This is a genomic window from Micropepsis pineolensis (genome assembly GCF_055392125.1).
Window position 1 is genome coordinate 2,244,127 of record NZ_AP042408.1, and the last position, 230,686, is coordinate 2,474,812.

Here is a 230,686-nt window from a genome sequence, read left to right on the forward strand (position 1 = left end):
CTGTGCCAGCGCCTGCAGATCCGACAGATTGGCCTTGCGGATACGCGCCTTGACCGAAGGGATTTCGCGCGGCGTCATCGACAGCTCTTTGACGCCAAGACCGGTGAGCAGCGAAGCGCCGAACGGATCACCCGCCAGACCGCCGCAAACGCCAACCCAGCGCCCGGCCGATGTCGCCCCTTCAATCGTTTTGTTGATCAGGCGCAGCACCGCCGGATGCAAGGCATCGGCTTCGGGGGCCAGATCAGGGTTCTGCCGGTCAATCGCCAGCGTGTACTGCGTCAGATCGTTGGTGCCGATCGAGAAGAAATCGACATGCGGTGCCAGCGATTCCGCCATGATCGCCGCGGCGGGCACTTCGATCATGATACCCAGCGGCACCTGAGGCGCATTCAGCTCTTCGCGGATACGGTCACAGATCCGACGCACCGACTTGATTTCACCAAGCGAGGTGATCATCGGGAACATGATCGACAGCTTACCATCGGCATCCTTGGCCGCACGATAGAGCGCACGGATCTGCGGCTCCATCAGCTCGGGCCGCCGCAGCAACAAACGCGCACCACGCACGCCAAGGAAGGGGTTCATTTCCTGCGGCAGATTAAGATGCGGCACCTGCTTGTCGCCACCGATGTCGAGCGCCCGCACGATGACCGAACGGCCTTCCATAGACTTCAGCATGGCGGCATAGGCTTCATACTGTTCGTCTTCATCCGGCGTTTTACCGCCTTCAAGGAAAAGAAATTCCGTACGCATCAGCCCGACGCCTTCGGCACCCTGTGTCAGGGCAAAGGCGGCCTGATGGGCCTGATTGATATTGGCGGCAACGTCGACGCTGTGACCATCCTTGGTTTTAGCTGGCAGCGCACGTTCCTGATTTTCTTTTTCCTTGATCGCCTGCTGCTCGTCGATCCACGCCTTCGCCGAAGCAAGATCATCCGCCGACGGCTTCAGATACACCCGTCCGGACTGACCATCGACAATGACCGTATCACCATCTTTGACAGCCAGCGCGGCAGCGCCCGCCGCAACCACCGCCGGCAGACCGATGGTCCGCGCCAGAATGGCGGTGTGCGAGGTCGGCCCACCCAGCGATGTGACCAGCGCGGCCACCTTGCTGGCATCCAGTGCCGCCGTGTCGGACGGCGACAGATCTTCCGCGATCAGCACCACCGGCTCGCTGGAACTGACGTCGATTTCATCGCGCTTAAGCGACGGGTCGAGCTGGGTCAGAACCCGGCGGCCGACATCGCGCATATCCGCCGCACGCCCGGCCAGTATCGCATTGCCCTGCGTGGCGAGACCTCTGGCGGCTTCTTCGACCGCGGCGTTCCACGACCAGGCCGGACCATGGCCTTCGACCATTTTCTGACAGGCTTTGGTGATCAGATCGGTATCACCCAGCAGTTCGCTCTGTGCACGGAAGATCCCGGCTTCGCTGGCACCAACGCGCCGTGCGGTATCATCGGCCAGCGACCGTAACTGGGCGCGGGTTGCGGTGATGGCTTCTTCCAGAAACGCGCCACCATCGGCCAGATCCACCGGCGTATCTTCAATTTCAAGCGCTTCGGAGACCAGCTTACGCACCCGGCCAATACCAAGACCGGGGGCCGCCGACACGCCCGAAATGGTGACGAGTTTGTTCGGCGGATTCCAGCCAGCCACCGGCTTGGCGGCACGTTCCGCCGCCAGCGCTGCCGACTGGATTTCATCCGCCGTCAGGCTGTTCATGGTGATCTTCAGCGCCTTGAGGGCGACTTCGGCATCTGCGCCCTGCGCCGAAACCGTAACCGATTCACCCTGACGCAGACCAAGCTGCAGCAATGCGACCAGCGCCTTGGCATCGGCCGCTTCGGCCCCATGGCGCACCTTGATGCTGGCACTGTAGCGTTTGGCGGTTTCGACCCAGCGCGTCGCCGGGCGGGCATGCAGCCCCGACGGATAGGGAACCTGCCAGTCGAAATGGTAAGGATAATCCTCGGCCGGGGCCTGCCCGGTGGGCTGGCCCGAACTGCTGTCATCTTCAATCAGCGCGGTGCGGATTTCTTCACCGTTAGAAGTGACGAACAGCTGCTGAAGCCGCTGTTCGTCCTGCAGCAGGCGAGTGAGGCGCCTGAGCAGCGTTAAATGGGAATCGGATTGTGCGGCAATGGCCACGACCAGATGCGCCTTCTGGCCATCGTTCCAGACGACCCCTTCGGGCACCTGCAACACAGCAATACCGCCGGTTTGCACCATATGGCGGTCTTCACCCAGACCGTGGGGAATGGCCACACCATTGCCCAGGAATGTATCGGCGACCGCTTCGCGTTTGACCATCGAGCCGGGATATTCGGGCGCGACACAGCCAGCGGCGATCAGCATCGCGCCAGCCTGTTCAATAGCCTCGGCTTTATTGGCCGGTTTGGCCCCCAGCTGTAACAGAACGGTGGGCATCTGGCCCTCGGGAATCCTGGCGGACATGCTTTGCGCAACTCCCTGGAATTTATATTTCGGACTGAATGAAAACGTTTTCATACCTTACAGGTGGACTGAAAACGTTTTCAGTGGTATTTGTCAAGTGGGTAAAACAGCATCGTGCTATGCAATCGCAGACTACCCGGTATCCCTAGAAGCAATGAGTGCAAGATGACCAAATTCCGCTCCTCTACGCAGGTTCCGGTGCCGAACACAGCACAACTGGCCACGGCGGTCGGTATCAAGGACGTCGCCAAAGCCGCCGGGGTTTCCCCTGCGACAGTTTCGCGCGTTCTGGGGCATGGCCCCGTCAGTGAAGAGTTGCGGTTGAAAGTTGAAGATGCCGTTAAGGCGACCGGCTACCGCCCGAATCTGTCGGCCCGGCGCCTGCGTTCTCAAAACACCCGTACCATCGGATTAATCGTTGCCGACATTCGTAACCCTTTCTTCACCGCGGTCAGCCGTGTGGTCGAGGATCTGGCCTATGCCAGGGGCATGCGCGTGGTGCTGTGCAATACCGACGAGAACCCGGAGCGCGAAGCCTTCTACCTGCGCTCGATGTAGGAGGAACGCGTCACCGGCCTGATCGCCACGCCGACCCAGACCATGCTGAAACGGCTGATGAAGGCCGAACCGCTCGACATCCCGATGATACTGGTCGACCGCACCCTACCCGGCGGACGCTTTGACAGCGTGGTGATCGACAACCACCAGACCGCCACCCAGCTGGTCGAACATCTGATCGCCACCGGGCGGCGGCGCATTGCCGGGCTGTTCGGCAATTCCAGCAGCACCGGCCACGACCGCATGGCGGGCTATTGTGACACGCTGAACCGCCACGGGCTGGAGGTGTTCGCCCATCCTGTCCGCCCCTATGCGCAGGAAGCCGAAAAGCTGTTTCCCGAAATCTGGGCGCAGGACCGGCCCGACGCCATCATCACCTCGAACAGCGTGCTGGGTTCGGGCCTGATGCGCGCGGTGCATAATATGGGGCTGAAATGTCCCGATGATGTTGCACTGGCTTCGTTCGATGACGAACCCTGGACCAGCCTGATCGAACCCGGCCTGACCGTGGTGGCCCAGCCGGTCAATCAGATCGGCCGCGATGCCATGCACCTTTTGTTTGACCGCATCAGCGATCCCGGCGCCCCGCCACGGACCGTGCAGCTGCCCGGCCAGCTGATTGCCCGCGGCTCAACCGCACCGACCCACCAGAACGTCGCCACACCGGTTCCGGCCTGATCTTTCGGGGACGTGCCCCCCGAGTCCTCATCTTGAGCCCGTCGAGGGAGCCCACACAAGGCTGGCGAAGCATGTTGGAACTTCTCCTCCCCTGTATTTACGGGGGAGGTGTCTGGCGTAGCCAGACGGAGGGGGCGCGCGCCCCACGTGAACAGATGCGGCTGGGGCGAGACGGATTTAAGTGCCCCCACCTTACCACACCCCAAGTCCTCACCCTGCCCCACCCCGAGTCCTCATCCTGTATCACCCCAAGCCCTCATCCTGAGCCCGTCGAAGGATGAGCCCACCACCGCACACGCCTGTCATCGCCTTACGAAGGCGAGCGTGAAGCGAACCTTGAGGAAGGGGACCCAGGTCTTAAAGACCGATGACCCCGCGAAAATGCGCATATGCGTGTTCTGACAGAACCGACCAGACGGAACCACCTGGGTTCCCTTCCCTCAAACGGACGTGCCGTCCGTTCTCGCCGGGAATGACAGGCGACAGCAAACAGCGCCACTGCGCCCGGCGAGTAGCAGTTGGTATAGCCAACACTGCTGCCCGCAAAGCTGTGCCAGCCCCCAAAATTTACTGAGCCTTTTCCCAATCACCGTGTAATCGCTGAAATTTCAAAACCTTGTCTATGACAAATTTGCTTTGTGGGTTTTCATCAGACTTCCATATAAAAACACCAGTTATATCCATTAAAAAAAACGTTCCATCCTTATCATAGGGAGCAGGATAGTAATCATAGCTATGATTATTGTATAACTCTTTATCGAAATTGCTCAAACTTTGATCCGGATGTTCGCCCCTATAATAAAATGGAGGGATATATAGATCAGGGCAACGACGATCTTTCAGCGCACCCAGCTCATACAGATCTGTCATCAAAATAGCTTGTAGCCGAACATGCTGGCCGGACATCTTTTCCGCAGACTGGAGCAAGGAACATATGTCTGTCTGCACTTCAGCCGCAGGCGCGAGATTCCCCAAGGTCAAAAAAAGAGCAATACAAAAAAGAGTATGTCGCACCATCATTTGCACACACATGGAGAAAAATACGGACATATTTTTACAAGAAAAACTACCATCATCTATGCTATGTTAATTATTGTTTTTTGGTTTTGCAGCAATTAATCTATCTATCTCTATAGAATACGGATAAAGACTCCAAGTCCATTGCCCGTCTTTGTATTTTCTGAAAACACCACTCACAACAACATCTATACGCGCATACCGATTGCGGTCGAGCTCGTGTGACAGGGTCTCCTTTGCAGTTTCATCATAAGAATAATTATCCGCATCATTCACTTCAACCGAAACATTAGGACAATCACTAGAAGAAAAAACAAAACCATGAGGTATTCTATGGAGCGTGCCCTTAGTTGTAATTCTGACACCATCAAACAAGGACGATTTTGAAATGACACTACAGATGGGTTTTGCGTCGCTCCAAACGTCCGCACCATAAGACGCAACTAATGTCACGCCGCCCAAAGCAATAAAACATTAAATATATTTCTTTTAGTCTCATTGCGGATACTTACCCATCAGCAGGCATTATTATTAATTTCATGGGCTGGATCGGCCTGTAAGAACCGGCCCAGCGCCGGGGCGTAATATCTCGCCCTATAATAGTACAATCCGGTTTCGGGGTCGAGACGGCGGCCGGTGTATTTATAGGCCACCCCAGACGTCGCGGTGCCACCCCCAAAGCTGTCATAGGTGTACGGCCCCTCGGCCACCGCACCCGACGTATCGCTCATCGCGACCACCTGTCCAGCTTGTCCCGATGAAAGAACGTCGTGGTGCCGTCGGCCGCCACCCGTGCAACCGGCTGATCGACCGCCGCCCCCGGCACATAGCGGTATGTCAGATTGCCCGATGCATCATATTCGGGAATCTCGTCATCGCCAGGCTCTCCAAGAACTTTGAGACAACATAGGAAGCGCTATTGCCTAGTTGGGAGCTCAATAGGGGTTAGCCTTCTCCTAGCCTTGTTTATTCCAAAAATACAATTCACCAAATACCGAAATTACACACACAAAAAATGCAATCTTAATATAAAGTAATGCCTGCCTAACAAACTCCGGATCGACAATTGAATCCCATCCATCAATAAGATATTGGATGATACAGATCGGAGCTAAAATCAGCACGGATGACACAGACATCTTAAAAAAATGCTTAAATGCCTTTTTCCACATTTCATCCCCATAAGAACATACGATCAACGGAATTTGATACCTAATTACACGTTTGTGTACCAGATGTAGTCGTATAACAACTCTTGTGTGGTTGGTTTCTAACTTGTTGAAATTTTTCTTGGACCTGATTCACGATTTGTTTTTCGGTCTACTTTGTTATGCCACTAACTGACTTCTTGAAAACCGTTGCCATAGCACGCACCAGCGCCGGGGCGTAATATCTCGCCCGAGAACAGTACAATCCGGTTTCGGGGACGAGCCAGCGGCCGGTGTATTTATAGGCCGCGCCAGACGTCGCGGCGCCACCCCCAAAGCTGTCATAGGTGTACGGCCCCTCGGCCACCGCGCCCGACGTATCGCTCATCGCGATCACGCTGCCCCGCTTGTCCTGATGAAAGAATGTCGTGGTGCCGTCGGCCGCCCCCCGCGCATCACGAATGATGTTATCCGCACATTTCTGTAGTGCGCCTTCCCGGCACGATCCAGTTTTGGTATCGATGTTCTTATCGTCCGCTGATAAAATTGGACCTCGTAAAATATCTGTTTTTACCATCAACCAGCTTCCATTTAACATGCGTAGGAAACATCACAACCAACGTTCCCATTTTTTGGTGCTACTCATGACAAACATATCAGAAGCACGAAAGGCATCTTCGACTGCACCTGTTAGCCTAACAGTCATCCCATCGTCTCCCCTGCGCCATACGTTAACAGGAACCACGATTGACTGTGCATTTACCGGACAAAAGACGACCGTAAACACAACAATTAGTACACTGACGATACTACAAAAGAGGATACTTTTTTTCACGTATCACAACATCTGGCATAATAACATCTGGGCGGGCCTCATGAATGTTTCGCAATAACATTCGTACACCAGACAAAGTAAAATGTTTAAGTGATACATCTATGTACTGTCGCACTGTCCGTTTTTGTGAACCATAAACCGTGACTTTGCCATAAATTGCAATGCGCCGGAATGGTCGCCCGTCCCCATGAATTGGTAACTGCACCTCATATGTAATCTTCTTAATATCTTGATACGCAATAAACATCGGTTTTGAACCGCTAGACTTTTGTAAGATGCCTTCTGGTAAAATACCTATTCTATATACCCATAAAAAATAATGATTACCTAATACAAGCAACCACACAAAAATGATCGCATAGAACGGTATTGCGATATGTTGTTCCAGATACAAGAAAATATTTGCTATTGAAATAATTGCCGCTATCACAATCAACGGGATATATGGCAGCACCTCCCGTTTTAGCAATATCGGTTTTATAACAGACGGACTACTTACATCCATATCCAGTCACCTTACAAAGCCCAGATGTTGCAGACTTAGCGACAGCCTCAACCGTCGATGATGCAGCATTTTCAGGCTATCTGCATGTGGCAAAACCAAATGCCGGGGCGTAATATCTCGCCCGATAATAGTGCAATCCGGCTTTGGTAGCGAGACGGGATCACTATCGTAATTTACAGGCACAACCCTTGGCGGGCAGCGCGATCACCCCAGCACAATTTGCCCGATCAGGAAAACGTTGAGGCCTATGACCAGCACTGCGGCGGCGGTGGCGGCGACCGTCACCTTTGGGCTGGCGGCGAAGCGGCCCATCAGATCGGCACGGCGGCTTAAGCGGATCAGCGCAAACATCGGCACCGGCAGCACCACACTTAAAATCACCTGACTGATGACCAGTGCGTGGGTGATGTCCCACCCAACAATGGCGACGACAAAGGCTGGCAGCATGGTGACCAGACGGCGCACCCAGATCGGAATGCGAAAGCCGACAAAGCCCTGCATGATCATCTGGCCCGCCATGGTGCCAACGACAGAACTCGAAACACCCGCCGCCGTCAGCGCGATCAGGAACAGGCCCGCCGCCGCGCCACCCAGTGCCGGGATCAAAGTGCGATAGGCGGTTTCCAGTGTCGCCACCTCGCCCATGCCATGAAAGGCATGCGCGGCCATGATGACCATCGCCAGATTGACGAACCCGGCCAGCCCCAGCGCCACCAGCACCTCGCGATTGGAATAACGGATCAGCCGCGCCTTTTCGCCGTCGAACGCCGCCGGGGCGCGGGCCTGTGTCAGCCCGGAATGCAGATAGATGGCATGGGGCATCACGGTGCTGCCGACCACGCCCACCGCCAGCAACAGCGCGCCGCTGTCGGCAATGTGGGGCAACACAATGCCCCGGCCTGCGGCGGCCCAGTCGGGCGGCGCGATCACCAGCTCCAGCACATAGGCGATGGCGATCAGCGCGACGAAGCCACCGATCACCAGCTCCATCGGGCGGAACCCTGCGCGGTCAACGCTTAAGATGGCATAGGTCAATACCGCCATCGCCGCCATCGCCGGGATCAGCGGAATGTGGAGCAGCAACATGAAGCCGACCGCACCACCGAGAAACTCGGCCAGATCGGTGGCCATGGCGGCAACCTCGGCCGCGCCCCACATCATCAGCCGGACCGGACGGGAAAAATGATCGCGCGACAGCTCGGCCAGATTACGGCCGGTGACGATGCCGATCTTGGCCGCCATCGACTGAAACAGCATGGCGATCAGATTGGCCGCCACCACCACCCACAACAGCTGATAGCCGTAACCGGCACCGGCCTGAATGTTGGCAGCGAAGTTACCGGGATCGAGATACGCCACCGAAGCCACCACAGCCGGGCCGACGAAAGGCAGCATCGCTTTCAGACCATGACGGGACCCGTTCAGAGTCTCGTTCATGGCCGCCACGGTGCGGGCGCTGATATCCGTGGAGAGTGTTGCTTCACCGGTGCTGGATAGTCTCATGGCGATCACCGCCTTCAGTGCGAATTAGAACTGTTATAAATAAATCTATTTGAGAGTCATTCGCATGTCAACCGGTAAGACGCGCTATCCAGCATTTGGGCGCGTCAGGCATAAGAAAACGCACCACAGGCCGGTATGTGATGCGTTTTCTTGTAATAAAATACGCTGCGGCTGAAATAATAGTGCGTCAACTACCGCGCTGACGCAGGATTTCAATCAGTTTTGGGATTTCGTCATGCAGATCACCGACCAGTGCAATATCGGCAATCTGAAAAATCGGTGCTTCGGCATCTTTGTTGATGGCCGCAATGCAGCGGGCGCCCCGAATACCGGCGACATGCTGAATGGCACCCGAAATGCCGATGGCAATATAGATATCCGGCGCAATGCTATGGCCGCTCTGGCCGATCTGGCACTGGTTTGGGGCATAGCCGGCATCGACCGCCGCCCGCGTGGCGCCAACCGCCGCCCCCAGTTGCTGGGCCAGCGCCTCGACAGCGGCAAAGCCTTCGCGGCTGCCCACGCCACGGCCCGCCGCCACCACAATGCGGGCATTCTCCAGATCGTTGGTTGAGCGGTTTTCCGATAGAAAACAGGCTGTTTTGGCAGTGGTGGGCAGCGCAACATCCACCACCGGGGCGGCCGGTTGCGCCCCCGCCGCCGCAAAGGCACTGGCGCGAATGGTCAGCAATTTTTGCGGCGCGGTGGTCGTGACGGTCTGCAAAAGGGTGCCGCTATAGATCGGGCGGACGAACCGGTCCGGCGCTTCGATCGCGATAACATCAGAAAATTGCGGCATTCCTAATCCGGCCGCCACACGCGGCAGCACCGCCCGCCCCTTGGCGTTGGCCGGGGCCAGAACCGCGTCGTACTCCGCCGCCAATGCCAGAACCGCGTCGTACTCCGCCGCCAATGCCAGAACCAGATCCGCCACCGCCTCGGCAGGCTGGTGGGCCAGCCCCGCGCCCTCGGCCAGGCGCACCCGGGCTATACCAGCCAGCGCGGCAGCGGCCTCAGCAGCGGGCCTAACACCCTGCCCTGCAACAAGAATCTCGATCGGTGTGGCAAAGGCTGCTGCCGCCGTCACCACCGCCGCCACCGCCGGATCAAGGCGGCCATCGTCTAACGTTGCCAGAACCAGAACCGTCATAACGCCACATCCTCTGCCATCAGCGCCGCAACAAAGGCGGCGGCATCCGCCACCGTCTCACCAGCGACGCGCGGTGGTGGCTCGTGCAGCGCAACCGACTGCCATAACGGGGCGGCCGGGGTTGCAAAATCGGCCAGAACCCTTTGTTCCAGCGGCTTTTTCTTGGCCTTCATTAATCTAGGCAAGGATACATAACGCGGCGTATTCAGATGCAGATCGACACTGATGAGTGCCGGCAACGGCAACGCCAAGGTTTCACTGCCGCGCTCGGTTTCACACACCACTGTCAACCCGGCCTCGTCCCGCGTGATGGCCGATGCCCCCACCGCCTGTGGCCAGCCCAGAATCTGCGCCAACATAGGGCCGGTCTGACCATGATCGCCATCAATCGCCTGTCGCCCGGCCAGGATCAGATCAAACGTCTCGTGCCGCACCAGCGCCGCCAGCGCCGCAGCAACGGCCAGGGATTCCGGTGCCGTCTCTGCTTCAATCAGGATGGCACGATCACAGCCCAGCGCCAGCGCGGTGCGCAGCACATCCTGTGATGCCGTGGTGCCGATGGTCACTGCCACCACCTCGTCGGCCCAGCCGCGTTCTTTAAAGCGCACGGCTTCTTCAACCGCCGTTTCGTCATAGGGGTTGAGCGACATCTTCAGACCATCGGCCTGTATACCGGTGCCGGCAGCATCAATCCGCACGCGCACATTAGCATCGACAACACGTTTGACAGGAACAAGGATCTTCATAACAACCACCGAACTCCCTTGAAGCAAAACGCAATACCGCACCCTGATAGCGTTTCTGAACAGGAATAGGTACTGTCACATAATCGAAATTTGTGATGTACCGTGGAAGCCATGACCAAATCTATCCTGATCAATGTCGGTGCTGCCGAGGTTCGTGTTGCCGTCGTCGAAAACGGCCGCTTACAGCAGCTGTGCTGCACCCCGATATTGGAGGATGGCGGACGACATGGTGCCAGCCGGATCGGCGACATTTTTCTGGGCCGGGTCACCAAGCTGGTTCCGGCCATTCAGGCCGCCTTTGTCGACATCGGAATGGAAAAGGCGGGTTTTCTGGGCGCACGGGAAGCGTTGCCCCTGGCACAGGGGCGCGACATCGCCCCGGAAAAGGGCATCAGCGGTTTCATGCGCGAAGGCGATACCGCGTTGGTACAAATCGTCAAAGACGTCATTGGCGAAAAGGGGGCGCGGCTGACCGCCGCCGTGACCCTGCCGGGGCGACTTCTGGTGCTGACGCCGCAACAACCCGGCATCGCGGTTTCACGCCGCATCACCGACGAAACCGAACATCGCCGTCTGGAAGCGCTGGGCCAAAGCCTGCTGACCCAGGAACCCGACGCGCTGATTGATAATGCGGGCTTCATCCTGCGCACGAGTGCTTTTGGTAGCACTTTCGATGCGCTATGGGAGGAAGCTAAAGCGCTGAGTGCCACATGGCTGGCCCTGATGCAGACCAGATCGTCCACCCGGCCGCCCCAATTGCTCTATCGTGACTGCGGACCGGTTGAACGCGCCCTGCGCGATCTCGTTCATGAAGACACCGACCACATCATCTTTGATGATGCCAGAGCCGCCGAGAGCGCCCGCGCTTATTGCCGCCAATCCATGCCCGCGATGGAGGGGCGCATCACCCTGTTCAGCGGCCCCGGCGCGCTGTTCGATCGTGATGAGATCGAAAACGACATCCTTGCGCTGGCCCACCGCCGGGTGGCACTGCCATCAGGGGGCTGGATCATGCTGGAAGGAACCGAGGCGCTGACTTCGGTCGATGTCAATTCCGGCCACTACACCAGCGGAAACAGTTTAGAAAACAACAGTTTAAACGTTAACATGGAAGCGGCGCGTGAGATCGGCCGACAGGTCCGCCTGCGTGGGATTGGCGGGGTCATCGTGATTGACTTCATCCACCTGACCGAACCGGATCATATGGCCAGCGTCACTGAAGCCCTCGAGCAAAGCCTGACCTGGGATGGCAGCCCGGCCATCGTTGCACCACCCTCGCCCTTCGGTCTGGTCGAAGTGACGCGCAAGCGTGTGCGCGAACCTTACGAAAAGCGAATTGCGGAGCCTTGCCGCCATTGCCATGGCGAGGCACATCTGCGCCGCCCCGCCGCCATTGCGCAGGATGTGATAAGGCGTATAGAAGCGGCCGCGCAGACCGCCCCCGGTGCCACCATTGACGTGACCGCCGCGGCGGAAGTCATCGCCTGGCTCGACAGTCAGGAAGCGGCGCTGCGCCCTGCACTGGCCCGCAAAGGGGCTATTACCGTTCAGTTCACCGCCCGCGCTGGCGGCGACAGAGAGGCTTTTGATGTCGAAACCGTTACAAGATAGCAACGCAGCGTGCCCAATCTGCCATAAGCCAATGGTGTCGGAATACCGGCCATTCTGCTCCAAACACTGCGCTGATATCGATTTAGGCCGTTGGTTTTCAGAAGGTTACGCCATTCCGGCCGTCGAAACCGACGACGAGGATGCCGAAACCGACGACAGTGAAAAGCTGCCGTAGGGTTAGACTTAAAGGACAAGTCAAGGTAGTTTCCCCATCCAGGGCATCTAATATGGGGAAACGCATGAACAGAGCTATTCCGGCTCTTTTTTTTACGCCATTGCTGTTTGGCACGGCTGCAAACGCTACAGGTTTTGCCTTGCGCGAGTTCAGCCCTGCCGCCCTGGGCACGGCCTATGCCGGGGCAGCGGCCAATGGCGAACATGCCTCGGCCATATTCTATAATCCGGCCTTGCTGTCCGGCGTAGTCAGCAGTGACAGCTCGGTATCCGCAACCGGCATCCTGACCGATACCGATGGCGATTACCGCGCCACCACCGCCGCCGGAACCGCCGTCAGCGGAGATGCCACTCCCACCGGCTTTGTCACCAGCACGCGGTCCCGGCGACCGCATTTCGCCTGCGCCTGACCGATCAATGGACCGTAGGCGTTCACTTCACCATGCCTTGGGGCATGCTGTCGAAATATAACGACAACTGGGTCGGGCGCTATTACGCGATCAAGAGCGAAATCCAGACCCGCAACACCACCGTGATGACCGCCTATCAGATCAGCCCCGAACTGTCGGTCGGCGGCGGGCTGCAGGTGCAATTCATGAAGGGCTATCTGTCCAAAGCCATCGATTTCGGCACCCTGGGGTACGAATATGGCTTTGGCACCAGCCCGGGAAAGGACGACGGCTTCGTCGTACTGAAGGCCAACGACTGGGGCTTTGGCTATATTCTGGGGGCCAGCTGGAAGCCGCGTCCGGATCTGACCATCGGACTGTCCTATCGTTCGCGCATTGCCCAGACATTGGCGGGGACCGAGCATTTCACCCTGGATGGTGCCGGGGTCGGTGCCTATCTCAAAGCCGAAACCACCATGTTTTCGACCACGGGCGTTCATGCCAGAATCGATACCCCGGCGGTGGCGATGGCCAGCATCAAATGGGATGTCGATCCCCGCCTCAGCCTGATGGCCAGCACCGACTGGACCGGCTGGTATTCAGTTCAAAGCATTCTGGCCGAGGCGGACAACACCGTGCAAGGCAGCGACTATACCGCCATGGACTGGAAGCCGAGCTGGTATGGCGCGATTGGTGCGGAATATAAGGCAGACGAAGATTGGACCTTGCGGATGGGCACCGCCTATGACGCTTCGCCCACCCACACTGCCACGCGGATTCCCGGCATCCCGGACTCAAGCCGAATCTGGCTGACCTTTGGCGCGGGCTATCGCTGGAACGAACATGTCGATCTCAACCTCAGCTACACGCGCATGTTCAATGGCCGCGCCACCATCAATCTGAATGCTGCAGACGCAGGAAACGCCCTGCGCGGCTCGCTTTCCGGAAAAGGCGGACTGACCATTACCCTGATCGGGCTCGAACTGGATATCCATTAAGCAAAAATCCGCAGCCGGAATTAAGTTAAAAAAAGTTGTCGGGGGCGCTGGACATGCGCTCCCGACTTGCCTAAAAGACGCCACCTCAACGCGGCTGAATCAGCCGCCGGGGCCCAGGTAGCTCAGTCGGTAGAGCAGAGGATTGAAAATCCTCGTGTCGGTGGTTCGATTCCGCCCCTGGGCACCATTAATTCCAAACAAAATTAAATCGTTATTCGGCGGTCTTCACCCAGACGAAATTTCTGCCTGACGCATAGGCATACCAACTTCCGCGCGGACAAAGAGCCGTTGGCACTGCGTTCCTTTTCGGGACTACACTGACCTATTACATCGGTAACAAACCCTGCCCGAACGATAGATTGCAACCACCTTCCCGCGCCCTCACCACACCCAGACGGGCTTTACGTTTCTTGATTTTTCCAGGATACGCACTGGAGAAACAATGGTAGTGTTCAACCTATACAGGTAAGAATCATATGGGGGCCAAATGCACAGTGCCGACCTTTCCGCCGGAAAGGCAGACGCATCCACCCGGTGGCATTTGGCCGGATACCAACTTTTATTATGGTTAACACTTATCAATCTTATAGTGTGGGCCATCGCAGTTGCTGCCTTTCACCGCTTCCCGCTGCTGCTGGGCACAGCCCTGATCGCCTATAGCTTCGGCCTCAGGCACGCCTTTGACGCCGACCATATCGCCGCCATCGACAACACCATTCGCAAGCTGGTTGCTGGCGGGCAGCGCCCCATCTGCATCGGTCTCTACTTTTCCTTGGGCCATTCGACGGTGGTCTTTCTGCTTTCTGCCGTCGTTGCCACCTGTGCCAGCCTGGCGATCCACACCAACTACGTTGCCTTTGCCCATATCGGTGAAGTCGCTGGCACGCTGATCTCTGCCGGGCTGCTGTTTGCCATTGGTATCAGCAATGCCGCCATTCTCACCGGGGTACTCCGGGCGCTGACCAAGGTGCGGCGCGGCGCGGTCTATGCCGAAGATCAACTTGAACAGCTGGTGACGGGGCGCGGCCTGCTGGCCAGCCTGTTCCGGCGGGTTTTCGCACGGGTCGGCAAAAGCTGGCACGTCTATTTCATCGGGCTGCTGTTCGGGCTTGGCTTCGATACGGCAACCGAAATCGGCCTGATCGGCATGTCGGCGGCAGAGGCAACCAAAGGCCTGCCGCTGCTGTCGATTATGGTCTTTCCGCTGCTATTTGCTGCCGGAATGGCGCTGGTCGATTCCATCGACAGTGTGCTGATGGTCAGCACCTATACCCCACGCATTGCAACCCCGGTCTGGAAACTGACCTACAACGCGATTGTCACGTCTCTTTCTGTGGCCACGGCCTTCGCCGTCGGCGGCATCGAACTGGCTCAATTGCTGCAGGACAAACTGGCCCTCACCGGGCAGATGGGGCAATGGGCCGAAACAATCGGCCGATACATGGGTTGGGCTGGGTTTGCCATCGCCGGTTTATTTGCCGCCATCTGGGCCATTACCCAGATTGGTATGCGGTACACCTCTGAAAAATCCGCGATTGCCAATGGAATCCTAAATCGCAAATCTGATTAAGCGTTACGATTTTACGTGCTTACCGCGTAGCAGTTTTCGTTTTGTGTTGAGTGCAAACACATAACCGGTGCGGTGAAAATGCCCGTTATGTGTGGTGTCGAAGTGCATTGCTCTGAACACGCTAGGCCGCTCCACGGCATGAGGCAGAGCCCCACTTCAATGCGTCGAGGCGCAGCCATGCTGCATAAAACTGTTCCGTGCGAGGAGATATGCCTATGACCGTGGGCCCCACAGACATCGAGCTGACTGACCGGCCAAAAAACAGCACCGATAGCACCACCGAAACATTCTATGATGTCATTCGGCGTCAGGGAATTTCCCGACGTGCCTTCAATGCATTCTGTGCCATGACGGCCGCATCGCTTGGGTTATCCCCGTCCTATGCCGCCGACATTGCCCATGCCATGGAAACCAAGCCACGCATTCCTGTGCTGTGGGTGCATGGGCTGGAATGCACCTGCTGCTCGGAAAGCTTCATCCGGTCGGCCCACCCGCTTGCCAAGGATGTCGTGCTGTCGATGATCTCGCTGGATTATGACGACACGCTGATGGCCGCCGCAGGCACCCAGGCCGAAGCCATCTTAAGTGAAATTACCGCGAAATATAAAGGCAATTACATTGTCGCAGTCGAAGGCAATCCGCCACTGAATGAAGATGGCATGTATTGCATCATCGGTGGTCGCCCCTTTGTCGAGCAATTGAAAGAGGTCTGTAAGGATGCCATGGCCGTGATTGCCTGGGGTTCCTGCGCCTCGTGGGGCTGCGTGCAATCAGCCCGCCCCAATCCGACCGGCGCCACCCCCGTGCACAAGGTCATCACCGACAAGCCGATCATCAATGTGCCCGGTTGCCCGCCGATTGCCGAGGTGATGACCGGGGTCATCAGCTACATCCTCACCTTCGGCCGTCTGCCCGAACTGGACTCGCAGAAGCGACCCAAGATGTTCTACGGCCAGCGGATTCACGACAAATGCTATCGCCGGCCGCATTTTGATGCCGGACAATTTGTTGAAAAATTCGACGATGAAAATTCCAAAAAAGCCTATTGCCTTTATAAAATGGGCTGCCGTGGACCGACGACCTACAATTCCTGCTCCACGGTGCGCTGGAATGATGGCGTGTCTTTCCCGATTCAAAGCGGCCACGGCTGTCTTGGCTGTTCTGAGGTCGATTTCTGGGATAATGGCCCGTTCTATCAACGCCTGCAGAATATTCCACAATTCGGTATTGAAGCGACAGCCGACGAAATCGGCGGCACTGCTGCCGTTGTGGTTGGTGCCGCAGCGGCCACCCATGCCGTTATTTCGGCCCTGAGCCGCCTGCGCAAAACACCACCGGATACCCCACAGCCCAAACCTGCCGACAGCGATAAGACCGAGTGAGGGAGAACAAGATGACCGTACAAACGCCGAACGGCTTTACGCTCGACAACAGCGGCAAACGCATTGTCGTCGATCCCGTCACCCGCATTGAAGGCCATATGCGCGTCGAAGTGAATGTCGATGCCAACAACATTATCCGCAATGCCGTCTCGACCGGCACGATGTGGCGCGGGCTGGAAGTAATCCTGCGCGGGCGCGATCCGCGCGACGCCTGGGCCTTTACCGAGCGGATCTGTGGCGTGTGCACCGGCACCCACGCCCTCACATCCGTGCGTACAGTCGAAAATGCCCTCGGCATTCAGATCCCGGAGAATGCCAATACTATCCGCAATCTGATGCAGCTGACGTTGCAGGTTCACGATCACCTTGTCCATTTCTATCACCTTCATGCACTGGACTGGGTCGATGTTGTCTCGGCACTAAAAGCCGATCCCAAGGCAACATCGACACTGGCGCAATCCATCTCGTCCTGGCCGTTATCATCACCGGGATATTTCCGTGATATTCAGGCGCGACTGAAGGCATTTGTCAGTTCCGGGCAACTTGGTCCCTTCCGCAACGCCTATTGGGGCCACAAGGCCTACAAACTACCGCCGGAAGCCAATCTAATGGCGGTGGCGCATTATCTCGAGGCACTCGACTTCCAGAAAGAGATCGTCAAGATCCATACTGTGTTCGGGGGCAAAAACCCGCATCCCAACTGGCTGGTCGGCGGGGTGCCCTGCCCGATCAACCTCAATGATGTCGGCGCATCGGCCACCATCAATATGGAACGGCTCAATCTGGTCTCCACCATCATTGACCAGATCAATGCTTTCGTCGATCAGGTCTATATCCCGGACCTTCTCGCCATTGCTTCCTTCTATAAGGACTGGCTTTATGGCGGAGGGCTGTCGGGCAAGGCGGTGCTGTCCTATGGCGATATTCCCGATCACGCCAACGACTATACCACCAAGAACCTCATGCTGCCGCGCGGTGCCATCATCAATGGCAATCTGAACGAAGTGCATGACGTCAATCTGCGCGATCCCAATGAAATCCAGGAATTCGTCACCCACTCCTGGTACGCCTACCCCAATGAAGCCAAGGGGCTGCACCCATTCGACGGCATTACCGAACCACATTTCGAGCTTGGCCCTAACGCCAAAGGCAGTAAGACCAATATTGAGGCGCTTGACGAAGCGGCGAAATATTCCTGGATCAAGGCACCGCGCTGGAAGGGCCACGCCATGGAGGTGGGGCCGCTGGCACGCTGGGTTATTGGTTACGCCAAGGGCATTCCCGAATTCAAGGAACCGGTCGAAGCGACGCTGAAACAACTTGATCTGCCGGTATCGGCGCTGTTTTCCACTCTGGGCCGCACTGCCGCCCGGGCGCTGGAAAGCCAGTGGGCGGCACGTAAAATGCGCTATTTCTTCGACAAACTGATTACAAACATCAAAGCAGGCGATTCCGTCACGGCGAATATGACGAAGTGGGAACCCGAAAGCTGGCCCGCCAAAGCACAGGGGGTTGGCTTCACCGAAGCGCCACGCGGGGCCCTTGGACATTGGATCAAGATTGAAGCAGGCAAAATCGCCTCCTATCAATGCGTTGTTCCGACCACCTGGAACGGTGGCCCGCGGGATCCCAGTGGCAATATCGGTGCTTTTGAAGCCTCGTTAATGAACACGCCGATGGCCGACCCGACGCAACCGCTGGAAATTCTGCGGACAATCCATTCCTTCGACCCGTGTCTGGCCTGTTCGACGCATGTCATGAGTGACGATCAGCGCGAACTGGCAAACGTCACCATCCGCTAGGAGGGATAAAATGAGCGACACACGCGGCCCTCACAGCGACGCGAAGGATTATGCGGCGGTGGACGGCCCCATCGGCACACCGCATGACGCCATCTATGTCTATGATCCACCGCTGCGTTATTGGCACTGGATCAATGCGGGCTGCATCACGGTGCTTGCCCTGACCGGCTATTTCATTGGTAGCCCACCACCCAGCCTGACTGGCGAGGCTTCGGGGCACTTTTTGTTCGGTTATATCCGCTTTGCCCATTTCACTGCCGGGCTTCTGCTGGTTGTGGCGTTTCTGGCCCGTATCTTCTGGGCCTTTTACGGCAACTTCTATGCCCGACAGATTTTCACCTTACCGGCTTTTGACAGAAACTGGTTCAAAGAGCTGTTTTACGAACTTAAATGGTATCTGTTTCTGACCAAATGGCCCCGCAAATATATCGGGCATAATCCTCTCGCCCATCTGTCTATGGTTTTTCTGCTTGTGCTGCCGATAATCTTCATGATCTTCACCGGGCTGGCGCTCTATGCCGAGGGGCTCGGTGTCAAAAGTTCGCTCTACACCCTCACCCGCGCGGCGTTCTGGCTGTTCGGTGGTTCCATGCAGCTGCATACCTGGCACCATTGCGGCATGTGGGTCATTGTCACCTTCGTGATTATTCACATCTACACCGCCCTGCGCGAGGAGGTGATGAGCCTGCAGTCGATGATATCGGTCATGACGTCGGGTTGGCGCTATTTCCGCAACGAAATAGGCAAATAATATGAACACAGCAACTGCCGATACGTTGATTTTAGGCGTCGGAAATATTCTGTGGGCGGATGAAGGCTTTGGTGTGCGGACGCTTGAACATCTGGCGGAAAAATACACCTTGCCAGAAGACGTCACCTTGCTTGATGGCGGCACACAAGGTTTGGCATTGCTGCCTATCCTGACCGCCCATAAACGGCTGCTAATCCTTGATGCCGTCGATTTTCATGGTGAGCCCGGGGAACTGTCGCTTAAGCGCGATGGTGAGATTGCCACCTTCATCGGCAGTCATGCGGTCAGCCTGCACCAAACCAGCATGCACGACGTGCTGGCTCTGGCGGGGCTGCTTGGCGCCGCACCACAAAAGATCAGCCTGATCGGGGTGCAACCCGTGGTGCTGGAGGATTACGGCGGCAGCTTGTCAGATAAGGTAAGGGCCAGAGTGGGCGAAGCTGTTGAACTTGCGCGGGGGGAGCTTACACGCTGGGGGATCGCCGTCACACCCAGGCAAGCAGGCACGGACCCTGGTCTGGTTGCACCGGCATTGCGGCTTGCTGCCTATGAAGCGGGCAGACCATCAGCCAGCCTTGCCTGCCGCAGCGGTGATGCGCGTGTTGTCGGAATAAGGGATTAGACCATGTGCCTTGGCGTACCCATGCAAGTGATGACCGTATCACCCTATCAGGCGATTTGCGCAGCTGATGGCGAAAGCCTGAGCGTCAACACCGCATTAATTGATAATGGGTTGCGACAGGGCGACTGGCTGCTGGTACATCAAAACCGTGCCATCCGGATATTGACGCCAGAAGATGCCGCAACGATTACCCGTGCGCTCAGGGCCGTGGTTGCGGTTGCAAGAGGAGAGCCGTTTGAAGAGTATTTTTCCGATCTGATCGGCCGTGAACCACAGTTGCCCGCGCATCTGATACCACCAAACCATCCAGAGGATGCGCCATGACACTAACCGCTACCGCAAATACAACCGCTTTACACTGCGTTGAAGCAGATATTCTTTCGGCATTACAGTGCACTACGCCACAAGACGACAGCACCATCGTCAGTTGCATGCATTTACATACTTCAGATCGAAAATTATTGGCAGAACATCTTGGCAAAGGGGAAGTCATCATTCTGGCTGGTGCAGATGGTGCCACAGAGATTACCGAAACGATTTATCCCGGTGTGTGGCACAGCATAACGCGCAGCGATACCAACGAAATACGTGAAGAACATCTGGAAATCGGTGCCATACCACGCATCGTACGGACGATAAACCTCGCCTGCAGCACCGAACCCGCTTCACGGCGAACGGTGCCCAGTGAAGGCATTATGAACGCACCGTCTGTTCTTGCCGAGGTAATGGCGCATGCAAAAGCATGGCATACAGGCTGCGCCAATCACGTCATCAATTTCACCCTGTTACCGATGACGGCTGAGGATATGGCATTGGTCATCCAGTCACTCGGTAAAGCACCGCTGGCCATACGAACAAAAAATTACGGGGCCTGCATGATTTCCTCTACTGAAGTGCGACATGTCTGGACCGTACAATATTATAATTCCGAAGGAAAAATCATTTTAAACACGGTGGAAGTTGGCGATGTCCCCACCGCAGCACAGGCCGCACGCGAAGATTTTGAGGATTCTGCCCGTCGTTTTGCCGATAGGATTGCCGACATTTAACGGCAGGGTTTTGCTCTGGTCGTTTCGTTACGGGGGGAAATATTGACGCTAAACCATTCAAAAACAAAATCCGGTGATTTTTTTCCGTTAAACCGTGATGACGCTACTGCAGGCCGTGTCTGTTCTGCCTATCGTGCAGCAGATAGCACTATGCGGGATTTTTCTTTTTATAATACTGCTATTGGTTTTTGTGCAGTTGGCTTCTGTGCAGATGACAATGCCTGCACAGGCATTGCGGTTACACCGTGGGGCATGATGCTTCTTCGCGTGTTACCGCCTGCACAACGAACCTTGCCGGATGGTGAGACGGTAACGCGCCATTACCCCTCTGGCGATTATGACTTTATTACGGGCCATCTTGATGGTGTTGGGGCGGTTGAAACCTGCCCATTATTTTCATCCATGCTAAGTTTTTCAAACCATTTGGACGCCTGCGAAGCCGCAGAAAAAGCCTTGATCGCTCTTTTTGAGCCGCCTGCGCACCCACCTCTTGCAAAAAACAATCTGCTAACCCGCAGAGCCTTGCTTGGAAGAGCAATACCATGAGCCCATCCCGCAACGGCGATAACAAATATGAAATCCATATCAGTCTGCGTGATGGGCGTATCGTTGCGGCCAAAATCTTACCAACGGGAATGATAAACCCACAGTTTCTTGCCATTGGCATGCCCTATGAAGATGTTCCGACCGTTTTATCTAATGTATTTGGCGTTTGTGCTGCGGCACATCGCGCCGCAGCATTGGGTGCCATTGAGCAGGCAACCAAGGACAAGCCGGATGAAACCGCTAAGCGGCAACGTGCCCATGCGGTTTTAAGCGAACGCCTGATAAATGGCTTGTGGCGACTGGCGATTGATTGGCCCCATGCATTGGGATTGGTGGAGCGTCCGGCACTGATCGTTGCGTTAAAACATCTGCTGTTGCCCAATATCCCACGCAAAGCCGCACAGATCGGCATAAGCGAAATATTGGCAAAAACCGAAAAAGCCACACTTGTGCAAGTCATGACGGAAGCGGTCAACCAGTCAGATACGGGAAACGGGCATTTCTTATCTGATCTGATTGGTGGTGCCACGCAGGAGCCGGAAAACACACTGAACAGTCTTTTGGCATTGATGGATGGTGCACCGCCGAAAGCCGAATGGTGGGGCGAAAATGGCATTGTGCAAACCTCGCGCGGGCTTCTTATTCACACCGCCAGCGTCTCGATGGATCGCATCCGCGACTATGCCGTGATTACCCCGACAAGCCGGATTATGGCGGCGGGGGGAACATTAGAACGCATTCTTGTCGGCCTTGACGGTAGCGCACTTTTACGCACCGTCAATGCGCGGATTGCCTTACTCGACCCCTGCGCCGAAACCGATATCCGCATTGTGGAGGCAAGCGATGCATGAAATCTCGCTCTGTCAGGGCATTGTCGATATTGTACGCAGTGCGCAAGCCAAACACGGTTTTTCCTATGCCCGCCGCATACGCATTGAAATCGGTGCGCTTTCCTGCATCGACCCGGTGGCGTTACGATTCAGCTTTGTCCCGGCAGCGGCCGGAACCCCGGCGGAAGGGGCGGAACTTCTGATCGACGAGCCATCCGGCACCGCCTGGTGCATGGATTGCCAGAAGGCCATCACCCTTTCCGAGCGGGGCACCCCCTGCCCGACCTGCGGCGGTTATAAACTTATGATCCAGAGCGGGGATGAAATGCGTGTCAAAGATATGGAGGTTGTCTGATGTGCAGCACCTGTGGTTGTTCGGCAAATAGCGCGACTTCGCACCATCATGGGGATGGCCATCACCACCATCACGACCATGCCCATGACACAGATGGCGCGCTTGAGGTGACAAGCCCGGCACGCCTGATCGCCATAGAGGAGGATATTCTTTCCCGCAATGCCGCAGTGGCTGCCAAAAACCGCGCCCGGTTTACTGCACAGCATACTTTTGCCCTAAACCTCGTTTCCAGTCCGGGCGCAGGTAAAACCAGTCTGCTGGTTGAGACTTTGCGCCGGATCAAGGGCGCGGCTGCGGTTATTGAGGGCGATCAGGAAACCTCGGTCGACGCGGCTCGCATCCGGGAAACCGGACATCCGGCTTTTCAGATTAATACCGGGCGGGGCTGTCATCTTGATGCTCAAATGGTTGAACATGCCAGCGATCACTTAAACGATTTTTCTGACGGCTTTCTGTTCATCGAAAATGTCGGCAATCTGGTTTGCCCGGCAGGCTTTGACCTGGGCGAGGCCCTGCGTGTCGTCATCGTCTCGGTAACCGAAGGGGAAGATAAACCGCTCAAATACCCCCACATCTTTGCAACCGCTGACCTGGTCATTGTATCGAAAGCAGATCTGCTGCCGTATCTGGACTGCAATGTCGATACGCTGCTGGGTAACGCCCGCAAGGTCAACCCGCGCATTGCCAGCATGGTGCTATCGGTTAAAACAGGGGACGGCGTTGACAACTGGCTGCAGTGGCTTAAAGCCGCCCGCGCTATGCGCGATGCAGCAGCATGAATGACCGCCCCACCCAAATGGTGGCACAGCAAACCCTGGCGCGGCAACAGCTGCACATTACTGGTGTGGTGCAGGCGGTGGGGTTTCGACCGTTTCTCTACCGACTGGCAATCCGGCTGGGCTTAAGCGGTTTTGTGCGCAATGGGGCCGATGGCGTATGGGTTGAAATTGAAGGCCCGGCAGCGGCACTTGCAGCATTTGCCGCAGCCTGCCACAGCGAAGCGCCACCGCTCGCCCGGATTGATGCCATTGTGATAACGGCACTGCCGGTAAACACAAACGAAAAGACATTTGCCGTAATGCAAAGCGATACGGTGGCCGATGGGGCCTTGGTGCCGCCTGATGTCGCGCCCTGCCCCGCCTGCATGGGCGAGGTGCTTGATCCGGCCAACCGCCGCTATCTTTATCCCTTCACCACCTGCACCGATTGTGGCCCGCGCCTGACAATTGTTGAAAGCCTGCCCTATGACCGCGCCCGCACCACCATGGCAGATTTTCCGCTCTGCCCGGAATGTGCGGCGGAATATCACGATCCGGCTTCACGCCGCTTTCATGCCGAGGCTATCGCCTGCCCGCAATGTGGCCCGCATATATCACATAGCATCGCGACGATGGTCGCTGTGCTGGCCGGTGGCGGCATTGTCGCCCTCAAAGGCCTGGGCGGCTACCATCTGGCTTGTGATGCAACGAACGAAGCGACGGCGCTGCGCCTGCGTCACCATAAGGGGCGCGAGGCCAAGCCCTTTGCCGTAATGGTGGCAACACGCGAAACCGCACGCTGTTTTGCCACTTTAAGCGAGGAAGAAGCGGCACTACTCGCCGCGCCGGAACGGCCGATTGTCATTGTTGATGCGATACCCGGCACGCTGGCACCATCGGTATCCTCCGGTTTGTCCAGCGTCGGGATTATGCTGCCGTCCAGCATGCTGCATGTTCTGCTGTTACGACAGGCGGCAGTGCGTGGTCTTACCGCGTTGGTGATGACCAGTGGCAATCTGTCCGGCGCCCCGGTATTGACCGAGGATCAGGCCGCCGTCGACATTCTGAGTTCTGTTGCAGATCTGGTGGTCACGCATAACCGGCGCATTGCCAATCGTGCCGACGACAGTGTGATGCGCATGATATGTAGCCCGGCCTATGTGCGCCGTTCCCGTGGCAGCGTTCCAACCCCCATTGCGCTGCCGACAGACGGGCCAGACGTGCTTGCCCTTGGTGGCCAGCTTAAAGTTACCGCCTGCGTGGCAAAAGGCCGGCTTGGCCATTTGTCGGCCCATATCGGCGATATGGATACGCCCGCAGCGGTTGATGCCCTGGAAGATGCCGTGCACGGCCTGATCGCCCGCACCGGGGCGCAGCCACAGGCCGTGGCGCATGACCTGCACCCGGATTTTGCCACCACACAATTGGCGCAGCGTCTGGCCAGGCAATACCACTGCCCCGCCATTGCCGTGCAGCATCATCACGCCCATGCGGCGGCTGTGGCCGCCGAAAATGGGGTTGAGGATTGCCTTGCCATCACACTGGATGGTTTTGGTTTGGGGCCAGCAGATTGTGCCGTGCGCGCCTGGGGCGGTGAAGTTTTGGCGTATCACGGTGCACGTTTCCGGCGTCTTGGCAGCCTTAATCCTCTGTTGGAACCCGGCGGTGATGCGGCAGCCCGCGCGCCCTGGCGAATGGCGGCGGCGGTGCTGGTGCAGCTTGGTCAGTCTGTCACCGCACGGTTCCCCGATCAGCCGCAAGCCCCCGCACTGGAACGGATGCTGCAACAAGGTGCCATAACCCAGGCAACCAGCAGCGCCGGGCGTTTATTCGATACCGCAGCGGCCCTGCTGGGCCTTTGCAGTGTCAATCGCTTTGAATCGGAAGCCGCTATGCGGCTTGAAGCGTTGGCGGCAGAGCCGCGCGTATTACCCGATGGGTTTGCCTTACGGGAAACATCCGGCCTCTGCCTGCTCGACCTCATGCCGCTGCTGACCCATCTGGCTCAGGGCTGCCCGGCGCAGGAAGGGGCCGCGCTGGTCCACGGCACACTGGCGGCGGGCCTGACAGAAATGCTGGCGCGCACAGCACCAATGGGGGCAACGGTTGCGCTGGCGGGGGGCTGTTTCTTAAACCGCATTCTGACGAATACCTTGCGGGATCAGTTAATTGCGCGTGGAATGCATGTTCTGATGGCGCGTCAGGCCCCGTGCAACGATGGAGGCCTGTCACTGGGGCAAGCCGTCGTCGCCCGCGCCCGCCTAGCCGCCGCGCAGATGGGAGGGGAAGATGTGTCTGGCCATACCGGCTGAAGTGCTGAGCATAGAGGACAATGATTGCGCCCTCGTGACCATTGGCGGCATTCGCAAAACCGTTTCCACCGCGCTGCTGGACGAGGTTACGGTGGGCGATTATGTCCTGGTTCATGTCGGCTATGCCTTATCACGCATTGACGAGGCTGAGGCACGGCGCACCCTTGCCGCCATTGAACGGATGGGGGCACCGGCATGAAGCATATTGATGAATATCGCGATCCACAGCAGGCCAGACGGTTGGCAATGGCCATCGCCCGCGAAGCCTGCCCGGAACGCCACTACCGACTGATGGAATTTTGTGGCGGGCACACCCATGCCATATATCGTTATGGCCTGCAGGATCTTTTACCGCCCAATGTGGTGATGGTACATGGCCCCGGCTGCCCGGTCTGTGTGCTGCCGACCGGGCGGCTCGACATGGCCATCCGCATGGCGCAATTGCCCGATGTTATTTTGTGCAGCTATGCCGATATGGTGCGGGTGCCGGGGGCGCAGGGCAGCAGCCTGATCAAGGCCAAGGCGGCCGGTGCGGATATTCGCATGGTCTATTCCACCACCGACGCCCTGACGATTGCCGAAGATAACCCGGCCAAACAGGTTATTTTCTTCGCTATTGGTTTTGAGACCACCACACCGCCTACCGCACTGGCGGTCAAAAGTGCGGTGGCGCGACGGTTGAAGAATTTCACCGTCTTCGTCAACCATGTTCTGACCCCGGCGGCCATTGCCGGTATTTTCACATCGGCGGGCGATAACAAGGTCAATGTTGATGGCCTGATTGGTCCATCGCATGTCTCGGTCGTGATCGGCACCAGACCTTATGAACCCCTAGCTACCGCGTGCCAGCGCCCTATTGTTGTAGCCGGGTTTGAACCGATTGATGTTCTGCAATCCGTTCTGATGCTGATCCGTCAGATCAATGAAAATCGTGCTGATGTAGAAAATCAATATATCCGTGCGGTTACGCCTGCGGGGAACCTCAAAGCGCAAAAACTGATGACCGAAGTCTTCACGTTGCGTGACCGTTTTGAATGGCGAGGACTGGGATGGATTGACAAAAGTGCCTTACAGCTGGCACCGGCGTTTAGCGACCTTGATGCCGAAAAACGCTTTGCTGTTGCCTATATTCCGGCAGAAGAAACCAAATCCTGTGCCTGCCCGGAAATTTTGCGCGGACAAAAGCGGCCGGAAGAATGCAAACTGTTTGGCCGTGCCTGCACACCCGAAACACCACGCGGTGCCTGCATGGTTTCAGCCGAAGGGGCTTGTGCCGCACACTATACCTATGGTCGGTTTCGCACGGTGGCAGCATAATGACCTTTGATAAAGCGCAGTCAAATATCGGAAAATATATCGACATGCGCCATGGGGCCGGTGGGCGTGCCATGGCGGATATGATCGCAACGATTTTTAAACCCGCCTTTTCCAACAGCATTCTGGCACGCGGTGAAGATCAGGCTATTTTACCCGCACCGACCGGGCGCATAGCACTGACGACCGACAGCTTTGTTGTGCAACCGCTATTTTTTCCCGGCGGCGACATCGGCTCGCTCGCGGTGCACGGTACCGTCAATGATCTTGCCATGGGTGGGGCTAAACCTTTGTGGCTTACCGCTGGTTTCATTATTGAAGAAGGTTTTCCGTGCGATGATTTATGGCAAATCGCGCGATCCATGGGCGAAGCGGCAAACCAAGCCGGGGTGCAGATCGTTACCGGCGATACCAAGGTGGTCGAGCGTGGTAAAGGCGATGGCGTATTCATCAATACAGCCGGTGTGGGCCAGATACCCAATGGCCTTGATTGGGGCGTGCATCGTATCCGCCCCGGCGACAAGGTGCTGGTATCCGGCACGATTGGCGATCATGGCGTGGCCATCATGGCCCATCGTCAGGGCCTCAGCTTTGAAACCACGATTTTGTCAGACAGTGCCGCACTGAATGGTTTGGTGGAACGCATGGTCATGGCGGCCCCCGATGGCGTGCATGCCTTGCGCGACCCGACGCGCGGTGGGGTTGCGGCCACGCTGAATGAATTTGCAGTGGCAGCAAATGTCGGCATCAGTCTTAACGAAGCTGCCATTCCTGTGCGTACCGAAGTTATAGGGGCTTGCGAGCTGCTTGGGCTGGATCCGCTGAATGTCGCCAATGAAGGTAAGTTGATTGCCATCGTTGTCCCCGAAGCGGCAGAGCGCATCCTAAACACGCTGCACACAGATGAGCTGGGCCGCGACGCCCGGATTATCGGTGACGTTTGTGATGGCCGCTTTGTCCGCATGCGGACCCGCATTGGGGGCGAGCGACTGGTTGCATGGCTGTCCGGCGATCAGCTACCCCGGATTTGCTGAGTGGCACGCCAGGAAATCTTCGTGGTCCGAAATGGTCTGACGCCGCGCAGCTAACCTAATTCATATGCGCAGTAATAACATCCATCAGGGGATGAGGGGTACGTGGAATATTGCCTGCCTTTGCCTGCCCCATAAAATCGTAAAACTGCCTGGAGGTAAAATCCGCCGGGATTTCGTAATCCATGCCATCCCAGCCATCCTCGCGGAAGGCATAGAACGCCCAATGAGCTGATCGGTTGTTCAAAATATCGAGTACATCACCAAGATAGGCACCACAGTCTGCCCACTGGCGCATACAACCAAACTCACTTACTACCACGCGGCTTTGCGGCACACCGTTAGCTGCCGCCCACGCGAACGGGCCGGCAAGGTATCGCGCCATGACCGCCTTATTCCACACCAGCTGTTGCGGCCCGAACCAGGCGGAGATACCCGGATAGGGATGAGCCGTATCTGTGGCGCTGGTCGCTTCGTAAGGCTCGTACATATGAAAGGCATAAAGCACATTATTGTCGGCAAGCGGCTTCGGCCAATAGCTAAAACCCCAGGCATTCGCCGACCAGCCACTATCAACCATCACCGGGGTGACTGGATCGATCTGGCGAATGGCCGCAATCAAAAAAGTATAGAAACCCGGCAAATCATGGCTGGTGCCATGATATTTAGCATACCAGGCCTGACGTACATCTGCGGTGGCCTGTGCATCCAGACCCAGCGGCTTTTCAGGCATCGGCTCGTTGATCAAATTATACCCCGCCAGCGCCGGATGGTTCTTTACCGCCAGCGCCAGATCACACCAGAACGCAGCCGACTGTACCCAATAGGCATGATCGTTCCACAGCCGGTCATCAGGCCTACCACCGTTATGCTGATTCCAGCGATTACCGGGCAAGGACAATGGTACCAACACCACTTTAAGGCCCGCGTGATGGGCAGCATCCATCACCTGAATCAACGTTCTCAAATCGGCAGGTGGTATGCCGTTGTAATGATCGGCATCACCAATCAGAAAATCGCGCCCGGCACCATGCCATTTTGAAAACGCCAGACGAACCCAGCTTACCCCCGTTGCTTTCAGGGCACGGAAATAGGCTTCGTCCGGTGGGGTGCGGTTAAAGCTGTTGGCGCCATGCTGCGGCGTATTCCAGATTGTGATATTGCCTGCGTGGGCAGTGGTACAGCATAAAAGCCCGACTGTAATGACGATTGCGGTGATACATTTCATCAAATCGCCCCATCAATACCGTATGGTGACTTTCAAGTGCAGCCAGATATTATGAAGATTAGCGCAATACGACCGATTTTACCACCCACGGCCAAGCGCATGAAACTTACCGTCTCGGATCAAATTTTTTATTGTTTTCGGCCAGACGGATACGATGCATTATCACCTCACCACCTGCTTCAACGGTAAAACTTCAACAGCCGCCGTGCGGCCCAGCACAAGGTCAATCCCCGCCGGACGCTCATCAATGGCAATGCGTACCGGAATACGTTGCGCCAGCCGGATCCAGCTAAACGTCGGATTGACATCTGCCAGCAGGTTTCCACCCGTCGCACGATCACGATCCTCGATACCACCAGCGATGCTGAGGACATGACCGCTTAAAATACGGCTTTCGCCCATCAGGTGAATGCGAACCGCATCACCCACGTGGATGCCATGCAGTTTTGTCTCTTCGAAATATCCGTCAATATGAATGGAGTGCAGATCAATCAGTGCAAACACCGGCTTTCCCGAAGTAGCATAACTACCGGGTCGCAAACTGAAGTTTGTAATTATGCCATCAACAGATGCCTTAACGGTCGAGCGCGCCAAATTAAGTTTTGCCGCAGCTACATCAGCTTCAGCCAGACGTACTTCAGCACTAAGCTCATCAACCTTTTCCTGCCCCTGCTCAACATCTTCTCTGGCAACAAGATCGTCAAGTTTCGCATTGCGGTGCGAGACGCGCATAGCTTGGGTTAAAGCAATCTGTTTGGCATGCAGCGCGGCTTCAGACCGTTCTGCTTCGATCTTAAAACGTTCGCGGTCGATTTCAAACAAAGTGTCACCCGCTTTGACATGCTGATTATCAATGACAAATACCTTTGTCACCAAACCAGTAACATCTGGCGATACCAAAACAATGTCTGCACGAATTTTACCATCTGGCGTACGGGGCGACACCTCGTAATAGCGCCAAAGTGCAACCGAGATGCCAATAGCGCAAACAGCCGTTATGATTGTCAGCGCCATTCTTCTGTATAGAGACCAGTTCATTGCAGCACCTTTGGCGTTTTAAGAAAACAGAGATACGATTAAATCCGGAATAAGCAAACAAACAATAATTCCATAAAGAATAAGAAAAATAGCCGTATCAAAAAGGCCCGCATGCCATATCCGGCGATATAGCCCCATCCTGTTTAGCAACATTCCAATTGGCTTAATCGCGGCAAAACTACAGATCAGTGCAAGCATATAGGGATGTATCAAAATACCGTAGAAATCATACTCTCTAATCATGCCAGTCTATCCCATACATATATGCCCAAGCGTGCGGAAACAAATTGCAGCGCAGTCCGGTTAGCGCATTAAAAATAGTCTCTTTAAGACGGTTTGAAGATAACGACGACAATGTTGCAATTTGTCCATCGATCTGCCGCAGCAAGCTTTCGGGTGGATCTACAAAATTTCCACCGGATGCCAGCGTATCGAAATACCGCCCTACTTCACGCAACAACGCTTCCGCGTCAGCGCTTAAGTCATCGGGTAACCGTCTGATAGCACGCGAAAACCTTATAATGTTCAGGCCTGTCCGCATCTCGCCCATCGCATTGACGGATTTCAATGCCTCGGATGACTTTATGACATCGACATACGGTGCCAGCAGCCCAATACGATCAACCATTAAACTGAGCCAAACCGCGCTGCTCATTTTTCGGTCACCGTGTGCAAGCGCTGCAATATCTGACCATGTCGCATGCAGAACTGAATAAATGCGTTTGCGTGCACTGAAACGATGGAGAATCCCAGTTGCAGCAACAACACCTGCAATACCGACAAATTGTGCCGCGTTGAAATTAAGAAAGTTTTCAAAATCCGGCGAGAAATGCCGGGTCAATGTAAGGCTTGCACAGAAAGGAATAACAAACGACATATAGCTTCCCCCAACCTTCGGCAGAGCAAGCAGTGCACCAGAAACCAATAAAACCGGGGCAAGTACGAGCGAAAGTGTTGGAAAACTATGCACGTGCGGTAAGATGAGAAACAAATAGATTCCCGCCGCCAGGCTTCCTAATGTTGTGAAATACAAACACTTTTTTTGTGCGGGCACAGGGTTTGCCATACTGGCAAACAAGCAATATGTCACCCCGGCCATCATCACAGCCGTACTTCCTTCCGGGCGCCCGGAATATATCCATAGCAACGATCCGATAAAAATGATCCCGAAGCACACCAGCGATGTGTAGACAGCAGAAGAAGAATCTGTGTGCAGCACACGCGGACCATGAACCGTGCCAACGGTTGGAGAAAATGACCGGATGGCATTCTGATCGGAAAACAAACGGACCAATTTCCGGCACGAAGCATAAGCATCGACAAGCTCGGATAGCCGCGATGCGATATTAAAAACCAGCATGTCGCGCCAGCTTGGGGGACCCTTAATCAATTTAAGCGCTATGCATTTCTTTTTTATATTGACTTTACCCGCATCAAGCTCAGCTGCCGGCATCTTAAGCCAGCCCGAAACCTCACTCAGCAACAGTGATAGCTTTTGTGGTAATGGCCCGTTTTCTTCCAGTCGTTTCAAGCGATCTGAAACGCCGGTGATTATCGGAAAAAGTAGAATTAATTTATTTTGAATGGCACGGGTAACGTCGCTTACTTCCTGTGGCTCATGTGTGTCGAAAGGAATATGGGTTGCTGCCAGATGCAGATCTGTAATATCAGCCGCAAGCCTTATACGCCCCCGCCGACGCACGGCATCTTTTTTTCGCGCGAGTGTATCAACGACCCACGCCTGCAAATCCGTAACCGTATCAGAAAACTGATGTGACAGACTCTGTCGCAGACTGCGTGGAAAAAACACTGTGTGGAACAGGGTAGAACACATCACGCCGATACAGATTTCTTCAACCCGCGCAACCGCAACATCAAATACAGATATCGGTGCACCGATAATCGGAAAACCGACGAATACCGTTGTGTATCCTGCCAGCAAAAAAATATAGGAGCGTGGCGTGCGATCCAACAACGAGAAAAACAGACAAATTCCAACCCACAATGCAATGACCATTGATAGCAAGGGCGGTGCGTTAGACAGCGGTGGGATAATAAACACCATCATCGCCGCCCCCAGCACAGTACCGATTATTCGGTATATGGCTTTCGAATATACGGCACCGGTAAAAGGTTGGCTGGCAATATACGCCGTCATCATCGCCCAATACGGACGGTCCAGATCACAGCATAAAGAGACATACAGTGCGAGCATAGCCGCACAGTAACTGTTTACTGAGAAAATAATTTCTCGCTGACCGATACGCATAAATTTTATCTGCAGCGCTATTTCTGATGCGTTTTGTGTGATGACAGCGCAGCTTGTAACGCTGTTGCCACACGGACCGCCGCATCGACATCAGATGGCGCAATTTTAGCAAACATGCGATTGCGTACGGTATCGAGAACGTGTTGGGCATCCTTGGCCAGCAGTTCGCCCTTTGCTGTCAGTTCAATATTATTGATCCGTTTATCGCTGGGATCGATCCGCCGTGTAATCAGACCTGATTTTTCAACCTGATTTAATAAGGGCACCAGCGAGGCTGCCGTCATATCAAGCTGATCGGCAAGATATTTTTGCGAGCAATTACCATTGGTATGGCTTAGCAATGTCACGACCAGCGCCGTTGAATGTGACAGTTGACTGTTTTCTAGTTCGGTGTTGGCAAAATGACGATAATTCTTTGCCAACGACATAATTCGCACAATGAATTCCCGTTGTGCCTTTTTATCACTTGTGCCCTGCATATGTTTTATACCAGACAAATACACGCTACGAATTCGTTAGTTAGCTAACTAACTTTAAAAAATCAATAGCTATACAGGCACTTTTATTCCGCTGACCTGGTCAGCGGCGCATATAAACAACTCAAGATTGCTTTCGTGTAAAAATTACCCTGATGCTGACCAGAGTATTGCCAAGCATTACCTTACAGCCGACAGCTCAAGCGCACGCGTTATGGTGATTTATCCTTCGCGGTTGCATAACGGCGGGCCAGCATGGCGCATACCATCAGCTGGATCTGATGAAACAGCATCAGCGGCAGCACAATCATGCCGACGGTGGAACGCGCGAACAGAATGTTGGCAATCGGCACGCCGCTGGCCAGACTTTTCTTTGAGCCGCAGAAAACAATGGCAATTTCGTCGGCACGATTAAAGCCGAGACGGCGTGCCCCAAAGGTCGTGATAACCAAAGCCACGGCCAGCAACGCCGCGTCAAGCACCAGTATCACGACCAGATCAGACAGCGCCAGCGTATGCCAAAGCCCATGGCTGACCGCTTCACTAAAGGCGCCATAAACCACCATCAGAATGGAACCGCGGTCGACGAAGCTGAGCATCTTTTTATGACGCAGCGCCCAACCGCCAATCAACGGATGCATAAGCTGACCAATAGCAAACGGCACCAGCAGCTGCATGATAATAGCCTGCAACGAGCTCAGCGAGAATCCGCCGGTACCATGCGCACTGAGCAGAAGCCCCGTTAGGATTGGCGTTAAAAACACCCCAAGCAGACTGGATGCCGACGCACTGCATATCGCTGCCGGTATATTGCCACCCGCAATCGAGGTGAACGCAATGGAAGACTGCACCGTCGATGGCAGACAGCATAAAAAGATGATGCCGGTAATCAGCAGTGGTGACAGAAAGCTTGCCCCGGCCATACCAATCACAAGCCCAAGCAAAGGAAATAACACGAAGGTTGAGACCAGAATTACGATATGCAAACGCCAGTGGGTGAACCCGGCCAGCACCGCCTCACGCGACAGCCGCGCGCCATGCAGGAAAAACAGCAAGGCAATGGCGCAGTCGGTGGCAACGTCAAAATTTGCGGCCGCTTTTCCGGTGACCGGCAAGAAGGTGGCGATAACCACCGAGGTTGCAATTGCGAGCGTGAAATTGTCAGGCCTGAAGCGCGACAGACGGGCGAGAAATGTCATACTAACTCCAACAGCCACAGCCATGTGCAGCTTTATCGTGCGATCTTTTCCGGCCGTCCTAGCATCTTTAAGCCGTCAAAAGAATTCACACGTCTGTAATGTGGACAGGCTCATTTTCCTCACCATTGAACAGCCATTTTCGTCAACATTTCGCCAAGGAATGTTATAAAAGCCCGTGTTTTGGCAGCAGGCCGGCGTGACGGATGCGTCACGGCATAAATCGCGCCCATATCGGGCAATTCCACATCAAGCGACACCTCAACCAATTCACCACGTGCCAACGCCGGCGCGGCCAGAAACCGTGGCCCCAACACCAGCCCCATTCCGGCGATCGCCGCCTGAACCAGCGCCGTACCATGATTGGCGATCAAAGCCCCATGAACCAGCACACGGATTTCGCCCGTTTTACCGAACCGCCACGTATCCGTGCTGACGCCGGGCGAGAGTGTGTAGCCCAAACAGGCGTGGTCTTTAAGGTCAGCAACCGTATGCGGCACGCCATGCAGCGCCAGATAATGCGGTGCCGCACAGATAACAAGGCGCACCGGGGCCAGCTTACGGGCGAGCAAACGGCTATCGGCCAGCTGGCCAATGCGGATGGCCAGATCCCAGCGTTCCTGCAACAGATCGACATAGCGATCATCAAGCCCAAGATCGACCGTCACGGCGGGATGGCGTTCGGTAAACTGCGCCAGTAACGGCACAACATGCATCAGACCAAAGGCCGATGGCGCGCTGAGCCGTAAGTTCCCCTCTACCATAAGGGTTCGGCTGGAAGCCTCTGCGTCGGCTTCCCCAAGATCGGCCAAAATACGCTCGGCCTTATCGAGATAGGATGCCCCCGCTTCTGTCAGCGATAACCGCCGCGTCGTCCGGTGCACCAAACTGACACCTAGCCGATCCTCCAATGCGCTCAGGTGGCGCGCAGCCATGGTTGGTGACAGCCGCATCTGGCGGGCAGCAGCCGAAAGCCCACCCAGCCGCACGGCCCGTACGAAAACCTCGATCCCGGTCAAACGATCCATCATGACTTTATACTACCAGTTCAAAGTGATTGTCATAAACAGCATATTATCACACGCAGTGTGATAAACTACATCTTCTGGCGAAAGGAGTTCCCACCATGACATCCATCGCCACACCAGCCCGCGTCCCCTTATCCGCCCAGTACGGCGCCACCCTGCTACGGGTAAGTCTGGGCGGGCTGTTTCTGGCCCATTTTGGCCTGAAGCTCTTCATCTTCACCCCGGCAGGAACGGCCAAATTCTTTGCCAGCCTCGGCCTGCCGCCGGAACTGGCCTATATCACCATGGTGGCCGAACTGGTCGGCGGCCTGATGCTGATCCTGGGAATTTATGCCCGTGTGGCGGCGCTGGCGCTGATCCCGCTCATTCTGGGCACCATCGTTACGGTGCATGGCGCCAACGGCTTCTTCTTCAACAACCCCAATGGCGGCTGGGAATATCCCGCTTTCTGGTCCATCGCGCTGCTTGTTCAGGTGCTGATCGGCGATGGGGCATGGGCCGTGTTGCCCACCCGCCTGCCCCGCAAGGCATAAACACCAGCGTAATTTTGTTCAACCAAGGTCTTAAACGATGCGCACTCAACCGGTTTTCTATCTGCCGCATGGCGGCGGCCCCTGCTTCTTCATGCCAGATCCCACCGGACAATGGACCGGTATGGCGAATTTTCTGAAGAGCCTGCCGGAGCAGTTGCCGCAAACGCCAAAAGCCATTCTGATTGTGTCCGGGCATTGGGAGGCTGATGGCTTTGCCTTCAGCGGAATCGATCGCCCCGGCCTGATCTATGACTATTATGGCTTTCCGCAGCACACCTATTCTCTCCCCTATCCGGTGCCGGGGGCCCCGTGGCTGGCCCAGCAAGCCGCGACCGCGCTCAACGCGGCTGGCATCAAGGCCAGCATTGATCCGGTGCGCGGTCTCGATCATGGCGTATTCATCCCCATAAAGGTCGCCTTTCCGGATGCTACGGTGCCCGTGGTAGAGATGTCGCTCGATCATGGATTGGACCCGGCCCTGCATATCAAAGCCGGTGCGGCCTTAAAGGCCTTACGCGATGACAATGTGCTGATCCTGGCCACCGGCATGAGTTTTCACAACATGCGCGGCTTTGGCAATCCGAATGCTACCGCCCCCTCGCAAGCCTTCGATCAATGGCTGACCGATACGCTGGCCTTGCCATCGCCGGAACGTAACGCAGCCCTGACGGACTGGGAACAGGCCCCGGCGGCGCGAGTATCGCATCCGCGCGAGGAGCATCTGATCCCCGCCATGGTGGCCGCCGGTGCCGCCGAAGGCCCCGGCACACGCATTTATAACGAACTGGTGCTGCGCACCGCGTTGTCAGCCTTCCGCTTCGATTAGTCTGCGAAAAAGGGGCGGACGCGAAAGCGCCCGCCCCTGTACGGCATCTTGGCATAAAACCTTATTGCTCGGCGAAGCGCTTGACCAGACGGTACTGGAACTCGCGTCCATCCATCAGGGCCTTAACCCCGACCCGCTCGTTCAGACCGTGGATGTTGCCCTGATCGGGATCGACGAAAATTCCTTCAATGCCATAGGTCGGGATCCCCGCCGCCGAGGTATAAATACCATCCGTCGCCCCCGCCATCAGCACCGGCAGCACCGGCGTGCCGGGATACAATTCGGCCGAGACCGCTTTCACCGGCCCGATAATGTCCGCGCCCAGCTTCGGCGCCGGCGTTGCCGGACTGAGCGGCCCGAAGAAGGCGATGCTAACCTTCGGATTACCAATTACCTTGGCAAGGGTTTCACGCACGGCCTGCGGGCTGGTACCGGGGAAAATCCGGCAGTTGATATTGGCGCTCACCTTCTGCGGCAATGCATTGGTGGCATGACCGCCTTCGATCATCGTCGCCACACAGGTGGTACGCAGCAAAGTGTGATAGGTCGGATTCTGTGACAGCAATGCGTCGGCGGCCTTGTCGTTAGGGTTGGCGACAATGGCGGCCATGGCTTTGCCTTCTGGCCCCTTGGTGATCTTAGCCATCTCGGTAAAATAGCCGCGATTGGCATCATTCACCGTCACCGGGAATTCATAGGCCGCAATTTTCCGAAGCGCCGCCGCCATATCATAGATGGCGTTATCGGGCCGCGGACGCGAGGAATGGCCACCCGGATTGACCGCAGTGATGGTGTAATCCTGATAGACCTTTTCGGCAGCTTCAACATCAAGGGTGACGCGCTTGCCCTTGTCGTCGAGTTCACCCGAGCCGCCTTCGTTGATGGCAAAAGCCGCATCGATCCAGTCGCGATGCTCCTTGGACAGATATTCAGCCCCGTTGAAGGCACTCGACGTTTCTTCGCCACAGGTCAGCGCCATTTTAATGGTGTGTTTGGGGGCATAGCCTTCGCGCTTATAGCGGATGAGCAGATCGGTGAAGATGGCGGCCATTGCCTTATCGTCCGACGTGCCACGACCATAGAAATACCCGCCCTCTTCGATCAGGGTAAAGGGGTCACGCGTCCAGTCGCTACGCTTGGCCTCAACCACATCAAGGTGGGCAAGCAGCAAAATGGCCTTTGCCGACGGGTCACTGCCCTTCAGCGCCGCCACCAGCCCGCCATCCTTGGGATGCTCAGGGGTGGCAAACAGATGAATATCGGCATCGCTGTAGCCCGCCGCTTTCAGGCGTGCCGCCATTCGTTCGGCCGCCAGGGTGCAACTGCCCGCAGACAGGGTCGTGTTGGTCTCGACCAGTTCTTTATACAGGGAACGAAAATCCGCTTCACCCGTATCCGCCGCCCAGCAGAGCTGCGTGGCAATTGCGGCGACCGCCGCCAGGCACCAAGAAAAACGCATGATAAAAACCCACTTTCAGTAGCGTTAAGCATAGTATCGCCGTGGCAAGCCCCCGCAATGCCCCATACATCCCAAACCGACATTTTCCAGCCACGCACACCAAAGGCCGCACCTTGCGGTCCAAAGGGCAGACAAACCTGCATAAAGAATAAGCAGTCTGCGCCCAGCCATGGCGCACGTGACCAGAATACGGCCCGGTTTGGCTTAAGCGCAGGACGCCACCAAAGCGCCGTGCCAAAACAAGACAAGCCACAGTAAATAATCTACCCAAGATAGCATTTGACGCACTTATCGAAAAAACAACTCCCGCACCTCAACCTTTGCGTTGTTAAAACGTTACCTCAACCGTTCGGTTTTTATATGAAGCGTAATAAATTCTGCAAACAGTAACCCAACTAAATTTTCTATATTTGAATTTTCAACCCATGAATATTTTTAAATACCGATTTTTGACCATTCTATTTACTATTTATGTACCCATCGTGCGGCAAGGTCGGCCAGCAAGTTTTTACACGTATGAATATGCACAGGAGGGATATACCGATGCGTTTCTCGTTCGGCCTGCATACCGTTTCGGCCAAAGCGATCAGTCTGATCGTCGTCATGATCATCATCAGTATCGCCGCCTGCGCCGCGTTCATTCTGAACCATTTCAACAAATTGCTCGGCACCGACAGGCTTGAGGAAAATCTCGCCGCCGCGGAACAGATGATTAATCCCGACCAGCAACCCTACTCTCTTGAGAATGGCGTTCTGAAGGTCGGTGATCATGTGCTGAACAACGACAATGCCACGACAGACAACATCGCCCGGGTTTTCCACGGTTCGATGTCGATTGTCGTCGGGCGGGTCCGTGTGGCGACATCGAACAAAAAGGCCGATGGCACCCGCGCGGTCGGCACCAAGATCAGCGCAGAAGTCGCAGAAAAGGTCTACAGCTCCGGCAAGGTCTATAGTGGCGCCACCGTTGTGGCTGGCGAGCCGCATCTGTCAGCCTATATGCCGCTCAAAGATAGCAGTGGCAAAATCGTCGGCATTCTGGCGGTCGGTTATATCACAACCGAATTCATGAAGACCTTTTACGACGCCGTCACGCTGACCTGCATTGCCGGTCTCGGCCTGATCATCCTGTGCGGCGGTCTGGGCTATGTCGTTTTCCGCTATCTGTTTGCGCCCTTCAAACCGCTGAGCGAGCTGATGAGCGATGCGCAAAAGGGCCGTTACACAACGGATGTTCCCTATACCGAGCGCAAGGACGAGTTTGGCACCCTGGCTGAAGTAATTTTGCAGTTCAACCAGTCGATGAAGGCGCAGGAAGCCCAGCGCATCAAAGCCGAAGAAGAAAAAAAGCGCGCCACCGAGGAACAAAAGCTGGCCGAAATCGAAGCCCAGCGCCGCAGCGAAGCCCTTGTCGTCGAGACCTTTGGCGAAGGGCTGAAGGCGATGGCCGAAGAACGGCTGGATTACCGCCTGAATGCGACCCTGCCCCCCGCCTATCAGGCGCTCAAAGACAATTTCAACCAGGCGATGGAGACGTCAGAACGGAACCGCCGCGAACGCGAACAAGCCGCCAAGCAGCGCGAGATCGACCGCGCCAAAGCCGAGGAAGCGCAGAAACAGGCCGAAGAAACCGCCCGGCTGGCGGGTATTGAACTGGTGGTGTCCTCGTTCGGCGAGGGACTGGATGCGATGGCGCAGCGCAATCTGACCTATCGGCTGACCAAGGCGCTGCCGGAAGAATATCGTGTGCTGCAACAGAACTTCAACGATGCCATCGGCCAGCTGGAAGGGGCCATGCGTGACATCAATAAAAGCGCCAACGACATTGCCACCAACTGTCACGATATCAGCGAAGGTGCCCATGGCATGGCCAGCCGCACCGAGCGCCAGGCGGCATCGCTGGAAGAAACCGCTGCCGCCGTCAATGAAATTACCGCGACGGTGGGGAAATCCGCTGACAGCGCCGCGCAAGCCAGCCAACGCGCCATCGACGCCAAGAAAGGTGCCGAGCACGGCAACAGCATTGCCAGTCTGGCGGTCGATGCCATGCGCGAGATTGCCAAATCGTCCGGTGAAATCTCCAATATCATCGGCGTCATCGACGAGATTGCGTTCCAGACCAACCTTCTGGCGCTTAATGCCGGTGTCGAGGCAGCGCGGGCTGGCGAAGCAGGTCGCGGCTTTGCCGTGGTGGCATCCGAAGTGCGGGCCTTGGCCCAGCGTTCCGCCGAAGCCGCCAGAGAGATCAAGAAATTGATTAAAGCCAGCGAAACACAGGTCGAAACCGGTGTGAAGCTGGTCGAAGAAAGCGGCGGCGCACTGCAGAAGATCGTCGAGGATGTTGCGTCGATCTCAACACTGGTCGGGGAAATCGCCCATTCGCAACGCGAACAGGCCAACGCACTGGGCGAGATCGATTCCGCAGTTTCCGATATGGATAAATCGACCCAGCAAAATGCCGCCATGGCCGAAGAAAGCAACGCCGCCAGCGAGGCCCTGGCCGGTTACGCCAAGGAAATGGAAAGCATGGTCGGCCGCTTTACCATCACGCACTGACACCCGCCTAACAAAAAAGCCCCTGGATGTATCCCTGGGGCTTTTTTTATTGTTATTGGCGCGCCGCGAACCATGTTTCCAGCCGCCGGATGGCATCTTCGGTTTCCTCGGTCGTGACCGCGAAACTGAGGCGAATATAGTGATGGCCATCGACCGGATCGAAATCGATACCCGGTGCCGTCGCCACCCCGGTATCGAGCAGCAATTGCTTGCAAAATCCTAAGCTGTCATCGGTGAGATGGCCGATATGGGCATAGATGTAAAACGCCCCGTCCGGCGGGGCAATTTTATCAAGGCCCAGCCGCGGCAGGGCCTGTAGCAACAAATCGCGATTACGCTTGTAGACCAGAACCCGCTCTTCCAGCTCGTCATGGCAATCAAGCGCCGCCAGCGCGGCATGCTGGCTGAGCGATGGCGCAGTCAGAAACAGATTGCCGACAAAAGCGCGGGCACGGCTGACATAGGCCTCTGGGGCGAGCAGCCAGCCCAGCCGCCACGCCGGCATGCCGAAATATTTCGAGAAACTGCCGACCACAAACGCATCCGGATCATAACGCAGGATCGTCTGCGCCGGTTCGACATAGCTGAGCCCATGATAGATTTCGTCGGAAATCACCCCAATGGCGCGCGCACGGCAAACGCCGGCAATCTTCTCCAGTTCATCCGCCGGGATAATGGTGCCGGTCGGATTGGCCGGGCTGGCGACAATCACACCGGCCGGGGCCGGTGTCAGCGCTTTAAGATGGCCGGACGCCAGCTGATAGCGCGTGCTGGCATCACAGGCGATTTCATGCGGCTGCAGATGCAGCGCCTTGACCGTATTGCGATAGGCGACATAGCCCGGGCGCGCCATCGCCACCGTTTCGCCAGCGTCAAAGCGCACCGTCAGCGCCAGCACCAGCGCCGCCGAGGCCCCGCAGGTCAGCACAAAGCGGTTGGGATCGAGATCCAGACCATAGGCCTGCCGGTAGTGCCGCGCCATGGCATGCTGTAAATCCGTGCTTTCCCAATAGCCCATGCTATCGCTGTCGAGCACGCGATGGGCCACCTCGATGGCCTTGCGTGGCGCACCGGCGGAAGGCTGACCATACTCCATATGTATGACCGAGCGGCCCTCAGCTTTCAGTTCATGGGCCAGAAGATTGATCTGAATGGCGTAAAACGGATCGATGGTAACCGGCACGGGGAAAATCCATTCGTAAAAACAGGTAACCGGATTTCCTTACGCCTAACCGGCTACGGACTTAAAGGGGTATGTGCCTGTTCAAAACGCCCACATACAGGCAGAACGCGAATACCGGTAACACAAAGTTTACAGCAACACATTGGAAATTCATAACAAATCCGCATTATCACCATTTCATATGTCGCACATGGCACTTGCTATCGCAGCAAAATGTGAGCGATAACATTCCTCACCGCAGGATTGTCCGGCTTACAGGCCGACACGCGCCAAGAACACTCTGGGAGGGAATATTGAACAGACCGCAACTTCATATAGCCAGTGCTTTGCTCTGTGCTGCCGTTTATAGCGCGACGCCGGGCCTTGCCGCCACGGCAGCCGCCCCCGCCAGCCCCAATGATGGCCGCAGCATCAGCGCCGATATGAACGCGGTCAAAGGTGCGCGTGATATGAGCTGGCAGGACTGCGTTGGCGCCGACCATCCCGGCATTTTGCTGCGCACCGACAACCTTGCCCAACTGCATTTGGCCCATGACGAAACCGGGTTCAAATATATCCGCTTTCACGGCATTTTTTCCGACGATATGGAGGCCTATCGCGAGGTTGACGGCAAACCGGTCTATAATTTCGACAAGATCGATGCCGTCTATGATGCCATCCTCAAAACGGGGATGAAGCCCTTTGTTGAATTAAGCTTCATGCCGCACGATCTGGCCACCAGCGATAAAACCATTTTTTACTGGAAGGCCAACGGCTCGCACCCCAAGGATTATGGCAAGTGGGCCGACTTCATCACCGCCTTTACCCGCCACCTGCAGCAGCGCTTTGGCGTCAACGAAGTACGGCTGTGGCGCTTTGAGGTGTGGAACGAGCCTAATCTGGACGGCTTCTGGGCAGGTGGCGATCAGGCTGCCTATTTCAAGCTCTATGACGTGACCGCCAATGCGATCAAATCGGTCGACAGCCTGCTAGTTGTTGGTGGCCCGTCGACCGCAGGGGCGGCCTGGGTGCCGGAATTTCTGGCCCACGCCAAAGCCGCTGGCACACCCGTTGATTTCATCACCACCCATGCCTATGGCGTGGATGGCGGTTTCCTTGACGAAAAAGGCGAAGGCGATAACAAGCTGTCTCCGAACCTGAATTCCATCGTCAATGATGTGGTCAAGGTTCGCGGGGAAATTCAGACGTCGGCGCAGCCCGGCTTACCGCTCTATTTCACCGAGTGGAGCACCAGCTATAACCCGCGCGATCCGGTGCATGATGCCTATCTCAGCGCGCCCTTCATCCTCGACAAGCTCAAGCGCACCGAAGGCGTGGCCCAATCGATGAGCTATTGGACCTATACCGATCTGTTCGAAGAAGCCGGCCCGCCGCCGACATCCTTCCATGGTGGCTTTGGTCTGATCAATCGCGAAGGGATCCGCAAGGCAGCCTATTTCGCCTATAAATATCTCAACGAACTGGGCCCGCAGGAGCTCAAAAACAGCGATAGCCGCTCGTGGCTCACCCGTACCGATAACAGCTTTTCGGGCCTGATCTGGGATTACACCACACCCGACCAGAACGAAAGCAACCGGCCCTATTTCCGCAAATTGCATCCGGCTACCGCCAAAGCCCCCATTGCGCTGAAGGTTGCGGGCCTGAAACCCGGCAAATATACGCTGAGCCTGCACCGCACCGGTTACATGGCCAACGATGCCTATTCTCAGTATATCGAATGGGGTCGTCCGGATAATCTGACCGCGGATCAAATCGCCACCTTGCAGCGGTTGACCGACGATAAAGCGGAAAGCCAGACCACGGTTACGGTCAGCAAGAATGGTGTTTTCAATAAGCGGATCGCAATCCGGACCAATGACGTGGTCCTGATTTCGCTTCAGCCGCAGCCGTAAGCAATAATCCGGCTCTTTACTTGCAATGCCCTGTCAGCGCACCATGCGTTGGCAGGGCATTTTCAATTCCATGACAGGAATATGGTGAAAGACATGACAATCGAAAACATTGCGGCCACCGAGCTGGCACACATGATCGACCGTAATGACGTTTTGCTGATTGATGTACGTGAAGAACACGAATTCGCGGCTGGCCATATCGCCGGTGCCGAACTTTTTCCGTTGTCGCGTTTCAATCCCTTTGCCCTGCCCGATCCGCACGGCAAAAAGGCCGTTCTGTATTGTGCGGCGGGGGTACGCTCGGCCAATGCGGTGGCCGCCTGCGAGGCCGCCGGAATTGCCATCAGCGCCCATTTAAGCGGTGGCATCCACGCCTGGGTGGCGGCGGGCCTTCCCATCGAAGACTGATTTGCCGTTACGACAGGGCCTGATCCAGATCGGCAATCAGTTCATCGGCATCTTCCAGCCCGACCGAGAGGCGGAACGTCCCCTCGCCAGTCCAGGCGCGATAGGCTTCAGCCTCGTCCCCCTCAAGATGAAACGACGTGCGCAGCAAATCGTCTGTCGGAATATAGAAGATCAGGCTGCGCGTTTTACCCAGTGACACGGCATAGGAAAACAGCGTGATCCGTTCGGCGATGCGCCCGGCCAGGGCTTCGCCATCGTCGGCGCTGAACGAAACCATACCGGAAAAATTCCGCATCTGTTTCTGCGCCAGCGCATATTGCGGATGGCTTTCCGATCCGGGCCACCAGGCTTTTTTCACCCGCGGATGATTTTGCAGGAATGCCGTCACCTTGGCAGCATTGGCTTCATGCAAAGCCATACGGGCCGGTAAAGTCTCCAGCCCACGCAGGATCAGCCAGGCGGAAAACGGGCTGATGACCCCGCCGAAATGAATCGCAGCCATCTTATGCAGATCCGCAATTTCCTGCTGACGACCAATCACCACACCACCCAGTGCATCCCCATGACCGCAGGCATATTTGGTCAGCGAATGCACAACATAATCCGCCCCCAGCGCAATCGGTTTGGTCGCCACCGGGGTCGCCATAGTCGAATCCACCGACAGCGCCGCACCATGGTTGTGCGCAAGGGTGGCCACGGCTTCAATATCGGTCAGGCGTAAAATCGGATTGGCGGGCGTTTCAACATGGATGAGTTTGGTTTCAGGCCGTAACGCCGCCGCCACCCTGGCCGGGTCAGAGGTATCGACCGGGGTCACCGCAATGCCGTAGCGCGGCAGGATTTCCTGCGCCAGCTCGGCCACCCCGGCATAGCAGACATTGGACAGCACCAGATGGTCACCGGCCTTAAGCTTGTAAAAGAACAGACCAGACACCGCCGCCATGCCGCTGGCCAGCGCCAGCGCCGCCTCGCCGCCCTCAAGCGCCGCCATGCGCTGTTCGAGTAGATCGACCGTAGGATTCCGCCAGCGCGAATAGACCAGCGGCACCGTGCCGTTTAGACTGTTGGCGGAAAAACCAACCTCGTCCGGGCGGACGTAGAAACTGGTGGCCAGCTCCAGCGGGTTCATCACCGGCGCGCCGGAAGCCTTATCTTCAAAACCGGCATGCAGAACAAGGGAAGACTGTTTCATCGCGACCAACCTGACCAGTGCCACCGGGACACATATTACAAATTTAAATCGTTATTATTTCCATCACCCAGCGTAAACCCGTTGTACGACCAAACGCAAACCGTTTGGGCATAAAAAGACCGGCCCACATTTGAAGCGGACCGGCCAGAAGCCCTTTCAAACAGTTTACTGGCTGATTTCCGCCAGCAGCGCCTTGTGGAACATGTCGGGGGCCTCGATCTGCGGGGCATGACCATAGCCATGGAAAACAATCAGATGGCCATTGGGAATTGACCGGATCACTTCCGGGCCCAGTTTGTCATAATGGCCTAAATTCTTACGCACTTCGGGCGAAGCGATGTCGCTGCCGATGGCGGTGGTATCGGCATCCCCGATCATCAGGGTGGTGGGAACCTTCAGCTGGGGAAATTCATAGATCACCGGCTGGGTAAAAATCATGTCGTAAATCAGTGCAGAATTCCACGCCACGCGGGCGTGTCCCGGCCCCTGGTTAAGCCCGGCCAGCATATCGACCCATTTGTCGAATTCCGGTTTCCATCGTCCGACATAATACACGCTCTGCTCATATTGATGCACCGATGCGGCCGACAGCTTCAGCTCGCGCGCATACCACTGATCCACTGTACGATAGGGCACCCCCTTGGCTTTCCAGTCTTCCAGACCAATCGGATTGACCATTACCAGACGCTCCACCATATCCGGATACATCAGGGCAAAACGCGCCCCCAGCATACCGCCGGTCGAATGGGCCACCACCACGACACGGGCAATCTTCAAGGATTGCAGCAGCGCCCGTGTATTCTCGGCCAGCTGTTGGAACGTATACTGATAATATCCGGGTTTTGATGAACTGCAGAAACCGATCTGATCCGGGGCGACAACACGATAGCCTGCCTCAGTCAGCGCCTTGATGGTGGTTTCCCAGGTGGCACCGCAGAAATTCTTACCATGGAGCAGGACTGCCGTGCGCCCGTTACCATGGCCATCCGCAGGCTGCACGTCCATATAGCCCATCTGCAGCTGCAGCCCCTGCGAGGTAAAGGCAAAATGCTGTTGTGGATAGGGATAGCGAAACCCTTCCAGCTCGGGCCCATAGCTTGCCTCGGCAGCGCAGGCCGGGCCACCGATACACAGTGCGAGTGCAAGCATAAAGCCAAGATGCGTTTTCTGTGCCATTGCAGATCCTTGATTTCGAATAGGTGGAAAACGTCCTAAACCGGTACAGCCCCCGCTAAGTGCGGCAGGATAGCCCATAGGATTGTTGCGGAAAGCCCCCCAACTTTCACGAAACCGTCAAATGCAACACCCAAAGTCCCACCTGCTCAATCGCAGGGGGATTTTATGACTGACATTAGCCTAACGGCTGAACCACAGGCCCATAGTGGCAAGCCACAGCTGGACCATCAGCGTGATCCGGTCACCACGATTGTCTTCTTCGCCTTACTCGCCGCCGGAATTGGCTACGGTATTCACGGTCTGGTTTATGACATTCGCAACGCGAATGAAGTGCTGGAACTGGGCGTTTTCGCATTATTAGGCGTGGCGCTGCTGATTGCGCTCGGCTTTGAATTCGTCAACGGTTTTCACGATACCGCCAATGCCGTTGCCACGGTTATTTATACCCATTCGCTGCCCCCAGTGGTGGCGGTGGTTTGGTCAGGGCTGTTCAATTTTCTCGGTGTCATGGTTTCAACCGGTGCCGTCGCCTACGGCATCATCGCCCTCCTGCCTGTAGAGTTAATTCTGCAAGTGGGCAGCAATGCCGGCTATGCCATGATCTTCGCCTTGCTGATCGCGGCCATTGTCTGGAACCTCGGCACCTGGGCGCTGGGGCTACCCAACAGCTCAAGCCACGCGCTGATCGGCTCGATCATGGGCGTGGGGCTCGCCAATCAGCTGATGGCCCCGGCCGGACATGCCACATCGGGCGTTGACTGGAACCAGGCACTGAATGTTGCCCGCGCGTTACTGGTCAGCCCACTGATGGGCTTTATTTTTGCCGCCCTGCTGTTGGTGGTGATGAAAATTGCCGTGCGTAAAAAAGCGCTTTATGAAGAACCCAAAACCGCTGCCCCGCCGCCGTGGTGGATTCGCATTCTGCTCATTTTTACCTGCACCGGGGTTTCTTTTGCCCATGGCGGCAATGACGGGCAAAAGGGTATGGGGCTTATTATGCTGATCCTGATCGGCGCAGCCCCCACCGCCTACGCTCTTAACCGCACCATGCCCGATACCAGCACCCCGGCCTTCACCCAGGCAGCGCTATCGGCCCAGCATGTCTTTACCTCTCATGCCAAAGGCCAAACGGTTGCAACACCAGATTATGCCCGCCGGATTGTTGGTGCCGCCTTGCGGGATAAAAAGCTCGACCAGCCGCAGGTCTATGCCGGGCTTGCCACCTTATCGTCGGATATTGCCAAAAACGTCAAAAACTATAAGACGCTGGCACATGTTCCCGCATCGGCAACACCAAACTTACGTAATGACATGTACCTCACCGCTGACGCCATCCGCCAGTTGCCGACACAGGGTGCCAATTTCTCCAAATCTGAAACTGCCACACTGAAAAGCTATACCGGCGATCTGCAATCGGGTACGCGTTTCATTCCATTGTGGGTGAAGGTGTGCGTGGCGATTGCGCTTGGCCTTGGCACCATGGTCGGCTGGAAACGCATCGTCGTCACGGTAGGCGAACGTATTGGCAAGCAGCATCTGACCTATGCCCAGGGGGCATCGGCCGAACTGGTGGCCGCGGTCACCATCGGTGCGGCCGAGGTTTATGGCTTGCCGGTTTCCACCACACACATTCTGTCCAGCGGCGTGGCCGGCACCATGTCTGCAAATGGATCCGGCCTGCAATGGAGTACGGTGCGGTCGATCCTGATGGCCTGGGTGCTGACGCTTCCCGCCGCCATGATGCTGGCCGGTGGGCTGTATTATCTGCTGCGCCAAATCGTTTAGTAAAAATTCCGTTCCATAAAAAAAGGCCTGCGGTCTCAAACCGCAGGCCTTTTTCGTTAGGGGATACTCAGTCCGGCAATACCGTGACCGGTGTCGACGTCTGATTGAGGAGTTCAACACAGACCGACGGCTCGAACATCCGCCCCAGCAACGACATATGACGATGGCCGATATAGATAATATCGCAGTTTAATTCTTTGGCCGCGCCAACAATCGCCCGCGCCGGCGAACCATCGGCAACATGGCCATCGGCTTGATAGCCACGCTCGGTAAAGAACGCAACGGCTTCGTCGACCACGTTCTGGGCATTTTCGTCGACAACCTTATAGGCCGGGGCCCCCGTAGCAGCGGCAACTGGAATTGTGGCGACGCACAGCGGGTGCAGCACAGGCTTTACGGCATAGTTCGACAACAAGTCCGCAACCTGCGCCAACGTCTTGTTGGTGTTCGAGCCGCCATCAACGGCCAGCAAAATATTTTTAATCGTCATACCTATTCTCCACTGCAGAACATGTTGCCAATGGCTGCAAAAAACATTCATTTACAGCGACTTGCGCTATAGTCAGCCTAAACGCCGCCTGCGGAAAAAGTCAAACCGGAAGTTCTTTAACCGGTCCGTACCCGTATGCGTTTTAGGGCGATGGACCAGAAAAAACACCACCGGCAACACCACAAGCGTCAAAACGCTTGAGCTGGCCATGCCGCCAATCATTGGCACCGCAATGCGCTGCATCACCTCGGCCCCCGTGCCATGCGACCACAGAATGGGCACCAGCCCGGCCATGATCGCGGTCACGGTCATCATCTTGGGCCGCACCCGTTCGACCGCCCCGCTTCGTACGGCCGCAGTCAAAATATCAAGGGTAATCTGCCCATTTTGCGCTTTGGCTGCCTTAAGGGCATGATTGAGATAAATCAGCATCACGACCCCGGTTTCCGCCGCCACCCCCGCCAACGCGATGAAGCCGACCGAAGATGCCACCGACAGGTTGAAGCCCATGGCAAACATCAACCAGACGCCGCCGACCAACGCAAACGGCAAGGTTAGCATCACGATCAATGTATCTGACCAGCGGCGGAAGTTGAGGTAGAGCAGCAGCATGATGATGCCCAGCGTGACCGGAATAACGATGGTCAGCCGCGCCCGGGCCCGTTCGAGATATTCAAACTGTCCGCTCCAGCGGACATAGGCACCGGGCGGTAATGTCACGTCTTTTGTGACCTCGGTCTGGGCATCCTGCACATAGCCGGAAAGATCCCGGCCAGCAAAATCGACGTAAACATAATTCACCAGTTGCCCGTCCTCGGTGCGCACCATGGCGGGGCCTTTGGCACGGGTAATTCTGGCAACCTCGCCCAGCGGCACCGCACCGCCGGATGGCAGCGAGATCATGGTATTATCCGCCAGCGCATCGGGATCGGAACGCACATCGCGCGGGAACCGCAACACCACGTCATAACGCTCCCGCCCCTCGACCGTTGTGGTGATGGCGGAAGCGCCAACCGCTTCGGATACGGCATCAAGCACATCATCAATGGTCAGGCCGTATCGGGCGATTTCGCTGCGGTCCGGCGTAATATCAAGATAGTAACCGCCATTGACCCGCTCGGCATAGGCGCTGGTGGTGCCGGGAACCCGGCGCACGGCAGCCTCAACCGCCCGCGAGGCCCGCTCGATTTCATCAAGATTGCGGCCAAACACCTTCACCCCGACCGGGGTGCGGATGCCGGTGGACAGCATATCGGTGCGGGCCTTGATCGGCATGGTCCAGGCATTAGAAATACCGGGAAACTGCAAAGCCGCATCCATTTCACTGACCAGTTTGTCGATGGTCATACCCTTGCGCCACTGATCCTGTGGCTTGAGGTTGATCACAGTTTCAAACATTTCCAGCGGGGCCGGATCGGTGGCGCTGTCGGAGCGCCCAGCCTTACCCCAAACGGTGGCGACCTCCGGAAAGCTTTTGATAATACGGTCCTGCTGCTGCAGGATGTCACGCGCTTTGGTGATCGACAGGCCGGGCAGTGTCGTCGGCATATAGAGCAAGGTGCCTTCGTTCAGCGTCGGCATAAACTCGCTGCCCAGACGCGTGGCCGGATACAGGCTGACCAGTAAGACAAGTGCCGCCAGCGCCAGTGTCGGCCACGGCCGCTTCAGCACGGTATCAATGATCGGCCGATAGAGGCGGATCAGAAAACGATTGACCGGATTGGCCGCTTCCGGCGCAATTTTGCCCCGCACAAACAGTGCCATCAAAGCCGGCACTAAGGTGATCGACAGAAAAGCCGCCGCCGCCATAGCAAAACTTTTGGTAAAGGCCAGCGGATGAAACATCCGGCCTTCCTGTTCCTCCAGCGCGAAAATCGGCAGGAAAGATACCGTGATAATCAACAGGCTGAAAAACAGCGATGGGCCAACTTCGGCCGCCGCCGCCGCCAGCACCCTGACACGGCTTTCATCAGGTCCGGCATGCTCCAGCCGTTTATGGGCGTTTTCGATCATCACAATCGCCGCATCAACCATGGCGCCAATGGCAATGGCGATTCCGCCCAAACTCATAATGTTGGATTCAATACCCAATGCCGCCATAGCAATGAAGGCAATCAGAATGCCCACCGGCAGCGTAACAATCGCCACCAGCGCGCTGCGTACATGCAGAAGGAAAATAAAGCACACAAAGGCAACGATCAGACATTCCTCAAGCAGGGTGCTTTTTAATGTCGATATGGCCCGCCCGATCAATTCCGAGCGGTCATAAACGGGAACAAGGCTGACACCGGCAGGCAGGCTTGGCATCAATTCGCCAAGGCGCTGTTTTACCGCCGCAATGACAGTCAGTGCGTTGGCACCATAACGCTGCACCACGATCCCCGAGGCCACCTCGCCCTGCCCGTTCAGTTCGGTCAGGCCACGGCGCTCGTCCGGCACAATTTCAACATGGGCGACGGCGTCCAGCGTCACCGGGGTGCCGTTTTCCGCCTTGAGCATGATATGGTCGAGGTCATGCGGGCTTTTCAGATAGCCGCGCCCCCGGATCATGAATTCCGTCTCGGACAGTTCCACCGTGCGCGCGCCAACATCGGTGTTGGAAGCCGCAATGGCATCACGGATGGTCGATAGCGTCAGACCATAGCTGCGCATCCGGTTAGGATCGACGATAACCGCATATTGCTTCACCTGACCGCCGACACTGGCCACCTCGGCCACGCCTTCGGTTTTGGCCAGCCCATAGCGCAGATGCCAATCCTGCAAACTGCGCAGTTGTCCAAGATCCTGCGTATTACCGGTCAGGGCATATTCATAAACCCAGCCCACGCCGGTGGCATCGGGCCCAAGCTTCGGCGTCACGCCGGATGGCAGCTTGCTGGCTGCACCATTGAGATATTCCAGCACCCGGGCACGGGCCCAATAGACATCGGTACCGGCATCAAAAATCACATAGACAAAGGACGTTCCGAAAAAGGATGCCCCCCGCACCACCTTGGCATGCGGCACACTGAGCAACGCCGTGGTCAGCGGAAACGTCACCTGATCTTCCACTACCTGCGGTGCCTGACCATCATAATCGGCAGTGACGATAACCTGGGTATCGGACAGATCCGGAATGGCATCGAGCGGAATGACAGAAAGCGCATACACGCCCGCCATGATGGCAACGATAGCGGCAGCCAGCACAGTCCAGACATGCGCAGCCGACCAGTGGATGATGCGGGCGATCATTGGGCGGCTCGTTTCGGTTGGAAGCCTTGCAGGGCGGTTTGCAGATTGCTTTCGGCATCAATCAGGAAATTACCGGATGTGACCACCTGATCGCCTTCACGCAAACCCGCGCGCACCTCAATCACGTCACCGCTATGCACACCAAGCCTGACCGGCCTTGGTTCAAACACGCCGCCCCCCAGCGCCACAAACACCACCGTACGGCTGCCGTCATCAATCACCGCTGAATAGGGCACGCTGAGAACCGGGCTATGGCCCACCGCCGCATTGATGCGCACATCCGCATACTGACCAAGCCGCAACAGATCCCCGGCATTTTCCACCGCAATACGGGCTTTGACCGTACGTGTCGCACTGTCGAGTTCCGGGTATATTTTGAGGATCTTGCCGGAGAATTTGGCATCGGGTGCATCACGGAACAAAACCTCAGCACTCTGGCCCACTTTGACCTGAGGCAGATCGCGCTCGCTGATCTGGGCCAGCACCCAGACCCGGCGCATATCGGTGGTGCGGAACAAGGTATCGCCCGAGGCAAAACGCATTCCGGCAATGGCAGGCTTATCGGTTACGGTGCCGCTCATCGGCGCCACAATGGTCATTTCGCGTTTGGGAATCCGTGTTTTGGCCAGCGCCGCAATCTCAAAGCCCGGCATACCATATTCGCGTAACACTGCGGCAGCCTGCGCCGCATATTTATCGCTATGGCTGTCCAGCGCGCCGATATAATCGGCTTCCTTGCTCAGCACATCGGTGCTGTCGATCCACACCCGCATCAACGGCTGACCAACCCGCACCGTGTCACCGGTCTGCGAGACATACATCTTCTCGATAAACCCGCTGAAACGGGCGGTCAGCACCCCCTGACCATTTTCATCCGCGGCCACCTGCGCGGGGGCCCGCACCAGTTTGCTTAAAAACTGGCGGCGCACGGTGGAAAGGCGCACCCCGGCCCGCTGAATTTTCGCTGCCGTCAGGCGAATGGTACCGGGTTTCTGCATCACCTCGTCGGCGTAAACCGCGATATAGGGCATCCCCATCCCGTCTTTTTTCGGTACTGGCGACGTATCCGCCAACCCCATCGGGTTGCGATAATAGAGGATCTTTCGCGCCGCGTTGGGGGGCGGCAGCGCCGCCCCCTTTTGCATTGTCATATGTGGCGGTGAGGCCTCGGCCTTTTTCATCACGGCCGTAACCACGACCGATCCCGAAAAGGATTGCCCCCCGACAGTGCCGGACACAATAACCGCCCAGCGCCCCGGCGCGTAAAGATTGGTTTCCACCAGCACCACACCCGCGTCTTTGGATGGGATGGCTTTGGCGGGCGTGGTCATATCCTTCATCTTGTCGGGCCCCATATCGACCCGCAGATCTTTGACCGTCACCAACCCGGCGACCGGCTTGCCGTCATCACCCAGAATTTGCACCCGCAACCGGGTAACAACGCCCGAGGGGGCTTCGGCAGCCAGTAATTTCAGATGCGTGGCCGCAGATGCGGGCACAGCACCGGTCAGCGCCAGCACAAGGCTGAACGCCGCCCAAAACAGTTTGGACATAGATACTCCTGATACAATCGTGACTTCCGGCAAAGCCGCAAGCGGCTCAGCCGTAACGAACCAGCGATTGCTCAGGCGATCGGGGGGGGATTGTGCGGCGGATGGGTGATGCCGCGCACAGACATCACGATACTGGCAGGGGCATCGGCACGGGCCGAGTGAAACACCAATACCGGATGGCTGTCCATGGCACTGACACCATAACAGCCCAACATACCGGCGCAGATCAGCATCCCTTTGCAGGGGGAAGGCTGGCCGGGCAGAACGTTCGGGCTGGCATCATGTCCCGTCATCACCATGGCGGAAGCCATCATGGCCATATGACAGGGCGGCATAACCGCATGCGATGGCTGAGGCGCAGACGCCACCGGCATAGCCATGGTGTTTGGTTCTGCGGCGAACAGAAACAACGCCGCAACCACAAACGCCATCCAACGATGCCAAGGCTTTTTCTGCCACATCCGGTTAAAATAGGCTTTTTGGATGCCGGCTTCAACCCCCCCACCCCAGACTTAAAGCATTCCGGGACATTTCAAGGTAAATTCAACCCTTGGCTGGCTTGCGCACCAGGCCAGCTTGCGCACAAGATAGCCTTCGTATTTCCACCCGCCCCTGCCGGAAACCCGGGCATGGGACGTCAGGCGGTCACATTTTCTGACCTTTGCCACACCAAGGAGATTTTCTATGCAGAAGCGCAAACTCGGCCATAGCGGGATCGAGATTTCCCCTATTGTTTTCGGCGGTAATGTCTTCGGCTGGACGATCGACGAAAAGACCAGCTTTGACGTGCTTGACGCCTTTGTTGATTACGGTTTCGACGCCATCGACACCGCCGACAGTTATTCCATCTGGGCACCGGGCAACAAAGGTGGCGAATCCGAAACCATCATCGGCAACTGGCTTAAAGCCCGCCCCGGTATGCGGGACAAGGTGAAGATCTTCACCAAAATCGGCTCTGACCTCAAGCAACCCGGGCAAAAGGGACTTTCACAGCGCTGGATTCTGGAGGAAGTCGACAATTCCCTGACCCGGCTTGGTATTGAACAAATCGATCTGTATTTTTCGCACTGGCACGATCCCGAAACACCCTATGAAGAAACCTTGCGCGCGTATGACACGCTGCTCAAAAGCGGCAAGATCCGTGCGATCGGGGCCTCCAACCACAATGCGGCACAGCTTGGCGACGCTCTGGATGTCGCCAAAACCAAAACACTGCCGCCCTATCAGGTGCTGCAGCCGGAATATAACCTGTATGACCGCAGCGGCTTTGAAGGTCCGCTGGCGGATCTGTGTGCCAAAGAGGGGCTTGGTGTTATCACCTACTACAGCCTCGCGTCGGGTTTTCTGTCGGGCAAATATCGCGGCGAGGATGACCTGAAACAAAGCGCCCGTGGCGGCGGCATCACCAAATATCTCAACGACCGGGGTTTGAAGATTCTGGTGGCGCTGGACGCCGTCGCCGCCCACCACAATGCCAGCCCGGCGGAAATTGCACTGGCCTGGCTGCTGACCCGCCCGGCGGTTACCGCACCGATTGCCAGTGCCACCAAGCGCAGCCATGTTGAAAGCTTTGCCAAAGCCGCCGCCGTGCAGCTTACGGCGCAGGATACGGCACTGCTTGAAAAAGCCAGCGCCTGAAACCCGCTATAACAATATTTGGGAGAGGAACCCTATGACCCGACAAACCTTGACGGGACTGGCAATCAGCATGGCGGCGGGCATCGGGCTGGCCGCCTGCACCACCAATGGCGAGCCGATGGCCAATGCTGCCACCGCGCACGGCCCACTGGTGACAATTACGGATGGCACGCTACTGGGCACCCGTGCCAGGGGCGTTGAGGTTTTTAAAAGCATCCCCTACGCCGCGCCACCGGTTGGGGATTTACGCTGGCGTGCGCCTCAGGCTGTGCAACCCTGGCAGGGTGTTTATGATGCCACCCGCTTCCGGCATGACTGCCTGCAACAGCCGGTCTCCTATGACTCGGCCCCGTTACACGCCCCCTTCAGCGAGGATTGCCTGTTCGTCAATATCTGGCGACCCGCAACACAACTGACCGGAACAAAATTGCCTGTCATGGTGTGGATTTATGGCGGCGGTTTCGTCAATGGCGGCACATCTTCCCCCACCTATAACGGGGCCGGTCTGGCGGCACAGGGCGTGGTACTGGTCAGTTTCAATTACCGCCTTGGCCGTTTTGGCTTCTTCGCGTTTCCGGCTTTAAGCAAAGAGCATCCTGACGAGCCTAAAGGCAATTATGGCTATATGGACCAGATTGCCGCGCTAAAATGGGTCAAAGCCAACATTGCCGCCTTTGGCGGTGATGCCAGCAATGTCACGATCTTCGGTGAATCGGCCGGTGGTGGCTCCGTGCACACCCTGCTCACGTCCCCCATGGCGACCGGATTGTTTCACAAGGCGATTATTGAATCCGGTGGCGGTCGCAGCGCTCTGATGGGGCCACGCAAAGTCTCGGAAGATTTACCGACGCGGCCATCGCTTGAAACCATCGGCATCCATTTTGCCAAAGCCAATGGCATTGAGGGCACCGATGCCGCCGCACTGGCCGCTTTGCGCGCCCTGCCGGGCGAGAAGATTGTCGCGGGCCTCAGCATGTCAAGCCTGATGCAACCCGCTGGGGCCGAGACCTATGGCGGCCCGGCGATTGATGGGCGACTGGTGGTCGAAGATCCGCAAACCGCCTATGAAGCACACCGCAATGCGCAGGTACCGCTGATCATCGGTGCCACCAGTGCAGATATTGGTTTTTATACCGCCAGAACTGTGGAAGGGGCCGTTGCGCCTTTTGGCAAAAACAAAGACAAAGCGCTGGCCGCCTATGACCCGGACCATAGCGGCAATCTCCGTCTGATTACGGCAAAGATTGGGGCCGACAAAATGATGGTTGAGCCAGCCCGCTTTACCGCACGGGCCTTCGCGGCGCAGGGCCTACCGGTTTATCAGTATCGCTTTTCGTATGTTGCCCCATCGGCAGCGGACGCAATGGCGAACGGACCGGCGGCACCGTACATCGTCAACAAAGGTGCGCAGCATGCCAGCGAAATCCCCTATGTGATGAATACGGTGGCGGATGTGTTCGGCGACAGGATTACCATTACCGATCAGGCGATGGCCAATGCTGCCAGCGCCTATTGGATCAACTTCGCCAAAACCGGTAATCCCAACGGGGCTGACACTGCCACGGGTGCGCCCCTGCCCAACTGGCCGGTTTATGATGCGACCAGCGACGAAATTCTCGACTTCACGCAAGATGGCCCCAAAGCCGGACCGGACCCGTGGAAGAGCCGCCTTGACCTGATTGCGGACTGGACAAGTCAGGAAAAATAAGGCCAATACTATAGCGTAAACCGGGATCGGCCGCCTTTAACGGGCGGCCGTTTCTGTTACGGACGAACAGGAGACAGGCCATGACATCGACACCCCATTCGGACGCCACGACGGCGAACCCGCAACCGTGGCGTGACACCGGTTTAAGCCCGGATGCGCGTGCCCAAAGCATGCTCGACGTTATGACCGAGGCGGAGAAGTTTCAGCTGGTCTATGGCATGATGCCGGTCAAACTCGACTTTGTGAAGAACCAGCCACCAATCCCCACCGAAGCGGTTGGCTCGGCCGGTTATGTGGCCGGAATAGCCCGCCTTGGCCTGCCCGCCTTACAGGAAACCGATGCCAGCCTTGGCATTGCCAACCCGGGCAATGTGCGCCCCGGCGATCAGGCGACGGCCCTGCCCGCCGCCATCGCCACGGCGGCCAGTTTCGATCCGGCCATCGCCTATGCCGGTGGTGCGATGATCGGCAATGAAGCCTGGTCTAAAGGCCTCAACATTTTGCTGGCGGGCGGCATCAATCTGGCGCGCGATCCGCGGGGTGGGCGCAACTTTGAATATCTTGGCGAAGATCCGCTGGTGGCGGGCATGCTGTGCGGTGCGCATATTCGCGGCATTCAGGATCAGCATGTTGTTTCCACCATCAAGCATTTTGCCCTCAACGATCAGGAAACCAACCGCAACTTTATTGATGCTGTCATAGAGGAGGCAGCCTTTCGCGAATCCGATCTGCTGGCCTTTGAGATCGGTATCGAACAGGGCGCGCCCGGTGCGGTGATGGGCTCCTATAACCTGATCAACGGGGCCTATGGCTGTGGGCATCCCCACCTCATCAATGACGTGCTTAAAGGTGACTGGGCCTATCCCGGCTGGGTCATGTCGGACTGGGGCGGCGTGCACAGTCTTGACTATGCCATGAACGGTCTTGATCAACAGTCCGCCGCAGAATTTGATTCCGAACCTTACTTTGTTGGCCCACTACAACAGGCCATCGCGGATGGGACATTTCCGAAAGATCGGCTTGATGACATGGTTCGCCGTATCCTGCGTTCGATGTTTGCCGTGGGGCTGACGGATCACCCCGCCACTAAGACCACGATCGATTTTACCGCACATGCCCAACTGGCTCAGGACACCGCCGAAAGCGGCATTGTTCTGCTGAAAAATCAGGATACTCTTCTGCCACTGTCGCCCGTGGTTAAACGCATTGCGGTTATTGGCGGCTATGCCGATTTCGGGGTATTATCCGGGGGCGGATCATCACAGGTCGTACCCGACAATGCGCTGCATGTGCCATTGGGCGGTAACCGGCTCGACGGGCTTCCCAACAAGATGGTGTTTCATCCCTCCTCGCCACTGGCGGCCATCGAAGCGCTGGCACCGGGGGCTGAGGTCAAATTCTGTGATGGCCGGTATAGCACCGAGGCAGAAAAACTTGCACGCTGGGCCGACGTGGTCGTGGTCTTCGCCATCAAATGGCAGACCGAAGGCGTCGACGCACCGGACCTTAGCTTACCCGATGGACAGGATGGGCTGATTACAGCCGTGGCCAAAGCCAATGCGCACACGGTTGTGGTGCTGGAAACCGGCAACCCCGTCACCATGCCGTGGCTCGATCATGCGGCGGCGGTGCTGCAAGCCTGGTATCCCGGCATTCGCGGTGGTCAGGCCATTGCCAACGTGCTGTTCGGGGTGGTCAACCCCTCGGGTCGGTTACCACTGACATTTCCGCGCGGTCTGGATCAACTGCCCCGCGCGGAAATTGCAGGCGGCGACAGGTTCATGACCATTTTCGGTGGGGACTTTGACCCGGCAAAAGCCATAAAAGTACCGCATACGGAAGGTTCGGATGTCGGCTATCGCTGGTTTGCCAGAACAGGGGCAACGCCCTTATTCCCCTTTGGCTTTGGCTTAAGCTATAGCCAGTTCGACTATAGCAATCTCATCGTAAGCGGTGGCGCGACGCTGTGCGTGCATTTTGACGTCACCAATACCGCAGCCATCGCCGGCAAAGATGTCCCGCAGCTGTATCTGACCGATGCGGCGGGCCGCACGCGGCTGCGCCTGATCGGTATGACCAAGCTATCCCTTGCCCCCGGCGAAACCCAACGGGTTACCCTGACGGCGGACCCGCGCCTGATTGCCAATTTCGATGCCGCGGCCAACAACTGGCACATTCCTGCGGGCCGCTATAGCGTCAGCCTTAACCGTTCGGCCACGGATGTGGTTCTGATCGGTGAAGCCAGCCTGAACGAACAGCGTATAAAGCCATAAAAATTGCACCGGCCCCACCATAAAGGGGGCTGGTGCAGATTGCCTCAACAGACCGTGCGGGCCCAGTCGAGATATTTCTGCAGCTGCGCCGATGCGACCGACAAATTCGCATAACTCGGCTGCGCAGTCGCGATCGCTTTAAGCGATTTGATTTCAGCATCCAGCTGCAAGCGGGCAGCGACGATCCGGCAAACCACTTCGGACGCGCCGGTTTCCAGGCGATCCCCCATGACCTCGATGATTTGCAGCATATTGGCGGCAAACCAGTGATGCGGATGCCCAGAACATTCGGCAATCGCGGCCAGAGGCAGTTTTTCATCTAATGCGGCCAGATAGATGGCATGAGCCGCCGCCCCCAACGGGAGGGTGGTCGCAGACATATCTCGCCCGCTAATTTGCTGATGTGACATCGAAAACTCGTCTTAAGTTCGTTCCCGGCGGCACGGCATCGTGTCGTTGGTGCGTATCGTATTCTAACACACCTCTCCACAGTCTTAAACAAGATACTTAATGTTTTTACATCACAATTAATCTAATCAATATCTACTGTTATATATTTAGGTTAATTTCTCATTGCACCCCAGGGCGTCATCCTGTATGGCATGGCCCGCGCTTTATCGCGCGACAATTGACATTTGCACTGGATCACGCACGCAAACATAGCGTGTATCCTGATGCGGTTTACGTCGGTTTGTTTGTGCGGGACCGATGCCCCGGACAAAAGCGGCCACGCGGCCCTGCCGATACAAACTTTAAGGCAGTCACATGGCCGGTTCTTTGTTGGTCTGCGTCGCAGCGTTTCTGATGACAGGCTGCCTTGCGGTCTTGCTTGCGGGCAAGCCCTGGGCCTCGACGGCATGCTATGGCGCCTGCGCTGTGATTTGCGCTGTCGCAATGGCCTCGGTGATGGGCCTTCATGCCGCGCCTTACGACATCATCCTGCCGCTTGGCCTGCCCTGGATCGGCATGCATATCCATGTCGATGCCTTGTCGGCGGTTTTTTCGGGCATCGTCAATATGGGTGGATTGGCAGCAAGCCTTTTTGCCATCGGCTATGGCCGCCACGAACGCGTGCCAGAACGGGTGCTGCCATTTTTCCCGGCCTTTCTGGCTGGCATGAATCTGGTGCTGCTGGCCGGTGACGCGTTTTCGTTTCTGATCTTCTGGGAATTGATGTCCCTCACCTCCTGGGCGCTGGTGGTCAGCCACAGCACCGTGCCGGGGAATTTACGGGCGGGGCTGATCTATCTGGTAATGGCCGGCATCGGCACCATGCTGCTGATGATGGCATTTGCCCTTCTGGCCGGGCCCGAAGGGCATTTCAGCTTCGCAGCCATGCGCGGCCATATGCAGGGCGCAGCAGCGGCGTGGGTTGTGGTGCTGGCGCTGATCGGGGCCGGATCGAAGGCCGGGCTGTTCCCCCTGCACGCCTGGCTGCCACTGGCCCACCCGGCAGCCCCCAGCCACGTCTCCGCCCTGATGAGCGGCGTGATGACCAAGGTCGCGATATACGCCTTCATCCGCATTGCCTTTGATCTGGTCGGCCCCGTCGATTGGCGTCTGGGCATGGTGGTGATTGCCATCGGCGCGGCAACAGCGTTTCTGGGGGTGCTCTATGCCCTGTTGCAGAACGACGTAAAGCGGTTGCTGGCCTACTCGACAGTCGAAAATGTCGGCATCATTTTTACCGCGCTGGGGCTGTCGCTGTGTTTTCGGGCCAATGGCCTTGGTGCCGCCGCCGCGCTGGCCCTGACCGCCGCCCTGTTTCACGCCTTCAACCACGCCCTGTTTAAAAGCCTGCTGTTCTTCGGTGCCGGTGTGGTGCAGGCCGCCACGGGCACCCGCGATATGGATAAGCTGGGCGGGCTGATCCACCGCATGCCAAAAACCGCCATGGCCGTTCTTGCCGGTGCCATGGCCATTGCCGCCATTCCACCGATGAATGGGTTTGCCTCGGAATGGATGGTGTTTCAGTCGATCTTCCTCAGCCCGGAATTTCCGCAATGGGGGCTTCGGCTGATTGCCCCGGCGGCGGGGGCCATTTTAGCGCTGGCGGCGGCGCTGGCAGCGGCGACCTTTGTCAAAGCTTTCGGCATCAGCTTTTTGGGCCGTGCCCGCAGCGCTGCCGCAAAAGACGCCCGCGAGACCGATCCGGTATCCATCGCTGCCATGGCTCTGCTGGCGGTGTTGTGTCTTGTGACCGGTCTGGTGCCATCGCTGATCCTTGCCCACCTGCACAATGCGGTGCAGCTGCTGACCACCGCCACGGTACCGGCGACCCATTTCTGGCAACCACTGTTGCCAGCGCCGGGCCATACGAACGGCTATGGCGGACTGATGATTTTCATCAGCCTGGCCGCAGCCGTGGCGGCAACCGTTTTATTCTTACGCTATTTTTCCAATCGCACCATCCGGCGCAGCGCGATCTGGGATTGCGGCCACCCCGAAGACATTGTGCAAAGCCAATATTCTGCATCGAGTTTTTCGCAGCCCCTGCGCCGGGTTTTCGCCTCGGTTTTGTTTGGTGCGCATGAAGAGGTTATGATGCCACCGCCGGGGGATATTTCGCCGGCGCAGCACAAACTCACCCTGCACGATCCGGCCTGGAATGCCTTATACGCGCCGGTTGAAAGCAGCGTGTCGTGGCTGGCGGATCGCGTCAACCCACTGCAATACCAAACCATCCGGCGCTATCTGACGATCGTTTTTCTGACACTGGTTCTTTTACTGACGGTGCTAGCGATATGGTTCTGATCGGCGCGCTGGGCCTTGAGATGGTCCAAATCTTCCTGATCCTTGCACTGGCCCCCTTGTTCACCGGCCTGGTGCGCAAAATAAAAGCACGGCTGCAACGCCGCATCGGCCCCAGCCTGTTCCAGCCCTATCGTGACCTTGCCCGCCTGTTCCGCAAGGAAACCGTCGTCGCGAATAACGCATCGTGGCTTTATTTTGCTGCCCCGGTCGTCATTTTTGCAGCAACCTGGGTAGCCGCCACACTGGTACCAACCCTTACCTTCAGCGTCGCCCTGACACCGATGGTCGATCTGATTGCACTGTTTGGGTTATTGGCACTGGCCCGTTTTGCACAGGCCCTCGCCGGGCTGGACATCGGCACCAGCTTTGGCGGTCTGGGTGCCAGCCGCGAGATGATGATTGCCGCGCTGGCGGAACCGGCGTTGCTGCTGCTGATTTTTACGCTGGCGCTGCTCACCGGCTCATCACGGCTGCCGGACATTGCCCATTTTGTGCAATCGCCCGCCGTTGGATTGCACATCTCGCTGCTGCTGACTTTTGTCGGCTTTGGCATCATTGCCATTGCCGAAAGCGGTCGTCTGCCGGTCGATAATCCCGCCACCCATCTTGAACTGACCATGATTCACGAAGCCATGGTGCTGGAATATTCCGGGGGCCATCTGGCGCTGATCGAATGGGCGTCCTCGGTAAAGTTGCTGCTCTATGTATCGCTGATCGCGGCCATCTTCCTGCCCATTGGCATCGCGCAAACCGGCGATGGTTTTATAGCGCTGGGAATCGCGTTGGCGCTCTATCTGCTGAAGCTCATGCTGGCCGCGGGCATAATCGGGGTGTACGAACTTTCAGACGCAAAAATGCGGGTCTTTCGCATACCCAATTTTCTTGGCACCGGCCTGATGCTCGCCCTGCTGGCGGCCCTGCTCAGCCTCGTCTCCCGGATATTTTAACATGGTGACAAACAGTTTCGACATCTCGAACTTTCTCGCCGGTTGTCTGGTTCTGCTGAGCTTTCTGCAGCTTTACCAAAACCGCCTGCCACCGATTATCAATATTTTTGCCGGGCAATCTTTAGTGCTGGCTGTCTTTGTTGCCTGGCAGGCCCATGTGCAGCATGCCCCGCATTTGCTGATTACCGCGTTCATTGCCCTCGGCTTCAAGGCGGGTATCATCCCCGTGGCGCTGCATTGGCTGATACGCCATCTTGGTATTCACCGCAGCGTTGAAACCGTGGTCGGTACCGGCCTTTCCATGATGGCAGGCATGCTGCTGGTTGGTCTGGCGGTCGCTCTGATGATGCGGACGGCGGTTTCCGCAGACCTTATTGTGCGCGAGGATATGGCCTTTGCGTTATCGGTGGTTCTGCTTGGCCTTTTGATGATGGTCACGCGCCGCAATGCCGTCAGTCAGGTCATCGGATTCATGTCGATTGAAAACGGTCTGGTATTGGCCGGAACCGGTGCCAACGGCATGCCTTTTGTTGTCGAGATCAGTGTGGCATTCTCGGTTCTGGTCGCCTTCATCATCTTTGGAATCTTCCTGTTCCGGATTCGCGAACGATTCGATACTGTTGACAGCGCCGTGATTGACCGCTTCCGGGGGGACCGGCGATGAGCTTCTTATCCCCCGCTGACGACCTTCTGTTCATTCCGGCGATTGCCGGCATCCTGCTGCTGTCGGTTTCCAATTATCGGGTGGGGGCATGGCTCAATATTCTGGCCTCGCTCATGACACTTCTGGCAGCGGGATGGATGCTGATCGACCATAGCAGCCCCGCCGGGCAGATGATTGCGGTGGACGATTTATCGATCAGCTTTCTGGCCCTGAATGCGCTGGTCGGTTTCACCACAAGCTGTTTTGGCAAAAGCTATATTGCGCATGATGTCGAGACCGGGCGCTTAAAACCCTCCACGCTGCGCTATTACCATGCGCTGTATCAGCTTCTTGTCTGCGCTATGAATCTGGCACTGCTGACCCGCATTGCCGGGCTGATGTGGGTTGCCATTGAAATGGCAACGCTAATCACCGTGGTGATGGTCGGCATCTATCGCACGCACGAGGCGTTGGAAGCCGCCTGGAAATATTTCATGCTTGGCGGTGTTGGTATTGCGCTGGCGCTGTTTGGCACCATCATCGTCTATCTGGCGGCGCAGCCCTTCACCGGGGCGGGTCTTGCCGCCATGAGCTGGGACAATCTGGTCACCCACGCTGCATCGTTCGATCCGCTGCTGCTGGACATAGCCTTCGTCTTCATTCTGGTCGGCTATGGCACCAAGGCCGGTCTGGTACCGCTGCACGCCTGGCTCCCCGACGCCCATGCCGAAGGCCCCACGCCGATTTCGGCCATTCTGTCTGGCCTGCTGCTCAATCTGGCGCTCTATGCTATCTTGCGCTTCAAGATTATTCTGGCAGCCAACCCGGCGGTGTTCGCCCCCGGCCCGATGATGATTGTGCTGGGCATGGCATCAATTTTTATTGCCGCGCTGATGCTGTATCGCCGCCGTGGCATCAAACGCTTCTTTGCCTATTCCTCGATCGAGCATGTCGGCATTATCACACTGGCATTTGGTATTGGTGGCCCGCTGGCGAATTTTGCCGGTCTCTTGCACATGGCGATGCATAGTCTGGCCAAATCCGGACTGTTCTTTACCATCGGCCATATTGTCCGCATTAAAGGCTCGCAGAAATTTGCCGATATCCGTGGGCTGACCATCAGCCACCCGGCATTGGGCTGGGTCTTCGTTGCTGGCGTTATCGCCATTGCCGGTCTGCCGCCTTTTGGCGTGTTCACCAGCGAATTTCTGGTGGTGAGTTCCGCCTTCACCTGGCACCCCCTATTGGCGCTGGCACTGGTGGCAGGCTTACTGATTTCACTGGGTGGATTAATTCTGCGCCTGAACGATACCGCCTTTGGCAGCCCAAGCGGCAGCCTTATACCGGACCGGGTTTCGCTGTGGCCCGCCCAATTGCATTTCGCGCTGGTGCTGATTGCCGGGATCTATCTTCCTGGCCCCGTCACCGCCTGGTTCCAGCATGTCGCCAAGCTGTTGGGATAGGACACGCCATGACAGAACAAAACCAAAGCGTTTCTGCAAAAAACACCCACTGGCCACGAACCGAGGTCCGCTGGGAAGAATGGCAAACGGCTGCGCAGAATATGGCCGATGGCAGCTATTCGCTCGTCGCGCACTGGGCCGAGCCTAATCTGGTGCATGCGGCCTTACGGGATCCGGGCAACGGACAAACCGGCATTATCAGCGTTGCGGTACAGGATGGCCATTACCCGGCACTGGGGCGCTATCACGCCCCCGCCATCCGGTTAGAGCGCGCCATCGCCGATCTGACAGGGTTGGTGCCCGACGGGGCCCCGGATACGCGCCCGTGGCTTGACCATGGCAACTGGTCCGGCTCGGCCGCCACAGCGCGCGAGCCCTATGCCTTTCTGACCGCACAAGGCGAAAGCCTGCATCAGATTCCGGTCGGCCCGGTGCATGCCGGCATTATCGAGCCGGGGCATTTTCGCTTTACCTGTAATGGCGAGACCATTGTGCGGCTGGAAGCCCGGCTGGGCTATATGCATCGTGGGTGCGCGGCACTGATGGTCGGGGCACCGATTGCACAGGGCGCGACGCTGGCCACCCGCGTCTCGGGTGACAGCACGGTGGCGTATGGGCTGGCCTTTGCCCAAAGCGTCGAAGCCGCGCTGGGCTGCACCGTACCGCCGCGCGCCGCCCATTTGCGTGCCGTGATGCTGGAGTGGGAACGCATTGCCAATCATTTCGGTGATGTCGGGGCCATCTGCAACGACGCCGCCTTTCCCCTGATGCTGACCCATTGCGGCATTTTACGCGAACAAGCCTTGCGCCTGGCGGCAAATGTCTTCGGCCATCGCCTGATGATGGATTGTGTGGTCCCCGGTGGTGTCGCCACCGACATTGGCGCCGATGCGATTGAGAAAATCCGGCATGGCATTGCCGCTTTCAAAAAACGCCTGCCTGCCATCGTAGCGCTTTATGAAGATACCGCGTCTTTACAGGACCGAACGGTACGCACCGGCATAGTGCGCCAGAGCCTGGCCGAGCAATTTGGTGCGGGCGGTCCGATTGGCCGGGCGTCAAACCGCGATTTTGATGCCCGCAAAGCCTTACCGTTTGCGCCCTATGACCAGCTCGACTTTCAGGTGCCGCTTTTGTTCCGTGGCGATGTTGATGCCCGTATCCGCATCCGTTTAAGCGAAATCGCACAAAGCCTGTCCCTGATCGAACACTTGCTCACCACCCTGCCCGGGGGGGAGGTTCGCTGCCCACTGCCTGCCGGTGCAGGCGAAGGCGCCGCGCTGGTGGAAGGCTTCCGTGGCGACATTTTTGTCTTCCTACGGATCAACCCGGACGGCACCATTGCCCACTGCCACGTGCGCGATCCGTCCTGGTTTCAATGGCCGCTGCTGGAAGCCGCCATCGAAGGCAACATCGTGGCGGATTTTCCACTCTGCAACAAATCCTTCAACTGTTCTTACGCGGGGCCGGATCTGTAAGATGCGCAAACTGCTGTTCGAAAGCCTGGGCGCGACAGCCCTGACCGAACCACCGCCCGCCCCGGACGCGGCGGCGCTGGCTGAACTTGCCGACACGGTGCAAAGCGCAGCCCGCCGCACGCTGGGTCACAGCCTGTCTATCCGTCAGGTTGATGCCGGGTCATGCAATGGTTGCGAGCTGGAAATACACGCACTCAGTAACGCCTATTACGATCTGGAGCGCTATGGCTTTCATTTCGTCGCCTCGCCCCGCCATGCCGATGTGCTGCTGGTAACCGGTCCGGTCACCTGCAATATGCGCGTGGCGTTGGAGCGGACCTATGCCGCCATGCCTGCGCCTAAATGGGTGGTGGCGGCTGGCGATTGTGCCCGCTGCGCCGGGCCGTTTGCGGCCAGCTATGCCATTGTCGGGCCGGTCTCGGCGGTTCTTCCGGTTGATGTGCATATTCCCGGTTGCCCGCCAACGCCGCGCGCGCTGCTGGCCGGTCTGCTCGCCCTGATGCCGGGCGCATCGCAATAATCACCGGCATATTCTGGCTTTTCAATCCCCAAATGACAACGGCGCCCACCACATGGGTGCGCGCCGTTATCTTTTGGCTTACGAATGAAGTGCGAGCCTTCACACCACCTTCAAGCGCAGGACGGTAAATGACCGCGGCTGCAATTTCTTACGGAAATGATTGCCTGCAACAGGGACAACCGTCTCCGTCGGCAACACCGCCTTGGGATCGCTAAAGCTGTTCTCAACATTCAGGCTGGCACCACCCAGCACGATCTCGGTTGCCAGTGGCGCAACCTTCGAGGTCAGCTCGATCTGCACCTCTGCCGGAACATTTGACGGATTGACCAGCTTGACGATAATCTCGCCCGCCGCGTTATCGCGCACCGCACCGGCATAGACCGGCAGTTCCGCGGTCTCGCCATCATTTTCCACCGGTACCGTTTCATCACCACGGTAATGGCAGAACAGCTGCTGCACGTAATAATTCGCTGTCGGCACCACCTGCAGATTATCAACCCAGATCAGATCCGGCGTCCACTGCCAGGCCTCGGTATGGGCAAAAAGCGGCGCGTAGGAAGCGATGTGCACCACATCGGCATTACGCTCCATACCGATCATGAAAGCCGCTTCCGACAAGGCACATTCGAGGCTGTTGGTATTCTCGACACTGACCATCTTGTCGCTCTGGGCCGCGTATTCGCCGAAGAATACCTTCGGACCATTGCGGTCATAGCTGTCATAGCGATGGGTGTTGCCAAAGAACCAGGACGGCGTGTCATAACAATGCTCGTCGACAATATCGGCCTTCAGTTCACGGAACTTGGGCCAGAGATACTCCGTACGCTCATCATTCGGCAGTGGTCCGCAGGCGGCGACCAGCAAAATCTCGGGATATTTTGCCTTAAGCGCTTTGACGAACAGTTTATAGCGCTCGATATATTGCGGGCCCCACTGCTCGTTACCGATACCCATGACCTTCATATTGAAGGGTTCGGGATGGCCAAGCGCCGCACGCCGCGCACCCCATTCCGACGAAACCGGACCATTGGCAAATTCGACCAGGTCGAGCATGTCCTGAATAAAGGGCTGGATTTCGTCCAGCGGCACCAATTCACCGGAATTGAACTGACACGCCATGCCGCAGTTCTGAATCGGCAAGGGTTCAGCACCAATGTCTTCACAGAGCTGAAAATATTCAAAATAGCCCAGACCGAAAGACTGGAAATAATCCGGCGCCGGACGATGCAAGAACTCGTAATTCCAGCGATTAATCGTAAAGCCGCGTTCTTCCACCGGTCCCAGCGTATTCTTCCACTGATACCGCTTATCCAGCTCGCTGCCTTCAACAATACAGCCACCCGGAAAGCGCAGGAAACCCGGCTTCAGATCGGCCAGTGCCTGCACCATGTCCGCACGTAAACCACCCGGACGCTTCTTCCAGGTGTTTTCAGGGAACAGCGAAACAAAGTCGATATCCAGCGTCCCCTCGCCTTCCAGCAACAGGTACAGCTTGGCTTTTGCATCGGTCGCCGAAGGGCGCAACACCGCCTTCACTTCAGCCCAGTCACCAGAGAAATCAGACAAACGTTCGGTCGCCAGCACGGCACCATTGCTGCCGTACAGCTCAACCCGCAGCGTCGCCGCCCCGGAAACCTTGCGGACCTGAAGCGAGAAATTATAGGCCTCGCCACACTTCACACCAATGCCACGGAAGCCTTCATTGGCGACGCCGAACACGTCGGTGCCTTGCGAGGCAATCCGCACATAATGCGGATTGGCGCCATTAAAGGGATCATCGCTCAGAACTGTCAGTGTGCCGCGCGCCTTGCTGGGCGAAATCTTCTGCCAGCCCATCAAAGCATCGGGGAATTCAAACCCACGATTTTTGATAAGCTCGGCGTAAAGCCCGCCGTCCGCCCCAAAGTTGATGTCTTCGAAGAAGATACCCCAGATGTAAGGGTTGATCTTGACGCCGCTCTGATCGGCTTTGATTTTAATCGTAGTCATGCGGATTCCTGAGTAACTTTAGCGCGGATGTTTTCGTTGTAGTACGTATCGGTAATGAAATAGCCGTACATGAGCAGCCCCATGATAAGCTGAAACACGCCGGATATTACCGTCATCGAGAGTGCAATGCCGTTCAGGGTAAACTGGCTCTGCACCACATTGGCGTGATACTGGAAGATCATCAGCAACAGGGCGGTTACACCGGCACCAATCCCCATGCCAACCTTCTGTGCAAAGGAGATGCCGCCAAAGGCAAGGCCCGCCACCCGTTTGCCGTCCTTGACCTGACCATAGTCGACTGCTTCGGAAATCGTCGACCAGAACACCGGCCCCTGCAGATCGACAATGAGGTTGATCAGGAAATAAATCACCAGTGCCGGCAGAACATCATGCTGACCAACCGCAAAATACATCACAATACAGAGCAGAAACGTGATGATCTGCGACCAGCGAAAAACCTGTATCTTACAAACGAACTTGGTCAGCAGCGTGGAAACGATCATGGCAAGGATGTTGCCGATAATACCAACGCCAACGAATGTTGATTGCAGCTGGGCATCACCGCCAAGGTAATATTTGGCATAGTAGAGACCAAGCGAGCCGCGAATGATGTAACCGGTGGTGCCAATCACGCAGGCCCAGAACAATAACTGCCACTGGCTGTTGTGAAACAGCAGCTTAACCTGTGTCGAAACCGGCATATGCACGGTTTTATGCTGCACCCGCTCCTTGGTGGTGAAGAAGCAGAAGAAGAAGATCAGCGTCGCCAGCCCTGCCATCACCATCATGGCAACATGATAGCCTTCGGCAATATGTGCCTGTCCCCAGCGGGCAGCAAAAATCGGCACGAAGATGTTGACCATCAGCGACGCGCCTTTGGCAAAGAACAACCGATAGCCGTTAGCCGACAACCGTTCCTGCGGATCTTCGGTAATCACGCCCGGCAGCGAGATGTACGGAATGGTGACCATGGTGAAAATCACCATCATCAGCGTATAGGTGCCATAGGCCCAGATCAGCTTGCCCATATACGGCAGATCCGGGGTGGTAAAGGTCAGCGCGATTGACAGACCAAACGGTATGGCAAAGGCGAACAAATACGGCCGATAGCGCCCCCAGCGCGTGGTGCGACTGTCGGTATAGATGCCCATCGCAACATCGGCAAACGCATCAATGATGCGCGGCAGGAAACCCAGCAAAACCAGATCCGCGACGTTCAGCTTATAAACGTCGGTGTAGAAAAAGGTGATGATAATCGCCAGCGCCGACCAGACGATATTGACGGCGGCATCACCACTACCGAAACCGATTTTTTCCAAAATCGAAAGCTTTGAACTTTTCATGATCTGCCAGATGTTAATTGAGGCCCCATTTGCGGCTGCCCCAAAGGGTTTCTTCCCAGAATTACGATCTTATAGGGCAACGACTACTTTACCAGAACACTGCGGTAGGTATCGATTGCCTTATTGTCTACGCTTGGCCAGTCACTGCTATCCCAGTTGAGCTGCAGAATCTTCAGACGGTGAAAATCATTGTCGGCCGCTTCATAGGCATGCATGACGACATACTCTTTGCCATCCAACGCATAGACACCTTGCCCGCCCCAACCGGCCCAGTTTTTATTTTCCGCCAGGAGGGGCGTGCCGCCACCTTTGGCCATGTCGCGGCCAGCCTTATCAAGATACGGACCAGTGATGTCTTTTGAACGCCCAACCGCTACACGATAGGTGCTGTTCTTGCCGCGGCAGCACAAGCCGGTCGAAACAAACAGGTAATAATAGTCGCCCTTATGGAACAGGAACGGCCCTTCGATTTCGCCATCCCCAGCGGATTTTTCATCGACACCGGCACCACGCGGACGGGCAGCAATCGAATGCCATTCTTGTGGCTCGGCCAGCCCGGTCCAGCTTGCGTTCAGCTTCACCAGCTTGATACCCGACCAGAAGGAACCAAAGGTCATCCAGGCCGTGCCGCTTTTATCGGTAATGATATTGGGGTCGATGGCATTCCACATGTCCCGCCCGGCAACCGAGCGGATAACAATGCCCTGATCTTCCCATTTATAATCAGGCGACGACGGATCAAGCGTCTTATTTATAGTCACGCCAATGGCAGAGTCATTTTTGCCAAAGCCAGAAACGGAATAATAAAGGTAATATTTGCCGTCATGCCGGATGACATCCGGTGCCCAGATATGACCGCCGAAGCTGGCAACAACACTATGCGCCCATTTGGGTTCAGCCTGGAAAACACGCCCGCGTGGCGCCCATGTCACCCTGTCTGTCGAGCTATAGGTGGTGATCCCCGGCCCCGTGCTGTAAAGGTAATAGGTGCTGCCATCTTTGGCCAGGGCGGGATCGTGGATATCCACCTGGTCGGTAGCCGCGGCAGACAGCCCGCCACCGAAAATCGTACAGGCCACCGCAGCGGACATCAGAACGCGAAGAAATCGGATCATGCTTACACTCGGGCGCAACGCGAAGGAAAAATCACGCCAGCCCGCCTCCCCTCAACAGCGCTCTGCGGCGCTTATTTTGTCAGACAATTAATTTTAGGCTATTTCTCAGACAAGTGCAAGGGCGTGAATCCGTGGCGCATTGTCCAACAGATACCCGCCATTAGGGCGACAATCGACCACCAAATCGTCCGAAACCCAAAAGAAAATTACACGCGCCCGACCGAAAGATAGCGAAACCCCGCCTCACGCATCATATCGTGTCCGTAGATATTGCGCAGATCGATCATCAGGGGGCGCTTCAGCAGGGCTTTGACCTTGTCCAGATCAAGGGCGCGGAACTGGTTCCACTCGGTCAGGATCACCACACCGTCCAGCCCAGGCTCAAATATCGGAATAATGCCGTTCTTTAAGCCATCAATCTTGCCCGCATCCTTGTCAACGCAGGTGACGTTGTGGCCAAACTCTGACAGACACGCACCAGAAACCAGCCCGACATACCCTGAACCGATCATCACAATCCGTATATACATTCCTCTCCACAAAATTGATAAAAAACATAGCACACAAAATAAAATTTTATGTGCGCAGCATATACATCGCAACGCTCAAAAGAAACAAATCAGTACAAAGATAATAATAAGGAATAGGCATTGTCATTTGCAGTCATAAACCTTGGCATAAAATCCAATTACGCATGACGTAAACACCACAATGCACCCACTTGACCCATATCATAATTTGACGAATATAATGACTTGCAACAGAGCCCCCAAAACAATGCACGCATTTAAAGCAATTATCGGCCTTATATTTGTGCAAACGCTCCTCAGCGCCGCTGCAATAGCAGATCCCTGCGCACACACAAACGTACTAGGGACATCCGGTACACTTTCCATACATCAGCAAGAATGGCCAAAGTTTGGAAAAAATTCGCAGTACCCAATATTACCACTGAAACCGCACCAATATATATTAACATTTGATGACGGCCCTTTCACATCGACAACGCCTGCCATACTTGCAATATTACGAGAACAGTGCGTCAAAGCAACAATGTTTATGATTGGACGTAGGGCTAGCCAGAACCCAACATTGGTAAAGGATGCATATGCAGATGGTCACACCATAGGCAGCCACAGCTGGTCACATGCCATACTGCAAAAACTGCCTTATAACGCAGCAATAACAGAGATTGTGCAGGGCTATGAAGCCGTTGAAACAGCTGAGTTTAGCAAACCACTCCCACTAATCAGCCCAAGACTATTCCGCTTTCCAGATGAACGAGACACCTCAGACTTACTGGCGTGGGCTCAGAGCCATAACATTGCTGTTGCAGGTGTCGATCTAACCCCGGCAGACTGGCGGAACGATCCACCTGATGTAACATTTGAACGCTTTAAAAACATGCTGGATCATGTTGATCGTGGAATTATTCTTCTGCATGATGGCTTGCCGAATACAGTGCAACTCCTACCAATGATCCTTGATGAATTACGGGCAAGGCACGCGACAATTGTTCACTTAACGGTACAATGATGGACAGACGCAATTTTATTCTTGGCCTTGGATCGCTACCGCTGACAACCGGGCCGGTTTTAAGTGAAACAGGTTATGTAGCACTTAAAGATCTCGCAGCGCGCAAAGGCTTATTGTATGGCGCGGCGATAAATTTACATACCGTCACCAATGATCAGTCCCTGGCAAATCTGATTACAAGAGAATGCAACGTCATCGTTCCCGAGTGGGAAATGAAATGGATGGCTACCCAACCCGGAACTGGACTGGAAGATTTTTCCGCTGCAGATAAAATAGCGCAGTTCGCAATGTGCAATAACCTACTTTTGCGTGGGCACACCCTGGCTTGGGGGGCCAGCATACCGGAATGGGCAAAAAACATTCTACGGGCTGGTAAAAACAAAAACGTATTGCGCGATCATATCACAAAAGAAGTTACACACTTCTCAAAATCTGTATTTGAATGGGATGTTGCAAATGAAGCGATAGAACCGATGCACCGACTTCCCAATGGGTACCGGAACTCCCCACTCTATCGCGCCTTTGGTCTAGATTGGGTTACGGAAGCCCTTATAGCTGCGCATACAGCTGCACCCGATGCAGTCTATACTACAACGATTACGGCTTAGAAGAGGCCAATAAAACATGTGATATTAAACGGGAAGCCGTACTGAACATGTTATCCCGTTTATTAAGTCAACACGTCCCCATAAACGGTCTCGGTTTACAGGCACACCTGACAGCCGGCAAAAACTTTGATGCAAAAAAAACTCTCTGGTTTTCTGTCTGATGTCCGCCAAATGGGACTCAAAATAAAACTAACCGAGCTTGATGTTAACGATCGAAAACTTCCTGATGATTTTCATTTGAGAGATCAGCTGGTTGCAGATACTGTTTTTCCAGTTGTGGAGACCGCACTCGAAAATCAGGCTGTTACGGGAATTCTGACATGGGGTTTGACAGATCACGACAGCTACCTCAATCGCCCCCCCATACGAACGCCTGGAGGCCGGGCATCACGTAGCCTGCCTTATGATGACCAGCTTCGCGCCAAACCATTTCGGGCTGCACTTGCGCGCGCCTTCAGCGCCGCCCCCGTCAGGCCACAACCTGCACCAAGTCCCGCTCATGGCAAAAAATGCCTTGTACACGCAAAATAACCAATAAGACAGCTGAGTTTTTGATGTCACCTGCAAGCATTTAAACAAAATATACGGCTAATTTCAGTATCACACCATATGAGAAGATGGCACAATCATTCCGTAGCTAGTGGGTCATTAAAATGACAGAACAATCTCACTTAACCCATAAGAAAACACTCTCTCGTACCGAGAAAATCATCCGCCTCCTTACAAGCAGTGTTGACCCACGTGCATATTTTCATTTTTTTCGAATGTTAAACTTTTACAATTACACACACGTGCAACCTCGTCGTAAAATCCATATGGGTACAGGATGCGCGATTAGCCCTGATGTGATATTTACGCACGGAGAGCTAATCAAGCTTGGTAATAATACCAACATCGGTTCACGTTGCCAGTTACGTGCCGGCCCTAGCCATGGCCAAATTATTATAGGCGATTACGGGCTGCTTGGCCCCGAGGTTGCAATTATCGCTTCACAATATCGCTTTAACGATGGCGAACCGGTAACCAAGCAACTAATGGATGAAGCTGATGTTTGCGTTGGCAGAGATGTATGGATTGGCACAAAAGCTATAATTATGCCCGGCGTTACAATTGGTGACGGTGCTATTATCGGAGCGGGAGCTGTGGTTACACATTCCATACCAGCACGTGCGATCGCTGTCGGAGCTCCTGCGCGAATTATTGCAGCACGGAATGTGAAGATCTAAGCTTCCTTAAAACATTAATCCCTACATGTGATACGCTTGGAGATGAATAGTTCAACACGAGAATAAGAGTTAACCAGCAACCAGCAACCTGCATCGGGAATGGAAAAATAGACTCTGTATTACCTTGAAAAATAATCTGTACATATAATGTGAAAGACAAGATTGTTCGCGCAGATTTTGGGTCAACGATTAATTCCCACACGACGATACTACCGATGTATGCAAGCAGTGCAACCCAAACACAAACCCCAATTACACCACCAGATAAATAATTTTCTAAATATGTATTATGTGCCTCAGCAACACTCCATAACCCCTGCTGCTCTAGCAGATGGTCTGAACCGACAAAACGCCACCAAAAGCTATCAAATCCATAGCCAAATAGCGAATGCTGCGTGGCAACTTGGTGGATGAATGCCCATAGAACACTCCTCCCCGTCAAGGTCGGGTCGCGTCCAATAAAGGTCACTATGGATATCGTAATCTCTTGCGCATTTAAAAAAATTACTATGAGCAATGCCCCAGCAACGGCCAGAAGCCCACCTCGCCCTGCTTTGCTGCGAATGATTGACAGAATGTAGCAAACCCCTACTGCAAACATAGCGATTGCAGCAGCAACTATAGATGTTGCAGATCGCGACAAAAACAGCAGAGCAATAGAGCCGACAATAAGCCCAAGTGTAAAAAGGCGCCTTTTATAACACTCTTTGGAAAAAAAACATGCAATCAATATTGCAAACATATTTGTCGAAATAATACCAAATTGGTTTTTTCCTGAAAACACTCCTCGTAAAGCGCCAGTATAGCCGCGGGTTTCGAAGCCATATACTGGAAATAATACAGCAAAAGAAATGCTACATAAGAAAAAAACTGCACAAATCCAGCGCAATCGTAAAAAAGTTTTACTCTCATCAAAGTCATAGCAAAGCGCCATCCCGAAAATGAGCTGCATAAGATAAACCAGATATGATCGGAAGCTGCTTGAGAAACTATCACACCATAACAATGTTATACCAAAAAAAATACTCAGTAGCCAAATCGGCATAGATGCCACCACGACACGCGATAAAGCTTTATAGCTATATAAAATATATATAATTCCAATAAACAGTAGATATCGTGGATACCCATAATACCTTGCTACAGATGACTGATCATCGGTTAAAATAAATTGCAGTTCCCCTGTATACGTCCATAACAAAGCACCATTCATCATCATAAAAGCGACGAATAATATTATTCGGATACCCTTTTCTGACAAAATTTTTGAATAACTAGATGCGGAATAATGTATCACTCTCGCGGTTTGAAGTATCGGCATCGCCTAGCCCCTAGCATCATGAGTACGTTTACGCCGCGCAAGAATTTCAACGACAATAATAAAAACCGCCGCTAGACCAGTATTAGCTGCCAGATTTGCGAATATCACACCGGATACGCCGTAGCGACTAGCCCCATACCAACACGCGACAGCAATTGAAATTACACCGAACATTAATAACAAGGTACGCAAACGCTGCCGATCAGCACCCGACAACGCATCCGCGAAAATGTATTGTATACCAATCAGTACTACCAGCGGAGACAGCCATTCAATAATATGACGACTGTTTGCAAAACCGTGACCGAGTGCAGCAGAAAAATACCCTGCAGCAGACAAAACAACAACGACAATAACCAGCGCAATGGCCAATATAAATGGTGCTAGCCGCTGCGCATAACGTTGCGTATCAACAATACCATTTTGTCCATGACGGAAATAGCGGGGATATGTCATACGGACAACCGCATTAATGGGAAGATACGTGAATTGAATCAAACGTGCTGCGACACCATAAGTGCCAAGGGTTTCTGCATTAAAGCTGTGGCCAATTACGATACGATCCACATTGGTTTGCAGTGCGCGCAAAATTTGCGTTCCCGCAAATGAGAAGCTAATTTTATAGTTTTTTACGCCCTTACTAAATTGGGGATAACCAAAACGTATTGCGACATCGATGAGCATAATCGCTGGCACGATCAATCCGTATGCAAACTGCCAAGGCCACCAAGCCTCAAGCCCAGCCAAACCAATTATAAAATATACCGCAACAACCAGAAGCATGCGCGATATCGCAGCAAATAATCTATATATATTGGCAATTCGAATTGCCTCATGTGCGATAGCAACATGTTCAGCCAATCCTGACGCTCTAGCCGACGTCAACTCAGAAAATGTCAACGCAATAATAATGTAGTAGGAAACATTGAATTTAAATATAAAATGTTCCAGCATCACAGACACTAGACACACGATTGGCAGTGTTATCATAATCATTATGAGAGCATTGCCATAGGCTGCACGGTAAGCAGATTTGCTACGAGCCACATCACGTATTAATAAATCACCACAGCCCAAACCTACAAATTCAACTGCGATTGTAACAATAGAAGCGATAGAAACTATAATACCATAACCAATCACACCTATAACGTGCGCCAATAAAATAAATGACACCATCTGAAATATTGCCATAAGTAGCAGGCTGCCAACAGACTCCAACCATTTTGAAAGTACCGTAGCTGAGAAATGCATTCTTTTAATTATGCTTGCTATTAAAATCATAATATAACCTACAAACTATGGCTTAGAAGCATAGTCATTCCAACAAAAATTCTAAATAAATATAAAAACTGTCGTTTTTTCGGCGAAAGGAAAATTGCCTTACAAACCGAACTAACCGCTTTAAGAGGGGAAAACACCTGGCGTGAATATACATCCGCCATACATAACAAATGCTCTGATTTTATTTTTTTTAGCAGCGACGGATTGCGAACCTGATCGTAAATTTTTTGGAACATTAATTTGTGGCCAACAACATTCAGATAGCTCGCTGATAACCGACCACCACCATCAAAATGATATTGAGCCAAAATATCTTTGACCACCTCAATCCTGCCAATTTTAGCAATTCGGATCCACAAGTCCCAATCTTCGCAACAGGGAAGATCCATACAAAATCCATTTACACTGTTAAAGGTAATCTTACGAACGATCCCAGTCGAAGTCCCAAGACAATTGCGATACAAAAGTCGTTCATATGACACAGCCTGCAAATTAGAACTACTACGTGATAATTTACCCTCAATACAGTAGCTATAGTTAGAAAAAACGGCAACGGTTGACAGATCATGTTCCAATAGAGGGACTTGTTTTTCTAACTTATTTGGCAACCACTCATCGTCGGAATCCAAAAAAGCAATTACCTCCCCCGTAGCAGATGATGCACCAAAATTGCGGGCACCTGCAGCCCCAAGACGTTTGTTAGGGGTTAATATACGTAGCGATGCAGTACCATTAGCAGCAGCTATAGCGACTGATGCCGTATGATCTGTAGACCCGTCATCGACTATTATAATTTCGCTTACCGGATAGGTTTGATCAATGACGCTGCGGATTGCACGAGCTATCACTTTCTCACGATTATGAGCAGGTATAACTACCGAAACACGCATACATCCCTCCCTATCATTACCGGACATCCGTCAACATTTTCATTTCAGACATAACATCAGCCATGCGCTCTATGTCAAAAAATGAACGTGCTTGCTCTCTCGACTTCAATGGTACAGTAGCACCTATCAGTGCATCCAGGATCGCGGTAGCAAACGCTTTCTCATTATCAGCCACGCAGTATTCGAGCTTCACAATTTCAGGAAGACCACGAACCCCAACATGAGTGGTTACGAGAGGTCGATCAAAAAATAACATTTCAACTGATTTAACATTGATACCACTACCTGACAGAACAGGATTAATCAGTACACGCCCCGCGCACCACACATCTGCAGGATCTTCAACATTCACCATAAGATTTATATTTGGGGTGCTTTTAAGAAATTTCTCAAATTCAACGGCAGGATTTGATCCAGAGATTAAACAAGTAATATTGGGTTTTTGTAGGCGCAGATGTGGCAATACATTTTCAACAAACCACTTAATGCCAGCTACATTAATTGAAGAACTCAGGGAACCGATATATGAAATATCAAACCGCGGTAACTCAGTACGCCTGTTTTGCTCCATAAGCGTTGGCAACCAACGCCCATTTTTTAAGCCATTTTTTTTCCAGAAATTTAAATCATCCTGTGAAATATCATAAAAAATTGTTGCGCCTTTAAGCGTCTTAAGTTCAAATCGCTTTAGACCAATCAGATTTATCCAGCTACGGAATGATTTTATCCCCTTTCCAGTTTTCGCTAACTGAAGCTGGTACTTGTGCTCACGGTTGTGAGATCTGATAAAATAGTTTTTTTTATCACTTCCGACTATCTTTTTTACTAGCGGCGCAATCAAAATATTATCAAGCCAAATAGCTTCTGGATTAAAACGCTTAAACGCAGATTTCAGTTCAGAAAATCCCTCAATAGTCTCAAGCCTTGCCGACGCCCCCATCGGCAAAAATAATATTTTCATTAGCTTGAAGGAAAATGGCAATATTCCACGTTTGTAAGTAAAAATATGTAATTCATCGACATGCGATTTTACAAAATTTATAGAATCCGCAGTTGGACGATCTGCCAATTTTGCAGACTGCCAACAAATCAGTTGAATGCTGCAACCTAAACCGCGAAAAGCGCAGATCCGGTTCCAAACGTCAACAACTCCCCCCATTCTGGCGGGATATGGAAAATCACCTGCAAAAATAGTTAGTTTCATTACCCTGCCTCACTTAGAATTTTACCACCCTTAGTCCCAGACAGCCTAGACAATCTTGGAACCATATATTGTTTTAGGTTCAGAGAAAGCACAGGTTCAAGAATGGTTTCAAATGTTTTAGAAGGATGATTTTCATCAAAATATAGAGGATGACTGTTATGTACAATTTGGCACATACCATGTCCACATATACTATCTTGCAAATTTACAACTGCATCTAAATTATAACGATTTTCGGCAATAGTTTCGATTAGTTCAGCATACTGCCTATCATATGCATTACGGCTATAACGCAACTCGATATGTTTATGAAGCATATCGGCCCGAGCAAGAGTATTCGGCACATCTAATCTCGCACCAGGTAACGGCATCAAGAACACAGTTTTAATGCCTAATCCGTGTAGTGTGGATAAGGTGTCACTTAAAGATTTTTTAAAAACAGCGTTACGAGAAACGACATCAATAGTTTTATTACCACGATATATAATATCGGTATTTGCCTGAGGACCAATAATACCTCGCCAACTAGCAATTATGACTACTATTTTTATTTTTTTATAAAGCAAAAAACTTTTTAAGTTTTCATTTAATGCCTGACATGGCACTGAATAATTCACCCTCTCCACACCGAACAGTGGCGAACACCCTAAAAAGTCTGCGATATATCCACCATGATTGTTTGCAATAAGAACATTATTAAAGGCGTCTTTCATTGCCCAAGCGTGTGAGTCTCCCCAAAATAAAATATCTCTATCTGTATTTTTTTTCCCAATTGCACACAATCCACGCCCGAATCCAAGAGGAATATCACTACAAAAATCCTCGCCGTATCGCCGATCCGTAGCTCCATCAGCTAACAGATGGGATCCTTCTGTTAATCTTTGCGGCAGACCATGACTAGTATAAAAAATAGTTCCAATTACAATAGTAACAACACCCGCAACTACAGCTCCCTGAAACAGTGCAATTCTAGAATTTAATATATTCTTTTTTCTGAAAGGTATTTCGACGTACCTCCAAGACAAAATAGCTATTATAAAACTCGCTGATAAAATCACGAAACGCTCATACAGCAGAGGTTCATGCAAAAGAAAAAAACGACTTAACACCCAAATTGGCCAGTGCCATAAATATAGTGAATACGAAATTAATCCGACAAAAACCAAGGGACGAAATGATAAAAAACGAGTAAAGAAAGAATTTGTATTACATCCAGCCCAAATTAAAGCCGCAGACCCCGCAACGGGTAAAATTGCTGAAAAGCCTGGGAACGGAGTGTTATGATCGTAGCCAAACACAGCAAATAAAATGCAGCATATTCCACCAAACGCGCCAATGGATCCACTCAAGCGCCCAGCAGACGGGACAGCACCAACGGCTAGGAGCGCTCCAACCAGCAACTCCCACCCACGCAGTGGCATAAGATAAAATGCACTGGATAGCGCATTAAAATGCATAGCTATTTCGCTTGCTATAAGCGAGGAAGCCGCCATCACAAAAAGCGATAAATTAAGAAAAAAACGCTTCTGTACGTATTTATAAATAACAACGAGAATAAGTGGATAAAAAATATAGAATTGTTCTTCTACAGCCAATGACCAGCAATGCAATAAAGGCTGCGTTGACGAGGTCGGATCGAAATAGCCTTGTTGCAACCAAAATAATAAATTTGATGAAAAAAATATTGTCGCAATTGCAGACTTTCCTAGACCTGTAAGTTCTGTTGGCATACATATAAAAAATGCTGCAAAAAAAACTACTGCGAACATAAATAAAAGTGCGGGTAATATCCGCCTAGCACGGCGCTCATAAAATCTCACAACATCAAAACGCCCGACATGGGCATCAGACATAAGAATTTGCGTAATTAGATATCCCGATATAACGAAAAAAATATCTACACCAACATACCCCCCACTAAAACCAAATAAATCTAAATGATATAGCACTACGGACAATACCGCTACAGCCCGCAAGCCATCAATATCGGAACGGTAGTGTGTAGGAGCAGTAACTCGAACTAAGGCATTTTTTTTTATTGATGGCCACATAATGCCATCTCTCTAGAGGTGGGAGCATCACCATCATCAGAACGGATTAAACAACCAAACTTTCCAACAATAATATTTTTTTTGATTACAACTGCAGGATTACCGGCAACGATGGTATAAGGCTGTACATTTTTTGTTACAACAGAACCAGCACCAACAATAACCCCGTCACCAATCTGAAGCCCAGGTAAAATAATAGCGCGCGCGCCGATGAAGCAGCACTTTCCAATATATGTGTCCAAATGCAATCCACGAGACATATCATGTGTGAGTATGGCAGCACCAAAAGCTATATAACTATCAGATGCAATGTGTATACCGTGAGGGTTTGTTTTATCAAATCTAGCGCTGCTTGAAAAAACTACAGTTGGATGAATATCCATCCCCCAAATCTTCACATAATACAAACGGCGCATACGTACTATAAACCTTTGCAGCCATAACAACTGGTTTAAACTATGCATGCTGAACGCCCCTTGCCAGTTTTTTAAGTCTAATCGCCTCTACAAAACCATCCCTTAGCGCTGAAACGTATGATGAAAGAGTAAGCTGATTATGAAAAACCAAATAGAGGCCAACAAGGATTTTACGAAAAAACTCCCAAATCGATCCATTACGAATATACTTTGCGATAACAAATAATGAACTGCGATAATATCGTCCACGATACTCATTACTCTTGCTACGATGACCAATTACAGCTGCGTCAATATAAAAAGATTCTGTAGATAGAACAAAGGCTTTAATTGCAAAATCAAGATCTTCCGATCCGCCCATTTGCGTTCCAATGCCTAATTTTTCGTCGAATTCTTTAATCTTCGACATAACATTTCCACGTATGAATATCGTATTAGATGACGCATTACGTATTACGCTTGAAAAAATTGCAGGCTTAAAACTTTCTTTGCTAACAGTACTACAGTGCATCGGATCTGCATCATATCTGCAAAAAACAAAATCTTGCGATTGATTATGTACGAAACTACTAGATATAAACGTTATAAGTTCGTCCGTATACCAACAATCATCGTCTGGAAAGGCAACAATTGTATCAGAACCAAATGACGTATCCTGCGCGGCAGCACGTAAAAGCTTATTACGAGCAGCAGATAAAGATATAATACCATCGACAGTGCAGATTTTTGTATGCTGAGGTACCCTAATTGGGGGAACATAATTACTACAATTTTGCAGCAATATATACACATGCACATCACAACCTAGCGGTAGACGTATGGAAGCACATGCCACACTATCCAGCATGCGTGACAAGAGAGCTAAACGATGTGGATCAATTACACAGGTGGTAATAAGCAAAACTTTCATCTGGTGATCCAATTATGATTTTCGATGCTCTGATGTCGTCGCAATATAACTTTTTAATGCATACAGCAATTTATCCGATGCAGATGAAGATATTTGTTTATTACCAAACAGACGATCTGAATTATCAAGAAGCCTAATCAAATCATCGACATTTTCCGCAACATATATACCGCTATACCCTGCGAATTGCCGTACCGTTGCTAACTGATGATCATTACGATGTTCACCAAGACTAGCTTTGCGCGGCATTATAATGAGCGGTTTTCCAAGCTCTAATGCACTGATGATACCGCCCATCCCTGCATGAGAAACAAAAAGATCTGCATCGCGCTGGAATTGCGCATACTCATCAGGAGAAATATGTGTATAGCATTTAAGTGCTAAGGAATTATACGTAGAAGGACCCACCTGAGCGACAACGTCATCGCGATTGCGGCTTAGGGCCCAACCATCTACCGCCGCAATTAGACGATCAAATGGCAGTTGAGTGCCAACAGTTACGAAGATCACAGTATATCCCCCATGCAAGACAAACCGCTATATTTGGGGACTAAATGCGGCCACTGCGTCAGCCATAGATCTGCACAACGCTTTGCAAGCATGCCAGACATAGATAGTTTTTCAACATTTGCTATTGAATCAATCCATATTGTGTGAGCCCCAAGCAGCTTACCAATATGGAGTGCAATGAGCCCAGGTGCAGCTCCCGTTGATATAATAATCTCAGGGTTCTGGCGAATAATTAGCCATATTAGCTGGAATATTAGAACAATCACACCAAACGCATCCTTTCTTGATGCGTCCCGGACAACACACATTTTTGCACCAGATACCATTGCTTCACTATCGCGCAACGTCGTTACATAACAAACATCATACCCCTCGAATGCAGGCCTTAGTCGAAGAAGCTGCGTCCAATGACCACCGCCGGAAGCAACTGCGAGAATCTTTGCCCGATGTATATTGAGATTTGGCATATTACACCCCTATATCGATGCTTACCGATTGCCCGAAAATTACATCCGATTGAACAAGACACTCACAATACCTGCCCTTCGGCATCGAGATTTTAGATGCAGACTTACAGGTTAATATGCACCATCACGCTTAAGCAGCACGCCAACGGTCTTAATCAAAATAACTACATCAGACCAAAGAGACCAAGCGGAAATGTATTTTTTATCAGCGGCTGCACGATCCGCAAATGTCGTATTACTACGCCCACTAACCTGCCAGAGCCCCGTGATACCTGGACGAACCTGGCAATATAATATGAGCGGGCTACCATAATACGAAGTCTCACGAGGCAACAAAGGCCGCGGACCAACCAAACTCATTTCGCCAAGCAAAACGTTTAACAATTGCGGTAGTTCATCGAGACTAGTTTGCCGCAAAAATCGCCCTACATTAGTAACGCGCGGATCATTCTTAAGTTTAAAATTCGATGCAATATACTCACGATATTCTGGAGAGTTATCACGCGTCCATTTTGCGAGTAGGTCTTCAGCATCTGCCCTCATTGTACGAAATTTTATACAGCGGAATTTCTCACCATGCCGACCAACACGCACCTGTGTAAAGAAGACACTTCCATGCTCAGCTTTAATCAATGCCGCAACGACGACGAATAGCGGGAATAAAAAAATTAATAGTATTGCCGATGAAATAAAATCGAATACGCGTTTTGCATTTTGCCCAAGCCACCAACTCACACTTCTGTCAAACCCGATCTGAATGACCGATTTTTGAATTACCCCTGAATCTGACCAGTCGCTCATGTCGCATAGACCTCGCATTTGCACCCATCACATAGATGGAGAACGTTTAACCAAAACTGGAAACACCAACCTTTACGAACGCGAAAAAAAATTACGGCACGATGCACATCTATACAGTTTGGCTCCCCAAAACAGAAAAACACCAACGCAGCAAAATAAAAAACTACACCTGCTAATACCCATTTTTAAATTATGTACACATCAATAAATTGCTTTTTATACTATAAAGCACTTACTTATAATTTATTTATATCAAATTTTACCAGTAAGTGAACCGTTTTTTATGACCGGTATGTTGCAGATACCCCACCATAAAAAAATAAAAACCATTAGCCGTATTTGCAAGATAGTCCGCGCACGAATTTTACTCGACGCGCACATTTTTTAGGCGCCAAATTTACATTCACAGCAGGCATATCATAAATTTGTTAGCCCTTGTGAATTACGTGACGAACGAGATTGCGCAATTCCAACCCCTAACAATATAGCAAATAGCATAGATACCGCAGGCAGCTGGAGGCTAAAGTCTACGGTGGAGTGAACAGCTACAAGGATCCCAGCAACCCCACCAACTAATGGACAGTACCGCATACGCTTACGCTTAAAAAACCCAACAAAACACAACACAATCCCCCAACTTAAAGCCAACCACCACGCACAGGCAGCTGGCAGACCAACCCCAGCAGCGAACTCCAGATAGTCACAATGAGCTTTATCCATCACAAAGGGGAATATCTTCAGGGCATAGAGTGGAAATATGTCCTGAAAGCTGCCAAGTCCTATACCAAGAAATGGAGAATCATGAATCATTCTGATGCCCCCCCCCCACAGAGCTAACCTAACCTCGTCCGTAGTTTCGGGATCCTGCAGCAAATTCATACGACTTATCAGCGTATCTCCACTCAAGCCGACGAATAAAAACAATGCCATTATACAAATAACAACTGCAATTAACGCATTTCCAATGAAGCGTTTTTTTATAAAAGCAACGAATGCAATGCCTACCATTGCAATGAGTGCAACCAACATCGCTATAAACCCTGCACGCGATGCAGAAGCGATTACTCCTGAGAAACAGAGAATCGTTGCAAGAAAAGCTTTGGCACCACGACCCAAAATAAACTGAATGACCGAAAATGCTCGCAGTCTAATAGATCTTACAGCAACAATGGATTGGCTTCCCTCTGCAGTAAGCTTAGCAACGGCTGCTACAGTTCCAAGACCACAAAATGTTGCAAAGCTGTTGTGCAGAACAAAAGGGCCAGTAACATAACGATGCACACTCGGTGTAGCATAAAAAATATCATGCGCATTATAGCCAATAAATGCAATAAAGAAGCCAAATGCGGAATAAATTGTAACAACCGTAACAGCCGCCTTTAATAATAACTCCGCAAACTCTATCTGCCTTGACATGTCATATGCCAGCCAGAAGCTTAAAGCATAGCATAATAATTTAAGTGCCTCAGCCTGCGTACGCCACGGATTAACCGATACGCTTGCGTCTACAGGTAACCGTAACGTGTCGGCGGCAATCGTCCATAAAGGATGAGCCCAGGAAGATGGAACAACCGGCAGCGATTGTATCCAAGCCCACAAAATAACCAGAAATACGAGACAAAAAGGAACTGCAATACGCTTTATACCTATGACTATATCATTAATTCGGCTTGAAGACGATAGAAGCCACAAAATTACGCAGATAGAAACAAGCAATGCCTGCACACCGGCAGCCCATTCAATAGCCCCCCCCAGCGGAAATGGCACCCAGCATAAAATTGCGATAAAAAGCCATACACATGATGTCCGCAGGGAGCTCATCCGAGAGACAAAATAATTTTTCTCCATATTTCACCCAGCCTTTGTTCTACGCAAATAACGCTGTGTAGCCAGCCATCGGTTCATTTCTCGAACATCGTCAGGTCTGTTCTTAAACGCCAATTTTATAATTTGCACACCATCTGCAGAAGCTAAAACGGCACGCAACTGATCGTGCAAAAGCGGAACATCCCAAAGCATTTGAGCTTGCTCTAGCGTATTTTTTTTTGTTTCAAAATTTAATTCGGTCCAAAGTACAGCCGCATCTCGAACACGAATTCCAATTAACCAATAGTCTCGTGGTGCAAGCATCATTGCTGTAGATAAATATGCTGCAGCTTTCTTTTTATCGTTTTTTTGATAGGCTTCAGAAAGAAGCAGCCATCCTCTAGCCGATGCGGGCTGATGCTTCAAACCGCTTTCAAGAATTTTCACCTGCGTTAGAGGTGGCACCCCCAAATTAGCTGCGGATTCAGCACGAATTATTTCAGCTTCTCCATTATCCCCAGCAGCATTTTTCAGAGCAATCATTGCATCACGATATGTGGACGGCTGTACAAGCTTATGCATAATCAAATAATTTGGAATTGGGATTGCTTTTTCAACAGCAATACCATCAGCAATATGGCTCAGCGAAAAGCTACCAAGGAATATTGCCGGTAACAACAAAAGCAATACCGCACAAAATATCTGGAATGACTTCATAGTTCTAGTCGCTATAATATTTTGTGTAGTTTTGATAGTTTTGGTAACCGTAATTATAATAACGGAACCGCTCACTATCAGCCCGCCCAAGTACGACACCGGCAATATTTGCCTTCACATCAATTAATAAGCGTATGGCATTTGCCGCGGCCACACGGGGTGTCGTTTCCCAACGAACAACAAAAAGCACAGCATCAGCTAGCCGGCATAAAATCCGTGTATCATTAACAGGCAAAACCGGTGCAGTGTCGATGATTACCAAATCATAGAGCTGCTTCAGCTCTGTAATTATTTCGGCAATAGCATTTGAAGACAATATTTCGCTTGGTGTTGCTGAGGGCAGCAGGCACGGCAGAACCGCACAATTACTATATGGATCCTTGCTGATATATTGTTCAATAGGCTCCTTTTCGACTAAGGCCTCTAGAATACCTTTTTGAAAATTACCACCATCCATTAGTTTATGAACATTCGGACGGCGCAAATCGGCATCCAGAATGATCGTTTTCAAACCACTACGTGCTGCGATCCGTGCAAGGCTTAGAGAAATTGTCGACTTCCCCTCACCTGGTACAGATGAGGTCACAATGATTACCTTTGGTGGATGATCCACATTCGATAGTGACAAGCCTAAATGCAGACCGCGTACAGCTTCTGCAAATGATGACATTGGCTTATCAATAATACTTTTAGCTGCATTGACGGCTTTTTTGTCAACATCAACCAACTCTGGCGTGGTAGAAAGCACTGGCAATCCAAGCATACCCTCAACCTGACTAGATGTCCTAAAGCCAGAATCAAGCCGTTCAATAATGAACGCAAATATCAATCCGAACAAAACACCTGAAGGTATTGCCAAAAAAATCACTAACATCTTATTGGGAAAACTTGGTGACGACGGTACTTCAGCATTGGTAATGATACGCGCATCTGGCGTCTGAATACCTTCCTGGTTCTGTGCCTGATTTAGACGTCCAAGAAAGGCTTCATACATGGCGCGCGCCGACGTTGCTGCCGACACTAAGGCTGTCAGCTTGACAGAAGTCTGGTTTTGCCCTGCGCCCTGGCTCTCCAATTCTTTCAGGCTGGATTGTAGCGATGAAACACGAGCTTCCGATGCCTCCACATCACTCTTGACCGACAAAACAATACGCTGGATTTCTTCATTAATTTTAGCATCAAGGTTTGCCTTCTGCGCCTGCATATCCAACATCTTTGGGTGGCGTGGGCCATACTTCGATGACATATCTGCGATTTGTCGTGTTAGATCAGAATCCTGCCCACGCAATGTTGAAATTAACGGAGATGCAACAACCTGTGGGGCGTTAGCAGCCTGCCCAGTATGAGCAAGAGCCGCTAAACGTCCATAATTTGCCTGTTTTTCTGCAAGCTCTGTTCGAGCGGATACGAGTTGATTATTTAAATTTGCAATCTGCTGCTCGATTACCGTCACACCATTGGCTGTGGTGGTAATGTTATTATCTGCTTTGAATTGCTGTACCGCAGCCTCAGCTGCCTGCGCTTCTTTAGACAGATCAGAAATTCTGCCACTTAGCCATGTCGTTGCCTTACGTGTTGCCTCAAATTTTGCTTCCAACTGATCTTCGACATATGCGTTGGCAATAGCATTGGTAATACGCGCGGATTTTACCGCACTTTCTGACTGAACTGAAATCTTAATTGCAGTCGAAAGTCCAATTGGAGTAACAGCAAGATGGCCTAAAATAGTTTTAATTGCTGCGCTACGTTCAGGATTATCATTCAGTACATCATTCTGCGTTTTCGAGCTCGGAAACCAATTCGCCGGATTGATTAGACCGATGGTTTTAGAGATCCAACCTTGCTTTGGATTAAATTCAGGATCTTCTGTGAGTTTGAGTTTATCAACAACACGACCAACCAATTCTTGCGATGTTAAAATCTGAACCTGATTTTGGACTGTAGATGGGTCTGATGGCAGCCCGGAAAGTACCGCAGACGTATCCTCAACACTGTTCTTTCTCTGATCAAGAATTACAACGGCGCTAGAGGAATAAAGTGGCGTAAGTTGCATGACAATCACAATGGCTAATGCCACGATGATTACCGCTGTACCTAATATAATCTTTTTCCGAACCTGGATAACACGAAGAAAATCGATCAAACCAGCCCCTTCAGATTCATGTAATCGATCTTCATCGATGTGAGTGGGGGATTTAATTAAAGATCCAATTTGCATATGCAAGACGGTCATCCTAACGTTTGCGATACATCGCACTTTACATTTAAAAACTGATGCAGCTCACCTGCATGCATTGTGAAATAACTAAGATAATCTGCTACATATTAATGCAACAGATTATCTTTACCGTTCACACCATGAACATTCTCAGACGTGAAGCTTGAGATTAAGATTTATCGTATTGTCACTAAACCCAGCCCCAGAAACGTTCGCACTACGCTTGCTGTAGAGATAGTCAAAGTTCAAGCTGGCGTAACTGTTTACGAGGTAACTAAGTCCGCCACCGCCACTTGGATATGAATAAAGCCGCGAAGTGCCGACAAAACGTGTTTCCATAAACGAGATATTGGCATGCGCTATGACATTACGAAGCACTTCATAATCAGCCGTTAGTTTTGCAGATTTATTGTCGGCAACCGAGGCCCCCGTAATCGTTACATCGTCTAACGTGCGCTTACCACTCAGATGAATTGTCACCAGAGGTGTGGCGTACCAATCGAGTTCCGCGCCATAGTCAAGGCCGGAAATGTTGCTAAGTGGAGTGGTGACATGCTGAGAGAAGTTTTGTTGGATATAACCAATAAAAACCTCACCGCTTACCAGATGTGTTACCTGAAAATCCAACCCGCTATCAACATGAAAGCCATGAGAGGATCGATGCAGCCCCGACCGATCGTAGAAATCATCGTAGTCACGTTCATCATAGCTGGCTTTGACAAAACCTGAGTACCCAGGCGAAAAATCATAAAACGTCTTCGCATAGGCCTGATAATTGTTTTGGTTTCGGTCCGCATTGCTTAGCACACCACCGCCGACACGCGGGGTCGTCTGCCAGTCATAGCGATCAAAGCTCACCCCAAGACCGAAACCTAATCTGTTAGGCTGATAGGCAGATGTTACATCTGCGTGGGTTTGAAAGTAACGGTTTGGTTTTGCCTGATAGCCAACGGTATTGGGCGATGACAGCGGTTCGTGATTTTCACTGTAATAGGAATTAATAGATGCAATAGCTGCGCGGGAGATATCGTACCGCCCGTCACCACCGACCTTAAAGTCTGTCAGGTTTTCTTTTGTATACTGGGTATACAGAAAGCTTTCACTGCCAGCGTAAATTTCAACAAAATGGCGCCCCCAATCAGACTTGAGATAGAGCGTCGGTGTAAACGCCGTATAAGTATCAGCGCTTTTCTCAGGCAGACGAAAAACATTATCGTCATAGGTTCCGGTAACGGCCAGTGTTGGAAATAGCCTAAAACCGGCCAGCGGGATACCCTTGGCATCATATTCCGGGCGCGTTCTGTCCATCACGCTACTATCTTGGTCAACAACGCTTTTGTTGCCAAACGCTGGAGTGTCGGTTGCGAAACTGCCTGGAGTAAGTGCAACCACAGCAACCGTGCAGCTCACTAACAATGCAGAGTGGGTCCGTTTAAGCATAGGTCTCCTCACGACTGGCCAAATGCCGTCGGCATATGAATTTAATGTTTAAACCGTCTGTAGTGCCTATTTAGTGCAAGAAGGATTGAGGCACGTGCCACCACCAACACCGGCACCAGCGCCAGCTGTAAAGCCACCGAAGGCATTACCGCCATTACCGCCAGTCAAACCGCCGCCCGCTTCTGCAGTTGGCGTCGCACCAGAACCAGCAACTGATGCCAGTTTCGCCTGCCCATTTGCCAACGCGGTTGACTGGAAGGCAGCAACCTCCTGAGCACGGCCCACATTGGCGACCGTTTGAGCGATTGCCTGAGCAGCCTCAGCATTGCTTGAAGCAATCGCTGTAGCAGCCTGCGCCAAGCCACCGCCAATCGACGACGCGCTGGCACCGGCTTGTTCAGCAGTGCTAATTACGGCAGAGGTAATCGCTGCGGCCGCTGAGTTGCCGTAAATCGCAAGCGCGTTTGTAACAGCAGATGAGATAGCCGCCGTGATCGCTGCCGTATTGCCATTTGCTGCCGTAATGGCTGCGCTCAGTGATGACTGGATAGAAGCAACTTGCTCTGTAGTCAGAGCCGCGGAGTTTTGTGCATATGCAGGGACACTTGCCAGCACGATTGCCGCAACAACGGACGTCCCCAAGCTCGTCACCATGAACGCAGGAGCGAGAAATTTACGGAATTTCGTGTTCATTGCATTCCCCATACGACAGATTATCAAAACAATACGCGCTTAGCGTGCTTAGTAAAATAAGTGCCTATAAAGTGGAAATTAAGCAAGTACCCACGTGTATTATTTTACTAAAATTTTATATTTTTTAATATAACCCATTAAAAAATAAGGATTTTTTCCATAACTGCCGCCCACTAAATAGTCAGGATGCTACTTTTTTCGCCAAAAAGTAGCATTCCCCATTCCGGGATTAGAAAATCCTTTCGGGTACACGGACAATATCACCGGGCATAATTTTTGTTTTGGCATCTGCAGGCATGACTTCTTCTTTTGATTCCCCATTATGGCGGACATAAACGTCATTACTATTAGCGCGATAGGTATAGCCACCAGCAAGCGCAATGGCGCTAAGCACGGTCAACCCGTTCTCATAAGGATATTCACCAGGCTTATTGATTTCGCCCATGATGTAAAATGGGCGGTAGTTAAGGACCTCAATGTTGACCTTGGGATCTTTGAGATACCCATTAGAAAAAGAGGAAACAACTTCGGCGGTAAATTCATGCAAGGTTAAATTTGCGGCCTTGACCTGCCCGACCAATGGAAGCTGAACTTGGCCCGTACTGTCGACAACAAATTCACCGCTGAGATCGGTTTCGCCATAAACCGTCACCCGGATTTTGTCACTGATGCCAAGCCGATAATGCTCATCAGAAATTGCTGCGCCCACCATAACGGGCGCAGCAACCGCAGCTGTGGGCACAGACGGCACATCCGCGGCTTGAGGTGCTGGGCTCTGGCTTGTCTGGCTCGGTCCAGGAAGACCAACATTCTGCGCATACAGGGCAGATACCGACAAACAAACCGATAACAAGCCTATGATGAGCCCACTGCATAAGGGCAGCTTATTTTTCGTCATCGAATTACCAAGTCCTTCTTAAACTTACGAAACGGCAATTGTTGTGTCACATGTTACGGATTGGAGGATCGGTGTCACGAACACTCAAAAAACGACATGCAGCCCCCTCCAACACCGCTGCAGATAAGCAGCCCGTTGAATACGCACCGGTATCGACACCAATACGGAAAGCGCCTCGCGCAGGAACATCCTGCGGCGTATGGCCGTGCACGACGACTTTTTTTAGTGGAATATCAGACTGCAAAAAAACATCGCGGATCCAAAGCAAATCATCAGGTACCTGCTGATCCAGCGGAACGCCAGGGCGCACCCCAGCATGGGCGAAGTAGTATCCACCAACATCATAATGATCTTTCAGGGATACAAAGAACTGGTGATGTGTCGGTGGCAACTTTTCAGCAAAAATCTGCCTGACAGCCTCGTACGCATCATCATTATCAAAGCGCGGCGGATAGACACCATAGCTTAACAACGTTTCCGCAGCGCCAAAATTACGCCAAGAGCGATACAACATCGCATCGGATAAAAAATCCAACACGGCCTGGTCGTGGTTCCCACGCAAAAAAAAGATTTCCCAATCTGGTACGTTCAGACTGCTCAGCCGTTCAATGACCCCTTTGGAGTCTGGCCCCCGGTCAACATAGTCGCCCAAGAAAATGAGAACGTTCCGCATAACCACACGAGAAGCGTCGGATGTAATTGATGACAACATGCGATCCAACAGATCTAATCTGCCGTGGATGTCCCCAACGGCGTAGACACGCTTCCCGTCAGGTACCCGAAATTCCTCAGACCTACGGCCAAAAAGCCAGGATAGCCCCCCGATTGTCTTCTCCGTTCAACATACCACGTACCAAAGCTAACACCGCAGGTTGACCAAAACAACGCCCCCAAACGACAACGAACATAATACGAACAAAGCAGCTGTCACAATCGTTAAAACTTACATCAATTTAAGATATTCTTTTATTAAAAATAACGTATAACACATTGAAAATAAAAAGAAAAAGCGAGTCCTAAATCTAACAATGTAGCAAAACAAGGCGTGTAGTTTTCCTCCCCATGAATATGGGGATGACCACCATGCGCCACACACTGATAAAGTTTTCCATGGCACTTGGATTGGCTTTCATGATGGCAGATTTTGCCAATGCAGGCTCTGATTCTGTTGCCCTGCCAGATCAGCAAAACCTGACCAATACCGCATTCTTTATGCCTGAAAATGGCCCCTCAGCGGTTATCCCCTTTGGCTACATTGATTTCTGCACGCGCACTCCTTCGGAATGCCTGGTTCATGCCAATGAACCGGAGAAGATCACCCTTGACGATTCCAACTGGGCTGCGCTGCAAAACATTAATGCGTCGGTGAATGATGCCATATGGCCGGAAGATGACCTCAAGCATTATGGCCGCGCCGAATATTGGACCATCCCTACCGACGGTTATGGCGATTGCGATGACTATGCACTCACCAAAAGGCACGAGCTAATTTCTAAAGGCTTCCCAGAACCGGCACTACGGTTAGCAGTTGTCATCACGTCGCATAATCAACGGCACACGGTTCTGACAATATCAACGGATCGCGGAGATTATGTGCTCGACAATCTGACGAACAGCGTCAAGCCTTGGAGCAGGACTGGCTATATCTGGATCGAGCGGCAAATTCCCAAAAAACCGTTTAGCTGGGAAGTTGTTGGAGCGAGCACCACGCAGGTTGCCTCATCAAACAGCGCCCCCACGAGCCAGACAGGCAATTAACCGCCTCTCAGCGGCTCTTAGAGCCCACTAAGCAGCCACTTGAGTGTTGTGGGGGGGGGGGCATTTGGTGCGTGCCTCTGTAACAGCAGCACCACGAACGCACACAAGCACCAGATTGAAACAACCAGCATTTGTCGAGATGCTGGATTTTATACTTTTATTTACCTAGAAAGGAATCAATTATAGGTTGATACTAAACATGCCTGATTTAAAAGACAAATAGCCTGATACCGCCCCCCCCCTAAGCAATTCTTGTGCTGATAAAACGCACAGATAGCCAGAACAAACGACAAAGCGGAGCCAATGAAAAGAAACGTCATTGCCATTGTCACCGGCTACACAAAAACCGACGCTCTGAACAAGGTCAGCTTCGAGCAATTACGCAAATTACGAAGCGCAGGCGTCATAGACCGCATTATCTATGTATCCTGGGATAGTCCACGCCTCGATGATTTGTTCAGCACGATTGCAAAATTTCCCGATATTGAAATTATGAGAGTTCCAGAGCCGAAAATCGAAGGTGCCCCACTACAAAAGAGCATCATATATCAAATACGCAACCTCGAAGCGGCGCTGCAATTTATCAATGATGACGATGCCTTGATATTAAAAACACGTCCCGACTTTGTTTTTGCAAACGAGGATTTTATCAAACAAAAAATTCTGGACTTTGATAAAAACTGCGCGCCATCAGATCTGCCAAAGCGGTTAAAGCTACAATCACCTAAACCCATTTTTGAGCGAAAAATATGGGTGCCATGGGCCAGCGCATCAGAACCACTTTTTATCAGTGATGCGGTTTTTCTTGGCCTAAAACGTGACATAGATAAACTAGCAGATCGTGCAGCCGAACCGTTTCTGGAAATCTTGTGGGATGAACGCTGTGACCGAATTTCACATATCTGTCGGTTTCTCAATATATTTCAAAACGACTACCCCTTACTGCGTAAGTTTGGTCAAAACATCCGTTATTTCATCAGCACTCTGGATTACCGGGATTATTTTGCCTTTTTCTGTAGAAAACAACCATTCTTTTGGCGCCTTGCCGTGCTGAATGCCTGGCTACTGGAAACACATTTTCACATCGACGGCGGGCATAATGGTGATCTGATTTTCTGTTCACATCATGCCAACCTGTTTGGTAAAATCACAACAATTAAGGATATAAAATTTGAACCCCCACTTACAACAATTGATCTGTGGCGGAAAAACATAACCGTAGGATCACTAAAGGTATGCTGCGAATATTCCGTTACAGTCCTTGCAGATGATAGATGGCAACACGCATTATTTACACGAAGTCGAATTGATAATTTTAGTCACTCCGATATAATTCGCATACTGAAAGAATCCATCAGCTATGACCCGAAAACCATAAAAAATATGGAGGCTGATTTTTACAATGAAGCTGACCGCATTTATAAAAAATATATAACTGATAACCCCGGCGTTCTTAGCGATGATGGCGTTATCGAGCACCCAAGCCGCAGTCGAAAATTGTTAGAAGAAAAACGCATTGCCGAAGCTTTACGAAATGTCAAACAAGCCTAGAATTTAAAGATGCATGTAAAAATTTAGCGCTGTGACAGAAAAATAAACCTTTATACTGCAGCGCTTTATAAGATTTTTATATCCCGAACATTGTTTGCTTTAATCGGCATTACTGTCATGCCTTGCGCAATAACCCCATTCAGTAACGGACATACATACAGTAAATTATTAAATGATAAAGCATCTGCATGTCTCACAGAGTGTGATAGCGCAGAAAGCAAAACTCCAACAGAATGAAAAAAATACACCCCCGCTGAAGCATGGTTTGAAATAACCACTTTTTCACGGCAGCGGTTAACGCAACCATGTTGATCATATTCCAGATATGAATATTTTTGATCGTCCGACAGAAATGTTACAGCAATACCGCCAATATTGGGCGCAGCGATAAAAGATTGAATTAAAGCCATATCACAATCAAAAAGTATGTCACATAAATCAACCACGATTGGCGTATCAAATTTCCTTATCAATCCAAGTGCGCTTGCCGTACTAAGCGCGGCACCTGCGGTGTAATCCGATAAAAAAACGACCCTACACCCGGAATACCAAACAGAAAGACGATCTGATGCGAAACGACGAGACATCTCACTATCATGTAATACAAAAATCAGATCTTTAGCTTGCAAAAAACCGCACAGCCACCACGGCCTGCTTTCCAGTGCACGGCGCAACAGCGGCATTTCATCAACCAGATATTCTGACTTAACCGTACCATCGCTCCGCTCAAAATCAGGCCCAGCAAGCGGAATAATTCCAATCATTTTACGCACCCACTTTCAAATTGCTCATATAGAGGTTAAGATCATCCGGCGTCCCGATGCCGTGCATGGATGCCTTCTCAATCTCATAAACGCCAATCTTCAAACCATTTTTAATGGCGTAATTATACACTGGGCATGTATAAAACTCATTATTGATACGATCATTCTGCGCGATCATATCAATGGCACTACGAACAAAATCCATACCACGCCGAAAAAAGTAAATTCCTACAGTGGCAAGATCCGATATAGCGGCTTTTTCTGCGACCTGTACCACCATTCCACCATCACCTAATTTAGCAAATGACCATTTCGTTTTTTTCTCGGGATCTTTAAATACCAAAATAGATCCATCCAGATCACGTTCAAAACAGTCATCAATCATGTCATTTATATCAATATCAATAAGCTGATCAGAGTTTGCGATTAAAAGAGGTTTGTCGTTATCAATGCTGCCTCTGGCATGCAATACGGTACAAGCGGTTCCCTCGGTCAACTTATCAATTGCAACGATTTCGACACCGTCATTGCGTAGCTGAGAAACCAGCCCCCCCCTTGATACAATATGATCCTGACGCAGGATTACCGTAGTTTTCGCATTGCGTACCCCTAAATTTTTTCTAACCCGCTCAATCATCGGCAGCCCGACGACATCTATAAACGGCTTAGGATCCTTATATCCAGCGTCTACAAACCGACTACCATTCCCGGCAGCTGGTATCAGGACCTGAACAATTTTGCGGCGCGCATCAATTTTTTCTAAAATATCCGTACATGCTCTTTCAAAGCTTTCAATTTGCTTGGGATGATAAAAGCTATAGTAACGTTCATTTGGGAGGTTAAAAGCGTAGATTTTTTTTCCGGCTAAAACGAGCTCGTTTAATGAAGACGATATATAAAATTGCCCGTTATGATCTTCATTATACAAAATTGCCGACTGTGCGGATTCAAAGAAATCTCCCGCTTTTTTAAAATAGTAGAATCCAGCAATGGCATTTTTGCTAATGACACTTTTTTCAGCGGCATAGGTAATGCGGCCATCATCTTTAATCTGAACATATGACCAGCGTGGATGAATTGAATCAAATGTAATCACACCACCATCAGCGTCAAGAGATTGAAATTTATCAATATAATTTGAAATTTGCGCATCGATCAGTTGATCGCTATTTGCAATAATGAGTGGCTCATCAAAAGGAATATTGTCTATGGCATCAAGGCAAGAGCATAAGGCACCACCAGTTCCCCGGCCAAGCGTAATTGTTTTTGACAGACCGTCGGTCAGCAGACTGAACACTTTCTCGTAGGAATAGCTTACAGCATCCTCTGTTGAGGTAATGAAGAAAAATTGGGCTGATTTTGCCACGGTTTTAAGATTATCAATAACCCAGGCGATCATCGGCCGCCCACCGATTTCAATCAGCGGACGCGGATAAGCAAATTCCTCTGGCGGAAAGAACGGACTTTTACCAGCAATTGGAATGAGAATATTCATGCTGACACTCCTTCCGCATATGCGATTTCAGCCTTGACGCGGTCATACGTTACGTCATTCACGGAATTAACACACATGACGTAGGCGCCACTGCCCCTTGCAGCGCGGATACCGTTTTCATTATCTTCAACAACCAAGCATTGGTCAGGCTGGAAACCAAGTTTATGCATAGCTGTCAGATAAATTTCCGGATCAGGCTTGGCTTTGCTGACATCTTCGTTTGAAAGAATAACATCCATATATTCGTACAGAGATGATAGCCGCATCATCGTCTCGACAGACTGTCGCACCGCATTTGAGCAAACGGCAATTTTATACCCTTCCCTGCTCAGCGCCCCAAGGGCAAAGCGGTGGATAAATTGCGGCTTGCAGGAAGTATAGACTTTCTCGAGCGTATAAACCTGTTTCAACCGATTGATAAAGGGGATTAGCTTTTTCGGCAAACCATGGGTTTGCGCAAGAATCTCAAGTTTAGTCTTAGTTGGTAACCCGTCATAAGTCGTCAGGTGCGCTTCCCGTTCGATGGTAAAACCAAACAGCTCGAGCGCACGATTTAGTGCCTGATAATGCCATTCTTTGGCTTCAATCAGAACGCCGTCCATGTCGAACAATATCGCTTTGATCATGGTTATCACCCAACAAGAAAAATTGTTTTGCGTCTTCAGGGTAATCTGTACAGATCATTATAGCCGAACATCTCGTGTTATAGTTTTCACTACACCGCAACGCATTTCGCCAAACGGACCACGCTTCAAGATGCGGTTTCCCATGTAGTTCAGGGGAAACAAGTGCCACCGTTTTATTTTCATTTATAAAATAGAGTATTTTATTTTCATCCGCCCACGGATTTTCAAAGGCATCAACCCAAACGCCCTGGCATACATCCAGCCGGCAGGGTAAGGCTTCATATTCGCTATGGCGGGTAAAAGTTATAATTTCAGAATTGTTATAAGAGAGCATGTCAGGTACGGACATGTCGAAAACAAAACACGTTTTATGCATTTGGTGCTCTGTCAACAGATGTACTATTTCAGGTGCCAGACCATCCGCTTTGATATTGATCGCCATGCGCCCCGGTGTGCCACATTTCTGATAAAGATCTAGCACCGTAGAAAACCGAAGACATCCAGCACGCGGCGGATCATGCGACACAACCAGCGTTCCATCCAAGTCACGCACATCTAGCTCGACGCCAAAACCAGCTGTGAAAGCCCGTTCAAACGCGGCAAGAGTGTTCTTTTCTTCAGCACTCTGCCAAAGACCGCGATGCGCTAGAATGATCATGGATGCCCCATAAATCCTGATCTGTGAACGTGCGGCCCCAAACGCACCGCGCCCGGCATAAAACACCTGTTTCAGCGCCACCGCCGAAACACAGAACACAGGCCGTACGATATTAAATGTTTTAAAATATTAATCAACTATAGCGTGCCAAGTACCTCGAATGGATCTATGCCGGCTAAAACGACTAGGGCCGGGACAATCCTGCAGATCATCCCGGCCCCATTATGATAACACCGTGCAAACGCCAGCCTTAGCCGCTATTGCGCAAGCCCGCAGACACACCATTGATCGACATGTGGATAGCATGGCGGGTCTCTTCGCTTTCGTCACCGGCACGGCGGCGGCGCAGAAGATCGACCTGCAAATAGTTCATCGCATCGATATAGGGCCAGCGCAGGCGCAATGTGGCCAAAAGATCCGGATCATGCTCGAGCAAAAAGCTTTGCCCGGTAATGGCCAGCAGCACCTCGATCGTCAAATGCCATTCACTTTCAATCCGCCCAAAGACGGTCTTTGCCAGTGCACCATCCTGAACCAAACCGCAATAAAGCCGCGCGATCGGCAGGCTGGTCTTGGCCAGAGCTTGCTCCATATTTGACAAGGTGGCACGGAAAAAGCGCGAGCTTTGATACAGCGCCTTCAGACCATCCACGCCGACATCCTGCGCTGCCGTACCGAAGCCGTACCAGCCGGGCAGCATCACCCGGGACTGAGACCAAGAAAAGACCCATGGAATAGCCCGCAAATCCCGAATTCCTGCAGCGGCAGAGCGTGCCGCCGGACGGCTACCGATATTCAGCTCGGCAATTTCATGAAGTGGTGTGGCTTCACGGAAATAACGGTCGAACCCTTCCACCCCGTAAACCAGCGACGTATAGGTCTCGAACGCCTTCTGGCTGAGGCGCGAAAAGACCTCACGCCCGGCATCTTCAGCCGCGTCCTGCGTATCCTTGAGTTCCGAAATAATGGCGGCGGCAACAATCGTCTCCAGACTCTTGCGACCAATTTTGGGATCGCCATATTTGGCCGCAACAACTTCTCCCTGCTCGGTAATGCGGATACCTGCGCGGTTTGCGCCGCGGGGGAGCGCACGGATAGCCTCTTTATTAGGCCCGCCTCCACGACCAACCGCCCCACCGCGGCCATGGAAGAAGCGCATGGTGACGCCCTTAACTTTGCCCAAGGCGACCAGTGACTCGATACCGGACTGGATCTCCCAGCTGGAGGTGAAATAGCCACCATCCTTGTTGCTGTCGGAATAGCCGATCATTACTTCCTGTACGTTGCCCTGAACGGCCAGCATCTGCCGCGCCAACGGCAGATCGAAATAGGCCGACATAGTCGCAGAACAGTCCCGCAAATCCTTAATCGTTTCGAACAGGGGAACGATGCGCAGGCTAGCGCGGCATGGGGAGCCCACGCGCAGCAACCCGGCTTCGCGCATCAGCACCGCAACCTCAAGCAAGTCCGAAACATTTTCGGCGTTGGAAATCTCGTAGCGGCCAACAGCCCATTCACCGAAGCGCTTTTTAAGCGCCGCAGCACGATCTGCGATATCCAGTTCACGCTGTGTTTCGGCGCTATAGGCCCCATCAGGCAGACGCAGCAGGCGCGGCGAAGACAGCTCCCTTAAAAGCAGCGCAACGCGATCCTGTTCCGAAAGTGTGGCATAGTTTGGCTCGACGCCTACCGAGGCCAACAGCTCGCCAACGGCACGGGCGTGCACAGCCGAATTCTGGCGCAAATCCATTGTCGCTAAATGGAAGCCGAAAACCCGCACGGCCGTGCGTAAATAGCCCAAAGCCCCTTCAGCCAGATCAGCATCCCCGTTTTTGCGCAGAGAATCCGCAATAATCTCCAAATCTGCCGCGAAATCTTCTGGCGTCAGATAGGGTTCATCCTCCCATTTGGGCGGATGCTGCCCCGCATCCCCGACCAGCACCTTACGCGTGGCCGACAGCCGCGCGTAACAGGTCGATAACGCACGGCGATAGGGCTCGTCATGCTGATGCAAATAGGTATGTTCGGCACTGGCCATCAATGCCTTGAGCTCGTCCGTGACACCAACATAGGTGTCTGAAAGCGATAGCTCGTGGCGCAGATCGTTCAGCTCTTCGAGATAATAGTCGATAACCGTCTCGGCCTGACGCCGCATGGCATATTCAAGCGTATCGGCGGAAACAAACGGATTACCGTCACGGTCGCTGCCGACCCAGGTTCCAGGTTTCAGAAAAGCCGGGCTTTTATCCGAAAGACCGAACAAACGGCCGGCCTGGCAAACCACCCCGGGAGCTTCACGCAGGAACGTCCGCGCGAAAATCTGTACCGCATTCTCGATCTCGTCCGTCACCCGGATGCGACTTTGGCGCATCATTCTGGTTTTCCACAGAATGCGGATTTCGCGCTCGATCTTGCGGTCGATCTCTTTCTTCTTCCAATCGCCTTCCTCGCAGCGATCACGATCGATCAGCAGGCGGGACATATAGGTCTCGCGATCCAGAATACTCTGACGCCGGACCTCGGTCGGATGGGCTGTAAGAACCGGGGCCATGACGGTATTCTCAAGATACCGCGCCACCTTTTCGGTTGGCAGATCCCCCATATCCTTCAGTTTTTGTAGATCCCCCTCACCGGTTGCGCTGCGTGCGGCGTGGGTTTCTGCGACATTCGTCAGGCGCGCAAAAATCGAAAACGCGCGAATGAGAAGCAACAGCTGCTTACCGTCCAGCTCCGAAAGCGTTTGGGACAACTCGGAACCGAACCCTGCATTTCTATGCTCTTCAATGGCTTGTCGGCGGATAGCCTCAACAAGGTTCAGATCCGCCGTGCCCTGTTCAAGACACGCGGGATCGGTTCCATATTGTTCGATTATGACTTTGCCTAGAAGGTGGCCCAGAAGACGAACGATTACCCAACTTTGGCCGTTGGGATAAGACTTTTCATCAGAATGACTCATGGCAAGGCGAATGTTGCGGCCTTTCCCGTAAAGATCAAGGGGCTGTCTCAGATAAGATGGTTAAAAATGACACAAAATAGAACGCAAGCACAGTCGCAGTGCCACACCCAAACCACGTATGGATAGACGGCTGTCCCAAATCCTGTTCTAAGAAATGAACAGCAATAAAGTTTCTCCCCCCAACACCTGACCGGATAAGTGTCAAATCAAAATATTAAAATAACAAAACAAATACAATATGTTAGAACAAAATCACAAACTGTAACCTTACTTTACCAAGGTGACACCCTAACTGCAAAGCCGCCGCATCAATGCACTTCATACAACGATAACAGGCTGAGACATCTCTGGGTTGCCATACTAACCGGTTGAGCCAAAACGCAGAGAAAACGAGCAAAATCAGACCGATGCGATGTAACAGCACACCAAAGCGTCATCGGTTAACTTTCCGACCCAGCCATCATGCTCCAGCAGAACACGGGCCTGACTAACCGATAGAGGCTGACCATTAAGCTCTAGTGTCGCGATACCAGTGCAGACACCGTACGGATTCTCGACGACGATGTCATAACGGCTAGTGCCGTAGCGATAGGTAATCTCGAACTTGGGCCATGCCTTCGGGATACATGGGCTCATGCCCCCTCATCCGGGGAGACATATTTATACCCTAAAAAATGCATCCCGAGGAAATCGTCCGTAGGACCACCAACAAATGCAGGTTGCCCTGTCGGGGGCCCGTCTTCTGTCGGGGTCCCGAGATGGTAGACCTTGTCGGCCAACAGGGCACATTTCAGTTGCTCGAGAATATTGTGAATATCCGGTTCAGACATGTCGCCCCCAACAGTCAAAAAAGATACAACCTTATCACCTCAGTTACCGTGCGATCTTCAACACCTTCACGCTTTTGCCCATGACATATGCAAGCAACTTACCGTCCGGACTGAAAGCGATGTCTTTCAAACCTACAGAGTCGTAGTTTTTTTCGGCTAGAAGCTGTCCGGTCTCAGTATCCCAAACTAACAATCTTCCAAGCCCAAAAGCCCCTTTTGTGGCGACCACGAGCCTTCCGTCACCACTGATAGATACGCCTCCCACGGTACCGCTCGGACCAATGTATTTTCGTTTCAGCCTGACTGTTTCACCGTCGAAGGCGCGTACAAGTTCCGGAGCCGGATCCGAATAAGTCCGAAGTTCTGCATTTTTCACTCTCGGGCCGCGTGGAAACAGACTCTGTTCCACCTCTGAGGTCCCCCCGACGACGATATCGCCGGTCTTTTTATTAAGGGCAATTGCGGTAACCCCGAGCTGAAACGCCTGCACCTGAACCATCGACTTTCCATCAAGAGACCACCCCACCAGCGTCCCTTGATGCGCAAACCAAAGCCGACCACGATCTTCGTCCAGAACAAGACGCCCACTGGTAAAGCCCCACCCCGTTTCCGGAACGCCCTCTTGGGCAATAAATTTATTCGTAACGGCCCCGGTGCGCGTGTCGAATGCAATCACCTCATTCGTCTCGCCGGGAATCGCATAAAGCGTCTTGCCGTCGTGGCTAAGTGCCATGTCCAAAGCCATAGCATAACCGCCAGACAGCGGTTCATGGTATGTGAATGCGCCAGAGATGGAACCGTCGCGCGTGTCAAGTATCGAGACGGATACGTCCCGTTTCACTGAGCCGCGCGTCACTGCGGAAGCGGTATACAAATGTGTCCCATCAGACGAAAACAGCAACCTGCAGCAAGGCGGGGGATAATCGCTTGCCAGTTTCTCGATCGCCCACATCGTACGGCCGGTGGCGCGGTCGATCAAAGCCACCTGCTTATCTTCATCATAGGAAACGGCCAGACGGCGGCCGTCCGGGCTCCAGGCGATCGACACGACAGTGGACGGAAAATCATAACTGGCAATTTCATCGTTCAACATGGCACTATCCCGTTTGAGGGATTTTTCCCCATCTTGTTTTAAATGGCGGGCATAGCTCTGCTCAAGATCCGACGACGCGGCAAAACACGCCAACGTGCCCCCGCACGGCAGCAACGGAAGCAGTAAAAATAATACTGTTTTGCAAGTCCCATTCATCGCTTTTCCCCCATCTTCCGCCTTCGTAGCTCGACGCAATTCCAAACCGCTGGACACAACATGTCGCCCAACTGTCACGGCAGCCGGACCCACAGATTTGCTGTTTGCATAATATTCCCCACAGACCTGCGCAGCCCAAGCCTTGCCGCTAAGTTCGCCCCTAGCTTATGAGCATGCCCCCAACACTAGACCACGAGAGTTAGAAAATTCTGACTTCTTTGGGCGAGTGGCTGGGGCCGATGATGCCGACGCCCGGACAAGCTCTCTCGGCGTTCGTACGCTGTCGCTACTCACTATTGCCGATATATTGTGTGGACGCACCTCATTGTAGTCTCTACGCAAAGCCTCGCATTTTCGACGCGCTTCGTCGAGGCTCAAAAACCAGTTTGCATTCAGGCACTTCGCCTAGGCCTCATTCGGATGTGTGGCGCCCAACGATCCTCATGCTATTTCTCCCGAACTAATGTTTTGATGGTTTGGGCCGCATTTGCAGGCCCGATTCGCAATATAACCGCCAGATGCGTATGCATTGACCTTACATCATTCTCGTCGCAGCAAAATGTGTATTCACCGATATCCATAACGCACTCACGTTTCGGTAATCTTCTTGCCCCGTTGCTTCAGATCCGCAGGCTCGGGTCATCGTGCGTGGTAATGATAAATCGATCTCACAACTCAAAGCGCGTGGCAGGCTCGACAAATGCTCACTTGCCACGCCACAAATACATGATCTACCATCTGCCGCTTCAGGGCAGGCTTCATATTTTTCAGCGGATGACGTCCTACAGCATCGCCTTGCCAGACGAAGATCGGCCACCAGCTTCTTCAGCTTACCATTCTCTTCTTCAAGCTGCCGCAACCGCTTCATCTCGGACGGCATCAGTCCACTTTACCGTTTGCGCCAGTTATAGTATATCGCCTCCCCGTTTCTAACCTCACGACACACCACCGATATGGAAAATTCTCCGTCCGGCCAAGAACTTAAATTAGAATTTTCTAGTTTTAGATGGTCCAGTCTCCGGAAGACAGGTCAAAACATTTTTTTATTTTTACGTGCAGCTGGCGCGAGATATCCAATTGGTTAAATCAGCCGCACTTAAACTATGACTATTGACGACCTCACTCGACTTATTCCAAGCCAACGTCAAAATATGATCGGACGTTGGCATCGACTGCCATAGTGCCCAGCGCTGTGTTAGACCCGTCGCACTCATTTGCTCTATACGAATTTCAGAAACGGGTTGGGAAAGCCCCACACCTTCAGCCTTGACGACGGCTTCTTTTGCTGTCCACAAAGTAAGAAATGCGCGTTTCCAGTCAGGAGCGGCGTCAAGTTCCGCCCGTTCTTCAAGTGTCAGCATAAACTGCATCGAGCTACGCGACACATATGCCCCACCTAAAGCTTCAACATCAATACCGACGGTGGCGTGTAATGATATCGCCAGCGCAATCAGGTTTGTCGTGTGAGATAGATTGAACTGCGGTGCAGCCTTATGTGATAAAAATGGCTTGCCAAAACCGTTTGTATTAAATTGCAATGTTTTTGCGCACTGGTTAGAGAACGTTTCCGCCAGTACAATCCGTTTTAAAGCATGAGCGGCAACGAAGGCCAGACGATCCCGCGGCTGAAAAAAACTATTAGCACGCAAAATCTCTGAATCATCTAACACCGAGAGCCATACAACAGGTGCGCACTCGACCTCTGTCAGATCAATGCTGTAAACCTCAGGCACAGATTATGACACGATGTCAGGAGACACCGACGCATTATCTCCACATCGGTCATTCTTATTTCTGGTGTCAGAAGCAAAAAGTACGATCAGGCCTACGAAGGGGGTAAGAGCCAATGAACAAAAAAAATACCCCCAAAAGCCAAACTTTTTATTTCGGCCAAACCAGCCAATAATAAGACTTATTACGATAGCAAACAGAAAAAGTTCCACGACAAAATCTCCACCCCAACGGACAGAACGACCATCTAACGCTCAGCCTATCAGCTTTCAGTCACAGAACACACCACAACGGAAGGCGAAAACCATCCGGATCAGGAACGTACAGAATGAGACAGGCTTAACTGGCAGCCTTTTGCTGCTGAGCCTCACCACGCAAGTTCGATGCAACATCCTTCCCCGCACAGAACTGTTCGGTGAAAGTTTTTTTCATCTTACCTGCATCAAAATCCAGAATAGTGCCGCCAGCCTCGTAATGCTGGACAAACACTTTACCAACCGCATAGGTCGCAGCCCCTAACATAACAGGCATGGTAACCGCACCAGCAGTCTGCCCGATTATGGGGACAAACTTCAGCAGGCTGATGACCACCCCACCAGCAGCGACAGGGAAAAGCCCACCAAGCAATGACGTTAAAATTGCCTTACTTCTATCTTGCTCAAACGGGACACCATATTCGATGGAAAGCTTTTTAATCAGATTGAGCTGAACCGCCAGCGCCCCGACAATGTCGACCACGGGGATGGGAACCAAGCCAACCCCCATCGACGACAAAATGTGGTTCTTCGAAAGTGAATCCACACGCTGAGCCCGAACAACCGGATCAACAGGGGTACTGTCTGCGGTATCTGCAGGACTTTCATTGGCTTTTTCGGACATAACGTCGGCCTCTCATATTTCAAAGGGCAAAAACACACATCAAATCACCTATACGGATGACACCTAATACCACAAAATACAAAATTAAACTATACCGAGATTATTGATATTGTACATTAGTATTCATATAAATTTACATAATACTCTATAGATATCATACCCTTATATATTTATAAAATTGAAAACACACCTTCCGTTACAATTATTAGTATAAATTTCTTTTTTCTGTTATTTTTTGAGAACATCTTACCCTGTAGGTCCAAATTAACATTTACTTTCGGGGAAACGGACCCAGCCATAGCAATGTCAGAGATTAAGTCATATCACCGCTCACCAGACACAATACATACAAACGACGCTGGTCCTTGTAAGTGTTGGCCACCACTACGATTTCAGGATTGCTTCGAGGCCATAGCGGACCAACAGCCCAACGAACCGGCCATTATCTCCGATACGGTCATCATGACTTATCGGGATATAGAACTCCGGGCGAATGCCCTTGCCGGCACCCTCAACACCCAAGGCTTGGAACACGGGCACCCCGTTGGGGTCCTGACCGAACGATCTGCAATGCTTCCAATCGCGCTTTTGGCGATTCTTAAAGCTGGGGGCGTCTATGTGCCAATGGCGGCAAACCTTCCAACAGACCGGCTCGTCAACATTGCCCAGCAATCAGGTATGCAGCATCTCATTGCATTGGATGGACTGCCCCCCCCGACCGAGCTTTTGAATCGCCTGAACCAGACGGCAAAACACGCCGTTACCATCCTTCGTCCTGATGATCTCCGCGCAGGCCACATAGCGGGTAACGCAGCACGGCCCAGAACCGTGGGCAATCCGACAGATGTTGCCGCCATCCTATTTACATCCGGATCGACCGGGCAGCCTAAAGGGGTCCAGCTACAGCACGACGCAATCATAAATATGGCCTATGGGCATATAGAGGCTCAAAAGATTACCTCAAAGGATCGCGTTTTACTTGCCACGGCGCCAGGTTTCATATTGGGCCTGCGCGAAGTCTGCACCCCCTTATTGGCAGGGGCAGCATTTGTCCCCGCATCGCGTGATCTGCTTGACGAGCCGACAAAACTTCTTGAAATGATGTCTCGTCACCGGGTTAGCATAGCGCACTTCACCCCATCCTATCTGCGTTTGTTTGGTGGCGCCGTCCCAACAGGCCTGCGATGCCTGATTACCGCGGGTGAACGGCCAAACGCCGAAGATGCCCGCAGCTATGCCCGCACAGTAGAGTATTGGAACATACATGGGGCAACGGAAGTTTGTGGGACAATCTGTATGATGCGGGTTGATCCGCATGGACATGGCCAGATTCCAAGCGGTCGCCCATTTGCCAACACCTCCGTCCACCTGCTTGATGCAGATGGGCAAGACGTCCCACAGGGTGAGATTGGGGAGATCTACGTTGTCGGACAAGGTATCGCCCGGGGCTATATTGGTCAGCCGGATCTGACCGCATCAAGTTTCGTTCAAACCCGCTATGGCCGAGCCTATCGCTCACGCGATTTAGGCCGCTGGACGCCAGAGGGAAATCTGGTTGCCCTTGGCCGTGCCAGTGATGTGGTCAAGGTTTCTGGGCAATCAGTCTCACTTGGCGAAATCGAGCTGACACTGATGCGGCATCCCGAAGTCCATCACGCTGTCGCAATTCAGCATGATGGGAAGATTATTGCATTTGTTAAGGGTGCGGCTTCGATACCGGCACAAATAGAAATATGGCATGCGTTTCTTGGGAAAACTTTACCGTCCTATATGCTGCCCGCACGGGTTCTGACACTCGCCGACTTTCCGACTAACACCTCGGGCAAGGTGGATCGCCAAGCCCTTTTGGCACTTGCCACATCTGCACAAACGGTCACAACGGATCCATGCCAAGATCCCCCGACAGGAGAAACGGAACAACACATAGCTGCGGCCTGGGAGGATGTGCTGAATATTCGCCCGATACAGCGTAATGATAATTATTTTTCGCTAGGAGGAACAAGTCTGTTGGCCATCGCCATCAGTCAACGCCTCCTGACATTAGGCCATAATGTTGCAGCCCGAACCATTTTAACGGCCCCTACCATTGCCGCATTAGCCAAGACAATAGCCCAAACATCGATTCCTACGCATGATTCAGCCTCTGCGCATACGGAAGGTGCCGCGACAAAAGGGCAGGAAGATTTCTGGATTTCAGCAACACTTGGCCTTGCTACCACCGGGGCTCAGATCACCCGTATATTGTCCATCAAAGGAAAAAATCCAACCGCAGATCGCTGGAAAAAAGCTTGGGCACAATTAGTCACGCGCCACCCAGCTCTGCGTACCGCATTTTTTACTGCACCTGACGCCTCAATCAGGTGGCGGACAATATTGGCTACGGATATTCCACCCGATGCGGGCTTTTCAATTGACCACGTCCAGAGCGCAGACGATGCCCGGCGCTGCATCGCTGCGCGGGTGGAGACACCATTTTCCCTGACGCAGCCACCGCTGGCCCGCGCAGGTCTGGTGGAACTGAACGAGAATAGTGAAACACTGTTTTGGTTTACCTTACACCATGCGGTAGCCGATGGCCTTTCCGCGCGTATACTGCAAGAAGAAATGCATGCAATTCTGCTGGACCGCCCGCTGTCAGAGTGCCTCGATGGGACAGCAATTGCGGCCCAAGCAGAGCAGGAATATCTGGCATCCCCCATTGCGACGCAAGACAGCCTCTTTTGGCGCAACAAACTGGATGCACTCGCACAAGAGACAACAGAGCCCGTCTTCGGCGAGTTGCCTACAGACAGCAGCCGACCGGTCCAGCCGAGTGGAAAAACTGCGCCCCGCCTTACCGAACGGCTCGATGTATCAACGGTTGCCACACTCACCCAGCTGGCACAATCGCAACAAGTCGGGCTGCATGCCCTTCTTCTGACACTTCTGGCTGCGGAAGCCCGCCGGCGTAGTGGACGATCCACCCTCGTTCTCGGTAGCGGTGTCTCCGTTCGCCCGGCATGGGCCGAAGCAGCCGTTGGATATTTTGTTAACGTGCCACCACTGGTACTGCATGGTGACGAAACGCTGCCGCTTGCTGCACATATTCGCAACACCCAAGCACAGCTGACCGAAGCTTTAGAGCATGCATCTTATCCTACCGGCATGATTTATCGGGAATTTCGTCAACGTCACCCCAACGCCCGGTCTCCGGCACGAACATCGCTTTTTGATATTTCACTCACAGCAAATTCATCCCGAAGCTGCGGCAACCCAACAACGGATTTCTCGCTTACCCCCCGCCCACTTCCAGGTGAAGTCAGCGCCCTTGCAGCCGGACTTGATCTTGCCTTCAGCCATGAACCACTACCCGATAGTGGCGACGTTGAATTAGCCCTGGTGTGGAACCCGGACATCTACCGTCAGGAAACCGCACAAGCGTGGTTAAGTGGATTTGCGGCGTGGGCACGTTGGCTGGCCGAAGTCCCTGCACGGATAAACGTCCCACAGCCACCTCTGCTACCGGAAGAAGTCAAGAAACTTTCCCAATGGGAATATGGACCGTCAATACCCCGCCCGAATATGCGTATTCACGAGGTATTTGAAGCTTTTTCCGATCAGCATCCTGATGCCATCGCTATCGCCACGGAGACTAGCGAATTAAGTTTTTCGGCACTTGATGCTGAAGCAAACCGTATTGCCCAAATTCTCATCCGACATGGCGTTTCACAGCATCAGCCGGTAGCCATTCTCACAGAATGTTCGCCCAGCCTGCCCGCGGCGATTCTGGCCGTGTGGAAGGTTGGTGCCGTTTATCTTCCACTTTCGGTCGAACAACCACAGGAACGCCTCGCCTTCATCGCCAAAGATGCTGGAGCCAAGATTGTCATAGCCCTTGACGGTCTTATCGTACCATCCGAGATAACGGATACCGTAACGCGTGTGCTACGGCCGGAATCTGAACCACGAAGGATGGCAGAGCGCCCAAAGCGTGCCGGATCCCCACAAGATAGCGCCTATATCATCTACACCTCGGGAACAACCGGGCAACCAAAGGGTGTCGCCCTGCCACATGAAGGTGTCATCAATGTCGCCTGCACCTCGGCCGAAGCCACGGGGCTGACACATAATGATCGCGTTGCCCTTGTTACGACCCCGGGGTTTGATGCCTCGATTTGGGAGTTAAGTATAGCACTGGTGAATGGACTGGCATTGGTACCGGTGTCACGTGCCTTACGTGATGATCCATGGGCGCTAAAGAAAAAATATCACGCATGCGGCGTTACCGTCGCCTTTCATACACCATCTTATTTACGGATTTCCAAAGAGACGCCCTTTGAAGGATTGCGAATACTAATAACCGGTGGTGAAGCCCCCAACCATCAGGATGCCCGCGACCACGCATCCTATCTCGACATCTGGAATGCCTATGGTCCAACCGAGACCACCATTATTGCCAGTATGGAGAAGCTTTCGGCCACACCCCAAACCGACCGACCATTATCTACGGGGCACCCCATCCCCAACGCCCGTATCTCTATTCGCAGTGATACTGGTATGACAGCCCCCCCCGGAGCTGTTGGAGAGGTGTGGCTTGGTGGCGTCGGCCTTGCACAAGGATATCTCAATAATCCCGTGCTGACTGCAAAACATTTTATTGAAACATCTGAGGGGCGTTTTTATCGCACGGGGGATTTGGGTCGTTGGACCACAGATGGTCGGCTGGAGCTGCAAGGTCGCATGGACCATCAGGTAAAATTACATGGCCAGCGCATTGAACTCGGTGAGATCGAAAAGACGCTGCAGTCCCACCCCAATATTGCAGAAGCCATAGTGGTGATGGCCGTGGGGGCAAGTGAGACCAAGACACTGCATGGATTTATTCGGCTCAATACAAATGCCGCCATGCCTAGCGAGGACGACTGGCGGACACATCTTAGGGCACACCTGCCACCGCATATGATTCCGGCATCCATTACCGAGGTGGCATTATTTCCTCTGACACCATCCGGGAAACTCGACAGAAAAGCCCTGCTAAATCAGCTTACACTATTAAAGAAAAAAACAGATCAAAGTAAAACACCGCCCAAAACCCCATTAGAAATCCGCATTGCAGCAGTATGGCATGATCTACTTAATGTCACCGTTAAGCGTGAAGATAATTTTTTTGCGTTAGGGGGAAACAGTTTGCTTGCGGTGACACTGGCGCACCGTCTCTCTCAAGATTTTGAACACCCCATTTCGGCCAGAGATTTATTTGCCGCACCGATCTTGTCTGACTTCGTCCAGCGTGTTGCAAAAAACACCACATCCACTCACGCATTGACAGAGCGGTTACCCGAAAGTGACCACGCAACCGAAGGCCAGAAGGAGTTCTGGGTTGCCGAAGCAGCAGGCCTTGATACGCGAACATTTACGATTCCGTTGATCCAAATCGCTGTGGGGAGTACCCAGCCAGTACATTCCTGGCGCACCGCATGGGCAAAGCTTGTGGCACGCCACGAATCCTTACGTACCGCATTTGTTATGGCCGCAGACGGCACACTCCATCGTATAATTTCTCCGCCGACAGATGATAACGTGGCTTTTGATTATGCCACCCGCCCCGATACATCTTCAGCGTTGGTATTTATCCGACAATGCCAGCAGGTCCCCTTCTCTATGGCATCTCCCCCCTTATGGCGTGTAGGGATTGTTGCAATCGAAAGCACTGGTGAACAAATGTTCTGGCTTGCCCTGCACCATTCAGTGGGCGATGGGCAATCTGTCGGCATTCTTTCGGCGGAATTGAGTGCACTGCTGCGCGGCGAAAATCTACCAGAAATTACAGGGTGCTTTGCCCACACGGCAGCACGCGAAAATGCGTATTTAACGGGGCCTGAAGCCAGTGATGATGCACAATATTGGAATTTTGTGCTGGCCCAAGTGTCTGACAGCGCCTTTGAGGAAGGGCAACTCGACACGGCCCGATCAAGCACGGCAGCACCAGGAACGCACCGTTTTGAGGCATGCCTTGATAACCGTACAACTCAGCATCTTAAAACCCTGGCTCAGAACCACAACACAAGTCTACATGCGGTTATACTGGCGCTTCTGGCTTGGGAAGCACGGCGACGGACCGGACGCAACGATGTCATTGTAGGGACAACGACATCGGTCCGTGAAACCGCTGCAGATGGCAGAAACGTCGGATATTACGTCAATATGTTACCCATAGTGGTTCATATGCCGCAAAATCTCTCGTTTGGAGCCCTTCTCAATCAGACGGGTAGAAAGCTTTCGGATGCGCTGACACATGCACGCTATCCCTTCGCACGAATTTATCAAAACCTGCGTATGCAGCGCTCAACTTCCCGCCACCCTGCCCGCTATCCCATCTTTGACATTGCGGTAACGGAAAACCCTCCACAAAACGCTGCGCCGACATCCATAGAGCTGACGCGGCTTTCCAACGCTCCTTATGAATATTGGCATGTATCTCCCGGCGAAGACATGGTTTTAAGCCATGAGCAATTAGCTGATGGTCGATTAATACTGCAATGGCATGTCAATGCGGCCATCTATAGCCGTGAAACAGCAGAGAGCTGGTTTACGTCACTGCGTGACTGGGCCGCATGGTTAACCATGGAGCGACAGGTAGAAAATCCACTGCCCAGCATTTTGCCAAATGAAGCCGTCAAACTCGACAAATGGGAATATGGGGCAAAGATTCAGCGCCCCCCCCTTCGCTTTCATGAAATTTTCGAACAACAGATCGATTTAAAACAACAGAATTCCGACACACACATAGCCATATTAACGCAAACCTTTCAGCGGACATATGCCGAAGTAGAATGTGACGCGAACACTCTGGCTCACGCCATGATCAAACGCAATGTAAGACCCGGTGACACGGTTGGCGTACTGACCGGGCGATCCACCGCACTTACATCCACAGTTCTTGCCATTTGGAAAGCCGCCGCAACCTATCTGCCCTTATCTGCCGATTTGCCAGCGGAACGACTATCCTTTATGGCAAGAGACACCGGCATCAGGCATCTGATCGCACTTGATGGTCTTAAGGTACCAGCCAAACTTGCCGAAACCGTTTCAAGCGTCTTGCGACCAGAAGTGCTTGAGGATGGATTTAAAAACACTCATACCCACCGCCCACAACTTTGTGGATCTCCGGACGATATAGCCTATATTATCTACACATCCGGGACGACCGGTCGCCCTAAAGGAGTGCGGATCAGTCACCGGTCCTACGTTAACATGATCCTAGGTACCGGTGAGGCGTATGGCCTGACAACTGATGATCGCAGCTTGATATTTTCTTCTCCATCCTTCGACGTATCTCTGTCGGACATAGGATTGCCACTAGCTTTCGGAGCAACTGTTTGCCCTGTTTCTTATGATATTTTAAGCGCACCTAATCAGTTCCGAACATTTCTAAACGATCTGAAGATTACTGTTGCGGATATCACGCCTTCCTATCTCAGATTATTTGACGGTGCGGCATTACCATCAGTACGCATTCTTGTCACAGGAGGCGAAGCGCCTTATCCAATAGATGTGCAGAGATATGCTGCCCGCCAACGCTATTACAACGCCTACGGACCAACAGAGAATACCATCAGCAGTACGATGGCCATTTTATCTGCTGAACCACAAGCATTCGTATCCGGTGGGTGCCCACTTCCCAACACAAGCATTCATGTTTGCGATACTAACGGAAATCCAGTTCCCCCAGGTGTAGTAGGAGAGTTATGGCTTGGTGGCACAGGCCTTGCGCAAGGGTATGTCGGACGTCCCGATCTGACAGCATCAACCTTTATCCAAACAGCATGGGGTCGCCGTTATCGTACCGGTGATATGGGACGCTGGCACACAAACGGCAACCTCGAAATTATGGGCCGAGTTGATGATCAGGTAAAGCTCAATGGCATTCGTGTAGAACTTGGTGAAATTGAATCCGCACTTGTGACGCATCCTGACATTGCACAGGCCGTTGTGATATTAGATCACCGGGAGGGACACGAACATAGTCTGTGGGCTTTTGTCAGCCCACGCCCAGGCAGACACGCCCCATCAGAAAACAGCTGGCGAGACTATCTTGCAGATCGTCTGCCGGGCTATATGATTCCATCCATGGTGATAACCGTTACGGCCATACCACTATCAGATTCTGGAAAAGTGGATAAAAGCGCCCTAAAACGCCTACTCGACCGCCAGCATCGAAGCAATGCAGATTCTTCGCCTGAAGAAGGTTTAGAAAGTAAAATTGCGGGTATTTGGCAAGACCTGCTAAAAGTTCAAAATATCCGCCGCGATGATAACTTCTTTTCTCTTGGCGGGCACAGCCTTTTAGCCATCGCCATGATACACCGGATGGAAACGCTTCTCGGGTATCCGGTTCCGGCAAGAGATCTTTTTGCAGAGCCAACACTGCAGGGATTTGCCAGGCGAATTAACCAGACACCCCCATCCGGCCTTTGCGAAACACCCACGGATCTTGCGACGCAAGGGCAGCGTGAATTTTGGGTTGCGGAACAAGCAGGTCTTGATACCCGTGGCTTTATCATACCACTGAGCATGATTGTGCAGAATGCCGAAAATATTTCGGAATCGCAATGGCATGCGGCATGGGCTGCCATGATTGACCGTCATGATGCACTACGTACAGGATTTCGTATTGATGAAGCCGGTACACTCCGTCGTTTCACGGAAACAGATGGAAATGCTGAGCTTGAAATAACCGAACAGCCAGATCTCGATGCGGCCCTTAGTTATAGTCAGAGCCGCCAGGGCAAAGCTTTTGTGATGAGTACTCCGCCCTTATGGCGTGCAGGTATTGTACGCATCCGCCAAACCCAACAGACCCTATTTTGGATATCGCTGCACCATTCGGTCGCAGATGGGGTATCGTTGGGTATTCTGACAAACGATCTTACTAAGCTATTACAAGGACAAACGTTACCACCACTGTCGTTGTCTCTTGATCAGGGGGCGGGGCGTGAATCCACTTACTTATTAAGTCCTGACGGCCAAACCGATTTCCAGTACTGGCGACAGACACTTGCAAAACATGGGCGTGAATCAAAAGATACGACTGCGTCATTCGACGAATGGCCATTGGATTTTGCTCGCCCCGATGGGCGCACTGCGCATACAGCTAAAGGAGCGCATACCTTCCGCATTCCACTGGATGCAAACGTTGCAACACGCCTGCGGACTTTCGCAAGTAAAAATGGGGCAAGTCTGCACGCACTGTTTCTAACGCTAATGGCATTAGAAATTTCTCGGCGTTGCGAGCGATCGGAATTTCTGCTCGGGACAGCAGCTTCAACTCGGGAAACCACCCAGGAATCAGAACTTATCGGTTATTTTGTCAATATGTTGCCTGTTTCATGCCGAATAGACCGAGCCGCGTCTGTCGAACAAAATCTGCGTATGATGCAGGCCGCATTGGCTGATGGATTACAGCATGTTCACTATCCATTTGCGCTTATATATCAGGATTTTCGACGCGATCACACATGGGCCCCGTCTCCCGCACGTTATCCCCTGTTCGATTTTGCTGTGGCTGAAAATCCAGGCGAAGTGCCCCCCCGTGACGGTATCGCGTTTGTAGCACCGCCGACTTTATCGGTGGAAAGTTACAGCCTCCGTCCCAACGCCCCAGCGCAGGATATGGTGCTGGTTCATGAAGGCCGCTCTGATGGCAGCCTGATGCTGCAATGGTATGTCAATGCAGCCCTATACGAAAAAGAAACCGCCGAAGCTTGGATCAACGCACTGGCTGGATGGGCCGATTTCATTACCCGACCAAGCCGCGCAATTGAAACGCCGCTGCCTGCCTTACTTCCTGTTGAAAAATCTTTGCTATCACAATGGGAATATGGGCCTGCATTAGCACTGCCTGCAAGCTTCCCCGCGCAGTTTGATACCTGGTGCAAACGTACCCCAGACAGCCCAGCCATTATTAGCGAGCAGGGCAGCACAAGTTATGCTGCGCTTAACGTCCGAGTGACGGCTTTAGCGCATGCACTGAGAAAAAATGGCATAAAAAAAGATGAGCCTATTGGCGTTTTTACACGCCGCTCAATCCATCTGCCAGAAATTGTCCTCGCAATATGGAAGGCTGGTGCATGTTATGTGCCATTAGCCACGGACCTTCCTGCCGACCGCTTGGCCTTCATTGCACAGGATGCAGCGCTCCACCAAATTGTGGTTTCTGACGGCCAAAGCCTTCCGCCAGAACTCGTCAATGCGGGATATGTGGTTCTTCGTCCAGAAACCTTATTGCAAGAAACCTTCAATGATAACATCTGCGACACGACAGATAGTAAGCCAGAAGATTTCGCCCCAGCTTATATCATTTATACTTCTGGTTCGACTGGAATCCCAAAAGGGGTAGTACTCTCTCATCAAGGCCTAAATAATCTTGGCGTTGCGCTTTCCAGTGCTCTTGGTATCAAGGCTAATGACCGCGTACTGCTAATGGCATCGCCTGCCTTTGACGCCTGGATTTCGGATCTTGCTATGGCATGGTCCGCAGGAGCTGCGATAGTTCCAGTCGTTCGCAGCGAGATGGATGACATTGAAGGTATGCGACTTAAATTATCGCGATTAGAAGTTACGGTTGCGACCATGCCCCCATCCTATCTGCGGTTATTCGAGAAAACAGACTTCTCTAGCCTGCGGATGCTGATGACGGTTGGTGAACCGCCAATAACCGCGGATGCCAAGCACTATGCCACGCGTCTTCGCTATATCAATGGCTATGGCCCAACCGAGAATACTGCAGCTGCAACAGTTGGCGTCCTTGTTCCAAGCATGCCAAAACTAACGGCAGGGAAGCCACTGGCTAACACTGAAGTGCATATTTACAAAAAAAATGGAGAACCCGTTCCACCGGGAACAATGGGGGAGATCTGGCTCGGCGGTAAGGGGGTAGCCTTGGGCTATCTTAATCAGCCAGAACAGACAGCTGCAAATTTTGTACAAGCCTCGAACGGTCGACTTTATCGCACCGGTGATTTAGGACGCTGGACCCAAAGCAGCGATTTACAAATCCTTGGCCGTACCGACAATCAGATTAAACTACGTGGACAGCGGATCGAGCTAGGAGAGATCGAGCATATCATCAACACTCATCCAGACGTGAGCCAGTGTGTCGCGCTGGTGGGAAGCAATCCCAATGGCCGTCAAAGTCTTTGGGCTTTTGTCTGCCTATCCTCTGGGGCTGTCGAACCTAGCCAGAACACATGGCATGATTTTCTGGCAAAAAAATTACCCTCCTACATGCTGCCATCATCAATTATCAGGGTATCTGCCATTCCGCTAACTTCTGTGGGAAAAGTTGATCGATCCGCACTTCTCGGTCTGATTTGCGGTCCAAATGCAATTTTCAACTCAACTGAAAAGTATCAGAAAACACCACCACTCAACGAGAAAGAACAACGTATTGCCCAAATATGGTCCGAGCACCTTGAACGCCCAATTATAAACCGTGAGGATAATTTTTTTGATATTGGGGGCGATAGCTTACGTGCCATTGCAGTCGTCAATCAGCTGCGCCGTACATTCCGCTGTGAGATCGTCGATTTATATGAGCATCCGTGTTTGGCAGATTTTACAGAAATCTGTCAGCACCGCCCCGCGCAACTACGAACACTTATTCAGTCCGCAACGCATCATTGGCAGGACTATCACAACACCCTGTCCGACTACGAAGCCGAACGTACCACTGCACTGGCCCCCCAATGGGATGCATACAAAGCAAAAAATATTGCCTATCAGAAAATTGTACCACAAAACCGGCGCAGCTACGAACAGGTTCTGTTAACGGGGGCAACCGGATATCTTGGTTGTTACCTGTTACGCGAGCTTATGGCACAGAAAAATCGAAGCGTTACCGTGCTGGTACGAGGGGCTGATGACAGTGCAAGCCGATCTCGTTTGGGGGATGTTCTGCGCTATTATTTTGGTACCAAACAAGCCACGGCTATACAAAATGCACCACAATTGACAGTTCGGGCCGGAGACCTGCGTCGCGACGATTTAGGGCTTGCACCCCAAACATATGAACAGATTTCCCGTGAGACACAAGCAATTTATCACTGCGCTGCTAATGTAAAGCATTTTGGTCATTACACGGACTTTTCGGATGACAATGTCAGCGCTACGGCCCGTCTGTTGAAACTGGCTGCCCGGCGTAGCGCCAATCCAGCAGACTTCCATTTTGTCTCGACGCTTTCGACGTGTGGAAAGGCCCCAGAGACAGGATTTCATCTATTCACGGAATATGATGAGGTTCCTGATACTCAGGATAAAAACTATTATATCCGCAGCAAGCAAGAGGCCGAGCGTCTGGTTGTAGCCGCCCGCCAAGACCTAGCCAACGCCACCATCTATCGGGTCGGAAATGTGGTATTTGCGGCTGAAGGTGGCCCGCTACAGCGCAACATTCAGGAAAATGCATTTTTTCGTCAATTAGCAGCATTCCTGCGCTTAGGTATGGTTCCTAATGACTCACATTTATGGCTTTGCCATGTAGACTTAGTCGCGCGCGGATTAGTCTTGCTTGCAGAAACCAGCACACTGGCAAATGAAATCCATCATATTGAAAATTCTCACCGGGAAACCCTCGCAACATTTATTAGGTCTCAGCAGACCATACAGGTTGGCAGCTTCAACGATTTTCTTAATAGACTAAGCGCCGCAATTGACAATCCAGATATCAATACGGCCCTGACAGAAACACTGGAGAATTTTGGCCTCTATCGTGGGATTTCACCACAAGCCCAAGCCAGACGTTTGGAAACCGTATCCACACGAACGCAAATGCTGCTGTCACAGCTCGGGCTTAGCTGGCCAAAGACACCCCCAAGCGGACAGGCGACCCTACTTCGCCACGCAGCGCAGCTTTTCACCAAGAAGATATCGTCCCATGTTATCTAGGAAGGCAAATTTATCTGCCAATTCTGGTAAAACATTTCCGAAAAATCTACTATTGGTAGATTTTTAGACAACTCTACACTACCATATCAATACACTACCCGCCGCCAGCACGAACCCATTTACACCCGAGACTTTATAATGAATGCACCACTGCGCTTCGGGATTCTAAATTTCCTACAGCGGGAAACCCAAGCCCTTAATAAAAAGCTGATTATACTGACAGCGGCGTCTGGTATTGCCAATGCCATGAATCTGGCCGTGATCAACGCGGCGGTCGAATCCATGCAAAAAGGTGGGCCATCCTGGCAGCATTTTCTATGGTTCGGATTATCCCTCACACTGTTTGTTTATTCTCTGCGCTATGTACTTTATGAATCTACACGGATTGCAGAAACGGCCATATGCAGCGTTCGCGTAAGGCTTGCGGATAAGATACGTCGATCTGACCTTCTGGCATTAGAAACGATTGGCGAAACGGATATTCACGCCCGAATAAGCCGTGACACGGCAGCTATTGCGCAGGCTGCCCGCCCCCTATTTGCTGCGGCACAATCGGCTGTAATGATTATTTTCACTATGGCGTATATCGCAACGATTTCACCGGTTGCGATGCTGTTGTGTCTTGCCATCATTGCTGGCGGGGCGGGAATGTATCTCAAAGATCGCAAGGGCTACGAAGATGGCTTGCAAGGATCTTTGAAACACGAAGATGAGCTTTTTAATGCCCTAACCGGGTTGCTTAAAGGGTTTAAGGAACTTCGCATTAATCATACGAAAAGCGATGACGTATTTAGTGACTTTGAGCAAACTGCCAATCGTGTCCGAGACGTTCGTACCCGTGTCATGCTTTTATTTTCGAACAATATCGTTTTTATTGAGATGTTTTTCATTATTTTACTTGGATCTATTGTTTTCGTTCTTCCGGTACTTTCGAATTCATTCTCCGGATCTGTAACAAAAATTGTGGCGGCCATTTTATTTTTCTTTGGCCCTCTCGGAAACGTCGTCACAATGATACCAATGATTTCACAAGTGAATGTTACGATTGATAATCTGCAACGTTTAGAAAAAACATTGGACGCCACATTAGCAAAATCCGCAAATTATGAAAACGCCCCACTGAGGGATATGAGCACTTTTAAATCTATTCATTTTGATGGCGTTTACTTCACGTACCACGATCCAGATGGAAATGCCACCTTCCAGGTTGGGCCAATTAATGGTGAGGTAAGACATGGAGAAGTGCTTTTTCTTATAGGCGGTAACGGTAGTGGAAAAACTACTTTCATGAAATTATTTACTGCACTTTATCAGCCAGAAAAAGGTGCGATACGTGTTGATAGCGAGCAAATTGGTCCGGCTAACATTCAGTCCTATCGCAACCTATTTTCAGCGATTTTTTCAGACTTTTATCTGTTCGATAAACTACATGGATTGAATAAATCCGCACCCGAAAAAGTTAATGCGTTGCTTAAGCTTATGGAAATATCTCATAAAACTGCATTCTCTAATGGTTATTTCACCAACACACACCTTTCAACAGGGCAACGTAAAAGACTGGCACTTGTCGTTTCTTATTTGGAAGACAAATCGATCTATATATTTGATGAAGTGGCGGCCGACCAAGACCCACACTTTAGGGGATATTTTTATGAGACTTTACTACCAGAACTCAAAAAAAACGGAAAAACCGTTGTCGTCGTAACTCACGACGATCGTTATTATCATATTGCAGATCGCGTTCTTCAGATGGATTACGGAACTTTACGAGACTTTGAAGCTTCCAAAAAATCAGGCGTTTCTAAACGCACTTCACTAATTCAGCGCACACCTAAAGCGCCTCCTCAGGAGGGTAGCGAATGAAAAATATTCTAAAATGGTTTTCCGAACAGCATCAAAAAATTAAAGTCCATATCAAAAGCCAAGCCCATTATTGGATCGTTGCAGGATTCATGATCGTTTTTGCTGCGATATTTTTTCATGATTCCTATCTTGTTTCGATTCACTCCGGACAATTAGGGGTGTTATGGCGCCGTTTAGGTGGCGGTACAGTCATCGATACAATATATGGAGAAGGCATTCATGTGATTTTACCCTTTAATAAAATGTATGTTTATAATGTGCGCAGACAGCAGTTTAACGATACCATTAACGCACTGACTGTAGATGGCTTAAATGTCCGTGTGCAGTATTCCGTCCGATATTTTTTACCTGCAGAAACCCTGGCGCTTCTGCATCAGCGATTTGGTCCGAATTATGTAGATGTTGTGGTTCGACCAGAAATGCGCTCGGTTGTGAGAACGGTGTTTGGGCAATACAAACCCGAAGAAATTTATACCGCGCAAAAAGCTATACAGGAGAGGGTCAGCGAGCTTGCCAAAATCAGATTAGAAGCACGCTTTATTGATTTGGATGATGTGCCAATTGAAAGCATTGCGCTACCTTCCCGAATTACACGTGCCATTGAAGATAAAATGGCTTACCAGCAGATGGAGGGTGAGTATGTTTATCGCTTATCTATCGCCGAAAAAGAAGCCGAGCGTAAGCGTGTCGAATCTGACGGTTTAAAAGTCTACAACGATACGCTTAATAAAAGCCTCACCCCATCTGTATTGAGCTGGTACGGCGTACAGGCGACCCAGGAACTTGCTAAATCTCCGAACGCAAAAACCGTCGTCATCGGAGCGGGACACTCAGGTCTGCCGATCATTCTCGGGAAGGATTGACAGCATGAAGAAACTGCTCTTTGGGGCGGTCACACTCGGTGTGCTGGTCTATTTTCTATCTCCCCAGTGGCTATCTCTTGATAAAATGGGGGAGCGACGCTTTGCCAATCTTGAAAAGCGACAAAATGAATTGGTGGTTGGCGTAAGTTGGCCAATCTCTGTTCGACGTGACGGAATGGTTCAGGGTCTTAAACTTGCACAAGACGAAATTAACGCACAGAGAGGTTCTAATATCCCGCCAATTCGGCTGGTAATTCGTGATGACAAAAATGACTGGAATACGGCTAGGAAAATTGCGCTTGAATTTGCCAATTCCCCAGAAATGAGTGCCGTTATCGGTTACGATGAGGATAGCATAGGCATACGAGCCTCCTCCATTTTTGAGACAAGTCGCCTATTACATATCATGGTGAATATCAACAACCGTGCAATGACTATGCATGGTAACAAGTATATTATTCGAACAGTTCAAGCGACCGATCAAATTGCAAAATTTCTTGCCGTTTCTTCTCAGCTGGGACGAAAACCGCAAAGATACGCAATGGTTTGGGAAGAAGATGCCTACGGAAAAGACATCGCGTACCAATATCGCATTGCTCAGGATGCACTAGGAAGCCAATTGGTTTACCAAGCACCCTACCCAACAAGCCATTCCGATTTCAGATTGACCGTCAATAAGATAAAAGAATCTAAACCAGATATTATTTTATTTACTGGACAAGATGCCGATACAGCAGACTTTCTTCATAAAGCGCAGCTTGTTGGGATTACCACACCCATTCTTGTCGCCAGTGATCTAACAAAAAATATTATCGATTTATCCGGAACAGCCATTAAGCGAGCCAACTTTATTGGGCTCTATGATGTTAATGGACTGACGAAAAAAAATAGAGATTTTGTTGCAAAATACAGGTCGCGTTATGGACAAGATCCCGACACATCTGCCGCACAAGGATATGACGCGCTACATATCCTTGCTGAAGCCGTTACGTTGTCCGGATCAGAAAACCCATTAGATCTTGCATATACCATTCGATACATGCCGCACTGGGTTGGTGCCAATGGGGATTATCACTTTGATGGTAATGGTGAGTTGCTGGATAAGCCTCTCTCCATAGAGCGTTACGAAGAAATAAAATCCCAGAAGTAGCGACAAACGAGCCAGAATAATAGCCATAACAGTAAAAGCGTTACAATTTCATGCTGGATACACATCAAGCACAAATCGCTAATAATTTAAATCCTGGCCTAGGAGGGTCTCCCAAATGCCCAACTACAATAATCTCGAAATGCATGGTGAAGCACATACCCTTCCAAACTTCACCCCAATTATGATCGATAATGCGCTGGTAGATTCTCTCAACCTTCCCTACCCTGTTCCTGCAGAAGTACGCGCAGCTTTGGCAGCTGGCTCGAAGCGCTATCAGACGCTCTTCGATAATAACGCACTTCAACCAAGCTCGACCTATCTTGAGGCTGAGACGGATTCAGACCAAGAACTTGAAATTCACAACTACACGAACATCTGCCCGACAAATGTTTTTGAAGTAACTCCGTCGGTAGGGTCGTGCTCGATATCCTGTCAGTATTGCCTTGTGACAGATGGCAATCAGTGCAAGCAGATAACTGTTTTCACAAACTACACGGAAAAACTAAAAAAATCGCTTGAGAGAAACACTAACAATTCTGTTTTCTATTATTTTTCACCCAAAACTGACGCCTTTAGTGAGCCACATCTTGTCTCTGGCGTTGCTCATGATATTTTACGAACGTTCATTAATCATTATGATCGTCACCCTGACTCATCCGTTCGTTTATTCATCTGCTCCAAAGCGGGTATGAAGCAGGTTAGTGTTACGCATCGTGGAGATACGATTTTATCACTGGCCGGCAAACTGGCTGGTAACGCGCAATGGAATGGCTCAATCGGAATTATGCCGCAATATCTGCGCAATATTCTCGAGCCACATGCCGGTACAATTGCAGATCGCTTAGAGGTAATGCAACGCTGCCAGCAATTGGGCTTGGTATCGAGTTCAGTATTATGCCAACCGCTAATCCTGCCTTACCTGACACCAGAATGTGTTGAAGAATACATTTCTGCGCTGGCCGCCGCGGGGGTTGTCAATATCAAGCCAGAATTTTTAACGGCTGATCTGGCAAATCTTTCCCTTATTGCACAATATATAAATCACTTTGACCCTGCATTACTGCCTGAGTTTTTCCAATCTTACCTGATGGAAGAAAATCAGACGCATATAAAACAGCGTTCACGCTTAGCCCCTGAAAAATCTATTTGTGTTGAAAAACTCAAACTGATTCAGGAAACAGCACAGCGTCACGGCATCTCTATTAGCATTTGTAATTGGGTCAGGCGTGAATTATCTCAAAAGGCAAATTGGATTAATACCATTGCCAAGGATACCGGATCCGTCAGCAACGGATACGCCTGCCTTGGCTATTACATTCGCTTTTTTGAAGGACAAAAGAAAAAAACTTCGGCAGGTGCAAGTGCAGAATAAAGTATAACCATCGCCTAAAATCAAAGTGCATTTACCTTGGGCCGGTCGGTTTTAAGTAATATGCCGGCCGGCCCCACATAAGGCATCTCCGGGCGTGATACGAAGATGCCCCCACGAAATTTTAAGGTGTTACAACTTTTGACCGGTGATGCAGGACTGGGCGCCATTCAGTGCTGCTGACCAACGAAAAAGCTGTCACCACCAAGAAGCATAAGCACGGCACAATCATCGCATACTGCATTGACGATGCACCGGAGATCAGCCCCATTACCGGTGGGGCCACCGCCCCCCCAATAATTGCCATCACCAAAAATGACGATCCGGGTTTAGTGAGCGGCCCCAAACCGCGGATAGCCCCGGCAAAAATGGTCGGGAACATGATCGACATGAAGAAGCTGGTCGCAGCCAGACACATCACCCCGGTCCAACCGCCGACAAGGGTCGCCCCCAATGTCAATGCCGCTGCGATGGCGCCATAAACCGCCATCAACCGTTCTGGCATAATTGTCCCCATAAGCGCCGTACCAATGAAGCGCCCAACCATGAAGGCAAACTGCGACCAGAACAAAACCTCAGCTGCCTTAGTAACGGTAATGCCTGGCACGGCATGCTGGGTATAGCGTATGGTAAAACTCCACACCCCGACCTGTGCCGCGATATAGAAAAACTGCGCTGCCACGCCAAACATAAAGCGGGGATGATGCAGAAGCGGCTTGAACCCGCCCGACACGCTGCCCTTTTCCACCCGGGCAGTCGCAATTGGTGGAAATTTCACCAGATAGATGACCAAGGCAGCCAACAAAATACATCCGGCAATCACCAAATAAGGCCCGACAACCGCAAAGGATAATTGCTGCGCAGACTGGCTCTCATCGGAAAGAATGAAACAGCGGCCGACAAAAACACCAGTCAGCACCCCAAGTGGATTAAATGCCTGCGCGAAATTCAGCCGCCGCCCAGAGCTTTCCACGGAACCCAGTGCCGCAACCAAAGGGTTGGCCGAAGTTTCAAGAAAAGCCAATCCACTTGCAATGACCAATAGCGCCATCAGGAAAAAGCTATAAGCATGCATACGCGCTGCTGGCAGGAACAAAAACGCACCTAAGGCAAAAATACACAGCCCAAACACTACCGCCGCCTTATAGCCGAAGTGACGCGAGAATATTGCCGCCGGGATCGCCAGCAGAAAATACCCGCCATAAAAAGCCGACTGAACCAGACCGGTCTGCAGGTCGGTCAGCACAAAAGCCTTCTTGAACTGCGGAATCAGAATGTCATTGAGACTGTTGGCAATGCCCCAGGCAAAAAACAAACTGACAATCAAGACGAACGCCAGCGTATAACGCTGAGCCTTGCCCTGCGCACCATCGGTACTCATGCGTGTCCTCCCTGACCGAATTTTCCGGCCTTATTTTTTGTTTGCCGCTCCTTACGCGAGCGGCGTTACGCCCTTCTTCAAAATAATATTGCCGTACTTGCCGGTTTCCCCAGTGATCACCACAGCGAAAGCCGACTTGGCACGCTCGTAAAACGCAAAGCGCTCTATAAAGTTAGTATCTGGCGCATCCGGCGCGAAATGGTCGATTTCTGCACGGTAAGATGCCAGCAAGTTCTGATCGAGACTGTCGCCCGGCACCGGTGCCATCATGATAACAGGGGCTGAAACATAGGCATCCAGCACGAACAAAGGCAGGATGGCCGCCAGCAATGGGGCCACCCGCACCCCGTCAGCACGCAAAACACGACGATTAAATGTCTCACCGGGGAAATGCGCATCGGCCAGCACAATCTCGTCGCCATGGCCCATGCGGGCGAGCACGGCCAACAGATCTGGCGAGATCAGTGGTGAAATACCTTTCAGCATTTTGCCCATCCTCAACCGTACAGCGGGCCATAGGCGGCACAGGCGCGATAATCTGCCCCCACGGGCTCCATGCCAAACATGTTCCAAGCGCTGGGGCGGAAAATCTCAGCCTCGGCCACATTATGCATGGCAACCGGAATGCGCAGCATCGCCGCCAGCGCCATCAGATCACCGCCAATATGGCCATAGGAAATCGCCCCGTGATTGGCCCCCCATGCCGCCATGACATGATAAACTGACTGGAACGGTCCGCCCCCAGTCAAGCGCGGCACGAACCATGTTGTCGGCCAGGTTGGGTCGGTCCGCTGGTCGAGGGTATCATGCACCACCTTGGGCAGGCTGGCACTTTGCCCTTCGGCAATCTGCAACACCGGGCCAAGACCATCGACCAGATTCACGCGCACCATGGTTAGCGGCATGCCGCCCCGGGTGGCGAAATTGGTCGAATACCCACCGCCACGGAAATAATCGACATTGGCCGGACGGAACTGCGTTGCCTTCAGACAGGCAGCCATATCGGCGTCGGTGACATCCCAGAACGGCTTTATGGCCGGGGCCCCCCCCACCATCATCTCGCCAGTGGCATCCAGACAGGTTGCCCCCGAATTGATCAGATGGATGACACCATTGGCCGCCGCCCCTTCCGGCTGCCAGCCGCTGACCCGGGCAATCGCTTCCGGGCTCCAGAAGGTGCGCACATCCGAGAATATCTGCGCCCGCTGGGTCAGCAGATAGTTGAACAACATGCCGACACCGTTAAGGCAATCATTCTCCGTCGCCAACACGAAGGGTGTCCTGGGCCCGTTCCAGTCAAACGAAGTGTTGAGCATGGTTTCAAGGAAATCGCCGTTGGGCATGAAGTCGGTCCACTGCCGTTGGCCCTGAAACCCGGCCAGAATGGCGTGATGGCCGTTGGATTCCTCGTGCAGCCCCATTTCGGCAAGCCTTGGGTTACCAACCATCAGATCGCGACCGATCATCGCCATCTGCACACACTGTTCCCATTCGCGTTTTTTGAGTTCCGGGCTATGCTGTTTTTCCGGTGGGTTGATATCAGCCCCTTCGGTGCAATGGGCTTCTACCCAGCCCATCGCCTTTTTAAACTCGTCATGATCGAAGATGCCAAGCTGCAGGCGGCGCTGAACCTCGCTCATATCAATGCATTCAGGGCGAATGCCGAGATATTTCTGAAAGAAGGCCTGATCGACGATCGAACCGGCGATACCCATCGACACCCCGCCGATGCTTAAATAGGCCTTGCCGCGCATATGCGCCACCGCCAGCGCCGCACGGACAAAGCGCAGAATTTTTGCTTCGACATCGGCAGGAATGCTACGGTCGGCCTGATCCTGCACATCGCGGCCATAGATGCCGAAAGCGGGTAAGCCTTTCTGGTTATGCGCCGCCAGCACCGCGGCAAGATACACCGCACCCGGACGTTCTGTACCGTTGAAGCCCCACACCGCTTTAGGAATCTGGGGATCGAGATCCATGGTTTCCGAACCATAACACCAGCACGGCGTGACGGTGATTGTGGCCCCCACATTGAGGTGGGCGAATTTGTCGGCGCAGGCCGCAGCCTCGGCAAAGCCGCTGATGGTGCGATCGGCAATGACGCATTCCACCGCCTTGCCGTTGGGATGGCGCAGCGTTTTGCCGATCAGTTCGGCCACCGCATTTGCCATGCCCATGGTCTGGGCTTCCAGCGTTTCGCGCACACCGGCCCGCCCGTCAATAGTTGGGCGAATACCGATTTTGGGCAGATCACCGTCGAAAACAGAGTTCATAAAATCCCTCCAAGGTTCTTATTCTAATTTATCGCCACCCCGTTCGGGCGGCACGACGGCATTGGCCGGATCGAAGACAATCTTCGTCAGTTCGTCCGGCTGTTTGCCGTAAGTTTTGAAGCGCTCCAGCACCACCGCCATGTCCGGGCCAGACAGCGTGACGCCACAACCAAGCATCCGCGTCGCGATATAGGTGCGGGCGAGGTTTTCCACCTCTTCCAGCAGACAGAAAGCCTTTTCGATGGTGGCACCCAGCACGATGACGCCGTGATTGCCAAGCAGGCAGGCGTTGCGCGGCCCCAAGGCGTCCAGCGCCATCTCGGACAGCTCCGGCGTGCCGAAGGGCGCATAGCCCGAGCATTTGACGACATCGCCGCCCGCCGCCGCGATCATGTAGTGGATCGGCGGAATATCGAGGTGGCAACAAGCCAGTATGGCGCAATGGGGCGCGTGGCTGTGCAGCACAACATTGGCATCGGGCCGCGCCTTTAAGATGGCGTAATGAAAACGCCATTCTGAGGTCGGAATGTAATTGCCGTAATAGCGCGCCTGCCAGTCCATCTCGACGATATGTTCGGGCTCAAGCGCCTCATAGGCCATGCCGGAAGGCGTAACCAGAAAGCCTTTACCGATGCGTGCCGACAGATTGCCAGCCGAACCGACATTCAGTCCGGCCGCATTCATGCGCAGGCAGGTGGCGATCATTTCACGGCGTAAACACAATTGGTCCGTCATACGAGTTCCTGATGATTGGTACAGATTTTATCGAAACGTGCGACTGCTGCGTCCAGCCCCGGCAAAGGGATCGGGTCGCAGCGGGTTGGGGCAAAGCTGTCGCGCACCAGGCGGCGGGCAGCGGCGGCATCGGCCACCACGCCCATCGAAATCAACTGCGCCAGCCCATTACCCAGCGCGGTGGCCTCCCCCGGCCCGGCCCATACGGTAAGCCCGGTCGCCGCCGCGCACAATCGGTTGAGCAGATCCGCATGCGCACCGCCCCCCACGACATGCAATTGGCGGATGGCCCGGCCGGTCAGCGCGGATAATTCAGTAATTTTGCTGCGATAGAATAAAGCCAGACTGTCATAGGCGCAGCGCACCAGCTCGTCCGGGGTTTGCGGCACTGCCTCGCCGGTTTCGCGTGCCGCCATACGGATTTCAGCAATCATATCCGGTGGGGCCAGAAACCGCGCTGCGGCCGGATTGATTAATGTGCGCATTGGCGTAGCCTCAGCCGCCGCCAGAGCCAGCGATGCAATGTCGGCCCCGCCGAGTTGACGGCTGATTTCCTGCACCAGCCACAGACCGGTAACGGTTGATTGCACGCAGAAGGTTCCGCCAAACCCCGCCTCGTTTCCGATGCCTGCGGCCAAAGCTGCGGGCCCGGTAAACGGCACCGAGGATTCGACACCCAGGATCGACCATGTGCCACTCGACAAATAAGCCCAGTCATCCCCCACCGCCGGAACGGCCAGAATGGCCGACTGGGTATCGTGAGAGGCCGGGGCGATCACCTGAGCGTTAAGCCCAAAGGGTGATCGCACCGGCCCTAATGCCGTGCCAGGAGCAACCAGCAACGGCAAAACGGTATCGGATAAACCAAGATGACATAAAATCGGTGACAGCCACCCCCCATCAAGCCCCAGCATCTGGCTGGTCGATGCGAGGGTCCGCTCATTCGCCGCCACACCCGACAGCCAATAATGGACATAATCGGCGGTAAACAGCAGGCGGCAGGCCGCGGCAATATCCTGTGGCACCTCATCCTGCAAGGCAGCCAACTGATACAATGTGTTGAACGACATATTGGGAATGCCGGTGGCGGCATAAAGATCCGCAGGGCCAATATGGGCCGCGATCATATCAATCTGCCCAGCACTACGCGGATCACGGTAAGAGACCGGCGCCCCGATCATCTGCCCGGCACCATCTAGAAGAACATAATCGACACCCCAGCTATCCGCCCCCACACTGGCATATGGTACGCCGGAAGCCCCTGCGGTGCACAATGTCTGCTCAAGCCAGGAAAAAATCTTCGGATAATCCCAGATCAGATGGCCACCCTGTGAGACCGGGCCATTGGCAAGACGGGCAAGCTCCTGCAGATGCAGCCGCTCGTCCACCAGCGCGATATCAACCACGCGGATGCTGGAAGCACCGAAATCGAGTGCCAGACAATGGACCATAGGTCCCTTCCCGCCCTTACAAAGCCCAGCAGACAGCATGGCAAACAGCCAAACGGTCTGCGGTATAATTTGCGTTTCCCGATCCTGCCCGTGTATCCGGGCTATGGATTATTATGGTTAGGATAGGATCGACAAAGCCGCCAATAAATGGCTATTGTTGGCAGTGATATGGATATTATTGGCTTTCACATATGCGCCACGCCACCTTACCAATCCCTCCATCAGTGGTCGCCCCGGCTTTCTTTTCGGCGCAGGTCGCCCACTCGCGGCGGTTTTACTTCGGCATGGCCCCAGCCCCAAAAGCCCTGACGGTTGCCTGTGGCGGTTTGGAAATCTGCGCCCCTGACTATGCCATCCGTCGTGACGGCTTGCCCTTTTTTTGTCTGGAATATGTCGTCGCTGGCAGCGGCTGGCTAAAACTGGGTGAGGAGCAGAACGCACTGTCCGCCGGACGGGTTTTTGCCTATGGTCCCGGCACAGCGCTGGAAATTGGCTGTAAAGCCACTGATCCGTTTAGCAAATACTTTGTCTGTTTTTCAGGCAACCGCGCAGAAAAAATCCGATCATCCATTTTACCCGGTCCGGATCATGTGGCACAGGTTTACCCGTCCCATGCTCTGGCCCCCTTGTTCGAAGAGATGATCCAGGCCGGCGTGCGCGGGGGGAGCCAGAACAGCGAATTATGTGTCCATCTGCTCGATTGCCTGGCGTTGAAGATCGCCGCCTCAGCAGCACCGCTTACCGGGCCGGAGACCGTGGCCTTTGCCACCTATCAACGTTGCCGCCGCCATATCGAACAGAATTTTCTCTCATTGCACAGCCTGACCGAAGCCGCCGCAGCCTGCCGCGTGACTGAAGCCTATCTGTGTCGCCTGTTCCGCCGCTATGAACAGACCAGCCCCTATCAGTTTTTGCTACGCCTAAAGATGCATCATGCCGCTACGCTGCTGCAGCAATCGGATGCGTTGGTTAAACAGGTAGCGGAAAGCATCGGATTTTCTGACACCCTGCATTTTTCACGGGTGTTTCGCAAAACCCTGGGGCTACCGCCGACGCGGTTTCGTGGCGTGCGTTAAATCAATGACCACATCAGTATTTAGACAATCGCGTTATGATCCCGGCAGATCATACCGCGATACGTCAAAGCATTACCCCAGTACGCGGGCGATGGCGGCCTGTGCATCCTGCTGAATTTGCTTAAGGTGCTCTGACCCCTTAAAGCTTTCCGCATAGAGCTTATAGACATCTTCGGTTCCAGAGGGCCGCGCCGCAAACCAGCCATTCTTTGAAACGACCTTGATGCCGCCGATAGGCTGATCGTTCCCCGGCGCACGGGTTAATTTCGCTTCAATCACCTCACCAGCCAGTTCCTTGGCATCGAATTGAGCTGGCTCCAGCTTTGCCAGCAGCTTCTTCTGTTCGCGCGATGCCGGCGCATCAATCCGTTGGTAGTTAGATTTTCCCAAATCACTGGTGACAGTATCGTATAACTGGCTCGGGTCACGCCCCGTGCGCGCAACAATTTCCGCCGCGAGCAAGCCGAGGATCAGACCGTCTTTATCGGTCGTCCATACCGATCCATCCTGACGCAAGAACGAAGCGCCCGCACTTTCCTCGCCACCGAAACCAAGCGATCCGTCAACGAGCCCTGCGCTGAACCATTTAAAACCAACCGGAACCTCAACCAGCTTACGCCCGAGTTTTGTGGCCACACGATCAATCATTCCGCTGGAAACGGCTGTCTTACCGACAGCACTATCACTGCGCCAACCCGGGCGATTGGTGAAAAGATACGCAATCGCGGCGGCAAGATAGTGATTGGGATTCATCAGCCCACTCGACGGGCAAACAATACCATGCCGGTCTGCATCGGTGTCGTTGGCAAAGGCGATATCAAATTTCTCGCGCATCGCAATCAGGCTTGCCATCGCATAAGCCGATGAACAATCCATACGAATCTTGCCGTCCCAATCGAGGTTCATAAAGCGGAATGTCGGATCGACGGCATCGTTCACCACGGTGGCGGCGATCTTGTAGCGTTCGATGATGGGCTGCCAGTAATGGACAGCGGCACCCCCCAACGGATCGATCCCAATCCGCACCCCTGCAGAACGGATCGCCTCAAGATCAATCACGTTTTCAAGATCAGCGACATAGGGCGACGTATAATCATGACGTTGAATGCAGGCCGCTTTACAGGCCCGCTCATAAGGGATACGTGCCACACCTACGAGTTTTTTTTCCAAAAACGCGTTTGCCGCCGCCTCGATACCCCGGGTAACATCGACATCTGCCGGCCCGCCATTGGGGGGGTTGTATTTGAATCCCCCTTCATCCGGCGGGTTATGCGACGGGCTAATCACAATACCGTCGGCAAGGCCCGTTTCGCGGCCGCGATTATAGGCCAGAATGGCGTGAGAAATCACTGGCGTCGGGGTATAGCCGCCATGCTCGTCGATCATCGTCACCACGCCATTGGCGGCCAGAACCTCGATCGCACTGACGAAAGCGGGCTCGGATAAAGCATGTGTATCCATACCCAAGAACAACGGACCATCAATACCGGCCTGACTACGATACTGGCAAACAGCCTGAGTAATCGCCAGAATGTGCGCCTCATTAAAAGAGCCCGCCAGAGCCGCACCACGGTGCCCGGATGTACCGAAAGCGACACGTTGCGAAACGATTTCAGGATCAGGCACATGCGAAAAATAGGCAGTCACTAACCGCGGAATATTAGCCAGCAGCGCCGCCGAGACAGTTTTGCCTGCGAGTACATTGATATTTTCCGCCATTTCACCCTCAAATCATTGGTAACAAGGCAATAATATCAACGGTAACGTTCAAAATCCAGTAAGCCGTACTATATTGGTGCAGCACTTAACGACGCAATTAACCTATAGGTAGCAGTTGTAATGGTTACGCCGGGGCGGTCATATTCGCTCTTAGTTTCCTAAGGCTGTGCTGCCACGGAAGTGCACTTCTCAGCTATATGGCGCTGGTGGCTTGGATAACAAGACGACTTCCTCGGCACGATGGCTCAGAAAAACATTTCAAGCCCCACAGCAGGAAATGTATTAACAAACTATAGGCTGCTCTTGCTAATACCAGAAATAAGCGCATCCTCATCACGCCTGCGTAGCTGTCGCAATACGGACCTCGCAGCATAGCACATTTCAACATTTAGAATTGATTAGAGTGCACTACCCATCTTTCAACATTTACAGGGGGTATGATGCGTCTACTACTGATTAATCCAAGAGCTCCGGATAGTTTCTGGAGCTTTAAATGGGCCGTTCACACAGTCCTGCCCGGCAAACGTGCGGTCAACCCGCCACTGGGCTTGGCAACCGTTGCGGCTTTATGCCCTGCCGATTGGCAGGTTGAAATCATTGATGAGAATATTGAGGCCGTACCGCTTGCACCGGATGCAGACATTATCGGCATTGGGGGCATGGGGGTGCAAGCCCCCCGCCAACGTGAACTGATCCGCTATTACAGAGAAAAGAAATATTACGTCACCGTAGGTGGTGCGGCAGCTTCACTGAACCCCGAAAAATATGATGGCCTGGCAGATACGGTTGTTGCTGGTGAATCTGAATATATTTGGCCGGAATTTTGCCGCGACTTTATCAACGGTTGCCCTAAAACATTGTACCGCGAAACCGGAACAGTAAATTTGTCGGATTCTCCGGTACCGCGTTTTGATTTACTCAAACTTTCACTTTACTCAAATGCCACGCTACAATATTCGCGCGGATGTCCATTCACCTGTGAATTTTGCGATATTATTGTCATGTTTGGTCGCGAACCACGGATGAAAAGCAGCACTCAGGTTGGACATGAATTGGATGCCCTACGCCAACTTGGTGTGCACAGCATATTTTTCGTTGATGATAATTTTATCGGCAACAAAAAAAAAGCCAAGGATTTGTTATCTTTTCTAGTCGAATACCAGAATGTGCATCACTATAAATTTTCCTTTGGTACAGAAGTTTCATTAAATCTGGCCCAGGATGACGAGCTATTGCGGCTGTTCAAAGCGGCTAATTTCGGTTGGGTTTTTATCGGAATTGAATCCACCGATCCAGTCAGCCTGACGGAGACAGGTAAAAAGCAAAACCTGCGTGAAGACATTCTTACATCCGTGCGACGAATTTACTCACAGGGCATTGATATCCTTGCTGGCTTTATTATCGGCTTTGATAATGACACATCTCAAACATTTGAAACCCAATACCGCTTTATCACCGATGCAGGTATTCAATCAGCCATGATCGGTCAATTGACGGCTATGCCCCACACGCCACTCTATGACCGCATGGTTCGTGAAGGCCGATTACGTGAAGTTCATGACGATGCCGATAACACACAATTATTCACCAATATTATCCCAAAAAATATGAGTGATGATGACATGTCCCATCATTACCGTGGCATCTATCGCTCATTACTTAGCGATGCAGGAATAGGAAATCGTATCCGCAATAAAATACGCTATTTTGGCATACCCAGCTATAGTGGCGGCTATACGAAACTTCAAAGTATCGGCATTATTTTTCGCCTCATACGCCACGGTATTATCCCCGGTGGATTTAGCAGAATTTTCTATTTTATGCGCTCGTTTCCAATCTTAAATCCCGCGCTTATTCCCCTCGTCATCTCTGATTGGATTACAGGGTTGTCGATGCGCAATTTTGCCAGGGATCACCTCTGGGCCGCACCAATAGACTACGTCACAGATACAAACTTACTCAATTCTGTACAGGAAATTATCGCCCGCAGACTTCAGTACGGTAAAGTTTGGGTAAACCATAAAACATCGAAAGCCATACCCAATCTAACAATTCAGCTTGATGCCGCTCTCAATCGTCGTTTTTTCAAAAACGCGACACCGATTTTGCATCACTTGATGAAGCAGTCCCATGTTCACCTTACACTTTCTGCTCAAGCTATGCCGGTACGACAGTTAAAACAGTTCGAGCGTCTTTTAATGAAGCTTGAAAATTATGGTGACCGCATTTTCGTTATCATTGATGAGACACTTTGTCGGCAGATAGATATTGATTTATCGATATTCAATCTAATGCTGATCCCATCACCAGAACTTATTCCGACGTATATCCCAATTCAAAAATATGGTTGGAAATCGTATATATAAAACACCCGTTCATAGGCAGTGCATTTATAAGCGCCGCCTATGATTTTCTGGGCGTTATTTTGGCTAGCATGTCGGTTTCATTTCCTGAATTTTCATCAGATGGTCCACTGATGATGCAGCAACTGATTTATTTTTCTGAAATCGCCCGACTTTAACCCCCCGCCTTCAGATTGACCTGGCAATCATTTTGGGCACGTTGAAGATCGCGAACGTCCTATCGGTTCTACCTCATCATAATGATCGGGGCCTGTACGGCGACCATCATTGACGGCACCAAATTGAACAGGATGAAGGGATACGGATCAAATGGCCGCCCCATAAGTGTGATGGAATTTATGTAATCCATATCGTCGGGCGAGCTGACCAAGCGGTGCACATAGCAATGCAACGCGTTTTAAATTCCCCAACGACGGCACATAACTGTTGCTGGCATTGTGCGGTGGATCGCTACAAAACTTGTAGCACGCGTATTTGATAACTAGGTAATGATTACAACGGCCCCGTCAGACTAAGCCGCTGTTCCATTTTGTCCGCCAAGCGATGGGCAATTCCAGCTCCACCGACAGCCTGATTGCCTTCACTAGCAAATCTGAAGCCTGAAACGGATTACCGCCCCGTGGGGCATCGGGGCTGGCATGGGCCAAATATATGTAAGGAAATCAATTGGCTGGGGGACTAGGATTCGAACCTAGACTGGCGGAGTCAGAGTCCGCTGTCCTACCGTTAGACGATCCCCCAACGGCCAGACCATATCGGTCGGGGCGCACCGTTTAGCCCATGGCGGCGGGCCCTGCAAGTCTTAACCAGCATTTTTTGATAAAAATATCAGCAGCATTCACCACCATAGCCCCCGGACGCACAGCTCCCCGGCAAGGCTTAACGAAAGGGCGATCACCTTAACGACCGACAAAAACGGGCGGTACGGGCGTTTTTTTAGCCAAGTGGGGCCCTTGGCAATGGTAATTGCGAAATCAGCTACGCTATAACTGTCACAATTGCGTGGGTGGGACGGTTTTCAAAAATCAGGGTAACGGCCTTACGCCTTTCGCGCCGCTGGTGCGCAAGGCAGGCGTGTGCGCATATTGACCATCAGCTACGCTTATATGTGAGGCAAGCATTTGGAGCCGGTAATTCGCGCAAAAAAAAGACGACGCCGCAGAAAGAAAGCGGCGCGCGCATTGCTTGCGGCGATTGATCTTGGCACCAACAACTGCCGCTTGCTGATTGGGCGGATGACTGACGATAATCTGAACGTCGTCGATTCGTTTTCGCGCATTGTCCGCTTGGGCGAGCAGATGGCCCAGACCGGGCGGCTGTCCGAACCGGCCATGCGCCGCACCCTGGATGCGCTGAAGATTTGCGCCGCCCGCATTAACCGCCACAAAGACATCCGCGTGCGCGCTGTCGCTACCGCAGCCTGTCGTCGGGCGGCCAATGCGGGCGAGCTGATCGCGCGGGCCGCGGCGGAAACCGGCTTGCAACTTGACGTCGTATCAGCACAAGAAGAAGCACGCCTAGCGGCGCTGGGCTGCGCCCCGCTGGTGGGTGATTCTTATCAGGGTGCATTGGTGTTCGATATTGGCGGTGGCTCGACCGAAGTCATCTGGCTTATGCGCAGAACTCTGCCAAGCCCAGCCCTCGCCCCCCATTCGGCGGAAAACCCGGCCTTCACAGCACCACATCTGACTAAGATCGAGATGGTGCATTTTTGTTCAGTCCCCGTCGGGGTAATGACACTGGCCGAATCTGAACATCTCGGCTACGCAGAAATGTATGCTATGATGCTGGAACATTTTGCCGCCATGCGGCGCGAGATGGACGGTATCGGCCCCTTCGACGCGACAGCCCATCACCTGCTCGGCACATCCGGCACGGTGACGACTTTAGCTGGAATTGCGCTGAAACTGCCGCGTTACGTACGATCAAAGGTTGACGGCACCTGGCATGACAGTGCCGCCATGTATGACATAACCCAATCACTGATCGGGCTGGACCGCCCGGCACGCACTACCATTGGCTGTGTTGGTGAAGAGCGGGCAGATCTTATCATTCCCGGCTGCGCGATCTATAACGCCATCCAAGCCACTTGGCCCTGTGAACGGTTGCGTGTTGCCGACCGGGGCCTGCGGGAAGGCATTTTGCGTGATTTGCTGAAGGAATAATAAGCGTGAGAGGAAGTGATTTCGGATCGGACCGCAGCAGCGGACGGGTACGTGTACAAACGGCCCGCCGTCGCAGTGCCGCATCGACCCGCTGGCTGGAACGCCAGCTTAACGACCCTTATGTGGTGGCGGCCAAGACCAAGGGATACCGCTCGCGGGCGGCCTTCAAGCTGAAGGAATTGGACAGCCGGTTCCGCCTGATTAAACCGGGGATGCGGGTGCTGGATCTGGGCGCCGCCCCCGGGGGCTGGAGCCAGGTCGCCGCTGAACTGATCGGGGATAAGGGTAAGATCGTCGCCGCCGACATTCTGCCGATGGAGCCGATTGCCGGGGTCGAGATTTTCCAGTGTGACCTGCTCGATCAGGACACACCGGACATGCTGAAAGCTGCCATGGGCGGGCCGGCCGATCTGGTCATGACCGATATGGCATCGCCCACCACGGGGCACCGCCAGACCGACCATATCCGCACCCTTGCTTTATTTGAAGCGGCGCTGGATCTGGCCGAAGAGGTGCTGGTGCCGGGCGGAGCCTTTATCGGCAAGGTCTTTCAGGGTGGCACCACCAACGAACTGTTGATTCGCGTCAAGAAGCGTTTTGCCGACGTCAAACATGCCAAGCCGCCGGCCAGTCGCGCCGAATCGGTCGAGCTATATCTCGTCGCTCTGGGCTTTCGCCCGGAAAAGACGGAAAAGTAAGATCGCCTGAGATCAAATATCCAAATTGGAATCCTGCGCCACCAGACCATGGCGCAGGATTTTTCGCATCACGGTGGGCAGGCCGACCTCGTCCAGCTTATCCTGAGGCTGCCAGCGCCCCAGATTGCCGCCACGCCCGGATGCATCGCTAAGCTTGGCCCGCCAGACCTCGACCTCCAGCGCAAAATGGGTGAAGACGTGGCGAACAGTACCCGGCACTTTGTGCCAGCGCGCGGAAAAGGGCCTCGCTGCATCAATCTCTGTCTGGCTTGGTGACGGCACCTCAAGCGGCGTCATCGGCGGCTGCCACATTCCGCCCAGCAATCCTTTTGGGGGGCGTTGCAGCAGCAGCACCCTGCCCGCGCCATCTTCCACCACAAAGGCCACCGCCCGGCGCTGTGGTTTGGCCGATTTGGCCGCCCGAGCGGGCAGTGTTTCTGCAATACCTTGGGCAAATCCGGCACAATCTTTGGCCAACGGGCAGTCAGCGCACAACGGCTTCTGGGTGCAGACCATCGAACCCAGATCCATCAAACTCTGGGCAAAATCGCCCGGTCGGTCAGCCGGGACCATTTTGTCGGCCAGCGCACGAATTTCGGGGCGCGCCGCCGGAATGGGGGTGCGAACGGCATAAAAGCGGGCAATCACACGTTCAGCATTGGCATCGACCGCAGCCGCTTTCAACCCAAAGGCAATCGCGCCAATGGCCCCGGCGGTATAGGCACCGATACCGGGCAGCGCCGTCAATTCTTCAATCGTATCCGGAAAGAAGCCGCCACGGGCCGCTACGATACCCGCCGCTTTGTGCAAATTACGGGCGCGGGCGTAGTAGCCCAGCCCCGACCAAGCGGCAAGCAGATCGTCAAGCGGTGCCATCGCCAGATCCTGAACCGTTGGCCAGCGGGTGATGAATTTTCGGTAATAGGATTCAACCGCCGCCACAGTGGTCTGCTGCAGCATGATCTCAGAAAGCCAGACCTGATAAGGCTCTGGCCGGTCATGGCGCCAGGGCAGATCCCGTTTGTTTTTGTCGTACCACGCCAAAAGCCGTCTGACGGCGGTTGCGATTGCCATCGATGTCCTCTTGCCACCCGCGTTAAGATCGGGACTATAGTGGCCCGCCCAACGGAGGACATAGCATGGCGTACTTATCCCGCAAACGCATCGCAATAGCGGCCGTTACCGCAGTCGTGGTAATTGGTGCCGCTGCAGGCGTTTTCTTCTGGAGCGGTGATAACAGCGCCAATGCCAGCACCGCCGCCACCCAATACGGCATTTTAAAAGATGACCGCACCATGGGCGCGCCTTACGCCCCTGTGGTGGTTATCGAATACGCTTCGCCCGCCTGCCCGCATTGCGGTCATTTCAATGAAACGGTGATGCCGCGTTTTAAGAAAGACTATATCGACAGCGGTAAAGTGCTCTATGCGCTGCGTGTTTATCCGATCACCTCGGTCGATGGCGCGATTGAAGCCGTAGCGCGCTGTCTGCCGCCGGGGAAATATTACCCCTATCTCGATCAGGTTTTCCGCAATCAGTCCAAATGGGACCCGGAATATAATGTTGCAGACCCCCGCCCCGGCCTTTTGGCGGTTTCGGCCAAATTTGGCATGAATGAAGCCAAATTCGACCAATGCGTCTCCAACACGGAAGCCATCGACCGCGTCAACCGCGTCGCTCAAGATGGTCAGATGCGTTACAATATTGAATCCGTGCCGACCTTTGTCATTAATGGCGAGGTGGTTCAGCTTGATACAATTGACTATGACCACTTCAAGGCGAAAGTCGAAGCGGCACTAAAGAAGCACTGAAGCGCGGGATACAAAATGCAGGCCGGGTTTCGGGCGTGAAAGGGTGAAACACTCTCATTTTGGCATGCTTAACCACCGACCGGCCGCAAATTAACTGTGGACAAGTCATGGGTGTACCGTTGCGTCGGCGGCGCGCCATCCGGCAGGATTGCGCATGCAGAAAAGCGCCATGACAGCTCATCGCACCACAAAGCCGTCCCCCGAGACGCCACAAGAGGCGCAAAGGAGAGGACGTATCGAAGCCCTGTCGGCCGACGGTTCGGTCATTGGTCAGGCTGGCTTTGTTCGTGCGGGGTTTTCCGACCCTGCCCTGGTGCTGCACTGGAGCGAGATTGCCGGTGCCGATGTGGCCAAAGTCTGCCTGCCGGTGCGGTTGTCAGGTGGGGTGCTGACACTAAAAGCTGAACCGGGCGCGGCGGTGTTCCTGCAATACGAAACCCGCCCCCTAGCGGGGCGGATCAACGATTATCTGGGGCGGAATGCGGTAACAAAGCTGAAATTCGTGCAAGGCCCCCTTGCGTCACCGCCCCCGCAACCGTTACGTCGCCGCTATGCCGACCAAGTTAGCCCGGACGATCCGGTTAACAGATATGGTGGGCCGGACGATGTACGGGCCGCCCTGGTCCGGCTGGCGCGCGCCCGACGCGGCAAACCAAGTACAGGACTTTAGTGATCTTTAGGCGATTGGTAGGAGTTTAGGAAATGGCCCTTAAGGACCTTATCGACAATGCCTTGCAGGCGGCGGAAAGCGAAACCCGTCGACAGACGCTTTCTCAGGTTCTGGAACTAGCCGCAGCGGCAAAAGCCGATTACGGCGACAGCGAGATTTTGGCCGCGCTGTCCAAACTGATCACCGACCGCGAACAGAAGGCGGGCCAGTTCAACCAGACTGGCCAGACCACGGAAGCCACTGCCGAACGCAGCGAAATCGGCGCGTTACGAGAGATCTTACGCCAGAGCGGCGCAGCAACCGCCCCCGTCCTCAAGAAATCCGCGGCCAAGAAGGCCGCTGTTCATGCGGTTGAAAAGCCCAAGGATGGGCCAATTTCCCGCCGCCAGATCGTCATGGCCGCGGTAGCGGGCGTAGTCCTGATCGCCGCAGCGGTGGCCTATATTCTTTTGGGCCGTAATGCCGATACCGGCAATGGGCTGCAAAATGCCGGGCCTCAGAAGCTGACGCTGTATGCCGATGATATGATCATGGGCTCGCCCAACGCGCCAATCACGGTGCTGGAATATGCTGCACCGTCCTGCCCGCATTGCGCCCACTTCAATGAAACGGTGATCCCAAATCTTAAGCGGGATTATATCGACACCGGCAAGGTGCGCTATGTGCTGCGCGTATTCCCGATCAGCCCGGCGGATGGTGCTGTCGAAGGCATTGCGCGGGCCTGCCTGCCCAAGGAAAATTATTTCCAGTTTATGGATCTGATGTTCCGTAACCAGGAAAAGTGGGACCCGGAAAACGGCATTACCGACGTGCGCGGCGGTATTATCTCGGTGGCCAAAATTGCTGGCCTCAGCCCGACGCAGGTTGATCAGTGCATGGCCGATGCCAAATCGCAGGAACGGCTCAACCGCAACGCTGCAGAAGCGCAGAAGAAATACGACCTCAACGGCGTGCCCGACATCATCATCAATGGAGAGCTGTGGCGCGCTGGCGGGGCGACCTGGGAAGAGCTAAAGGAAAAACTGGATACACTTCTGGCCAAGAAGTGAAACTGGCACGACGCAAAAAGCGCATATGAACTGAAAATGGGACCTGTTTCTTGAAGTTCGAACGCCTCAGATTATCCGGTTTCAAATCTTTTGTGGAACCGACCGAACTGCTCATTCAGCCGGGGCTGACGGCCATCGTCGGCCCCAATGGCTGTGGCAAGTCCAATCTGTTTGATGCCTTGCGCTGGGTGATGGGCGAACATCGCGCCACCTCGATCCGTGGCACGGAAATGGACGACGTGATTTTCGCGGGGTCGTCCAACCGCCCTGCCCGCAATATGGCCGAGGTGATGCTGACGGTCGACAATTCTGACCGTTCGGCCAACCCGCCCTATAATGAAAGCGACACGATCGAGATTTCCCGGCGGATCGAACGTGAAGCCGGTTCGGTCTATCGCATCAATGGCCGTGATGTGCGCCAGCGCGACGTGCAGCTGTTCTTTGCCGACGCATCGTCGGGTGCCTCATCGACCGCCTTTGTACGTCAGGGTATGATCGGCCAGCTGGTCAGCCAGAAGCCACAGGCCCGCCGCGCCGTTCTGGAAGAAGCCGCCGGCATTTCAGGTCTGCATCAGCGCCGCCACGAAGCCGAAATCCGCCTGAAAGCCGCCGAAACCAATCTGGGCCGCCTGACCGATGTTATCGGCGAAGTCGAAAGTCAGGTACAGAGCCTCAAACGGCAGGCGCGTCTGGCCTCGCGTTACCGCAATCTGTCTGGCCATATCCGCAAAGCCGAAGCGCTGGCCTTTCACCTGCGCTGGACAGCGGCCAAGCTTCGCACCGAAAAGGCCCGTGAAGCGCTGGCCGCAGCCATGGCCGTGGTTGAAAGCACCACCGCCACCGCCGCGATCGCCAGTGCCACACAGGCCGAAACCGCCGAGATACTGCCCCCCTTGCGTGAAGCTGAGGCGGAAAAGAACGCCATTCTGCACCGGCTGGTGTTGCAGCGCGAAGCATTGGATGCCGAAGAAAAACGTGCACTGGAACTGGCGCAGTCGCTCCATCAGCGACTGACCCAAACCAGCCAAGACCGTGACCGCGAAAATGCGCTGGTCAAGGACGCCGAAGCAGCCCTTTGCCATTTAAACGCCGAAGAAACCGAACTTAAAACCGCGCAGGAACAATCGGGCACCGAACTTGTCGCCGCCGAAAGCCGCGCGGCGGAGCTGAACGAAACGCTCAACGATGCCGAACGTCTGCTGGAAAAGCTGACCTCGGAACTGGCCGAGCATAATGCGCGCGAAGGCAGCCTGTTGCGCGCCCGTCGTCAGGCCGCCGATCTGGCAGAAGCCTCGGGACGCCAGTTATCACAGGCGCAAAGCCGCCTCGATACGGCGGCGGCGGAAGCCTCGGGCGCACCTGACGTCAAAACCACCGAAGAAGCCGTAGCCGAAGCCCGCCGAGTGGCCGAACAGGCCACCGCCGCTGTGGCCCAGGCGCGCCAGCATTTACAGGAAGCTGAAAAAGCCGAACAGGCTTTGCGGGCGCCGGTGGAAAATGCCGAACGCGAAGTCAACAAACTTTCTGCCGAAGCAAAAGCCCTCAGTGATTTTCTGCGCTCAGGCGCCGGTGCGGGCAAATGGCCACCACTGGTCGATGCCGTTACCGTGGAACCGGGCATGGAAGCCGCGCTGGCTTCAGCGCTGGGCGATGATCTTGAAGCCCCGCTTGATGAAGCAGCCCCACATCACTGGCGCAATCTGGGCGACTATGACGGCTTAAGCCCCCTGCCCGGCGGCGCGATCCAGCTGTCGAGCTTTGTCCAGGCCCCCGAAGCGCTGGCCCGCCGTCTGGCGATGACCGGCGTGATCGAACCCGATCAGGGCGCCGAGCTGCAGAAGCTGCTCAAACCCGGTCAACGTCTGGTCTCCAAACGTGGGGATCTGTGGCGCTGGGACGGTTTCCGCGCATCGGCCGATGCTCCGTCGGCAGAAGCCGTGCGGCTGGCGCAGCGCAACCGGCTCGCCGCCCTGCAAGGCCAGATCGAAACCGCCAAAAAAGCAAAAGACGAAGCGGCCGCAGCTTATGCAGCCGCCCGCGAAGCCACCGTCACTGCCCGCACAACATCACGCGACGCAGAACAGAACGAGCGCAATTTACAGCGCTCGATCATGGCGGCGCAGGATTTGGCCACCAAGGCCGCCCGGGCTGCAGCTGAACGCGCCTCGAAACTGGCGTTCTGGGAAGCCGAAATCCGCCGCATCACCGAAACCCGCGACCGCGCACTTGAAGGTGAAAAGCAAGCGGCACAGGGCCTTGCCGAACTGGGCAACAACGCCGCCCTGGTCCAACAGAACGCCGAAGCCCGTCAAACGGCAACCGAAGCCCGCGGTGCCAGCTCGAATGCCCGCGCCCAGCTTGAAGGCTTAAAACGCGATCAGGAAACCCGCGCCCGCCGTTTGTTGGCCATTGCCAACGAAAAGACCCGCTGGGAGGAGCGCCGCACCGCCGCCGCCGCCCAGATTGTCGAGATGGATCGCCGCGTCGGAGAATTACAGAACGAACTGACCACGGCCGAAGCCCAGCCCGCCGCCATCGCAGAAAAGCGTGGTGCGCTGATCGAAGCCATTGCCACTGCCGACAGCGCCCGCAAAGAAGCCGCTGACAAGCGCGCCACCGCCGAAGCCACACTGACCGATGCCGACAAGCGCGCTAAGGCTGCCGAATCGGCGGCATCAAGCGCCCGCGAAGAACGCGCCCGAGCCGAAGCTCTGGTCGAAGCGGAAACCGCCCGTCTGGTCGAGCTGGAAACCCGCATCCGCGATGAGCTCGAGATCGAACCTGAAGGTTTGCCCGAACGTGCCGAGATTAAAGACGCTTCTGAACTGCCGCCGCAGGATCAGGCAGAAAAGAAGGTCGAGAAACTCAAAGCCGAGCGTGAACAGCTTGGCGGCGTGAATTTACGCGCCGAAGAAGAAGCCACCGAAGCGGAGAATCGCCTCAACACCCTGATCGCCGACCGGGACGACCTGACCCAGGCGATTGAAAAGCTGCGCCGCGGCATTCAAAGCCTTAATCGTGAAGGCCGCGAACGGCTGTCGGAAGCCTTTGACAAGGTCAACGTGAATTTCCAGAGCCTGTTCGCCAAACTGTTCCAGGGCGGCGAAGCCAAGCTGACCTTCACCGAATCGGATGATCCGTTGCAGGCGGGCCTTGAAATTTACGCCCGCCCGCCGGGTAAGCGGCTGCAATCCTTATCGCTTCTGTCAGGTGGAGAGCAGGCGCTGACCGCACTGGCGCTGATTTTCGCCGTCTTTCTGGTCAATCCCGCCCCAGTCTGCGTACTCGACGAAGTGGACGCCCCGCTCGACGATGCCAATGTCGAGCGGTATTGCGCCATCATGGACGAGATGAACCGCCTGACCCAGACCCGCTTTCTGGTCATCACCCACCATGCACTGACCATGTCGCGCATGCATCGGCTGTTCGGCGTTACCATGAGCGAGCGCGGCGTCAGCCAGCTGGTTTCGGTATCGCTGACCGAGGCCGAGCGCGTCGCCGCCGAGTAAGTTTATCCATTGGTTAATGCCAGACGCCCCTACGCCCATGTTGCGCAGGGGCGTTTTTTCATGCAATGCATCGCGCGCGGAGGATCGTTACCAATGGCCACACGCTGTGGGATTAACTTTTTGTCCGTGCTGGTCTAGTGCAAATCGCCGCGCCCCTCTTTTTTTGAAGCATTTCAGCGGGTTGCGGCAAAGTGCTCCAGCTTGACGCCACATAGCAGTAACCCTATGGTCCCATTGCTTTCGAGCGGTTGCGAGAGTTTAAGGCCAAGCGTTAATGCGGAAAGGGGGGCCAATGTCACCCGACCAGCCTGACGATATAAAAGCCCTAAGCGAGCGCATTGCAGAAGCCGAACGGAAACGTTCGCCGGAGGTCAAATCCTCCCCGACGACGCCAATCGGGATAGCCTCCCGCTTCGGTATCGAGTTGGTTGTTGCCTTTGTTGTCGGTGGCGCCATCGGTTGGGGAATAGATTGGGCCTTTGACCATTGGTCGCCTTGGCACACGCGACCGTGGGGTATAGTTGTGCTGACGTTGATGGGGGCGGCTGCCGGCATTCGTAATGTCCTAGCCGCTGCCAAAGAGATAAACGCCGAATTGGCGGCAAAGGATTGGGAGAAATAGCGCCGTGGCGATGAAACCCATGGAGCAGTTCGAGGTCGCCCCTATGTTCAGCCAGCATCCGCTGCTGAATATTGGTGGCCACGAGATCTACTTCACCAACCAAGCCTTCTTCATGTGCATTGTGGTGGCATTTGCCTCGCTGTTTCTGACCCTGTCGGTCAAGAAAAACAGCCTGGTGCCCTCACGGATGCAGTCGATGGCCGAGATTTCCTACGAGTTTGTCCAGAACATGGTCAAATCGACGATGGGCAAAGAAGGACTCAAGTTCTTCCCCTTCGTCTTCACCCTGTTTATGTTCATTCTCTTCTCCAACTTCTTCGGGCTTATCCCCTACACCTTCACGGTGACCAGCCAGATCGCGGTAACCCTCGCGCTGGCGTGCTTCGTCATCCTGATGATGGTGGTGGTGGGCTTTGCTAAGCACGGATTGGGCTTCTTGATGCTCTTCGTGCCGAAGGCTCCGTTCGCACTGCAGCTTTTGTTGGTGCCGATCGAGGTCATTTCGTTTCTGACACGCCCCGTCAGCCTGTCCGTTCGTCTTTTTGCCAACATGTTGGCAGGACACACCATGCTTCAGGTGTTCGCGGGCTTCGTGGTGCTTTTAGGCGGTGCTGGCGGCATACTTACCGTGCTTGCGGTAGCGCCGATGGCACTGATCATCGCCATCTTCGCTCTGGAAATGCTGGTCGCGTTCTTACAAGCCTATGTCTTCGCGATCCTGACCTGCATTTACATGAACGAAGCGCTTCACCTACACGGTCACTAATTTTCGGCATTAATTACGGCCTTAATCTAGGAAGGAACATCATATGGAACTTCAGGCAGCTAAAATGATTGGCGCGGGCCTTGCCTGTATCGCGCTCGTCGGTGCCGGCGTCGGCATCGGCAACGTGTTCGGCAGTTATCTGTCCGGCGCCCTGCGCAATCCGGGCGCGGCCGCCAGCCAGACGACCAACCTGCTGCTCGGCTTCGCGCTTTGCGAAGCGACCGGTCTGTTCGGCCTTGTCATCGCTCTGATCATCCTGTTCACCTGATGCAAGCAGCCCCCGCCACATCAATGGGAACCGTTCAACCGCACACTAGCGGTGGGTTCCCTCCGTTCAAGACGGAGTCCTTTCCCAGCCAGTTTTTCTGGTTGGTGATCTGCTTCGCCGTTTTGTTCGTTGTGTTGTGGCGGATCGCCGGGCCTCGTATCGGCGCGGCGATCCAGGCGCGCAAAGACCGCATCGATGGCGATCTGGCCGCCGCCGCTCAACACAAAGAAGACGCAGAAGCCGCACTTGGCGCCTATTCGTCAGCGCTGGCCGAAGCCAAAGCGAATGCGGCCAAGCTGGCCGAGCAAAACCGTCAGGCCATGAACGCAGAAGTCGAGAAAGCTAAAGCTGCGGCGGAAGCCGAAGCCAAAGCCGCTACGACTGAAGCCGAAAAACGGATTTCCGCGCTTCGGACGCAGGCTGGTCATGACATCGACGCAGCGGCCGTATCTGCCGCAGCCGAGATTGTGTCCCGCCTGATTGGCGAGACGGTCACGACGGATGAAGCGGCTGATGCCGTCAAGGCGGTGCGTTCATGAGCATCTTCGCTGAAGCAGAATTCTGGGTTGCCTTAGGTTTCGTCATTATCCTTCTGGTGTTCTGGAAGGTTGGCGCCTTTAAGATGGTTGCAGGTCTGTTGGATAAACGGTCCGCCACCATTGCCAACGAGCTTGAGGCAGCCAAGAGTTTACGTGCTGAAGCCGAAGCCCTTTTGGCCAGTTATAAGGCCAAGACGGCTGACGTGGATAAAGAAGCCGCCAAGATCCTGGCTGATGCCAAGCTCGAGGCCGAACACTTTGCCGCCGAATCCCGGATTCAGCTCACGGCTCAGATCGAACGACGCGGTAAGCAGGCACAGGAGAAGATTGAGCAGGCGGAAACGCAGGCCCTGTCGGAAATCCGTGGCCTTGCCGCCGACGCCGCCGCTGCGGCAGCTGAGAAGCTGATCGCTGCCCGGCTCGACGAAGCCCATTCGGCCGCGCTGATTGCGCAAAGCCTTAAAGTTTTGCCCGGTAAGCTCAATTAGCAAGCTCAACGAAAACGCATTACCACAACAAAATAAAAAACCGCGGGGAAGCCATTCCCTGCGGTTTTTGTTTTCCATCACACCGTGGCGCAAATGACCTGAGCCCGGGGAATTCCTCCAAACTGTAGTAGAGTCTGACCGTGTGGAAAGGGTCAGACGATGAAGCGCATTCGTTTCACCGAGGAACAGATTATCGGGGTCCTGCACGAGCAGGAAAGTGGGCTAAAAACGGCAGACATTTGCCGTAAGCACGGGATCAGTGAAGCGACGTTTTACAACTGGAAAGCCAAATATGGCGGGCTTGAAGTTTCGGAAGCCCGTCGCCTGAAGCAGCTTGAGGAGGAGAACCGCAAGCTGAAGAAGCTTCTGGCCGAGGCGATGCTGGACAACGCCATGCTGAAAGACCTGACGGCAAAAAAATGGTAACGCCCGCTGTACAGCGGCAGACGGTGGCTCATCTCAGTGAGGTATACGGGGTGAGCCAGCGGCGGGCGATCCGGGTAATCGGGGCAGATCGCAAGAGCGTGCGCTATCGCAGCGTCCGCCCCGACGATAGCGCGCTGCGCGTCCGTCTGCGGGAGCTCGCCGCCCAACGTCATCGCTTCGGGTATCGGCGGCTTTTATTGCTTATTCGCCGGGATGGTGTCGTGGTGAACCACAAGAGACTGCGGCGGCTATACCGCGAAGAGCGGCTTCAGGTGCGTCGGCGCAATGGCCGTAAACGCGCTTTGGGAACACGATCCCCTATGGCGATCCCCCAGGGACCGAACCAGCGCTGGTCGATGGATTTTGTCAGCGATCAGCTTAGTGATGGCCGCCGGTTCCGCATCATGACGCTGGTCGATGACTTCAGCCGGGAATGCCTGGCCCTGGTGGCAGATACGTCTCTTTCTGGTGCCCGGGTTGCCAGGGAACTGGATCGCGCCATACTCCGGCGCGGCAAGGCTCCCTGCATGGTGGTCAGCGATAATGGCACCGAGTTTACCAGCATAGCCATCTTAAGCTGGTCGCAGGAAAGGCGCATCGAATGGCATTATATTGCTCCCGGCAAACCGACACAGAACGCCTTTATCGAGAGTTTTAACGGTAAGCTCCGGGACGAACTGCTGAACGAGACTGTGTTTCGCTCGCTCAATCATGCCCGCGCCGCGTTGGCTGAATGGCGACAGGACTACAATAACTGCAGGCCGCACAGCGCCACTGGCAACTTGCCGCCTGCGATTTTTGCCAAACTCAGCGGACCCAATACGCAACGGGACGGGCCGCTTGAGCAACCGCTGGGCTACGCGCCCCGTCCCGTTGCATCTCCGGGCCTTCTGGGCTCAAATGATGATCTGCCCCCAGCAAATTGGATCGAATTGAGGTAGAGTTTTTCTGCAGCTTCCACAGGGCTTGGGAGGAGCAGAAGACAATGAAAGCAGCGAAGTTCACGGACGCGCAAAAGGCGTTCATATTGAAGCAGGGATCTGACGGAATGCTGGTCGCGGACATCTGCCGCAAGGCCGGGATTAGTCAGGCGACCTATTTTAACTGGAAGAAGAAGTACGACGGGCTATTGCCGGACGAAATGCGTCGGCTGAAGCTGTTGGAAGATGAGAACAACAAGTTGCGGAAGGTGGTCGCCGACCTCAGCTTGGACAAAGCCATGCTGCAGGACGCCCTCCGCCGAAAACTTTAAAGCCTGCCCGGAAGCGGAAGCTGGTCGACGAGGTGTGTGGGGAGTGGGCGGTATCCATCCGGCGAGCGTGTCGTGTATTTCTATTTGACACTTCGACCTATCACTATGCATCGCGTCGGTCCGGGCAGGCTGAACTGGAACTACGGATCAGGGACATATGTCAGACCCGTGTGCGTTACGGTTACCGGCGCGTGCACGTGCTTTTGCGCCGCGAAGGATGGACGGTCAATGTCAAGAAGGTGTATCGCATCTATTGCGAATTGGGCCTGCAAATGCGGCCTAAACCGCCGAAGCGCAGAGTTCGGGCAAAATTGCGTGAGGACCGCCGGGCGGCCACGCATCCGAACGAAACCTGGGCGATGGATTTTGTCCACGACCAACTGGCCACGGGACAGAAGATCCGGATTTTGACGGTTGTTGATACCTTCTCGCGGTATGCCCCGATTATCGATCCGCGCTTCAGCTACCGAGCTGAAGATGTTGTCGCGACACTTGAACGGGTTTGTGCGCAAGCGGGCTATCCATCGACGATACGGGTAGACAACGGCAGCGAATTTATCTCACGGGATCTGGATCTGTGGGCCTACGCTCACGGCGTCACGTTGGATTTCTCCCGGCCGGGGAAACCCACGGATAACGCCTTCATCGAGGCGTTCAATGGACGGCTCCGGGCCGAATGTCTGAACCTGCACTGGTTCATGAGCCTTGCAGATGCCCGGGAAAAGTTGGAGGATTGGTGTAAGTACTACAATGAGCAACGCCCTCATGGGGCAATCGGGCAGAAAGTCCCGATATCATTGATCCGTCGCGATGGCATACCCGAGCCCGCCATGGCGATATAGCCGGAAAACTCTAACCTCCGGCGATCCAACGTTTGGGAGCAGATCAATGAGGAACGGGCTCTACTGCCACTTGGATGAAAGATGGGGCTCGGGTCACAAAACGCCTTAAAGCCCTAGGGATTTTCGATCTTTGCAATGCCAGCTTCATTGATGGTAGCGGCATACTGCAAAGCGTACGTCTTGATCAGCTTCTGATCACGCAGATATTCCCAGGCAGCAATCGCCTCCTTCTGGCCAATACCGAGCTGATACACCACATCGGGCACATAAACCGGCTTCAGTTTGGCGCGCGCATCATAGAGAAGCTTCAACAGCTGCTTCGCATTATTTTCGACCGGTATTTCCAACAGCATGGTAATTCCTCAACCTCTGGCCATTTCGGCCGGGATACTCCGGCAAAACAATTTAGCAAAAAAACCGTAAAAAACCTCATATAATGTTTTGCACTTATTAGCCAGATCTATGGTTTTCCCCGCCCAAGACCTAATTTAGGGTGCGGCGTGCAGACCAGCTGGCCCGGCACATAGGCTTCAGCCAAATGCTTTTTCTGCGCAGAGGCTTCATTTTTAGGAAACAGCCCTGCCATTGTCGTCACTGCAATGGCTTCATCTTTACAAAGATAGCCATTGTCAAACAGAAACAACGGCAGGGATTCTTCAAACATCCCACCATAGGGGTAATGCCAGTCATCTTCAGGATCGTAGTGGCGGATGACGGCCTGCCAACCTTCGGCGAATTTGCCAAGCCGCGCCGCATCTGCGGCATACCCGGCGCAGGCCGGATTGCTCTTCTTGCGACATTCCGCATCCGCCGCGGCCATATCCTGGCGATACAGCGCATCGAATTTGTGCGAAGCTGATCCTTCGACCAGTACACCATCGTGAAAGAAGAAAACCCGCGGTGGCATCCAGCTACAGGCAAAGCAGCCGAACTGATAAGCGAAACGATCATCCGTCAGCACAAAATCCGGGACATGATCGCCGTTGATATCCTTGGGAAATTCAAGATCTGCCATTTCACGGCCCGCTGGCAGAGCGAAAGCCTTCCATCGTCCCTTCTTCTGCAGAACGACCGTGCGGCTGGTGCAGCAATGCGCCCCACCGGAAAAGGTCGATACCAGCAGCTGAGGATCCGGCAGTGACGGATCCATCACACCGGCCGCAAACTGGATCTTGCCGAACGATACGGCGAAAATATCGTGGAACACGGGACCTTTGCCGGTTGTGGCGCTAAGCGCGACCTGATCGCCATCGCTGGTGGACGGCATCGGTTTGATGCTCCATGACAGCGTCCCGACACGAAAGTTTTGTGGTTTGCTGGTATCCGCGTCAACAACCACGCCCGCAGGAAGCGTCTTCACCCCGGCAGCAACCGCACAATTTGCCATCATCGGGATCACGAGAACCGGCCAAAGCCCGGTGCAGAATTTCAGGATTCGCATAATCACTCTTGCGGTGCAGACCCTCGCCCCTTTGGGTCTGCGCAGCCATGAGGTTGATACAAAAATCCCCCGGACGGCATTTACGCTGTCCGGGGGCAACAGATCAAACCCCTGCAGGCTTTTTCTTTTTCTTCGGCTTCGATGGCGCCTGAGGTTTGGGCTGCACCAAGCCCGTGATGAATTCAAACTCCAGCTTGTCGGTCTCGCGGTCCAGCAGCACCCGCACGGTGCCGCCATGCTGCAACTGGCCAAACAAAATCTCGTCGGCCAGAGGTTTCTTGATCGCGTCCTGAATGACGCGGGCTAAAGGCCGGGCGCCAAACGCATCATCATAGCCCTTGTCACCCAACCAGCGTGTAGCTTCTGCGGTAAGTTCAAAAGTCACATCACGGTCGATTAGCTGGGCTTCCAGTTCGAGTACAAACTTCTCGACCACTTTGTCGATGACATCATGGCTGAGTGCCCCGAAGGCAATGACCGCATCCAGACGATTACGGAATTCCGGGGTAAACAGCTTCTTTATCGCTTCCTCGTCCTCACCTTCCCGCTTGCCACGGCCAAAGCCGATGGCATTCTGGGCCGCGTCTGCCGCACCGGCGTTGGTGGTCATGATCAGGATGACATTGCGGAAATCGATCGACTTACCGTTATGGTCAGTCAGCTTGCCGTGATCCATCACCTGCAACAGGATATTGAACAAATCCTGATGGGCTTTTTCGATTTCGTCGAGCAGCAGCACGCAATGCGGATGCTGATCGACACCATCGGTCAGCAAACCACCCTGATCGAAGCCGACATAGCCCGGTGGGGCACCAATCAGCCGCGAAACCGTATGGCGCTCCATATACTCGCTCATGTCGAAGCGCATCAGCTCGACACCCAACACCGAGGCCAGCTGTTTGGCCACTTCGGTCTTGCCGACGCCGGTGGGACCAGAGAACAGATAGCACCCAATCGGCTTTTCCGCCTGACGTAACCCCGCGCGGGCCAGCTTAATCGCCGAGGTCAATGCCGAAATGGCCGGATCCTGACCAAACACCACGCGTTTGAGATCGGCCTCCAGCGTGCGCAACGATTCGGCATCGGTCTTGGAGACCGATTTGGACGGAATGCGCGCCATCTTGGCCACAACATCCTCGACCTCGCGCACACCAATGACCTTCTTGCGCTTTGGTCCCGGCAGCAGCATCTGAGCGGCGCCGACTTCGTCGATCACATCGATCGCCTTGTCAGGCAACTTGCGATCACTGATATACTTGGCCGACAGCTCGACCGCCGTTTTCACAGCCTCAGCGGTATAGCGAACCTTATGATATTCCTCGAAATACGGCTTCAGCCCTTTCAGGATCTTGATGGCGTCGGGAATGCTCGGCTCGGCCACATCGATCTTCTGGAAACGACGCACCAAAGCGCGGTCCTTCTCAAAATACTGACGATATTCCTTATAGGTGGTCGAACCCATGCAGCGCAGCGAACCGGCCTGCAACGCGGGTTTCAGTAGATTAGAGGCATCCATCGCCCCGCCCGAGGTCGAACCGGCACCAATCACCGTGTGAATTTCGTCGATGAACAGAATGGCGCCGGGCACCGCCTCCAGTTCCTTGACCACGGATTTTAAGCGCTCCTCGAAATCGCCGCGATAGCGCGTGCCGGCAATCAATGCCCCCATATCCAGGGCATAAATTGTCGCTTTGGCCAGCACTTCGGGCACTTCGTTCGAGATGATTTTACGCGCCAGCCCTTCGGCAATGGCGGTCTTGCCCACACCGGGATCACCGACAAACAACGGGTTATTCTTCTGACGGCGGCAAAGGATCTGGATGGTACGCTCGACCTCGGCCTCGCGCCCGATCAGCGGATCGATATGGCCACCACGGGCCTTTTCGTTGAGGTCGATGCAGAAGCTTGTTAAGGCATTGCCCGCCTTGCCCGTGGGGCCGCGCGGCTCGGCCTCATCCTCTTCTTCATCGGCACCCCGCACGGGGCGGGCCTGGGTCATGCCGGGCCGCTTGGCGATACCATGGCTGATAAAGCTGACAGCATCGAGCCGGGTCATATTCTGCTGCTGCAGGAAATAAACTGCATGACTTTCACGCTCGGTGAACATGGCAACCAGAATATTGGCACCCGACACCTCGTCCCGCCCGGAATTCTGCACATGCAGTACCGCGCGCTGGACCACACGCTGAAAGCCGGTGGTGGGTTTGGCTTCCTCGTCACCATCGACGATGAGGTTAACCAAGTCTTCGTCGATATATTTGATCAGCACCTGCCGCAATATCTCCATGTCGACATTGCATGCCTTCATCACTTGTGCGGCATCGGCATCGTCAATCAGCGACAGGAGGAGATGCTCCAGCGTGGCGTATTCGTGATGGCGCTCGCTGGCCAGGCGAATGGCCCGGTGCAAAGCAAGTTCGAGACTGCGCGACAGGGAGGGCATGGGCTACTCCTTTTCGATGGTACACTGCAAAGGATGTTCATTGCGCCGGGCGATTTCGATCACCTGGGCAACCTTGGTCTCGGCAACTTCAAAGGTATAAATACCGCATACGCCCACCCCGCGACGATGGACTTGCAGCATGATGTCGATGGCTTCGTTGCGGTTACGGCCGAAGATGCTTTCGAGGACCTGAACCACGAAATCCATCGGCGTATAATCGTCGTTGAGCAGCAACACCTTGTAGAGGCTTGGGCGTTTAGTCTTGGGCAGAACCTGTGCAACAGCGCTGCCGTCGGGGGGATCCCCGCCTTCACCCTGATCAGACTGGCTCTTACGACCTTTGCTCATTTGTATGCCCATTCTAATGCTTGTTTTGAATTAATATAAAGATGCATCTGGAATTTTTTAACGATACGCCTTTACCCTGACACCCACCTTATCGTGCGGTTATGATCGGTCCACCATGATATTGTGCAAGCATGAGCGAAGGAATTCAGGAAAAAATGTCTAAATGTCGGCTTTTTTTAGAAAATGCAGTTAACCTGCCGTTACAAGGACTTGCGCGCTTCGCCATGATTTGGTCCTATTGTTGAAGTGATTTGGTTCAGGCCAAACTTTTGGCCAGCTTGTAGGGGCCAGCCGCTTAGTGCAGAACATTTGTTCTAAAGGTTTTGACTAAACGGTGTCGACCAGTCTGAAATCGGGGTACGGAATGGCGGAAATCTCGCGCGGCCGCCAAGGCCATGGCGCGAATAGGTTGATTCTTACGGTCCTGGCGCTTCTTTTCGGGGCGTCTGCCCTTTGTGCAACTATGGGGGTCACCCCGGCACAAGCCAAAAACCATGCCATACGTCGCCATGGTCGCATTGCCGTGGTCGGCCGGTCCGATCCCGGCAAGGATGCCGCTCTGATTGTCGACGGCATCAGCGGTAAGGTACTTTACGCCCGCAATGCCAACGAAATCCGCCACCCTGCGTCACTCACCAAGATGATGACGCTTTATCTGCTGTTTGATGCGTTGAAAAACGGCCAGGTCGCGATGGACACCACGCTGACCTTCTCGGCCCACGCCGCCAGTCAGCACGCCACCAATATGCATGTCGCCCCAGGCGAACGAATGGATGTCGAAACCGCGATCAATGCGCTGGTTGTCCGTTCGGCCAATGATGTCGCCGTTGCGATCGCCGAAGCGCTGGGCGGCAGCGAACCCCGCTTTGCCGAGATGATGACCGCCAAGGCCCAGAGCTTAGGCATGCGCAACACGGTGTATCACAACGCCTCGGGCCTGCCCGATCCGGGGCAGATCACCACCGCCGCCGATCTGGCGACGCTGGCCCGCCATTTGGCCTATGATTTTCCGCAGTATTTCCCCTATTTCTCGCATCGTGAGTTCACCTATCGCGGTAACCGCTATCCTGGGCATGACAATCTGCTCGGCCGCTATCCCGGTGCCGATGGCATGAAGACTGGCTATACGGACATGTCAGGCTTCAATCTGGTGTCCTCGGTCAGCCGCAGCAACACCCATATCATCGGCGTTGTCATGGGCGGGCCGACCGCCGCACGCCGCGATACCGAAATGATGCGCCTGCTGGATGCCGCCTTTGACGACATAGCCCATTCGCCGCGTCTGGTCGCCCACGCTCAGCTGCCGTGGCAGACCGGTCAGTCCCGGATCGCGGGCCTGCAGCCGCCGACACAGGTCGCTTCGGCTTCTTCGCAAAAGGGCTTGTGGCGCGTCGATCACGACGGCCAGATCACCCCACTGCCCCGTGGCCAGTATGCGCCGCTGAACGATGTCCGTGGTGGCCACGCCAGTGATGCAGAAGATGAGGATGCCGCCGAAACCCGCACCGCACTTGACGCCCTACGCCCGCGGCCGCAGCCCCCGACTGACAGCAAGACCGCTGACAATAAACCGGCAGAAACTAAGGTTGCCGCTTATATGCCGCGCCCGCAGATGGCACCGCGCCGCGCCGCGCAACGCGCTGCCCGCCCAGACGTAGTCGATGCCAGCAAGGCACCGGAAACCGGCATGCATGACTGGACCATCCAGATCGGCGCCTATAACGATTTGAATTTGGCGCGCAGCCAACTTGCCGCCTATGCCGACAAATCGCTCGATGTGCTGGGACAGGCGCAAAAGATCGTCGTCCCGTACCAGTCGCCCGACGGTCATATGGTCTATCGCGCTCGCTTTGGTCCGTTTCAGGAACGCGAGGCCAAGCAGATCTGTACCCGCCTGAACGAACGTGGCCAAACCTGCTTTGCGGCGGTCTCAACACGGTGACCGCCCCCCTCGCCATCAAGAACGAAATTGCTACGCTTCGGGCTGCGGTTGCCGCAGCGCGGGCCGAAGGGCGCCGCATTGGCTTTGTTCCCACCATGGGGGCGCTGCACAAAGGGCACCTATCGCTGATTACCGAAGCCAAAAAGCATGCTGACTGGGTGGCGGTCAGCGTTTTTGTCAACCCAACCCAGTTCTCGCCGACGGATGATTTCGACGGCTACCCCCGCACCTTGGACGACGACGCGGAATTGCTCGCCGAGGGCGGCGAAGCCGATCTTTTATTCGCCCCGACGGCACGCGAGATGTATCCGAAGAATTTTGCCACTGGCATCGTCGTCGGCGGCCCTGCCAAGGGGCTAGAGAGCGATTTCCGCCCGCATTATTTCTCAGGTGTCGCGGTTGCGATCACAAAAATGCTGGTCGCGGTGATGCCCGACATCGCCCTGTTTGGCGAAAAGGACTATCAGCAGCTTCTCGTCGTGCGCCAATTCGTCCGCGATCTGGGCCTGCCAATCGAAATCGCTGGCGCGCCGATTGTGCGTGAGGAAGACGGGCTTGCCTATAATTCCCGTAATGCCTATCTGTCGGCCCAGGAACGTCAGGTAGCAGCCCAGCTTTACCCCGTCCTGCAACTGGTCGCCGATGCGGTCCGTTCCGGTAAGCCTATCTCGGTAGCTGAAGAGGCCGGGGCCAGCGCGCTTAAGACTGCGGGCTTCTCCTCGGTCGACTACGTGGCGGTCCGCGATGCAGAAACCCTGACACCGCTGGAAGAATTCAACCGCCCGACCCGCGTATTGGCGGCGGTCAAAATCGGTCGCAACCGGCTGATAGACAACATCGCGGTTTAACCTTAACCACAGAGCTGTTAACGCTTCCCGGCTTAAATTTAAGCAGTCGGAAACGCTGCTTGAAATTCGCCAAATCCGTGTACGGAATGGTTTGTGGATAAGCTTAAAAGCCGCAACGGCTCGTAAGTCTGGCTAGATGTTGTGATAGAGAATTCTTGACAAACTTCCGATAGTACGAGAACAAATGCTGATACCAGATCGGTTAGTGATTCGGGCGCCGTTCGTTCTTGCTGCGTTCGGCACGCATTTTAGGCGGTTGAGCCCCAACATCAGACAACGCCCGGCATGCCCGACCGCCCAGCACCCCGTAAAATTTTAACCAGATCTCTTAACGCCCCCGGCACCACGACCACACCCAAGGCCCATAGCGGCGTCATCATCAGCCCCCAATAAGATGTATCGGGCCGACCAACGACCATAAAACCAGTGACATAGCCGATGGTAATCAGCGCCAGCCGCCCGCCCATTTTAGGCCATGCCCAAGCCCCCAACAGCATCAGCGGCAGCACTGAGGCCACCACGGCGGGGGCAGATGCGATAAATAGCCCGTTCCAGCGCGCCAATAACAAGACATAAGGCCAGCCTCCCAACCCGACCCAGCCCCCCGAAGCCCGATCACCCGGCAGAAGCAATTGCCCCACAGCATGGGCGTGCCACAGCATGAAACCGGCAAAAAGGATCAGCGCGGTACACCAGCACAATCCCTCGCGCCACCGTTTCTCGTAAAAACCGCACAGCGCCATCACCACAAGATAGGGCAGCGCCAATTCGCGCACCAGAACCGCCACTAGCCCGATAACCACACTATAGCCCCAACGCTTGGTGTCGTGCAGACCCAGGGAAAGTGCCACCAGCAGCCCGGCCCAACATTCATGAAACAGATACGCCTTCTGGGTAAAAGCAAACATAGTGGCAAAGAACAGCGTAGTGAAAGTCAGCGCCGTCAGCACGGGGCTGCCAAAGACGCGTTGCACCCGCCAGCACCACCCCCCCATCACACCAAGCCCCAGCGCCCACAGTGGCACTGGCCGCAATGGTTCCGGCAATCGGGCCAGAAACAGTGCCAATGTGGGTTCGCGCACAGTCCAGATCGGTGTAACCGTATAGCCCCAGTGGCGCTGCTCACGCACGGCGGCGACGTGGTAGGATTCGCCCGCGGCAACATCATCCAGAATCCGGCTGTAGAGCTGACCATCCCCGATTCCGCCCCGCTTTGGGGCGTTATAGCGCGGTGCCGCCACGCCCAATATCAACCCCAGGACGATAACGACGACCAATATCGCCAGCACACAGGCGGCTTTCAGGCGATTAAACACGCAAAACCCGGTCTCTGGCACATACTGGACACTCATATTAACCTCCTTCTTGCGCTATTTTTCGCACCACTTGGCTGATTCTCTTCGGGGCTCAGCGTCGAATATTCGTTTAGCCGCTTGCATCGATCCACCAAACTATCCATCTTCCCCGACCCATGATGAACAGCCAACACACCAGTCGCGTTACAGCCGTACTTGGCCCCACCAATACCGGCAAGACCCATTTCGCCATCGAGCGCATGCTGGCGCACAAGTCAGGCATGATTGGCCTGCCACTGCGCCTGTTGGCTCGCGAGGTCTATGACAAGGTGGTGCGCCTTAAAGGCGCCGACACTGTCGCCCTGATCACCGGCGAGGAAAAAATCGTTCCCACCGGGGCAAAATATTACGTCTGCACGGTCGAGGCCATGCCGGTCGATCTTGGTACCGCCTTTCTGGCGGTCGACGAGATCCAGCTTTGCGCAGATCCTGAGCGCGGCCATGTCTTTACCGACCGGTTGCTACATGCCCGCGGCACAGAAGAGACCCTGTTCATGGGCGCCGATACTATGCGCGCCATCATCCGCCGCTTTGTGCCCAATCCCTATTTCCTGTCACGCGCCCGGTTTTCCGACTTGGCCTATACCGGCCCCAAAAAACTGACCCGGTTGCCACGCCGCTCGGCAGTGATCGGTTTTTCAACCGACGATGTCTATGGCATCGCCGATCTGATCCGCACCCAGCGCGGCGGTGCCGCCGTAGTGCTCGGCGCGCTGAGCCCGCGTACCCGCAATGCGCAGGTAGAACTGTATCAGTCGGGCGAAGTAGACTTTCTGGTCGCCACCGACGCCATCGGCATGGGCATCAATATGGATGTCGATCATGTCGCCTTCTCGGGCTTAGAAAAATTCGATGGTATCGCGACCCGCCCGCTCAGACCTGAAGAGCTGGGACAAATTGCGGGCCGTGCCGGTCGTCATATGAATGACGGCACCTTTGGCATTACAGGCGACGCCGAAGGGCTCGACCCGGAAACCATCAGCCGCATCGAAAACCACCATTACGACCCGGTGCGCGTGCTGCAGTGGCGCAATTCGGCGCTCGCCTTCCATAACATTGATGCGCTGGTGGCCAGCCTGGAAGAGCCGCCCCCCGAACGCGGGCTGGTCAAGGCCCGCCCGGCCAGTGACTATCGGGCGCTGAAATCTCTCGCCGGTGACGACGCCGTGCGCGCCAAAACCACCACCACGGCCAATGTCCGTCTATTGTGGGATGCGTGCCAGCTGCCCGATTTCAACAAGATGAGCGCCGAAGAGCATGCCCGTCTGGTGCGGACAATCTTCACTTATCTTGCCTCGGACGAAGGTGTCGTCCCTGAAGACTGGTTCGCCACGCAGGTTGCCCGACTTGATGTCATCGAAGGCGATGTCGCGACGCTGTCAGGCCGGCTGTCGCATATCCGCACCTGGACCTATGCCGCCAACCGCCCCGGCTGGCTTAAAAATGCTGCCCACTGGCAGAATGAAACCCGCGCCGTGGAAGACCGCCTGTCCGACGCGCTGCACGAAAAGCTGACCCAGCGCTTTATTGACCGGCGAACATCGGTGCTGATGCGCCATCTGGCCGATGACGAGAACATCACCGTCTCGATCGACGATTCCGGTGGGGTTGCCATCGACGGTGAAGTCATCGGCAAACTCGACGGCTTCCAGTTCACCCAGGCCCCGTCAGACGGCGGGGTTCACAAGCGCACCCTGCATGTGGCCGCCATGAAGGGGCTGGCGGGCGAATTTGCCGCCCGCGCCGCCCGGCTGGCCATTGCCCTGGATGGCGATATCAGTTTAAGCGACCGGGGTCGGCTGTGGTGGGAAGGCGCGATTGTTGCACGCCTGACCGCAGGCCCGACACCGCTGACGCCGAAGATTACGCTTCTGGCTGACGAAAACCTGCATAATGCCGACCGCGAGGCAATCCAGCGCCGGCTTGATGCCTGGATTAAAAACCGTATCGACAGTCGGCTGGAACCCTTACGCCAGCTTGAAGAGCGCATTGACGCTAAAGTTGGCACGCCGGAAGCTATTCCTGCCGAAGCACGCGCCGTCGCCCATCAACTGTGCGAAAACTTTGGCGCTCTCGACATCAAGACCCTGCCCGAGGATGCCAACAAGCGCCTTCTGATCCGCGCGCTGAAACCGCTGGTGTGGTTTGGTCGTCGCTCGGTCTATATCCCCAAGCTGCTGCGCCCAGATGCGGCCAGCCTGACCGCATTGTTATGGTCAGTGTGGAACCATCTCGAGCAGATACCGGCCCTGCCACGTGCGGGTCTGACCAGCTTCGTCAACGAGTCTGAATTGCCAGTCGGCTTTCTGGCCGCAGCAGGCTTCCGGGAAGTGGCTGGCCGCGCGATCCGCCTTGATATGCTGGAACGGCTGGAAGACACTTTGGAAAAAGCCACCATCGACGGCACCACGGCTGAAGGCCTGATGCCCAAGCTGGTCTCACTGATCGGATCGGGTAATGAAGAGCTGATCGCGGTGCTGAACGAATTGCACTGGCAGCGCACCGCCGTGGCCGCACCGGAACCTGTTGCCCCTGTGGCCCCGCCCCCTGTGGAAGCGGAAACCGAGCCTACACCTGACGCCGAAACCGCCCCGGAAAGCCCCGTGGCCGATGTGGGGCAAGCCATTACTGAAGAGCCGGCACCACCAAGTGCCGCCGCCCCCGCACCGCAACCGGTTGCGACCGGACCGGTGCATGTTTTCCGCAAAGTGATTGCACCGCCCAAACCGGCACCGCGCTACAAGGGCAAGCCGGGCGGCAGGCACACCAACACCGATCAGCGCAAGGACGCCGCTGAGGCTGACAAGCCGCAAGCCAACGCCAAACCAAACCGCAGTAAGTATAAAGGCGAAACCAAGCACGAGCAGAAACGCGAGCCCAAGCCGTTCCGCATGCATGTCAATCCGGACTCGCCGTTTGCGGAACTGGCTAACCTGTTTAAGAAGTGACCGTGCAAAATGGCGCCGGGTCGGATACGGCTCGACAAATGGCTTATGGTGGCGCGGCTCGCCCGTTCACGGGCAGCCGCCCAGATGCTTTGCGAAAGTGGCCTGATACGGCTGAACGACCAGCGCGTCACCAAAGCCGGTCGCTCTTTGCACGAAGGCGACATCCTGACCGTGCCATACGGGGCGGATGTTCTTGTTTTGAAAGTCATTTGCAATGCCGAGCGGCGCGCTTCGGCCACACTGGCACGTAATCTTTATGAAATAATCGAAGGGTGAAACTTTGAGGGGGCTGCCCCCTTGATCCAGCCCGCGGCCAGTCTTATGCACTGAATCATAATTACTTATTGGAGTTCTACATGGCCTACGTCGTTACCGATCCCTGCATTAAATGCAAATATATGGATTGCGTGGAAGTCTGTCCGGTAGACTGCTTCTACGAAGGTGAAAACACGCTGGTCATCAATCCTGATGAATGCATTGACTGCGGCGTTTGCGAACCGGAATGCCCGGCCGAAGCCATTTTCCCCGACACGACCCCCGGTCTGGAAAAATGGATGGAGATCAACGCCAAATATGCTGGCGAATGGCCAAATGTCACCCACAAGGGGACACCGCTGCCCGACGCCGACAAGTTTAAGGCTGAGACCGGGAAGCTTGAGAAATATTTCACCCCCAATCCCGGCAAAGGCGATTGAGGATTAGAATATTCCGTCAGATATCCCTTTATTGGTGCAATATTTCCGATAATTAACCCAATCCCCGTGTTTTTACACGGGGATTCAAAGCTTTGCCCAAATCGACCTTTCATTTTTTAAGAAAGTATGATAGGGTTCTTTCTGTTCTGAATTAGAGAAAGCCGTGCCGTTCCGGTTTCTGGGGAAGCCGGAGACGACTATTTTCATGTGGAACGTACCTTAAGCGGTTTTCGTGTCGCCCGGGTTTGTCGGGCGATGTAAGAAAGTATCGCAAAGCGGAAATGGAAATGACGACTGCAAAACCGACTGTGACCCAAGCTCCAGCCAAAAAGGTTCCTGCGAATTCGAACAGAAAACTCGAATTCAAGGCCAATGATCATGTTGTATATCCGACCCATGGCGTCGGCCGCATCATGCGCATCGAAGAGCAGGAAGTTGCTGGCACGAAATTGGAGCTGTTTGTCATCACCTTTGACAAGGACAAGATGACGTTACGCGTCCCTGTCCAGAAAGCAAAGGCGGTGGGTATGCGTAAACTCTCCACCCCCGACATTGTGGCAACCGCGCTCAACACCCTTAAAGGCCGCGCCCGCGTCAAGCGCACCATGTGGTCGCGCCGCGCCCAGGAATATGAAGCCAAGATCAATTCCGGCGATCTGGTCTCCATCGCCGAAGTGGTGCGCGATCTGCATCGTGCGTCCGGCCAGCCGGAACAGTCTTATTCCGAACGCCAGCTTTATGAAGCGGCCCTGGCGCGCATGGTGCGCGAAGTGGCAGTGGTCGAACGCATCGACGAAATGGCGGCGACAAAGCGGGTTGAAGGCGTGCTTCTCAAGAAAGCCGCCTAACGCGTTCATACATTTGACGAAAAAGGCGGCATCCTTACAGTTGCTGCCTTTTTTTTATCCGTTTCATACCCCACGCCCCCGCAATCATATACGGGCAAGAGAAATATTACACTGCCAACATGACCGTAAAATCTGCACGGCATTGACCCGCCCATTTTGCAGGCACATCATTCTGGCGTTGAGATCAACGGCGGCGTGAGTATCTGCTATGGGCTATCGTTACAGTTTAGCTGGAACCGAGTATCAGTTTGCGGATCTGCGTGCACTGATGGCCAAAGCCACCCCGCTGCGCTCCGGCGACATACTGGCCGGCGTTGCCGCAGAGACGGCGGAAATGCGCGCCGCGGCCCAATTCGCCCTTGCCGAACTGCCGCTTAAAACCTTCCTGAATGAAGCCGTTGTTCCTTATGAGGCAGACGAGATCACCCGCCTGATCGTCGACAGCCATGACTACGCGGCCTTTGCCACCATTTCACACCTGACGGTGGGCGGGTTTCGTGACTGGCTGCTGTCGGATGCGACCGACACCACCACTCTGACCGCGCTGCAGCCCGGACTGACGCCCGAAATGGTAGCTGCGGTCAGCAAGATCATGCGGCTACAGGACCTCATCGCCGTAGCCGCCAAGACCGAAGTGGTAACGCGGTTTCGCAACACCATCGGCCTCAAGGGCCGCATGTCAACACGGCTGCAACCCAACCACCCGATCGACGATGCCAAGGGCATTGCCGCCAGCATTCTGGACGGGCTTATGTATGGCTCGGGCGATGCTGTGATCGGCATCAACCCCGCCACCGACAGCGTCGACAATATGATCACCCTGCTCGAGCTGATCGAAACGCTGCGGCTAAAAACCCATGCGCCGATTCAGTCCTGTGTGCTGGCCCATATCACCACCGCAATGGCGGCGATGACGCGTGGTGCACCGGTTGATCTGGTGTTCCAATCCATCGCCGGAACCGAGGGGGCTAATCAGGGCTTTGGCATCTCGCTTGCCATGCTCGACGACGCCTATCAGCAGGCCTTATCCATGAAGCGCGGCAGCATCGGCAACAATGTGATGTATTTCGAAACCGGTCAGGGTAGCGCGCTGTCTTCCGGCACCCATGGCGGCGTCGATCAGCAAACCATTGAGGCCCGGGCCTATGCCGTGGCACGGCGCTATCAGCCCCTGCTGGTCAACACGGTGGTCGGCTTTATCGGGCCGGAATATCTCTATGACGGCAAACAGATCACCCGTGCCGGGCTAGAAGATCATTTCTGCGGCAAGCTGTTGGGCCTGCCGATGGGCTGTGACGTCTGCTACACCAATCATGCCGAGGCCGATCAGGACGATATGGATGCTCTTCTGACGCTGCTGGGCGTGGCGGGCTGCAATTATATCATGGGCGTGCCGGGTGCCGACGACATCATGCTCAATTATCAGAGTACGTCGTTTCACGATGCGCTCTATGTCCGTCAGGTTCTTGGGCTAAAACCGGCACCGGAATTTGAAGACTGGCTACAAACCAGCGGTTTGGCCGATATCTCGGGCCATTTGCGGTTTGATCCGGCGACCAGCGCCATTCCCCGAGCCCTGCCCGCACTGGGTCATGCCGCATGAGCGAACAGCCCACACACACACCAACACTTTCCGCGCAGAACGATCCCTGGGGCGAGCTGAAAAGCTTCACCGCCGCCCGCATTGCCCTGGGCCATGCTGGCAGCGGATTGCCAACTGCTGCACATTTGCGTTTTCAGCTGGCCCATGCCCGCGCCCGCGATGCGGTGCACACGCCGCTTGATACCGCCGCGCTCGCCGCCACCTTCGCAGCGGAAGGCTGGCCAACACTCTGTGTCACCAGCGCGGCAGCGGACCGCATGACCTACCTCACCCGGCCCGACCTTGGCCGCCAGTTATCACAAAGCGCAATCGACACGCTTTCCGAACCGGTAACCGCACCGGATGTGGCGCTGGTGGTGGCCGACGGATTATCCTCCACCGCAGTAACGGCCAACGCACAGGCCTTTATGGGGGCACTCTTACCTCTGCTGGCAGCCGCCCAACGCCGTGTCAGCCCGCTTATCATCGCCACGCAAAGCCGCGTTGCCCTTGGCGATCATATCGGCGCCCTAATGCAGGCCAAACTGACGCTGATCGCGATTGGCGAGCGCCCCGGTCTGTCGGCGGCGGATTCCCTTGGCGTTTATATCACCTGGAAACCAGAACGCTGCCGCATTGAATCCGAGCGCAACTGCATCTCGAATATCCGCAGTGGTGGACTGCCACCGGAACAGGCCGCCGCCCAGGCGGCCCAACTGATCGACAGCATGTTCCGCTATCGCAGCTCTGGCGTGGGGCTCAGCGCCCGTTTAGCCCTGCCCACCACCTAATTTTGTCAGCATGCAAATAATATATGCAGCATATTATTGTGCGTATATTTTAATCATATCGTACGAATTCAGAGCAGAAAATCTCCTCCAGAAAACCCTACAAACAGGCAGGTCATTGGTTTTACTGCGAAAAACCAAAAGGCACAAAGCTTGCTGTGTAATGGCGTGTCAGGGGGCGAACCAGACCTGCCACAATGACAGACTGGTTCGGTGGGGGCCTTGACGGCGGTAGCCACAGATTGACCGGCTTTGTGGCTGTCCCCAAAGAGGGCTAGCGGTCGCGAGGAACACCATGTCAGCACCAGATACGCCTAAAACAGCTTCACAAATCGAAGATGACGTTAAAACGCTCCATACACTGGGTTATTCGCAAGAACTGTCGCGCCGTATGCGCGGTTTTTCCAATTTCGCCATTTCCTTCTCGATGATCTGTATTCTGGCGGGTGGGCTCACCTCGTTTCAGACCGGATTTTCCGCCACCGGAGGCTTTGGTATCGGCGTCGGCTGGTTGGTGGGCGGTGTGTTCTCGCTGATCGTCGCCGCCTGCATGGCGCAAATCGCCTCGTCCTACCCCACAGCGGGCGGACTGTATCACTGGTCCTCCATTCTGGGCGGCCGCGGCTGGGGCTGGGCCACCGCCTGGGTCAATCTGGTCGGGCTGATCTTTGTGGTCGCAGCGGTCAGTGTCGGTGCCTATACGCTGATCAAAAGCCTGGTGATTACCGGTGTGCTGGGTTTTGATACCTCGGCCTGGGGCATCAAGGAACAGATCATCGGCATCTGCGTGATCGGCGTCACCCAAGGGCTGTTCAACCATTTCGGCATCAAGCTCACCACCAAGCTGACCGACTTTTCAGGCTATCTGATCTTCACCGTAGCTGCGGCAGTTACCCTGGCCATGCTGTTCAGCATTCAGCATTTGGATTTCACGCGCCTGTTCACCCTGGTTAACAACACCGGCGATGCCGGTGGCGGCGTTTTCCCGCACACAGATAATATCTGGCTTGCCTTTGGTCTGGGTTTGCTGCTGCCGCTGTACACGATCACCGGATTTGATGCCTCGGCCCACACCTCGGAAGAAACCATCGATGCCCGCAAATCGGTACCGCGCGGCATGATCAACGCCGTATTCTGGTCGGTACTGTGCGGCTACATCATGGTGTGCTCGTTCGTGCTGGCTATGAGCAATCCGGTTGCCGCTGCCAAGGATGGCGGCAATGTCTTCTTCAATCTGATGGCAGGTCTGCCGATCGCTACCATTTTTAAGGATCTGCTCTATATCGGCATTTCGCTGGCCAACTATCTCTGCGCGCTGGCCTGTGTCACCTCGACCTCGCGCATGATCTTCGCCTTTGCCCGTGATGGTGGCCTGCCCAAACCGTTCCGCAAGGTCAGCACCAAATGGCGCACCCCGACCAATGCCGTCTGGCTGACGGTCGTGCTTGCGGTGGCGGCAACGCTGTATTCCCCGGCTTATCTTGCCCTGTCGGCGGGCTGTGCGGTGTTCCTGTATATTTCCTATGTCATGCCGGTAGCGGCAGGCTTCTTTGCCGAGGGCAAAAGCTGGACGGCGTTTGGCCCCTTCCGGCTGCATGCCTTTTCCAAGCCAATGGCGGCAATTGCCGTTCTTGGCGTTATTCTGGTGACCTATCTCGGCCTGCAGCCCCCTAACGACATTGTGGTCAACTATGCGCTGGGCCTTGTCATTCTGCTGGTCGGTGGCTGGCTGCTGATCGAACGTAAGCGCTTTGCTGGCCCACCGATGGGGGAAGAAATCGGCCGTCGCCAGCAAGCGCTGCGGGACGAAGAACTGGCCGTCGGCGAAGGTGCACCAGCCGAATAAAACACGCTGCACGCAATCACTTTAAATCCACGTGCGGGCGAAGGGATCGCCCGCACGTTTTTTATTCAGACCACCAGAGCACTCAAAAAACACAGCCCCGTCAGCAAAACCTGAGTAACGGCAGCCCACCACAGCTCCCGCCGTGCCCGATCTGTTGGCCGGGCAAAGCCCCATACCAGTGCCAGCACAAAGACCGCGTAGAAAACCGGCGCTGGTGGCAAAGTGCCATAGCCCATCATTTGCGCCACTTTGGCAGCGGTCAGCACCAGCGCAATTCCGGCAATGGTACCGCAGGTCCAACCGATGGTTAGTCTTTCCAACGCCTTGGTCGATTTTGTGTCGATACCACCATTACGACGGCGACGGGTTTCAACCCACAACCGATTACCGGTGTAGAACAGAAACGCCCCGGCCAGCCCAAGCAGGAAATAGCCCCAGCGCACCGAAAGCCCACCGTAATTGCCAAAATGCAGCGCAAAGAACGCCGTCAGTGTGGCATACCAGCCGTTCTGATGGCCAGGCAGATACTCACTTTGCAAAATGGTGCCATCATACGGATCAACAACCGCAAAACCTTCCGTGATGGCGCGCACACCATAGCGCGGATCGACGCCCCAAACCCGCAGGCTCATCGGCCCGCCACCAGAGGCTTTGACGGGAGCTTTCGGTCCGCCTTTCACACCAACAGTCTTGCCAGCCGGCTGACCGCGCGAACCGGCGTGCGGCCCGCTGCGCATCTGGGCATAATCAAGCCGCGTCGGGGTAAAGCCGGGCGCGGTTTGCTTTAAACGCGTCAGAATTGCTTCGGGTGAAAGCAGTGGGGTGCCGGGGGCATGATGCACAACAGCAGGTTTGTCCCACAGCCGGTCGATCTTGCCGCCATACAAAGCAATATTCTGTGCACCATAGAACAAACCATGGAAGGCAAAGACCAGCGACGTCAGCGCCATAACGATGTGAAACGGAATGCTGAACAGCCCAAGCGCATTGTGCACATCAAGCCATTTGCGTTTGATATTTTTACCCAGCCGCATGGCAAACAGATCATTGACCAGCGACGGCAGCAACACAATCACCCCAGACACCAGTGCCAGCGTATAGAGCAGGCAGATGATGCCGACAAAGATCATCGCGGTGTCAAAGCCAAACGGCAGCCCGATCTGCTGATGCAGCACATCGATAAACTTTGCCGCCGCACTTTTGGGTAGCATCGCAACCACCAGCGTGCCATCCGGACCAAAGCCAGCACCGAAGCGCGCTCCGCCCCCCTCGCCATCGGGATCGGCAGCGGGGCTGTGATGATCCGATTTTTGCCAGATCAGCCGGGCCGGGGAAGCGGCATCCGGGGCCAACACCACACTATAACCATGACGGGCTTCAGGATGACTTTTCAGCGTCTCGGTGATCAGGCGCGGCGTTACGGCCAATGGCGGTGCGGCAGGCAAAGACACGGCGGGCGCCAACCAGCGGTCAAGCGGTGCCTCGAACATGGTGACGGCACCGGCGAAAAAAGCGGTGAACAGAAACAAGCCGCAAAGAATACCGACCCAGCCGTGAACGTCCTTGTACAGACGAACAATATCGCTACGAACTTTCATGACACCCGAATGCGTTAAAGGATCAGCAAAATGGCGGCGAGCAGCACGGCTGAGCCACCGAGCCAGCCCCAAGCGCGCACACCATTGCGAAACAAAAAACAAAAGGAAATAACCACAGCCCACACCGGCGCCATCAGCCACATGGCCAACTGCAATTTGCCAGCCCCGCCCCCGGGTACCAGATGGTAAAACAGTCCACTGGCCACCAGCGCCACGGCGAACCCGGCGATAACACCGGCGCTGAGCTTACCCAGCCAGTTACGGCTCGACAGTGGCGCACTCATGCCCCACCCCTGCGGCAAAAATAGGCGATGGTCATGGGTCCCAGGGATCCCAACACCATCAGCCACACAGCCAGCATGTATGCGGCGGTCAGCATACTGACAGCATTGCAAAGCAGTCCGTAGCTAACGACCAACGCAACAATGCCAATCACAGCGAACGACCGCCCCGCCACCGGCGCAGACAGTAATTTCTGATGCTGTGAAGACAGATAAAAACACGCCACCCCAACAAGGCCAGACAAAGCCGCCAGCCCCACAAACAACGCCACCATAAACACACCCTCAAAGGCCAAATTGCCTCATAGCAATTTGCGAATAATACACAAATGCGACACATGTGCAATTGATAATGAATTTCATTTCCAGTATACGCCACGCCCATCAAGAGCGTTAACCCCATGGGCAGCGGCCTGACTAGCAGGGATTTGAGTTTCAAGGGCGTTCAGGCCGCCAGCGGGATGAGGAATTAAGTATATGAAAAAGTTTCGTTTTTTAGCTGAGTGCAGTCTACCGCTGCTCGCCGCCACGATGATGTCTGCCCCCACGCTAGCCGATACGGCGACCGGGAATGTGCAGGAAACCGTGGTGGTCAACGCTTATCGCGCCGCGTCGAGCATCGAAGCGTCAACCAAAACCAACACGCCGCTGATCGAGGCGCCGCAGTCGGTTTCGGTGGTCACGCGCGAAGAGCTCGACGCCCGTGGGGTGCAGGATCTGAATGAAGCACTGCGTTACGATGCGGGCGTTCTGTCGGAAAGTCAGGGCATCGACAGCCGCGTCGATGATTTCTACATCCGTGGCTTTGATGCCGGTAGCTGGGGCGACAATGTCACCCTCGACGGTCTGCGCGCACCGCAGGGCAGCCAGTGGAACCGCACCAAATTCGACAGCTGGGACATGGAGCGCGTCGAAGTGCTCAAAGGCCCGTCAGCGGTGCTGTATGGTCAGGTTGCTCCCGGCGGCATGGTCAATCAGGTTTCCAAAACGCCGGTCCCCGATCAGATGCAGCAACTGCGCCTGTCGGTTGATGCGTACGGCAAATATCAGGGTGCCTTCGATGTCGGCGGCGCGGTGACGGATGATAACAGCGTGCAGGTCCGGCTGGTCGGGCTTTACAGCAACGGCCCCAGCCAGATCAAACACACCAGTCAGCAGCACTGGTTTCTTGCACCCAGCAGCAAATTCATCATCGACAACAACACCCGGCTGACACTGATGGGGTTCTATCAGCGCGATGGTGGTGGCAGCACCTTCCAGTTCCTGCCCTATGCCGGCACGATGACCAAGACCGCCTATGGCTATATCGGTACCGATACGTTTCTGGGCGAGCCCAAATGGAACCGCTATGACCGTACCATCGGCACGCTGGGCTGGCAGTTCGAACATGATTTCAGCGACAGCTGGTCGTTAAGCCAGAGCGCGCGTTACACCCATGTTGACTCGCTCTATCGCACCACGGTGGCTGGCACCGCCACACTGACCAACGACCGCATGCTGGGCCGCCGCGCCGTACAGGGCACCGGCGATTCCGAAGGCCTTACCGCTGACACCCGTCTGACCGGGAAATTCAGCACTGGTCCGCTGGAACACACTGTACTGATTGGCTTTGACTGGCAGCGGGCGCAATGGGACGGCTTACGCCAATCGGCCAAGGTTTCGACCACGGCCATCGCCATCGACGTGTTCAACCCTGTCTACACCAATTATGATTTCGCCTCAGTGCTAGTCAACCAGATCTCGCAGGCTGGCACCGACAATCAAAGCGGTCTCTACGCTCAGGATCAGATTGCCTATGGTCATTGGCGGCTGACGATGAGCGGCCGACAGGACTGGTTCCTCAACAAGACCTATAACCGGCTGACCGGCGATCTGACCAAGGTCGAGGACAACGCGCTGACCAGCCGCGTCGGACTGCTTTACCTGTCCGATATAGGGCTGGCCCCCTATGCCAGCTATGCCGAATCTTTCCAACCGTCGAGCTATACTTCTGGCGACAATTACCAAGACAAAGCCTTTTCCCCGGTCACCGGCAAACAGTTTGAAGCTGGCTTCAAATATCAGCCCAAGACCATTGATGGCATGATCACCGTGTCGGCCTATGAACTGCGTCAGCAGCATGTTGCCACCGCCGACCCGAATGAAAGCCATGACTGCGGTTCCGGTGCGGGTAGCTGTTATGTCGAAACCGGCGAAGTGCGGGTGCGTGGCATCGAGCTGGAAGGCCGCCTGACACCCATCACCGGTTTCAGCATCATCGGAGCCGTTACCCATATGGATTCGGAAATCACCAAATCCAATGACGGCACCGCAGGTAATGACATGATCCGTGTACCGCAGTGGCTGGGTTCGATATGGCTCGACTATAGCTTCGGCGCGGGCTGGCTTGACGGCCTTAGTCTGGCGGGCGGTTCACGTTATGTCAGCCAGACCTTTGGCAACACCGCCAACACGCTCAACATTCCGTCCTATGGTCTGTGGGATGCGGCGCTGCGCTATGATCTGACCAAGCTGGGGCTGGATGTCGCCGGAGCCCGTAAGATGCAGTTTTCCATCAACACCAGCAATCTGACCGACAAGCGCTACGTATCGACCTGCACCGCCACCACGGCCTGCTACTATGGCAGTGGCCGCAGCATCATGATGTCGCTGCAACTGGGCTGGTAAGGCCGTTACCTATTTTTTCCCTCTGGCATTTCCGCAGAAGTGCCAGAGGGCTTTTTTGCTGTCTGAAACTCTTGGGGAATACTATGGCACCGAAACATCGGACCAGCGCGTTATTACTGTCCGTTAGCACGGTTGGTCTTCTGGCTGCACCGGCATTGGCACTCGATGAAAACGCCGTACAGGAAACTGTGACAGTTAACGCCTATCGTGCGGCCAGCTCGATCAGTTCATCGACCAAAACCGAAACCCCGCTAATCGAAACAAGTCAGTCTGTTACGGTCATCAGCCGCGATGAAATGGATGCGCGCGGCGTGCAGGCACTCAGCGAGTCCCTGCGCTACAGTGCGGGCGTTCTGACCGAAAGTCAGGGTAACGACGCCCGCAATGACAGTTTCTATATCCGTGGTTTCAGTGATGGCAGCTGGGGCGATAATATCCTGCTTGATGGTATGCGCCTGCCACCCGGCAGCGACTGGTATCGCACCCGTTTTGACAGCTGGAACATGGAACGCATTGAGGTGGTCAAAGGGCCATCAGCCGTGCTCTATGGGCAGGTCTCGCCCGGTGGTGTGGTCAATCAGGCCAGCAAAACACCCGTTGCCGGTCAGATGCAGAACCTCAATCTTTCGGTTGATGAATATGGCAAATATCAGAGCGCGCTGGATGTCGGCACCGCCCTTACATCTGACGGCAAAGTGTTGGGCCGTTTTGTCGGGCTGTATAACAATGGCCCCGGCACCATCAACGATACCAATCAGCAGCGCTGGTTCGCCGCCCCCAGCCTTAAAGTAGCGCTGGGTGACAGAACCGAGATTATTCTGCAAGCCTATTATCAGAGTGACAGTGGCCGGGCCGAATTTGCCCTGATGCCGTATGTAGGTACAGTCAAGAAAACGTCGGGTGGCTTTATCAGCAACCGGACCTTTCTGGGTGACCCGAAATGGAGCCGCCTTAACCGCGGCGAAGCCACACTGGGCTGGCAACTGACCCACCGCTTAAACGATAACTGGCGCATCAGTCAGAGCGCCCGCTATGCCCATCTGGATATTGATTACCGCAATGTGCAGTACAATGGCGCGGGCCTGACCAATGCCACCACCATGCCGCGCCGCGCCATGAAGGGGGCTGGCGGCAGCGAAACCTACACCGCCGACACGCGGATTTCCGGCACCTTCACCACGGGGCCCATACAGCACACGTTGCTGGCGGGTTTTGATGTTCTGCATGCCCAATGGGCGCGCAACCGCTATTTCGGGGTGGTGTCTGCTTCAAAAATTGCCATCGATATCTTCCACCCGGTCTATGGCACATATGACTATGCCTCGCTGTTCAAAGCATCGGCCAACCCGACGCTCAATCTGCTGGATATCGGCCGTCAGGATCAGTTCGGGCTCTATGCGCAGGACCAGATTTCTTATGGCCACTGGCGGCTGACGCTCAGCGGTCGTCAGGACTGGTTCCTCAACAACAGCTATAACTATGTCTCTAGCGTCCGCACCAAGGCAGAAGACAACGCCCTAACCGGGCGCGCCGGTCTGCTGTACCTGTTTGATTTTGGTCTTGCGCCCTATGCCAGCTATGCCCAGTCCTTCGAACCATCAGGCCGCAGCACATCGGACAGCTACACCCATCAGGCATTTTCCCCGGTCACTGCCCAGCAGGCCGAAATTGGTTTCAAATATCAGCCCAAAACAATCGACGGATTGCTGACGATTTCGACCTATGAGCTGAAACAACAGCATGTCGCCACGGCGGACCCGGTGCAGAGCCATGATTGCGGCACCGGTGCAGGCACATGTTATGTCGAAACCGGCGAAGCCCGTGTGCGTGGCATCGAGGCAGAAGGCCGGATCTCCCCTATTGCCGGGCTGAACCTGATCGGCGCCATTACCCATATGGATTCCGCCATCACCAAAGCAAACGACACCACCAAAGGCAACGACATGATCCGCGTGCCACAATGGCTGACATCGTTCTGGGTTGACTACAGCTTTGGTGCCGGATGGTTCAACGGCCTCAGCCTGGCGGGCGGCACGCGCTTTACTGGGCGAACATATGGCGACACCGCCAACACGCTGGACATCCCCTCCTATGCCTTGTGGGATACGGCCTTGCGTTATGATCTGACCCGGCTTGGCATTGACACAGGTTCGACACGCAAAATGCTGCTGGTTATCAACGCCAGTAATATTGGCGATAAACGCTATGTCACGACCTGCACCTCGTCTGCCTATTGTTATTATGGCAGCGCGCGACTGGTCCGCGCATCAATCCAGATCGGCTGGTAATAAACAAAAGGCATGCCCCACCGGGCATGCCTTTTTCTTTCGGCTAACAGATAACATTGCGGATGAACCGCACGATACCGTCGCCGGCGTTGGCATAGCTGTAAGGCTGGGCGCTGCTGTAAATGGCAAAATCATTCGCCGCCACCATCCGCACCACGCCTGACAGTTCCAGCCGCAACGTACCCTCGATGACAAAGATCATCTCGTGCCAGCCCTGCGGGTCAGGTTCGGCGGTATAGCTGTCGCCCACCCCGAGCGACATCATCCAAAGCTGGACCTCGCTGTGTGCCGGTGCCGCCCCCAGCAACACCGCCTGACTATCCGCCGACGAGCCCCGCCAGGCCAACGCCTCGATCCGCTGGCGGTGGCGGGCCGGGTCACTGACGATATCGACAAAATCCACCCCAAGGGCCAGCGCCAGCTTATCCAGACTGGCCAGACTTATGTTTGCGCTGCCAGCTTCCAGCCCGACGATCATGCGGCGGCTGATCCCCGAAGCCTCGGCCAGTGCGGTCTGGCTCATGCCGGTTTGGGCCCGGATTCGGCGCAAATTGGCGCTGACAAAGGCCAGAACGTCCTGTGGGGCGCCGGGTTTGGGGTCTGGGTTGCGCAGTATATTGCTCATATGCTAAGAACAATCGTGTTTCGGATGTAAGATTAGCAATGCCGCGCCTCTCCCGCCAGGAAATCGTCCTTATTGGTATCACAGTTCTATGGGGTACCACCTATCTGATTGTGCACACCGCAATGCTCTATTGCGGGCCGAGCTTTTTTGTCGGCGTGCGCTTCATCACCGCAGGGGTGGCATCGCTGTTCCTGTTCCGCCGCTCGCTGGCCCACACGACCAAACAGGAAGTCGCTGTCGGCTTTGGCATCGGCATCATCATTCTGCTGGGCTACTTTTTTCAAACCCTTGGGCTTAAAACCGTTACCAGCAGCCAGTCTGCCTTTATCACCGCGCTGTTTGTGCCGTTTGTGCCGATGCTGCAATGGCTGCTGTTCAAACGCTTCCCCAACCAGATGCGCTGTATCGGCATTATCACGGCCTTTGCCGGTCTGATGCTGCTGACCGGAGCCAAGGCCCAGGGGATGACCTTCAGCATGGGGGAATTCGTCACCCTGCTATCGACCATCGCCTTTTCGGCCCAGATTGTACTGATCAGCTATTTCGCCCCAACCGTCGACAGCCGCCGCGTGACGATTATCGAGCTGTGGGTTTGTGGCGTGCTGTCACTGTTGCTGATGCCGGTCACCGGCGAAGCCATGCCCACCTTTTCGTGGATCTGGCTGGCGGCAGCGGTGGGATTAGGGCTGGCCACATCAGGCATTCAGCTGGCCATGAACTGGGCGCAGAAAACCATCAACCCGACGCGGGCCACACTGATCTATGCCGGGGAACCGGTATGGGGCGGCATCGTTGGCCGCCTGGGCGGCGATCGCCTGCCCCCACTTTCCTTTGTCGGGGCAGGCCTGATCGTCATTGCCGTCATTGTCAGCGAACTGAAACCTTTTCGCTGGCGTAAGTCTTAGGGGCAGGACTTAAGCCGCCATCTGGCGACCGGCAGCCCGATGACCAATCTGGAAACGAGACACCAGATCGGCCATCTGGCGGGCATATCCGGCCAGAGCTTCGGCGGCAGCATTGCTTTCTTCGGCCATGGCTGCGTTCTGCTGGGTCGACTGATCCATCTGACTGACGGCACTGTCGATCTCGCCCAGCGCATTGGCCTGTTCGCGCTGCGACGAGGCCAGTTCACCCATCAGGCCGCTGATCGCTGCGATATCCTCGACAATCTTGCCCAAGGCACCGCCACTTTCTTCGACCAGTTTGACCCCGGATTCGACCTGGGTCTCGCTGGCATTGATCAGCGTCTTGATTTGCTTGGCGGCTTCGGCCGAACGCTGCGCCAACGCCCGCACTTCCGAGGCCACCACGGCAAACCCACGTCCGGCCTCGCCGGCACGGGCGGCTTCGACACCCGCGTTGAGGGCCAGAAGATTGGTCTGGAACGCGATCTCGTCGATCACACCGATGATCTGCGAAATCTCGCTCGACGATTTGGCAATCGCCCGCATAGCACCGACGGCTTGGTTCATCACGGTATTACCGCGCTCGGCATTCTGCTTGGCACCACCCGCACGGCTGTTGGCCTGAACCGCACCTTCGGCTGAACGGTTGACCGTCGAAGTGATTTCATTGACGGCTGCCGCGGTTTCTTCCAGTGCAGCCGCCTGCCGTTCCGTGCGCATGGCCATTTCCTGCGCACCATTGCGAATTTCCCCGCAATTGTTGGCAATATCCGAAGCGCTGGCATCGATTTCGCCCATAGCAGATTCAAGCTGATTGAGCGCGTTGTTGAAGTCGCTTTGCAGGCCGCGATATTCTTCCGGCATCTGTTTGTTGATACGATAGGTCAGATTACGTTCGGCCAGCGCTTTCATGCCTTCACCGAACGACGACACCACCAGTTCCACACCAGCCAGACGGGTGGCTTCCTCGGCCTCCTTCTGGGCCTTCTCGTTGGCGATACGGTCAAGCTCGCGCTGTTTAGCGGCTTGTTCGCGTTCAATGCGGTTGCGTTCCGACGTCGCAATGGCGGCGTTGAAATTGTCTTTCAGGCCGATATAGGCGTTAGGCACCTCGGCGGTCAGCCGGAAAGACAGGTTTTCTTCGGCCAGCGCTTTGAGCCCCTCGCCAAACGTACTGACCACCAACTGTTCGGCCTGATGCATGGCATGGGCTTCAGCTTCTTTCTGTGCCGCTTCAGAAGCTATGCGATCGGCCTCGCGTTGTTTGGCCGCTTCTTCGCGCTCGATAATATCCAGCTTCATCTGAGCAAGGGTGGCAGCGATGCGCCCGGTCTCGTTGGTATCGTCGAGATAGGGTACTTCGACGGTCTTGTCGCCCTGTCCTAACCGGGTCATCGCCTTGTCAAGTTCGGAAAACCGCTTGGTCAGCCCCAGGGTCACCGCAATGATCAGCAGGATGGACGGGATCACAAAGAACAATGTCACCAGCAGCGTCGTATACATGCTGCGGCGCGCACCAGCGACATGCTGGCCAGTTAGGCGAACGAAATCTTCACCAGTTGCCTGCGCCAGCGCGGTAAAGGCCTTACTGAAAGCCAGCCGATACGACATGAAGTCGATATCTTTTTTATCTGCAGATGTATTGGCGGCAACATCCATGGCCGCCTGCTCCAAGTTCGCCGCCGCATTTTTCAAGGCATCCAGCTTGGGCTTGAGCGCAGCCGAGGTCTGACCGGTTTTGTCATAACGAAAAATGGAATCGTAATCGCTCATCAGGCTGCTTTTGCGTGACTTATAACGATCGATAGCCATTTTGATTGTCATACTGCGGTCAGCACTGGGCGGCAATTTGACCGCCTGATACATCAGATCAATCGACACCAGCCACAGCGGAAAATCCTTAGTATAAGAAAAACCGACATAATAACTGTCGGAATTAGGGTCGAGCTCGATACCCGAATTGTTGGAAATGCGCACCGTCAGGGGGCCGACAGCCTTGCGCCGCAAAGAGTTGTTCGGTGCCTCGATCAGGTCCTTGGCCTCTTTCGCCGTATCAAATTCGGCGTCATAGACCTCGTGCCCTTTCATCAGCGCATCATTGGCTTTTTGCGTCTGCAAATTTGAGCTTTGGACATAGTCCCAGATCATCGCGACATAGGACGCACCGCGCAGCTCTTTTTGCTGAGCATTAATCGCCTCATTGCCATTCATAACGCCGATAATGGCCACCGCAAAAGCGAAGATGACAAATAGCGCACCAACAACGGATAGGCGTAGCCCGATGGATAAGCGCTGGTTGATAAAACTAAACATTGCGGCACCCCACAGAGTTGCGCGCACAGATATATGCTTTCCGGCCTTTATAAACTTTGAATAGTAATGGTTATCAATCTCTTATAGATTTCAAAACGTCTTAACCTATACGAAGACATTCAATTTAAGCAATTTAGCCAGCTACTCGCGGCGATAGGGCAAATGCAGCCCTATAAAGGTCTGTTTTTCCGAGATTTGTGTCGCATACAGACATGCCCCGTCACGTTTTGGCCGTATCTCTTGGTAAAGATAGCAACCATACAGGGTGGTGCCCCAGCGTATCCGCATGAGGTTTGACTACGCCTGATCAATTGCTTAAAGCCGGAATCTAATAACCATTACAAAGTGTAACGAGGGTATTGGTGGTACAGCCGTTCGATCTCTCACAAAAAACGCTCAACCGTTCCCCGCTTGATGATCCCCGCTTGCTCAGCGGCCCATTTTGGGGCGAATTGCGCATATTCCTGGCGGTGGCCAAGGCCAAATCCTTCAATAAGGCGGCAGAAGAGTTGCACATGAGCCAGCCCACGGTGAGCCGTCAGGTTCGCCGACTGCAGGATCTGATTGGTTCGCAACTGGTCGTCTCGTTACAAAACACCATCAAACTAACCCCGCAAGGCAAAGAGCTGGCAGAAGCACTCATCGCGCTTGATGAAAAGCTGTTTGAAATTTCGCAGGAGCTTAAAGCCGAAAACAAGGAAGCCGAAGGGCTAGTGCGTGTCAGTGTCACCGAAGCGCTGGCCGGGTTGTTCATCGCCCCCAAGCTGTCCTGCTTCTCCGCACGCCACCCCAAGATCCAGCTGCACATCCGCAACCCCAGCAACCTGACCGCCTTTCGTGATAACCTGACCGACATCATGATCGGCTATACGCCCGGCGGCAGTGGCGTCACATCGACACCGCTCGGCTATATCCACCTGATTCCTCAGGCCAGCCGCGGCTATATCGAGCGCTATGGCATGCCGACGCGCGCCAATCTGGAATCCCACCTGTTCATCGATACGGAATACTACACCGCTAGGACAGAGGTGTGGCAAAGCTGGCATAAAGCGATCGCCCGTGGCGACATCGCCCATTATTGCGATAACTCGTTTGCTTACGGATTATTGGTCAAGTCGGGCATCGGCATCGGATTACTGGGCAGCTATGCGCTATCCGACCCCGCCCTGCTGCCGCTGGAGCTTGGCGTACATGTTACCCTGCCGATACATGTACTGGCCCTGGCCGACCGGCTGCAGGCCAAGCCCGTGCGCCTGGTCTATGACTGGCTACAGGAGATTTTCAGCCCCGACATCCCCTGGTTTGCGCCGCAGCTTACTTTGCGCGATCTACCGGTAGATTTGCTAGCAGCGACGACAGAGCGTCTTCTCGCGGGCCCTCACACATCTCGGCATCCGACAGAATAAAACGCCGGATATCCTCGGAGAAATTCATATAAAGATTGCCGATGTCTTCGCACAGTTCGGCCAGCTCGGGCAGCACTTTATTGTCGCCACTCAGCAGCCGCTGGATCGCCAGATTGTGCACCTCGTTAATCTCTTTGAGGTAATCGAAATAGCGCCGAACCGATTTTTCCCGGTCCATGCGCGGCCCGCGGGTATTCGGTGTCCCGGTTTTCTTTGGATTAAAACCCTCGGCTTCCAGGCGCGCGTCAACCATCTTTGCTCCATTCATATCTTCAGTGTCTTTCTTCGTATTTGGCCGCGTGATCCCAGTCCCCCTCGGTGCGGAACAGCACCGCCGGATCCGTTGCCATGGTGATAGCGTTTTCCGGAACATCCAGATGCTTGATCATTTCGACATGTGGTTCGCCATGATAGTAGGCTGGGGCCTTACCGGGCACCGGTTCAAAACCCAGTAGCGTACACCACATCCGGGCATAGGTCGGCGAAGCATGTGTGATGACCTGAGTATAACCCTTGCGTGCAATGTGGGCGAAGACAAACGCCGCCGTCATCTTCAGATAGCGGGCGCTGCGATAAGCTTTGCGAAAACCTGTACGCTCGATCTTGGCAAAATCGCCAAACCAGCGGATCCGCAGGGCCCCGATCGGTTCGTCCTGGTAGTAAACGATAACATGGGTCGCCTGTAGGTCGTTGCCGTCGAACGCGTGATCGATCGGCAAGCCGGTATCTTCCATGAAACTTAAAGCCCGTATGGCATAAGCATGCTGCAACTGCTCCAGGGTCGTGACGATTTCAATCCTGACCGCATTATGCTCACGCACGTCGCATCCGTTTATTGACATCGTTTAAATTTAGCCCCATCCCATTCTGCAATGATTTTCGGCTATTTGACGCGTCTTGCGCAGATGCTGGAAATTTGAGCCACTCTTCATAAATGTTGAGCGATAGATGGAACCGCACGCGTCACTTGCGAATTTGGTCGAGCAATGGTGTAGCGAAGCCGCCAGCCGATGGGGTGACGACTGGTCCAAAATCGCGGCCCATATTGCGGCATGTTATGCGGCGCTTGATGCCCCGCAGCGCCAGGCGCTCGAAGCAGAAGCCGCCATTACCCTGGCTAATTTGACGACACATACCGACAGGGCATCGGATCGCAGTCAGTAGACTGGCCAATTCCTCCTTGTAGGGAGGAGCGCCACGGCATGCCCCGCCCCGAGCCAAGCGATGTGTTTTTAAGCATTCCGCAAGGCTGCTTAAAGCCGCGCCACACCCGGCACCATCCGGCTTGCACAGCACCTGCACACCCCCTACTGTCTCGCAGGGTCTACATGTGGGGTGGGAAAATGAGCCTTGATTCGGCACCGCAGGGCACACTGCAAACAGCGTTGGAGCATACCCATCGCCTGTTGGCACATAAGCCCGCTTTGGCGGAAGAGCAGGCCCGCGAAATCCTCAAAAGCCTGCCCGGCAACCCGGATGCAGAATTACTGCTGGCCATGGCGCTCAAAGAACAGCACAAGCCGCAGCAAGCCCTCGCCATTGTCGAGGCACTGGCCGTCAGATATCCCTTTGCCGCAGCAGTGCAGTATGCACTGGGGCTCATCAAGACCGACCTTGGCGAACAGGGGGCCGCGCTGATGGCGCTGCGCGAAGCCACCCGGCTTGATCCCGGCCACGGCGCGGCATGGCGTGCGCTGGGCGATCTCTACACCCTGACAGCAAACCCAACAGCTGCCGATGCGGCGTATGCCCAGAATGTGCGCGCCTCGATCCGGGACCCCGATTTGATGCAGGCGGCCGGTGCACTGTGCGAAGGCCAGCTTGATATCGCAGAACGTCTGTTGCGCCCCTTTCTCAAGGAACATCCGACCGACGTGGCGGCAATCCGCATGCTGGCGGAAATCGGGGGGCGGCTCGGTCGCCTCGATGAAGCCGAAGCTTTGCTGCAACGTGCACTAGAGCTGGCCCCCAGCTTCGATGCCGCCCGCCACCACTATGCCATTATCCTGCACCGCCATAATAAGCCGCTGCTGGCGCGCGAGCAGATCGACACCCTGTTACAGCACGATCCGCGCAACGCAGCGTACCGTATTCTGCAAGCCTCAATCCTCGCACGGCTGGGTGAGCATGAACAGGCAATTGCCGCCTATCGTGCCGTGCTGGCCGATCACCCCAAGCAACCCAAGGCGTGGATGAGCCTGGGGCACACCCTGAAGGCGGCGGGCCACAGCGAAGACAGCATTGCCGCCTACCGGCGCAGCATCGTCGAACAGCCCTCGCTCGGGGAGGCCTATTGGAGCCTGGCCAACCTCAAAACCTTTCGCTTTGATGCGGCAGAAATCAGCGCCATGCAAATGCAATTGCAGCGCCACGATATTTCTGCAGAGGATCGCCTGCATCTGCATTTTGCCTTAGGAAAAGCGCTGGAAGATGCGCAGGACTTTGCACCCGCGTTCCAGCACTATCAGTCCGGCAATGACTTACGGCGCAAGGATCTTGAATACCGCGCCGAAGATACCGAAGCCTTCTGTGATCGCCTTAAAACGGTCTTGACGCCGGAATTCTTTGCGGCGCGCACGGGCTGGGGCTGTCAGAGCGCCGATCCGATCTTCATCGTCGGCCTGCCCCGCTCCGGCTCAACGCTGGTCGAGCAGATTCTGGCCAGCCATTCGGCGGTCGAAGGCACGTCCGAACTGCCCGACATTATGGCGATCGCCCGTAGGCTGGGCGGTAAGGACACACGCATTGAGCTGTCCGACTATCCCAACTGCCTGAACGCGCTGACAGCGGCAGACTGTGCCACCTTAGGGGAGGAGTATCTGAGCCGCACCCGGATACAGCGCAAAACCGCCCGTCCCTTGTTCATCGACAAGATGCCGAATAATTTCCTGCATAGCGGGCTGATCCATCTGATCCTGCCACGGGCCAAAATCGTCGATGTGCGCCGCGGTGCCATGGCCTGCTGCTTTTCCTGTTTCAAACAACATTTCGCCCGCGGTCAGGGCTTCACCTATAGCCTTGATGATATCGGGCGCTATTACGCCGCCTATGTCGGGCTGATGGCGCATTACCACCACGTGCTGCCCGGGCGCATCACACCGGTGCGGTATGAAGATCTGGTTGCCGATCCCGAGGCGCGTGTCCGGGCGCTGCTCAGCGCCTGCGGTCTCGACTTCGAGGATAGCTGCCTGCATTTCTACAACAATCCGCGGCCGGTACGCACTGCCAGTGCCGAACAGGTGCGCCAACCGATTTACAGTGATGGAATCGATCACTGGCGTTCGTTTGAACCATGGCTAACCCCGCTAAAAGATGCGCTTGGCCCTACTTTGGCTGAGGATTATTGCTCAATCTGAACAAGAATTGAGCAGGTAGCAGCGCAGGAATTATGCAGCCGTACAAATGTATATGTTTATTCTGCAACACATGCGCTTAATGTCTCAACACGCCCCGTTTTGAGGCAGGTAAGCGCGCCCCCACATCGTTGACCCCTCCGGCTGCAGCGCCCTCAATCGGGTTGTTGGGAAGACGAAGTACCGGCCACGGCCGATACGCCAAGCGCCATAGGGGGATTGATGGCTCGCATATATTCAATACCGCGTAACCGCAAAACGCTGCTGGGGACCATCCTGCTGGCCAGCACGATGTTGTCGGGCCTGCCCGCTCAAGCGCAGAATGTCGCCATGGCGGACACCAATACGGTTAACGACGCGGTGGGTTCCAAGGGGCTGGAAACCGTAGTGGTGACGGCAGAAAAACGCAGCGAGAATTTGCAGAAGGTGCCGATCAGCGTCGAAGTCTTCGGCGAGCAAAAGCTGGAAGACATGCATATTTCCAACTTCCGCGATCTGGCCCGTTATCTGCCGAGCGTATCCTATTCTGCAGGTGGTCAGGGCTCGAGCGGCGCACCGGGCTTTGCCACCGTATCGATGCGCGGCGTCACCAACGGTAACGACGGCAACCATTCCGGCCCGCAGCCGACCGTTGGCATCTATCTCGACGAACAACCGATGACCACCATCGGCGGTGCGGTTGACATTCCGGCCTATGACATTCAGCGCATCGAGGCCCTGGCCGGCCCCCAGGGCACACTGTATGGCGCCAGCTCGGAAGCGGGCACCTTACGCATCATCACCAACAAGCCCGACACCACGGATTTTTCGGCGGGCTATGAAGTCGAAGGCAACAGCGTCGCCCATGGCGGGCTGGGCCAATCGGTCAACGGCTTTGTCAATCTGCCCATCACCGAGAAGGCGGCCATCCGTCTGGTGGCGTGGGAAGAACATGATGCCGGTTATATCGATAACGTCTATAGTGAACGCACCTATCCGTCCTCGGGTATCACCGTCAACAATGCCGAATACGCCAAGAAAGACTATAATACCGTCGATAAATTGGGTGGGCGCGCGGCGCTGAAAATCGACCTCAACGACAACTGGACGATTACGCCCAGCATCATGGGCCAGCGTGAAACCAGCCATGGCTTCTTCGGCTATGATCCATCGGTCGGCACATTAGAGGTGTCGCATTACCACCCCGAAGTGATGCGCGATAACTGGTATCAGGCGGCCCTGACCATCGAGGGTAAGATTGCCAATTATGATGTGGTCTATTCCGGCGGTTACATGACCCGCCACGTCCATACCGAGGCCGATTACAACGATTACGCCTATTGGTATGACACTCTGGCGGGCTGGGGCTATTACTACACCGACAACAGCGGCAATCTGGTCGACCCGTCGCAATATATCGTTGCCAATGATGGCTTCACCAAGTTCAACAATGAACTGCGCATTTCCTCACCCAAGGAAGACAGCTTCCGCTGGGTGTTTGGCCTGTTTCAGGACCGCCAGACCCATAGCATTTTACAGAATTACAAGATTGATGATCTGGGGTCGGATTATTCCGTTACCGGCTGGCCCGGCACAGTGTGGCTGACCGATCAGATGCGGGTTGATCGGGATCAGGCCGTTTTTGTGGAAGCCTCTTACGACATACTGCCCAACCTGACCTTTACCGCCGGTGTCCGCGGCTTCCATTATAAAAACTCGCTGGTGGGCTTCTTTGGACTGGCCGCCACCATGAGCAGCCATACCGGTGAAGCGGGCTGCTTCAGCGATGCCACGGTCATGAAAGGCGCCCCCTGCACCGATGTCGACAAGTCGGTCAAGGAATATGGTGAGACCCACAAATTCAACCTCACCTGGCACATCAATGAAGACAAGATGGTCTATGCCACCTACTCCACCGGATTCCGTCCCGGTGGCGTCAACCGCTATGGCTCGCTGCCGCCTTACAAATCGGACAAGCTGACCAATTACGAAATCGGTTGGAAAACCAGCTGGCTTGACGATCAGGTCCGCTGGAACGGCGCCGCTTATATCGAAGACTGGAAGGACTTCCAGTTTGCCTTCCTTGGTCTCAATTCACTGACCCAGATCACCAACGCCGGACAGGCCGAGGTCAAGGGAATTGAAAGCGATATCAGCTGGCTGGTGACGGATTCCTTCACCATAACGGGATCGGGTGCCTACACCGATGCCAAACTAACCCAGGTTTATTGCGGTAGCCTGACGGCGTCGGGGGCGGCCGACACCAGCTGCACCAGCGCTGAGGCCAGTGCCCCAAAAGGCAGCGCCCTGCCAACTGTGCCAAAGCTCAAGATGAACCTGACCGGGCGCTACACATTTAATCTGTTCGGATTAGCCTCGCACTTACAGGGGGCGATGGTCTATCAAAGCGGATCGTGGCCCGACCTGCGCACCCGCGCCACCAGCCCGGCCACCGGCGAAGAAGTCAATATCCGTGACCTGCTTGGCCGCATGCCCGGCTTTGCCACCTTCGACTTTGGTTATGGCGTGCAGTACGACAACATCTCGGTCGAACTTGATGTGCGCAACGCCTTCGACAAGCTGGGCCAAATCTATCGCTTTGCCGCCTGCACAACGCAGGTTTGTGGTAATCAGCCCTACATCACCACGGTCACGCCACGCACCATTGCACTGCGCATAGGTCAAAAATTCTAAGTTTGTCTAGGGTATAACAGCAGCAACACCCGGTCATAGACCGGGTGTTTTGCTTTACAACAGAATGCACGAATTCAGCGAGAGCGAGGCCGGGGCTTGCGGCTTTTCCCCCGTACCGGCCCGGATGGCGAACCACCCGCCGGCTGGGTATAGGGCACCAGCTGATGCTTGCCCGGCCCGATCAGATCGGCGCGCCCCATCGCCTTCAGCGCCTCACGAAGCATCGGCCAGTTTTCCGGATCGTGATAGCGCAGGAAGGCCTTGTGCAGGCGGCGTTGACGACCGCCCTTGACCGCATCGACTTTTTCCGACGCTCCATGGCGCACCGGTTTCAGCGGATTGAAACCGGTGTGGTACATGGCGGTTGACAGCGCCATCGGCGACGCCAGATAGGTTTGCACCTGATCGGGGCGATAGGCGTTGCGCTTGAGCCAGAGCGCCAGATTGAGCATGTCTTCATCGGTTGTACCGGGATGGGCGGCGATGAAATACGGGATCAGATAATACTTTTTGCCCACCGCTTTGGCCGCAGCATCAAACATCTGTTTGAAGCGGTCATAGGTGGCAATGCCGGGCTTCATCATATGAGCCAGCGGCCCCGGCTCGGTATGCTCCGGCGCAATCTTGAGATAGCCACCAATGTGATGGGCGACCAGCTCGCGGATATATTCCGGGCTTCGGACCGCCAGATCATATCGCACACCCGACGCCACCATCACCTTGCGGATGCCCGGCAAAGCCCGCGCCTTGCGATAGAGCCGGATCAGCGCGTCATGACTGGTGTCCATATTCTTGCAGATGTCGGGATAGACGCAGGATGGCCGCTGACACACCGCTTCGGCCCGTTTATCCTTGCACGCCATGCGATACATGTTGGCGGTGGGGCCACCGATATCCGAGATGATCCCGGCAAAGCCTTCGGTCTTGTCCCGCACATGACCGATCTCGCGCAGGACGGAATCCTCCGAACGTGACTGAATGATGCGGCCCTCATGCTCGGTAATCGAGCAGAAGGCACAGCCACCGAAACAACCACGCAGGATGGTCACCGAATTACGGATCATTTCCCACGCCGGGATGCGCGTGCCGTTATAGGCCGGGTGCGGGCTGCGGGCATAGGGCAGCTCGTACACGCCATCCATTTCCACGGTGGTGAGCGGAATCGGCGGCGGGGTCAGCCAGACGTCACGCCCGGATTTTTCATCGCCGTGGCGCTGCACTAACGCATGGGCATTGCCGGGATTGCTTTGCTTGTGCAGCACACGACTGGCACGGGCATAACTTTCGGGGTCTGCCACCACCTGCTCGTAGGATGGCAACCGCACGACGCAGGTTTCAATTGGTCCGCGGGTTTGCTCCGGTGCATCGAGATCATCCGCATGCAGAACGGTCCAGCCATCAGGCACCGTTTTGCGGGCAAAGGCCAGTCCGCGCAAATCGGAAAAATCCTGATCCATGCCATGGTCGGCAATGCGGTGCGTCACATCAATCAACGCCCGTTCGGCATTGCCGTATAAAATCAGATCGGCCTTAGAATCGAGCAGCACCGAACGACGGATCTTATCGGACCAGTAATCGTAATGGGCAATCCGGCGTAACGAAGCTTCGATCCCTCCCAGCACAATCGGCACGCCGGGGAACGCTTCCTGACAGCGCATGGAATAGACAATGGCGGCGCGATCCGGCCGCTTGTCACCTTCGCCATTTGGGGTGTAGGCGTCGTCGTGGCGCAACCGCTTGTCGGATGTATAGCGGTTGACCATGGAATCCATATTGCCCGAGGTTACACCAAAATAGAGCGCTGGTTTGCCCAGCACCCGAAAGGCATTGGCGTCTTTCCAGTCGGGTTGGGCGATCACCCCCACCCGGAAGCCCTGCGATTCAAGCAGCCGCCCGATCAGTGCCATGCCAAAACTGGGGTGGTCGATATAGGCATCACCAGTGATCAGAATGACATCGCAGACATCCCAACCCAGCGCGGCCATTTCGGCACGTGACATCGGCAGAAAGGGCGCCGGTTTCATGCCCTTGCGATATTTCGGGCGGGAAAACAGCGGCACCGGCGGTTTACCGATGTCCAGGGGGGCATCTTGCGGAGGCATTTTTGTTTGGTCGGGCATCATTATGCGCCGTGATACCACGGATTGGCGCAAATGCGAGAGGCTGCATCGGTTTTCGGGCCTTGTCGCAACCCTGAAAAATACGAATGTGTTTTATGTGGTTAAAGAAATGCTGGCACTGGCGGCCAATACATTACACACCAATAAAATCAATTGGTTACAAAAAAGGTAGCCCGCACAGGATATCGCCCTGGTAAAGCAGATCTCTGGCGCAACCTGCGTTTACACCACGTGACCGACACGGCACCGGTCGGTCACGCAGCCTTCTCGCTTTATCCGTTATGCCGCAGTGTGGCGCGCCAACCGGTCAAGGTGAACGAAATGCGGATGCTTGCGGGCTTCCTCGCTGCGGCGGATTGCGGGGTTTTCGTCGATCACGCTTTCCGGCTCGATCACCCAGACAGCAGCCAGATCGGCATCTGGGCGCTCGGCCCTCAAACGGTTATACTGCTCCTGAAACAATGCGCCGGTGATGTGGGCCTTGATCGGCCGCCCCTTGATCTGCACCGCCCGCGCCCCCTGCCCAACCAACAGAACCGACACCGTTTTATCAAACCAGATACTGCGCACCATATTGCTGTTGCTGCGCGAAGATTCCAGCTGTTCGAGGTAGTACAGATTGCCATCCTCGCCAAGCTGCAGCGATTGCTTGACCACCGCATGGGGCACGCCATCGCCCCCCACCGTCGCCAGAACTTTCACCGTTGCCGGGTCCTGCAGTAATTCGACGACACGTTCATTGAAAATCAGTTTTTTCATTTGCTTTAATCCGCGTAATGCAGCCGGGCCAGATCGCTGTCGGAATGATTGCCGCAGCGGCGATAATCGTCAAAATCCACACTCAAATTATATTTCAGGCGTAGATTTTGCAGCCCCTGCGCCAGACGAATAAAATAATCGAGCGACGGCGATTTCTGATCGGCAAACTGTGATCCGGCCTGCGGCATCCAGATGGTGTGCACGGTGGTGACGCCCTTTTCGGCCAGCGATTCTGCTTCGTCGAGGGTTGATTTCAACGCCTCATCTTCCGATGTGAAACCATTCGGACCAGCCAGTTCCACCCCACCGACAATACCGGTGCTGATATTACCCCGACCGAAGATATCGACACCACGGATCAGGCGGTTCTTCCATTCCTGATAGCCGACCCAGCGCGCCTTGCCAGGGCAGATCCAGTTGAACTTTTCTTCGTTGAGCACTTCAATATCGGCGGTAAAGCTACCAAGTCCAGTCTCTTCGCGTAGGCGCCGCAGCTGCCTTTCGTTATAGGAAGTCGCCAGCAGCTGACTAGGAAAACGCTGTGTAGAAAAGGTTTCCGCAATCGCATGCAGGATACTGATATAATAATCGACCTCCAAATCACCGACATCTGCCCCCTTGACCATAGTGCCTCCGGTAATATGGATATTGGTAAAGCGCCCGCCTTCTTTCAAGGCTTCGGTGAAGCACTCCTTGACATCCTCGGGATTAAGCCGGGTCGGCAAATGGTAGGCCGCCCGCAATTTCTGATGCACATTGGGAAGGCTGCAAAACTTACAGCCCTGCGCATCAACATGATAAAAATAGCAAAAACTGGTGACGAACAGATCGAGCCGCTGCGGGCGGGCCGACACCACCTCGCGCATCAACAGCTCGGAACTGGTCTTCAGATCATAATATTTCGGCTTTGGCCATAGATCGACGTCCTCGACGATCTCACCATCATCGACCAGCACAAATTTGCCGTCGACATAATCCACATCATAGGGATCTTTTTCAATCGATTGTGGCATCACCAGCAACGTCGTGCCATCGCGCAATAACAACGAATGGGGAAAGCGGTGGCCTTGCCAAGTGTAAAGCTGATGGATCTCGGGGTTCATCGCCGCCAGGGTGCGCTTGGTATAATTTACACCCCGGCGATGGACATCAATTTTCCGGGCGATGAGGCGCGGGAAATCGGGATGCTGCGCCACGACATCATCGAAGCTTGGCTCGATGCGATATTTTAATTTTCCAACGGCAGACATGAAAACCTCGCTGAGGATTATAGCCGCTTGCCGTTGCTGCGACGGGCATATTTACGATCACGCCTGCGCAATCACGACAAACTATATGTAGATTATTCGAAATAACGTGATTGCAATCCAATAAAATTGATTTCCCAATATATTTATGGATACTATGCATCCATGCAGATGCGCCAAATAGAGGCTTTTCGCAGTGTCATGTTAAGCGGCGGTATTACCGCCGCAGCCAACATGATGCATATCAGCCAGCCCTCGGTAAGCCGGTTGATTGCCGATCTGGAATACGCGATTGGCTATGCTTTATTCGAACGGCGTGGCCGCCATCTGGTGCCGACTAAACGCGCTGAAATTTTCTTTGATGCCGTACGGCAAAGCTTTACCGGGCTTGATCTGTTAGAGCAGGCGGCACGGCGCATTGGTGCCCACCCGGTCGGCACCATTCGAATTGCCGCCCTGCCCGCACTAGCTGGTGGCGTGTTGCCGCATGCCATCCGACGATTTCGCCAAGCCTTTCCCGATATCAAAATCACGGTCGAGGGTCAGAACCAGCGTGGCGTTGAAGACCGCGTATTTCTTGGTCAGGCGGATATCGGTCTGGGTGTGCAAACCACGCACAAGGACGGCCTGCGCGCCACAGCGCTGGCACAGGCGGAATATGTCTGCGTGCTGCCACCGGGGCACCGCTTAAGCGCAAAAGAAACAGTAACCGCCGCCGATCTGGAAGGCGAAAGCATGATCGGCCCTATGCATGAGGCCGACGCGCTGTGGGATGCCATCGATCGCATGCTGGAAAGCGAGAGGGTCACGGTCAACCGCCCGGTTGAAAGCCAGATGTCGTTTCCATCTTACTGCTTCGTGGCCGCGGGGCTGGGGCTGATGATTGCCGAGCCTTTCACCGCCCCGTTGTTTGCCCGCGATGGAATTTGCCTGCGCCGCTTCCGCCCCCGCATTCAGGCGACTTTTACCTTCATTGAATCGGGCACCATTGGGCCAGCGTCTGAAGCCGTCGTCACCCTGCGGATGATTATTCACCAGGCATGCGCAGCGCTATTGGCTGAAGTTGATCAGCTCTGCCTAGACCCGGCTGTGCCCCCTCTATCGGCAAAAACAGATGCAGCACGAACGGGGCTGCAGCATAAGCCGCCGCAGTAAGTAGAAAAATCGGCAAATAACTGCCGCCCCGCGCCAACGCCAGTCCAGTACCCTGTACCATCACCATACCGGTGACATTGCCCCAGAAGGCTGCCACCCCCGTCACACGGCCTACTTTGGTTTCCGGCATGACATCGGTGATCACACCGAACAAATTGACCGAGAAAACCTGATGCGAGGCCAGCGTGAGACCAAACAAAAGTACCGCAATCCATAGATTTCCGGCAAATGGCACCCATAACACGGCGGGAACTGTCAAAGCCGCGGCGGTCATAATCGGGCGACGGCAAGCTTCCATACTTTGCCGCCGCGACAGATGGGCTGGCAACCAACCACCGAGCAGCGAGCCCGCCGATGACAGGCCATAGATGATGGCAACAGGAACCGCCAGCGCCAAAACACCAAGATGATAGCTGCGATGCAGGTAATCGGGAATCCAAAACAGCAGCAACCACCAGGCCTGATCCGACAGCACCTTGGTACCGCTGATGGCCCAGGTCCGCCGATCCAGCCAGATATCGCGCCACCGCACAGATGGCTCTGTAAGTGAGGCCGTTTCCTGCCAGCGCCAACGAACGCGCCGGGCCGTAATATACCAGGCGGCAGCCCAAACCAGCCCACAACCACCAGCCAGAATAAAAGTCAGCCGCCAGCCCAGCGACACCGCCATATGCGAGATAGACAAGGGAATGATAATGGCGCCTACACAGCCGATGCCACCGATCAAACCGAAATACAAAGAGCGCTGACCTGCATCGGCAAACAGCACCGAGAGAGTTTTAACCGTAATCGGTGTGCCCAAAGCCTCGCTCGCCCCTAATGAAAACCGGGCAGCAAGGAATTGGCCAAAACTTGTCGCCAAGCCATGCAACGCCGCAGCAATGCTCCAGCTGCCAACCGCAAAGGCGTTGGCATATTTTGGCTCGACCCGATCAACGAACCAACCTGCAAAAGGAAATGCCGCCGCGGCCGCAAGCTGGAATACCGCTACCAGTGTGCCGTAACCGGCATCGTTCCAGCCCAGATCGACTTCCATCATCGGTTTTAGCAATGCAATAATCTGGCGATCGGCTTGATTGAGAATGCCGGCCGTCAAAAGCAGAAATAACAAAATCGTCCGTGCGGATTTCGACATGATACCCCACTTTAAAAGAGTCGCGGCCGGGGGCTTATTACCGGCCCCATAACCAGTTCATCACCCTGGCCGCGTGCACCCCCACGTGCTTTTAAAATCCTTGTGAAGATTGATACCGACATAGCGGCTATCATCACGCGGTACCCAACGGGTGACGTAGCCGGCGCTGCCAGAGGCCGCCGTAGCACCGGTACTTTGCAGATAGGATGCGTAATGATGGTTGAGCAGATTCTTGACGGTGAAGCTTATGCTCCAGTCAGAAATATGGTTTTCCAAACTGATGTCGGCATTCCAGATCCCGAAAGATTTTTCGATCGTATCGGGCGACTCGCTCAGATCGTACTGAACCTTACTTTGCCAGCGCGTATCGGTGCCGAAATCCAGATCAAAGCTGCTACTCACAGGGTAGCGATAATCGGCCCGCAAACTGAACTTCCAGGCTGGGGTGAAGGGTAAAGGCTGTCCCTCAATTGCCCAATTGCGCCCAACAATGGCGGTCTTATCGACATAGGCATTGGTATAGGCCAGCCCGCCAGACAGCGTCAGCCGGTCCAGTGGCGATGCCGAGAAATCGGCTTCAATACCCTGGCTCAATACAGTTCCGGCATTGACCAGATTTGTCACCACCGTGCCATTAATCAGGTTGGGAAAGTTTGCCTGAAAGTCGTGGAATTCGGTGTGAAAGGCCGCAAGATTGACGAGCAACCGATTATCAAGCAGCTTTGATTTCAGGCCGATTTCAAAGGAATCTGATGTCTCGGGATTGAGTACTTTACCCTGCGTCGCCGGCAACATGTTAAAAAACACATTATAGGCTGGCCCCTTATAACCACGGGCGTAGGAAACATACCCTGACACATCATGGTTGATATCATATTGCAGGCCAAAATGGCTGGCATAACCGTAATTGATGGTTTCATCATGGTGATACGCGGATGAGACATTGATGCCGCTATCCGCCGCCGTTGATTGACGCTGATGATGATACCCTAAATCATCACCGATCAGGCGCACGCCAGCGATAGCGCGAAAACTTTGCGTCAGGTTGGCCGTTACTTCCGCAAATAAAGAATAATTATCGTTTTTTGTGCCATACTGTGCGATGCCGGTGTTGACCTTACCGGTGCCAGCTGCCGTATCCTGACGCTCATATGTCTCGGTATCGATCGCGTGCAAATAATAGCCGCCAGCAACATATTCGATCAGCGCCCCCTTGGGCGAGGCAATCCGGAATTCCTCGGAATACTGATCAAAATCAAGCCAGCCATAATCAACGATCTGCTTGATATAGGCGGAAGCGGACGTAATGTCGTTATCACCGACCTGATGGTTATGCCATTTGCGATAGGCCGAAATCGACGTCAGGGTATAATCGCCCAGTAACCAATCGACTTGCGCCGACACACCGGCATTATTGTCGATGACATAGGTCGGCTGGTTGGAATTGATGCGCCGGTTATCATCGCTGGCCACCACAGGTGCAATCAGCGCGACATAAGACGGATTCTTCGTCACCACACCGCCCGGATAGCTGATATTGGTGCTGGCGAAGGTCGCGGTTCCCGTCGAATTGGTATAGAGATAATCCGCCGCCAGCAAAATGCGCAGCGTGTCGTCGGGGGTGAATTCAAGCTTTACCCGGCCGCCATATTTGCGATAACCGTTGACCGTATGATCATTATAGACGTTGGTGACATTGCCATCGAAATTGCCAACCAGCAGACTGGCCAGGGCATTGACTTTGCCCGGCAACAAAGTGCCTGAAACGCTGGCGTTGGCCCTTAATTCGTTTCGTTCGTAATAGGAAACTGTAGCGCCAGCGGTAAAATCCTCCGTCGGATTTTTGGTGATGATATTGACGACACCCGCAGATGCATTCTTGCCGAAGAGTGTCCCCTGCGGACCGCGCAACACCTCGATATGATCGACATCCGCCAGATCGAAGGTGGCCTGACCGGGGCGGACCAGTACCACACCATCGACCACGGTAGAGACCGAAGGCTCCGCCCCAGGCGATGTCGTCACCGTACCAACACCGCGGATAAACAGCCCCTGATCCTTATTCGAGGAACCATCGCGGAAATTCAAACTGGGTACCGCAGTGGCAATAGCATTAATATTGTTGAGGTTCTGGAATGCGGCCTGATCGCCATCAACCACGGTCACCGCCACCGGCACTTTTTGCAGGGGCTCGGGCCGACGCGTCGCCGAAACAATCACCGTTTCTTTTGCATCCTGCCCCGGCACAAAGCCGCTATAGGTCGTAGACGCATCAGCCAGCTGCACCGGCGACGCGGTAGCACTATCGTCGACATAAAGCGCATCGGCATAGGCAATGTTGGCATAGCTGGTGCTGCACGCCGCCAGACTGCCCAAAAGTGATAACGCCAATCGTGGTCTGCGTTTATACGACCGAGAAAAAAGCACTGCGGATAAATACGTATTTTTGCGCACAGTAATCCCCTATGGCGGGCAGGCTATGCCCGACCGTCAGAAACTGATGTGCCGGCGACAGCAATTCTCTGCCGTATCCGCGAACGCGACACGCCTTGGCACATCAGTACGTATTGTTACGAAATTGGTCGCCCGCCTTAAGCGGGGGCAATCCTCTGGCCACGGACCTGCTCTGCCGGATCTGTGCCGGCAAACCGTCTGGTCCCATGGCTATCGATCAAAAAAGTCGACACATCCCAGCACCCCAGAAAACACGAACCCCTTTTGTAGACCGCTCAGGCGTTCAAAAGGCGTCGTGCGCGTTAATCCTTGATGATGCCACCACACAGCATTTCATCAAAAAAACGCGGATGTTTTTGGCCCCATGCCCGGCCACACCGGCCGATAATTCACTCTGCAACGCAATAAGTACACAATCTCTATATTACTAATAGAGAAATGTCAACGCATATGTGTGCAATGACATATTTAACTTATTAATTATGTATAACATGACAAACGTTAAAAACACGGTGCGGCCCAAAGGATCGCACCGTGCTAGGCGTTGGTAATAATCGTCGGTGTCTTACTTGACCACTTCGACCGGGGCAACTGAACCCGACAGCTTTTTCAGTTTGTCGTTCCAGGTCAGCACCGTCTGTGTCACACCACGGCCGGTTTCATAACCATAGGTATGGCCATCATCGTCATAGAGCGTGAAGCTGGCATTAGCACCAGGATAGACTTTGATTTTTGCGATGGTTTGCTTTTCGGCGGTGGACTGCACATCCGAACCGAACGGCACGATCGAACCCGCCTTGACGAACAGCGGAATGTGATCAATGGGGGCTGCAGCCACAATCCAGCGCCCCCCCTTTTCCTTTTTACCGGTCCAGTAATCGTACCAGTCGGCACCCGCAGGCAGATAGACCCGCACCTTGGTCTGGCCCTGCTCGGTCACCGGAGCGACCAGGAAGGACGATCCAAACATATATTCGGTACCCAGATTGGCAACGTTCGGGTCACCTGCAAAGTCCATCCACAGCGGACGCATGAACGGCACCCCCGTGTCATAGGTCTGCTTGGCGCTAGCATAAATATAGGGCATCAGCTGATAGCGCAGCTTATCATACTGGGCCAAAATCTTCTCGGCCGCGGGGCCCAGCGCCCAGATTTCGGTGTGCTTGCGCGAACCGTGCACACGCAAGGTCGGCAAGAAGGTGCCGTATTCAAACCAGCGCACGAACAGTTCGGGATAATCGGCATTCTTGCCGACCACATCTTCCGCACCGGCAGGATCGACCAGTGGCGAATGCTTGGCCGTACTGGTCTGTGACAGGCTCTGCCAACCGCCGATGTCGTTGCCCCAATAGGCAATGCCCGAAGTGACCATATTGAGGCCGGTGGGGACCTGACGCTGCAAAGCTTCCCAGGTCGAATTGATGTCCGACGACCAGGTCAGGGCCCCGGTGCGCTGCGACCCAAGATAGGAAGCACGGGCTAAAATCAACACCCGCTCGTCTGGCTTTGCGCTGCGCATACCGTCGGCAAAGCCTTCGACATGCATTAGCGGGAAAACATTGTGATACCGATCACCGGAACCAATCGAATAGAAGAAGCCATCGGGCACCAGATCCGGCTCGGTCTCATCCAGCCAAGGGTAATCGAAACCGTGGCTCAGGATATTATCATGGGCGTGTTCCCAATACCATTTGCGCGCATCCGGATTGGTCGCGTCGATCAGGGCGCCAGTACGATCGGAACGGAACGGCAGACCGTCTTGTGTCTTGCCATCCTTATCTTTAAGGAAATAGCCCTTCTGGTCCAATTCGGCGAAATAGCGACCGGCGCGCTCGTAACGCGGCCAGATCGACACGACCGAACGCATACCCTTGTCGTGCAGTTCCTTATTCATCGCATCGGCGTTGGGGAACTCGGCCGGATTAATGTCCATCTGGCCCATCTTGGTCCAATAGAACCAATCTACCACCATGACATCGAGCGGATATTTCTTTTGGCGATAGGTATTGGCGACACGCAGCACTTCGTCCTGGCTGTCATAACGCGCCTTGGACTGGATCAGGCCAAGGGCAGCCTTAGGCGGGATCGGCGTCTTACCGGTCAGTCGGGCATATCCGGCAAAGATGTCTTTCGGCGTACCAGTGATGACGAAGAAGGAAACCCGCTCGCCAACATTGGATTGGATGTGGGTCGAGCCATGAATGCCCGCCGATACGATGGTATCCGACGGGTTATCCCAAACAATGGCGTAGCCCTTGGATGAATACAACACCGGCACGCAGACCGTTTCGCCAGCGGGCGCGTCATACCAATGCTTGCAATCGATAGTGCGGCCCTTGAGATCCAGAATACCTTCCTGGTTCTGACCAAGGCCATAGAAATGCTCGTCCGGGGCGGCAGCAAAGCGGGCACCCACCAGGAACGTCTTCTCGCCCGCCACTTCGTGCGGCGCCATGTCCCAGCCCGTCATGGCGAGAATCTTCTCACCGGCAGCATTGGTGATTGTGGCCTGCACATCCGGCAGATCGGGCGCGAAATAGTTTTCCATCATGCTGCGGGTATGCAGCTTGATAGTCGGCACGGTGAGCTTCAACGCGGTGGAGGCAAAGCTATCACCGCTCGCGTCTGTTGCCTGATGGAAGGCGGAATTGTCGGCGTGATTGGCAAGGATTCCGTATCCCGGCCCGGACTCGGCCTTCTTCCTGTCGACCGCAATGGTGACATGGACGACGTTGGGGCCGTAAGCCTCCACCGTCACATAAGCGCCGTTGCGCTCCAGAACGGCAATGGGGGCGCCAAGCGCCGGGATCGCCGCCATGCCTGTCACAGCCAGAACTGCTGCGAGAGTCGCCGTAAACCGCATGAGATATCTCCACCCACAATTAATATGATAATCGGTTTTGCAATCGACGCCGCTCTTGTCAAGAGTGATGGCGCCTGGCCGGTAATGTCATGCGGCACAGCATAAAGACGGCCTTAAGCATCCCGAAATGGGGCAACCGCATAGCCAATCGGACTGGGCCCCGCAACCAACAACGTTGCATAGGCACAAACACAACCAAAAATACAAATTTCTACCAGGCATGTCAGGAGGGAATAGTATGCCGCACATCAACCAGGCGCCGCGGGGGGGGGGGGGGCGATAAGACCTTGCTAACGTGTCGCTTCCAACAGCGTAATTTTCACCACAGGAACATCGTAGTGATGCTGCAAAGGTTCGCTAAACCGTAATCCTGTTCCACAGCCAGGATAGTATCGCCAGAATTCAGCGTGTTGTAACCGCCGATCAATGAGATTGCGAAATCTTCGCTGCTCAGCGTACTTCATGGCCAGATGACAAAATACGCCACGTTACGGACCGCAGTTTTGTCTATTGTATAATTAAAGAAGTCATTTATTTTGTAATGGCATACTGCATCAAGTGGTATGAAAACAAAGGCTGCTCTGTAGTCTATGGAAACATTTCCCGGCCTGGTATTTTGCGAGCACTGCGACAGCGTATACCGCCGTCTTACACTATCCCGTGGCGAAAAGGCCTGCTGCACAAACTGTTCCGCGGTTTTGTACCGCGCCAGCCATCTGGATATCGACAGCTGGCTGGCACTGACAATTGCAGCCGCGATCCTGTTTATCATTGCCAATGTTTGCCCGATTATCCGCATCAGTTTGCAGGGGCTGCACAGCGAAGCCACGCTCTGGCAATCGGCCACAGCGTTGGCGCAAGGCGCCGCCACACCAATCGCCGTTCCCGCCGCGCTTGCGATCATTATAGCGCCGTTTCTGCAGATTAGCCTGCTAGGCTGGGTTCTGTCCTACGCACGCGCGGGTCGCCGGGCCCCCGGCTTTGCCTTGGCCATGCGTGGGCTTGCCCAATTGCGGCCGTGGAGCATGATCGAGGTTGGGGTCTTGGGCATCCTCGTCGCCGACATCAAGCTTTCCAGTTATCTGGAGGTTAAGATGGGAGCGGGTGTTTTTGCCCTGACCGGTTTAATGGTCCTGCTGATCCTGATCGCCAATCGCGATACGCATCGGTTGTGGCAGACCTTCGAGCGCGATCTGCCCCACCACCCGGCAGCCAATACAGCCCAAAACGCCCGCCAGATGGGTGTCATTGGCTGCCATAGCTGTGGGCTGGTGTGCGAAGATACCGCCGCCCCCGCCCGCTGCCCGCGCTGTGGTGCACGTCTGCACCGTCGTCAGCCGGAAAGCCTTGCCCGCGGTTGGGCCTATCTGCTTGCAGCGATGATTTTTTATGTTCCGGCCAATCTGTTGCCGGTCATGTATACCAGCATGTTCGGCAGTGGCAGCGACAGCACCATCATGCGCGGTGTCGTCGAATTCTGGAAAAGCGGCTCCTATGGCGTGGCGTTGGTCATTTTTATCGCGAGCGTAGCCGTGCCTTGTATAAAATTTCTGGCACTCGGCCTGCTGCTGTTTACCACCCAGCAACATAGCCGCTGGGCGATGCGCGAGCGGGCCCGGCTCTATCGCATGGTGGAACTGATCGGTTACTGGTCGATGCTGGACGTATTAGTAGTTGCCGTGGTTACCGCACTGGTCCGTTTTCAGGGGTTAAGCAATACGGAACCCCGCGTAGGCATACTTTTTTTTGGCATGGTGGTAATCCTCACCATGCTGTCTGCCATGAGTTTCGATCCGCGCCTGATATGGGATACTGAAGAAAATGAACCCTGCAGCGACACCAATGCCCGAAGCCGGTGATCCTGCCATTGCGCATACGCGCTGGCGCATGCCGCTGGTCTGGCTGGTCCCGGTGGTGGCGGCATTAATCGGAGTATCGATGCTGCTACATGCCTGGCTTGCAGTGGGACCAGAGATCACAATCACCTTTCAGACCGCCGCGGGTCTTGAAGCAGGGAAGACGCCGGTTAAATACAAAGACGTCACAGTCGGCAAGGTTACCAAAGTGGCTTTAAGCGAGGATAGCAGCCATGTGGTTGTTACCGTGGCACTCGACAAAAATGCCGCCAGTCTGACGCGTAAGGATACGCGCTTCTGGGTCGTGCGCCCGCGCATCGGTGCCGGCGGCGTGTCCGGCGTCGACACGTTATTTTCAGGGGCCTATATCGCGGTAGATAGCGGCACGCAAAAGGCGACGAGTAAAAGCTTTAGCGGACTTGAAACACCGCCGACCGTCATCGCCGGCATGCCTGGAAGATCCTTTATACTTTACACCGATGATCTCGGATCCCTGGATATCGGTTCACCCATTTATTATCGACATATCCGTGTTGGCCGCGTGGCCTCCTACCAGCTCAATAGCAGTGGCAGGGGTGTCAATGTCCGGATTTTCATTGATGCCCCCTATGACCGGTTTGTCACCACAGACACCCGGTTCTGGAATGCCAGCGGTGTAAACGTCACCCTTGGCGCAGACGGCTTCAAAATCAATACACAGTCAGTCGCCACAATCATCGCTGGCGGCATTGCCTTTGCGCCACCGCTGAATGACCGGGGCCTGGTCGCGCACGAACACACCGAATTCGTCCTGGATAAAGATCAGGAAACCGCCATGGCACCGCCCGACGGGCCCGGCCAATATTTCCAGTTGCGGTTCAATCAATCGCTGCGCGGTTTATCAATTGGTGCACCAGTCCAGTTTTCAGACATCAATCTGGGCCGGGTGGTCTCGATCAGTCTGGACTATGAAGCTGATAAAAAACGTTTTCCTACTGTTGTCGGCATTATGGTCTATCCGCAGCGCCTCGGAACTGTTTTGAAGAAATTGCACACCCAAGGCGGTGACAATGAGCAGCAAGCCGCCCAAGCGATGCGCAACATGGTCGACCACGGCCTGCGCGCACAAGCCCGGCCCGGCAATCTCTTGACCGGGCAGCTTTATATCGCGCTGGATTTCATCCCGGATGCACCAAAGGCATCCTTTGATGTCAACGCCCGCCCCCTCACCTTGCCAACGGTGAACAGCAGCATTGAGCAGGTGCAAGAAGATCTGGTCAGCATTGTCAGCAAGATTAATAAAATCCCGTTCGATACGATCGGTAAAAATCTCAACAAGACACTGCAACAAATGAACGGTCAGGTGCTGCCACAAACCACAAGAACGCTGCAACAGGCCCAGCAAACCTTGGGAAGTGCCCAAACCATGCTGGGTGAGGACGCGCCGCTGCAGCAAAATCTGAACCAGACCTTGCTGGAGGTGCAACGTGCGTCGCGTTCGGTGCGCACACTGACCGATCTGCTCGGCCGACACCCCGAAGCGTTGTTGCAAGGCACTCCCGCCGCGGATGCACCCGAGAAACCTCAGAAAACCACCACACCCGAGGAGCCCAAACAATGATCCGCCCAGCGCGCTTTAGAGGGCTTCCTCTTTTTACGAAACCGGTGACGTGCGCGGGCCTGCTGGTCGCGCTGCTTGGTCTTACGGCCTGTTCCTCCGCGACAACCCATTACTATACATTGCAGCCACCATCCGCGATTACGGCACCTTCCGGTCAGCCTGTGCCATTTCTCATTGATGTCCTGCCGGTCAACATTCCCGCCACGCTCGATCAGCCGCAACTTGTCGTACGACAAAGCGATAGTACGCTTGCATTGCTCGATACCGAACGCTGGGCAAGTTCATTGGACGATGAAATCCGCGCTGCGTTGTCGGCAGAACTGACAAAACAGCTCGGCACCCAGGATACGGCCGGTCTGTCCCGCCCCGCCGGAAAACCGCTAATGCGTATAAAAGTTCAGATCCGTCAGTTTGATGCCTGGCCTGGGCAGCGTGTCCAGCTTAACGCAGGCTGGAGCATCATCCCGGCAGAGGATGCCGACAAATCCGCCCTGACCTGTTTTGGCCAGTTCGATGCAGACACCCCCGGGGGGTACCAAGACATGGTGCTGGCGCAGCGGCACGTCGTCATTATGCTGGCAGACCAGATCGCTGCCGATGCACGCAACCGGGCCCGCACGCCGATGGCAGACTGCTCACACTGACAAATCCATCTCCATACCGCCCCCATACCAATACATCCCTGCCAGGTATCCCGCACCTGATAAAAGTGCCGGGCTGACGCGTAATTACACTGACAGATCAACGTTTACTAAGGCGGGTAATGGAAAAATTTAAAACTAAAGAAAGAATTCCGACATTAATACGAAAGCGACACCCAAAAACACTTACAGGTGTACACATAGGATGCATTAAAATAGAATTTTATCGACTACACGCATTGTCAAATTTCTCCTCAACCAGTTAACTTGCATACACACCCCGTTAAGTTGCGTAACACGTTTTGGGGAGGGGGGGGACAATGCCGAAAGTATCGATCACCCCATATCCGGAATATTGGGCTTTCATCAGTTATAGCCACAAGGATTCCGCATTCGGGCAACATTTACACCAGCGCATAGAGCATTATCGGTTGCCACGGCGGTTATGGGGCCGTGTGACGCCGCAAGGCATAATTCCCAAGCGGCTCACACCAATTTTTCGTGATCTTGATGAGCTGCCAGCGGCAGACGACTTAAGCGCAGAAGTCTATGCCGCACTTAAGGCCTCCAAAAGCCTGGTGGTGGTGTGTTCGCCAGCTGCCGCAGCGTCAACATGGGTTTCCCGCGAGGTGGTGCAATTTCGTGCGCTGCATCCCGACCGCCCGATTCTACCGGTGCTGGCGACAGGCGAACCGCTCGACGCGTTCCCGCAAGAACTTCGAAAAATACATACCACCGGAGAGAGCGTCGAACCGCTGGCCGCAGACCTTCGCGACCACGGCGATGGCCAGACGCTTGGTATGCTGAAGCTCATTGCCGGCATCACCGGCATTGGCCTGTACGAGCTTATCCAACGCGACAGCCAGCGTCGTTTGCAGCGGGCGATGGCCGTTACCACAATGACATTGCTGATCACAGTCCTGATGGTGGTCCTGACGTTTTTTGCCCTGAACGCCCGTGCAGAAGCCGTACGACAAAGCACAGCCGCCGAAGGTCTGGTGGAATTCATGTTGACCGACCTGCGCACAACGCTGAAGGGGGTGGGCAGACTGGACGCAATGACCGCCGTCAACCAACGTGCCTTACAATATTACAGCAGTCAGGACACAGGCCGATTGACGCCGGAATCGCTGGAACACCGCGCCCGCCTACTTCATGTCATGGGCGAAGACGATGAAACGCGCGGCAATCACGCTGCAGCGCTGGCAAAATTTGAGGAAGCACGACGGATGACGGCGGCGCTGTTGGCGGCAGCTCCTCATAATACGGATCGTATTTTCGATCAGGCCCAGAGCGAATTCTGGATTGGCTATGCCAATTATGCCCAGAAAAAATTCACCGAAGCGAGGACAGATTTTCTGGCCTACAAAAAGCTCGCTGACCAGCTCGTAGCGCTCGATCCGAACAATCCGAAATTTATCCGCGAGGCAGGATATGCCGAGGGCAACCTTTGCTCGATTGCTTTAAAGCCGCCTAAAAATCCAAGAGCTGCAATTGAATATTGCACCACTGCGCTGGCACATATGGAAGCTGCGGGAAGGCAAGAAAAAGCAGACACAGAATACGCACTCGATCTTGCTAACCGTCATGCCTGGCTGGCCGATGCATACCTTGCCAATAACGCCCCCGACCAAGCGATGAAACACCGGCTTATCCAAGAGCGCATCCTCAATGGTATTATGCAGACTGATCCAAGGAATATGGAGGTGAAAAGTTATTGGATCGCTCTTCAGCGCGTCTTGGCCTGGATGGAAACAAACGCTGGAGAACAAAAGTGTGCCTTGGCTCGCCTTCGACGGGCAATGACGATATCTGAACAGATGATCACCTTCGATCCCAATAACAAAAATTGGGTTCAACAAAGAAAAAAACTCATTTCAGACATTGCGGAATATCCGCGAAGAGGAAAAAAACATGAGTGACGTAACAACCGCAACCGTGGTGGATATCAGCGAAGAACGGCCGATACAGCCCTGGTCATCGACTGAACCTTTACCATCTTATGAAACCCGGGTTTATGTGCTGAGTATGAAAGCCGAAAATGGCTATATGCAGTATTATTTTAAAGACCGCCCCACAACGCCAGATCCGACGGGTGACGGGCCATTAGCAATCCGTGTCCCACAGGATTGCACGATTGTCATCAAACTGGACGATGCCTGGAAATGGGAATTCCGGCACGAAAATGCCATTATGATCGGTACCTTCGAGTATCCAGATCCGGCACGATACTTCAACCTGGTTCAGGATATTGTAGATGATCGCTGCATGCAGGTGCAGTTCAATGCCCAATACCTCGACAAGGATGTTGTCAACGATGACCCCTATCTGTTCTACATCAATCTTGATCAGGTCATGCCGGACGGGACGTCGGCACCAGCCTTGGCGGTCCGAATAGATCCGGATATCATGAATCCCGGCGATCACCCCCCGATAAAGAAAAATTGATGTCTGTCTGACACGATGGCAGCGGCACACCTAAATCTGTGGTATATTTCATAGGTGCCGTTTCCAGCTTCTTCGTGCATTCCGGCAGAGAAATACCTCTGCCGGAATGCATACAAATCTGAATCTCTTTGGCGAAAGCGCACACCTTTGAAACCGCAACCATCTCTCCAATCTATTATCGCTTATGCGCGTTCCGGTGCGATGGATTATGCATGGCGGTTATTGTGCGATACCGGGATCGATCGTATCAATGAAAGCCCCGATATTCTCACCGTGCTGGGTCGCTTATTGAAAGATCGCGCGCTCAGCGTGTGCGGTACGGAACGCAATCGTCTTTTTCTGGAAGCGGCTAATGCCTATAGGCGCGCCAGCGACATCAGCAAAGCGACCTACCCGCTGATTAATGCGGCGACATTATCTTTATTGGCTGGCGAGTGTGAACAGGCTCGAATATTGGCGCATCAGGTTCTGTCGCTCACGCAAAGCGATATGGGAAAATTAGAAACGCCCTATTACCGTGCGGCCACCGAAGCGGAAGCTTTACTGCTGCTCGGGAATATCGCCGGAGCTAAAGCGGCATTGAAGGAAGCCATGACCAAGGCACCGCAGGCCTTCGCAGATCATGCGTCGACATTGCGGCAATTCTCTTTGATCCTGTCGGAGCTTGGTGAGGACAAAGCATGGCTGGAGCCGTATCGTCCGCCGCGTAGCCTTCACTATGCCGGCCATATGGCGATGGCAGTAGACGATGCAGATGTCGGGCGGCAAATACGCCAGTTCATACATTCGGAACATATCGGTTACGGCTATGGCGCGCTGGCCGCAGGGGCAGACATCTGCATTGCCGAGGCTTTACTCGAGGTCGGCGCAGAACTGCATCTTGTCCTTCCCCTGGAACCAGATTTGTTTCGCAATGTATCGGTGTCCCTCTATGGCGATAGCTGGGCAAAACGATACGACCAGATCCTCGTATCGGCCGACAGCATCCGATCCGTTGGAACGCCTCCGGAACAACTTTCCCCATTGGCGTTGCAGTTAGCCGCCGAAGTGGCAATGGGCTGTGCGGTCATGCAGGCCAATGCCCTGATGACCGATGCCGTTCAACTTTTAATTCTCGATCAGGAAACCGTAACGAAACCTATCACCGGCAGTAGCACATGGATTCGGTCGACCTGGGAGAAAAATGCCCGACGCCAGCACATCATTGTATCACCGAAGACCCGCGTAACTGACACATGCAATAGCGCCAAGCCCCATGCACAAAGGTCGAACAGCCTGGCGGCAATGCTGCGGATTGCACGCCCCAATACCGATCCGTTGCCGCTATCGACGGATATCGTACAACGACTTTTCGATATTTGGGCACAGGGGCCTGTACCGTTGTTTCCACCGCGTTGGGTGGGGGACGCAGTAACCGTAGCGTTTAGCACGCCAACCGACGCAGCATATGCGGCGCAGACCGGTATGCATGCCTTAGCCGATGTGGCAGACATATGCATTGCAGGGCATTACGGTATTGTGGAATTGGCAACCGATCCGTTTGGCAGTGGAACGGTTTTGCTCGGCCCAGCGGCGGCTTGGCTTGGACGCATCGTGCGGACAGCCCCGCCCGGCACCATCTATCTGACAGAAAACTTTGCCGCTGCGCTTCATATTGGCTTAGTACAGACGCAACCAGGCGTCGAATATGTCGGTGAAGTATCGAGCCCCGGCGTCAGCAACACGGCACGTCTGTTCGCACTACCCCATCAGTCAGCACGCACACAAACAGTCTAATACTCCGTTCACATTTTTAGGTAGCTAGGAATGGTCGACATGGGAAAAGACACACCCAACCCGTTAGACAAAGCCCTTGGAACCCGCATTTGCCAATTGCGGCGAGGCCTCGGCTTATCCCAGAGCGAACTTGCCCGTGCGATCGGCGTGACTTTTCAGCAGGTGCAAAAATACGAGCGAGGCGTCAACCGCATCAGTTTTTCGCGTCTGGTAGGAATCGCCCACGCACTGCAATGCAGTGTCCCCGGCCTGATGGACAATCTCGATAAAACAAACGCTTTGGTATTGCCGGATAAAAACATTACCAATCTGTTCGAGATCCCGGGGGCGACGGAGCTTCTGGATGCCTATACGGCGATCTCGTCAGACCAAACCCGCCGCAGGATACTCGATCTTGCCAGGCAATTATCAAGCACCGCCGGGCAAGACTGACCCAGCGTGCACCGCGAAGATGCGTACAACCGTCAGTAAATATAATTAAACCAATGTGTTAGAAAGTTGTTGGTGCGGTCGAGAATTGTTTAACAATCAAATAATTTCAATATGTTAAATAAAGGTGCGGGGAATTTCCTCCCCACTGATTTTATTGTGTTATTTTAAGCGCCACCCGCACCCCACAGCCCAATATTGACCGCCTCAACGTTATAACGTACGTTATAACAAAGGATGGAGAGTGTCATGTATGCGCTGAAACTTCGCCAAGTCGGTAGTTCGACCGGTGTCGTACTCCCCAAAGAGCTGCTGGCCCAGATGAACGCCAAGCAGGGAGAAGAGGTCTACGCCACCATAACGCCGGACGGCTTGCTGCTGTCTGCGCTCAACCCGGAAACCCGTGCCCAGCTAGAACTGATCGAGGCAGGGATGGACGAGTACAAAGACGTCTATGCGTTTTTGGCCAAATGAGCATTGTCTGGCTCGATACCCCCGCCCTACTCCTCGGCCATCGCATTGGTTTAGCCCGCTTTGGCGGGGCTGACGGCATTCGAGATCTGGGCGGACTTGAAAGCGCCCTAGCTCGCCCGGTCAACAAGCATAATCTAGGCGGCGTGACCGACATATGTGAACTGGCGGCCGCCTATGGCTTCTGCATCATTAAGAACCATCCTTTTGTGGACGGCAACAAACGAGCCGCACTTACGGCAGTGCTGGCCTTTCTGGGCCGCAACGGCTTTCATCTGAAAGCCCCACCGGTAGAGCTTGGTGTGATTATGACCGGTCTTGCAGCCTCTCAGGTCAGCGAAAACGCCTTTGCCGACTGGCTCAAGCGCTATGCGCTTTCTCAGGATACAAACGGGTAGCCACGCCTATGTGAAGGTCGCGCGTCATCCTGAAAAATCAGCACATTCCGGCCTTCTTACAGAGAACAAATAAGAATATAAAAAGAACAAAATGAGAACGTACAGCTATATTTTCCCAAGGTTTTCCCAACTCGCTTTGAATGGAACCAACGGGAAATTGGCGTTGCTTTGCAGCGCACCGCAAGTCATTGATTTTAATAGTGGCCCCGTAGCTCAGCCGGATAGAGCTAAACCGGCACGGCACGCGTTTTCCGCTAAATTCCAACGTTTTCGCGTCCTCAAATGGTCGTTTTAGGTCATTTGTTGGATCGACGAAATTATCGACATGGTGACAGATGACCCAGAATACGGGAACGAGATGAAGGACACCGGTGCGTTCCGCAAAATGCGGATTGCTGGATGCCTGGACCGTTAACGTAGATTGGCGGCGTCGTAAACCCGATCTGAAACAATCAATCAATTATTCTGTGGTAAAGCTTTCTGAACCTTGAGCCATATGATGCGTGTTCAGGATGGTCACCATTCGTCCGTCATAAATGGCGATGCCATCAACGACACTAGAATGATGGTCACCAGCAATATGGGGTGTGGGCTGAATATCGGCTGCCGGAAGCGTGATAATATCCGAGACCGCATCGACCAGAATGCCCATGACGTGGTCATCTGTTTTGATCACAATAATCACGTTAGTGGACGAAACCTCAGTTTGTCCCAACCCGAGCTTGGCTTTCAGATCAATCACCGGCAACACATTGCCGCGTAAGTTTATCATGCCGCGGACATAATCCGGCGCATCGGGCAGGGTTTCCGTATCGGTCCAGCCGCGGATTTCACGAATGGCCATGATATTCGAAGCAAATTCCTGTCCATTGGAAATGAACGTGATGAACTGCCGGATATCATTCTGTTCGACATTTTCCATTATCAACCCTTGCTACAAATAGCGCTATAAAGCCTTCATCTGTCCATACGGCAACGGCCAAATGTTGGTTAGAATTCTGTCCACTCCTCCTTGTGCTTATCCGCAACCTTAGGTGACGTATTTTTGACTAGCGCCACGTTTCCAACAACCTTGGCCTCAGTCGTTTGGGCCGACGGAGCTAGCCGGGGTTTCATCTGCACAACAGAAGAAAGTGCGGGCTTAGAGACCGATACGCTGCTGTCCGGTTTGCTTCCAGAGATTTCGAACCGGGACACCAGATTTGCCATTTCGCGCGCAAAGCCAGCCAACGCCTCTGAAGCGGCATTACTTTGCTCGGCCATCGCGGCATTCTGCTGGGTGGACTTGTCCATATCGCCGACGGCGGAATCGATTTCCCCCAGGGCGTTGGCTTGTTCTTTTTGCGAATGGGCAATGTCACCGACCAGCTGACTGATCGACGTGATGTCCGTGACGATCTGCTGTAACGCCGTTCCGCTTTCCTCGACCAGCTTGACCCCGGTTTCGACCTGAGTTTCGCTGTTCTTGATCAGCGCCTTGATTTCCTTGGCCGCCTCGGCGGAACGACCGGCCAGCGAACGCACCTCGGTGGCGACCACGGCAAAGCCCCGGCCCGCTTCTCCGGCGCGCGCAGCCTCGACACCAGCATTAAGCGCCAAGAGATTGGTCTGGAACGCGATCTCGTCAATAACACTGATAATATTGGTGATTTCGCTCGAAGATTTGGCAATTTCGCGCATTGCAGCCACGGCCTTGGCGGCAATATTATTACCATGTTCCGCACCGACTTTGGCTGTGTTGGCCTTGGTATTGGCCTGTGACGCGCCTTCTGACGATTTGGCCACCGTGGCAGTGATTTCGTTCACGGCAGCTGCGGTTTCTTCCAGACTGGCGGCCTGACGCTCGGTACGCTGCGCCATCTCTCGCGCACCCTGGCTGATTTCCTGGCAATTACCAGCAATCTCACCGGCACTTTTGTGGATTTCCTGCATCGCAGTTTCCATCTGCGACATTGCATCATTGAAATCCTTCTGCAGAACGCGATATTCGACCGGCAATTCTTTGTTCAGGCGATAGACCAAATTCCGTGCGGCCAGCGCCTTCAACCCTTCGCCAAAGCTCGACACCACCAGTTCAATACCACGCTGACGGGCCGCTTCTTCAGCTTCCTTTTGCGCGGCTTCGGCAGTGATGCGATCCCGTTCGCGCTGCTTGGCATCTTCTTCACGCTGACGGCGGTTATTCTCGGCGGTTTCCATCGCCTGATTAAAGTCCTGCTTCAGCCCGACATAAGCGTTCGGCACCTCGGCGGTCAGGCGATATTCCAGCCGTTCCTCGGCCAGGGCTTTAAGGCCCGAACCAAAGGTATCGACCACCAGCTGCTCGCTATGGCGCTGGGCTTCAGCCTCTGCCAATTTTTGTTCCTCGGCAGATTTGATGCGGTCGGCCTCGGCTTTCTCCCGTTCATTTTTTGCCGCAACCAGCTTGTCCTTGAAAGTCGCCATAGTGCCAGCAAGCTGACCGATTTCATCCTGCTGGTCGGCATAGGGCACATCGATATTGAGCTTACCGTTGGCCAGAAAGCCCATCTGGCCGGTTATGATGCTGAGCGGTCTGGAGATACCCCGTACCAGGATCAGACCAAACGCCACACAGATCAACGCCGCCAAACCAAGGGCACTATAAATCAGCGTGCGGGCTGACTGATAGGCCGCGCTACCTTCATCGGCAACCTGCCGAGCACCTGTCGCGTTGAGTTCAACATCATCGGCAATGGCTTTGGTAAAGGCATTGAACGCATTGCGATCTTCCCCATGGAAATACGCGCTTGCAGCAGCGGGGTTTGTTTTCGTCAATTCCTCGAATATCTGGTTTTTCTGCAGATATACCGCTTGAAGCTCTTCAATTTTAGCCGCCAGCCTTTCTTCCGCGCCGGGTGTGATCATCGGCTTGTAGCGGTGCCAGGCCTCGTCGGCTTTAACCTTGTATTGGTCTTTTAGATTATGATCAGCTTGCCGCACCTCCTCCGGGCCCTGCATGGCTGTGGCGGTTTCGGCAGCGCGATAGCGTGCCCAATAAAATTGGTACTGGCCAATCACCTGCACAGAGGGCAACCAATTGGTACGAACGTCTTCGGCCTTACTGCTCACCACGCCAAGATTATAGGTGGCAAACACACCCAGTCCGATCGTGACCGCCAGAATTACAGAAAAGGCGATGACGATTTTCCGGCTCACTGGCCAATCCTGTATCCGCATAGGTCCCTCGAAATCAGTATCAACAGTAGAATATACGTAGATGCTTTAGGACTTTTAATGATGATAAATAGAGATCGTAATCTTTCCGAATTGGTTACTTTTCTCTTAATGCACGGGTGGTCTCATACCCTGTCATGACCTGATGCAATTAACCGTCACTGAGCCTGAATCGATAAAAACGTGTCGGCGAGACACGGAATTAAAAGCCCGTTAGTGGGCTGCCACAATTGCCAGCCCCGGCTATAGGCATATGACAATGCCCGCTGAGCCCTGAACATAAAGAAGCCGCCTGCGACATCTGCAGGCGGCTTCTTTGTTGCATGGAATAGTGGGAAGTTAAATATTGCTATAATTTACTTTGCATAAGGATTGGGAGGCCATAATCACCACCCGGCGTAGAAATTACATCACCTCACCTTTAGTTACGACAGAACCTAGTATGTGGTTGTAACGCTACTTCTGAACAGCACTATGCGCATCGATAGTAAAGCGCGCCACCAGATCGGCCATGTTCTGAGCATACCCAGCCAGAGCTTCGGCTGCTGCGTTGCTTTCCTCTGCCATAGCGGCATTTTGTTGCGTCGCTTGGTCCATCTGGCTGACGGCACTATCTATCTCACTCAGCGCAGTAGCCTGTTCACGTTGCGAGGAAGCCAGCTCATTCATCAACGTATTGATTACGGCAATATCATCGACGATTTTACTAAGCGCAACACCGCTTTCTTCCACCAGTTTGACACCAGTTTCCACCTGGGTCTCACTGGCATTAATTAGCGTCTTGATTTCCCTAGCTGCGTCTTTTGAACGCTGGGCCAAGGCGCGAACTTCTGATGCTACTACGGCAAAGCCGCGCCCAGCATCACCCGCACGCGCCGCCTCAACGCCAGCGTTGAGAGCCAGCAAGTTTGTCTGAAAAGCAATTTCGTCGATAACGCCAATAATTTGGGAAATTTCACCCGATGATTTAGCGATCGCCCGCATGGCGCTAACGGCATGGACAACCACTTCATTGCTACGCACGGCATTCTGTTTCGCGCCAGAAGCCCGGCGGTTGGCCTGCACAGCACCTTCAGCGGACTTTCCAACCGTCGAGGTGATTTCGTTGACAGCCGCCGCAGTTTCTTCTAGCGCTGCCGCCTGTCGCTCGGTTCTCTGCGCCATTTCCTGCGAACTGATACGTATCTCGCCACAGTTATTGGCAATATCAGCCGCACTGGTGTCAATCTCAGCCATTGCCAATTCAAGCTGAACCAACGCATTGTTAAAATCATTTTGCAGGCCAAGATACTCGTCCGGCAATTTTTTGTTGATACGATAGGTCAGATTGCGGCTTGCTAGCGCCTTCATGCCTTCGCCGAAAGATGATACCACCAGTTCAACGCCAGCCTTACGAGTTGCCTCTTCAGCTTCCTTCTGCGCTTTTTCGTTGGCGATACGATCGATCTCACGCTGTTTGGCAGTTTCAGCACGTTCGATACGGTTACGCTCCGACGTGGCTATGGCAGCATTAAAATTGTCTTTCAGCCCGATATAGGCCGCAGGTACATCGGCGGTAAGCCGAAACGACAGCTCCTCCTGAGCCAACGCTTTGAGGCCTTCGCCAAAGGTGCTGACAACGAGATGCTCTGCCTGGTGCATGGCGGCTTCTTCAGCTTTTTTCTGCGCAGTTTCTGCCGCGATGCGGTCTGCGTCGCGTTGTCTGGTTGCCGCCTCGCGATCAATAATATCCTGCTTCATGCGTGCAAGCGTAGCTGCAATTCGTCCGGTTTCGTTGGTGTCTTTGAGATAAGGCACATCAACCGTCTTATCGCCTTGCCCCAGCCGCACCATTGCCTCGTCTAGCGCGGAGAACCGCTTTGCCAGACCGACCGTGATCAGAATAATCAGCAGAATAGAAGGAGTCACAAAAGCAAGCGTTACGCCAAGCGTGCTATACATACTGCTGCGGGCGTCATCCACATGCTGACCAACTAGCCGTACGAATTCATTACCAAGCGTGTGGGTCATATCGACGAAAGAGTGGCTGAAAGGCATCCTTAAAGCCATAAAGTCGATATTTTTGTTGTTAGATAGATCAAGCGCCGCACTTTCAAGTCCTGCGGAAGCCTGCAACATTACATCGTATTTTGGTTTAATCGCTGCAGTCACCTGACCACTTCGGTCATACTTGAAAGCCGCCATAAAATCGCTGGTCACATTAAGTTTGCGTGCCTTGTAGCGATCTAAAGCCGAGCGTATCGCCATTGTGCGCTCGGGTGATGGCGGTAGCTTAACCGCTTGGTAGACGGTATCGATTGCCGCCATCCACTGAGGCATATCTTTCGTATACAGATAACCGAGATAATAACTGTCAGAATTAGAATCGAGTTCAATGCTGGCGTTGTTTGATAACTTAATCATCAGTGGGGCAACAGCTTTACGCCGCAATGAATTGTTGGGAGAAACCAACATTACCGCGGCTTCCTTGCCCGTATCGAACTCAGCATCGTATGCGTCATGTCCCTTCATAAAATCCGCATTGGCTTGCTGTGTTTTTAAATTCGAGCTTTGGACATATTTCCAAATCATCGAGCTGTAGGAAGCGCCCCGGAGTTCTTTTTGTGCAAAGGTGACGGCATTCATGCCATTTTTTATGCCTATAGCAGCCACTGAAACCGCGAAGATCGCAAACAAGGCCCCGACAATGGAAAGGCGCAGACCGATTGACAGACGTTGATTGATAAAATTGAACATGGCAGATCCCCCAAAATTTAGGGCACCTTAGCAACTACTACATTTAGAACACCTAAAAAAATATAGTTAACATAAAAGCATAGGACGACACAACAAACTAAACCATAGGTTTATATTACAATGTAGAAAAGATATATTTCTCTAAAGCCAATACTACACTACAAATTAACAAAACAAACATTCATAAAAATGTTAAAATACGCCGTAAGATATTTTATGTATTTCAAATAAATATTTTATACTTAAAAAAAGTCAGTTGTTATAAAAAAATGAATTACCGTCTGGTTATGAAATAAGGATGTTATTTACCTAACAAACCGATAGTTCTGCAAACCCAAAAACAACCATTGAGTTATATGTTCAAAACTACAATATAGGGGAGTGACTGTAACAGAAATGGCAAGACCCCCTTCCGAATCTAAAGCCCGGCTCCCCCCATAAAACGGCCGGGCTTTTTTTATCAATCACCTGCATATGTATGATCGTTTGAGAAATGATATCTTCAGGGCACCGCAATAAGTGTGACTCATAATATTCTGTACAAAGATGTTATACTTACCCATCCGGTTCACACTGCAGGAGCGTGACGATGTATGAAACCAAGGTCATTTTCGTTGCTTTTGCAAGCGAAGATAAAAGTAAGCGCGACATACTAAAAGCACGACGACTTAACACAGCATCGCAAGTTTCCTATATTGACGTTCTATTAAAGTACCCAAACGAACCAAGATGGCAGGACAAAGTTCGCTCCCGGATACGTAGATCTGACGGTGTTATCATGCTCATCAGCAAGAACACCCAACTCTCGATTTGTCAAACTTTTGAAATTACCTGTGCAAAAGAAGAGAAAAAAAATATTCTCGGCGTCTGGGCCTATGACGACGATCACACTGAAATCCCGGACATCAACACCATAGATTGGGAATGGAATCGCATACAAGATTTCTTTGATACCATCGGACAACCTTGTGTCAGAGTAATTAAATGACAACCCCACCACCACTACCGGGGTTGAGGTGTCATATGCGCAACAGCGTACCAGCCAGGATATAGTAGAGTGAGAAGACGGATATATCGTCCCATGACTGATAATAAGCGCCAACATCAAATCATTGACTTAAGCGTGATTGAACACGCCGATGACAGACTGGGTTAGAGATGGTCAAAATAAGCATGGTGTAAGTGCTACTTCGAGAGCCACAACGAAGACGCGATGTTTCGCCGGAACCATCCGTGCCGAAGGATAGACAGACCATATTCCCAGATCTACCAACCCCGCCCCTTCGAACGTAACGGTTTCCAGGCGCCCTCGGTGTGCACCCTCACACACGTTCCATTCGGTAAGCATTGTTATACCCTTGCCACCAAGGCACGCCGCTAGAATACCTTTGATGTTGTTGGTGAAAACGTAAACCAACCCGCATCTGCGGCTCTCGCCGGTCAGGGGCAGACAATCGTGCGCTCCCCCCCCCCCCGGAGGGGGCCATACGCCAAACCATCTTGCGATTAGGCTGCTGACACGCAACTGGGCAGTGCGGATAACGAGCTCTACACCCGGAAGGCACCACGTAATGACTACTAGGGGTGATTTTTAATCAGTGGCGATGGCAGCTTGCAGCAGCCGCGTAATTAACGCCCACCGTGTGCGAAAGGATCACTTCCAACCATCTGAGCATTGAACAGATTTGGATAATTTTCATCTTACGCGCCTAATTTAATTAGCATTAATCGTTTCCGCGTATCATGTGACTGCGCCTGAGCGTTGCGTATCCTCGGCACATAAAAAGAAGGAGATACGCCATGCCATTCATTGAGTGGAAAGACGAATACAATGTTGGCGTTGAATCGATCGACGCACAACACCAACTGCTAGCAAATATAGTCAACACACTCCATAACAGTGCAGTAATGGGCATGTCAGACGACTGTTTTTCTGGACTTTTCAGCAGCTTGCTCGAAAGTGCCTTCATGCATTTCAAACATGAGGAGGATTATATTGAGGAGACGGATTACCCCGGAGCCGAACAACATAAACAAAAACATGAAGAGCTTCGACAACTCATCGCCCAATACCGGGAGGAAGGGTCGAACCGGATAGATCCCAAAAAATCTCTCGAAATAATGAAACATTTACAAACTTGGCTGATGGATCATGTTGTGGATGAGGATAAAAGGCTCGGTCTTCACCTGAATGGCCAAGGGATTCATTAATCAAAGCGATTACTAATAACCGTTATGAATAGTTCTTCAGCTATATCTGTGAGATACCGCATCTGAATAGCCCCTAGAAGTGTAGACGCATTGCCCCCCTAAAAATGAGGCAAGGAGGACTCTGGAGGCACCGAGGAGCGCGACATACTAAATGGGAGCCGGATATGAAATCGATCTGGGGAATCAATTTCCCGGCGTAACGCCACCGCGTATTTCGCCAGAGATGCCAAGTGAGATACGCGTTCATTGCCGAGCATCGCCCGAGGTTTTCGATTCGTGTAATGTGCCGGTGTCTGCGCATTCATCCGAGCGGTTTCTAAGCCTGGCTGAAGCCCCCGCCCTGCAAGCGAGCCCGGGAAGATGCTCGGCAGACGGAGTTGTTCTGGCAGGCATGGACCGCCAGCGGCAAGGTTTATGGCTATCGCAAGCTCCATGACAACCTGCGGGAACAGGGCGAGACGTGTTACCCAAACCGCGTTGCTCGCTTGGCCAAGCTTGCGGGCATTAAGGCGTTGATCGGCTACAAGCGTCGCCCGGGCAGCTATGGCGGAAAGCCGCCAGTCATCGTCAACAAATCCCTTGCCCGACAGTTCAATGTCGGAACTCCAGACAAAGTTTGGGTGACGGACATCGATGCCTTGGAAGAAGCTAAGCGCACCTTCGGCCTGCCGCATACCATTCGCGTCGACAACGGCTGCCAGCTCACTTCGAAAGAACTCGACCTGTGGGCTTATGCCAATAGCATCACTCTGGACTTTTCCCGGCTAGGCAAGCCGACGGACAACGCCTACGCGGAAAGTTTCAATGCCACCGTTCGGCTCGAGTGCCTTGGCCAGAACTGGTTTATGGATCTGGACGCCGCCGTCCTAAAGGTGGAAGAATGGCGCCGTGAGTACAACGAAGTGAGACCCCATAGCGCAATCGGTGATAGCCCCCCGATGTCTTTGATCTGCAAGCCTCGGCAGACCGCCGCGGCATCAAAACCGCCGGAGTTTCTCTCTTAATCCGGTCTAACTTTCGGGATGCGCCCACATAGCCGAAAACTCTAACCTCCGGCGGTCCAAGCTTTGGGGAGAACTCCGAAAAAGCCGACGGATAATGCATTCATTGAAGCATTCGACGGGCAGCTCAGGGCCGAATGTCTGAACCTGCACTGGGTCCTAATGAACCTAGTTATACGATTAAACTTCGGGCTACGGCGGCCAGCTCGTCGTTCCCATAAACTGTCAGAAAGATCGCCGCGGCCCGATCCGCCGCCGTGGTGATTTCTTCCAGGGTAACACTGTCTCTGACACCCCACAGACGATAGTCGTGCAGGCTGCCCTGGCACAAATCGAGCAGTAATTCGGCACCTTTTCGGGGATCAGCTTTACGCAGCAAACCATGGTCCATCGCCATCTGCAGTAGCCCGGCCATGCGGTTCATACCTGGCCCGTAACCGGTTTCATAGACCGCCTGTCCCAGTTCGGGGAAACGAGCCGATTCCGCCACGATCAGTCGGTACAACGCCACCATGTCATCCTGCAACACAACGTCTATAAGGCGACGGCAAAAGAGACGAACACCTTCAAACACGTCCCCGTTAATATCGTTAAAACGGAACAGCAGATCCATCAAACGAATGCTCTCCGCCTCAGAAACGGCGAAAAACAGATCCTTCTTGGACGGAAAGTAATTGTACAGCGTCGCCTTGGAGCCGCCGACCTTGGCCGCGATCTGCGACATGGATGCGGCGGCATAGCCGTCACTCAGAAAAACCTCTCGGGCGATTTTCAGTATCGCAGCCCGCCGTTCATCCTTGCCTGCCCTTATGTCTGACATATCGCTAAACCTTCATGACCGTACCGTACAGTTATCCCTTGACAATCCAAATATCTAGCCCCAAATTCTGTCAACGAGTCCGTACCGTACAGTACAGTACAGTACAGGCGCCACACACTGAGAGATGTTGTGTCCAATGCTCCCCGATCCCCTTAAAATGCCCTATATGAGCGGCCATTCTACCCAAAGCGCAGAACACTGCACTGCCGCACATACCTTTTTAAGGGGACGCAAGGGCGGCGCGCTCCCCCCAACCTGCGCCGCCCTTGCTCTTCTTCTTGCTGGCTGCGCGCCGGACTTAGGCCCCCTGCCGAAAATGGCTGAACCGGCCAGCTTCACCACCACTCAAAGCTTTCAGGCCGCACAAACCGACTGGCCAACGCAAAACTGGTGGAAGACGTATGGCGATGCCCAGCTTGACGGGCTGATCGAAGAAGCCTTGCAGGGTTCGCCAACCTTAAAAATCGCCTCCGCCCGCCTGCGGGCGGCGGTGGCCGAAGCGGGTACCGCCGAGGCTGATCTGTGGCCGACACTGAACGCTTCCGGCAATCTGACGGAAAGCAAAGTCAGCTCCAATCAGATGGGCAAAGACCAGCGCAGTTTTATGCCAAAGGGCTGGCATCACGAGGCCCAGATCGCCGCCGGGCTGCAGTATCAGCTCGACTTCTTCGGCAAAAACCACGCCGCGCTGGCCGCCGCCACCTCCGCCGCCGAAGCGGCCAAGGCCGATGAGGCCGCCGCCCGTCTGCAGATTTCCACTGGGGTGGCCACAGTCTACGCCCAGCTTGTGCAACTATTCGCAGACAAACGTCTGGCCGAAGAAGCCCTGCACCAGCGCGAGGAAAGCGCCACGCTGACAAAAAAGCGCTATGCCAGCAGCCTGGAAAACGATGCTGCGGTGTCGCAGGCCGAGGCACAGGTCTGGGGTGCAAAGGGTAATCTCGACACGGTCAGCCGCCTTATCACGCTGACACAGAACCAGCTGGCAGCGCTGCTAGGTAAAGGTCCTGACCGCGGTCGCAGCATTACCCCCACGGCAGGCAAAACACTGCTCCCCAGCACCGGACTACCGCAGACTTTGCCCTTGTCCCTGATCGGGCGCCGCCCAGACATTGTGGCAGCGAGAAAGCGTGCCGAAGCAGCGGCTTCATCCATCAAGGTGGCCAACGCCAGCTTTTATCCCGAAATCAATCTGGTCGGTCAGTTCGGCGTGCAATCACTTGATGCCAAATATCTGCTCACCGCCGCATCCGAATTCGGTTCTTTTGGCCCTTCGGTTACACTGCCGATCTTCGATTACGGTCGTCTGGATAGCCAATATGGTCAGGCCCGGGCCGATTACGATGCGGCCGCCGCATCATATGATGCGACACTGACTGACGCCTTACGCGACGTCGCCGACGCCTATACCAACCGAAGGAGCGTTGAGACCGAAATCCTCCACGCCCGCGGGGCGCTTAAAGCTGGCGAGGTTGCCTATCGCGTCATCAGAATCCGCTACAATGCGGGTCTTGCGCGCTACATCGAAGTGCTTTCAGCAGAGACGGATCTGATCAATCAGCGCCGCACAGTTTCCGACCTCGAGACTCAGGCATTTTCCTATGACATCGCTCTCATCCGGGCGCTCGGCGGCGGCTACAACGCCAACAGCAATCAGGACGGCAATCCCGTCTCCACCAACAAAGCTGACGGCGCCGCCGTCGCCGACAAACGTTAAAGGAGTTTTCGATGGCATCCGGATTTGATCCGATGGGCTGGCTCAAGGGTATTGATCTTGCCGATCTGCCCGAAAGCGAACGCAGAAAGCAGATGCGCAGTCGCCAGTTTGCCGCTTTCGCAGTGGTACTCGCGCTTATAGCCGGCTGCGCGGTGCTGTGGTGGCTGATGATCGGGGCACGCTTTGTCTCGACCGACAACGCCTATGTGCAGGTATCCTCGGCGCAGGTAACCCCGCTGACCTCGGGCACGGTGCTGGATGTGCCGGTGCACAATGCGCAAAGCATCAGGAAGGGTGATGTGTTGATGACCATCGATCCGGCTGATGCGCAGCTCGGCTACAATCAGGCCGAAGCCGGCTATCAGCTTACCATCCGCAAGGTACAGGGGTATTTCACCGCGCTGGATGCCCGCAAAGCCGATGTCGATCGCGCCCGTCTCGACTATGACCGCCGCGAGAAGATTGCCAAAAGCGGTGCGGTTTCCGGCGATGAAATCGCTGCCGTACGCAACGCCTATGAATCCGCCAAGGCCGGTCTGGCTGCAGCCGAAGCCCTGACCCACGGCACCGACGTGATGAGCCACCCGGAAGTGCTGGCCGCCAAGGCCGCCCGTGACACCGCCAAGCTCAATCTGGACCGCACCGTAGTGCGTAGTCCGGTCGATGGCGTGGTCACCAGCCGTTCGGTGCAGATCGGTCAGCGCGTGCAGGCCGGCACCCCGGTGATGGTGGTGGTGCCGATTGCACAGGTCTATGTCGATGCCAACTTCAAGGAAGACCAGCTGGCCAAGGTGCGCGCCGGTCAGCCGGTAGTACTGACATCAGACCTCTATGGCTCCTCGGTCAAGTTCCACGGCCGTGTTGCAGGTCTGTCGGGCGGTACCGGTTCAGCCTTCTCGGTCATCCCGGCCCAGAACGCCACTGGCAACTGGATCAAGGTCGTCCAGCGCGTCCCGGTGCGTATCGAGCTTGATCCCCGGGAACTTGCCGCACACCCCTTGCGTGTCGGCCTATCCATGGACGCCACCATCGACGTATCGAAGTAATCTTATTGAAAACGGAGTGCACCCTTGAGCAGTGCCACTATCGGTAGCGACGAAGTTTTTTCCCGGATCGACTCCCCGCGTGTCGGTCGCCAGCCAACGGGTATCGAACTTGCCGCCGTGGTGGTGGTACTGTCGCTCGCCAATTTCCTGGCCATTCTCGATACCACTATCGCCAATGTACTAGTCCCGCACATTGCGGGTTCACTCGCGACCTCGCCGTCTAACGGTACCTGGGTCATCACCGGCTATGCCGTGGCCGAGGCGATCATGGTGCCGCTGACCGGGTGGCTGGCCAGTCGCTTCGGGCCAGTACGGGTATTCACCACCTGCATCGTCGGTTTCGGGGTTTTCTCATTGCTGTGTGGCATGGCAACCTCACTCAACATGCTGATTACTTTCCGTGTACTTTTGGGCGTATGCGGCGGACCGCTGATTCCACTGTCGCAAACACTGTTATTGAAAATCGTACCAAATCGACACACCAACATTGCGCTAACGGCGTGGTCGATGGGGTCGATTTTGGCCCCCGTAGCCGGTCCGGTGATCGGCGGCTTAATCGGCGACAACATGTATTGGGGTTGGGCCTTTTATTTTAAAGTGCCACTGGCCTTCGCCATCGCGTTTCTCGCTTGGCGCATCCTCACCCCCCACGAAACCCGGGGGGTAAAAGCGAAAGTGGATTTCGTTGGGCTCGGCCTGCTTGTGTTGTGGGTCGGCGCGCTTCAGGTCATGCTCGGTAACGGACAGGATCTCGACTGGTTTAATTCCAGCTTTATCATCGGTCTTCTGGTCGTCACGCTAATTGGTTTTATCAGCTTCGTTATCTGGGAGATGACTGACAATGGACCGGTGGTCGATTTGCGGATCTTCCGCAACCGCATCTTCGCGGTGTCAATGGTGGTAATCGGCGCCGCTTTCGGTACCATGTTCGGCGGTATCGTGCTGTTGCCGCTATGGCTACAAACTTCCATGGGCTACACGGCGACCTGGGCGGGTTACAATTCGGCGCTGTCGGGGGTCACTATGTTGATCGCCGCCCCCATCGCCACCACATTGATGGCGCGCATTGACACCCGTTGGGTGGTGTTTATCGGCTTACTGTTGAGCGCCGCCTCAAATTTCATGCGCATTGGTTACACCGACCAGATTACCTTCTGGCAACTGATGTGGCCGCAACTGGTATTCGGCGCAGGTATGGTGATGACCGTAGTGCCGCTAATCGAGATGTCTACCTCTTCACTCGACGACAAGGACATTGCCAACGGTTCCGGCCAATTCAATTTTATTCGTACGCTGGCCAGCGCCATATCGACCGCAGCGGTTACCGCCGTGTGGTACAATCAGATAAAATCGAGCAAAGATCAGTTAGTCGGTGCATTGCATGACCCATCGGCGGTGCTGCATGCCGCCGAAAGTGCAGGCCTGCAACCGGAAATGGCTCGCAACCTGCTTGACCAGATGGTGCAAGGACAAAGCATCATGCAGGCAACCAATACCACATTCCTGATACTCGGCCTTATCACACTGGCCGCGGCAGGAATTGTATGGATCGCGCCCAGGCCGCCGAAGCGGATGGGCACCATTGTGAGAGGGCACTGACATGGATATAGTTACCGCAGCATACACCGATAAGACTGCATCTCGCCCTACCTATCACCACGGCGACCTCAGGAATGCCCTTTTAAGCACCGCGCGTATTATGCTTGAACGCCAAAAAAGTGCGTGTCTCAGCTTTCGTGCCGTGGCGCGAGAGGCGAATGTCAGCCATGCTGGCCGAAGTGGCGCGCGAGGGGTTCCTCGAGCTGCGCGATGCCTTATCGGCCGTGCCGAACCACACCGAGCTAGACAAACGGTTTTCCGCGCTGTGCCGGATATATCTTAGATATGTCGCCGATCATCCGGCGCTGGCCCGGCTGATGTTTGAATCGCAGATTCTGGCGCGAGCGAAATATCCCACTCTGCGCACCGCCGCCCGTGCCATAGGCGAGGAAATCGGTATCGTACTGGGCGATACCACCATTGGTATTTCGGTGTGGGCAGCCCTGCACGGTATTGCCATGCTGATGCTAGAGAATGTCACCGATCTGGGACACGCCCCTGCAGATATCGACGCACAGATCGCATATGCCGAAGCTATGCTGCAGCATCTTGCACAGCGACAGGAACGATAACCGCAAGGCACATCAGGCTGCAACAAACTGCAACGCGGATTTAGCCCCACCGGGACACCTAAACAGGCCCGGATCACCTGATTTCTCCCCCTGCCCGGAAGGGTGTTGCGGGTGCAACAAAAGTGACACGAAAAGCGCGCGGGCGAGGCGGGGGGAAAAGCGCGCAGAACGGGGTGCCCCCCCTGCCCGACTAGCCAAGCCCCTTCAAAGACGCCATGAACGGCCCAGACAGCCCGCCACACCCTCGGCAGCGACCACCCACCTCTCACCAGTGACCAGAAATTACACGCGCCCAGGTTTCACCTCCAGGGCTTGTCGCGCCAGCGGTTGTCCAGAGCACGTGTTGGCTGTATGGGTATGGCACGCAGGCGGCGCTGTCCGCCCGCGTGAACCTTGAGGACTGGATGTTAGAGCTTGTGTGATACGGCTCTCTGAATTTCAGAGAGCCTCGTGAATTGAAAAGCCACTGCGGGCGATACGCCCACGGTATTGTTTTCACGTCTGTCACACGAGACATCATGAACATCTCACGAAACGAGCAACGTGCGCTGCACGTTCTGGCCCTTGGTAGCCTGATCCTGCATGAGCGGGGCAATGGCCCCAAAATCATCGCCGTCACCTGCGTCACGCGCGAGGGAATGATCCTTACTGACTGCGACCTGGCAGTCTTCAACCGGTTGCGGCGCAAGGGGTTGATCGAATCCCGGTTCGGTAGCCCGTACCGGATCTCGAAACGCGGCCGGCTTTCCGTCCGCGCGCAACTTGATAATCAGGGGGCATGACATGCTGATCCGCAATGAAACCATAAGCGATATCCCGGCGATCAGCCAGCTTATCACGGAGGCCATGCTGTACTTGCCGCAATCCACCGGCACTGAGGCGGGCATCGTTGAGCGCCTGAGGGTGGAGGGCGCCCTCACCCTCTCACTGGTGGCCGAGGATGTAGGCGTAATGACAGGCTATCTGGCCGCCTCGGCGGCACGGATTGGAACGCAGGATGGCTGGGGTCTGGTCGGTCCGCTGGTTGTTTTGCCGTCACGGCATTGCCAGGGTATCGGCACCGCCCTGATGACCGAAGCACTCCGCCGATTGCAGGCAACCTGCCGGGGCGCGGCGCTGGTGGGCAACCCCGCCTATTATGGCCGGCTGGGCTTTCGGGCGTTCCCCGGCCTCGGCGTAACCGGTTGCCCGCCAGAGGTGGTTCTGGCCCTGCCGTTCGATGGCTGTGAACCGCGCGGCGAACTCATTCACCACCCCGCATTCGGTCTGAGCCAACAGGCATAACAACACGGCCGGATTGCCTATCCGAACACGTATTAAACTGCAAAGCGCGGGCACCACCTGCCCGCGCACCGCCCGCAACGATACGGATACCGTCACGCAGGATCCGGCGCAGGGTCTAGCCCGGCATAGGTCTGGCGGATAGTTGCAACTGGCAGGAACATTTTCAGCGGAGCATCCGGAAACGACCGAAAGCCATGGCGGGCATACCATGCTACCCGCCCCTCAGCTGCACCATCGTCATTGATGACATCAAGAACCATGGCGTAAGCCCCGGCGACCTCCGCAACCTTCAGGGCCTTCTGTTTGGCGTGATCGAGCAGAATACTGCCCAACCCGGCCCCCTGACTGCGTCTATCAATGGCAATCATCGACAGATAGACCGCCGGCAGCATGTTGTGTGGTGGCGTGGCATGCGGCTTTAATGCGCCAAGCGTATCCGCGCAAAGGCTGTAAACGTTGATCGCATGATAGCCAAGCACGCGGTTTTCACCGGGGTGAACGGCCACATAGACCCGGACCAGATCACCCTTCTGCTGCTTTCTGGCGGTACGCAAAATGAAGTTATTCAGCCGGGACACACCACAATTGAATGCGCTGCGATCATGTGCGGCGGGATCAAAGATGCGGATCTCAATCGGACTTTGATCTTCACCAATACCCTCAGTCGGCATGAACGACCCGCTCACGATAGCGGCGGGCGGCACGAAGCGCAGCGGGCGTAGGCGACGGTGGGGCATCAAGCGCAGCAGCAAAGACCGCCACGTCGACGGGTGACATGTCATAGCGGGTCTGGGCGGCCAGAACGTCCTCCGCCTCCCGCGCAATCGAGCGGCGCACAAAAGCGGAAACCTCGACCCCGAGGACGGCTGCAGCGGATTCGACACGCGCCTTCAACGCGCCCGGCAAACGGGTCCGCAGCATATCATCATTCTGCGCCCGGTCTTCAGGCGCAGGGGGGAGGTTCAACATGGCACACTCCGCTAACAGAATCCCAATATAGGACGTATTAATGTAGCAACATTGTAGCTACAAATCAAGATGCAACCATAAGAGCCACAAAGTAACAGACATCACAACCCTGAGACGGTAACCTTATACGGGAGAATTTCATAAAATCAGATTCTGCTTTGTATCTTGGGGGTTAGCATGAGTGAGATTGACCGCATTTCGGATTTACTGCGCAGGCAGGTTGGTAAAAAACGCCCGCCGAAGTGCTGGAGCGACTTCATCGCCACTCTGCCGGAAGACGATGATGCTGATCCTGCGGCAGAGCGGATTGAGTTCGACGTCATCGGAAACCATTTCATCATCCGTTATGTCGATCGGCAGGAGCAGGAAAGCCGGCGCCGCATTCAGGTGCGCGGGCTGGGCTATACCGGCGAAGAGCTATCCCTTACCGCCTACTGCTTTGAGCGCCAGGCAATACGGGTATTCCAGGCCAGGCGCATCGCCGAAGCGACCAACGCCGAAACCGGCGAAGAATTTGACCACCCCTTTGAATATTTTTCGGCCCTGTCAGCCAAGAGCCCAACGGCCGAGGCGCTGGAGCGCTCCACCCCAGGCATTCAGATACTGGCCGCCCTGGCAATTTGTGACAGCCATCTACACGACGAAGAAGTTCAGGTGATCATGCGCTATGTCGATGAACATGCCACATCCGGCAACATTGATTGGTCTGTGGTCGAAGCTTATATCCGCGCGATCTGGCCGGACCTGAACGCCTTTGATCATGCCGTCAAACGCCTGAAGTTTCAGGGGCACGACGAAATCCGCCACGTTGTCAAAACGGCCAAGAAACTAATCCTTGCCGATGGCATCCTCCGTCAGGAAGAGATCGAGCTGATGACCGCGCTACAGGAAGCATATCCGGGATAACCTATAAGCCACCAACGATCTTGCGGAACTCACGAACGTACACATGGTTAGGGTACAGGTACTTTCTGCGGAACTTCCACTATGTGCCAATTTCAGACGTTCGTCGTGTGGGGATACGGTGGCTTGAAGCAAATTACGTTGGGCGAAGGATCGAATTAGCGATGGCTCGAAAGGCGATTTCGAAAGAAACAGTGCGAGTTCTTTTCTCAAAGACCGGAAATCAGTGTGCGTTTCCCGGCTGTACGCACCCTTTGGTCGACGATGACAACGATTTTGTTGCACAAATTTGCCATATCGAAGCAGCCAACGCGGGTGGGGAGCGGTTCAACCCGAACATGTCGGACGACGAGCGTTACGGTCCTTCAAACTTATTGGTTCTTTGTCACCGACATCACGTTAAGACGAATGATGTGAATGTGTTTACCGTAGAAGTCCTCAAAAAAATGAAAGCGGAACACGAGGCAAAATGGGCGGAAAGAGCATTCCAAACTCCTGACGAAGTCATAGAGCGAATTGTCGAGGAGGAACTCATCTATATACGCAATTTGGAGGTGACGAACGCACTCTGGTGCTCTTCGTTCGACTTGGCCATGGTGTTCAAGTTCGATAGGGGACCGCTTGAGTGTCTTGAGGATATTTCAAACGGCGTCCAATGGTTCAGCAACTTACTCTCAGATCTATCGGAATTCAGCCAAAATCTTCCTGGTACTGTTAGGCAAATGCTCGTCAAACTCGGTTACGATCCAGAGAAGTTCGATTCGATTACGTATTACGAAAGTCCAATTCACAACGCATATTGGGAAGCCCTCAATCTCGGGGTGCCAAATTTCTCAAGCCGGATTGCGTTCAGCATTCAGATGTTGGAGGTAATTCTATTATTCCGCCTACTGAGGGAAACTCCAACGAACCAAGAGATAGCCGACCGGCTCACCACCGCAAAGGCCAAGCTCAAATACCTTTCAGGCCACTTAGGTTACGTCGACTAGTGCTGGTTCGGTGTGGACAATTGCTAGGGCGATAAACGTCTGGAATTGGCGCGATTGAGACCTTCGATTAGGAAAGTCCGGTGAACCGGTAGAGTGTGCCCCGAAGCAGGGCTTAACCAGCCTAAATATGCTTCCGCTTAGCGCTAAAAGCGGACATGGTTTCTGGTGCGTCCATGCCTTGGATTACCAGCGATTCCGGCCCAATCCTGAGATTGGCCTTGGCTAGGGACGCTACAGAGCAACCTTGGCGTGGCATACCCCAAACATCATGTAACGCTGAAGCTAAAACGTAGTAAGAGTGTCATTGTGACAAACAGCAGCGATAGTTTCACTATGGGTAATGAACAAGAGACGGAATTTACGCGCAAAGAGGCATTCGCCAAGATGCAAGAGCTATTTGGGGAACAGCAAAAGTGGTCGTCTCTTGCTGTGAGCCTTGATGACGTCGCCAAAGAAAATAAAGCACTTGTTCGGGACCTAAGCGGCTATGACCCAATAATTGCTGTCCCGCTTATTGCGAGCCTCCTGACCATACCAAAGTATCAATCAAACTGTCTTAGGCTTGAACTTCTCGCTATTTTGGCTTGGAGATACTGCCAAGGTAAAAAGAAGGCCCACATTGGTCAAGCTGTGCGTTGGTTTTATGCGATTGGAAAGTCCAAAGCAGCCTTCGGGGAGGACCCGGCAGAAGACGTCTTTGCGTCGCTAGTTATTGGCAATACTACAGACTACCGCATTCTTGAAGGGCTCTGGGAATCCGCCGGGTTTTACACCCAGATAGTATACGATATTGTGCAAACGATGCCGAACACAGGTCACTGGGCAAGCATAAAGAAGTGTGTCGATGCAATCCTGACCATTTCTGAAATTGTATGTGAAAATTCAGGTATTGCGCGCTATCAAACAGGGGATGACAAGCCGCAAAAGGCCTTGTCCAGGCGTTACCTTCCAGGACGAAGTGCCTTAGTTAAAACTGTGCGTGTGCCCTTCGAAGCTCTGGATGCGCGGAGCGTTAAGCCCGACGATATCGCCCCATTTCTATTCGATCCGAAATGGAAAGAAGAAATAGGTCAGCAACAAGCATCTCAGACGACTTTGCACATAAGACCTCTTGCCATTCTTGATAGCGAAGCTGTGACTGTCGTTCTTCCGACCAGTCTATCGATTGCTATGCGAGAGTACGTGATCAGAGAAATTTTTAGAAACGGCCTAGAAGACGCCTTCGACAAAATGTTGGCCAATAGGTTTTCCGCATTGCTGTACGACACACCATTGTTCGGGGGGCCAACAAGAGCTCCCGTGTGCTGGCGCAAAGTCAATCAGCACCAAGTCTCCGCATTCGGTTTTCAGTTCGATGAGGGCCACTTCATATCCCTCCACTTCTTTTTGCCAAGCATTCGAACGCATGTAGATGGAGGTTTTACGGGCGTCTTCAAGGATGACGGAAGCGTAACTAAAGCCCTTCAAGAAGACATGCTGAAGTCAATGGACTGCTTCGAGAAAAAAGAAGGCTTCCAAGCAGGCATGACGCTACTAGTTGGCGGAGGCTGGGGCATGGGCTATGAGACGCGCCACTTCGATGTAGAACGAGAAAACTGGCATTTTGAATCCATCTCGATTGCGGATCTCGCTTGCGTCAGTTGGATGTCAGATATGAAGCCTGAATATTTCTGGCGTATTCAGGATGGTTTGCTGGCGGTAGAGAGACGAGGCGTCAACATCGTCAATCTTAACGGTGTTCTCAATCTGATAGGATGGGTACGACGCAACAATGGGCATTTCGTCCCACATGCACAATTGCCGCCGGAGCCCATCACGACAGATCGGCCTTTGATGCTCACCCCACCGCTAAACATGCTTAGAGATGTCAGAGCAGAAGCATATAGCGAATACGACAAGCATGGTGCCAGCGATGAGGCTGGCAGGCGCCATGTAGTGCTGAGACCTTTTCCAGTCTCATTTTTTGAGAGCGAAGGGGCAAGAAAGCTGTATACCTCTATGAAGGATGTGCAAGATGGCAAGCTTACATCTTACTTTGAAGGTAATGCGCATCTTTGGCTGAGTGTAAGCACTCCCAACTCTTCCGATAAAAACATCGAATACGGACTTTGGAAGATGGCCAGTGAATGGTTGCACCGGATCGGATCAGTCATTGACCGAGAGCTTGAAGAAAAAATCACATCTACGCCTTTGCGAATTAATCTTGTGTTTCTGGATTCTGAGATCCCTGAATGCGACAAGGCCAAACCAAAACGTACTGAATTAGAGGCGTTGTGCCGTGTCGAGATGCTTCATGAAAAGCATTGCGCGACCGCAACCTTCAAACAGGGCTTCATTGACGGGTTCCGAGTAGCCGAGAACATTGCTGAACGTGTCGTTGCAAGAGTGATGCTGACTGGGTTTCTTGAGATGATAATGGGGACAATTCCTGAGGGGATGCTCGATGACTTAGAGAACGCCGTGGTCCCGAATGATGATGCAAGAAGTTTCCATTTCTTCCAGTCGCAAGGATTCATGGATTACGTCCGTCAACTTTTGCCGGAAAAATTGGTCTCGGTAGATGAAATTGATGATGGCATTGCTAGGCTTGGCCTGGCTTGGCGAGTAAGAAATCCCGCAGATGGCGCGAAGGTTGAAGGTCAGAAGGCGTGCACCTTATTTCTAAACAAGGTGGTCGACTTCTTGATAGACGACATAAAGAGTGAACTAGAAACACTTCCAAGGCGGAAGTTCATGAACATTCTCGTTAGGAATATCGAAAAGGCAAACACAGAGGAAGACCACTGGAGAAGAACATCCGCAGCTATCTTAGGCCTTCACGGCAGAAGCGCAGAAACACTTCGGGAGTATGCTCACCGATCCTCAACATATGCAGCCGCAGAAATTGCAAGTAAAGTTCTTACGGAGATGGGTGTCTGCATGTGCCCAATTGAAGGCACAACGCGCCCGACCGAACTGTCGTTAACTCGACTCATATCAAAAGCGCTCCTGGTCGTGCACCTAGGAGGACTGTCAGATGCCATCAGATTTAACGCGCTTCAACCAGAGTTAACCATTTCAGGGCTTGGGGATATCCTTTTCAAAAATGACTTTGGTGAATTGGTTGTCGAACCGCTATTAGAACGTGTCTTGGGAGACCGTTTTGTTCAGATCGCGCCAAAACAAAAGCAAAACTATGAGGAACCGAAGGTCGTTCCAGAAGCGAAAGATGTAATCAATCAGCAATTTTTGGACCTTTGGGCGGCAGAGATGGGATTTGATCTTGATCAAGCGCGCCATATCATTGAAAGCCTTGAGGACATCGCGGTTAAAAAACAAACTCCGACCCTAGAACTAAGGAGATCAGAGTTCATCCAAGCTACCGTTGGCGACACAGTGGATCAGAACGCTACCGAGGCCTTTCTGAAACAGTTTTGCCTTGCATCGCGACCAAGGTGGGATCGAGTACCCAAAGGTTTCGACATCAAGGATATCTATCCGTGGAGATTTGGACGCAGGCTATCCTTTGTAGTACGGCCAATTGTTCAACTTGATGACGCGGACGATCCCCTTCTATTGATGCCGCCCTACTCATTGCGGAAGGGCTTTGCTTATCTCTTTTCTGGAGCCTACTCGGGCAGTTTCGACCAGACTTTTTTCCAAACACCAGAGATGCGAAATGACTGGTGGGGTGCCGCCAATGAAGGTCACCAGTTCGAGGCGTCCGTAGTAGAGCAGTTTACCGAAAACGGGTGGCAGGTAGAAGGCAACGTACCATTAACAAAAATCCTGAATAGAAAGCTCGATATCGACTATGGTGACGTGGACGTTCTAGCTTGGCGTGAAGATCGAAACAACGTACTGATCG

Annotated in this window: 184 protein-coding genes, 2 tRNA genes and 8 pseudogenes (2 of these 194 running past the window's edge); 102 read left to right on the top strand and 92 right to left on the bottom strand. The window is 54.0% G+C overall.

Going from position 1 to position 230,686, the window contains the following annotated elements:
* On the bottom strand, nt 1–2,463 hold the 5' portion of the coding sequence (gene ptsP / locus ACZ5RI_RS09985) for a phosphoenolpyruvate--protein phosphotransferase (RefSeq protein ID WP_464512248.1). 54 nt of this gene lie to the left of the window's left edge; only the first 2,463 of its 2,517 coding nucleotides appear in the window; the start codon lies at nt 2,461–2,463; its stop codon lies off the left edge, out of view.
* Between the two features lie 165 nt (nt 2,464–2,628).
* On the opposite strand from ptsP, the pseudogene ACZ5RI_RS09990 reads away from it, so the two are divergent.
* A pseudogene (locus ACZ5RI_RS09990) lies at nt 2,629–3,699 on the top strand (LacI family DNA-binding transcriptional regulator).
* A 567-nt stretch (nt 3,700–4,266) separates the two neighbouring features.
* On the opposite strand, the gene ACZ5RI_RS09995 reads toward ACZ5RI_RS09990, so the two are convergent.
* From ACZ5RI_RS09995 to ACZ5RI_RS10030, 8 genes are all read right to left on the bottom strand, one after another.
* Nucleotides 4,267–4,719: a hypothetical protein gene (locus tag ACZ5RI_RS09995; RefSeq protein WP_464512252.1), complete on the bottom strand. Its 453-nt coding sequence runs from the start codon at nt 4,717–4,719 to the stop codon at nt 4,267–4,269.
* A 66-nt stretch (nt 4,720–4,785) separates the two neighbouring features.
* Nucleotides 4,786–5,169: a hypothetical protein gene (locus ACZ5RI_RS10000; protein ID WP_464512256.1), complete on the bottom strand. Its 384-nt coding sequence runs from the start codon at nt 5,167–5,169 to the stop codon at nt 4,786–4,788.
* Between the two features lie 62 nt (nt 5,170–5,231).
* Complete coding sequence (locus ACZ5RI_RS10005) at nt 5,232–5,447, bottom strand: RHS repeat-associated core domain-containing protein (protein WP_464512259.1); 216 nt, start codon at nt 5,445–5,447, stop codon at nt 5,232–5,234.
* Between the two features lie 589 nt (nt 5,448–6,036).
* On the bottom strand, nt 6,037–6,441 hold the full coding sequence (locus ACZ5RI_RS10010; protein ID WP_464512263.1) for a hypothetical protein: 405 nt from the start codon (nt 6,439–6,441) through the stop codon (nt 6,037–6,039).
* Nucleotides 6,442–6,673: 232 nt separating this feature from the next.
* Nucleotides 6,674–7,204 (bottom strand): hypothetical protein, encoded by a 531-nt coding sequence (locus ACZ5RI_RS10015; protein ID WP_464512267.1) that lies wholly within the window; start codon nt 7,202–7,204, stop codon nt 6,674–6,676.
* A gap of 204 nt (nt 7,205–7,408) precedes the next feature.
* On the bottom strand, nt 7,409–8,707 hold the full coding sequence (locus tag ACZ5RI_RS10020; RefSeq protein ID WP_464512270.1) for an Nramp family divalent metal transporter: 1,299 nt from the start codon (nt 8,705–8,707) through the stop codon (nt 7,409–7,411).
* A 187-nt stretch (nt 8,708–8,894) separates the two neighbouring features.
* A complete protein-coding gene (locus ACZ5RI_RS10025) occupies nt 8,895–9,857 on the bottom strand; it encodes an electron transfer flavoprotein subunit alpha/FixB family protein (protein WP_464512274.1) in 963 nt (320 codons plus the stop codon).
* The gene (locus ACZ5RI_RS10030) at nt 9,854–10,603 is read right to left on the bottom strand and encodes an electron transfer flavoprotein subunit beta/FixA family protein (protein WP_464512278.1); all 750 of its coding nucleotides are present in this window, start codon (nt 10,601–10,603) and stop codon (nt 9,854–9,856) included. The genes ACZ5RI_RS10025 and ACZ5RI_RS10030 overlap by 4 nt, the downstream gene beginning before the upstream one ends.
* Nucleotides 10,604–10,714: 111 nt before the next feature.
* Here ACZ5RI_RS10030 and ACZ5RI_RS10035 point away from each other — a divergent pair, with 111 nt between their 5' ends.
* From ACZ5RI_RS10035 to hypE, 20 genes are all read left to right on the top strand, one after another.
* Complete coding sequence (locus tag ACZ5RI_RS10035) at nt 10,715–12,214, top strand: Rne/Rng family ribonuclease (protein WP_464512282.1); 1,500 nt, start codon at nt 10,715–10,717, stop codon at nt 12,212–12,214.
* Nucleotides 12,192–12,389 (top strand): DNA gyrase inhibitor YacG, encoded by a 198-nt coding sequence (locus ACZ5RI_RS10040; RefSeq protein ID WP_464512285.1) that lies wholly within the window; start codon nt 12,192–12,194, stop codon nt 12,387–12,389. Before ACZ5RI_RS10035 ends, ACZ5RI_RS10040 begins: the two co-directional genes overlap by 23 nt.
* Nucleotides 12,390–12,453: 64 nt before the next feature.
* Complete coding sequence (locus ACZ5RI_RS10045) at nt 12,454–12,798, top strand: outer membrane protein transport protein (RefSeq protein WP_464512289.1); 345 nt, start codon at nt 12,454–12,456, stop codon at nt 12,796–12,798.
* Nucleotides 12,795–13,775 (top strand): OmpP1/FadL family transporter, encoded by a 981-nt coding sequence (locus tag ACZ5RI_RS10050; RefSeq protein ID WP_464515584.1) that lies wholly within the window; start codon nt 12,795–12,797, stop codon nt 13,773–13,775. The genes ACZ5RI_RS10045 and ACZ5RI_RS10050 overlap by 4 nt, the downstream gene beginning before the upstream one ends.
* Nucleotides 13,776–13,886: 111 nt before the next feature.
* A tRNA-Phe gene (locus ACZ5RI_RS10055) sits at nt 13,887–13,962 on the top strand.
* Nucleotides 13,963–14,364: 402 nt separating this feature from the next.
* Nucleotides 14,365–15,345 carry a HoxN/HupN/NixA family nickel/cobalt transporter gene (locus ACZ5RI_RS10060; RefSeq protein WP_464512292.1) on the top strand — a complete coding sequence of 327 codons (981 nt, stop codon included), beginning with the start codon at nt 14,365–14,367 and terminating at the stop codon, nt 15,343–15,345.
* 215 nt (nt 15,346–15,560) lie between these two features.
* A complete protein-coding gene (locus ACZ5RI_RS10065; RefSeq protein ID WP_464512295.1) occupies nt 15,561–16,727 on the top strand; it encodes a hydrogenase small subunit in 1,167 nt (388 codons plus the stop codon).
* Between the two features lie 11 nt (nt 16,728–16,738).
* On the top strand, nt 16,739–18,529 hold the full coding sequence (locus tag ACZ5RI_RS10070) for a nickel-dependent hydrogenase large subunit (protein ID WP_464512299.1): 1,791 nt from the start codon (nt 16,739–16,741) through the stop codon (nt 18,527–18,529).
* Nucleotides 18,530–18,539: 10 nt separating this feature from the next.
* Entirely contained in the window at nt 18,540–19,280 is a 741-nt protein-coding gene (gene cybH / locus ACZ5RI_RS10075; protein ID WP_464512304.1) for a Ni/Fe-hydrogenase, b-type cytochrome subunit, read from the top strand.
* Nucleotide 19,281: 1 nt separating this feature from the next.
* On the top strand, nt 19,282–19,902 hold the full coding sequence (locus ACZ5RI_RS10080) for a HyaD/HybD family hydrogenase maturation endopeptidase (RefSeq protein WP_464512308.1): 621 nt from the start codon (nt 19,282–19,284) through the stop codon (nt 19,900–19,902).
* Between the two features lie 21 nt (nt 19,903–19,923).
* Nucleotides 19,924–20,226 (top strand): HypC/HybG/HupF family hydrogenase formation chaperone, encoded by a 303-nt coding sequence (locus ACZ5RI_RS10085; RefSeq protein WP_464512312.1) that lies wholly within the window; start codon nt 19,924–19,926, stop codon nt 20,224–20,226.
* Entirely contained in the window at nt 20,223–20,951 is a 729-nt protein-coding gene (locus ACZ5RI_RS10090; RefSeq protein WP_464512317.1) for a hydrogenase expression/formation protein, read from the top strand. The genes ACZ5RI_RS10085 and ACZ5RI_RS10090 overlap by 4 nt, the downstream gene beginning before the upstream one ends.
* A 42-nt stretch (nt 20,952–20,993) precedes the next feature.
* The gene (hybE, locus tag ACZ5RI_RS10095; protein ID WP_464512322.1) at nt 20,994–21,497 is read left to right on the top strand and encodes a [NiFe]-hydrogenase assembly chaperone HybE; all 504 of its coding nucleotides are present in this window, start codon (nt 20,994–20,996) and stop codon (nt 21,495–21,497) included.
* Nucleotides 21,494–22,348, top strand: a complete 855-nt coding sequence (locus tag ACZ5RI_RS10100; RefSeq protein ID WP_464512327.1) for a hypothetical protein — start codon at nt 21,494–21,496, stop codon at nt 22,346–22,348. The genes hybE and ACZ5RI_RS10100 overlap by 4 nt, the downstream gene beginning before the upstream one ends.
* Complete coding sequence (hypA, locus tag ACZ5RI_RS10105) at nt 22,341–22,682, top strand: hydrogenase maturation nickel metallochaperone HypA (protein ID WP_464512331.1); 342 nt, start codon at nt 22,341–22,343, stop codon at nt 22,680–22,682. The genes ACZ5RI_RS10100 and hypA overlap by 8 nt, the downstream gene beginning before the upstream one ends.
* On the top strand, nt 22,682–23,461 hold the full coding sequence (gene hypB / locus ACZ5RI_RS10110; protein ID WP_464512336.1) for a hydrogenase nickel incorporation protein HypB: 780 nt from the start codon (nt 22,682–22,684) through the stop codon (nt 23,459–23,461). Before hypA ends, hypB begins: the two co-directional genes overlap by 1 nt.
* Nucleotides 23,458–25,752 carry a carbamoyltransferase HypF gene (hypF, locus tag ACZ5RI_RS10115; protein WP_464512340.1) on the top strand — a complete coding sequence of 765 codons (2,295 nt, stop codon included), beginning with the start codon at nt 23,458–23,460 and terminating at the stop codon, nt 25,750–25,752. Before hypB ends, hypF begins: the two co-directional genes overlap by 4 nt.
* Nucleotides 25,730–25,951, top strand: coding sequence for a HypC/HybG/HupF family hydrogenase formation chaperone (locus ACZ5RI_RS10120; protein ID WP_464512344.1), 222 nt, complete (start codon nt 25,730–25,732; stop codon nt 25,949–25,951). Before hypF ends, ACZ5RI_RS10120 begins: the two co-directional genes overlap by 23 nt.
* Entirely contained in the window at nt 25,948–27,069 is a 1,122-nt protein-coding gene (gene hypD, locus ACZ5RI_RS10125) for a hydrogenase formation protein HypD (RefSeq protein WP_464512348.1), read from the top strand. The genes ACZ5RI_RS10120 and hypD overlap by 4 nt, the downstream gene beginning before the upstream one ends.
* On the top strand, nt 27,069–28,100 hold the full coding sequence (gene hypE / locus ACZ5RI_RS10130) for a hydrogenase expression/formation protein HypE (protein WP_464512352.1): 1,032 nt from the start codon (nt 27,069–27,071) through the stop codon (nt 28,098–28,100). The genes hypD and hypE overlap by 1 nt, the downstream gene beginning before the upstream one ends.
* Nucleotides 28,101–28,155: 55 nt before the next feature.
* Here the strand turns inward: hypE and ACZ5RI_RS10135 are convergent, their stop codons facing one another.
* The 7 genes from ACZ5RI_RS10135 to ACZ5RI_RS10165 form a co-directional block, all read right to left on the bottom strand.
* On the bottom strand, nt 28,156–29,325 hold the full coding sequence (locus ACZ5RI_RS10135; protein ID WP_464512356.1) for a glycoside hydrolase family 5 protein: 1,170 nt from the start codon (nt 29,323–29,325) through the stop codon (nt 28,156–28,158).
* 162 nt (nt 29,326–29,487) lie between these two features.
* Complete coding sequence (locus ACZ5RI_RS10140; protein ID WP_464512360.1) at nt 29,488–30,363, bottom strand: efflux RND transporter periplasmic adaptor subunit; 876 nt, start codon at nt 30,361–30,363, stop codon at nt 29,488–29,490.
* Between the two features lie 18 nt (nt 30,364–30,381).
* On the bottom strand, nt 30,382–30,606 hold the full coding sequence (locus ACZ5RI_RS10145; RefSeq protein WP_464512365.1) for a DUF1656 domain-containing protein: 225 nt from the start codon (nt 30,604–30,606) through the stop codon (nt 30,382–30,384).
* On the bottom strand, nt 30,599–32,632 hold the full coding sequence (locus tag ACZ5RI_RS10150; RefSeq protein WP_464512370.1) for an FUSC family protein: 2,034 nt from the start codon (nt 32,630–32,632) through the stop codon (nt 30,599–30,601). The genes ACZ5RI_RS10145 and ACZ5RI_RS10150 overlap by 8 nt, the downstream gene beginning before the upstream one ends.
* Nucleotides 32,633–32,649: 17 nt before the next feature.
* Nucleotides 32,650–33,111: a MarR family winged helix-turn-helix transcriptional regulator gene (locus ACZ5RI_RS10155; RefSeq protein WP_464512375.1), complete on the bottom strand. Its 462-nt coding sequence runs from the start codon at nt 33,109–33,111 to the stop codon at nt 32,650–32,652.
* Nucleotides 33,112–33,320: 209 nt separating this feature from the next.
* On the bottom strand, nt 33,321–34,307 hold the full coding sequence (locus ACZ5RI_RS10160) for a bile acid:sodium symporter family protein (protein WP_464512380.1): 987 nt from the start codon (nt 34,305–34,307) through the stop codon (nt 33,321–33,323).
* A gap of 119 nt (nt 34,308–34,426) precedes the next feature.
* On the bottom strand, nt 34,427–35,335 hold the full coding sequence (locus ACZ5RI_RS10165) for a LysR family transcriptional regulator (protein WP_464512384.1): 909 nt from the start codon (nt 35,333–35,335) through the stop codon (nt 34,427–34,429).
* Between the two features lie 95 nt (nt 35,336–35,430).
* Between ACZ5RI_RS10165 and ACZ5RI_RS10170 the strand changes: the two genes are divergently transcribed.
* On the top strand, nt 35,431–35,865 hold the full coding sequence (locus ACZ5RI_RS10170; RefSeq protein WP_464512388.1) for a DoxX family protein: 435 nt from the start codon (nt 35,431–35,433) through the stop codon (nt 35,863–35,865).
* Nucleotides 35,866–35,902: 37 nt separating this feature from the next.
* Entirely contained in the window at nt 35,903–36,691 is a 789-nt protein-coding gene (locus tag ACZ5RI_RS10175) for a DODA-type extradiol aromatic ring-opening family dioxygenase (protein ID WP_464512392.1), read from the top strand.
* Nucleotides 36,692–36,752: 61 nt separating this feature from the next.
* On the opposite strand, the gene ACZ5RI_RS10180 is transcribed toward ACZ5RI_RS10175, so the two are convergent.
* On the bottom strand, nt 36,753–38,150 hold the full coding sequence (locus ACZ5RI_RS10180; protein ID WP_464512397.1) for a M20/M25/M40 family metallo-hydrolase: 1,398 nt from the start codon (nt 38,148–38,150) through the stop codon (nt 36,753–36,755).
* 543 nt (nt 38,151–38,693) lie between these two features.
* Here ACZ5RI_RS10180 and ACZ5RI_RS10185 point away from each other — a divergent pair.
* Nucleotides 38,694–40,706 carry a methyl-accepting chemotaxis protein gene (locus ACZ5RI_RS10185; RefSeq protein WP_464512402.1) on the top strand — a complete coding sequence of 671 codons (2,013 nt, stop codon included), beginning with the start codon at nt 38,694–38,696 and terminating at the stop codon, nt 40,704–40,706.
* 52 nt (nt 40,707–40,758) lie between these two features.
* Here ACZ5RI_RS10185 and ACZ5RI_RS10190 read toward each other — a convergent pair whose 3' ends face one another.
* Nucleotides 40,759–41,889, bottom strand: coding sequence for a pyridoxal phosphate-dependent aminotransferase (locus tag ACZ5RI_RS10190; RefSeq protein WP_464512407.1), 1,131 nt, complete (start codon nt 41,887–41,889; stop codon nt 40,759–40,761).
* A gap of 422 nt (nt 41,890–42,311) precedes the next feature.
* On the opposite strand from ACZ5RI_RS10190, the gene ACZ5RI_RS10195 reads away from it, so the two are divergent.
* Nucleotides 42,312–43,781 (top strand): GH39 family glycosyl hydrolase, encoded by a 1,470-nt coding sequence (locus ACZ5RI_RS10195; protein ID WP_464515585.1) that lies wholly within the window; start codon nt 42,312–42,314, stop codon nt 43,779–43,781.
* A gap of 93 nt (nt 43,782–43,874) precedes the next feature.
* A complete protein-coding gene (locus tag ACZ5RI_RS10200; protein WP_464512411.1) occupies nt 43,875–44,189 on the top strand; it encodes a rhodanese-like domain-containing protein in 315 nt (104 codons plus the stop codon).
* Between the two features lie 7 nt (nt 44,190–44,196).
* Here the strand turns inward: ACZ5RI_RS10200 and ACZ5RI_RS10205 are convergent, their stop codons facing one another.
* Nucleotides 44,197–45,381, bottom strand: coding sequence for a trans-sulfuration enzyme family protein (locus tag ACZ5RI_RS10205; protein ID WP_464512416.1), 1,185 nt, complete (start codon nt 45,379–45,381; stop codon nt 44,197–44,199).
* 165 nt (nt 45,382–45,546) lie between these two features.
* Entirely contained in the window at nt 45,547–46,557 is a 1,011-nt protein-coding gene (locus ACZ5RI_RS10210) for an alpha/beta fold hydrolase (protein WP_464512420.1), read from the bottom strand.
* A gap of 165 nt (nt 46,558–46,722) precedes the next feature.
* Between ACZ5RI_RS10210 and ACZ5RI_RS10215 the strand changes: the two genes are divergently transcribed.
* Nucleotides 46,723–48,342 (top strand): inorganic phosphate transporter, encoded by a 1,620-nt coding sequence (locus ACZ5RI_RS10215; RefSeq protein WP_464512425.1) that lies wholly within the window; start codon nt 46,723–46,725, stop codon nt 48,340–48,342.
* A 67-nt stretch (nt 48,343–48,409) separates the two neighbouring features.
* Here the strand turns inward: ACZ5RI_RS10215 and ACZ5RI_RS10220 are convergent, their stop codons facing one another.
* The 4 genes from ACZ5RI_RS10220 to ACZ5RI_RS10235 form a co-directional block, all read right to left on the bottom strand.
* A complete protein-coding gene (locus ACZ5RI_RS10220; RefSeq protein WP_464512430.1) occupies nt 48,410–48,832 on the bottom strand; it encodes a universal stress protein in 423 nt (140 codons plus the stop codon).
* 72 nt (nt 48,833–48,904) lie between these two features.
* Entirely contained in the window at nt 48,905–52,063 is a 3,159-nt protein-coding gene (locus tag ACZ5RI_RS10225; protein WP_464512433.1) for an efflux RND transporter permease subunit, read from the bottom strand.
* Complete coding sequence (locus tag ACZ5RI_RS10230) at nt 52,060–53,616, bottom strand: efflux RND transporter periplasmic adaptor subunit (protein WP_464512436.1); 1,557 nt, start codon at nt 53,614–53,616, stop codon at nt 52,060–52,062. Before ACZ5RI_RS10230 ends, ACZ5RI_RS10225 begins: the two co-directional genes overlap by 4 nt.
* A 71-nt stretch (nt 53,617–53,687) precedes the next feature.
* Nucleotides 53,688–54,047 carry a hypothetical protein gene (locus ACZ5RI_RS10235; RefSeq protein ID WP_464512440.1) on the bottom strand — a complete coding sequence of 120 codons (360 nt, stop codon included), beginning with the start codon at nt 54,045–54,047 and terminating at the stop codon, nt 53,688–53,690.
* 253 nt (nt 54,048–54,300) lie between these two features.
* On the opposite strand from ACZ5RI_RS10235, the gene ACZ5RI_RS10240 reads away from it, so the two are divergent.
* The 3 genes from ACZ5RI_RS10240 to ACZ5RI_RS10250 all read left to right on the top strand — a co-directional run bounded on the left by ACZ5RI_RS10240 (nt 54,301) and on the right by ACZ5RI_RS10250 (nt 59,235).
* On the top strand, nt 54,301–55,254 hold the full coding sequence (locus tag ACZ5RI_RS10240) for an aldo/keto reductase (RefSeq protein ID WP_464512444.1): 954 nt from the start codon (nt 54,301–54,303) through the stop codon (nt 55,252–55,254).
* Nucleotides 55,255–55,288: 34 nt separating this feature from the next.
* A complete protein-coding gene (locus ACZ5RI_RS10245; protein ID WP_464512449.1) occupies nt 55,289–56,962 on the top strand; it encodes a carboxylesterase/lipase family protein in 1,674 nt (557 codons plus the stop codon).
* A gap of 80 nt (nt 56,963–57,042) precedes the next feature.
* Entirely contained in the window at nt 57,043–59,235 is a 2,193-nt protein-coding gene (locus ACZ5RI_RS10250) for a beta-glucosidase (RefSeq protein ID WP_464512453.1), read from the top strand.
* A 44-nt stretch (nt 59,236–59,279) separates the two neighbouring features.
* On the opposite strand, the gene ACZ5RI_RS10255 is transcribed toward ACZ5RI_RS10250, so the two are convergent.
* Nucleotides 59,280–59,615 carry a hypothetical protein gene (locus ACZ5RI_RS10255; protein ID WP_464512457.1) on the bottom strand — a complete coding sequence of 112 codons (336 nt, stop codon included), beginning with the start codon at nt 59,613–59,615 and terminating at the stop codon, nt 59,280–59,282.
* Between the two features lie 424 nt (nt 59,616–60,039).
* On the opposite strand from ACZ5RI_RS10255, the gene hyfB reads away from it, so the two are divergent.
* Genes hyfB through ACZ5RI_RS10285 form a run of 6 tightly spaced genes read left to right on the top strand, consistent with a single transcriptional unit; the run spans nt 60,040 to nt 67,040 of the window.
* The gene (gene hyfB, locus ACZ5RI_RS10260; RefSeq protein ID WP_464512460.1) at nt 60,040–61,989 is read left to right on the top strand and encodes a hydrogenase 4 subunit B; all 1,950 of its coding nucleotides are present in this window, start codon (nt 60,040–60,042) and stop codon (nt 61,987–61,989) included.
* On the top strand, nt 61,980–62,936 hold the full coding sequence (locus ACZ5RI_RS10265) for a respiratory chain complex I subunit 1 family protein (protein WP_464512465.1): 957 nt from the start codon (nt 61,980–61,982) through the stop codon (nt 62,934–62,936). The genes hyfB and ACZ5RI_RS10265 overlap by 10 nt, the downstream gene beginning before the upstream one ends.
* A 1-nt stretch (nt 62,937) precedes the next feature.
* Nucleotides 62,938–63,600 (top strand): hydrogenase-4 component E, encoded by a 663-nt coding sequence (locus ACZ5RI_RS10270; RefSeq protein WP_464512469.1) that lies wholly within the window; start codon nt 62,938–62,940, stop codon nt 63,598–63,600.
* Nucleotides 63,597–65,042, top strand: coding sequence for a hydrogenase 4 subunit F (locus tag ACZ5RI_RS10275; RefSeq protein WP_464512473.1), 1,446 nt, complete (start codon nt 63,597–63,599; stop codon nt 65,040–65,042). The genes ACZ5RI_RS10270 and ACZ5RI_RS10275 overlap by 4 nt, the downstream gene beginning before the upstream one ends.
* Nucleotides 65,043–65,050: 8 nt before the next feature.
* Nucleotides 65,051–66,520 (top strand): hydrogenase large subunit, encoded by a 1,470-nt coding sequence (locus ACZ5RI_RS10280; protein ID WP_464512477.1) that lies wholly within the window; start codon nt 65,051–65,053, stop codon nt 66,518–66,520.
* Nucleotide 66,521: 1 nt separating this feature from the next.
* Nucleotides 66,522–67,040, top strand: coding sequence for an NADH-quinone oxidoreductase subunit B family protein (locus ACZ5RI_RS10285; RefSeq protein WP_464512481.1), 519 nt, complete (start codon nt 66,522–66,524; stop codon nt 67,038–67,040).
* A gap of 99 nt (nt 67,041–67,139) precedes the next feature.
* Here ACZ5RI_RS10285 and ACZ5RI_RS10290 read toward each other — a convergent pair whose 3' ends face one another.
* From ACZ5RI_RS10290 to ACZ5RI_RS10310, 5 genes and pseudogenes are all read right to left on the bottom strand, one after another.
* The gene (locus ACZ5RI_RS10290) at nt 67,140–69,029 is read right to left on the bottom strand and encodes an alpha-L-arabinofuranosidase C-terminal domain-containing protein (protein ID WP_464512485.1); all 1,890 of its coding nucleotides are present in this window, start codon (nt 69,027–69,029) and stop codon (nt 67,140–67,142) included.
* Nucleotides 69,026–70,372: an MFS transporter gene (locus ACZ5RI_RS10295; protein ID WP_464512488.1), complete on the bottom strand. Its 1,347-nt coding sequence runs from the start codon at nt 70,370–70,372 to the stop codon at nt 69,026–69,028. Before ACZ5RI_RS10295 ends, ACZ5RI_RS10290 begins: the two co-directional genes overlap by 4 nt.
* An 83-nt stretch (nt 70,373–70,455) precedes the next feature.
* The gene (locus tag ACZ5RI_RS10300) at nt 70,456–71,487 is read right to left on the bottom strand and encodes a family 43 glycosylhydrolase (protein WP_464512493.1); all 1,032 of its coding nucleotides are present in this window, start codon (nt 71,485–71,487) and stop codon (nt 70,456–70,458) included.
* Between the two features lie 206 nt (nt 71,488–71,693).
* The gene (locus ACZ5RI_RS10305; RefSeq protein WP_464515586.1) at nt 71,694–71,852 is read right to left on the bottom strand and encodes a UDP binding domain-containing protein; all 159 of its coding nucleotides are present in this window, start codon (nt 71,850–71,852) and stop codon (nt 71,694–71,696) included.
* A pseudogene (locus tag ACZ5RI_RS10310) lies at nt 71,847–72,011 on the bottom strand (NAD-binding protein); the annotation flags it as partial. The gene ACZ5RI_RS10305 and the pseudogene ACZ5RI_RS10310, both read right to left, overlap by 6 nt.
* A 253-nt stretch (nt 72,012–72,264) precedes the next feature.
* Between ACZ5RI_RS10310 and ACZ5RI_RS10315 the strand changes: the two are divergent.
* The 4 genes and pseudogenes from ACZ5RI_RS10315 (at nt 72,265) to ACZ5RI_RS10330 (ending at nt 74,857) form a co-directional block, all read left to right on the top strand.
* Complete coding sequence (locus ACZ5RI_RS10315; RefSeq protein WP_464512497.1) at nt 72,265–73,023, top strand: polysaccharide deacetylase family protein; 759 nt, start codon at nt 72,265–72,267, stop codon at nt 73,021–73,023.
* Nucleotides 73,023–73,792: pseudogene (locus tag ACZ5RI_RS10320) on the top strand (endo-1,4-beta-xylanase). Before ACZ5RI_RS10315 ends, ACZ5RI_RS10320 begins: the two are co-directional and overlap by 1 nt.
* A complete protein-coding gene (locus tag ACZ5RI_RS10325) occupies nt 73,761–74,162 on the top strand; it encodes an endo-1,4-beta-xylanase (RefSeq protein WP_464512501.1) in 402 nt (133 codons plus the stop codon). Before ACZ5RI_RS10320 ends, ACZ5RI_RS10325 begins: the two are co-directional and overlap by 32 nt.
* A gap of 122 nt (nt 74,163–74,284) precedes the next feature.
* Complete coding sequence (locus tag ACZ5RI_RS10330; RefSeq protein WP_464512505.1) at nt 74,285–74,857, top strand: acyltransferase; 573 nt, start codon at nt 74,285–74,287, stop codon at nt 74,855–74,857.
* On the opposite strand, the gene ACZ5RI_RS10335 is transcribed toward ACZ5RI_RS10330, so the two are convergent.
* The 17 genes from ACZ5RI_RS10335 to ACZ5RI_RS10415 form a co-directional block, all read right to left on the bottom strand.
* On the bottom strand, nt 74,829–76,178 hold the full coding sequence (locus ACZ5RI_RS10335; protein WP_464512510.1) for an O-antigen ligase family protein: 1,350 nt from the start codon (nt 76,176–76,178) through the stop codon (nt 74,829–74,831). The two genes, ACZ5RI_RS10330 and ACZ5RI_RS10335, sit on opposite strands and share 29 nt — an antisense overlap.
* A 3-nt stretch (nt 76,179–76,181) precedes the next feature.
* A complete protein-coding gene (locus tag ACZ5RI_RS10340) occupies nt 76,182–77,462 on the bottom strand; it encodes a lipopolysaccharide biosynthesis protein (protein ID WP_464512514.1) in 1,281 nt (426 codons plus the stop codon).
* A gap of 8 nt (nt 77,463–77,470) precedes the next feature.
* Nucleotides 77,471–78,352 carry a glycosyltransferase family 2 protein gene (locus ACZ5RI_RS10345; protein ID WP_464512518.1) on the bottom strand — a complete coding sequence of 294 codons (882 nt, stop codon included), beginning with the start codon at nt 78,350–78,352 and terminating at the stop codon, nt 77,471–77,473.
* 16 nt (nt 78,353–78,368) lie between these two features.
* A complete protein-coding gene (locus ACZ5RI_RS10350; protein WP_464512522.1) occupies nt 78,369–79,556 on the bottom strand; it encodes a glycosyltransferase family 4 protein in 1,188 nt (395 codons plus the stop codon).
* The gene (locus tag ACZ5RI_RS10355) at nt 79,556–81,607 is read right to left on the bottom strand and encodes an acyltransferase family protein (protein ID WP_464512526.1); all 2,052 of its coding nucleotides are present in this window, start codon (nt 81,605–81,607) and stop codon (nt 79,556–79,558) included. The genes ACZ5RI_RS10350 and ACZ5RI_RS10355 overlap by 1 nt, the downstream gene beginning before the upstream one ends.
* Nucleotides 81,592–82,071 (bottom strand): acyltransferase, encoded by a 480-nt coding sequence (locus ACZ5RI_RS10360; RefSeq protein ID WP_464512530.1) that lies wholly within the window; start codon nt 82,069–82,071, stop codon nt 81,592–81,594. The genes ACZ5RI_RS10355 and ACZ5RI_RS10360 overlap by 16 nt, the downstream gene beginning before the upstream one ends.
* A complete protein-coding gene (locus tag ACZ5RI_RS10365) occupies nt 82,064–82,933 on the bottom strand; it encodes a hypothetical protein (RefSeq protein ID WP_464512534.1) in 870 nt (289 codons plus the stop codon). The genes ACZ5RI_RS10360 and ACZ5RI_RS10365 overlap by 8 nt, the downstream gene beginning before the upstream one ends.
* A 12-nt stretch (nt 82,934–82,945) precedes the next feature.
* Nucleotides 82,946–83,443, bottom strand: a complete 498-nt coding sequence (locus ACZ5RI_RS10370) for a glycosyltransferase (RefSeq protein ID WP_464512539.1) — start codon at nt 83,441–83,443, stop codon at nt 82,946–82,948.
* Nucleotides 83,440–83,910, bottom strand: coding sequence for a UDP-N-acetylglucosamine--LPS N-acetylglucosamine transferase (locus ACZ5RI_RS10375; RefSeq protein ID WP_464512543.1), 471 nt, complete (start codon nt 83,908–83,910; stop codon nt 83,440–83,442). Before ACZ5RI_RS10375 ends, ACZ5RI_RS10370 begins: the two co-directional genes overlap by 4 nt.
* A 111-nt stretch (nt 83,911–84,021) precedes the next feature.
* A complete protein-coding gene (locus ACZ5RI_RS10380; RefSeq protein WP_464512548.1) occupies nt 84,022–84,711 on the bottom strand; it encodes a sugar transferase in 690 nt (229 codons plus the stop codon).
* Between the two features lie 417 nt (nt 84,712–85,128).
* Entirely contained in the window at nt 85,129–86,559 is a 1,431-nt protein-coding gene (locus ACZ5RI_RS10385; RefSeq protein WP_464512552.1) for an O-antigen ligase family protein, read from the bottom strand.
* A 3-nt stretch (nt 86,560–86,562) separates the two neighbouring features.
* Complete coding sequence (locus ACZ5RI_RS10390) at nt 86,563–87,234, bottom strand: hypothetical protein (protein WP_464512556.1); 672 nt, start codon at nt 87,232–87,234, stop codon at nt 86,563–86,565.
* Nucleotides 87,235–87,238: 4 nt separating this feature from the next.
* Nucleotides 87,239–89,452: a GumC family protein gene (locus tag ACZ5RI_RS10395; RefSeq protein ID WP_464515587.1), complete on the bottom strand. Its 2,214-nt coding sequence runs from the start codon at nt 89,450–89,452 to the stop codon at nt 87,239–87,241.
* Nucleotides 89,453–89,602: 150 nt separating this feature from the next.
* Nucleotides 89,603–90,892, bottom strand: coding sequence for an outer membrane beta-barrel protein (locus ACZ5RI_RS10400; protein WP_464512560.1), 1,290 nt, complete (start codon nt 90,890–90,892; stop codon nt 89,603–89,605).
* 66 nt (nt 90,893–90,958) lie between these two features.
* A complete protein-coding gene (locus ACZ5RI_RS10405; protein WP_464512564.1) occupies nt 90,959–91,585 on the bottom strand; it encodes a hypothetical protein in 627 nt (208 codons plus the stop codon).
* A 229-nt stretch (nt 91,586–91,814) separates the two neighbouring features.
* Nucleotides 91,815–92,483: a polysaccharide biosynthesis/export family protein gene (locus tag ACZ5RI_RS10410; protein WP_464512568.1), complete on the bottom strand. Its 669-nt coding sequence runs from the start codon at nt 92,481–92,483 to the stop codon at nt 91,815–91,817.
* A 46-nt stretch (nt 92,484–92,529) separates the two neighbouring features.
* On the bottom strand, nt 92,530–93,195 hold the full coding sequence (locus ACZ5RI_RS10415; RefSeq protein ID WP_464512573.1) for a metallophosphoesterase family protein: 666 nt from the start codon (nt 93,193–93,195) through the stop codon (nt 92,530–92,532).
* 362 nt (nt 93,196–93,557) lie between these two features.
* Here ACZ5RI_RS10415 and ACZ5RI_RS10420 point away from each other — a divergent pair, with 362 nt between their 5' ends.
* Together ACZ5RI_RS10420 and ACZ5RI_RS10425 are read left to right on the top strand one after the other, a co-directional pair.
* On the top strand, nt 93,558–94,241 hold the full coding sequence (locus tag ACZ5RI_RS10420; protein ID WP_464512577.1) for a transglutaminase-like cysteine peptidase: 684 nt from the start codon (nt 93,558–93,560) through the stop codon (nt 94,239–94,241).
* A gap of 303 nt (nt 94,242–94,544) precedes the next feature.
* Entirely contained in the window at nt 94,545–95,792 is a 1,248-nt protein-coding gene (locus ACZ5RI_RS10425; RefSeq protein ID WP_464512579.1) for a hypothetical protein, read from the top strand.
* A gap of 65 nt (nt 95,793–95,857) precedes the next feature.
* Here the strand turns inward: ACZ5RI_RS10425 and ACZ5RI_RS10430 are convergent, their stop codons facing one another.
* The 12 genes and pseudogenes from ACZ5RI_RS10430 to ACZ5RI_RS10485 form a co-directional block, all read right to left on the bottom strand.
* Nucleotides 95,858–96,556 (bottom strand): glycosyltransferase family protein, encoded by a 699-nt coding sequence (locus ACZ5RI_RS10430; RefSeq protein WP_464512584.1) that lies wholly within the window; start codon nt 96,554–96,556, stop codon nt 95,858–95,860.
* A gap of 1 nt (nt 96,557) precedes the next feature.
* Complete coding sequence (locus ACZ5RI_RS10435; RefSeq protein ID WP_464512589.1) at nt 96,558–98,051, bottom strand: glycosyltransferase family 2 protein; 1,494 nt, start codon at nt 98,049–98,051, stop codon at nt 96,558–96,560.
* Nucleotides 98,048–98,677: an HAD family hydrolase gene (locus tag ACZ5RI_RS10440; protein WP_464512593.1), complete on the bottom strand. Its 630-nt coding sequence runs from the start codon at nt 98,675–98,677 to the stop codon at nt 98,048–98,050. Before ACZ5RI_RS10440 ends, ACZ5RI_RS10435 begins: the two co-directional genes overlap by 4 nt.
* A complete protein-coding gene (locus ACZ5RI_RS10445) occupies nt 98,634–99,416 on the bottom strand; it encodes a glycerophosphodiester phosphodiesterase family protein (RefSeq protein WP_464512596.1) in 783 nt (260 codons plus the stop codon). The genes ACZ5RI_RS10440 and ACZ5RI_RS10445 overlap by 44 nt, the downstream gene beginning before the upstream one ends.
* A gap of 169 nt (nt 99,417–99,585) precedes the next feature.
* Nucleotides 99,586–102,291: a phosphoenolpyruvate carboxylase gene (gene ppc, locus ACZ5RI_RS10450; protein ID WP_464512600.1), complete on the bottom strand. Its 2,706-nt coding sequence runs from the start codon at nt 102,289–102,291 to the stop codon at nt 99,586–99,588.
* 399 nt (nt 102,292–102,690) lie between these two features.
* Complete coding sequence (locus ACZ5RI_RS10455; protein WP_464512605.1) at nt 102,691–102,927, bottom strand: hypothetical protein; 237 nt, start codon at nt 102,925–102,927, stop codon at nt 102,691–102,693.
* On the bottom strand, nt 102,924–103,121 hold the full coding sequence (locus ACZ5RI_RS10460; RefSeq protein ID WP_464512609.1) for a hypothetical protein: 198 nt from the start codon (nt 103,119–103,121) through the stop codon (nt 102,924–102,926). Before ACZ5RI_RS10460 ends, ACZ5RI_RS10455 begins: the two co-directional genes overlap by 4 nt.
* Before the next feature lie 43 nt (nt 103,122–103,164).
* A complete protein-coding gene (locus ACZ5RI_RS10465) occupies nt 103,165–104,427 on the bottom strand; it encodes a WD40 repeat domain-containing protein (RefSeq protein ID WP_464512613.1) in 1,263 nt (420 codons plus the stop codon).
* A 252-nt stretch (nt 104,428–104,679) separates the two neighbouring features.
* Nucleotides 104,680–104,775 (bottom strand): annotated as a pseudogene (locus tag ACZ5RI_RS10470) (integrase core domain-containing protein); the annotation flags it as partial.
* A gap of 130 nt (nt 104,776–104,905) precedes the next feature.
* Nucleotides 104,906–105,250, bottom strand: coding sequence for a hypothetical protein (locus ACZ5RI_RS10475; protein WP_464512618.1), 345 nt, complete (start codon nt 105,248–105,250; stop codon nt 104,906–104,908).
* 169 nt (nt 105,251–105,419) lie between these two features.
* A complete protein-coding gene (locus tag ACZ5RI_RS10480) occupies nt 105,420–106,040 on the bottom strand; it encodes a 4'-phosphopantetheinyl transferase family protein (RefSeq protein ID WP_464512622.1) in 621 nt (206 codons plus the stop codon).
* A 400-nt stretch (nt 106,041–106,440) separates the two neighbouring features.
* On the bottom strand, nt 106,441–106,980 hold the full coding sequence (locus ACZ5RI_RS10485) for a YcjF family protein (protein WP_464512627.1): 540 nt from the start codon (nt 106,978–106,980) through the stop codon (nt 106,441–106,443).
* Nucleotides 106,981–107,442: 462 nt separating this feature from the next.
* On the opposite strand from ACZ5RI_RS10485, the gene ACZ5RI_RS10490 reads away from it, so the two are divergent.
* From ACZ5RI_RS10490 to ACZ5RI_RS10510, 5 genes are all read left to right on the top strand, one after another.
* On the top strand, nt 107,443–119,904 hold the full coding sequence (locus ACZ5RI_RS10490) for an amino acid adenylation domain-containing protein (RefSeq protein WP_464512632.1): 12,462 nt from the start codon (nt 107,443–107,445) through the stop codon (nt 119,902–119,904).
* 138 nt (nt 119,905–120,042) lie between these two features.
* The gene (locus tag ACZ5RI_RS10495; RefSeq protein WP_464512636.1) at nt 120,043–121,767 is read left to right on the top strand and encodes a cyclic peptide export ABC transporter; all 1,725 of its coding nucleotides are present in this window, start codon (nt 120,043–120,045) and stop codon (nt 121,765–121,767) included.
* Nucleotides 121,764–122,630: a prohibitin family protein gene (locus tag ACZ5RI_RS10500; RefSeq protein WP_464512640.1), complete on the top strand. Its 867-nt coding sequence runs from the start codon at nt 121,764–121,766 to the stop codon at nt 122,628–122,630. The genes ACZ5RI_RS10495 and ACZ5RI_RS10500 overlap by 4 nt, the downstream gene beginning before the upstream one ends.
* 4 nt (nt 122,631–122,634) lie before the next feature.
* Nucleotides 122,635–123,780: an ABC transporter substrate-binding protein gene (locus ACZ5RI_RS10505; RefSeq protein WP_464512644.1), complete on the top strand. Its 1,146-nt coding sequence runs from the start codon at nt 122,635–122,637 to the stop codon at nt 123,778–123,780.
* A gap of 115 nt (nt 123,781–123,895) precedes the next feature.
* Nucleotides 123,896–125,152, top strand: coding sequence for a radical SAM family protein (locus tag ACZ5RI_RS10510; RefSeq protein ID WP_464512648.1), 1,257 nt, complete (start codon nt 123,896–123,898; stop codon nt 125,150–125,152).
* A 121-nt stretch (nt 125,153–125,273) separates the two neighbouring features.
* Here ACZ5RI_RS10510 and fucP read toward each other — a convergent pair whose 3' ends face one another.
* Genes fucP through ACZ5RI_RS10535 form a run of 5 tightly spaced genes read right to left on the bottom strand, consistent with a single transcriptional unit; the run spans nt 125,274 to nt 130,989 of the window.
* Nucleotides 125,274–126,530 (bottom strand): L-fucose:H+ symporter permease, encoded by a 1,257-nt coding sequence (gene fucP, locus ACZ5RI_RS10515; protein ID WP_464512652.1) that lies wholly within the window; start codon nt 126,528–126,530, stop codon nt 125,274–125,276.
* 51 nt (nt 126,531–126,581) lie between these two features.
* On the bottom strand, nt 126,582–127,016 hold the full coding sequence (gene fucU, locus ACZ5RI_RS10520) for an L-fucose mutarotase (RefSeq protein ID WP_464512656.1): 435 nt from the start codon (nt 127,014–127,016) through the stop codon (nt 126,582–126,584).
* Nucleotides 127,017–127,027: 11 nt separating this feature from the next.
* The gene (locus tag ACZ5RI_RS10525) at nt 127,028–128,803 is read right to left on the bottom strand and encodes an L-fucose isomerase (protein WP_464512660.1); all 1,776 of its coding nucleotides are present in this window, start codon (nt 128,801–128,803) and stop codon (nt 127,028–127,030) included.
* Between the two features lie 18 nt (nt 128,804–128,821).
* Nucleotides 128,822–129,538, bottom strand: coding sequence for a class II aldolase/adducin family protein (locus ACZ5RI_RS10530; RefSeq protein WP_464512664.1), 717 nt, complete (start codon nt 129,536–129,538; stop codon nt 128,822–128,824).
* Nucleotides 129,535–130,989: a rhamnulokinase gene (locus tag ACZ5RI_RS10535; RefSeq protein WP_464512668.1), complete on the bottom strand. Its 1,455-nt coding sequence runs from the start codon at nt 130,987–130,989 to the stop codon at nt 129,535–129,537. Before ACZ5RI_RS10535 ends, ACZ5RI_RS10530 begins: the two co-directional genes overlap by 4 nt.
* 284 nt (nt 130,990–131,273) lie before the next feature.
* Here ACZ5RI_RS10535 and ACZ5RI_RS10540 point away from each other — a divergent pair, with 284 nt between their 5' ends.
* Complete coding sequence (locus tag ACZ5RI_RS10540; RefSeq protein ID WP_464512672.1) at nt 131,274–132,065, top strand: helix-turn-helix domain-containing protein; 792 nt, start codon at nt 131,274–131,276, stop codon at nt 132,063–132,065.
* A 72-nt stretch (nt 132,066–132,137) separates the two neighbouring features.
* Here ACZ5RI_RS10540 and pgm read toward each other — a convergent pair whose 3' ends face one another.
* A complete protein-coding gene (pgm, locus tag ACZ5RI_RS10545) occupies nt 132,138–133,784 on the bottom strand; it encodes a phosphoglucomutase (alpha-D-glucose-1,6-bisphosphate-dependent) (protein WP_464512677.1) in 1,647 nt (548 codons plus the stop codon).
* Nucleotides 133,785–134,221: 437 nt separating this feature from the next.
* Between pgm and ACZ5RI_RS10550 the strand changes: the two genes are divergently transcribed.
* Nucleotides 134,222–136,150, top strand: coding sequence for a B12-binding domain-containing radical SAM protein (locus ACZ5RI_RS10550; RefSeq protein WP_464512680.1), 1,929 nt, complete (start codon nt 134,222–134,224; stop codon nt 136,148–136,150).
* Between the two features lie 223 nt (nt 136,151–136,373).
* Here the strand turns inward: ACZ5RI_RS10550 and ACZ5RI_RS10555 are convergent, their stop codons facing one another.
* Both ACZ5RI_RS10555 and ACZ5RI_RS10560 read right to left on the bottom strand, forming a co-directional pair.
* Nucleotides 136,374–136,496 (bottom strand): DUF1003 domain-containing protein, encoded by a 123-nt coding sequence (locus ACZ5RI_RS10555; RefSeq protein WP_464515588.1) that lies wholly within the window; start codon nt 136,494–136,496, stop codon nt 136,374–136,376.
* Nucleotides 136,497–136,814: 318 nt separating this feature from the next.
* Nucleotides 136,815–136,888 (bottom strand) — tRNA-Gln (locus ACZ5RI_RS10560).
* Nucleotides 136,889–137,328: 440 nt separating this feature from the next.
* Here ACZ5RI_RS10560 and ACZ5RI_RS10565 point away from each other — a divergent pair.
* Both ACZ5RI_RS10565 and ACZ5RI_RS10570 read left to right on the top strand, forming a co-directional pair.
* Nucleotides 137,329–138,312: a Ppx/GppA phosphatase family protein gene (locus ACZ5RI_RS10565; RefSeq protein ID WP_464512684.1), complete on the top strand. Its 984-nt coding sequence runs from the start codon at nt 137,329–137,331 to the stop codon at nt 138,310–138,312.
* A 5-nt stretch (nt 138,313–138,317) separates the two neighbouring features.
* On the top strand, nt 138,318–139,010 hold the full coding sequence (locus tag ACZ5RI_RS10570) for an RlmE family RNA methyltransferase (protein WP_464512688.1): 693 nt from the start codon (nt 138,318–138,320) through the stop codon (nt 139,008–139,010).
* Nucleotides 139,011–139,022: 12 nt separating this feature from the next.
* On the opposite strand, the gene mutY is transcribed toward ACZ5RI_RS10570, so the two are convergent.
* A complete protein-coding gene (gene mutY, locus ACZ5RI_RS10575; protein WP_464512692.1) occupies nt 139,023–140,084 on the bottom strand; it encodes an A/G-specific adenine glycosylase in 1,062 nt (353 codons plus the stop codon).
* 65 nt (nt 140,085–140,149) lie between these two features.
* Here mutY and ACZ5RI_RS10580 point away from each other — a divergent pair, with 65 nt between their 5' ends.
* The 11 genes from ACZ5RI_RS10580 to ACZ5RI_RS10630 all read left to right on the top strand — a co-directional run bounded on the left by ACZ5RI_RS10580 (nt 140,150) and on the right by ACZ5RI_RS10630 (nt 151,252).
* On the top strand, nt 140,150–140,821 hold the full coding sequence (locus ACZ5RI_RS10580) for a DsbA family protein (protein ID WP_464512696.1): 672 nt from the start codon (nt 140,150–140,152) through the stop codon (nt 140,819–140,821).
* 169 nt (nt 140,822–140,990) lie between these two features.
* On the top strand, nt 140,991–141,491 hold the full coding sequence (locus ACZ5RI_RS10585) for a DciA family protein (protein ID WP_464512700.1): 501 nt from the start codon (nt 140,991–140,993) through the stop codon (nt 141,489–141,491).
* A 32-nt stretch (nt 141,492–141,523) separates the two neighbouring features.
* Complete coding sequence (locus tag ACZ5RI_RS10590; protein WP_464512704.1) at nt 141,524–142,540, top strand: DsbA family protein; 1,017 nt, start codon at nt 141,524–141,526, stop codon at nt 142,538–142,540.
* A gap of 50 nt (nt 142,541–142,590) precedes the next feature.
* On the top strand, nt 142,591–146,049 hold the full coding sequence (locus ACZ5RI_RS10595) for a chromosome segregation SMC family protein (protein WP_464512709.1): 3,459 nt from the start codon (nt 142,591–142,593) through the stop codon (nt 146,047–146,049).
* Between the two features lie 292 nt (nt 146,050–146,341).
* Nucleotides 146,342–146,671 carry an AtpZ/AtpI family protein gene (locus ACZ5RI_RS10600; protein WP_464512714.1) on the top strand — a complete coding sequence of 110 codons (330 nt, stop codon included), beginning with the start codon at nt 146,342–146,344 and terminating at the stop codon, nt 146,669–146,671.
* Between the two features lie 10 nt (nt 146,672–146,681).
* Nucleotides 146,682–147,437 (top strand): F0F1 ATP synthase subunit A, encoded by a 756-nt coding sequence (locus tag ACZ5RI_RS10605; RefSeq protein ID WP_464515589.1) that lies wholly within the window; start codon nt 146,682–146,684, stop codon nt 147,435–147,437.
* Between the two features lie 43 nt (nt 147,438–147,480).
* Entirely contained in the window at nt 147,481–147,705 is a 225-nt protein-coding gene (locus tag ACZ5RI_RS10610; RefSeq protein ID WP_464512718.1) for a F0F1 ATP synthase subunit C, read from the top strand.
* A 104-nt stretch (nt 147,706–147,809) separates the two neighbouring features.
* Nucleotides 147,810–148,244 carry a F0F1 ATP synthase subunit B family protein gene (locus tag ACZ5RI_RS10615; RefSeq protein WP_464512723.1) on the top strand — a complete coding sequence of 145 codons (435 nt, stop codon included), beginning with the start codon at nt 147,810–147,812 and terminating at the stop codon, nt 148,242–148,244.
* Nucleotides 148,241–148,732 carry a F0F1 ATP synthase subunit B family protein gene (locus ACZ5RI_RS10620; protein ID WP_464512728.1) on the top strand — a complete coding sequence of 164 codons (492 nt, stop codon included), beginning with the start codon at nt 148,241–148,243 and terminating at the stop codon, nt 148,730–148,732. Before ACZ5RI_RS10615 ends, ACZ5RI_RS10620 begins: the two co-directional genes overlap by 4 nt.
* Nucleotides 148,733–148,891: 159 nt before the next feature.
* Nucleotides 148,892–150,099 (top strand): IS3 family transposase gene (locus tag ACZ5RI_RS10625; protein ID WP_464512732.1). Its coding sequence is split into 2 segments (ribosomal slippage): nt 148,892–149,141 and nt 149,141–150,099, totalling 1,209 coding nucleotides; the frame shifts between segments, so codons are not numbered across the junction.
* A gap of 44 nt (nt 150,100–150,143) precedes the next feature.
* Nucleotides 150,144–151,252 (top strand): IS3 family transposase gene (locus ACZ5RI_RS10630; RefSeq protein WP_464512736.1). Its coding sequence is split into 2 segments (ribosomal slippage): nt 150,144–150,405 and nt 150,405–151,252, totalling 1,110 coding nucleotides; the frame shifts between segments, so codons are not numbered across the junction.
* A gap of 113 nt (nt 151,253–151,365) precedes the next feature.
* Here ACZ5RI_RS10630 and ACZ5RI_RS10635 read toward each other — a convergent pair.
* The 4 genes from ACZ5RI_RS10635 to clpS form a co-directional block, all read right to left on the bottom strand.
* On the bottom strand, nt 151,366–151,605 hold the full coding sequence (locus tag ACZ5RI_RS10635) for a hypothetical protein (protein ID WP_464512740.1): 240 nt from the start codon (nt 151,603–151,605) through the stop codon (nt 151,366–151,368).
* Between the two features lie 107 nt (nt 151,606–151,712).
* A complete protein-coding gene (locus ACZ5RI_RS10640) occupies nt 151,713–152,693 on the bottom strand; it encodes a hypothetical protein (RefSeq protein WP_464512745.1) in 981 nt (326 codons plus the stop codon).
* Between the two features lie 103 nt (nt 152,694–152,796).
* Entirely contained in the window at nt 152,797–155,136 is a 2,340-nt protein-coding gene (gene clpA, locus ACZ5RI_RS10645) for an ATP-dependent Clp protease ATP-binding subunit ClpA (protein WP_464512749.1), read from the bottom strand.
* 3 nt (nt 155,137–155,139) lie between these two features.
* Nucleotides 155,140–155,484, bottom strand: coding sequence for an ATP-dependent Clp protease adapter ClpS (clpS, locus tag ACZ5RI_RS10650; RefSeq protein WP_464512753.1), 345 nt, complete (start codon nt 155,482–155,484; stop codon nt 155,140–155,142).
* Nucleotides 155,485–155,893: 409 nt separating this feature from the next.
* Here clpS and ACZ5RI_RS10655 point away from each other — a divergent pair, with 409 nt between their 5' ends.
* Entirely contained in the window at nt 155,894–157,426 is a 1,533-nt protein-coding gene (locus ACZ5RI_RS10655) for a serine hydrolase (protein ID WP_464512757.1), read from the top strand.
* Nucleotides 157,423–158,274, top strand: a complete 852-nt coding sequence (panC, locus tag ACZ5RI_RS10660; protein WP_464512761.1) for a pantoate--beta-alanine ligase — start codon at nt 157,423–157,425, stop codon at nt 158,272–158,274. Before ACZ5RI_RS10655 ends, panC begins: the two co-directional genes overlap by 4 nt.
* A 269-nt stretch (nt 158,275–158,543) precedes the next feature.
* Here panC and ACZ5RI_RS10665 read toward each other — a convergent pair whose 3' ends face one another.
* On the bottom strand, nt 158,544–159,626 hold the full coding sequence (locus ACZ5RI_RS10665) for a hypothetical protein (RefSeq protein ID WP_464512765.1): 1,083 nt from the start codon (nt 159,624–159,626) through the stop codon (nt 158,544–158,546).
* 119 nt (nt 159,627–159,745) lie between these two features.
* Here ACZ5RI_RS10665 and ACZ5RI_RS10670 point away from each other — a divergent pair, with 119 nt between their 5' ends.
* The 7 genes from ACZ5RI_RS10670 (at nt 159,746) to ACZ5RI_RS10700 (ending at nt 168,336) form a co-directional block, all read left to right on the top strand.
* Nucleotides 159,746–162,577 (top strand): helicase-related protein, encoded by a 2,832-nt coding sequence (locus ACZ5RI_RS10670; RefSeq protein ID WP_464512769.1) that lies wholly within the window; start codon nt 159,746–159,748, stop codon nt 162,575–162,577.
* Nucleotides 162,578–162,586: 9 nt separating this feature from the next.
* Nucleotides 162,587–162,853, top strand: a complete 267-nt coding sequence (locus tag ACZ5RI_RS10675) for a S4 domain-containing protein (protein WP_464512773.1) — start codon at nt 162,587–162,589, stop codon at nt 162,851–162,853.
* 80 nt (nt 162,854–162,933) lie between these two features.
* The gene (fdxA, locus tag ACZ5RI_RS10680; protein WP_464512777.1) at nt 162,934–163,272 is read left to right on the top strand and encodes a ferredoxin FdxA; all 339 of its coding nucleotides are present in this window, start codon (nt 162,934–162,936) and stop codon (nt 163,270–163,272) included.
* A 287-nt stretch (nt 163,273–163,559) separates the two neighbouring features.
* Nucleotides 163,560–164,120 carry a CarD family transcriptional regulator gene (locus tag ACZ5RI_RS10685; protein ID WP_464512781.1) on the top strand — a complete coding sequence of 187 codons (561 nt, stop codon included), beginning with the start codon at nt 163,560–163,562 and terminating at the stop codon, nt 164,118–164,120.
* A 208-nt stretch (nt 164,121–164,328) separates the two neighbouring features.
* A complete protein-coding gene (locus tag ACZ5RI_RS10690) occupies nt 164,329–165,723 on the top strand; it encodes an ethanolamine ammonia-lyase subunit EutB (protein ID WP_464512785.1) in 1,395 nt (464 codons plus the stop codon).
* Complete coding sequence (eutC, locus tag ACZ5RI_RS10695) at nt 165,720–166,493, top strand: ethanolamine ammonia-lyase subunit EutC (protein ID WP_464512788.1); 774 nt, start codon at nt 165,720–165,722, stop codon at nt 166,491–166,493. The genes ACZ5RI_RS10690 and eutC overlap by 4 nt, the downstream gene beginning before the upstream one ends.
* 292 nt (nt 166,494–166,785) lie before the next feature.
* On the top strand, nt 166,786–168,336 hold the full coding sequence (locus ACZ5RI_RS10700; protein WP_464512791.1) for an amino acid permease: 1,551 nt from the start codon (nt 166,786–166,788) through the stop codon (nt 168,334–168,336).
* Between the two features lie 65 nt (nt 168,337–168,401).
* Here ACZ5RI_RS10700 and ACZ5RI_RS10705 read toward each other — a convergent pair whose 3' ends face one another.
* Genes ACZ5RI_RS10705 through ACZ5RI_RS10715 form a run of 3 tightly spaced genes read right to left on the bottom strand, consistent with a single transcriptional unit; the run spans nt 168,402 to nt 170,490 of the window.
* On the bottom strand, nt 168,402–169,934 hold the full coding sequence (locus tag ACZ5RI_RS10705) for a PepSY-associated TM helix domain-containing protein (RefSeq protein ID WP_464512795.1): 1,533 nt from the start codon (nt 169,932–169,934) through the stop codon (nt 168,402–168,404).
* 14 nt (nt 169,935–169,948) lie between these two features.
* Entirely contained in the window at nt 169,949–170,218 is a 270-nt protein-coding gene (locus ACZ5RI_RS10710) for a hypothetical protein (RefSeq protein ID WP_464512799.1), read from the bottom strand.
* On the bottom strand, nt 170,215–170,490 hold the full coding sequence (locus tag ACZ5RI_RS10715; protein ID WP_464512803.1) for a hypothetical protein: 276 nt from the start codon (nt 170,488–170,490) through the stop codon (nt 170,215–170,217). Before ACZ5RI_RS10715 ends, ACZ5RI_RS10710 begins: the two co-directional genes overlap by 4 nt.
* Nucleotides 170,491–170,692: 202 nt before the next feature.
* Here ACZ5RI_RS10715 and ACZ5RI_RS10720 point away from each other — a divergent pair, with 202 nt between their 5' ends.
* Complete coding sequence (locus ACZ5RI_RS10720) at nt 170,693–172,882, top strand: TonB-dependent siderophore receptor (RefSeq protein ID WP_464512807.1); 2,190 nt, start codon at nt 170,693–170,695, stop codon at nt 172,880–172,882.
* A gap of 83 nt (nt 172,883–172,965) precedes the next feature.
* Nucleotides 172,966–175,170, top strand: coding sequence for a TonB-dependent siderophore receptor (locus tag ACZ5RI_RS10725; RefSeq protein ID WP_464512811.1), 2,205 nt, complete (start codon nt 172,966–172,968; stop codon nt 175,168–175,170).
* Between the two features lie 43 nt (nt 175,171–175,213).
* Here the strand turns inward: ACZ5RI_RS10725 and ACZ5RI_RS10730 are convergent, their stop codons facing one another.
* A complete protein-coding gene (locus ACZ5RI_RS10730) occupies nt 175,214–175,795 on the bottom strand; it encodes a helix-turn-helix domain-containing protein (protein ID WP_464512815.1) in 582 nt (193 codons plus the stop codon).
* Nucleotides 175,796–175,833: 38 nt separating this feature from the next.
* Here ACZ5RI_RS10730 and ACZ5RI_RS10735 point away from each other — a divergent pair, with 38 nt between their 5' ends.
* Nucleotides 175,834–176,700 (top strand): DMT family transporter, encoded by an 867-nt coding sequence (locus ACZ5RI_RS10735; RefSeq protein WP_464512820.1) that lies wholly within the window; start codon nt 175,834–175,836, stop codon nt 176,698–176,700.
* A gap of 9 nt (nt 176,701–176,709) precedes the next feature.
* Here the strand turns inward: ACZ5RI_RS10735 and ACZ5RI_RS10740 are convergent, their stop codons facing one another.
* Nucleotides 176,710–179,013 carry a methyl-accepting chemotaxis protein gene (locus ACZ5RI_RS10740; RefSeq protein WP_464512824.1) on the bottom strand — a complete coding sequence of 768 codons (2,304 nt, stop codon included), beginning with the start codon at nt 179,011–179,013 and terminating at the stop codon, nt 176,710–176,712.
* A 452-nt stretch (nt 179,014–179,465) separates the two neighbouring features.
* Here ACZ5RI_RS10740 and ACZ5RI_RS10745 point away from each other — a divergent pair, with 452 nt between their 5' ends.
* Entirely contained in the window at nt 179,466–180,419 is a 954-nt protein-coding gene (locus tag ACZ5RI_RS10745; protein ID WP_464512828.1) for a LysR family transcriptional regulator, read from the top strand.
* Here the strand turns inward: ACZ5RI_RS10745 and ACZ5RI_RS10750 are convergent.
* Together ACZ5RI_RS10750 and ACZ5RI_RS10755 are read right to left on the bottom strand one after the other, a co-directional pair.
* The gene (locus ACZ5RI_RS10750; protein ID WP_464512832.1) at nt 180,328–180,672 is read right to left on the bottom strand and encodes a hypothetical protein; all 345 of its coding nucleotides are present in this window, start codon (nt 180,670–180,672) and stop codon (nt 180,328–180,330) included. The two genes, ACZ5RI_RS10745 and ACZ5RI_RS10750, sit on opposite strands and share 92 nt — an antisense overlap.
* Nucleotides 180,673–180,691: 19 nt before the next feature.
* On the bottom strand, nt 180,692–181,240 hold the full coding sequence (locus tag ACZ5RI_RS10755; protein WP_464512835.1) for a GNAT family N-acetyltransferase: 549 nt from the start codon (nt 181,238–181,240) through the stop codon (nt 180,692–180,694).
* A gap of 127 nt (nt 181,241–181,367) precedes the next feature.
* Between ACZ5RI_RS10755 and ACZ5RI_RS10760 the strand changes: the two genes are divergently transcribed.
* The 3 genes from ACZ5RI_RS10760 (at nt 181,368) to ACZ5RI_RS10770 (ending at nt 186,445) form a co-directional block, all read left to right on the top strand.
* Nucleotides 181,368–181,583 (top strand): hypothetical protein, encoded by a 216-nt coding sequence (locus ACZ5RI_RS10760; RefSeq protein ID WP_464512839.1) that lies wholly within the window; start codon nt 181,368–181,370, stop codon nt 181,581–181,583.
* A 179-nt stretch (nt 181,584–181,762) separates the two neighbouring features.
* Nucleotides 181,763–183,775 carry a tetratricopeptide repeat-containing sulfotransferase family protein gene (locus ACZ5RI_RS10765; protein WP_464512843.1) on the top strand — a complete coding sequence of 671 codons (2,013 nt, stop codon included), beginning with the start codon at nt 181,763–181,765 and terminating at the stop codon, nt 183,773–183,775.
* 219 nt (nt 183,776–183,994) lie between these two features.
* Complete coding sequence (locus ACZ5RI_RS10770) at nt 183,995–186,445, top strand: TonB-dependent receptor (RefSeq protein ID WP_464512846.1); 2,451 nt, start codon at nt 183,995–183,997, stop codon at nt 186,443–186,445.
* Nucleotides 186,446–186,519: 74 nt separating this feature from the next.
* Here the strand turns inward: ACZ5RI_RS10770 and ACZ5RI_RS10775 are convergent, their stop codons facing one another.
* From ACZ5RI_RS10775 to ACZ5RI_RS10785, 3 genes are all read right to left on the bottom strand, one after another.
* Nucleotides 186,520–188,547 (bottom strand): YgiQ family radical SAM protein, encoded by a 2,028-nt coding sequence (locus tag ACZ5RI_RS10775; RefSeq protein WP_464512850.1) that lies wholly within the window; start codon nt 188,545–188,547, stop codon nt 186,520–186,522.
* 297 nt (nt 188,548–188,844) lie between these two features.
* Complete coding sequence (locus tag ACZ5RI_RS10780; RefSeq protein WP_464512854.1) at nt 188,845–189,324, bottom strand: pyridoxamine 5'-phosphate oxidase family protein; 480 nt, start codon at nt 189,322–189,324, stop codon at nt 188,845–188,847.
* A gap of 5 nt (nt 189,325–189,329) precedes the next feature.
* Nucleotides 189,330–190,574: a radical SAM protein gene (locus tag ACZ5RI_RS10785; RefSeq protein WP_464512858.1), complete on the bottom strand. Its 1,245-nt coding sequence runs from the start codon at nt 190,572–190,574 to the stop codon at nt 189,330–189,332.
* A 162-nt stretch (nt 190,575–190,736) separates the two neighbouring features.
* Here ACZ5RI_RS10785 and ACZ5RI_RS10790 point away from each other — a divergent pair, with 162 nt between their 5' ends.
* Complete coding sequence (locus ACZ5RI_RS10790) at nt 190,737–191,726, top strand: LysR substrate-binding domain-containing protein (RefSeq protein WP_464512860.1); 990 nt, start codon at nt 190,737–190,739, stop codon at nt 191,724–191,726.
* A 121-nt stretch (nt 191,727–191,847) separates the two neighbouring features.
* On the opposite strand, the pseudogene ACZ5RI_RS10795 reads toward ACZ5RI_RS10790, so the two are convergent.
* From ACZ5RI_RS10795 to ACZ5RI_RS10805, 3 genes and pseudogenes are all read right to left on the bottom strand, one after another.
* Nucleotides 191,848–192,861 (bottom strand): annotated as a pseudogene (locus ACZ5RI_RS10795) (MFS transporter); the annotation flags it as partial.
* A 60-nt stretch (nt 192,862–192,921) separates the two neighbouring features.
* The gene (locus tag ACZ5RI_RS10800; protein WP_464512864.1) at nt 192,922–195,252 is read right to left on the bottom strand and encodes a TonB-dependent receptor; all 2,331 of its coding nucleotides are present in this window, start codon (nt 195,250–195,252) and stop codon (nt 192,922–192,924) included.
* Between the two features lie 628 nt (nt 195,253–195,880).
* Nucleotides 195,881–198,178 carry a glycoside hydrolase family 31 protein gene (locus ACZ5RI_RS10805; RefSeq protein ID WP_464512867.1) on the bottom strand — a complete coding sequence of 766 codons (2,298 nt, stop codon included), beginning with the start codon at nt 198,176–198,178 and terminating at the stop codon, nt 195,881–195,883.
* A gap of 590 nt (nt 198,179–198,768) precedes the next feature.
* Between ACZ5RI_RS10805 and ACZ5RI_RS10810 the strand changes: the two genes are divergently transcribed.
* The 9 genes from ACZ5RI_RS10810 (at nt 198,769) to ACZ5RI_RS10850 (ending at nt 207,797) form a co-directional block, all read left to right on the top strand.
* Nucleotides 198,769–200,037 carry a paraquat-inducible protein A gene (locus ACZ5RI_RS10810; protein ID WP_464512871.1) on the top strand — a complete coding sequence of 423 codons (1,269 nt, stop codon included), beginning with the start codon at nt 198,769–198,771 and terminating at the stop codon, nt 200,035–200,037.
* Nucleotides 200,021–201,634, top strand: a complete 1,614-nt coding sequence (locus tag ACZ5RI_RS10815; protein ID WP_464512875.1) for a PqiB family protein — start codon at nt 200,021–200,023, stop codon at nt 201,632–201,634. Before ACZ5RI_RS10810 ends, ACZ5RI_RS10815 begins: the two co-directional genes overlap by 17 nt.
* Before the next feature lie 161 nt (nt 201,635–201,795).
* Nucleotides 201,796–202,278: a PqiC family protein gene (locus ACZ5RI_RS10820; protein WP_464512878.1), complete on the top strand. Its 483-nt coding sequence runs from the start codon at nt 201,796–201,798 to the stop codon at nt 202,276–202,278.
* A gap of 317 nt (nt 202,279–202,595) precedes the next feature.
* A complete protein-coding gene (locus ACZ5RI_RS10825; protein WP_464512881.1) occupies nt 202,596–204,197 on the top strand; it encodes a toll/interleukin-1 receptor domain-containing protein in 1,602 nt (533 codons plus the stop codon).
* Nucleotides 204,190–204,723 carry a nucleotide synthetase gene (locus ACZ5RI_RS10830; protein ID WP_464512884.1) on the top strand — a complete coding sequence of 178 codons (534 nt, stop codon included), beginning with the start codon at nt 204,190–204,192 and terminating at the stop codon, nt 204,721–204,723. Before ACZ5RI_RS10825 ends, ACZ5RI_RS10830 begins: the two co-directional genes overlap by 8 nt.
* Nucleotides 204,724–204,870: 147 nt before the next feature.
* Complete coding sequence (locus ACZ5RI_RS10835; RefSeq protein ID WP_464512888.1) at nt 204,871–206,499, top strand: TRAFs-binding domain-containing protein; 1,629 nt, start codon at nt 204,871–204,873, stop codon at nt 206,497–206,499.
* Nucleotides 206,500–206,529: 30 nt separating this feature from the next.
* Nucleotides 206,530–206,931: a helix-turn-helix domain-containing protein gene (locus ACZ5RI_RS10840; RefSeq protein ID WP_464512891.1), complete on the top strand. Its 402-nt coding sequence runs from the start codon at nt 206,530–206,532 to the stop codon at nt 206,929–206,931.
* A 246-nt stretch (nt 206,932–207,177) separates the two neighbouring features.
* Nucleotides 207,178–207,402 (top strand): AbrB/MazE/SpoVT family DNA-binding domain-containing protein, encoded by a 225-nt coding sequence (locus ACZ5RI_RS10845; protein ID WP_464512894.1) that lies wholly within the window; start codon nt 207,178–207,180, stop codon nt 207,400–207,402.
* Nucleotides 207,399–207,797, top strand: coding sequence for a type II toxin-antitoxin system death-on-curing family toxin (locus ACZ5RI_RS10850; protein ID WP_464512898.1), 399 nt, complete (start codon nt 207,399–207,401; stop codon nt 207,795–207,797). The genes ACZ5RI_RS10845 and ACZ5RI_RS10850 overlap by 4 nt, the downstream gene beginning before the upstream one ends.
* A gap of 460 nt (nt 207,798–208,257) precedes the next feature.
* On the opposite strand, the gene ACZ5RI_RS10855 is transcribed toward ACZ5RI_RS10850, so the two are convergent.
* The 3 genes from ACZ5RI_RS10855 to ACZ5RI_RS10865 all read right to left on the bottom strand — a co-directional run bounded on the left by ACZ5RI_RS10855 (nt 208,258) and on the right by ACZ5RI_RS10865 (nt 213,728).
* A complete protein-coding gene (locus ACZ5RI_RS10855; protein ID WP_464512901.1) occupies nt 208,258–208,719 on the bottom strand; it encodes a chemotaxis protein CheW in 462 nt (153 codons plus the stop codon).
* A 68-nt stretch (nt 208,720–208,787) separates the two neighbouring features.
* Complete coding sequence (locus ACZ5RI_RS10860; protein ID WP_464512904.1) at nt 208,788–210,974, bottom strand: HAMP domain-containing methyl-accepting chemotaxis protein; 2,187 nt, start codon at nt 210,972–210,974, stop codon at nt 208,788–208,790.
* A gap of 474 nt (nt 210,975–211,448) precedes the next feature.
* On the bottom strand, nt 211,449–213,728 hold the full coding sequence (locus ACZ5RI_RS10865; RefSeq protein WP_464512906.1) for a methyl-accepting chemotaxis protein: 2,280 nt from the start codon (nt 213,726–213,728) through the stop codon (nt 211,449–211,451).
* A gap of 589 nt (nt 213,729–214,317) precedes the next feature.
* Between ACZ5RI_RS10865 and ACZ5RI_RS10870 the strand changes: the two genes are divergently transcribed.
* The 5 genes and pseudogenes from ACZ5RI_RS10870 to ACZ5RI_RS10890 all read left to right on the top strand — a co-directional run.
* Nucleotides 214,318–214,716, top strand: a complete 399-nt coding sequence (locus tag ACZ5RI_RS10870; RefSeq protein ID WP_464512909.1) for a TIR domain-containing protein — start codon at nt 214,318–214,320, stop codon at nt 214,714–214,716.
* Nucleotides 214,717–215,528: 812 nt separating this feature from the next.
* Nucleotides 215,529–215,939 carry a bacteriohemerythrin gene (locus ACZ5RI_RS10875; RefSeq protein WP_464512913.1) on the top strand — a complete coding sequence of 137 codons (411 nt, stop codon included), beginning with the start codon at nt 215,529–215,531 and terminating at the stop codon, nt 215,937–215,939.
* A 206-nt stretch (nt 215,940–216,145) separates the two neighbouring features.
* Nucleotides 216,146–216,568, top strand: a pseudogene (locus ACZ5RI_RS10880) (IS3 family transposase); the annotation flags it as partial.
* A gap of 33 nt (nt 216,569–216,601) precedes the next feature.
* Nucleotides 216,602–216,943: pseudogene (locus ACZ5RI_RS10885) on the top strand (integrase core domain-containing protein); the annotation flags it as partial.
* Between the two features lie 75 nt (nt 216,944–217,018).
* A pseudogene (locus ACZ5RI_RS10890) lies at nt 217,019–217,102 on the top strand (integrase core domain-containing protein); the annotation flags it as partial.
* Between the two features lie 10 nt (nt 217,103–217,112).
* Here the strand turns inward: ACZ5RI_RS10890 and ACZ5RI_RS10895 are convergent.
* Nucleotides 217,113–217,760, bottom strand: coding sequence for a TetR/AcrR family transcriptional regulator (locus tag ACZ5RI_RS10895; RefSeq protein ID WP_464512916.1), 648 nt, complete (start codon nt 217,758–217,760; stop codon nt 217,113–217,115).
* 316 nt (nt 217,761–218,076) lie between these two features.
* Here ACZ5RI_RS10895 and ACZ5RI_RS10900 point away from each other — a divergent pair, with 316 nt between their 5' ends.
* From ACZ5RI_RS10900 to ACZ5RI_RS10925, 6 genes are all read left to right on the top strand, one after another.
* The gene (locus ACZ5RI_RS10900) at nt 218,077–219,477 is read left to right on the top strand and encodes an efflux transporter outer membrane subunit (RefSeq protein WP_464512920.1); all 1,401 of its coding nucleotides are present in this window, start codon (nt 218,077–218,079) and stop codon (nt 219,475–219,477) included.
* Between the two features lie 11 nt (nt 219,478–219,488).
* Nucleotides 219,489–220,523, top strand: a complete 1,035-nt coding sequence (locus ACZ5RI_RS10905) for an EmrA/EmrK family multidrug efflux transporter periplasmic adaptor subunit (protein WP_464512923.1) — start codon at nt 219,489–219,491, stop codon at nt 220,521–220,523.
* 24 nt (nt 220,524–220,547) lie between these two features.
* Nucleotides 220,548–222,122, top strand: coding sequence for a DHA2 family efflux MFS transporter permease subunit (locus tag ACZ5RI_RS10910; RefSeq protein WP_464512927.1), 1,575 nt, complete (start codon nt 220,548–220,550; stop codon nt 222,120–222,122).
* A gap of 158 nt (nt 222,123–222,280) precedes the next feature.
* A complete protein-coding gene (locus tag ACZ5RI_RS10915; RefSeq protein ID WP_464512930.1) occupies nt 222,281–222,694 on the top strand; it encodes a TetR-like C-terminal domain-containing protein in 414 nt (137 codons plus the stop codon).
* Between the two features lie 518 nt (nt 222,695–223,212).
* Entirely contained in the window at nt 223,213–223,476 is a 264-nt protein-coding gene (locus ACZ5RI_RS10920; protein ID WP_464512933.1) for a YjhX family toxin, read from the top strand.
* A gap of 1 nt (nt 223,477) precedes the next feature.
* Entirely contained in the window at nt 223,478–223,978 is a 501-nt protein-coding gene (locus ACZ5RI_RS10925; protein ID WP_464512935.1) for a GNAT family N-acetyltransferase, read from the top strand.
* Nucleotides 223,979–224,070: 92 nt separating this feature from the next.
* Here ACZ5RI_RS10925 and ACZ5RI_RS10930 read toward each other — a convergent pair whose 3' ends face one another.
* Together ACZ5RI_RS10930 and ACZ5RI_RS10935 are read right to left on the bottom strand one after the other, a co-directional pair.
* On the bottom strand, nt 224,071–224,649 hold the full coding sequence (locus ACZ5RI_RS10930; RefSeq protein ID WP_464512938.1) for a GNAT family N-acetyltransferase: 579 nt from the start codon (nt 224,647–224,649) through the stop codon (nt 224,071–224,073).
* Nucleotides 224,639–224,947 carry a type II toxin-antitoxin system TacA family antitoxin gene (locus tag ACZ5RI_RS10935; protein WP_464512942.1) on the bottom strand — a complete coding sequence of 103 codons (309 nt, stop codon included), beginning with the start codon at nt 224,945–224,947 and terminating at the stop codon, nt 224,639–224,641. The genes ACZ5RI_RS10930 and ACZ5RI_RS10935 overlap by 11 nt, the downstream gene beginning before the upstream one ends.
* A 177-nt stretch (nt 224,948–225,124) precedes the next feature.
* Between ACZ5RI_RS10935 and ACZ5RI_RS10940 the strand changes: the two genes are divergently transcribed.
* The 3 genes from ACZ5RI_RS10940 to ACZ5RI_RS10950 form a co-directional block, all read left to right on the top strand.
* Nucleotides 225,125–225,853: a tellurite resistance TerB family protein gene (locus tag ACZ5RI_RS10940; RefSeq protein ID WP_464512945.1), complete on the top strand. Its 729-nt coding sequence runs from the start codon at nt 225,125–225,127 to the stop codon at nt 225,851–225,853.
* A 161-nt stretch (nt 225,854–226,014) separates the two neighbouring features.
* Entirely contained in the window at nt 226,015–226,839 is an 825-nt protein-coding gene (locus ACZ5RI_RS10945) for a hypothetical protein (RefSeq protein WP_464512949.1), read from the top strand.
* 306 nt (nt 226,840–227,145) lie between these two features.
* Nucleotides 227,146–230,686 carry the 5' portion of an anti-phage protein Upx gene (locus ACZ5RI_RS10950; RefSeq protein WP_464512952.1) on the top strand. 302 nt of this gene lie beyond the right edge of the window, so 3,541 of the gene's 3,843 nt are visible here — the first part of the coding sequence; it begins with the start codon at nt 227,146–227,148; its stop codon lies beyond the right edge, outside the window.

What these genes read in the sequence shown, in the direction of transcription:
- ACZ5RI_RS09995 (WP_464512252.1), bottom strand. Translation starts at nt 4,719, where the DNA reads ATGATGGTGCGACATACTCTTTTTTGTATTGCTCTTTTTTTGACCTTG.
- ACZ5RI_RS10005 (WP_464512259.1), bottom strand. Translation starts at nt 5,447, where the DNA reads ATGAGCGATACGTCGGGTGCGGTGGCCGAGGGGCCGTACACCTATGAC.
- ACZ5RI_RS10010 (WP_464512263.1), bottom strand. Translation starts at nt 6,441, where the DNA reads ATGGTAAAAACAGATATTTTACGAGGTCCAATTTTATCAGCGGACGAT.
- ACZ5RI_RS10015 (WP_464512267.1), bottom strand. Translation starts at nt 7,204, where the DNA reads ATGGATGTAAGTAGTCCGTCTGTTATAAAACCGATATTGCTAAAACGG.
- ACZ5RI_RS10020 (WP_464512270.1), bottom strand. Translation starts at nt 8,707, where the DNA reads ATGAGACTATCCAGCACCGGTGAAGCAACACTCTCCACGGATATCAGC.
- ACZ5RI_RS10025 (WP_464512274.1), bottom strand. Translation starts at nt 9,857, where the DNA reads ATGACGGTTCTGGTTCTGGCAACGTTAGACGATGGCCGCCTTGATCCG.
- ACZ5RI_RS10030 (WP_464512278.1), bottom strand. Translation starts at nt 10,603, where the DNA reads ATGAAGATCCTTGTTCCTGTCAAACGTGTTGTCGATGCTAATGTGCGC.
- ACZ5RI_RS10035 (WP_464512282.1), top strand. Translation starts at nt 10,715, where the DNA reads ATGACCAAATCTATCCTGATCAATGTCGGTGCTGCCGAGGTTCGTGTT.
- ACZ5RI_RS10040 (WP_464512285.1), top strand. Translation starts at nt 12,192, where the DNA reads ATGTCGAAACCGTTACAAGATAGCAACGCAGCGTGCCCAATCTGCCAT.
- ACZ5RI_RS10045 (WP_464512289.1), top strand. Translation starts at nt 12,454, where the DNA reads ATGAACAGAGCTATTCCGGCTCTTTTTTTTACGCCATTGCTGTTTGGC.
- ACZ5RI_RS10065 (WP_464512295.1), top strand. Translation starts at nt 15,561, where the DNA reads ATGACCGTGGGCCCCACAGACATCGAGCTGACTGACCGGCCAAAAAAC.
- ACZ5RI_RS10070 (WP_464512299.1), top strand. Translation starts at nt 16,739, where the DNA reads ATGACCGTACAAACGCCGAACGGCTTTACGCTCGACAACAGCGGCAAA.
- cybH (WP_464512304.1), top strand. Translation starts at nt 18,540, where the DNA reads ATGAGCGACACACGCGGCCCTCACAGCGACGCGAAGGATTATGCGGCG.
- ACZ5RI_RS10080 (WP_464512308.1), top strand. Translation starts at nt 19,282, where the DNA reads ATGAACACAGCAACTGCCGATACGTTGATTTTAGGCGTCGGAAATATT.
- ACZ5RI_RS10085 (WP_464512312.1), top strand. Translation starts at nt 19,924, where the DNA reads ATGCAAGTGATGACCGTATCACCCTATCAGGCGATTTGCGCAGCTGAT.
- ACZ5RI_RS10090 (WP_464512317.1), top strand. Translation starts at nt 20,223, where the DNA reads ATGACACTAACCGCTACCGCAAATACAACCGCTTTACACTGCGTTGAA.
- ACZ5RI_RS10100 (WP_464512327.1), top strand. Translation starts at nt 21,494, where the DNA reads ATGAGCCCATCCCGCAACGGCGATAACAAATATGAAATCCATATCAGT.
- hypA (WP_464512331.1), top strand. Translation starts at nt 22,341, where the DNA reads ATGCATGAAATCTCGCTCTGTCAGGGCATTGTCGATATTGTACGCAGT.
- hypB (WP_464512336.1), top strand. Translation starts at nt 22,682, where the DNA reads ATGTGCAGCACCTGTGGTTGTTCGGCAAATAGCGCGACTTCGCACCAT.
- hypF (WP_464512340.1), top strand. Translation starts at nt 23,458, where the DNA reads ATGAATGACCGCCCCACCCAAATGGTGGCACAGCAAACCCTGGCGCGG.
- ACZ5RI_RS10120 (WP_464512344.1), top strand. Translation starts at nt 25,730, where the DNA reads ATGTGTCTGGCCATACCGGCTGAAGTGCTGAGCATAGAGGACAATGAT.
- hypD (WP_464512348.1), top strand. Translation starts at nt 25,948, where the DNA reads ATGAAGCATATTGATGAATATCGCGATCCACAGCAGGCCAGACGGTTG.
- hypE (WP_464512352.1), top strand. Translation starts at nt 27,069, where the DNA reads ATGACCTTTGATAAAGCGCAGTCAAATATCGGAAAATATATCGACATG.
- ACZ5RI_RS10135 (WP_464512356.1), bottom strand. Translation starts at nt 29,325, where the DNA reads ATGAAATGTATCACCGCAATCGTCATTACAGTCGGGCTTTTATGCTGT.
- ACZ5RI_RS10140 (WP_464512360.1), bottom strand. Translation starts at nt 30,363, where the DNA reads ATGAACTGGTCTCTATACAGAAGAATGGCGCTGACAATCATAACGGCT.
- ACZ5RI_RS10145 (WP_464512365.1), bottom strand. Translation starts at nt 30,606, where the DNA reads ATGATTAGAGAGTATGATTTCTACGGTATTTTGATACATCCCTATATG.
- ACZ5RI_RS10150 (WP_464512370.1), bottom strand. Translation starts at nt 32,632, where the DNA reads ATGCGTATCGGTCAGCGAGAAATTATTTTCTCAGTAAACAGTTACTGT.
- ACZ5RI_RS10155 (WP_464512375.1), bottom strand. Translation starts at nt 33,111, where the DNA reads ATGCAGGGCACAAGTGATAAAAAGGCACAACGGGAATTCATTGTGCGA.
- ACZ5RI_RS10160 (WP_464512380.1), bottom strand. Translation starts at nt 34,307, where the DNA reads ATGACATTTCTCGCCCGTCTGTCGCGCTTCAGGCCTGACAATTTCACG.
- ACZ5RI_RS10165 (WP_464512384.1), bottom strand. Translation starts at nt 35,335, where the DNA reads ATGATGGATCGTTTGACCGGGATCGAGGTTTTCGTACGGGCCGTGCGG.
- ACZ5RI_RS10170 (WP_464512388.1), top strand. Translation starts at nt 35,431, where the DNA reads ATGACATCCATCGCCACACCAGCCCGCGTCCCCTTATCCGCCCAGTAC.
- ACZ5RI_RS10175 (WP_464512392.1), top strand. Translation starts at nt 35,903, where the DNA reads ATGCGCACTCAACCGGTTTTCTATCTGCCGCATGGCGGCGGCCCCTGC.
- ACZ5RI_RS10180 (WP_464512397.1), bottom strand. Translation starts at nt 38,150, where the DNA reads ATGCGTTTTTCTTGGTGCCTGGCGGCGGTCGCCGCAATTGCCACGCAG.
- ACZ5RI_RS10185 (WP_464512402.1), top strand. Translation starts at nt 38,694, where the DNA reads ATGCGTTTCTCGTTCGGCCTGCATACCGTTTCGGCCAAAGCGATCAGT.
- ACZ5RI_RS10195 (WP_464515585.1), top strand. Translation starts at nt 42,312, where the DNA reads ATGAACGCGGTCAAAGGTGCGCGTGATATGAGCTGGCAGGACTGCGTT.
- ACZ5RI_RS10200 (WP_464512411.1), top strand. Translation starts at nt 43,875, where the DNA reads ATGACAATCGAAAACATTGCGGCCACCGAGCTGGCACACATGATCGAC.
- ACZ5RI_RS10205 (WP_464512416.1), bottom strand. Translation starts at nt 45,381, where the DNA reads ATGAAACAGTCTTCCCTTGTTCTGCATGCCGGTTTTGAAGATAAGGCT.
- ACZ5RI_RS10210 (WP_464512420.1), bottom strand. Translation starts at nt 46,557, where the DNA reads ATGGCACAGAAAACGCATCTTGGCTTTATGCTTGCACTCGCACTGTGT.
- ACZ5RI_RS10215 (WP_464512425.1), top strand. Translation starts at nt 46,723, where the DNA reads ATGACTGACATTAGCCTAACGGCTGAACCACAGGCCCATAGTGGCAAG.
- ACZ5RI_RS10220 (WP_464512430.1), bottom strand. Translation starts at nt 48,832, where the DNA reads ATGACGATTAAAAATATTTTGCTGGCCGTTGATGGCGGCTCGAACACC.
- ACZ5RI_RS10225 (WP_464512433.1), bottom strand. Translation starts at nt 52,063, where the DNA reads ATGATCGCCCGCATCATCCACTGGTCGGCTGCGCATGTCTGGACTGTG.
- ACZ5RI_RS10230 (WP_464512436.1), bottom strand. Translation starts at nt 53,616, where the DNA reads ATGTCCAAACTGTTTTGGGCGGCGTTCAGCCTTGTGCTGGCGCTGACC.
- ACZ5RI_RS10235 (WP_464512440.1), bottom strand. Translation starts at nt 54,047, where the DNA reads ATGGCGTTTGTGGTTGCGGCGTTGTTTCTGTTCGCCGCAGAACCAAAC.
- ACZ5RI_RS10240 (WP_464512444.1), top strand. Translation starts at nt 54,301, where the DNA reads ATGCAGAAGCGCAAACTCGGCCATAGCGGGATCGAGATTTCCCCTATT.
- ACZ5RI_RS10245 (WP_464512449.1), top strand. Translation starts at nt 55,289, where the DNA reads ATGACCCGACAAACCTTGACGGGACTGGCAATCAGCATGGCGGCGGGC.
- ACZ5RI_RS10250 (WP_464512453.1), top strand. Translation starts at nt 57,043, where the DNA reads ATGACATCGACACCCCATTCGGACGCCACGACGGCGAACCCGCAACCG.
- ACZ5RI_RS10255 (WP_464512457.1), bottom strand. Translation starts at nt 59,615, where the DNA reads ATGTCTGCGACCACCCTCCCGTTGGGGGCGGCGGCTCATGCCATCTAT.
- hyfB (WP_464512460.1), top strand. Translation starts at nt 60,040, where the DNA reads ATGACAGGCTGCCTTGCGGTCTTGCTTGCGGGCAAGCCCTGGGCCTCG.
- ACZ5RI_RS10265 (WP_464512465.1), top strand. Translation starts at nt 61,980, where the DNA reads ATGGTTCTGATCGGCGCGCTGGGCCTTGAGATGGTCCAAATCTTCCTG.
- ACZ5RI_RS10270 (WP_464512469.1), top strand. Translation starts at nt 62,938, where the DNA reads ATGGTGACAAACAGTTTCGACATCTCGAACTTTCTCGCCGGTTGTCTG.
- ACZ5RI_RS10275 (WP_464512473.1), top strand. Translation starts at nt 63,597, where the DNA reads ATGAGCTTCTTATCCCCCGCTGACGACCTTCTGTTCATTCCGGCGATT.
- ACZ5RI_RS10280 (WP_464512477.1), top strand. Translation starts at nt 65,051, where the DNA reads ATGACAGAACAAAACCAAAGCGTTTCTGCAAAAAACACCCACTGGCCA.
- ACZ5RI_RS10285 (WP_464512481.1), top strand. Translation starts at nt 66,522, where the DNA reads ATGCGCAAACTGCTGTTCGAAAGCCTGGGCGCGACAGCCCTGACCGAA.
- ACZ5RI_RS10290 (WP_464512485.1), bottom strand. Translation starts at nt 69,029, where the DNA reads ATGACTACGATTAAAATCAAAGCCGATCAGAGCGGCGTCAAGATCAAC.
- ACZ5RI_RS10295 (WP_464512488.1), bottom strand. Translation starts at nt 70,372, where the DNA reads ATGAAAAGTTCAAAGCTTTCGATTTTGGAAAAAATCGGTTTCGGTAGT.
- ACZ5RI_RS10300 (WP_464512493.1), bottom strand. Translation starts at nt 71,487, where the DNA reads ATGATCCGATTTCTTCGCGTTCTGATGTCCGCTGCGGTGGCCTGTACG.
- ACZ5RI_RS10315 (WP_464512497.1), top strand. Translation starts at nt 72,265, where the DNA reads ATGCACGCATTTAAAGCAATTATCGGCCTTATATTTGTGCAAACGCTC.
- ACZ5RI_RS10325 (WP_464512501.1), top strand. Translation starts at nt 73,761, where the DNA reads ATGCAAAAAAAACTCTCTGGTTTTCTGTCTGATGTCCGCCAAATGGGA.
- ACZ5RI_RS10330 (WP_464512505.1), top strand. Translation starts at nt 74,285, where the DNA reads ATGACAGAACAATCTCACTTAACCCATAAGAAAACACTCTCTCGTACC.
- ACZ5RI_RS10335 (WP_464512510.1), bottom strand. Translation starts at nt 76,178, where the DNA reads ATGCCGATACTTCAAACCGCGAGAGTGATACATTATTCCGCATCTAGT.
- ACZ5RI_RS10340 (WP_464512514.1), bottom strand. Translation starts at nt 77,462, where the DNA reads ATGATTTTAATAGCAAGCATAATTAAAAGAATGCATTTCTCAGCTACG.
- ACZ5RI_RS10345 (WP_464512518.1), bottom strand. Translation starts at nt 78,352, where the DNA reads ATGCGTGTTTCGGTAGTTATACCTGCTCATAATCGTGAGAAAGTGATA.
- ACZ5RI_RS10350 (WP_464512522.1), bottom strand. Translation starts at nt 79,556, where the DNA reads ATGAAACTAACTATTTTTGCAGGTGATTTTCCATATCCCGCCAGAATG.
- ACZ5RI_RS10355 (WP_464512526.1), bottom strand. Translation starts at nt 81,607, where the DNA reads ATGTGGCCATCAATAAAAAAAAATGCCTTAGTTCGAGTTACTGCTCCT.
- ACZ5RI_RS10360 (WP_464512530.1), bottom strand. Translation starts at nt 82,071, where the DNA reads ATGCATAGTTTAAACCAGTTGTTATGGCTGCAAAGGTTTATAGTACGT.
- ACZ5RI_RS10365 (WP_464512534.1), bottom strand. Translation starts at nt 82,933, where the DNA reads ATGAAAGTTTTGCTTATTACCACCTGTGTAATTGATCCACATCGTTTA.
- ACZ5RI_RS10375 (WP_464512543.1), bottom strand. Translation starts at nt 83,910, where the DNA reads ATGCCAAATCTCAATATACATCGGGCAAAGATTCTCGCAGTTGCTTCC.
- ACZ5RI_RS10380 (WP_464512548.1), bottom strand. Translation starts at nt 84,711, where the DNA reads ATGAGCGACTGGTCAGATTCAGGGGTAATTCAAAAATCGGTCATTCAG.
- ACZ5RI_RS10385 (WP_464512552.1), bottom strand. Translation starts at nt 86,559, where the DNA reads ATGGAGAAAAATTATTTTGTCTCTCGGATGAGCTCCCTGCGGACATCA.
- ACZ5RI_RS10390 (WP_464512556.1), bottom strand. Translation starts at nt 87,234, where the DNA reads ATGAAGTCATTCCAGATATTTTGTGCGGTATTGCTTTTGTTGTTACCG.
- ACZ5RI_RS10395 (WP_464515587.1), bottom strand. Translation starts at nt 89,452, where the DNA reads ATGCAAATTGGATCTTTAATTAAATCCCCCACTCACATCGATGAAGAT.
- ACZ5RI_RS10400 (WP_464512560.1), bottom strand. Translation starts at nt 90,892, where the DNA reads ATGCTTAAACGGACCCACTCTGCATTGTTAGTGAGCTGCACGGTTGCT.
- ACZ5RI_RS10405 (WP_464512564.1), bottom strand. Translation starts at nt 91,585, where the DNA reads ATGAACACGAAATTCCGTAAATTTCTCGCTCCTGCGTTCATGGTGACG.
- ACZ5RI_RS10410 (WP_464512568.1), bottom strand. Translation starts at nt 92,483, where the DNA reads ATGACGAAAAATAAGCTGCCCTTATGCAGTGGGCTCATCATAGGCTTG.
- ACZ5RI_RS10415 (WP_464512573.1), bottom strand. Translation starts at nt 93,195, where the DNA reads ATGTTGTCATCAATTACATCCGACGCTTCTCGTGTGGTTATGCGGAAC.
- ACZ5RI_RS10420 (WP_464512577.1), top strand. Translation starts at nt 93,558, where the DNA reads ATGACCACCATGCGCCACACACTGATAAAGTTTTCCATGGCACTTGGA.
- ACZ5RI_RS10425 (WP_464512579.1), top strand. Translation starts at nt 94,545, where the DNA reads ATGAAAAGAAACGTCATTGCCATTGTCACCGGCTACACAAAAACCGAC.
- ACZ5RI_RS10430 (WP_464512584.1), bottom strand. Translation starts at nt 96,556, where the DNA reads ATGATTGGAATTATTCCGCTTGCTGGGCCTGATTTTGAGCGGAGCGAT.
- ACZ5RI_RS10435 (WP_464512589.1), bottom strand. Translation starts at nt 98,051, where the DNA reads ATGAATATTCTCATTCCAATTGCTGGTAAAAGTCCGTTCTTTCCGCCA.
- ACZ5RI_RS10440 (WP_464512593.1), bottom strand. Translation starts at nt 98,677, where the DNA reads ATGATCAAAGCGATATTGTTCGACATGGACGGCGTTCTGATTGAAGCC.
- ppc (WP_464512600.1), bottom strand. Translation starts at nt 102,291, where the DNA reads ATGAGTCATTCTGATGAAAAGTCTTATCCCAACGGCCAAAGTTGGGTA.
- ACZ5RI_RS10455 (WP_464512605.1), bottom strand. Translation starts at nt 102,927, where the DNA reads ATGAGCCCATGTATCCCGAAGGCATGGCCCAAGTTCGAGATTACCTAT.
- ACZ5RI_RS10460 (WP_464512609.1), bottom strand. Translation starts at nt 103,121, where the DNA reads ATGTCTGAACCGGATATTCACAATATTCTCGAGCAACTGAAATGTGCC.
- ACZ5RI_RS10475 (WP_464512618.1), bottom strand. Translation starts at nt 105,250, where the DNA reads ATGCCGTCCGAGATGAAGCGGTTGCGGCAGCTTGAAGAAGAGAATGGT.
- ACZ5RI_RS10485 (WP_464512627.1), bottom strand. Translation starts at nt 106,980, where the DNA reads ATGTCCGAAAAAGCCAATGAAAGTCCTGCAGATACCGCAGACAGTACC.
- ACZ5RI_RS10490 (WP_464512632.1), top strand. Translation starts at nt 107,443, where the DNA reads ATGACTTATCGGGATATAGAACTCCGGGCGAATGCCCTTGCCGGCACC.
- ACZ5RI_RS10495 (WP_464512636.1), top strand. Translation starts at nt 120,043, where the DNA reads ATGAATGCACCACTGCGCTTCGGGATTCTAAATTTCCTACAGCGGGAA.
- ACZ5RI_RS10500 (WP_464512640.1), top strand. Translation starts at nt 121,764, where the DNA reads ATGAAAAATATTCTAAAATGGTTTTCCGAACAGCATCAAAAAATTAAA.
- ACZ5RI_RS10505 (WP_464512644.1), top strand. Translation starts at nt 122,635, where the DNA reads ATGAAGAAACTGCTCTTTGGGGCGGTCACACTCGGTGTGCTGGTCTAT.
- ACZ5RI_RS10510 (WP_464512648.1), top strand. Translation starts at nt 123,896, where the DNA reads ATGCCCAACTACAATAATCTCGAAATGCATGGTGAAGCACATACCCTT.
- fucP (WP_464512652.1), bottom strand. Translation starts at nt 126,530, where the DNA reads ATGAGTACCGATGGTGCGCAGGGCAAGGCTCAGCGTTATACGCTGGCG.
- fucU (WP_464512656.1), bottom strand. Translation starts at nt 127,016, where the DNA reads ATGCTGAAAGGTATTTCACCACTGATCTCGCCAGATCTGTTGGCCGTG.
- ACZ5RI_RS10525 (WP_464512660.1), bottom strand. Translation starts at nt 128,803, where the DNA reads ATGAACTCTGTTTTCGACGGTGATCTGCCCAAAATCGGTATTCGCCCA.
- ACZ5RI_RS10530 (WP_464512664.1), bottom strand. Translation starts at nt 129,538, where the DNA reads ATGACGGACCAATTGTGTTTACGCCGTGAAATGATCGCCACCTGCCTG.
- ACZ5RI_RS10535 (WP_464512668.1), bottom strand. Translation starts at nt 130,989, where the DNA reads ATGGTCCATTGTCTGGCACTCGATTTCGGTGCTTCCAGCATCCGCGTG.
- ACZ5RI_RS10540 (WP_464512672.1), top strand. Translation starts at nt 131,274, where the DNA reads ATGGCCCCAGCCCCAAAAGCCCTGACGGTTGCCTGTGGCGGTTTGGAA.
- pgm (WP_464512677.1), bottom strand. Translation starts at nt 133,784, where the DNA reads ATGGCGGAAAATATCAATGTACTCGCAGGCAAAACTGTCTCGGCGGCG.
- ACZ5RI_RS10550 (WP_464512680.1), top strand. Translation starts at nt 134,222, where the DNA reads ATGATGCGTCTACTACTGATTAATCCAAGAGCTCCGGATAGTTTCTGG.
- ACZ5RI_RS10555 (WP_464515588.1), bottom strand. Translation starts at nt 136,496, where the DNA reads ATGGATTACATAAATTCCATCACACTTATGGGGCGGCCATTTGATCCG.
- mutY (WP_464512692.1), bottom strand. Translation starts at nt 140,084, where the DNA reads ATGGCAATCGCAACCGCCGTCAGACGGCTTTTGGCGTGGTACGACAAA.
- ACZ5RI_RS10580 (WP_464512696.1), top strand. Translation starts at nt 140,150, where the DNA reads ATGGCGTACTTATCCCGCAAACGCATCGCAATAGCGGCCGTTACCGCA.
- ACZ5RI_RS10585 (WP_464512700.1), top strand. Translation starts at nt 140,991, where the DNA reads ATGACAGCTCATCGCACCACAAAGCCGTCCCCCGAGACGCCACAAGAG.
- ACZ5RI_RS10590 (WP_464512704.1), top strand. Translation starts at nt 141,524, where the DNA reads ATGGCCCTTAAGGACCTTATCGACAATGCCTTGCAGGCGGCGGAAAGC.
- ACZ5RI_RS10600 (WP_464512714.1), top strand. Translation starts at nt 146,342, where the DNA reads ATGTCACCCGACCAGCCTGACGATATAAAAGCCCTAAGCGAGCGCATT.
- ACZ5RI_RS10605 (WP_464515589.1), top strand. Translation starts at nt 146,682, where the DNA reads ATGAAACCCATGGAGCAGTTCGAGGTCGCCCCTATGTTCAGCCAGCAT.
- ACZ5RI_RS10610 (WP_464512718.1), top strand. Translation starts at nt 147,481, where the DNA reads ATGGAACTTCAGGCAGCTAAAATGATTGGCGCGGGCCTTGCCTGTATC.
- ACZ5RI_RS10620 (WP_464512728.1), top strand. Translation starts at nt 148,241, where the DNA reads ATGAGCATCTTCGCTGAAGCAGAATTCTGGGTTGCCTTAGGTTTCGTC.
- ACZ5RI_RS10635 (WP_464512740.1), bottom strand. Translation starts at nt 151,605, where the DNA reads ATGCTGTTGGAAATACCGGTCGAAAATAATGCGAAGCAGCTGTTGAAG.
- ACZ5RI_RS10640 (WP_464512745.1), bottom strand. Translation starts at nt 152,693, where the DNA reads ATGCGAATCCTGAAATTCTGCACCGGGCTTTGGCCGGTTCTCGTGATC.
- clpA (WP_464512749.1), bottom strand. Translation starts at nt 155,136, where the DNA reads ATGCCCTCCCTGTCGCGCAGTCTCGAACTTGCTTTGCACCGGGCCATT.
- clpS (WP_464512753.1), bottom strand. Translation starts at nt 155,484, where the DNA reads ATGAGCAAAGGTCGTAAGAGCCAGTCTGATCAGGGTGAAGGCGGGGAT.
- ACZ5RI_RS10665 (WP_464512765.1), bottom strand. Translation starts at nt 159,626, where the DNA reads ATGAGTGTCCAGTATGTGCCAGAGACCGGGTTTTGCGTGTTTAATCGC.
- ACZ5RI_RS10670 (WP_464512769.1), top strand. Translation starts at nt 159,746, where the DNA reads ATGATGAACAGCCAACACACCAGTCGCGTTACAGCCGTACTTGGCCCC.
- ACZ5RI_RS10675 (WP_464512773.1), top strand. Translation starts at nt 162,587, where the DNA reads ATGGCGCCGGGTCGGATACGGCTCGACAAATGGCTTATGGTGGCGCGG.
- fdxA (WP_464512777.1), top strand. Translation starts at nt 162,934, where the DNA reads ATGGCCTACGTCGTTACCGATCCCTGCATTAAATGCAAATATATGGAT.
- ACZ5RI_RS10685 (WP_464512781.1), top strand. Translation starts at nt 163,560, where the DNA reads ATGACGACTGCAAAACCGACTGTGACCCAAGCTCCAGCCAAAAAGGTT.
- ACZ5RI_RS10690 (WP_464512785.1), top strand. Translation starts at nt 164,329, where the DNA reads ATGGGCTATCGTTACAGTTTAGCTGGAACCGAGTATCAGTTTGCGGAT.
- eutC (WP_464512788.1), top strand. Translation starts at nt 165,720, where the DNA reads ATGAGCGAACAGCCCACACACACACCAACACTTTCCGCGCAGAACGAT.
- ACZ5RI_RS10700 (WP_464512791.1), top strand. Translation starts at nt 166,786, where the DNA reads ATGTCAGCACCAGATACGCCTAAAACAGCTTCACAAATCGAAGATGAC.
- ACZ5RI_RS10705 (WP_464512795.1), bottom strand. Translation starts at nt 169,934, where the DNA reads ATGAAAGTTCGTAGCGATATTGTTCGTCTGTACAAGGACGTTCACGGC.
- ACZ5RI_RS10710 (WP_464512799.1), bottom strand. Translation starts at nt 170,218, where the DNA reads ATGAGTGCGCCACTGTCGAGCCGTAACTGGCTGGGTAAGCTCAGCGCC.
- ACZ5RI_RS10715 (WP_464512803.1), bottom strand. Translation starts at nt 170,490, where the DNA reads ATGGTGGCGTTGTTTGTGGGGCTGGCGGCTTTGTCTGGCCTTGTTGGG.
- ACZ5RI_RS10720 (WP_464512807.1), top strand. Translation starts at nt 170,693, where the DNA reads ATGAAAAAGTTTCGTTTTTTAGCTGAGTGCAGTCTACCGCTGCTCGCC.
- ACZ5RI_RS10725 (WP_464512811.1), top strand. Translation starts at nt 172,966, where the DNA reads ATGGCACCGAAACATCGGACCAGCGCGTTATTACTGTCCGTTAGCACG.
- ACZ5RI_RS10730 (WP_464512815.1), bottom strand. Translation starts at nt 175,795, where the DNA reads ATGAGCAATATACTGCGCAACCCAGACCCCAAACCCGGCGCCCCACAG.
- ACZ5RI_RS10735 (WP_464512820.1), top strand. Translation starts at nt 175,834, where the DNA reads ATGCCGCGCCTCTCCCGCCAGGAAATCGTCCTTATTGGTATCACAGTT.
- ACZ5RI_RS10740 (WP_464512824.1), bottom strand. Translation starts at nt 179,013, where the DNA reads ATGTTTAGTTTTATCAACCAGCGCTTATCCATCGGGCTACGCCTATCC.
- ACZ5RI_RS10750 (WP_464512832.1), bottom strand. Translation starts at nt 180,672, where the DNA reads ATGGTTGACGCGCGCCTGGAAGCCGAGGGTTTTAATCCAAAGAAAACC.
- ACZ5RI_RS10760 (WP_464512839.1), top strand. Translation starts at nt 181,368, where the DNA reads ATGGAACCGCACGCGTCACTTGCGAATTTGGTCGAGCAATGGTGTAGC.
- ACZ5RI_RS10765 (WP_464512843.1), top strand. Translation starts at nt 181,763, where the DNA reads ATGAGCCTTGATTCGGCACCGCAGGGCACACTGCAAACAGCGTTGGAG.
- ACZ5RI_RS10770 (WP_464512846.1), top strand. Translation starts at nt 183,995, where the DNA reads ATGGCTCGCATATATTCAATACCGCGTAACCGCAAAACGCTGCTGGGG.
- ACZ5RI_RS10775 (WP_464512850.1), bottom strand. Translation starts at nt 188,547, where the DNA reads ATGCCTCCGCAAGATGCCCCCCTGGACATCGGTAAACCGCCGGTGCCG.
- ACZ5RI_RS10780 (WP_464512854.1), bottom strand. Translation starts at nt 189,324, where the DNA reads ATGAAAAAACTGATTTTCAATGAACGTGTCGTCGAATTACTGCAGGAC.
- ACZ5RI_RS10785 (WP_464512858.1), bottom strand. Translation starts at nt 190,574, where the DNA reads ATGTCTGCCGTTGGAAAATTAAAATATCGCATCGAGCCAAGCTTCGAT.
- ACZ5RI_RS10790 (WP_464512860.1), top strand. Translation starts at nt 190,737, where the DNA reads ATGCAGATGCGCCAAATAGAGGCTTTTCGCAGTGTCATGTTAAGCGGC.
- ACZ5RI_RS10805 (WP_464512867.1), bottom strand. Translation starts at nt 198,178, where the DNA reads ATGCGGTTTACGGCGACTCTCGCAGCAGTTCTGGCTGTGACAGGCATG.
- ACZ5RI_RS10810 (WP_464512871.1), top strand. Translation starts at nt 198,769, where the DNA reads ATGGAAACATTTCCCGGCCTGGTATTTTGCGAGCACTGCGACAGCGTA.
- ACZ5RI_RS10815 (WP_464512875.1), top strand. Translation starts at nt 200,021, where the DNA reads ATGCCCGAAGCCGGTGATCCTGCCATTGCGCATACGCGCTGGCGCATG.
- ACZ5RI_RS10825 (WP_464512881.1), top strand. Translation starts at nt 202,596, where the DNA reads ATGCCGAAAGTATCGATCACCCCATATCCGGAATATTGGGCTTTCATC.
- ACZ5RI_RS10830 (WP_464512884.1), top strand. Translation starts at nt 204,190, where the DNA reads ATGAGTGACGTAACAACCGCAACCGTGGTGGATATCAGCGAAGAACGG.
- ACZ5RI_RS10840 (WP_464512891.1), top strand. Translation starts at nt 206,530, where the DNA reads ATGGTCGACATGGGAAAAGACACACCCAACCCGTTAGACAAAGCCCTT.
- ACZ5RI_RS10845 (WP_464512894.1), top strand. Translation starts at nt 207,178, where the DNA reads ATGTATGCGCTGAAACTTCGCCAAGTCGGTAGTTCGACCGGTGTCGTA.
- ACZ5RI_RS10850 (WP_464512898.1), top strand. Translation starts at nt 207,399, where the DNA reads ATGAGCATTGTCTGGCTCGATACCCCCGCCCTACTCCTCGGCCATCGC.
- ACZ5RI_RS10855 (WP_464512901.1), bottom strand. Translation starts at nt 208,719, where the DNA reads ATGGAAAATGTCGAACAGAATGATATCCGGCAGTTCATCACGTTCATT.
- ACZ5RI_RS10865 (WP_464512906.1), bottom strand. Translation starts at nt 213,728, where the DNA reads ATGTTCAATTTTATCAATCAACGTCTGTCAATCGGTCTGCGCCTTTCC.
- ACZ5RI_RS10870 (WP_464512909.1), top strand. Translation starts at nt 214,318, where the DNA reads ATGTATGAAACCAAGGTCATTTTCGTTGCTTTTGCAAGCGAAGATAAA.
- ACZ5RI_RS10875 (WP_464512913.1), top strand. Translation starts at nt 215,529, where the DNA reads ATGCCATTCATTGAGTGGAAAGACGAATACAATGTTGGCGTTGAATCG.
- ACZ5RI_RS10895 (WP_464512916.1), bottom strand. Translation starts at nt 217,760, where the DNA reads ATGTCAGACATAAGGGCAGGCAAGGATGAACGGCGGGCTGCGATACTG.
- ACZ5RI_RS10900 (WP_464512920.1), top strand. Translation starts at nt 218,077, where the DNA reads ATGGCTGAACCGGCCAGCTTCACCACCACTCAAAGCTTTCAGGCCGCA.
- ACZ5RI_RS10905 (WP_464512923.1), top strand. Translation starts at nt 219,489, where the DNA reads ATGGCATCCGGATTTGATCCGATGGGCTGGCTCAAGGGTATTGATCTT.
- ACZ5RI_RS10915 (WP_464512930.1), top strand. Translation starts at nt 222,281, where the DNA reads ATGTCAGCCATGCTGGCCGAAGTGGCGCGCGAGGGGTTCCTCGAGCTG.
- ACZ5RI_RS10920 (WP_464512933.1), top strand. Translation starts at nt 223,213, where the DNA reads ATGAACATCTCACGAAACGAGCAACGTGCGCTGCACGTTCTGGCCCTT.
- ACZ5RI_RS10925 (WP_464512935.1), top strand. Translation starts at nt 223,478, where the DNA reads ATGCTGATCCGCAATGAAACCATAAGCGATATCCCGGCGATCAGCCAG.
- ACZ5RI_RS10930 (WP_464512938.1), bottom strand. Translation starts at nt 224,649, where the DNA reads ATGCCGACTGAGGGTATTGGTGAAGATCAAAGTCCGATTGAGATCCGC.
- ACZ5RI_RS10935 (WP_464512942.1), bottom strand. Translation starts at nt 224,947, where the DNA reads ATGTTGAACCTCCCCCCTGCGCCTGAAGACCGGGCGCAGAATGATGAT.
- ACZ5RI_RS10940 (WP_464512945.1), top strand. Translation starts at nt 225,125, where the DNA reads ATGAGTGAGATTGACCGCATTTCGGATTTACTGCGCAGGCAGGTTGGT.
- ACZ5RI_RS10945 (WP_464512949.1), top strand. Translation starts at nt 226,015, where the DNA reads ATGGCTCGAAAGGCGATTTCGAAAGAAACAGTGCGAGTTCTTTTCTCA.